We start from the raw sequence: 227,267 nt of genomic DNA on the forward strand, positions 1-227,267 counted from the left end.
ACAACCAGTCGCTGGTGACACAGGAGCTGCTGAAGAATCTCGGCATGGTGGTGGACCTGGTCTCCACCGACTGGGCCACCTTCATCGGCCGCCGTTCCAACCGCGGCCCGGTGGAACAGGGCGGCTGGTCGGTCTTCCACACGCTCTGGTCGGGTGCCGACGTGCTGAACCCGGCACTGCATCCGCTGATCCGCGCCAATGGCGAGGCCGCCTGGTTCGGCTGGCCGAAGGACGAGGCACTGGAGGGGCTGCGCGACCAGTGGATCGCCACCGCCGACGCCGCGCAGCAGAAGGAGATCGCGGCGCGGATCGAGCGCCGGGCCTTCGAGGTGGTGCCCTATGCCCCGGGCGGGCTGGTGCAGCAGCCCATGGCCTATCGCGACAGTCTCAAGGGCATGGTGCTCTCGCCGGTGCAGTTCTTCTGGAACATGGAGAAGACGGCCTGAGCCACGCCGGCGGGGCGTTGGTGCGCTCCGCCGTCCCTGGGGGGAAGGCTCCGCCTTCGCCCCCGGAACTCCCCCTTTGGCCCCCCATCCGCCAGGATCCTGCGGACCCTGGGCCCGGTTTGTTGGCTCTTGCTGGCGCCGGATCGCGCCGGGAAGCATGGCTTCCCGGCGACTCTGGGCGTCGCCAGCGCGGGAAGAGTATTTTCTCCTCTTCGGGAGCCCCCGCTGATCCACCTGCTTTCGGGAATTGGCGGAGCCTCCCCCGGGGCCAGCCACGGGAGCGGCGTTCCGGCACCGCCTATCCGGATCAATCGAGCGAAACGCCGAGCTCGCGGATCAGCGGCACCCAGATCTTCCGCTCGCTGGCAAGCAGGGACTGGAAGGCTTCCGGTCCGCCCAGAAGCGGTTCGAGGCCGATGTCGCGCATGCGCGTGGCGGTCGCCGGGTCCTGGAGCGTCGCGGCGAGGGTCGCGGAAAGGCGATCGGCCTCCGCATCGGGCGTGCGCTTCGGCAGTACGAGGCCCTGCCAAGCGTAGGATTCGAAGCCGCGCAGGTCCAGGGCTTCCTGCACTGTCGGCACGTCCGGCAAGCCCGCGATGCGGGTGTCCGAGAAGACCGCCAGTGGCCTGATCTGGCCGGAGCGCAGGTATTCGCCGCCGGCGGCGTAGTCCACCACCATCGCCTCCACATTGCCGGACAGCAGGTCGTTCAGCGCCGGCGCGACACCGCGATAGGGGACATGGGTCAGCTCGATCCCGGTTTCGCGGGCCAGGCGAGCCATGGTCAGGTGGTGCGGCGATCCGATGCCGGCGGAGCCGTAGTTGATGCCGCGCGGCGCGGCCCTGGCGCGCTCGACGAAATCGCGGGCGTTGCGGGCCGGGGCTTCCTTCGTGACGGCCAGCACCATGTGGAAGCGGGCGAGCAACCCGACGGGACGGAAGTCGCGGTCCACGTCATAGGGTAGTTTCCTGAACAGGGCCGGGTTGAAGACCAGCGTGCCGTTGTCGGCGGTCAGCACGGTGTAGCCGTCCGGTGCCGCCTTCGCCGCAGCCTCGGCGCCGATGTTGGTGGCGCCGCCTGGACGGTTATCGATCACGAAGGACTGCCCGAGCCGCTGCGACAGGCCGACGGACACCAGCCGCGCGATCACGTCGGAACCGCCGCCCGCGGCATAGGGGACGATCCACTTGATCGGCCGGTCCGGATAGGCGGCGAGGGCGTGGCGCAGCGACGGCATGGCGAGGCCGCCGCCCAGGCCCAGGCTCGCCGCCAGGATGGATCGGCGCGCGATGCGGTGGTCGTTCATGGACACTCCCTTTTGCCGGTCGGCCCTCTCCCGGGGCCGGTCTCGTCCTGCGACCGGTTCCGGTAACGGACCGGAGGCCGCCTGGCCGGAGTTTCTATATGATATCATATGAAATGATAGCGGGGATTCACCGATGCCGGAACCGAACGCCTGCGCCGCGACGGCGCTGTGCCAGCATTGCGGCCCGCTGCGTCTGGCCGAGTTCCTGCCCTATCGCCTGTCCGTGGTGGCGGAAAGCGTCAGCCAGGCCTTCGCGGCACGCTATGCGGAGGAGTTCGGCCTTGGCGTTTCCGAATGGCGCGTCATGGCGGTTCTGGGCGAGAGCGAATGCCTTTCCACCCAGGCCGTGATCGGGCGGACGGAGATGGACCGTGTGAAGGTCAGCCGTGCCGTGATCCGCCTGGACGACCGCCGCCTGCTGCTGCGCGAGCCGCTGCCGGGCGACCAGCGCGCGCATCTCCTGCGCCTGTCGCCGCGCGGCCTGTCGCTGTACCGCCGCATCGTGCCGCGCGCCTGTGCGCTGCAGGCCGAGCTGGCCGGGGCGCTCGACCCGGCGGAACTGGCCGCGCTGGATGCGATCCTGACCAAGCTGCACCGGCAGGCCGCGCAACTGCCGCGATAGGCGTCACGGATGGCGGCTTTTCCACCCGTGGCCAGCCTCGATGGCTTCCGGGGTGACATAGGCCGGGCACGGCTGGATCATCCGCCACGTCATGGTCGGGCACGCCCCCCGGCTGTCATTCCGCGTCCCCGCTCCGCGAGCGATCGGATGCGTCGGCCCGCCCGCCCAGGAAACGTGCCTCGGCCACGAAGGCCGCCACGGCGGGGGAGCGCTCGTTGCTTCGTATCGCCAGCGCCAGGGCCGTCACCGGCGTCTCGCCTTCGATGTCGTGATAGGTCACGCCCCGGATCGCCGCGTCCCGCATGGAGGCCGGGACGAGCGCGACACCGAGCTCGGCCGCGACCAGAGCCAGGACGGAGGCCACCTGTGGCGCCGACTGGCCGATGATCGGCTCGAACCCGGCCTTGCGGCAGGCATTGATCGTCGCACCGAACAGGGTCGGGCCCAGCGCGCGCGGCGTGATGATGAAGGGATCGGCGGCGAGGTCGCTCAGGCGGACAGGCTTCTCATGGGCCATGCGGCTGGATGCCAGCGCGGCGATGAGGGGCTCCTCCTCCAGCGCATGGAGCCTGAGCCCATCCCGATCGATCGCTTCCGGCCGCAGGAAGGCGGCGTCCAGGCTGCCCGCGCGCAGCGCCTCGACAAGGCCGTTGGAATTCGCCTCCCGCAGGCTGAGTTCCACATCCGGGTAGCGCCGCCTGTAGGTGCGGATGGACAGCGGCACCCGGGGATTGAAGGCCGCGGACCCCGTGAAGCCGACCCTGAGCGTGCCGATCTCGCCGCGCGCGGCACGGCGCGCCGCTTCGGTCGCGCTTTGCACCTCGGCGGGAACGGCGTGGACGCGATCCCGGAACACCCTGCCGGCGGTGGTGAGTTCCGCACCTTTCGGACCACGATGGAACAGCGTGGCACCGATCTCCGCCTCCAGATCCTTGATCTGCTGACTGAGGGGAGGCTGCCCGATGCCGAGCCTCTGCGCGGCGCGGGTGAAGTGGCCTTCCTCGGCAACGGCCAGGAAGTAGCGGATGTGACGCAGCTCCACATCATCTCCAAAACATATCGAGAATGCCTGCACCATGTATTGGACAGATGAGGCGGGCAAGTTCCATCTTCCGGGCCAAGGAGCTGAACCACATGAGCCTGGCCTTCGATCTGGACAGAACGACCGCACTGCCGCCCGGCATGATGGCGCCCGCGACCATCCGGCCGTTGGAGCCGGTGGTCTTCCTGCCCGGCCTGCTGTGCGACCAGGCCCTGTGGCATCATCAGGTGCGGGCGCTGGCCGACATGTCCGCGCCGATGGTGGCGGACCTCACGCTGGATGCCTCCATCGCCGCCATGGCGCGGCGCACCCTGGCGGCGGCGCCGCCTCGCTTCTCGCTCGTCGGGCTGTCGATGGGCGGGTATGTGGCGCTGGAGATCATGCGGCAGGCGCCGGAGCGCGTGCGGCGCCTGGCCCTGGTCGATACCAGCGCGCGGGCTGACAGCCCCGAGCGCATCGCCCAGCGGCAGGCGGGCATGACCTCGCTCCGCCATGGGAAGTTCGTCGGCATCACCCGCAGGCTGCTCGGCGACCTCGTGCATCCCCGCCACGTCGAGGGCCATGTCGCGGGCGAGATGCGGGCGATGGCCCTGCGGGTCGGCGGAGAGGCCTTCCTCCGCCAGCAGATGGCGATCATGACCCGCGCCGACGCACGTCCCACGCTGTCCTCCCTGCCCGCCGAGACGCTGGTTGTCGTGGGCGAGGATGACCGCGTGACCCCCGTGGAGCATGCGGAGGAGATGCATGCGGGCATCGGCGGTTCCACCCTCCACGTCATCCCGAATTGCGGCCACATGCCCGCCCTGGAGGAGCCGGATCTGCTCAGCGACCTGCTGCGCGACTGGCTTCAGGCCGGCGAAGCCTGAGGCCAGGGCCGCCGGCGCCGTCAGGCCGGTAGCAGCAGGGCTGATCCGGCCAGAACGGCGAAGGCCAGGGTGACGGCGGGCACCCGGCGCGGGGCGTAGGACAGCAACAGCGCGAGCGCCAGCGCCGCCGCGGTCAACAGGCCGAGCCAGAGCGTGATGCCGGCCCCGGCCCCTTGGGCGGTCAGCAGCAGCAGGAGCGATCCCGCCAGCAGCAGCCAGCCGCCGCCGGTCAGGCCAAGGCGGCGCAGCCGGGGAATCCGCCGTACCCCGAAGACCTGCTCGTGATGGCGCTCCATCGCCAGGCAGAGCCCGGTGAAGCCCGCATAGGCCAGGGCGAAGCTCAGAGAGACGAAGCCCAGGCCGGTCATGATCCGGCCTTCGCCGGGACGGCTTCCGCCGCCGGGCGGCGATGCAGGGTCCGGAGCCGTGGGGGTGGGGCCCGGTGCCGCGCCACCTTCCAGGCGATGGCGCCCAGGCCCAGGCCGAGCGCCAGCAAGCCGAGATCGAACCAGGCGCGCACCCAGTCCCCCCGGGCCAGGGTCTCGGACAGGGGGTGCAGCCCCAGCAGCAGGTTCCCGGCCGGCAGGGTGGCGAAAAGCAGGGCCGCCAGGGTGAACTGGTCCACCCAGCCCCGCCGCCCGCGCCGCAGCAGCGGATGCAGGAGGCAGGCGCCCCAGGCAATGAAGAAGACGTGGATCTCCCAGTCGGCACGCCCGTCCAGCCCGGCCGGCAGCAGCCGGTTGGCCCAGAGGAAGGCGCCCATGGCCACGGGCAGGCCGCCGATGGCGGCGAGGTTCAGGTGCTCGACCAGCCGCGTGCCGAAGCCCGGCCCGCCCTTCTTCGCGGCCTGCTGCCGCTGCTTGACCGCCCAGAGCAGGCAGCCCGTGGCCACCATCGCCGTGCCGGCGAGGCCGGACAGGATGAACAGGCCGCGCAGCAGGGGGCCGGCGAAACGGCCGAGATGCAGGCCGTACATCACGCCCCGCGTTTCCATCACGGCGCTGGACTGGTCCTGGGCGGAGATCAGCCGGCCGGTGGCGCCTTCGAAGAGCAGGCTCTGCATGGCGGTGGAGATGCGGTCGGCATCGCGCCGGACCAGTTGGATCGTGGCGCTGGCGTCGCCGGCATTGGTCACCGCGATGCGCCCCACCTCGCCGCCCTGCCAGCGCTGCATCGCCTGTTCCAGCAGCGGCGCCAGCGGCACGAGGGGCGCCGCCTGCCCGGAGGGACGGGAGGCCGGCGGGCTGCCGAAGAGGTCGGCGCTGAAGGCGTTGCGCCCCCCGGGATAGGTGCGGTCGATGCCCCAGGGCATGAGCATCAGCATGAAGATCACCAGGCCCGTGTAGGTGATCATCAGGTGGAAGGGCAGCGCGAGCACGGCGCCGAGATTGTGCGCGTCGAGCCAGGAGCGATGGCCCTTGCCGGGGCGGAAGGTGAAGAAGTCGGCGAAGATGCGGCGGTGGGTGATGACGCCGCTGACGATGGCCACCAGCATGAACAGCGTGCAGACGCAGATGATCCAGCGTCCCCACAGCACGCTCATGTAGTGCAGCTCGAAATGGAAGCGGTAGAAGAAGTCGCCGCCCATGGTCTTCCGCACCTCGACCGGCTGGCCGGTGGCGGGATCGAGGAACTCACTCTGGAAGCCGCGGCCGGTGGCCGATGGGGCGCGCCAGAGGACGCGGGTCACGCCCTCCCGCGTATCGGAGAGCGTGATGAACCAGGCGGGCGAGCGGGGGGCCTTCGTCTCCAGATAGGCCATGGCCGCGACGGCCGCATCCGGGGCGCTGGCGCTGGAGCGCGCGATCTCCGGACGCATCCAGTAGGAGATCTCGGGCCGGAGATAGGCGGCCGTGCCGGTCAGGAAGACGGCGAACAGGACCCACCCGACCAGCAGGCCCGACCAGGTGTGCAGCCAGGCCATGCACTGGCGGAAGCCGTCCTTCACGGCGCGTTTCCCTGAAGCAGGAGCAGGACCAGCAGCGGGGCCGCCACGATGCCGAGGCCGATCCAGGCACGCAGGGCCGAGCGCGCGGCGAAGACCCAGACGATCGCGCCGGCATAGACCGCGAAGCTCCCCATCATCCCCGCCAGCACCGCGTCCATGCGCGCCATGGGCAGCATGGCCACGGCGGTGGCGAAGAGGGCGGACAGGACGTAGCCGCCGGGCAGGGCCGCCAGGACGCGCAGGAGGATATCCAGCCTGCGCCGCCCTTCCGGCCCCATCTCCCGAATGGGCCGCAGCCGGGAGAGGGAGGGGAGGGGTCGGCCCTGCCGCATCGCCGCCACGGTCAGAAGCGGTACCGGACGGAGCCGGTGACCGTGCGGCCATAGCCGTACCAGCACCAGGCATAGCCGTAGCAGCTCGCGACATAGCGCGTATCGGCAAGGTTGTTGATGTTCACCGCTGCCTGCATGCCCTTCAGCTCCGGCATCGCCTGACCGAGATCGTAGCGCAGGGCCGCGTCGAACAGCGTCACGCCCTTCACCTTGAAGGTGTTGGCGTCGTCGCCCCAGCTCGGGCCGAGGTAGCGCACGCCGCCGCCGAGGCCAAGCCCGGACAGGAAGCCGCTTTCCGCCGGCACGGTGTAGTCGAGCCAGGCCGAGGCGGTGTGCTTCGGCTGCGCGTAGGGGACCTTCCCCTGCAGGCTCACCACGGGCCCGGTCGAGCCCGCCACCGCCGGGTAGATCGCGTAGTCCCGTCGCGTCGTGGTGTTGCTCTTGGTGTATTCCATGTCGAGATAGGCATAGGCGGCGGTGAAGCTCAGCCCGTTCCCCAGTTCGCCCTTGGCCTCCAGCTCGACGCCGCGCGAGCGCGTCTCGCCCGCCTGCACGCTGTAGTTCGGGTTGACCGGGTCGGTGGTCAGCACGTTCTGCCGCACCAGGTCATAGACTGCGGCGCTGAACAGCAGCCCGCTGCCCGGCGGCGCATAGCGCAGCCCGGCCTCGTACTGGCGGGAGGTGACGGGCTCGAAGGGCCGCAGGAAGCGGTCCGTGCCGCTCGATGGCTCGAAGCTTTCCGTGTAGCTGGCATAGGGGGCGAGGCCGTTGTCGAAGAGGTACACGGCCCCGGCGCGGCCGGTCCAGGCGTCGTTGGTCTGGCGCGGGTTGCTGGTCATCCGGCCCGTTGCCACCGACCGGTTCTCGGTGGTGGAATCGTACCAGTCGCGCCGCCCGCCGAGCAGGACGACGAGCTTGCCGAGCTTCAACTGGTCCTGGAGATAGATGCCACTCTGGTTGGTGCGCTGGCTGGCATAGGTGCTGAAGCCCGGCCAGACCGTGTTCTGGCCGCCGTAGATCGGGTCGAACAGGCTCTGCCGCCGGATCGTGGCGCCCGCCGCCGTGTTGTAGAGGGCGGAACCGGTATAGGTGTCCTGCAGGATACGCGTGTAGTCATAGCCGGCGAGGACCGTGTGCTGCACCGGCCCGGTGTCGAAATTCGCCTGGACCTGGTTGTCGATGTTGAAGACGTCGAAATCCGCGTCCGTGCCGTAGACCGAGCGGACCGTCTGCCGCATGTCCTGCGTCACCGCCGAGCCGTAGAGGCTGTTATGGACCTGCCGCGAGTAGAGCGGCCTGTTTGAGCATGAGGCAGACGAAGGCGACGAGGTGGAGATCGGCAAGGGTGCTGGCGTAGCGCTCATAGTCCTTCACCAGTCGTCGAAAACGTGTTGCCCAGGCAAAGGATCGCTCGACCACCCAGCGCCGTGGCAGCAGCACGAAGCCACGCTTGGCCTCGGGTAGCTTCACCACCTCCAGCTCAATGCCGTTCGCCCTGGCCGCATCAGCCGCCCGCGCGCCGGTATAGCCCTGGTCGACATAGGCCAGTTCGACGCTCTGCCCGGTGGAGGCCTGCACCGCCTGGGCCAGCCGCCCAACCTCGCCACGATCGTCCGCATTGGCGGCGGTCACATGCAACGCCAGCAGATGGCCCAGCGTGTCGACCGCCAGATGCAACTTGGCACCCTGCTTCCGCTTGGCGCCGTCATACCCGGCCCGCGCGCCGCTCTCCGGCGTCGAGCGGAGCGTCCGGCTATCCAGGATGGCAGCGCTGGGCTGGGCTTTGCGGCCAGCAGCCAGGCGCAGGACAGTGCGCAGATCCTCGGCCAGAGCCTCGAAGCAACCAGCCGCCAGCCAGCGCTGCGCCTGCTGATAGACCGCAGCCCAGGGCGGCAGGTCGTTGGGCATCCAGCGCCAGGGCGCCCCGGTCTTGATCACATAGCGCAGGCCGTTGAACACCTCGCGCAGCGCATGCTCGCGCTGTCCGGCGTCCTCCGGCAGCAGGGTCAGGTAGGGCGCAACCAGCGCCCATTCATCATCGGAAACGTCAGAGGGGTACGGCTTGCGGGCACTCATGCCCCACAGCCTGATCGTTACCTACCCACAGGTCCATAACAGCCTCTAGAGGCTGCGGTACTCGCCCTTCGTGTGCATGTAGCGGAAGTTCTGCCGCACCGTGAACACGTCGTTGATCCGGCGTTCCGCCAGATAGCCGATCTGGTAGTGCTCGCGGTTCAGCCGCTCGAAATCCGGGTCGCCGTCATAGTAGCGCATGCGGATGCGGCCATTCGGGTTGGGCAGCGCCGAGCCCCAGGCCGGCACGCCGCCATAGGAACCAGCTTCCGGGTCGCGCTGGTAGTGCCCGAGCAGCGTGATCCGCGTGTCGGCATCCGGGCGCCAGGTCAGCGAGGGGGTGAAGAAGTACCGCCGCACCCGCGTCTCGTCGAGTTCGCCGTCGCCCTCGGCATAGGAGCCGATGAAGCGCCCGAGCCACTCCCCCCGCTCGTCCAGCTTGCCGCTGACATCGCCGGCGAAGCGGACATAGTCGCGCGTGCCCGCCTGCAGCAGCACCTCCCGGATACGCTCCTCGGTGGGCCGCTTGCTGATGGCGTTGATCAGCCCGCCGGGCGGCGTGCTGCCGAACAGGACCGAGGCCGGGCCACGCAGCACGTCGATCCGCTCCAGCCGGTAGGTGTCGAGGCTGGGATTGGCGTCCCGCCCGCCGGCCAGCCGCAGGCCATCCAGGAACTGCGTCGGCGAGTAGCCGCGGATCGTCATCTGGTCGAGCCGCACGGCCGCCGAGCCGCGCGTCTCCGGCACCACCCCGGCGGTGTAGCGCAGCGCCTGGTTCAGGTTCAGCGCGTCGCGGGCCTGGATCTCGTCGGCGGTGATCACGGAGATCGACTGCGGCGTCTCGATGATCGGCGTGTCGGTCTTGGTGCCGGAGGCGCTGACCCCCGCCACGAAGCCGCGCACCGGGCTGGAGCCGGTTTCCGTTCTGCCCTGTACGCGGACCTCCGGCAGCGTCACGGCGCCGCTGCCGGTGCTTTCGGATTCTTGCGCCTGGGCAAGGTTAACGGGAATGGCGACGGCGGCCAGCAGGACGAGCGGAGAGACGCTGCTGCCTGTGCGGCAGCGCGTGATGGAGCGGCGCGACACTGAAACTTCCCCAGCAATGCAACAATGATTATCATTATCACATAACACGTATGTCATTTCTGTCCACCGTCGGAAGCCGGGCGGATTGCCCCTCGATGGCCGAAAGTTCAGCTTCGGCGGATGGGACGCGGCAGAAACGCTTGGAAAGCCCCGCGAAAAAGGATGGTGGCGGCCCATGACAATGCGCGGTTGACCCTGTCCGCGGTTTGGCCGACGAGCCTGCGAGACCGGAGGGAATCGTGCTTCTGTTGCGCTGGATCAGCTTCCGTGGGCGTCTGTCGCTCAAGGGCTACTGGATGGCCTATATCCTGCCGCTCTTCGCCCTGTACTGGCTCTTCGTGGGGCTGGACGCGGCGATCTTCGGGGCGCCTTCCTGGCAGCCGGTGCCTTCGCCCGTTCCTGCGGTGCAGGCGGCGGAGGCCTGGCGCTTCGAGCAGCGCTACGTCTTTTATCCCGGCGGCCCTGATCACCGGCATATGGCTTTGGGTCTCCTGGCTGCCCGGCCTCGCCGGCATGACCAAGCGGTGGCACGACAGGGGCCGCAGCGGCTGGTGGAACCTGCTCCTGCTGCTGCCTTTCATCGGCTGGCTCTGGCTGTTCATCAGCCTGTGCTGCCGGGACGGCACCCGGGGCCCGAACCGCTATGGTCCGGACCCGCTGGAGGTCCTGCCCCAGGCAGCAGGGGGATAGGGCGAGGCCGGTCGTCGCCGCCGCATCGGAGGGCCGCGCTCGCGTGGCCGGGCGTGACAGAGGCCCAGTGGCACCCCGAATGCCCCTTATCCAGCGGCTTTTCGCGGGTTCAACTCCGGCGGCGCCGGTGCCGTGCCGTTCCCCGGCTTCCGCTCCTCCCCCTGGAGCGGACCGGTCACGATCGACCGCAGCATCGTGGCCCTGGCGCTGCGCAGATGCGCGCGGCATTTCGCGTCGATCAAACGCAGGTCCCGGCTGCGCAGCGCCGCGATATAGTCCAGGTGCTCGCCGATGGCGACGATGTTCCGTTCCTTCTCGTCCGTCTTGTCCCACTGGTAGTGGTAGTGGAAGATGATCGAGATCACGTCGTAGAACTCGCGGATGAAGCGGTTGTGCGACGCCTCGTGGATCAGCCGGTGAAGCCGTTCGTCGAGGCGTGAGAAATCGCTGTAGCGGCTGTCGATGTGCCGCAGCAGGTCGCGATGCTCCCGCTCGATCGTATCCAGGGCCGCCCAGGCCGGGGCGGTGTCGTCCAGGCTGACGAAGCGCCGCGCGGAGCGGAGCTCGAACATCTCCCGGATCTCGTAGATCTCCGTGGCGAAGCCGGTCGTCACGCCCTTGAAGATCCAGCCGCTGTTGGCGCGCCGTTCCATCAGGCCGAACTGGCTGAAGCGCGTCAGGTACTCCCGGACCGCCGTGGTGGAGGTGCCGAACTGCCGCGCCAGCTCGGCGCTGTTGATCGTCTGGCCGGGGCGGTAATCGCCGGTCAGCACCATCTGCATGAACTTGCGCTCCACGATCTGCGCGGCGCCCTCGGTTTGCGGGTCGGGAAAGTGGTCCTGCGGACCGGGATGGCGCGCGAGATGGCGCCCCGTCCCATCGCTCCGCAGGATTCCCACCTCGGTCAGCCCGGCCAGGATGGCACGCACCGTGGTCCGGCTCACGCCCAGCCGTGCCGCGAGCGCGGCCTCCGAAAGGGGGAGGGGCCCCAGGGGCCGTTCCGCCAGGAGATCCAGGCAGCAGTTGAAGCTTCTCTTGTAGAGCGTGTTCGTCTTCATCGCGCTCCTTCCCGGCCCGCAGGTGCCGGACGGTTCTTTTGGCGGTACTTTGTACATTAAAAACCGATTGACAGGCTTCGCCTACCTGTTCTTTATGCAAAAACATACATAAGTCAGAAGACCGGGAGAGAAGCGCGTATGGATGAGGTCTGTTCGCCTTGCCGCACCCGATGGATGCCGGCGTGACCGGCCGCATCGTCCAGTTCGGCACCAGCCGCTTCCTGCAGGCCCATGTCGATCTCTTCGTGCACGAGGCCAGGCAGTCCGGTCAGGAGGCCGGCCCCATCACGGTCGTCCAGACCTCGGGGGATGCGGCGCGGGCCGGCCGCGTGGCAGCCTTCGGGCGTCCGGAAGGCTATCCGGTGCTGATCCGGGGCATTGAGGACGGCCGGCCCGTCGAGCGTTCGGTCACCGTCACCAGCATCGACCAGGGCCTTTCCGCCGGCACGGATTGGGAAGAGCTGGAACGGCTCTTCGCCGGGGAGGCCGCCTATGTGGTCTCCAACACGGGCGACATGGGCTATGCGGTGGCGGAGGCGGATCGCGGCCCGGCCCTGCTGGACGGCGTGCCAGCCTCCTTTCCCGGCAAGCTGACCCGCCTGCTGCATGCGCGCTGGCGGGCTGGCGGCCGGCCGATCACCATCCTGCCCTGCGAGCTGGTCAACCGGAACGGCCAGGTGCTGCAGGCGCTGGTCCTGGAACTGGCGGCGCAGGCGGCGCTGCCGGAGGGCTTCCGCGACTGGCTGCGCGAAGGCGTGACCTGGACGGACACGCTGGTGGACCGGATCGTCTCCGAGGCGCTGGAGCCGGTCGGCGCCGTCGCCGAACCCTATGCGATCTGGGTCATCGAACGCCGCCCCGGGCTCGTCCCGCCCTGTACCCACCCCGCCATCGTGCTGGCGGAGGAGCTGGAGCCGCATGAGCGGCTGAAGCTGCACATCCTGAATCTTGGCCATACCGTCCTCGCGGATCTCTGGCTGCGGGAGGGCCGACGCGCGGACGAAACGGTGCGCGAGATCCTGGCCGACACGGCGGTGGCGGACCGGCTCGGCCGGATCTACCGCGAGGAAGTGCTGCCCGGCTTCGCCCTCAAAGGTATGGGAGCGCAGGCGGAGGCCTATGCAGCCACCACGCTGGACCGTTTCCGGAACCCCTTCCTGAACCACCGGATCGCCGACATCGCGCAGAACCAAGCCACGAAGGTGGAGCGGCGGATCGGCGCCTTCCTGCACTGGCTGGGCGAGGCGAGGGGGGCGACGCCGATGCTGGACGCGGTGCTGGCGCGGCAGGAAGGCCGCGGATGACCTACCAGTTCGACTTCTCCGCGCTGCTGCCCTACTGGCGCGAGTTCGCCGAGGGCGTCTGGCTGACATTGCAGCTCTCCGCCGTCTCGACCGTCTTCGGCTTCATCGGCGGCGCGCTCTGTGCCATCGCCCGGACGGATGGGGCACCCTGGCTGAAGCGCCTCGTCGGCGCCTATGTCGAGGCCATCCGCAACACGCCGCTGCTGGTGCAGATCTTCCTGATCTATTTCGGCATCGCCGTTCTGGGCATCCGCGTCGATGCGAACCTGGCCGCGGTGATCGCGCTGGTGGTGAACGTGGTCGCCTATACCTGCGAGATCATGCGCGCGGGCATCGAGAGCGTGCACAAGGCGCAGATCGAGGCGGCGGAATGCCTGGGGCTCAGCCGTGCCCAGACCTACTGGCATGTGGTGCTGCGCCCGGCCATCGAGCGGGTCTATCCGGCGCTGGTCAGCCAGTACGTGCTGCTGATGCTGGCCTCCTCCATCACCTCGCAGATCTCGGCGGAGGAGCTGACGGCGGTGGCCAACCGCATCCAGTCCGACACCTTCCGCTCCTTCGAGACCTATATCGTGGTCGGCCTGCTCTATCTCGCCTTGTCCTTCGTGGTGCGCTGGGCCTTCTGGGGCTTCGGCATGCTGGTCTTCACCCGCCGCCGCAAGCTCGGCACGGCGCTGTAGGAGGCGGGACATCATGCCAAGCTTCGGCCTCGGCCATCTCGAATTCCTCCTCGTCGCGGCGTGCTGGACCATCGCGCTCTCGGCCGTGGCCTTTGTCGGCGGCGGGCTGCTGGGCTTCCTGGTCGCGCTGGCGCGGATCTCCGACAATCCGCTGCTGCGCCGCGCCGCCGCGGGCTATGTACAGGTGGTGCAGGGCACGCCGCTGCTGATCCTGCTCTTCCTGATCTATTTCGGCCTGCCCATCCTCGGCTTCGAGAACGTGCCGGCACTGCTGGCCGCGGGCCTCGGCCTGACCGTCTATTCCTCCGGCTTCCTGGGCGAGATCTGGCGCGGCTGCATCGAGAGCGTGCCGAAGACCCAGTGGGAGGCCGCGGAATGCCTTGCCATGACGCGCTGGCAGCGCATGACGCGGGTGATCCTGCCGCAGGCCATGCGTATCGCCACGGCGCCGACCGTTGGCTTCCTGGTGCAGATCGTCAAGAACACCTCGCTCGCCTCGGTGGTCGGCTTCGTGGAACTGTCCCAGGCCGGGAAGCTGATCAACAACTCCACCTTCGAGCCCTTCCGCGTCTTCATGACCGTCGCGGTGCTCTACTTCCTCATCTGCTACCCGCTCTCGGCCTGGAGCCGTGGGCTGGAAAGGAGGCTCAATGTCGGCCGTCGTTAAGCTCGACAATGTCCACAAGAGCTTCGGCCCGCTGAAGGTCCTGGACGGCGTTTCCTTCGCGGTGGACCGGGGTGAGGTCGTGGCGGTGATCGGCCAGTCCGGCTCCGGCAAGTCCACCGCGCTGCGCTGCATCAATGCGCTGGAGAGCATCGAGAGCCCCAACCGCGTGCCCTTTCTGCTGACCGGCAAGGCGGACATGGTCATCGCCTCCTTCTCCGTGACCGAGGAGCGGCAGAAGGTGATCGACTTCTCCCGTCCCTATGGCGTCATCCAGATCGTGGTGGCCGCGAAGAAGGGGACGGACATCAAGGACTATGCCGCCCTGGCCGGCAAGCGTGTCGGCACCACGCGCGGCAGCTCCAACGACAAGGAATTCACCTCGCTCAACACCGGCGCGCAGATCGTCCGCTATGACGACGATGCGACGCTGGTGACGGCGCTGGTCTCCGGCCAGGTGGATATCATGGCGACCTCGCCGCAGATCATGGCCACGGCCAATACGCGGGCAGGCGGCGACCCGTTCGAGGTGAAGCTGGTGATCAAGACCAACCCCTATGCCATCGGCATCCGCAAGGGCGACACCGCGCTCAAGGCGGCGCTGGACCAGTGGATCGCCGCCAACCTGGAAAACGGCAAGCTGCGCGAGATCTACAAGAAGTACAACGGCGTCGCCCTGCCCGAGCAGATGCCGGCCTGATGCCAACGCGCCGGCCTGCCTCCATGCGGCGGGCTGGCCGCCAGACCTGAACAGCGGAAGACACGACCATGAAGGTGCTGATCTGCGACGAACCCGGCAAGCTGTCGGTGATCGACCGGCCCGAGCCGAAGCCGGGGCCGGGCGAGGCGCTGGTGCGCATCAGGCGCGTCGGCATCTGCGGCACCGATTTCCACATCTTCCAGGGTAAGCATCCCTTCCTGGAATACCCACGTGTCATGGGCCATGAGCTCTCCGGCACGGTGGAGAGCGCGCCGGAGGGGAGCGGCCTCCAGGCCGGGCAGAACGTCTATATCGTGCCCTATCTGAGTTGCGGCCGCTGCGTCGCCTGCCGCAAGGGCATCACCAATGCCTGCCAGAACATCAGCGTGCTGGGCGTCCACAAGGATGGCGGCATGGCGGAGCTCCTCTGCGTGCCCGTCGGCAATGTGGTGCCCGTGGGCGACACGCCGCTGGAGGATGCGGCGATGACCGAGTTCCTCGCCATCGGCGCGCATGGCGTGAAGCGCGGCGGCATCTCGGCGCAGGACCGTGTCCTGGTGGTCGGCTCCGGTCCGATCGGCATGTCGGCCATCATCTTCGCCAAGGCGCGCGGGGCCCATGTCACGGTGATGGACATGCGCGAGGATCGACTGGCCTTCACGCAGGACAGGCTGGGCGCCGATGCGCTGCTGCTGGCCAATGACGAGGCGGAGGCAAAGGCGGCGGCGGCCACGGATGGCGATTTCTTCGATGCCGTGATCGACTGCACGGGCAATCTGGCGGCGATGCAGCGCGGCTTCGGCTTCGTCGGCCACGGTGGCCGCTATGTCCTGGTCTCCGTGGTGCGGGACAACGTGACCTTCTCGGACCCGGAGTTCCACAAGCGCGAGACCACGCTTTTCGCCAGCCGCAACGCCCAGCCGGACGATTTCGCCGAGGTCGTGCGCCAGATGCGGGCCGGCAAGGTCCCGACGCAGGCCCTCAACACCCATCGTGGCCCGCTTTCCGCCGGGCCGGAACTGTTCCGCGACTGGCTGCGGCCGGAAGCGGGCGTCATCAAGGCCATTCTGGAGATCTGAACCCGGCCGGCGGCACGGCGCGGCTCCTGCCGCCGCGCCTGTGTCCAATCCTGGGTGGTTCCGCCTCTCCCCCGGAATCTGCCTGGAGGTGGCAAAGCCAGCCTGTGACCCGGTCCCGAAGAGCGGACGGAAGCGCGGAGGACAGGGCGAGAGGCAGCGCCTCTCACCCGGAGACCGGACCGTGGGTACGACGCTACTGGCGGACCCAGCGGATATCCGGTGAAAGGCGCCCGCTGTCGATATGGCGGGAAAGGGTGTGCAGCCGGATATAGGGTGAGCTGCGGAACTCCGGATCGTTGAATTCGATCCGGCGCAGCCCGTCGATCAGCCCGGCGATCGCCTCGTCCAGCGTCACCTGCGGCTGGTACTGCGGCGCCAGTTCGCGGAACAGGCTGAAATCCACGCGGTAGGAGCGGCGGTCGGGCGGGGCATCGGTGTTGATGCTCACCTGGGTGCCGGGAAGCTGCGCCGCGACTTCCTGGGCCAGATCGCGCACCTGATAGTTCCACTGCTCGCTGCCGGCATTCACCACCAGGAACGGGCCGCCATTCTCGGGCTTGCGGGTGGCGGCCCATTCGATGGCGCGCGCCATGTCCTTCACATGGATCAACGGGCGCCAGGGCGAGCCGTCGCTCAGCACGGTGATCCGGCCGGAGGTCAGGGCGCAGGCCACGAAATCGTTCAGCACGAGGTCGAGGCGAAGGCGGTCCGACATGCCGCAGGCGGTGGCGAAGCGCAGGCAGGTGATGGTCATGTCGCCCGCGTCGAACTGGCGCAGCCCATCCTCCGTGCCGACCTTGGAGCGGGCATAGGCGGTCAGCGGGTCGGTGCCGTCGCCCTCGCGCTTCGCCCCTTCGGAGGCCGCGCCATAGACGCTGCAGGAGGAGGCGAAGACGAAGTGCTTCACCCCGGCATCGCGGGCGAGCTCGGCCATCTTCAGGCTTGCGCGATAGTTGATGGCCTCGGTGGGAGCCTCGAAATTCTTGCCCATCGGATCGTTGGACAGGGCGGAAAGGTGCACCACCGCATCCACGCCCTTCAGCAGGATGGCGGGGAAGGTTCGCACGTCGCCGAAATGCTGCGCATCCAGCAGCACCTCGGGCATGGCGTCGGGGGTGGTCAGGCAATGCGCGAAAAGCCCGCTGTCGAAGCCGATGAGCTCGGCCTGCGGGAAGCGCTGCCGCAAATGCCGGACCAAGACGGGGCCGACATAGCCCATGTTGCCGGTGATCAGAACGCGCATCCTGGTCCTTGCCCCTGATGGAAGCTGCCATGCCCCGCGAAAGGGGGCGTCATGGAAACCGGGCCGGGCAGTACGGGCCGGGTCTCCTCCGTTGAAAGCCGCATCCGTTTCAGGCCCGCCGCACGGCGCCGAAACGGCGCAAGTGCCGCACGCCCGGCAGGGCGGTCAGCACGAGATGATAGAAGGTCTTCGGCAGGTCCTGCCGCCAGGCGTAGTGCCCGGACAGGAGCACGCGCACCGCCTCGCGGCGGCGGTGGCCCAGGGCATGCTCCAGCACCGCCTGGGGCGCGAGGTCCCGCCAGAGCTGGTCGCGCGCCCGGGCTTCGGCGGGCGACAGGTCGCGGAGGCCGGCGAGATGGTCATAGAGCCGCGCCACGACATCGCCGCGCATCCCCGCCTCCCGCCGCGCGGGGAGGCGGTGGAGGCTGGTCGGCCGGTCGATGAAGGCGAAGGCATGGCCGCGATAGGCCATGGCCAGCCGGATGCCGAAATCCGTGTCGCCCGCCAGCCCGACCTCGGACACGTCGCGGTAGCCGATCTGGCGTGCGACGTCGCTGCGGATCAGGGCGCCGTCGCGGGGGATCTGCCGCCACAGGGCGCAGACCAGCAGGTCGTAGCGGGTCCCGGCCTCGGCGGCGATCCGCCGGTGGCGTCCGTTATGGCGCGCCGTGTCCTCGGCGGAGAACTCGCCGGAGGCCAGGATGCAGTGCTGGACGCCATAGGCGGCGACCACGTCCGGGTTGGCCCGGTAGGCGGCGTCCAGCGCCGTGACGGCGCCGGGCAGCAGCGCGCCGTCGTCCTGCAGGATGACCAGCCTTTCGCCGCGCGCGCGGTCGATCAGCCGGTTCAGGAAGCCATTGAGGTCGGGCGCTGGCCGGCTGCGCCAGTGGCGGAGGGTGATGCCATCCGGCAGGGGCAGGGCGCGCAGCAGCCTGCCCACCTCGTCGCCCTGCGAGGCGTCGCAGACATCGATCTCCAGGGGGCGGTAATCCTGCTCCAGGCAGGATCGCATCGCCTGCAGCAGCGAAGGCCGGCCGCGGGCCGGGATGCCGATGGTGATGAGACCGCTCATGTCCTGCACCCCCCGTTCCACATCCCGTCCCTTCGATCCGTCCCGCACGCGATCCCTTCCTGTTCCCGGATATGCCATGGGCAGGCTCGCCGCCTGCCCATGGCTCCGGGACTAGAGGATCTTCAGCTCCGGGATCGGCACCACGAACTTCCCGCCCCATTCGCGGATCGCCGCCATCTGCTCGACGATCTCGTCCTTGAAGTTCCAGGGCAGGATCAGGACGTAGTCGGGCTTGGCGTCGAGGATCGCCTGCGGCGCCTTGATGGGGATGCGCACGCCCGGCAGGAGATGGCCCTGCTTGTGGTGGCTGCGGTCCACGGTGAAGGGGATCAGCTCCGGGCCCACGCCGCAGTAGTTCAGCAGCGTGTTGCCCTTGGCCGGAGCGCCGTAGCCGGCGACGACCTTGCCCTCGGCCCGGGCCTCGATCAGGAAGCGCAGCAGGTCGCACTTGATCTTGACGGTGCTGGCCGCGAAGGCGCGATAGGCGTCGAGGCCGTAGAGCCCGTAATCCTTCTCGGCATCGCGGATCTTCTGCACCGCGGGCAGCTCCGCCAGCGCCGTGTTCTCGGCATGCCGCGCGAAGACACGCAGCGAGCCGCCATGGGTCGGCACTTCCTCGATGTCGAAGACGGTCAGGCCGTGATCCGCCAGCGCCCGCTCCACCGCCAGCAGCGAGAGGTAGGAGAAGTGCTCGTGGTAGATCGTGTCGAACTGGTTCTCCTGCATCAGCTTCAGCAGGTGCGGGAACTCGAAGGTCACCACGCCGTCCGGCGCCAGGAGGATGCGGAAGCCCTCCAGGAAGTCGTGCATGTCGGGCACATGCGCCAGCACGTTGTTGGCGGCCATCTGCTTCGGCGCATGGCCGGCGGCGCGCAGGCGGGTGGCCGTCTCGGCGCCGAAGAAGGCGACCTCGGTCGGGATACCCTTGGCGATCGCCTCCTGCGCCACGTTGGCCGCCGGATCGACGCCGAGCACCTGGATGCCCATCGCCTTGAAGTACTGCAGCAGGTAGCCGTCGTTGCTGGCGATCTCGACCACCAGCGAATCCGGCGTCAGGCCGAAGCGCTCGGTCATGCGCTTCGCATAGGTCTCCGCATGCCGCAGCCAGGCGTCGGAGAACGAGGAGAAGTAGAGGTAGTCGCCGAAGATGGCCTGTGGCGTCTCGAACTCGGAAAGCTGCACCAGCTTGCAGTCGTCGCAGACGAAGGCGTGCAGCGGATAGAAGGGCTCCATCGCATAGGCGCGCTCCGCCGGCACGAAGGAGTTCGCCAGCGGCGACATGTTGAGGTCGGAGAAGGTGGTGCGCAGCGGGGCGCTGCAAAGGCGGCAGCAGCCGGCCTTGGCCGTCGCGGCAACAAGCTGTTCGGTCATCACGTTGTCCATTGTTGCGCTCTCACCAGACCTTCCAGGGGGCTTCGCCGCTGGCCCAGAGTTCCTCCAGGTGCTTCTTGTCCTTCAGCGTGTCCATCGAATACCAGAAACCCATGTGCTTGTAGGCCATGAGCTCGCCATCGCGGGCCAGGCCCTCCATGGGGCTGCGTTCGAAGACCGAGCTGTCGCCGTCCAGATAGCGGAACACCTGCGGGCCGAGCACGAAGAAGCCGCCGTTGATCAGGTTGTTGTCGCCGAGCGGCTTCTCGCGGAACTGGGTCACGCGGTCGCCGTCGAGCTCCAGCGAGCCGAAGCGGGCGGGCGGCGGCACGGCGGTCACGGTGGCGTGGCGGCCATGGGCCTCGTGGAAGGCGATGGCCTGCCGGACATCGAGGTCGGTGACGCCGTCGCCATAGGTCATGCAGAAGCTCTCACCCTCCAGGTGCTCCCGCACCCGGCGGAGACGGCCGCCGGTCATGGTCTCGATGCCGGTATCGACCAGGGTGATCTTCCAGGGTTCCGCCGTATGCCGCAGCATGGTGGTCGTGCCCGAGGTCAGGTCCACCGTCAGGTCCGAGGCATGCAGGTAGTAGTCGGCGAAATACTGCTTGATCATGTGACCCTTGTAGCCGAGCGGGATCACGAACTCGGTGATCCCCGCCGCGGCATAGATCTTCATGATGTGCCACAGGATCGGCCGGCCCCCGACCTCCACCATCGGCTTGGGGCGCGTATCGGTTTCCTCCATCAGGCGCGTGCCGTAGCCGCCTGACAGGATGACCGCCTTTCTAACCATGAGCCGACCTCTCTTGGAATTCGCGACACCGCCCGGAAGAGACACCCAGGTATGTGGCGTATCAGCTTCGTTGCTCGGGCGATTTAAAGAGACGATACCGGGCACTCCGACAGATTTCTAGCCTAAACTGCACCGCAGCGATGTTTCTGTGGAGAAATCTCATAAATAAAACGATATTCACTGTTTCGTGAGCATGATTCATGCCACGCCGGCACCCTCGATCCACCGGAGAAGGACGCCGGAACAAGGGTCTGGCACCGATTCGCGGGCCGTCCCCTTTCCCCGGCGCCGCACCAGAGGTTGCGATCCTGGAAGCTGCGTCGGTGCGAGACGATGGCCGTTGGGAGAGCCGGATGCCCTGTCGGCTTTTCCGGCTGGACTTCGGTGCCGCCCGTGGTGACCCTGCCAGGGTCAGCAGGGAACCCGCCATGAAAGTCGCCGTGTTCAGTGCCAAGCGCTATGACCGGGCGCTGCTGACAGAGGCCAACCTGCATCATGGTCATGCGCTGACCTTCCAGGAGGCGATGCTGGGGCCGGAGACGGTCGTCCTGGCCGCCGGCTATCCGGCGGTCAGCGTCTTCGTGAACGACCGGGTGGATGCCGGGGTGCTGGCGGCCCTGGCCAGGGGCGGCACCCGGCTGGTCGCCACCCGGTCGACCGGCTTCAACCAGATCGACCTGGAGGCTGCCCGGGAACAGGGTATCCGCGTGGTCCGTGTGACGGACTATTCACCCTATTCCGTGGCGGAGTTCGCGGTCGGCCTGCTGCTGACCCTGAACCGCCGCATCCACCGGGCCTATGAGCGCACCCGCGGCGGCAATTTCGAGCTGGACGGGCTGATGGGCTTCGACCTGCATGGCCGCACCGTCGGGGTGATCGGCACCGGCAAGATCGGCAAGGTCTTCGCCGGGATCATGCGTGGCTTCGGCTGCACCGTCCTGGGCCACGATGTCTATCCCGATCCGGGCTTCGAGGCGCTGGGCGGCCGCTACGTCCCGGTGGAGCAGCTGATGCGGGAAAGCGACGTCGTTTCCCTGCACTGCCCGCTGACACCGGAAACCCGCCATATCATCAATGCGGACAGCCTGTCCCTGGTGAAGCCCGGACTGATCCTGGTGAACACCAGCCGCGGCGGGCTGGTGGACACCAACGCGGCCATCGGTGCCCTGAAGAACGGCCTGCTGGGCGGCCTGGCCATCGACGTGTACGAGCAGGAGGCCGACCTGTTCTTCCGCGACCTGTCGAGCGACATCATCACCGACGACGTGATCCAGCGCCTCGTTTCCTTCCCCAACGTGCTGCTGACCGGCCACCAGGCCTTCTTCACCCGGGAGGCGATCGGCACGATCTGCGCGACCACGCTGGACAGCATCAGCGCCTTCGAGCGCGGCGAACCCCTGGTCAACGAGATCCGCGCCCCGGACTGAGGGCGGCCGCTTTACCTGCCCATTCCGGCACAATGCCCCGTGGCGGCCCGCCCGGACATGGCGCCCTCCTTCCCTGGGGGCGGCGTGGCGCCGGCGGCCGGGCGCCAACCTCCCGCCGAGGGGCCGGGGGCGCTTGCCGCGCCCGGGTCCGTTTCTTGCTGTGCGGTGGAAGTCTGCTACAGCCTCTTTCCGAGGCCGCACCGAGAGACCGTCCATGACGCTGCACGTCGCGCTGAACCACCGCACGTCCTACCGCTATGACAGGCCAGTCAACCTCGGCCCCCAGACCATCCGCCTGCGGCCGGCGCCGCATGCGCGGACCCCGATCGTCTCCTACAACCTGACGGTCGAGCCGAAGCCGCACTTCATCAACTGGATGCAGGACCCCTCGGGCAATTTCCAGGCGCGGGTGGTCTTTCCGGAACGGGTCACGCATTTCGACGTGACGGTGGACCTCGTCGCCGACATGGCGACCATCAACCCCTTCGACTTCTTCCTGGAGCCCCAGGCCGAGACCTGGCCGTTCTCCTACGATCCGGTGCTGGCGGAGGAGTTGGCGCCCTATCGCCGGATGGACGCGCCCGGGCCGCTGCTCCAGGCCCTGATCGACGGTGTGCCGAAGACCGAGCAGCGCACCGTGGACATGCTGGTGGGGCTGAACCAGAAGGTTCAGGGGCAGATCGCCTATATCGTGCGCATGGAGCCCGGTGTCTGGACACCGGAGGAGACGCTGGGCCATGCCAAAGGCTCCTGCCGCGACAGCACCTGGGTGCTGGTGCAGCTCCTGCGCAACCTGGGCTTCGCCGCCCGATTCGTGTCCGGCTACCTGATCCAGCTCACCGCCGATGTGAAGTCCATCACCGGCCCCACCGGGCCGGAGGCCGACTTCACCGACCTGCACGCCTGGTGCGAGGTCTATCTCCCCGGCGCCGGCTGGGTCGGGCTGGACGCCACCTCGGGCCTGATGGCGGGGGAGGGGCATATCCCGCTCGCCGCCACGCCGGAGCCTTCCTCCGCCGCGCCGATCAGCGGCCTGATCGAGAAGTGCGAGACGGTCTTCGACTTCTCCATGTCGGTGACCCGCGTGGCCGAGACGCCGCGCACCACCAAGCCCTACACCGAGGCGGAGTGGCAGGGCATCCTCCAGGCCGGGCGGGAGGTGGACCGGCAATTGGAGGCCGGCGGCGTGCGCCTGACCATGGGGGGCGAGCCGACCTTCATCGCCGCCGACGACATGGACGGCGCCGAGTGGAACACCGATGCCCTGGGCCCCACCAAGCGCGCCTATGCCGGGCGGCTGATGCGGCGTCTGGCGAAGCTCTGGTCGCCGGGCATGGTTCTCCAGCACACGGTGGGCAAGCACTATCCGGGCGAGCAGTTGCCGCGCTGGGCGCTGCACTGCCACTGGCGCAAGGATGGCGAGCCGGTCTGGGCCGATCCCTCCCTGCTGGCCTCGGACGACGACCGCGACAACGCCACCGCCGAGGACGCGAAGCGCTTCGGCCGCGCCCTGGCGGAGCGGCTGCAGGTGGACCCCTCGCTGGTCCAAGATGCCTATGAGGACATCCACTACTACCTATGGCGCGAGCACCGCCTGCCCGCCAATGTCATCGTCGAGGATGCCAAGCTCCAGGACCCGCTGGAGCGTGACCGCCTCGCCCGCGTCTATGGCCAGGGGCTGAATGCCGAGGCCGGCAGCGTGCTGCCGCTGCGCCGCATCGCCATGGACGGCGTGAAGCGCTGGCAGTCCGGGCGCTGGTTCATGCGGGGCGACCACATCTTCCTCGTGCCCGGCGACAGTTCCATCGGCTTCCGCCTGCCCCTGCAGAGCCTGCCCTGGGTCAGCGACGGCAAGCGCCCGCTGGAGGTGGAGCGCGATCCCTTCGCCCCGCTCGGCGCCCTGCCGCCGCATTCGCGCCATGCCGGCCAGCCGGTGCAGCATGTCGGCCGGGGCAACAATGGCGGCCCGGGCGCGGCGCCCTTCGGCCCGCTGGGCCAGCGTGTCGCTGGGGCCGACGGCGACGGGCTGGAAGGCCCCTATGCCAGCGATCCGGGCCCGCTGCCGCGCACCCGCGGCCTCGGCGGCCCCGGTATCGGCAACGGCACCGGCAACGGCTACACGCCCCCGGCGGCCGACTGGCGGCCGGAGGTCGGGCGCGAGGAACCGGATGTCGTCCGCACCGCCCTGACCATCGAGGCGCGGGGCGGCATCCTGCACGTCTTCTTCCCGCCGCTCACCGAGGCCGAGGACTGGCTCGACCTCTGCGCCGCCATCGAGGACACCGCCGCGGAGTTCAACCGCAAGGTCTTCCTGGAAGGCTACCCGCCGCCGCGCGACCCGCGCCTGCTCTCCTTCTCCGTCACGCCGGACCCGGGCGTGATCGAGGTGAACGTGCATCCCTCGGCGAGCTGGAACGAGCATATCGAGCGTTCGGAGCAGCTCTACGAGGAGGCGCGCCAGACCGGGCTGATCGCCGAGAAGTTCCTGCTCGACGGCCGCCATGTCGGCACCGGCGGCGGCAACCATGTGGTGATGGGGGCTGAACGCGCCGCCGACAGCCCCTTCCTGCGCCGGCCCGACCTGCTGAAGTCGATGCTGGGCTTCTGGCACAACCATCCCAGCCTCTCCTACCTGTTCAGCGGGCTCTTCATCGGCCCCTTCTCGCAGCATCCGCGTGTGGACGAGGCGCGCGAGGACAGCGTGAACGAGCTGGAGATCGCCTTCGGCGAGGTGTCGCGCGACCGCCCGACGCCGCCCTGGCTGACCGACCGGCTATTCCGCAACATCCTCGCGGACATGACGGGCAACACGCACCGCACCGAGTTCTGCATCGACAAGATGTATGCGCCGGAAAGCTCGTCCGGCCGCCTCGGGCTGGTCGAGTACCGTGCGCTGGAAATGCCGCCGCACCACCAGATGTCGGCGGCGCAGATCCTGCTGATGCGGGCCTGCCTCGCCGCCTTCTGGGAGCGTCCCTACGAGCGGCGCCTGATCCGCTGGGGCACCCGGCTGCATGACGACTTCATGCTGCCGCACTTCGTCGAGGAGAATTTCCGCGACGCGGTGGAGGAGCTGCGCGGTATGGGCGCGCCGATCGAGCTGGAGTGGTTCCGGCCGCATTTCGAGTTCCGCTTTCCGCAGATCGGCGAGGTCTCGGTGCGCGGCATGAACCTCGACCTGCGCTATGCGCTGGAGCCCTGGCACTCGCTGGGCGAGGAGCCCGGCATCGGCGGCACCGTGCGCTATGTGGACAGCTCGCCGGAGCGGGTGCAGGCGCGGATCAGCGGCTGGGTGGACGAGCGCTTCATCCTCGCCTGCAACGGGCGCGCCGTGCCGCTCACCGCCACGGAACGCCAGGGCGAGTATGTGGGCGGCGTGCGCTTCAAGGCCTGGAACCCGCCATCTTCGCTGCACCCGACGATCCGGGCACAGTCGCCGCTGGTCTTCGACATCTACGACCGCTGGACCGGCCGTTCGCTGGGCGGGCTGACGCACCATGTCTCCCACCCGGGCGGCCGCAACTACGACACGCGTCCGGTCAATGCCAACGAGGCCGAGGCGCGCCGCCGCACCCGCTTCTTCGCCTTCGGTCATACGCCGGGGCCTATGGCGGAGCCGGTGCTCTCGGTCGGGCTGGAGCATCCGCGCACGCTGGACCTGCGCCGGCCGGTCTGAGAGTCCCGATCCGGAGGGCGGCCTTCGGAGCCGCCCTCCTGCTGACCAACCCGTCTTGTCTGATGGGGCCGGGGACCGCCCCGGCCGCCCCGTCGGATAAAATCCCCGGGAAACGACCGGGCTTCCTCCACCGCATCGGTACGGTGGAGGAAGGGCTTTCCCGGCGGCCCCTTGTTAATGCGAGTTGTTCTCATTAAAACCCGCCCCCGATGTGGGTGGGCCCTCCTCCGGGGCATGACCGGCCGCGAGCGAACGTGGGTTTGGGTTCATCCGCGCGTACAAGGATCGGCCTTCCCGGTCATCCACAGGTTCAGCGGACGGAACAACGCATGATGACGCACCCGACGAAGCCTCAGCCCCATTCCGGGCTTTCGCGGCGTTCCCTGCTGGGCCTGATGGCCTCGGCCGCCGTGATCGGCCGCATCGCCCCGGCTTTCGCCGCGCCGGCGATCGGCGGCAACCGCCGCATCGCGCCGGGCCTCTACGAGATCGTGGTGAACCCGACCGCCAACCGCGTCTATGTCGCGTCGGCCGGCCAGCGCGGCGCCAACGATGCCAGCATCCTGGTGCTGGACCCCGTGACGCTGGAGGCCAGCTCCGCCATCGAGCTGCGCGACGAGCCGGCCTTCGGCCTGGCGCTGAACAACAAGACGCAGACCCTCTACACCACCAACACCCGCAGCGGCTCGGTTTCCGCCATCGACCTGCGCGACAACAGCGCGGTGAAGATCAGCGAGGGCGAGGGCGCGCATCTGCGCCAGGTGCTGGTGGATGAGGACAGCAACACCGTCTATGCCTCCGTCTTCGGCGCCAAGGAGAAGCCGAGCGCGGTCTGGATCATCGACGGCGCGGCGAAGAAGGTGGCCGGCACGGTCGGTGATCTGAAGGGCGGCGTCGCCGGCCTGGCACTGGACAAGGCGGGCAAGCGCCTCTTCGGCACGGCCATGGCGGATAACGAGATCGTCGAGATCGACCTCGCCAGCCGCGCGGTGAAGCGCCGCTTCCCCTCGGGCGGCGAGCGGCCGATCAACCTGGCCTTCGACGCCGCCAATGGCCGCCTGCTGGTCGCCAACCAGGGCAGCGGCGACATGACCGTGCTGAACGCCGCGGACGGCAAGCTGCTGAACACCGTCAAGACCGGCGAGGGCGCGCTCGGCATCACCCTCTCGCCCGGCAACGGCCTCGTCTATGTCGCCAACCGCGGCGCCGGCACGGTCAGCGTGATCGACGGCAAGAGCCTGTCGGTGCTGGCCAACCTCGCCACCGGCACGCATCCCAACACGGTCGCCGTCGATCCGCGCACCAACTTCGCCTATGTCACCAACAAGGCGAAGATGTCGCCGCGCGGCCAGCCGCCGGTCGAGGATCCGAACGGCGACACCGTCACCATCATCAAGCCCTGAGCGGAGGGCGTGGTCCGTGGGTGACGGGTCGATTCCGGCGGAGGGCGTGGCTTCGCCCGCCGCCTCCGCCGGGCAGGCGATGGGCTTCGCCTTCCTTTCCGGGCGCCGTCGCCTGCGGGGGGAAGGCATGGCCGGCCTGTTGCCGCGCGGGCCGGTGGCCACGCTGGGCGAGCGGGTGCGCGAATTCTTCCGTGCTCACCCGCAGGCCGGGCTTCTGGCCGGCGCGCTGCCCTTCGACCGTGACGCCCCGGACCACCTGACCGCGCCGGAGCGGGTGACGGAGCCCGCCGGCTCGGGTGCCTCCGGTCCAACGGCCTCGGCCGCGTCGCCGGCCCCGCGCTGGTCCCTGCGCCCGGAGCCGGCGGCGGCCGTCTATGCCGCGTCCGTCGCCCGCGCCCTGGAGGCCATGGCAGCGGAACCCGGACTGGCCAAGCTGGTCCTGTCGCGCTGCCTTGTGGCCACGGCGGAGCGGGCGATCGATCCGGAGGCGCTGCTGCGCCGGCTGGACACGGACCCGGCCATCACTGCCTTCCTGGTCCCTCTGCCGCCCGCCGGGGATGGCGCCGGGCGCCTTCTCGCCGGGGCGACGCCGGAGCTCCTGGTGTCCCGCCAGGGCCGCGCGGTGCTGTCGCACCCCCTGGCCGGCTCCGCGCGGCGCGAGGCCGATCCCGCCGCCGACCGCGCCGCCGCCGAGGCACTCGGCCGCTCGGGCAAGGACCGGCGGGAGCATGCGCTGGTGGCGGAGTTCATCCTCGACATGCTGGCCCCCCATTGCCGGAAGCTCGGGGCGCCGGAGGGCACCACCATCACCTCCACCCGCAGCATGTGGCATCTCGGCACCCGCATCGAGGGCGAACTGAAGGACCCCGGCACCTCCGCCGCCGACCTCGCCGCCTTGCTGCACCCCACCCCGGCCGTTTGCGGCGTGCCGCGCGACCGGGCGGCGGAGCGCATCCATGCGCTGGAAGGCTACGAGCGGGATTTCTATGCCGGGGCGGTGGGCTGGTGCGATCGCGCGGGTGACGGGTCCTGGCATGTCTCCATCCGCTGTGCCGAGATCACCGGCAACCGGGCGCGCCTCTATGCCGGGGCCGGCATCGTGCCGGGCTCCGATCCGGAGGCCGAGGCGCGCGAGACCGCGGCCAAGTTCCGCGCCATGTTGAATGCCCTGGGCGTGCCGCCGGGGCAGGAGTTCGACCGATGATCCCGTTGCGCCAGGAATGGCCGGAGGAATTCGCCCGGCGCTACCGCGAGGCGGGCTACTGGCGCGGCGAGACCTTTCCGGGCTTCCTGCGCCAGCGCGCGGCGGAGCGCCCGGATGCGGTGGCCATCGTGGATGGCGAGCGGCACTGGACCTATCGCCATCTCCAGGAGCGTGCGGAGCGCCACGCGGCGGGCTTCCTGAAGCTGGGCCTGCGGCCGGGCGACCGGGTGGTGGTGCAGATGGGCAATGTCGCCGAGTTCTTCTCGGCGGTCTTCGGCCTGTTCCGCGCCGGTATGATCCCGGTCTATGCCCTGCCGGCACACCGCATCACCGAGATCGCGCATTTCGCCCGGCGGGCCGAGGCGCGCGGCTATGTCACCATGGAGCGTGCGGACGGCTTCGATTACCGGTCCCTGGCGCGGGCACTGCGCGCGGAGGTTCCGGCGGTCGAGCATGTGGTCATCGCCGGGGCGGCGGAGGAATTCACCGCGCTGGAGGACTGCGTGGCGGAGCCCGGGGAACTGGATGGCGGCCTTCCGGCCGATCCCGACCCGTCCTCGGTCGCCTTCCTGCAGATCTCCGGCGGCAGCACCGGCCTGTCGAAGCTGATCCCGCGCACGCATGACGACTACATCTACAGCTTCCGGGCCAGCAACGAAATCTGCGGCGTCACGCCGGACAGCGTCCTCCTTGTCGCGCTGCCGGCGGCGCACAACTTCCCGATGAGCTCGCCCGGCCATATGGGCGCCCTCTATGCCGGGGCGCGGGTGGTGCTGAGCCCCAATCCCAGCCCCGAGACCGCCTTCCCCCTCATCGCGCGGGAGCATGTGACCATCACCGGCCTCGTGCCGCCGCTCGCCCTGCTCTGGATGCAGGCGGCGCCGAACACGCGGCACGACCTCGGCAGTCTCAAGGTGCTACTGGTCGGCGGTGCGAAGTTCACGCGCGAGGGGGCGAAGCGCGTCCGCCCCACGCTCGGCTGCACCTTGCAGCAGGTCTTCGGCATGGCCGAGGGGCTGGTGAACTACACCCGCCTCGACGACCCGGAGGAGATCATCACCGGTACCCAGGGCCGCCCGATCAGCCCGGATGACGAGGTGCTGATCGTGGACGACCATGGCGAGCCGGTGCCGGAGGGCGAGCCGGGCCATCTGCTGACGCGCGGCCCCTACACGATCCGCGCCTATCACAACGACGACGCGGCGAATGCGCGCTCCTTCACCGCGGACGGCTACTATCGCACCGGCGACATCGTGCGCCGCCTGCCGGGCGGCTATCTGGAGGTGCAGGGCAGGGCGGGCGACCACATCAACCGCGCGGGCGAGAAGATCTCGGCCGAGGAGGTGGAGGACCATCTCCTGGCGCATCCGAACGTCTTCGACGTCGCCATCGTCTCCGTGCCCGACCCCTATCTCGGCGAGCGCATCTGCGCCTTCGTCATCCCGCAAGACGAGAAGCCCAAGGCGGCGGCGCTGAAGGCCTGGATGCGCCAACGCGGCATCGCCGACTTCAAGGTGCCGGACCAGATCGTCTTCGTGGAACGCTTCGCCACCACCGCGGCGCTGAAGATCAGCCGCAAGGAACTCCGCGCCCGGCTGCGCGCGCAGTTCCTGGAACAGCAGGAATCGTGATGTCGAGTACCAAGGGCCTGCCGCGCATCCCCGCCTATCCGCTGCCGCGCGCGGAGGAGCTGCCCGCCGCGCGTGCCCCCTGGCGGCTGGAACGCGACCGCGCCGCCCTGCTGGTGCATGACATGCAGCGCTATTTCGTCGGCGCCTTCACGCCCGACGAGCCGCCGATCGAGCCGGTTCTGGCCAATATCCACGCCCTGGCCGCCAAGGCACGCGCCGCCGGCATCCCCGTCTTCTACACGGCGCAGGAAGGAGACCAGGACCGGCGCGATCGCGGTCTTCAGGCGGATCTCTGGGGCAAGGGCATGAGCTGGTCGCAGGACCACCAGCCGATCCTGGACGACCTGGCGCCGCAGCCGCACGACTTCGTGCTGGTGAAGCACCGCTACAGCGCCTTCCAGCGCAGCAACCTGGAAACGCTGATGCGGGCCCGGGGCCGCGACCAGATCATCGTCTGCGGCATCTATGCGCATATCGGCTGCCTGCTCACGGCGGCGGAGGCCTTCATGCGCGACATCGAGCCCTTCTACGCGGCCGATGCGGTAGCGGACTTCTCGCGCGAGAAGCACGACATGGCGCTGCGCTACGTCGCCGATGTCTGCGGCGTGCCGATGACCACCAAGCAGATCCTGGAGGTCCTATGAATCACGCCCCGCTGACCAGGGAGGGCATGCGCGCCGACATCGCGCGCCTGCTGCACGAAGACCCGTCGGAGATCGGCGACGACGACAGCCTGATCGATCTCGGCCTCGATTCCATGCGCGCCATGAACCTCCTCCTGCTCTGGAGCGAGCGCGGCCTCGTGCTGGATTTCGGCGAGTTCGCCGAGGAACTCACGCTGAACGCCTGGTGGGCGATCGTGGAGCGCCGCCAGAAGGCGCAGGCCAGGGGCTGAGATGGGCACCGCCCCCCAGCAGCCCCTGTCCCGGCCCCTGGCCTGGCTGGGGCTGACCGAGGCCCAGGCCGGCCTCTGGTACGCGCAGCGGCTGGACCCGGAAAACCCGGTCTTCAACACGGGCCAGTTCATCGCCCTGCATGGACGGCTCGACCTCGACGCCTTCCGCGCCGCGCTGTCCCAGGCCGTGGCGGAGGCCGAGGCGCTGTGCCTGCGCTTCGAGGAACGCGACGGGCAGCCGGCCCAGGCGGTGGACCCCTCCCTGCGGCCGGAGGTCCAGGTGATCGACCTCGCCGGCGACCCGGAGGGCGAGGCCAAGGCCCGTGCCGCCATGCGGCGCGACATGGACACGCCGCGCGGGCTGAAGGGCGAGCCACTGGCGGCGGAACGGATCTACCGCCTCGGGCCGGAGCGGCATCTCTGGTACCAGCGCGTGCACCACCTCGCGGTGGATGCCTTCGGTACGGAGCTGATCACCCGGCGCACCGCCGCCCTCTATGCCGAGCGCCTCGGCGGCCCGGAGGCCGGCGCGCCGCCGCCGGGCCTGGAAGCCGCGCTGGGCGAGGATGCGGTGTACCGCGCCACGCCGAAGCGCGAGGCCGATGCCGCCTATTGGCGCGAGGCGATGGCGGGGCTGGGCGAGGTGGCCAGCCTCGTTCCCGCCGCCGCCTCGTCCGGACATCGCGCCATCCGCCTCGCCCGCTCGGTGGAGGGCGGGGTGGCGGAGCGGCTGCGTGCGCGGGCGGAGGCCACCGCGCTGCCCTGGCCGGACATCCTGTCCGCCCTGATCGGCGCCTATGTCCGCCGCCATGCGGGGGCCCCCATGGGGAGCGAGGAGGCGGCGATCGGCCTGGGCTTCATGAGCCGCCTCGGCAGCCCGGCGGCGCGCCTGCCCTGCATGCTGATGAATGTCCTCCCGGTCCGCCTGCCGGTGCCGGAGGAGGTGCCGATCGACGAGTTCCTGCTCGCCGCCGCCAGGCGGTTCGCCAAGGCGCGGCGGCATGGCCGCTACCGTGGCGAACAGATCCGCCGCGACCTGCACCGCGTCGGGGGCAGCCGGCTCTACGGCGCGCTGGTGAACATCCTTCCCTTCGAGGAGACGCCGGATTTCCCGGGCCTCGCCACGGAGATCGAGATCCTCGGCACCGGGCCGGTGGACGACATCACCATCACCCTGCGCGGCGATGCGCGCGCCAGCCGGCTGCGGCTGGAGTTGGAAGCCAACCCCGCCCTCTATGACGCGGCGGCGCTGACGGCGCATGCGGAGCGGCTGGTGCATTTCCTGGGCGCGGCCCTGGATGCGGAAAAGCTGGCCGAGGTGCCGACCGCCACGCCGGCCGAGGCAGGCTGGGCGCTCCGCACGCTCAACGCCACCGCCCATCCCGTGCCCGATACGACCCTGGCCGCGCTGATCGAGCGGCAGATGGCCGCGACGCCCGATGCCGTCGCGCTGGAGGGGGAGGGCGAGCGCCTCACCTATGCCGGGCTGGAGCGCCGCAGCCGCGCCCTGGCCCTGGAACTGCGCGCACGGGGCGCCGGGCCGGGGCGCATCGTCGCCGTGGCGCTGGAACGGTCCCTGGCGCTGGAGGTGGCGCTGGTGGCGATCCTCCGCGCCGGGGCGGCCTATCTGCCGCTGGATCTCTCGCACCCCCCGGCCCGCATCGCCCGCATCCTGGCCTCCGCGCAGCCGCTCCTCGCCCTCGCGCCCGCCGGGGCGCTGGAGGGCCTGCCCTGCCTGCCGCCGGAATCCTGGGCCCCGGACAGCGAGGCACCCCTGCCGCCCGGCCCGGAGCCGGACGACCTCGCCTACCTGCTCTACACCTCCGGCTCCACCGGCGAGCCCAAGGGCGTGATGGTCGAGCACCGGGCCATCGTGAACCGGCTGGAATGGATGCGGCAGCACTACGGCTTCGGCCCGGGCGACCGCATCCTGCAGAAGACGCCGATGACGTTCGACGTCTCGGTCTGGGAGTTCTTCCTGCCACCGCTCAGCGGCGCCACGCTGGTCATGGCCCCGCCCGGCGCGCACAAGGACCCGGCGGCGCTGGCGGCGCTGATCCGGGACGCAGGGATCACTACGGCGCATTTCGTGCCCTCGATGCTCGCCGCCTTCCTGGCCGAGCCGACGGCGCGCGGCCTGTCCCTCGCCCGCGTCTTCTGCTCCGGCGAGGCATTGCCGCCCGAGTTGCGCGACCGCTTCCACGCCACGCTGCGCTCGGAGCTGCACAACCTCTACGGCCCGACCGAGGCGGCGGTGGATGTTTCCCACTGGCCCGCCGGGCCGGAGGACCACTCCCGCCCCGTGCCGATCGGCTGGCCCGTCTGGAACACGCGGCTCTATGTGCTGGACGAGGCGCTGCGCCCGCTCCCGCCCGGTGTGGCCGGACAGCTCTTCATCGCCGGGCGGCAACTCGCGCGCGGCTATCTCGGCCGCGACGACCTGACCGAAGCCGCCTTCATCCCCGACCCGTTCCATCCGGGCGAGCGGATGTACCGCACCGGCGACCTCGCCAGCCTGCGGCCGGATGGCGCCATCCTCTTCCACGGCCGCGCCGACGACCAGGTGAAGCTGCGGGGGCTCCGCATCGAGCTGGGCGAGATCGAGGCGGCCCTGGCCACCGCGCCGGGCGTGGCGCAGGGGCGCGTCGTGGCGCGGGAGGACCGGCCGGGCGACCAGCGCCTCGTCGCCTATCTGGTCCCTGGCGAGGGCTACGCGGCGGAGGCGGTGCGGGCCCATGTGGCGGCGCGCGTGCCGGACTACATGCTGCCCTCCGCCTTCGTGGCGCTGAAATCCCTGCCGGTGAACAGCAGCGGCAAGCTGGACCGCCGCGCCCTGCCGGCCCCGGATTACAGCGCCGGGGCTGATGCGGCCTCGGGGCGCGAACCCGCCACGGAGACGGAGCGCCGCCTCGCCGCCCTCTTCGCAGAGGCGTTGGGCTTGGTACGGGTCGGGGCGGAGGACGACTTCTTCGCCCTGGGCGGCCATTCCCTGCTGGCGGTGGAGCTGACGCTCCGCATCCGCGAGGAATGGGGCTGGGACCCCGGGCTCGGCGCGATCTTCGAGCATCCGGACGTGGCCGGACTGGCCCGGCTGATCGACGCGGGCGCCCAGGTCGCCGATACCGGGCTGGGGCCGCTGATCCGCCTTTCCGACGGGGATCCCTCCCTGCCGCCGCTCTTCGTGGTGCATCCGGCGGGCGGCATCGCGTGGTGCTACGGCACGCTGGCCCGCACCCTCGCGCCGCGCCGCGTGGTCTATGGCATCCAGGCCCCGGCGCTGGAGGCGTCGCAGCCCCTGCCCGAAAGCCTGGAGGCGCTGGCGGCGGACTACGCGGCGCGAATCCTGGCGATCCATCCGGACGGCGTGGTGCATCTCCTCGGCTGGTCTGTGGGCGGCATCATCGCCCAGGCCATGGCGGTGCGCCTGCGGGCACTGGGCCATCCGGTGGGGCTGGTGGCGCTGCTCGATGCCTATCCGGCGGATGTCTGGCGCGACCAGCCCGATCCCGGGCCGGAGGGCGGGCTGCGCGCCCTGCTGGCCATCGCCGGGCACGATCCGGAGCGCCTGCCGCCGGACCTCGTGCTGACGCGGGAAGCGGTGACGGCGTTCCTGCGCCAGGGCGGCAGCCCGCTGGGCCGCCTGCCGGAGGCGGCGCTGGACGGCGTGGTGCGCGTGGTGCAGTCGAACAATCGCCTGGTGCGCGGCCATGTCCACGGGCGCTTCGACGGACGGCTGACCCATGTCCGGGCGGCGCGGGACCATCAGGCGCGGCCGGAGATCCGGCCCGAACTGTGGCGCCCCTACGCAGCGCGGCTGGAGGTGCTGGACATGCCGGCGCTACACCAGGAGCTGGTAGGCGAGCGCATCGTGGCGCGGATCGCCCCGCTCCTGGCCGAGCGGATGGCCCGTTTCGAGACGGAAGGAGGAAGCGGATGCGCGGCAGCGGAATAGCGGGGCGCATCGCCCTGGTCAGCGGCGCGGGCGGCGGCATCGGCGCCGCCGTGGTGCGGGCCCTGCGGGAGGAAGGCGCGCGCGTCGTTGCCACCGACCTGGACCCCGCCGCCATCGCCCCCGGCGAGGGCATCCGGGCCGAGGCCCTGGACGTCACCGACAGCGCCGCGGTGGAGGCGCTGGTGGAGCGGGTGGAGCGCGAATGGGGGCCGGTCGATCTCGGTGCCAGCGTCGCGGGCGTGCTCTCCACCACCCTGGTCACCGAGACCACGGATGCCGAATGGCGCCGCGTCTTCGCGGTGAATGCCGAGGGCGTGTTTCACGTGTCCCGCGCCCTGGCGCGGCGGATGCAGCCCCGTGGGCGCGGCAGCCTCGTCACCGTCAGCTCCAATGCCGCCGGCATCCCGCGCCATGCCATGGCGGCCTATGCGGCCTCCAAGGCGGCAGCCACCATGTTCACCCGCTGCCTGGGGCTGGAACTGGCGCCGCACGGCATCCGCTGCAACATCGTGGCGCCGGGCTCGACGCTCACGCCGATGCAGACGGGGATGTGGTCGGACGCGGATGGCGCGGCGCGGGTGATCGCGGGCGTGCCGGAAGCCTTCAAGACCGGCATCCCCCTCGGCAAGCTGGCCACGCCGGAGGATATCGCGGAGGCGGTGGTCTTCCTGCTCTCCGACCGCGCCGGGCATATCACCATGACCGACCTCTACGTGGATGGCGGCGCGACGATGCGGGCGTAAAAACCCTCCGCCGCACCGGGATGCGGGGAATGAGGAGTTCTCGACGAGCATGGCCGAGGTCAGCCTGCCCGGGACCACAGCGCTGTCGCTGGACGGTCCCTCGGGTGCCTATCGCATCTTCCTGTCCGTCCCGGCGGCGCCCCCGCCGCCGGAAGGCTTTCCACTCCTGGTCCTGCTGGATGCCAATCTCTGCTTCGGCACCGTCTCGGACCTGCTGCGGCAGGGTGGCTTCCGCCCTGGCGTGTCGCGCCTCTGCCCGGCCATCGTCGCGGGCATCGCCTATCCCACCGACCAGCCGCTGGACCGGGTGCGGCGCAGCCTGGACTATACGCCCGGCCCCTCGGTGGAAGGCCCCGGGCGCGGCGCACCGACCGGCGGGCGGGACGCCTTCCTGGCCTTCCTGCTGGAGCGGGTGAAGCCGCTGGTCGCCGCGCGCCATCCGCTGGACCCGGCGCGGCAGGCGATCATCGGCCATTCCCTGGCGGGCTTCTTCGCGCTGGACGTGCTGGCGCAGGACCCGGCCAGCTTCTCCGGCTATCTCGCGATCAGCCCCTCGGTCTGGTGGGACAGGGCGCGGCTCATGGCCGGCCTGGAATCCCGGAAGGGCGACGGCCTGGCGCCCCGGGCCTGGATCGGCGTCGGGGAATGGGAGGAGGCGCTGGCCCCCTGGGAAAGCGCCCTGCCGGACCATGAGGCCACCGCCCGCCGCCGCGCCTCCCGCGCGATGGTGGGGAATGCGCGGGACATGGCGGAAACCATGGCCCGGCGCTTCGGCCCGGCCGCGCGGGTGGAGTTCGAGTGCCTGCCGCGCGAGACGCATATCTCCGCCGTCCCGGTGGCGCTGAGCCATGGGCTGCGCTTCCTGCTGGGGCCGGAAGGCTTCGGCGGACCGGACTGAGGGTAGCCGTTCCCGCACCGGTGGCTGCCCCCGGGGAGTGCAGGGCCTTTCCCCCCCGGGGACGGCGCAACGTCGGACGGTGAGGCGCAACCGGCCTCAGAGCTGCGGCTCGATCTTCCGCTCGCGGATCACCTTGGCCCAGACAGCGGTTTCCGTGCGGATGCGGGTGGCGAAATCCGCCATGGATTCATCGGAAAGGCTGAGGCCCTGGGCGGCGAGCGCGGTGCTCGTCCGCGGCTCGTGCAGGATGCGCGCGACCGTGCCGTGGATCTCCTCCGCCAGGGCGGCCGGCACGGCGCGCGGGGCCAGAAGCCCGTACCAGGAGGTGATGTCGAAGCCCTCCACGCCCAACTCGCCCAGCGTCGGGATATCCGGCATCACCGGGGTGCGCTGCGCCGTGGTGAGGGCCAGGGCACGGAGCTGGCCGTCGCGCACCGCCTCCAGCACCGCCGGCAGGTTGGTGAAGAGAAGCTGCACCTGCCCCGACATCACATCCGTCGCCGCCTGGCTGGAGCCCTTGTAGGGCACGTGCAGCATGGGAATGCCGGTCCTCTGCGCCAGCAACTCGCCCGCCAGGTGAAGCTGGCTGCCGAAGCCCGGGCTGGCATAGGTCACGCCATCCTTCTGCGTCTTCGCATAGGTGAGCAGATCCTGGAGGTTGCGCACCGGCAGGCGCGGGTCGCAGACGATGACGTTCGGCGCCGTGGCCAGCAGGTTCAGCGGCAGGAAATCCCGCTCCACGTCGAAGGGCAGGTCGCGCATCAGCGTGGGGTTGATGGTCAGGTTGCCCGCCGGCACCAGCAGCAGCGTGTGCCCGTCGGGCGCCGCGCGGCGCACCGCGTCGATGCCGATATTGCCCTGCGCGCCCACGCGGTTGTCCACCACCGTGTTCTGGCCGCTGCCCGCCTGCAGCCCCTGCGCCACGACGCGCGCCAGCACGTCCACCGGGCCGCCGGGGGTGAAGGGCGCGACGATGGTGACCTGGCGCGTGGGCCAGGAGGCGGCGCGGGCCGGGCGCAGCCCCGTGGCAGCGAGGGCGGCGGTGGCGCCGAGCAATGCGCGGCGGCCTGGGACGCGGTGGAACATGGGAGACTCCCGTGCAGGATCGTTGTTGGGACGTGTGACCGGCGTTCCGGCCCGCTTGCCGCGGGGTTCCTTCTGGCCGGACCGGAAGCGGGGGTTAACGGCCCCGCCCCCGGCTTTCCGGGCCCTGGCCGACGAGCCCCGGCCGGGGCTCGTCGGGGATGGCGCGGCGGCGTCAGCCACCCGCCTTGCGGGGCCGGGGCGCGGCGTCCGTTGGCGCATGGCCCAGGGCCCGGGAAATGGCGGCGGCGCTGGCCGCGACCTCCTGCGCCAGGGGGCCGCGCAGCTCCGCCTCCGTCACCAGCAGCGCGACGGTGGAGATGTTGATCGCCGCCACCACGCGGCCCGAGACGTCGCGGACCGGCGCCGCGATGCTCGTCACCCCGGCCTCGTAGCCCGCGACATTGGTGACGGTGCCGGAGGCGCGGTCGAGCCGTGCCTGCTTCAGCAGCGCGGGTGGGGTGGTCGGCGTGCGGCCGCTATAGGATTCCAGCCTGGCGTCGCGGTACAGCGCCTCGATCGCCGCATCCTCCAGCCCCGCCAGCAGCACCCGCCCCATGCCGGTGGCATGCGCCGGCAGGCGCGAGCCGACCTGCACCACCGAGGACACGGCGCGCCGCGTCGGCATCCGCATCAGATAGACGACGTCGCGCCCCTCCAGCACGCCCAGATGGGCGGACCACTGCGTGCGGTCGCGCAGCGCCTCCAGATGCGGCGCGGCGACCTCCAGCAGATCGCGCGAGGCGATGTAGCCATAGCCCAGCCGCAGCACGGCCGGCCCCAGCGCGTAGGTGCGCGTCTGCGGGTCGTGCACCAGGAAGCCAAGCTGGTCGAGCGTATAGACCAGCCGGTAGGCGGCGGAGCGGGTGATGCCCAGCGCCGCGCCGATCTCCACCAGCGTCATGCGGCGCCGTTCGGGCGTGAAGGCCTGCAGCGCCTGCAGCCCGCGCACCAGGCCGGGCACGAGATAGCGGTCATCCGCCTCTCCGCCCGCCGCCACCGGGGGCGCCTCCGCACAGGAAATTTGTTTACCCATAAAACAATGTATAGCAGGCAAACAGAATCCTGACTACACCGGTTTCCGGACGGCACGGCCGCACCCGCAAGGAAGGAGTTCCGGATGAACGTCATCGCCCCGCCCGCCGCGGTCTCGCTGGAAGCGGACCTGCAGCGCCATATCGGCCGCCACGCGCAGAAGGCCTTCGACTGGGACGCCTTCCCCTCCAACCGCGGCTTCCCGGAACTCTCCCGCGCGCAGATGCGCTATATCGGCGCCGGCGGCTCGCCCAAGGTCGGCGACACCTCCACCATGAAGGCCGACAACTTCACGCTGAGCCTGATCCACAAGGAGCCGGGCAAGTACGCGGCCTGCCACGCGCATGAGATCGAGGAGAGCTTCCTCATCATCGACGGCGTGCTGACCGTGGGCTGGGAGCAGGACGGGCAGGTGGTCGAGGTCAAGCTCGGCCCGAAGGACATGATCCTGAACGCCCGCGACGTGCCGCATGGCTTCCGCAACGAGGGCGTGAAGCCCGTGCTGATGAGCATCAGCGTGGATGTCGGCAAGCCGCAGCCGCCGCGCTATGTCTATCATCCCAAGGACACCGACGCCGCGCTCGCCCGCGCTTTCGGCGCCAAGCCGGGCCAGACGGAGATGCTGTCCACCGAGGGCACGCACCCGCTGCAGCAGCTCATGGCGCACCATGTCATCCGCTTCACCCAGCAGCCGGTGATCGCGGAGAAGGCCGGCTTCTTCCGCAAGATCTATGTCGGCGAGGGCGGCGTGCAGTCCACCACCGCGCGCAAGGAGATGCTGGGCATCCCCCGTGGCGTCGGCGTGAAGCCCTATGTGCGCGATGTCGAGGACGCCTATCTCGTGCTCGAAGGCTGCGTCACCGTTGGCTGGGTCGGCGATGACGGCAAGGTCGTGGAATCGAAGCTCGGCCCGCTCGACGTGGTGAAGACCCCCGCCGGCCGGCCGCACTACTTCCGCAACGACGACTTCAGCGACGCCACCGTCTTCCTGGTGGTGGGCGATTCCGGCAAGGAAACCATCGCCTACGAAGCCGCCTGAGCCACGCGGCACCGTTTCCGCCGGGAGGAGGCCACGGGCTTCCTCCCGGTTTTCGTTTGTGGGCCCCACGGGTGGCTGGTGCCGCCGGGGGAGCAAGAATGGCCCGGAGGAACCGCCCCGGCACTCGCGCCACAGGCGGTGGCATGCCCACTGCCCATCAGGGCGTGAAAAATCTAGCCTTCGAATGTGAAATTTTGTGCTTTTCTCGCTTAACAGCGTTGGAAACGGGTCTATAACCGCCACCACGCGCAAGCGAGCGAACAGAAATTCACATCGGAGGACCGATGAGCAGCGACAACCGGTATCGGGTCTGTGTGGTCGGCCTCGGCTCCATGGGCATGGGCGCGGCGCGCTCCTGCCTCGCCGCAGGGCTGGCGACCTATGGCGCGGATCTGAACCCGGCGGCCTGCCAGGCGCTGACCGAGGCCGGTGCCGTGGCGGCGGGGCCGGATGCCGCCGCCTTCGCCGGGGAGCTGGATGCCGTGCTGCTGCTGGTGGTGAACGCCGCGCAGTGCCGCGCCGTGCTGCTGGGCGAGAACGGGCTGGCGCGGAAGCTGCGCCCCGGCACCGGCGTCATGGTCTCCGCCACCATCTCCGCCGCCGATTCCCGTGCCCTGGCCACGGAGCTGGAGGCGATGGGCCTGCTGATGCTGGACGCGCCGGTCTCCGGCGGCGCCGCCAAGGCCGCGGCGGGGCAGATGACGGTGATGGCCTCCGGGCCGAAGCAGGCCTTCGACCGGCTGCGCCCCGTGCTCGATGCGGTGGCGGGCAAGGTCTATGAGATCGGCGACGAGATCGGCCTGGGCGCCACGGTGAAGATCATCCACCAGCTCCTCGCCGGCGTGCATATCGCGGCGGGGGCCGAGGCGATGGCGCTGGCGGCCAAGGCGGGCATCCCCCTCGGCACGATGTACGAGGTGGTGACCAACGCCGCCGGCAACAGCTGGATGTTCGAGAACCGGATGAAGCATGTGGTCGATGGCGACTACACGCCGCATTCCGCCGTGGACATCTTCGTGAAGGACCTGCGGCTGGTGACGGAAACGGCGCTGTCGCTGGGCTTCCCGCTGCCGCTGGCCAGCACCGCCTACACAATGTTCGCCAATGCCAGCAACGCGGGCCATGGCCGCGAGGACGACGCGGCGGTGATCAAGACCTTCGCCGGCATCGAGCTGCCGGGCGTGGCGGGGAAGACCAAGTGATGCGCTCCATGCGTCTGGGCGTGATCGCCGACGACTTCACCGGCGCGACCGACATCGCCGGCTTCCTGGTGGCCAACGGGCTCCGCACCGTGCAGCTCAACGGCGTGCCGCCGGAGGATCTTGCGGTCGAGGCCGATGCCGTGGTCATCAGCCTGAAGACCCGCTCCTGCCCGGTGGAGGAGGCGGTGTCGCAGAGCCTCGCCTCGCTGAAGTGGTTGCAGGCGCGCGGCTGCCCGCAGTTCTTCTTCAAGTACTGCTCCACCTTCGATAGCACGCCCAAGGGCAATATCGGCCCGGTGACGGATGCGCTGCTCGATGCGCTGGGGGAGGATTTCACGGTGATCTGCCCGGTCCTGCCGGTGAACGGGCGCACCATCTACAACGGCTATCTCTTCGTGAACGGCGTGCCGCTGGAGGAATCCGGCATGCGGCACCATCCGGTCACGCCGATGACCGACAGCAACCTGATGCGGCTGATGGACGCGCAGTCGCGCGGCAAGACCGGCAACGTGCCCAGTTCCGTCATGGACCAGGGGGCCGATGCCGTGCGCGCGGCGCTGGCCGCGCTGCGGGCCAAGGGCTTCCGCTACGCCGTGCTGGACGCGCTGAGCGACGCGCATCTGGTGGTGATGGGCCAGGCCGTGGCGGAGATGAAGCTGGTCACCGGCGGCTCCGGCCTCGCCGACGGCATGGCGCGGGCCTGGAAGACGGAAGGCGACGCCGCCAGCGCCGCCGCCGAGGGCCGCCCAGCCAGGGGCCGCGCCATCGTGCTCTCCGGCTCCTGCTCGCAGATGACCAATGCCCAGGTGGCCGCCTATCGCGCCGCCGCGCCGTCGCTCTTCGTCGAGGTGGAGCGCAGCCTGGGCGATGCCGCGGCCTATGCGCAGGAGCTGGCGGACTGGGTGCTGGCGCAGCCGGGGGGCGAGTGGGCCCCGCTGGTCTATGCCACCACCGAGCCGGCGCGGCTGAAGGAGATCCAGGCCCGCTTCGGCGCCGCCGAGGCGAGCGAGGCGGTGGAGCGCGTCTTCGGCGCCCTGGCGCAGAAGCTGGAGGCGGCGGGCTTCGACCAGTTCATCGTCGCGGGCGGCGAGACCTCGGGCATCGTCACCCAGTCGCTGGGCATCGGCGGCTTCCATATCGGCCCGCAGATCGCGCCGGGCGTGCCCTGGGTGAAGGCGGTGGAGAAGCCGCTGTCCCTGGCGCTGAAGTCGGGGAATTTCGGAGGCGAGCGCTTCTTCTTCGAAGCACAGGACCTGGCGGCCTGAGGGCCAGGGCGAGGAGCCAGGGTAAGGAGACGGACGACATGCCGCGTTTTGCTGCCAATCTCTCGATGATGTTCACCGAGCTTCCCTTCCTCGACCGCTTCGCCGCGGCTGCCGAGGCGGGATTCCAGGCGGTGGAGTTCCTCTTCCCCTACGAGCACCCGCCGGAGGTTGTGGCGGAGAAGCTGAAGGCCGCCGGGCTGACCCAGGCGCTGTTCAACATGCCGCCGGGCGACTGGGCGAATGGCGAGCGCGGCATGGCCGCCATCCCGGGGCGCGAGCAGGAATTCCGCGACAGCGTCGCCATCGCGCTGCGCTATGCCAAGGCGCTGGGCTGCCGGACGCTGCACGGCATGTCCGGCATCACCGCAGGCATGGACCGTATGGCCTGCGAGAATGCCTTCGTCGAGAACTTCCGCTACGCCGCCGACATGCTGGCGCCGGAAGGGATCACCCTGCTGGTCGAGCCGATCAACAGCCGCAACATGCCCGGCTACTTCATCGCGCATCAGCTGGAGGCGGTGGCGCTGGTGGAGCGCGTCGGGCGGCCGAACGTCTCCGTGCAGTTCGACCTGTACCATGCGCAGATCATGGACGGCGACCTGACGAAGCTGATCGAGAAGATGGACGGCAAGTTCGCCCATGTGCAGATCGCCTCGGTGCCCGAGCGGCACGAGCCGGACGAGGGCGAGCTGAACTACCCGCACCTCTTCGCCGTGCTGGACCGCGTCGGCTACCAGGGCTGGGTGGGCTGCGAGTACAACCCGCGCGGCGAGACCACCGCCGGGCTGGGCTGGTTCGCCCCCTACAAGACGCCCGCCTCCGGGGCGCGCTGAGGCCGGCATGATCCCCGCCGAGCGTCAGAAGCTGATCCTCGCCCGCCTCGCCGAGCGTGGCGTGCTGAGCATCAGCGAGCTGACCGAGCTGCTGGACGTCTCGCACATGACCGTGCGGCGCGACATCCAGCAGCTGGAGCGGGAAGGCCAGGTGATGTCGGTGGCGGGCGGTATCCGCCTGCCGGAACGCATCTCCTTCGAGCCGTCGCATGTCAGCAAGGCGGTGATGGCCCATGCCGCCAAGGTGGCCATCGGCCGCATGGCGCTGGACTTCGTCCCGCGCGGCGGCATCCTCTACCTCGATGCCGGTACCACGACGCTGGAGATCGCCCGCGGCCTCGCCGGGCGCAGCGACATCGCCGTGGTGACCAACGACTTCGTCATCGCCGCCTTCCTGATGCGGGAGGCGGATTGCCGCCTCTACCACACCGGCGGGCAGGTGGAGCGCGAGAACCAGTCCTGTGTCGGCGACCCCGCCGCGGAGGCGATCCGCCGCTTCAACTTCGACCTCGCCTTCATCTCGACCTCCTCCTTCGGCCTGCGCGGCGTTTCCACGCCGTCGGAGAACAAGGTGGCGGTCAAGCGGGCGGTGGCGCAGAGCGCCTCCCGCAGCATCCTGGTGACGGACAGCAGCAAGTACGGGCGCATCGGCACCTTCAACGCCCTGCCCCTTGAGGCGCTGTCCGCCATCGTCACCGATTCCAACCTGCCCGAGGATGTGCGCGACGCGATCATCCGCCGGGGCCTCGCCCTGCACATCGCCGTGCCGGGGACGGAGGGATAGGAGCATGTCCATGCAGATCATCGTCACCGGCGGCGCCGGCTTCCTCGGCAGCCGCGTGATCCGCGCCCTCCTGGCCGGCGCCGGGAAGAAGGAAGGCCTGCCCGGTTTCGACCGCATCGTCTCGGTCGATCTCGCCCCCTGCCCGGTGGACGATGCGCGCGTCTCCTCCGTCACCGGCGACATCGCCGACCCGGGTTTCGTGCGCGGGCTGGTCACGGCGGAGACGGTCGGCATCTACCACCTCGCGGCGGTGCTGAGCGGCCAGTCGGAGCAGGATTTCGACCTCAGCATGCGGGTGAACGTGGATGGCACCCGCGCCCTGCTGGAGGCCGCCCGCGCCACCGGCCAGACGCCGCGCTTCGTCTTCGCCAGCTCGCTCGCCGTCTTCGGCGGGGAGATGCCGGCGGTGGTGCCGGAGGTCATGGCGACCATGCCCGCCTCCTCCTACGGCGCGCAGAAGGCGATCGGCGAGATCCTGGTCAACGACTATTCCCGCAAGGGCTTCGTCGATGGCCGCGTCTGCCGCCTGCCGACCATCGTGGTGCGGCCGGGCAAGCCGAACTCCGCCGCCTCCTCCTTCGCCAGCGGCATCATCCGCGAGCCCCTGGCCGGCATCGCCTCCAACTGCCCGGTGCCTCTGGAGACGAAGATGTGGCTTTCCTCCCCGGATGTGGTGGTGAGCAACCTCGTCCATGCCCTGGCCGTGCCGGGCGAGCGCATCGGCGGCTGGCGGGTGCTGAACCTGCCCGGCATCTGCGTCACCGTCGGCCAGATGCTGGAAAGCCTGGAGCGCGTCGGCGGCCCCGCCCCGCGCGCCCTGGTGACCGAGGAGCCGGAGCAGCGCGTGATCGACATCGTGTGCTCCTGGCCCGGCGATTTCGAGGTGAGCCGCCCGCTCGCCCTCGGCTTCACCCGCGACGGCGATTTCGACGCCGTGGTGCAACAATACAAGGACGAATTCGTCCGCTGACCTCCGACCTCTGCTGCAGGGACATGCGAACATGACCGAGTCCGAACTGCGTGAACTTCTCGTCGAACTCGGCGCGAGTCTCTTCGCACGCGGCTATTCCGTCGGCAGCGCCGGCAACATCAGCGTGCGCCTGCCCGACGGCTACCTGATGACGCCGACCAACTCCTGCCTCGGCCGGCTGAAGGCGGATCGCATCAGCAAGCTCGACCCGGACTGGAAGCATGTGGGCGGCGACAAGCCTTCCAAGGAGGTCTTCATGCACCGCGCCGTGCTGACCGCGCGGCCGGAAGCGGGGGCGGTGGTGCATCTGCACTCCACCTACGCCACCGCCATCGGCTGCCTGGCCGGGCCGGAGGATACGGCGCCAATCCCGCCGCTGACGCCCTATTTCGTCATGCGCGTGGGCCGGACGCTGCCGGTGATCCGCTACTACCGCCCCGGCGACGCGGCGATGGAGCGCGACATCCACGAAGCCGCCCGCGAGGCCCGCGCGGTGCTGCTCGCCAATCACGGGCCGGTGGTGTCCGGCAAGACGCTGACCGACGCGGTCTATGCCGCCGAGGAGCTGGAGGAATCGGCCAAGCTCGCCCTGCTGCTGCAGGGCCGCGAAGCCAGGGAACTGACCGTGGAGCAGGTCGAGGACCTTCTCCGCACCTTCAACTGACAACCCCATCCGCCGCGTTCCGGCAGTGCCGGCGCGGCCGATCTGGAGAAAGACCAATGAGCGCACATGCCGGCGCCGCGAGCCTTGCTCCGGCGGCGACGGAGGACGGCCTGTACCGCAAGGTCGCCTTCCGCATCATGCCTCTGCTGATGCTCTGCTACGTCGTGGCCTATCTGGACCGCGTCAATGTCGGCTTCGCCAAGCTGCAGATGTCGCAGGAGCTGGGCTTCAGCGAAACCGTCTTCGGCCTGGGCGCCGGCATCTTCTTCCTCGGCTACTTCTTCTTCGAGGTGCCGAGCAACATCATCCTGCACCGGGTGGGCGCGCGCATCTGGATGGCGCGCATCATGATCACCTGGGGCATCCTCTCTGCGCTCTTCATGTTCGTGGAGAATGCCTGGCAGTTCTACGTGCTGCGCTTCCTGCTCGGCGTGGCGGAGGCCGGCTTCTATCCGGGCGTCATCCTCTACCTCACCTACTGGTTCCCCTCGAACCGGCGCGGCAAGATGTTCGCCATCTTCCAGGCGGGCAGTCCGGCCGCCGGCATCTTCGGCAATCCGCTTTCCGGCTGGATCATGCAGAGCTTCGACGGCATCAAGGGCTGGAGCGGCTGGCAGTGGATGTTCCTGATCGAGGCCGTGCCGGCCGTCGTGCTGGGCCTCGTCCTGATCGCCTATCTGGACAACGGCGTGAAGAGCGCGAAGTGGCTGGCCGAGGACGAGAAGGACACCCTCGCCCGCAACATCGCCGCCGACAGCAGCGGCAAGGACGAGCACCAGTCGGTCTTCGTCGTGCTGCGCGACCCGCGCGTCTGGGTGATGTGCCTGATCTATTTCAGCTTCGTCATGGGCCAGTACGGGCTGACCTTCTGGATGCCGACCCTGGTGAAGGCCTCCGGCGTCTCGGGCGACTTCAACATCGGCCTGCTCAGCGCCATCCCCTTCATCTGCGCCATCATCGCCATGGTGGTCTTCAGCCGCAGCGCCGATGCGCGACGTGAGCGCCGCTGGCACCTGGTGATCCCGGCCCTGCTGGGCGCCGTGGGCTTCGTCGTCGCGGCGACGGCGTCCAGCACCGCCATCGCGATCATCTTCCTCTCGATGGCCGCGGCGGGCGTGCTGGCCTGCGCGCCGCTCTTCTGGTCGCTGCCCACCGCCTTCCTGTCCGGCGCGGCGGCTGCCTCGGGCATCGCCTTCATCAACTCGGTGGCCAATCTGGCGGGCTTCGCCAGCCCCTACCTGATCGGCACGCTGCGTGACATGACCCAGTCCTCGGCCATGGGCATGTACGTGCTGGCGGGCTTCCTGGTGCTCGGCGCGGCCATCGTGCTGATGGTCCCGGCCAAGCTGGTGAACCGCTGACGGGACAAATCCCCCGTCACGCCGGAAAACGGACGCCCGCCGCAGCGATGCGGCGGGCGTTTTTCGTGGGGGACACGGTTTCCTTCCGGGAGTTCCAGACACCGCCAGCGCCAGCCACGACGCGCTATCGGGACAACTTCACCCGTTCCCGCCGCCGCAGCAGCAGGTGCACCGCCCCGGTATTTGCGGCATGGGCATGGGCGATGCCGAGCAGCACTGGCCGCAGCGGCGGCAGGTTCAGCCAGTGCGGCAGCTCCCGCCGCAGCACACCGCCTTCGCCGGAGCCCTTGCCGGTGACGATGGCGACGCAGCGCAGGTCGTCGGCATGGGCCGTCAGGATGAAGGAGAGCACGGCGGCATGGGCGTCCTGCACCCGGCGCCCATGCAGGTCCAGCACCCGCTCGGGCCGGATGCGGCCTTTCCGCAGCTCCTTCCAGCGCTTCGTGTCCAGCCCCGGACCGGGCTGGCCGACCTGCAACTCCGGCATGACCGGACGCGCCGGCTTCGCGGCCCGGGCCGGGGAGGGCGGCGGCAGGGCAGGGGGCTCCTCGGCCGGGATAGGGGCGGGGCGGGTTCGGCCGGCGGCGCATGGCCGGGCAGCGCCGCGACATGATGCATCGCGACCCAGGCCCGCCACAGCCGGCGGTCGGACTCGCTCAGCCCACGGGGGCGTCGGGCCATGGGCGTTTGCCAGCCAGGAGAGCCAAGGGGTCGAAAAGCCATGCTGTTGAAGGGGCGGGGCCCGTGGCGGGCGCCGGACCCCTGAATGGCCCCGAAACCGGCCCGGTGCAAACGCCCGTTCCGGGGGCGTGCCATGCCACCCGGAAACCGGCCGGCGGAGGCTGCAGCGAAGAGGAGTGGGGCGGGACCGGGCTCAGCCGGGGCGGACCTCGATCCCGGTCAGCCCCTTCGACAGCACGAAGAGCAGGTCCGGCAGGGGCAGGGCGACGCAGCCCTCGGTGGGCGCCAGGCCCGGCCGGGCGACATGCAGGAAGATCGCGCTGCCGCGTCCCCGCACCACCGGGGCATCGTTCCAGCCCAACACGCCGACTACGTCGTACAGCCCGTCCCGCCGCCACAGCTCCTCGTGCCGGGCCGGATGCGGCAGGGTGACGGCGCGGTTGTAGTCCGGGTGCCCCGGATCGTCGCACCAGCCATCTTGCGGCGCGATCGGTTCCACCGGCACGGCGCAAGCCGGGGGGGGCAGCCGGTCGGCGCGGTACAGGACGCGGCGCAGCGGCAGGAGACCGGTCGGCGTGGCGCCGTCGCCCTCCGCCTTGTCGGCACGGATGCCGCCTTTGCCCAGGGCGCAGGACCAGCGGTCGCGGCCGAGGATCAGGTGGCCGGTGGTTCGATCACTGTTCTGGCCATCCGGCAGGACGAGGCCCATCACGTCAGGGGCATTCCTCAGATCGGTTCGTCGCGCCCGCTACTTCAGCAGATGGCCGAAGCGCAGCGCCTTGGTTTCCAGATAGCCGTCATTGACGCCATTGGCCACGAAGGCATGCCGCACCCGGTCCACCACCTCGATGCCGCAGGCGGCGAGGCCGGCGATCTTCTCCGGATTGTTGGTCAGCAGCCGCACGCGTGGGATGTGCAGCGCCCGCAGCATCTCCGCAGCGACCAGGAAGTTCCGCTCGTCGGCGCCATAGCCCAGGGCCCGGTTGGCATCGAGCGTGTCGAGCCCGCCATCCTGCAGCGCATAGGCGCGCAGCTTGTTCACCAGCCCGATGCCGCGCCCTTCCTGCGCCAGATAGAGCAGCACGCCGCTGCCCTCCGCCGCCATGCGGGCGATGGCGCCACGCAGCTGGGGGCCGCAGTCGCAGCGCAGGCTGCCCAGCAGGTCGCCGGTGAAGCATTCCGAGTGCACCCGCGCCAGCGGCGCCCCGCCACGGGCCGCCAGGGCCTCCGGCTCGCCCACCAGGATGGCGAGGTGCTCGATCCCCCCATCGGCCGGACGGAAGGCGACGATCCGCGTCTCGGCGGAATCCTCCAGCGGCACGCGGGCCTCGGCCACGGCGGCCAGGGTGGTGGCCGCCGTCTCGGGATAGGCGATGACATCCGCCGCCGGCACCTCAAGGAGTCCCTCCGGCAAAGCCAGGCGGGGCGCGGCGACCAGGGCGGGCAGCAGCCGCCCCAGCTTGGCCAGCGCCAGGGCGGCCCGGGCCAGGGGAGGGGCCGGCACCGGCTCGGGCACCACCGGCAGCAGCCGCTCCGCCGTCGGGTCCGCGAGATGGCGGAGCGTGGTCGGGTTCAGCAGGGCGGGCGAGGCCCGCAGGGCGACCGGCCCGCCTCCGGAGCCGGGATCGGCGGCCAGGATGGCAGCGGCGCGTGTCGGCTCCAGCAGCAGGACCGGCGTCTCCCCTCCCTCCGGCCGCGGGCTGGACGCGAATTCCGCCAGCCCCCGGCCCGAGAGCGTCTCGGCCGCACCCACCAGCAGCCCGCCCCCGTCCGGCCCACGCAGCAGGACCGGCGTCCCGCGCCGGAGCTCCCCCAGGGCACGGTGGACGCCTCGCAGGGCCTGGACATGCAGGACCGTCTCGGCACCGCTTTCCGCTGCGTCATCGGGACGTCCCGGTGCGGGCCGGGCCAGGGGATCCATGGATTCTGTCGCTTCTCTTTGTTCGTTCGGACGGGAAAGATGGGGTGGCTGGGGCGGAATGGACACTGCCTGACCCTGGTGATGTCAAAATGGCGGCGCTTGCAGTCTTGCCAATCTTCCAATAGCCACGAAATCGCGAGGCGAAGTCTTGCATGGCCGGTTCCCGGTCGGCACAATCCAGGAACGCTGCGGTTGTAGCATCTTGGGAATCTTGACAGTTGCGACAATGAGGATGGCATGTCCGGCCCCCGGCCTGTCCTGATCGTGGATGATGACCCGGCGCTCCGCGCCACCCTGAGCGAACAATTATCCCTCGACGGGGAGTTCGCGGTGCATGAGGCCGGGACGGCTGAGCAGGCGGAACATGCCTTGCTGGAGCCCAGCGCGCGTTACGACGCGGTGCTGCTCGATATCGGCTTGCCGGATGGCAATGGCCGCGACCTCTGCGCCAAGCTGCGGCGCGATGGGGTGCGCGTGCCCATCATCATGCTGACCGGTGCCGACGCGGAGACCGACGTGGTGCGCGGCCTGGATGCGGGGGCGAACGACTATATCGCGAAGCCCTTCCGGATCAATGAGTTGCTGGCCCGCCTCCGGGCCCAGCTCCGGGTCTTCGACAACAGCGAGGACGCCGTCTTCGTGGTCGGCCCCTATACCTTCCGCCCGGCCGCCAAGGTGCTGCAGGACACGGTGAAGAACCGCCGCATCCGGCTGACCGAGAAGGAATGCTCGATCCTGAAGTTCCTCTACCGCGCCGGCGGCCGTCCGGTGGCGCGGCAGGTGCTGCTGAACGAGGTCTGGGGCTACAACGCGGCGGTGACCACGCACACGCTGGAAACCCATATCTACCGCCTCCGCCAGAAGATCGAGCAGGACCCGGCCAACGCCTCCCTGCTGCTGACCGAAGGCGGCGGCTACCGCCTCGACCCGGCCGCGGGGCGCCTCGCGGCCTGATCCCGGCGGGACCGGAAGTCCGGTTCCGCCATAGGGAATCGCGCCCCGTTCCCCCCGGCCCAGGGGCCGGGTGCCAAGGCTCCGGCCGGAAAAGGAGGCATACCCCCCTCCGGCCAGAGGCCCCGGCCATTCCCGTTCAGGCGATGCGGCAGGCTTCCTCGAAGCTCAGGCGCGGCAGGCGCTCCCGAACCCCGGCGGGGTCGCCATAGCCCAGGTTCACCAGCATGTTGGACTTGATCCGCGTGCCGGCGAAGAAGGCCTCGTCCACCAGGGCATTGTTGAAGCCGCTCATCGGCCCCGCATCCAGCCCGACGGCGCGCGCCGCCACGATCAGGTAGGCGGCCTGGAGGCTGCCGTTGCGGAAGGCATTGACCTGCCGCACCTCGGGATCGGCATACCAGGGGCGCGCATCCATGTGCGGGAAGAGCTTCGGCAACTGCTCGGTGAAGTCCAGGTCATAGGCGGCGATAGCCACGACCGGGGCGCTCATCGTCTTCTCCAGGTTGCCGCTTGAAAGGGCTGGGCGCAGCTTCTCCTTGCCCTCCGGGGAGGTGACGAAGACGAAGCGGGCGGGCGAGCTGTTGCCGGCGGTCGGTCCCAGCTTCAGCAGATCGTAGATCTTGCGCAGCTGCGCCTCGGAAACGGGCCGGTCCTGCCACTTGTTCTGCGAGCGGGCGGTGCGGAAGATCCGGTCCAGCGCGGCGGTGTCGATCGTATCGGGCATATGTCACTCCAGGACGAGGCGACCACCGGCAGGCAGGGCCGGGATCGCGCGATCGGGCAGGCGGCCGCAGCATGACCCGTGCCAGGGCCGGGACTCCGGGCACGGAATCCGGACACGGGGGGGCGGGCAACGGCGCTGCGGGATAGGTTAGGCTCCCTGTCCGGCCCGCGCCAATCACCGGCGCCCATGACGGCGATCCAATGGGCCGCATGGCCGGGGGCGCGTGGCGCCCCCGGGCGAGGTCCGGGCGATCCCTCCGGGAAGCGCCTCCCCGGAAACATATATGGAAAGGCGCTTTGCGGGGCCTGTCGCATCGGTCATGAAACGCACCGGAAAATCCGAGCGTTCAGCGCCCGCCATTGTCAGGGACCGATCCTTGCCCGCCTTCCGCGAGAGCCTGCGGCTTCGCCTTCCGCCCGGTCCGCCCCCTCCCGCCCTGGTCGCCATCCCCGCCCGGGACGAGGCGGAGGCCATCCCCGTCTGCCTCGCCGCCCTGGCCGCGCAGGCCATGCCCGAAGGCACCCCGATGCCCCCCGGTCGCTTCGGCGTGGTCCTGCTGGTCAACAACAGCCGGGACGGCACCGTCGCCCTGGCGCGGGACATGGCGGGGCGCCTGCCTTTCCCGCTGCTGGTGCTGGAGGAAGGCCTGCCGCCCGAACTGGCCCATGCCGGCGAGGCACGCCGCCGCGCCATGGAGGCCGCCGCCCTCTGGCTGGAGCGGGATGCCGTGCCCGGCGCCGTGCTGCTGACCACGGATGCGGATGGCCGCCCGGCGCGGGACTGGGTGGCGCGCAATCTCCTGGCGCTGGAGGCCGGGGCCGATGCGGTGCTGGGCCTGATCACCGTGGACCCGGAGGAGCACGAACGCGCCCTTCCCGCCGCCCTGCGCCAGCGCAGCGCGGAGGAGGAGCGCTACGACGCCCTTCTGGTGGAGCTGGCGGCACGGCTGGACCCCGACCCGGCCGATCCCTGGCCCCGGCATGACTGCGAATCGGGGGCCAGCATGGCGGTGACCCTGGCCGCCTATCGCCGCGCCGGCGGTCTGCCCTCGCAGGCCCTGGGCGAGGACCGGGCCTTCTGCGACGCGCTGCGGCGGATCGACGCGCGCCTGCGCCATGCGCCGGAAGCGGTGGTGGAGGTGTCCTGCCGCCTCCATGGCCGTGCCCAGGGGGGCATGGCTGATACGATGCGCTTCCTGATCGATGCCACCGACGCCCCCATCGAGGGACGGCTGGAACCGGCCCTCGATGCCGCCCGGCGCTACCGTCTGCGGGCACTGGCACGGCGGCTGTTCCGTGCCCCGCCGGATGCTGTCGCGGCCGAAGCCGCCGGATTCGGGCTGGAAGGCCCGGCCCTGGCGGCCCTCCTGGCGCAGCCCGGCTTCGGCCGGGCCTGGGAGGCCGTGGCCGCCGTCAGCCCCGTGCTGCGGCAGCGCACCCCTCTGGAACGCCACGATCTCGTCCCGGAAACGCAGCGCGTGGAGGCGCTCCTGGCCCCGCTCCGGGCCGCCATGGCGGAGGCCACGAATCCGGGCCCCTGATGGCACGGCGTTGATACCGGGGGCGGGCCTCTTCCCGATGGGTCCGCCTTGGCTCCTGGCGGCGGCCATCCCTCCCACCCCGGCAGGGAACGCGGCTTCCCCCGCGGCGGCAGGGGCGTGATACGTTCCGTCCCGCCCGGCGAGGGGCAGCCCCGCGAATCCGCTTGGCCGGCGCGAATCCGGCCCGGCCTGCTCTTTCCCTTCGCCTTGGCGCGGGGCAAGGAGGGCATTATGGGTTCGCCGGATATCATGACCGACCTGCCGTCGCCCGATCTGTCATCGCCCGACCTGGCGTCGCTGCGTGCCGAGATCGATTCGATCGACGACGCGGTGCACGACCTGCTGATGCGCCGGGCGGCGCTTTCCGCCCGCATGGCCGCCAGCCGGGTGAAGAACGACAGCTTCCCCTATCGCCCGGGCCGCGAGGCCGGGATCCTGCGCCGCCTCCTGGCCCGCCACCATCCTCCCCTTCCGGCCGGCACGATGGTCCGGATCTGGCGAGAGATCATCGCCGCCTCGCTCTCGCAGCAGGGGCCGCTCTCCCTCGCGGTGCTGCAGCCGCAACGCGGGAATCCGGACGAGGCCCCACTGTCCGCCCTGGCCCGCGCGCATTTCGGCGAGGGCAGCGCGCTGCGCCTGCATGCCACGCCGGGCCGGGTCCTCGCCGCGCTGTCCGTCGGAGAGGCCAACCTCGCCATCCTGCCGATGCCCGATGACGGCGATCTGGCCGAGGCCGCCTGGTGGCTGCGGCTGGAGGCGCCGCGATTGCACGTGGTGGCCGCGCTGCCTTTCCTCGCCCCACTGGGGCAGCGGCCGCAGGCGCTGGTGGTCGCCGCCATGGCGCCGGAACCCACCGGGCGCGACCGTTCGCTGCTGCGCCTCGCCCATGCGCCGGACATGTCGCGCGACGCGCTCGCCGCCGCCCTGTCGGCGGCGGGGCTGAAGGTGCTGCGGCTGATCCCCTTCCGCGACCTGCCGCACCCGCACGAGACGGGCGCCGCGCGCGCGGCCGACAGGGGGGCGGAGGGCTGCGCCCTGGCCGAGATCGAGGGGTTCCTCACCCCCGGCGACCCTCGCCTGAAGAACCTTCGCGCCGATCTGCTCGGCGCCTATGCCGAGCCGGAGAGCCTGCCATGACTGTGATGCCCCGCCCCTCCATCCTCGCCGTCGAGCCCTATGTCGGCGGCGAGTCCAAGATCCCGGGCGTGAACCGCATCGTGAAGCTGTCCTCCAACGAGGGCGCCTTCGGCCCGCCGCCCGGCGCGGTCGAGGCGATCCGGGCGATGGCGACCGAGGCGCACCGCTATCCGGATGGCGGGGCGAAGGCGCTGCGCGAGGCGATCGGCGCGGCGCATGGGCTGGACCCGGCGCGCATCGTCTGCGGCAACGGATCGGACGAGCTGATCGCGCTGCTGATCATGGCCTATGGCGGCGAGGGCACCGAGCTCGTCATGTCCGCCTACGGCTTCCAGATGTACGAGCTGACCGGGCTCTGGGCCGGCTGCCGCGTCATCAAGGTGCCGGAGCGCGAGCTGACCGCCGATGTGGATGCCATGCTGGCCGCGGTCGGGCCGCGCACGAAGCTGGTCTTCCTCACCAACCCGAACAACCCGACCGGCACGCTGCTGCCGCAGAGCGAGGTCGAGCGCCTGCGCGCGGGCCTGCGCGGCGACATCCTGCTGGCGCTGGATTCCGCCTATGCGGAATACGTCACCGCGCCGGGCTACGACGCCGGCGCAAAGGTGGTGGATGCCAGCGACAACACGGTGATGCTGCGCACCTTCAGCAAGATCTACGGGCTGGGCGGCATGCGCCTGGGTTGGGCCTATGCCTCGCCCGCCATCGTCGATGTGCTGGGCCGGGTGCGTGGGCCGTTCAACGTGAACGCCGCCGCCGCCGCCGCCGGCATCGCCGCCCTGGCCGAGCCGGGCTGGATCGGGAAGAACGTCGCGCACAACAGCGAATGGCGCGCGAAGCTCGGCGTGGCGCTCGGGGCGGTCGGCCTGCCGGTGCTGCCGAGCGAGACCAATTTCGTGCTGGTGGATTTCGGCAGCCCCGAGCGCGCCAAGGCCGCCGATGCGCATCTGCGCGCGCGCGGGCTGATCGTGCGCGCCATGGGCGGCTATGGCCTGCCGCGCTACCTCCGCGTCACCATCGGCAATGCCGAGGAATGCGAGATGGTGATCGAAGCGCTCACCGGCTTCGCGCGCGGATGAGCAGGCCTCTCTTCCGCCGCCTCTGCATCATCGGCGCGGGGCTGATCGGCTCCTCCCTGGCCCGGCTGGTCCGGGAACGAGGCGACATCGCCGCGCATCTGGTGGTGCATGACAGCTCCGCCCCGGTGATCGAACGGGTGCGGGAGCTGGGCTTCGCCGATACGGTGGAGCCCAACCCGGTGCGCGCGGTGGAAGGCTGCGACGCGGTGGTCCTCTGCGTCCCCGTGGGCGCCTATCACGGGGTGATGTCGGTGATCGCGCCGCATCTCGCCCCGGGCAGCGTGCTGAGCGATGTCGGCAGCACCAAGAGCAGCGTGCTGCGTGACCTGCTGCCCCTGCTGCCGGAGGGCGTGCACCTGGTGCCGGGGCATCCCATGGCGGGCACCGAGTTCTCCGGCCCCGATGCCGGCTTCGCGGCGCTGTTCCAGGGGCGCTGGGTGATCCTGACGCCGCCGCCGGGCAGCGACCCGGCCGCCGTGGAGAAGGTCGCGGAGATGTGGCGCCGCGCGGGCTCGACGCTGGAGGTGATGGACGCCGCCAAGCACGACAAGGTGGTGGCCATCGTTTCCCACCTGCCGCACCTGATCGCCTTCACCATCTGCTCCACCGCCGACGATCTGGCGCAGGAGACGCAGGACAACATCCTGCGTTTCGCCGCCTCGGGCTTCCGCGACTTCACCCGAATCGCCGCCAGCGACGTGGCCATGTGGCGCGACATCTTCCTGAACAACCGCGAGGCGCTGCTGGAGATGCTGGCGCGCTTCACCGAGGATTCCCAGGCCCTGGGCCGCGCCGTGCGCTGGGGCGAGGCGGGGTTCATCGAGGACCGCATCCAGCGCGGCCGCAAGGTCCGGCGCTCGCTGATCGAGATGAAGCAGGCCTGAAGCGGGGTTTCCGGCGGATGCCCCCGGGCGGAGGCTCCGCCTCCCCCGGTCCCCCATCGCTGGGGAGATGGTATCTCCCCAGACCCCGCCTTGAGTTGATGCGAGCGGCAAGGTCGGCCTGTGGCCCGAACCCCCGGGGACAGGCGGACCGGCCGGTTCCATCTCCGCGCCGGTGGCAGCGAGAGCCAGCGAAGGGGAGGTCCAGGACCCTCAGGGTCCTGGTGGATGGGGTCCGGGGAAGGCAAAGCCTTCCCTGGCCGGCCGCAACGGCAAAGCCCTGATCCCCTGCCTTGGCCTCCCACCCTGGCCCGGAGGGCGCGGAGGGCCTATCTAGGGGCTCCCATCTTCCTGCAGGCGAGCGATCCGATGCGCGACAGCAGCTACACCGGCTATACCCCTCATATCGTTCCCGGCGTGACGCCGGTGGACAAGATCACGGTGGAGAGCCGGGTGGTGGCCTGCGACGGCGGCAAGGGCGCGCTGGGGCATCCCACCATCTACATGCGGATCGAGGACCGGGAGGTCACCTGCCCCTATTGCTCGCGCACCTATGTGCTGGCCGAGGGCGCGGGGGATGACGGCCACCACTGAGGCCGCTGGCAGAAATTCGGAAAGGGGCGGCGATGACCGAGGATGCGCCCTCCGGGACCTCCCGTGACAGCACGGGTCCGGAGCAGGAAGCGGCCACGGCCGCCGTCACCAACATGCCGGGGGCCGTGGGCGACGTGCCCGCTACCCCGCCGGGCGAGCGGCACCTGATCCTGGTGGACGGGTCGGGCTACATCTTCCGCGCCTTCCACGCCCTGCCGCCGATGACCAATCCGGAAGGCGTGCCGGTGAACGCCGTCTTCGGCTTCTCCGGCATGCTGTCGAATTTCCTGTCCCGGCATGTGGGCAGCCACATCGCTGTGGTCTTCGACGCCTCCCGCAGCACCTTCCGCAACGAGATCTACCCCGACTACAAGGCGCACCGGCCCGAGCCGCCGCCGGAGCTGGTGCCCCAGTTCAAGATGATCCGCGAGGCCACGGCGGCCTTCGGCGTCGCCTGCGTGGAGCAGCAGGGCTACGAGGCGGACGACATGATCGCCTCCTATGCCGTCGCCTTCGCGCGGGATGGCGGGCGGGTGACGATCGTCTCCTCCGACAAGGACCTGATGCAGCTCGTGGAGGATCGGGTCGAGCTGCTGGACCCGATCAAGCAGAAGCCGATCCGCGCCGCCGAGGTGATGGAGAAGTTCGGCGTGCCGCCGGAGAAGGTGGTCGAGGTCCAGGCCCTGGCCGGCGACCCCACCGACAACGTGCCGGGCGTGCCGGGCATCGGCGTGAAGACCGCCGCCCAGCTCATCGAGACCTATGGCGACGTGGAGACGCTGCTTTCCCGCCTGTCCGAGATCAAGCAGCCCAAGCGCCGCCAGACGCTGGAGGAGAATGCGGAGAATGCCCGCATCAGCCGCCGGCTGGTGGAGCTGGACCGCAACGCCCCCCTGCCGCATCCGGTGGAGGAATTCGCGACCCGGCCGCCCGAGCCGGCGCGGCTGAGCGGCTTCCTGGAGCGCAACGGCTTCCGCTCGCTCCAGCACCGGCTGGGGCTGAGCCAGGACGGCCTGCGCGATAGCGGCGTCCGCCGCCCGCCGGCCGCGCTGGAGGCCCCCGTGACGGCGGAGCCGCTGGCGGTGCCGGCCGAGGCCGCGCCCTTCGGCCCCTACGAGACCATTGCCGACCTCGCCACGCTGGAGCGCTGGATCGCGCGGGCGCGTGAGGCCGGGGTGGTGGCGGTGGACACGGAGACGGACAGCCTGGACGCGCTGGCGGCCAACCTCGTGGGCATCTGCCTCGCCGTGGCGCCCGGCCAGGCGGCCTATCTGCCGCTGCGCCATGCCTCGGGCGACCTGTTGCAGCCGGCGCCGCAGCAGGTGCCCTTCGACGAGGCGATCGCCCTGCTGCGCCCGCTGCTGGCCGAGCCTGGCACGCTGAAGGTGCTGCACAACGCGAAATACGACACCGAGGTGCTGGCGCGGCCGGAGAATGGCGGCCTCGCCGTCGATCCGGTGGACGACACCATGCTGCTCTCCTACAGCCTCGATGCCGGGCGGCACGGGCATGGGATGGACGAGCTGTCGCGCCGCCACCTCGCGCACCAGCCGATCACCTATGACGAGGTGACCGGCACCGGCCGGGCGCGCAAGCCCTTCGCCCAGGTGCCGCTGGAGCAGGCCGCCGCCTATGCCGCCGAGGATGCGGATGTCACGCTGCGCCTCTGGCTGGCGCTGAAGCCGCTGCTGCGCGAGCGCAAGGCCCTGGCCCTCTATGAGCAGGTCGAGCGCCGCATGATCGCCGTGCTGCGCGACATGGAAACCGCCGGCATCAAGGTGGATGGCGAGGAGCTGGCGCGGATCGGCGAGGATTTCTCCCAACGCATGGCGGCGCTGGAGACGGAGATCCACGGCCTCGCCGGCCGTGCCTTCAACGTCGGTTCCCCCAAGCAGCTCGGCGAGATCCTGTTCGGCGAGATGGGCCTGCCGGGTGGCCGCAAGGGCAAGACCGGCGCCTATTCCACCGATGTCTTCGTGCTGGAGGAATTGGCGGCGCAGGGCCACGAGCTGCCGCGCAAGGTGCTGGACTGGCGGCAGCTCTCCAAGCTGAAATCCACCTATGTGGAAGGGCTGCAGGCGCAGATCGCCGCCGATGGCCGGGTCCATACGGATTTCAGCATGGCCATCACCTCCACCGGCCGGCTGTCCTCCACCGAGCCCAACCTGCAGAACATTCCCATCCGCACGGAAGAAGGCGCGAAGATCCGCCGCGCCTTCGTGGCGGAGCCGGGGCATGTGCTGCTGGCCGCGGACTATTCGCAGATCGAGCTGCGGCTGCTGGCCCATATGGCCGACGTGCCGACGCTGCGCGAGGCCTTCAGCAAGGGCGAGGACATCCACACCCGCACGGCGCGGGAGATCTTCCGCCTGCCGGACGGGGCGCCGGTGGACCGCGAGCTGCGCCGCCGCGCCAAGACGGTGAATTTCGGCATCATCTACGGCATCTCGGCCTTCGGCCTGGGGCCACGGCTGGGCATCTCCCCGGGCGAGGCGCGCGGCATCATCGACGCCTATTTCGCGCAGTATCCGGGCATCCGCGACGCGATGGAGGCGATCAAGGAGGAGGCCCGCATCCACGGCTTCGTCCGTACCTCCTTCGGCCGGGCGCTCTGGATTCCCGACATCACCGTCAAGCAGGCGCAGATCCGCGCCAATGCCGAGCGGCAGGCGATCAACGCCCCCTTCCAGGGAGGTGCTGCGGAGATCATCAAGCGCGCCATGGTCCGCATGCCGCTGGCGCTGCGCGAGGCCGGGCTTTCGGCGCGGATGCTGCTGCAGGTGCACGACGAACTGCTCTTCGAGGTGCCGGAGGGCGAGGTCGAGGCGACGGCGAAGCTGGTGCGGGAGGTGATGGAGGGCGTGGCGACCCTGCATGTCCCCCTCTCCGTGGAGGTCGGGACAGGCCATTCCTGGGCCGAGGCGCACTGATCCCGGACGGCGGCGGGCGCAAGGCCGAATCCTTCCCGGCCCGCTGCCGGCGGGCCGCATGGCCTTCCTTGAATCTGGACGCAGCATGGCATCCGCGCAGGGGAGGACCCCGGCGGATACCGTGGTGTGCCTCATCCACCGACTTGCGGTTGTGTTTTGCCTTTGTCGCCTCGGCCTCAAGGCGCAAGTGGCACTTTCGCCTCATGAGTGACTTGTTATTGATTTGGAAGGAAGATTCGCGAAGGGCAGTTTGACCTTCGCGACAACCCCTGGCTGAATATTTCATAATCGTATCGCAACGACAATCCGTGCCACGGTCGCCCCGCCCTGTCCGCCGGGGCTATAACCGTGCCGGGAGGAGGGTTTCCCCGGCTCTCCCAGGTTCTGGATCGTACCCGTGGTCTCACCTCTGCGCTGGATCGCTGCCCGGCTCCGCCGCCGTCCTGACAAGGAACACGAGATCGCCCTGAACCGGGTGGCGATCGCCCTGGGCGCGTTGGTGTACTTCTTCCTGGTGGTGCCTTCCGACGCCTCGCTGGAGGAAGCGCGGCGGCTCTGCGCCGCCTTCGCCATCGCGACCATGCTGATCTTCGGGCACCTGGTGATCCGCCCCGGCGTCTCCGTGCTGCGGCGCCTCGCGGGCATCGTGCTGGATCTCGGCATCCTTTCGGGCGGGCTGCTCACCGGTGGTGTCTATGTGGCCGCACTCTACCCGCTCTATCTCTGGGTGATCTTCGGCAACGGCTTCCGCTTCGGCATCGCCTATCTCGGCGTCGCGGCGGGCCTGTCCATCCTGGCCTTCGGTACCATCATCCATGTCTCGCCCTACTGGCAGGCCAACTACCCGCTGGCGCTGGGCCTGCTGGCGGGCCTGATCGTGCTGCCCGGCTATGCCGCGATGCTGATCCGCAAGCTGTCCCTGGCGCGCGACCAGGCGGAACAGGCCAGCCAGGCGAAGAGCCTCTTCCTGGCCAGCGTCAGCCACGAACTGCGTACGCCCGTCACCGCCATCATCGGCATGAACGACCTGCTGCGCCGCACGCCGCTGCAGCCGGAACAGCGGGAGATGACGGGGACGGTCCAGACCTCCGCGCGCGCCCTGATCTCGCTGATCGACGACCTGCTGAACCTGTCGCGCCTGGATGCGGGCCGCATCGCCTTCGAGCAGGTGGTCTTCGACCCGGTGGCGGTGCTGCGCGACGCGGCGCGGCTGGTCACCGCCCAGGCGCTGGAAAAGGACCTCCGCCTCGGCTTCCACGTCACGCCGCGCAGCACCGGCCTGCTGCGCGGCGACCGGCGGCGCTTGGGGGAGGTGCTGCTGAACCTGGCCGGCAACGCGGTGAAGTTCACCCAGCAGGGCGGGGTGGTCCTGGCGCTGGACATGCAGGAACAGGCGGAGGGCATCCTGCTGCGGCTGGAGGTGTCGGACACCGGCATCGGCATCGCGCCGGAGGCCCAGGAACGCATCTTCGAGAGCTTTACCCAGGCCCATGAGCGGATCGCCAACGACTTCGGCGGCACGGGGCTGGGCCTGTCCATCTCCCGCCGCCTGGTCCGGGCGCAGGGGGGCGACATCGGGGTGCGCAGCCGCCTTGGCCGCGGCAGCACGCTCTGGCTCATCCTGCCCATGGAGCCTGCCGCCGCCGGGGAGCTTCCCGCGCCCGCTCCCTGGCCCGCCGTGGTGCTGGTGCGCGACGCCAGCCTGCTGCCGGCCCTGGAACGCGTGGCGGGACCGGCCGGGCTGCACCTCGCCCCGGCGCGGGACCGCGACGAGGCCCGCCGCCTCCTCGCCGCGCCGGCCCCGGCGGGCGAGGGGCCGCGGATGCTGATCCTGCTGGGCGAGGAGCCCGCCGCCGCGGAGCGGATGGAGGAGGAACCGGGGCCGCCTGCTTTGCCGGACCTGCCGCCGGAGGCGGCGCGCCTGCCCGTCCTGCTGATCCGCCCCGATACGTTGCCCGGGCTCCCGGAACCGGCGCGGCGCTTCGGGGCGCTGGCCATCCTGTCGGCACGGCGCCTGGAGGCGGAACTGCCGCCCGTGCTGCGCGCCGCCCACACGCTCTGGCGGGCGGAGAGCGAGGAGGAGAGGAGGCTGCCCGGCGGGCGTACGGCCGGCCGGCACATCCTGGTGGTGGACGACAACCGGGTGAACCAGAAGGTGCTGTCGCGGATGCTGGAAACCGGCGGCCACGCCGTTACCCTGGCCGGCAATGGCGAGGAGGCGCTGGACCTGCTGGAACGGGACAGCTTCGACCTCGTGGTGATGGATGTGAACATGCCGGTCATGGGTGGGCTGGAGGCGACCAAGCTCTACCGCATGGCCTCGCTCGGCCAGCCGCATTTGCCCATCGTCGCCCTGACCGCCGACGCCACCAGCCAGGCAAGGGAGAAGGCGCTGGAGGCGGGCATGGATGCCTGCCTGACCAAGCCGATCGACCTGGAAACCCTGCTGGACCTCGTGGAGCGCCTCCTGGCCGGCAAACCACCTTCGGCCGCACCGGTCCGGCGCCCGGCCACCCCCCTGGCGGTGGTCCCGCCGCCGGACGAGCAGCCGTCCCGACCCGCCACGGCCATGCCGCCCTGGACCGTCTATGAGAATCCGCGGCCCGAGCCGCCACCCGCGCCGGTCCCGTCCCATCTTGCGCCGCATGATACGGGGGCGCCGGACGCGGCTGGCCAGGCGCTGCTCGACGAGACGATGCTGGACAATCTGGAAACGCTGGGCGGCGCCGCCTTCGTCGCGGACGTGGTCGCCTCCTTCCTCACGGAAGCGGCCGCCCATCTGGAGGAGGTGCAGAAGGCCGTCCGGCTGGAGGACGGCGCGACATTCCGGGACCGGGTGCATGCCCTGCGCAGCAGCGCGGCCAATGTCGGCGCGCTGGTCCTGCCGGAGCTCTGCCGCGACTGGCAGTTCGCCAGCGACGAAGCGGTGCGCCGGAACGGCGCGGAGATGGCGGCGCGGCTCGTCGCCGAATTCGAGGCGGTGCGGGCGGCGCTGCTGCGGCGCCAGGCCCTGCCGCCGGTGCTGGTGACCCGGCGGGACTGACCCCGCCGCAAGCCTCGTGTCGGCTGCCATGCCGAAGGATCGGAGCCGCCGGGGAGGGCCTCCCCCGCCGGTCCTTCCTCCGCCCGGTGCCGTGGGGCTTGGGCAGGGCCGTCACTCGGCCGCGATGCCGATCCCCCGGTCGCGGCTGGTCCGGCGCTCCTGCGCCGCGGCGAGGCGCTCCATCTTGCGCAGGTCCGCCGGCGACAGGCGCATCGCCGCGTCCACCCAGACATCGACGATGTCGCGCAGCTCCTTCAGCGTCACCGGCGCGGCGATGTGGCGGGCGCGGAACACCGCCTGCATCGCGTTGTGCCGGCGGCCCTGCCCGGCGATGTACTGGCGCAGTTCCTCGTCGCCCTGGCCCGGGGTCAGCAGCATGTCCACCAGGCCCAGCTCATGCAGCTCCTCGGCGGTGTAGATGCGGCCGCTCAGGATCATGCGCTCGGCCTGCACGGCGCCGATGCGGCGGGCGATCAGGCTGTAGGCGCCCATGCCGGGGAAGAGGTTGAACAGCACTTCCGGCAGGCCGAACTTGGTGCCCCGCTCCGCCGCGATCAGGTTGCAGGACAGCGCCGTCTCGAAGCCGCCGCCCAGCGCATCGCCCTGCACCAGCGCGATGGTCACCACCGGGGCGCTGTAGCTGACGAGGTTGTTGTACACCACGTCGATGCAGCGATGTGCGTAGTGCTGCAGCAGCACCCGCTGCTCCTTGCGCACCGCCTCGGCGAAGAGCTTCAGGTCGCCGCCCATGTTGAAGATGCCGGGAATGCCCGAGGCCACGACGAAATAGTCGAAGGGGCGCTTCTCGTCGCCGGCCTGGGCCAGCCAGCGGGTGACGTCCGCCTGCATCTCGGTCAGGTCGCGCAGCACGCCGGGGGAGACGCAGGGACGGCCCTGCGGCGTCAGGCGGCACCAGAAGGTGCGGGCCTCGGCATCCAGCCGGACGCGGATATCGGCGAAGTCCTTGTCCAGGACCAGGCTGCCATCCGCGGTGACCGGGCTGAGGCCCTGGACCTCCATGCGGGCGGAAACCAGCTGGTGCTGCACCGGCGGCTTGGAGAAGGAGGACGGGTTGGAGAAGGACGTGGTGGGGAAGTAGGTCATGGAAGAGCCTTTCTCGAAGGAACGCGGACACCCCTCTCGCCCGGATGCGGGCGGGGATGCCGGCATTCTGAATAAGGCCCTCCCCGGCGTCTTTGCCCGCAATGGTTCGTGCGAAAGGAATCGTGGGACAGGGAAAAGAAGCGGAGGACGTCTATTTGTTTCTCATAAGAAACAAAACTGCGGATGCTTCGTGGTCCCTTGCGGATGCCGGTGCAGGATGTTGCGGAGGCCATACGGCAGGATCCGGCCGCGAAAGAGGGCTCAGCCCACGGCATCGGGTTCGCGCTTCGGTCCCGGCCTCTTCCCGTGCGCTCCATCTCGGCGCTCTCTCGCTCGATGGCTGACGGATGGCGCCAGTCCGTTCCGGACCACTGCCGAAGCCGGGCCTGGATAGCCCCCGGGAACGGCCATGGACGGGGAGCCGGGAACGGTGGCGGCCGCCGCGCGGGCGGTGGGTGACGGTGACGCTTGCGGGCGTCACCGCCGATGGCGGCTCAGGCTCCTGCCTGGAACGGGCCCCAGGCCAGGTCCTTCTCCGCCACCAGGCCGGGGGCGGCAGGCCATTCGATGGCGAAGACCGGGTCGTCGTAGCGGAACCCGTCCGCGAAGCCCGGCGCGAAGGGCGTGGACATGCTGTAAGTCACTTCCACATCGTCGGTCAGGGTCAGGAAGCCATGGGCGCAGCCGGTGGGGATGTAGAGGCTCAGATCCTCGTCCTGCCCCAGCCGGAACCCCTGCCACGCCCCGAAGCTGGGCGAATCGGGCCGGACATCCGCCACCACGTCGAAGATCGTGCCGCGGACACAGCGCACGAGCTTCACCTCCTCATAGGGCGGCCGCTGGTAGTGCATCCCCCGCAGCGTCCCGGCCCGCCGCGTCACGGAGGTGCTGCTTTGCACGAAGCGGCCATTGAGGCCGCGCTCGGTGAACTCCTTCTCGCAGAAGGTGCGACCGAAGGAGCCCCGTTCGTCGCGGTGGCGCTCGATCACAATGGCCCAGAGGCCATCGATCCTGGTAGATTGGAAGATCATTTTATTGTCTTTATACCAATATTGAGATGAAGCGAAGGGTTTTCCGATGAGCGGGCTGGGCCAGGAATTGCATGGACATGTGGAGGCGCTGTTCCCGATCTGCCGGAGCATCACCGGGGAAGGGCTGCGGCAGACGCTGCGCTACATCTCCGACCGGATCGGGCTGGAAATTCACGAGGTGCCCAGCGGCACCCCGGTGCTGGACTGGGAGGTGCCGGAGGAGTGGACGGTGCGGGGCGCCCGGATCGAGCGCCTGAACGGCGAGACCGTGGTGGATTTCCGCGACAACAACCTGCATCTCGTGCAGTACAGCCTGCCGGTGGACCGGGTGATGCCGCGGGAGGAACTGGAGCGCCATCTGCACAGCCTGCCGGACCAGCCGGACCTCATTCCCTACCGCACCGGCTACTACGCAAGGAGCTGGGGCTTCTGCCTCTCGCAGAACCAGCGCGACGCGATGCGGGACGAGGCCTATCGCGTCGTGGTGGACACCGCCCTGGCACCCGGCGCACTCAGCTATGGCGAACTCTTCCTGCCGGGCGAAAGCGAGGAGGAGTTCCTCTTCTCCATCCATTGCTGCCACCCCTCGCTGGCCAACGACAACCTCGCCTCCATCGCCGTGGCCATGGCGCTGGCGGATTCGCAGAAGCGGCGGAACGGGCGGAAGCTGGGCCTGCGCTTCGTCTTCCTGCCCGGCACGATCGGCGCCATCACCTGGCTGGCGCGCAACCGCGACACGGTCGGGCGGATCCGGCACGGGCTGGTGCTGAGTTGCCTGGGCGATGCCGGCGGGCTGACCTACAAGCGCTCCCGCCGCGGCGATGCGCCGGTGGATCGCTACGCGACGCATGTGCTGGCCGAGGAAGGCTTCGCCGAGCGCGTGCTGCCCTTCATCCCCTATGGCTATGACGAACGGCAGTACTGCTCGCCCGGCTTCAACCTGCCGGTCGGCTGCCTGATGCGCTCGCCCAACGGCACCTTTCCGGAATACCACACCTCCGCCGACAACCCCGCGCTGGTGAAGCCCGAATCGCTGGAGCATTCGCTGATGGCGCTGGAGCGCATCGTGGCGATGGCGGAGGCGGATTACACCCCGCTGAACACCCAGCCCTATGGCGAGCCGCAGCTCGGCCGGCGCGGCCTCTACAAGGCCATCGGCGGGCAGCATGACCAGGAGGACGCGCGCGCCCGCTTCGACCAGATGACCGTCTTCTGGGTGCTGAACCTCGCCGACGGCACGCATTCGCTGCTGGACATCGCGGAACGCGCGGGCAAGCCCTTCCCGGCCGTTGCGGCGGCGGCGCGGGCGCTGTCGGAGGCCGGGCTGCTGGTGCCGGCGGAAGGCCGGGTGATCGGGCAGGACCGAGCGGGCTGATCAGCCCGGAAAACCGCGAGAACCGCTGCGAGGCGGACGTCGCGCTGTCCCCGGGGGAAAGGCTCCGCCTTTCGCCCCGGACCCCCTATCCGTCAGGACCCTGCGGGCCCTGAACCCGATGAGCTGGCACCTGCCGGCGTCGGATCGCGCCGGAGAGCCATGCTCTCCGGCGGACTGCCGGTGCCACCAGCGCGGACAAGGCGTCTTTCTTTTTCAGGAGCCCCACGCCTCCACCTGCTTCCCAGGACCGGACCGTGGACTGACGGCCGCCACGGGAACCAGCGAACGCCCGGGGTCCGGGGACCGGCTTCGGTCCCCGGCGGAGTGGGGGTCTCGGGGGCGAGGCGGCGCCTTGCCCCCGGGGGCGGCCATCAAGCGCAACGCAAGGACGGCTCAGCCCAGGCCGAGCGCCTTTTCGTATTCGCTCCGGAAGGTGGCGAGGGAGCTGGCCAGCACCGTGGCGGCGCCGTCCACCAGTCCGCAGCGGCCGGAGCCGGGCAGCAGGCGCGTCAGGTTCTCCAGCGCCGCGAGGTCGGTGGGCCGTCCGGCCCCGGCCTCGATGCGTTCGAGGATGCGCGAGACCTGGTGCGTGCCGATCTTGCAGGAGGAGCACTGGCCGCAGGAATTCGCCGCGAAGAAGGCGACGTATTCCGCCGTCTTGCGCAGGATGCTGGTGCCCTCGCCCACCACGATCATGGCGCCGGTGCCGAGGCGGGAGCCGCGGGCGCGCAGGCTGTCGAAGTCCAGCGCGACGTCGAGGTCGCGGTCGGTCAGCAGCGTGTTGGACGGGCCGCCGGTGAAGACCGCCTTGAACGCCTTGCCGGCCAGCATGCCGCCGCCGCAGCGGAAGACCAGCTCGCGCAGCGAGGTGCCCATCGGCAGCTCGTGCAGGCCCGGGCGCAGCACGTCGCCGGACAGCGAGTAGAGCTTGGTGCCCGCCGCCTCGCCGAGGCCCAGCGCCCGGTACCACGCCGCGCCGTGGCGGAGGATATGGGGGACATGGGCGAAGGTCTCGACATTGTTCAGCAGCGTCGGCGCGCCATCCACGCCCTTCTCCGCCGGAAAGGGCGGCTTCAGCGACGGGAAGGGGAAGCCGCCCATGACGCTGGCCACCGCCGCCGTCTCCTCCCCGCCGACATAGAGGCCGGCGCTTTCGCTCACCCGCATCTGGATGGGGGTGCCGACGGATTCCGAGACGCGGGCCAGCAGCGGATGCGCGCGCCAGGCATCGGCGGCAGCGCGCAGGGCCTTCACGGAAGCGGTCTCGCGCGGGTTGACGTAGAGGGCGATCCGGTTCGCCTTCACCGCCAGGGCGCCAATCAGCGCACCCTCGATCACCTGGTGCGGCGTGCGGGAGAGCAGGAAGCGGTCCTTGAAGGTGCCCGGCTCGTCCTCGTTGCCGTTGCAGATGATCCACTTGCCGCCGCCTTCGGGAAAGGGCGGCTGCGCCGCCACGGCGGCCCATTTGCGGTGGGTGGGGAAGCCGGCGCCGCCCAGGCCGCGCAGCCCGGCGGCCTCCAGCGCGGGAATGATGCCGGCGGGATCGGCGAGGGCGCGTTCCAGCCCCTCGCCACCGCCGGCCCTGAGCCAGGCGGCGAGGTCCGGGCCGACCCGGATCGCCTCGGCGGTGAGAACGGCGGTCATGCGGCCATCCCCCGGTCGGTGACGGCATCGAAATTGCCGTAGGGCGGAAAGATCATCGGGGCCTTGCGGCCGAGCAGCAGGCCCTGCGCCACCAGGGCGCGGCGCCAGTCGGCGAGATGCGTCAGCCCGACATTGCGCGGCCGTTCCGCCCGCGCCCCGGCGGCGGCCCCGGCACCCGCATGGCGGCCGAAGACCACCAGCTCCAGCAGGGCATTGCCCATCATGCGGTTGCGGCCGTGCAGCCCGCCCGTCACCTCGCCCGCGCAGAGCAGGCCGGGGACGGCGGTGCGGCCTTCCGGATCGATCTCCACGCCGCCGTTCTGGTAGTGCAGCGTCGGGCGGATCAGGAAGGGCTCCTCGGCCGGATCGAAGCCGCCGCGATGGGCGAGATGGCGCAGGGTGACGAGGCTCTTCTCCAGGATGCCCGGCTTGCCCTTCTCCAGTGTCGGCGTGTCGAGGAAGAGCCCCACCTTGCCGTCGCGTTCCACGCCGCGCCCCTCGGCGATCTCGCGCAGGATGGCGGAAGCCACCACGTCGCGCGGCTGCAATTCGTCCACGAAGCGCTCGCCCTTGCCGTTCACCAGGAAGGCGCCCGAGGAACGCGCCGCCTCGCTGACCAGCGCGCCCTCCATGTGCGGCGGCCAGGCGATGCCGGTCGGGTGGTACTGGAAGCTGTTCACCTCCCGCAGCGGGGCGCCAAGGCGATAGGCCAGCACCAGCCCGTCCGCCGTGGCGCCGTAGTGGTTGGAGGTGGGGAAGCCCGCGAGGTGCAGCCGCCCCGATCCGCCGGTGGCCAGCACCACCGCCCCGGCGCGGGCCAGCACCGGGCGACCATGCGCGAAGTCGTGCAGCACCGCCCCGGCGCAGCGGCCGCGGTCGTCCGTCAGCAGCTCCAGCGCCGGATGGCGGTCGAGGATGGTGATCCCCGGCTGGAGCAGGGTCGCCTCGCGCAGCGCCCGCATCAGCTCCAGCCCGGTGAAGTCGCGATAGGAGAGCAGCCGCGCGGCGGTGGCGCCGCCGGGCTTCTTGCGCAGCAGCGTGCCGCCCATGCGCTGGCTGCCCTCGGTGAGGTCGAAGCTCATCCCCTCCTGGATCAGCCAGCGGATCGCCGACGGGCCGCCGGAGACCAGCGCCGCCACCAGCGCCTTGTCGGCGGCGAAATGCCCGGCGCGCAGCGTGTCCTCGAAATGCCGTTGCAGGCTGTCCTCGGCGCCGACCGCGGCCTGGATGCCGCCTTCCGCCATCACCGTGTTGCTGTCGCCGATGCGTAGCTTGGTGGCGAGCAGCACGCGGGCCCCGGCGCGCGCGGCGGTCAGCGCCGCGACGCAGCCCGCGCCGCCGCCGCCGATCACCAGCACGTCCGCGTCCAGCATCGGGGCGCCGGCGATGTCCACATCCTCCAGCAGCGAATCCGCCTGTAGCAGGTCCGCCAGGATGGCCGGGCATTCCTGGCCGGCGCTGGCGCCGACCCGCAGCGTCACCATGGCGCCCGGCTGGCGGTCCGGATGATAGGCGGTCAGCAACTCCGGCACCGGCAGGTCCAGCGCCCGGGCCGGGGCGGGGGAGGCGGCGCGCCAAGCGGCGAGGGCCTGGGCATGGGGGATTCCGGCGGCGCTCATGACGCGGCTCCCTTGGATGGCGGATTGGCGCCCGGCGCGTCGAAGTCGATCGGCTGCCGCCCGTCCTCGATCTCGTGCAGCCGCATGATCAGGTCGGAGGGGCGTAGCGTCAGCGAGGCGTTCATCCGCCGCACGAACTGGCCCAGATGCGCCGGGTCGATATGCTCCGGGCAGGCGGCGACGCAGAGGTTGCAGAGCACGCAGTGGTCGAAGAGCTCGGCGGCAGCATTGGCCTGCCCCACGGCGGCGAGGTTGACCATGCGCTGCACCTCGATCCCCTTGGGACAGGCACGGTCGCAGCCGTTGCAGTGGCGGCAGTGCTTGGCCTCGGGGAAGACGGCGTCGATCTGGTCGATCGCGGTCCAGCTGTCGGTCAGCGCGTGCAGGTCATAGGCATGCGGGCGGCGAGCCGGGAAATGGTCGATGAAGGAGACCTGCATCCCTTCCTCGGCCAGCATCTCGCAGGCCAGGGCGGTGCCGGCCAGGCGCTGTCCCGGTCGGCGCACCAGCACGCGGCAGGCCCCGCAGACACCCTGGCCCATGCAGCCGACATTCTCCGTCAGCGACAGCCCGGCGGCCGTCCAGGCCTGCAGCAGCGAGGTTCCGGGCATCGCCTCGATGGCATGGCCGTCGAAGTCCAGATGCAGGGGTCCGGAGGTCCGTGCGTCATCGGACATGCGGGGCGATCTCCCGTCCGTGGGGGACATCGGGGAAGGCCGGTGTCCTGGACGGGAAGGATAGACCCATCGCGCCGCCGCCTGAACCCGCCACCATAATATCCGGCTTGAAAAACCGGCCGGTAGCAAGAAAATGATGACGGATCATCCGTCTTTTGCATGTGTCTTTAAACAGTACTTATTTGGTCCAGATGTTGAGGACTTTGCGTTGGTCCTCCGATGCGTCACCCTGCCCCTCGTTGCACGCCGCCGGGACGGGAAGGCGAAGGGCCTTCCCCGGCGTGAGCGCAGCCCCGGCGTGAGCACGGCCCCGGGGGAGGCGAGGCCGCCCCAGGCAGCCCATCCTCCCCCGAAGCGGTGCGGCGCTAGGCCTTGATCTCCTGCACGGACTCGAAGCCCTCGAACTGCGGCGGGCCGAGATAGAGGGAGCGCGTGTTGGTCTGCCCGGCATCGCGATGCGCGGCGCGAAACTGTTCCGAGCGGGTCCAGTTCTCGAAATCCTCCCGCGAGCGCCAGATCGTGTGCGAGGCGTAGAGGACATGCTCCTCGGTCGCCGGACCGCGCAGCAGGTGGAACTCCACGAAGCCCGGCACCTCGCGCAGGCGGGAGTCGCGGGACTTCCACACCTCCTCGAAGGCGGCCTCGGAGCCCGGGGCGACCTTGAAACGGTTCATGGCGACGAACATGGGCGGCATCCTCTGAATCCTGCCCCGCCCTCCCGGTGGGAGGGCGGCTGGCCGGAGCGCAGGTTGCCCCGTCCGTCCCCCAACCACAAACCCGAACCCCGCACGGGAACCACGAATGCGAAGGGCGCCGGCCGGGTTTCCCCCGCCGACGCCCTTCCTGTCGCCCCGCCCGGTGCGGCGAGGCTGCGCCTTACTCCAGGCGCTCGCCGTGCAGCACGATGTCGAGGCCCTCGCGCTCTTCCTCGGTGGTCACGCGCAGCCCGATCACCACATCGACGATCTTGAGGATGATCCAGGTCATGACGCCGGTGTAGATGAAGGTCGAGAGCACCGCGTAGAGCTGGATCATGAACTGCGCCATCGAGCCGGCCGTGCCGTCCGGCGCCGCCGTGGTGGCGGAAAGCGGGCCATAGGCGAAGAAGCCCGTCAGCAACGCGCCGACGATGCCGCAGAGCCCGTGCACGCCGAAGGCATCGAGGCTGTCGTCATAGCCGCACCAGTGCTTGAGCGCGGTCGCGCCCCAGAAGCCGGTCAGGCCCGCGACCACGCCGATCACCAGCGCCGGCACCGGCAGCACGAAGCCCGCCGCCGGGGTGATGGCGACCAGCCCCGCCACCGCGCCGGAAATGGCGCCGAGCACGGAAGGCTTCCCCTTCACCGCCCATTCTACGAAGACCCAGGCCAGGGTCGCGGCCGCCGCGGCGACCTGCGTCACCAGCATGGCCATGCCCGCGCGGCCGCCGGCGGCACCCGCCGAGCCCGCGTTGAAGCCGAACCAGCCCACCCAGAGCAGCGAGGCGCCGATCACGGCCAGGCCCAGGTTGAAGGGCGACATGTTGTCGTGGCCGAGGCCCACGCGCTTGCCCAGCACCACGGCGCAGACGAGGCCCGCCACGCCCGCGTTGATGTGCACCACCGTGCCGCCGGCGAAGTCCAGCGCGCCGAGCGCGAAGATCCAGCCGTTCGGATGCCAGACCCAGTGCGCGATCGGGCAATAGACGACCAGCAGCCACAGGATGGTGAAGGCCACCATCGCCGAGAACTTCATGCGGTCCGCATAGGCGCCGCTGATCAGCGCGGGCGTGATGATCGCGAAGGTCATCTGGAAGGTCAGGAAGACCGTCTCGGGAATGGTGAAGGCCACCGCCCCGTCGCCCGAGCCCAGCGTGAAGGGGGCGTTCCAGTTCTCCGCCACGCCGTTCAGCAGCAGCTTGGACAGGTCACCGACATAGGCGTTGCCCTCGCCGAAGGCGATCGAATAGCCCGCCACCATCCACACGATCGTGGCGAGCGCCGCGACCGAGAAGGACTGCATCATGGTGGCCAGCACGTTCTTCTTGCGCACCATGCCCGCATAGAACAGCGCCAGGCCCGGGATGGTCATCATCAGCACGAGCGCCGTGCTGGTCAGCATCCAGGCCGTGTCGCCGGTATCGGGCGTGGACGGCGCCACCGGCACCGCCTCGGGTGCCGCCGGCGTGGTCTGCGCCAGCACCGGCAGCGCCAGCATCAGCACAGGCAGGGCCGCCAAGGCGCAGCCCGCCGCGCGGCGGGCCCGCGTCTTCATCAACTCGCTCATCATTCCCCCTCAGAGCGCGGCGTCGTCGGTCTCGCCGGTGCGAATCCGCATGACCCGCTCCACATCCAACACGAAAATCTTTCCGTCACCGATCTTGCCAGTGCGGGCCGTGGTGGCGATGGCCTCCACAACCGCGTCCACCATGTCGTTGGCGACGGCGACCTCGATCTTGAGCTTCGGCAGGAAGCTCACATGGTACTCGGCACCACGGTAGATCTCGGTCTGGCCCTTCTGCCGGCCAAAACCCTTCACCTCCGTCACCGTCAGCCCCTGGATGCCCAGGGGCGTGAGCGCCTCCCGTACCTCATCCAGCTTGAAGGGCTTGATGATCGCCATGACCAGCTTCATTCGGCCGGAGCCCCCTTCGATCCTTCTCGGCGCATGAGATGCGAAGCGCGTGCCAAGGCGGACAATGGGCAGGATGCACGCATTCCGTGCGGTTGATTTCACGGAAGGGCAGGAAAGCCCCGCCACCCCCTGCCCAAAACCTGTGCAATACGGCAGGATGGCAGGCATGACGAAACGGATCGAGGTCGAGGCCTGCGTGATGGGCGCGGGCCCGGTGGGGGCGACCCTGGCCGCCACCCTGGCGGCGGCGGGGCTGGAGGTCGCGGTGGTGGACACCGCCCCCCTTCCGCCGATGGAGCGGCCCGAATTCGACGGCCGCGCCTATGCCATTGCCGCCTCCTCCCGCAACCTGCTGGAGGCCGCGGGCATCTGGTCGCGCCTGCCCGACGAGCCCTGTCCGATCACCCGCATCCGCGTGGCCGATGGCCGCCCTGGCGAGCCCGCCTCGCCGTTCGACCTGCATTTCGACGCTGCCGACCTGGGCGAGCCCGCCTTCGGCTGGATGGTGGAGGCCCGCTCCCTCCGCGTCGCCCTGAACGCCGCCCTGCCGCATCTGCCGCGCCTGCATGTCTTCGCCCCGGCCCGGCCCCATGTCACCCGCACCGCGGAGGCGGCCCTGGTCGCCCTGGCCGACGGTACGGAGATCGCTGCCCGCCTCGTGGTCGGCGCCGAGGGCCGCCGCAGCCCGTTGCGCCGCGCCGCCGGCATCGGCACCGCCGGGCTCGACTACCACCAGACCGGCATGGTCTTCGCCATCGCCCACGAGCGCCCGCACGGCGGTTTGGCGCTGGAGCAGTTCCTGCCCAACGGCCCCTTCGCGCAGCTCCCCCTGGCCGGCACGCCGGAACACCCCCATGCCTCCGCCATCGTCTGGTCCGACCGCAGCGCCCTGGCGGCGCGCTTCATGGCCATGGACGACGCGGCCCTGTCGCGCGAGATCCTGCGCCGCCTGGGCAGCCATCTCGGCGCGGTGCACGTCATCGGCCGCCGCTGGTCCTATCCCCTGACCGCCATGCAGGCCGCCCGCTTCGTGGACACGCGCCTTGCTCTGGTGGGCGACGCCGCCCATGGCATCCACCCGATCGCGGGGCAGGGGCTCAATCTCGGCTTCCGCGACGTCGCCGCCCTGGCCGAATGCGCGATCGAGGCCGTCCATGCGGGGCAGGACCCCGGCTCCCCCAAGGTCCTGGCCCGCTACCAGTCCGCCCGCCGCCCGGATGCGCTGCTGATGCTCGGCGCCACCCATGCGCTGGAACGCCTTTTCGGCAACGACCTGCCGCCGCTGCGCCTCGCCCGCCGCCTGGGCATCGCGGCGGTGGACCGCCTGCCACCGCTCAAGCGCTTCTTCGCCCGCCGCGCCATGGGTTTCTCCGGCGGCCCGCTTTCCGGCCTGCTCGAAGGACGGGGCCTGACCACGCCCTGAATTTCCCCCCGCCGTTGCGGCGGGTGTTACCCCCGGGCGGAGGCTCCGCCTCCCCCGGTCCCCCTCCGCTGGGGACCGAAGCCGGTCCCCAGACCCCGGGCTTTCGTTGGCGCTGGTGGTGGCTGTCAGCCTGACGCCTGATCCCCGGAGAGCACGCGGATCAGCGGGGCTTCCGAAAAGAAGAACATTTGTCCGCGTCGGCCGCGTCGGCGGTCGCCGGAGAGCTTGGTTCTCCGGCGCGATCCGGCGTCAGCGCGGGCCAGCGAATGAGGCCCAGGGCCTGCAGGGTCCGGACGGATAGGGGGGCCGGGGCGAAAGGCGGAGCCTTTCCCCCGGGAAGCATGACGCCGCCACGCCGCCTGACAGGCAGGAACCCCGACGCCCCGATACCCCCACGTTTCTGCTTGCTGCACGAAGAATTCTGTATTCAGTTATACGAAACGGGGAGGAAAACCGGAATGAGCACCACGCATTCACCGGCAATAGGGGTGCCCGCGTCGGCCAGGAGCGGCGTCCGCTGGCGTATCTTCGGCGTGATCGCGTTGCTGACCGTGATCAACCTCGCCGACCGCACCACCCTCTCGGTCGGCATGCCGACCATCGCGCATGAGCTCGGCCTTTCCCCCACCATGCAGGGGCTCATCCTCAGCTCCTTCTTCTGGACCTACGCGCTGCTCCAGGTTCCCGGCGGCTACCTGATCGACCGCATGGGTCCCAGCCGCGTCGTCACCATCTCCACCCTGGCCTGGGGCGCCTTCCAGACCCTGGCCGCCTTCGCCACCGGCGGCCTCTCCCTGCTCGTCACCCGCCTCGGCCTCGGCGCCTCGGAGGCGCCGCTTTTCCCCGCCGGCGGCAAGCTCAACGCCCTGTGGCTTTCCCCGCGCGAACGCGGGCGCGGCGCGGTGCTGATGGACAGCGGCTCCTATCTCGGCGCCGGGCTCGGCGGCGGCGTCATCGCCTGGCTGATCTACACGCTGGATTCCTGGCGCCTCGCCTTCGCCGTGGCGGGCATCGTGACCATCGGCGCCGGCCTCATCGCCTGGCGCTACCTGCGCGACGATCCGGCGGTGCATCCCGGCGTGAACGCGGCGGAACTCGAACACATCCGCACCCCCGTCCCCGGCATGGCTCAGGCCGTGCCCGCCGGCACGCCGCTCGCGCCCCGCGCCGTGGCCCCGGTCATGCTCGGCCGCTGCGGCTGGGCGATGATGAATTTCGGCCTGATCACCTGGGGCCCCAGCTATCTCGCCCAGGCGCGCGGCTTCGACCTGAAGCAGCTCGGTGGCGCCATGGCGGTGATTTTCGTCTGCGGCTTCCTCGGCTCGCTCACCGCCGGCTTCGGCGCCGATGCGCTCCAGCGGCGCGGCCTGCCGCGCAGCCTCGTGCTGAAGGCGATGCTCTGCCTCTCCGGCCTCGGTGTGCTCGCCGCCTTCCTGCTGCTGCCCACCATCGCCGATCCCGTCGCCGCCGTGGCGCTGCTCTCCGCCACCGTCTTCCTGCTCTGCTTCGGCAGCCTCTACTGGAGCTTCCCGGCCCTGCTCGCCCCCGCCGACAAGGTCGGGCTGGTCGGTGGCATGATGAACTTCGCCGGCAGCCTCGGTGGCATCGCCATCCCCATCATCGCCGGCATGATCCTGCAGGCGACCGGCTCCTACACCGTGGTGCTGCACTTCTTCTCCGGCTGTGCCGCGCTTTACATACTCGGCACGCTCCTGGTGCCCCTCGCCGGGCGGGAGGCCGCGAAGTGAGGCAGGGACAGGCCGCCCCGCTCTGGACCGGTCCCATGGTGGATGCCCACCACCATATCTGGGACCCGCGCAACGGCCGCTACCCCTGGCTGACGCCGGAGGGAAAGCTGCCGAACTTCCGCTACGGCGACACCACGCCGCTGATGCGCCCCTATCTCCCGCCCGACTACCGGGCCGATGCGGCGGGCCACGACATCCGCGCCACGGTCTACATGGAGGCTGAATGGGACCCCGCCGACCCGATCGGCGAGACCCGTTTCGTCAGCGGCCTCGCGGCGGGCTACGGCCTGCCCGATGCCATGGTCGCCCAGGCCTGGCTGCACCACCCCGATGCGGAAGCCGTGCTCGCCACCCAGGCCGGTTTCCCGCTGGTGCGCAGCGTCCGCCACAAGCCCGGCGGCCCCGCCACGCCCCAGGCCGCCCGCGACGGGGAACGCACGCTGATGTCGGACGAGCACTGGCGCCGCGGCTATGCCGCGCTGGAGAGCCTGGGCCTGCATTTCGACCTTCAGACCCCCTGGTGGAACCTGCCCGAGGCCGGGCGCCTCGCCCGCGACTTCCCCCGCACGCGCATCATCCTCAACCACACCGGCCTGCCCTCCGACCGCAGCCCCGATGCCCTCGCCGGATGGCATGCCGCCATGACGCACTTCGCCGAGCATCCGAACACCGTCGTGAAGATCTCCGGCCTCGGCCGCCCCGGGCATGCCTGGACCGCCGAGGACAACGGCTGGATCGTGCGCGAGACCATCGCCATCTTCGGCCCGCGCCGCGCCATGTTCGCCAGTAACTTTCCGGTGGACGGCCTCTGCGCCAGCTTCGACACGATCTTCACCGGCTTCAAGCGCATCGCCGCCGCCCTGCCGGCCGAGGACCAGGCCTGGCTCTTCCACCGTACGGCGGAGGAGACCTACGCCCTGGACGGGCACCGCACCGCCACGGGCTGAGGCGTCTTTCCGGTGGTGGCCCCCGGGGGAGGCTCCGCCTGCCCCCGGAACCCCCACCGCTGGGGGAATGGTATTCCCCCAGACCCCGCCTTGGGTTGGCGCCGGGTTGCAAGGTCAGACTACGGCCTGATCCCTGGGAGCAGGTGGATCGGCGGGGCTGCCGAAGAGGAAAAACTGCATCTCCGCGCTGGCGACGCCCACAGTCGCCGGAGAGCATGGCTCTCCGGCGCGATCCGGCGTCAGCAACAACCAACGAACCGGGTCCAGGGCCCGCAGGGTCCTGGCGGATGGGGGGGTCCGGGGGTGAAGGCAGAGCCTTTCCCCCGGGGGCTTCCACCAAGACCAACCTGCCCATTCCGCCATCCGGCCTTGCTCGGAACTTCACCGTTCAGCCGGAAACGACGCCACTTCGCACCCCGGAACCTACCAGTTTTTGTGGGATCGGGGCCAGAACACCGCTTGCTTACGCAGCGCAGCACAAACTAGCATTCCCGAATAACGCAACCATGGTTCCAGAAAACGGAACTTCATGAGCATCCTTTCCAACGCCGCCGACGTGCTGCGCTGCTTCTCCGCGCATCGCCTCGAACTCAGCCTGACCGAGGTGACGAGCCTGCTCGGCATGCCGAAGAGCAATGCCTCGCGCCTGCTGCGCGCCATGCGGGAGGCCGGGTTCCTGGAACAGGTGCCCGGCACGCGCCGCTACCGCGCCGGGCTGCTGATGTTCGAGATGGGGCACACCTACCGCCGCGGCTCGCCGCTGCTCAGCCAGGCGCATGCGGCGGTCTCGCGCATTTCCCGCGACTGCGGCCATACGGGCTATGTCAGCATTCGCGACGGGCGCGACGTGATGGGCCTCACCTATCACGAGGGCTCGCAGCTCCTGCGCGTCGGCACCCCGATCGGCGAGCGTCTTTCCGCCGCCGCCACCGCCACCGGCCGCTCGCTCCTGGCGCGGCTCGGCGACGAGGCGGTGCGCGCCCTCTTTCCCGAGCCGTTGCAGCCGCCTTCGCCGAATTCGCCGCGCGACATGGAGGACCTCCTCCAGCGCCTCGCCCGCATCCGGGAGCGCGGCTACGAGGTCGCGCATCACGAGGCCAATCCCGGCATCGACTCCCTCGCCACCGCCCTGGGCGACCCGGCCAGCGGCGAGGAGGTCAGCCTCTGCATCGTCTATCCCTCCGCCATCGTCACCGAGGCGGAGCGCGACGACATCCTGGCCGCGATGCTGCGCGAGGCCCGCGCCATCGGCGCTCTGCTGGGCGATCCGTCCAGCACCGCCGCCCGCGACGCCGCCTGAGCCCCGCGGCATGACCCCTGGTATGACCACCGAGAGCGAGCCCATGGCAAACAACGCCCCCTCCCTGAACCGCTGGCGCATCGGCTTCGACATCGGCGGCACCTTCACCGACTTCATCCTCTATGACGCGGCGGAAGGCACGGTGCGGCTGCACAAGCGCCTGACCACGCCGCACGACCCCTCGGAAGCCGCGCTGCTGGGGCTGGAGGAGCTGGTGGCCATGGGCGGCATCACGCTGGCCGAGGTCGGCGAGATCATCCACGGCACCACGCTGGTCACCAACGCCGTCATCGAGCGCAAGGGCGCGAAGCTCGGCCTGATCACCACCCAGGGCTTCCGCGACGTGCTGGAGATGGGCACGGAGCAGCGCTACGACATCTACGACCTCTTCCTCGGCTTCCCCGAACCGCTGGTGCCGCGCGACCTGCGGCTGGAGGTCGCCGAGCGCCTGGACCGCGACGGTCGCGTGGTCGAGGTGCTGGACGAGGCCGCCGTCCGTGCCGCCTTCCGCACCCTGCTCGAAGCGGGCGTGGAGGCGGTGGGCGTCTGCTTCCTGCACGCCTACCGCAATCCGGAGCACGAGCAGGCCGTGGGCCGCATCGCGCGCGAGGAATTCCCCGAGCTGGCCGTCTCCCTTTCCGCCGAGGTGGTGGCCGAGATGTGGGAGTACCAGCGCTGCGTCACCACCTGCGCCAACGCCTATGTGCAGCCGCTGATGGACCGCTACCTGAAGCGCCTGGAGCGCGAGCTGGCGGCGCGCGGCTTCACCGGCGCGCTGCGGCTGATGCACTCGGCGGGTGGTCTCGTCTCCCCCGCCACGGCGCGCGCCTTCCCGATCCGCCTGCTGGAATCCGGCCCGGCCGGCGGCGGCCTCGCCACCGCGCTGTTCGGCGAGCTGGCGGGCAAGAAGGACGTCATCTCCTTCGACATGGGCGGCACCACCGCCAAGGCCTGCATGGTGGAGGACGGGCGCGTCGAGATCGCCCCGATGCTGGAGGCGGGCCGCGTCCACCGCTTCAGCAAGGGCTCCGGCCTGCCGATCAAGGCGCCCGTGATCGACATGATCGAGATCGGCGCCGGCGGCGGCTCCATCGCCGGCATCGACGAGGTCGGGCTGCTGAAGGTCGGCCCGCATTCCGCCGGTTCCGACCCCGGCCCGGCCTGCTACGGCATGGGCGGCACGAAGCCGACCGTGACGGATGCCAACCTCGTCCTCGGCTACTACGATCCGGGCTTCTTCCTCGGCGGCCGCATGTCGCTGGACAAGCCGGCGGCGGAACGCGCGGTGGAAAGCGTGGCGAAGCCGCTGGGCCTCGGCGTGATGGAAGCCGCCTGGGGCATCCACAAGGTCGTGGTGGAAAGCATGGCTGCCGCCGCCCGCGTCCATCTGGTGGAAAAGGGCAAGGACCCGCGCGCCTATGCCATGGTCGGCTTCGGCGGCGCCGGCCCGGCCCATGCCGCCGACGTGGCCCGCGCGCTGGGCGTGCGTGAGGTGATCATCCCGCCGGCCTCCGGCGCCGCCTCGGCGCTGGGCTTCCTCGCCGCGCCGCTTTCCTTCGAGCTGGTGCGCTCCCTGCCGCTGGAATTCTCGGAGGGCTTCGACGCCGCCCGTCTGAACGCCCTGCTCGCGGAGCTGGAGGCCGAGGGCCGCGCGCGGCTCGCGGAAGCGGGCGTGGCGCCGGAGGCCATCCGCGTCGAGCGTTCCGCCGACATGCGCCTGGTCGGCCAGATGCACGACATCGCCGTGGATCTGCCCGCGGGCGAGATCGGCGCGGCGAGCCTGGGCGAGATCCGCGCCCGCTTCACCCGTATCTACGCCGCCCGCTACACCTCGGTGTACGAGGGCGCGCGGATGGAGGCGATCAACTTCCGCGTCCGCTGCGTCGGCCCGGAGCCGAAGCTGTCGCTCACCGGCGCGGTCGGCGGCGGCGACACGAGCAAGGCGGTGAAGGGCACGCGCCGCGCCTGGTTCGAGGGTGGCTGGCAGGAGGCCAAGGTCTATGACCGCTACGCGCTCGCCAGCGGCGACCGCATCCCCGGCCCCGCCATCATCGAGGAGCGCGAGGCCACCACCATCGTTCCGCCCGGCGACGCGGTGCGGGTGGACGACACGCTGAACCTGCGCATCGCCATTGCCGCCCCTGCCATGGTGGGCGAGCTGGTGACGGCGGAGATGCCGCTGGCCGAGGCCATGGCGCGCATCGAGGCCGACCCGATCGCGCTGGAGATCATGTGGTCGCGCCTCGTGAACGTGGTGGAGGAGATGTGGCTGACGGTGGTGCGCACCGCCTTCTCCCTCATCATCTCCGAGAGCCAGGACTTCGCCTGCGAGCTGCTGGACCCGGAGGGCGAGACCCTGGCGCATTCCCCGCGCGCCATGCCGGTCTTCAACCTGACCCTGCCGCGCGCGGTGAAGGCGCTGCTGGAGAAGTATCCGGCGGAGACGCTGAAGCCCGGCGACGTGCTGATCACCAACGACCCCTGGCTCTGCGCCGGGCACCTCTTCGACATCGCCATCGTCACCCCCGTCTTCCGGGAGGGCAAGGTCGTCGGGCTGATGGGCACGGTGGGCCATGTTTCCGACATCGGCGGCACCAAGGATGCCCTGAAGGCGCGCGAGATCTTCGAGGAGGGCTTCCAGATCCCGCCGATGAAGCTCTTCGACGCGGGCGTGGCGAATGACACCTTCTTCACCCTGTTCCGCGAGAATGTCCGCAACCCGGACCAGGTGCTGGGCGACCTGCACTCCTTCGTCGCCGCCAATGCCCTGGGCGGCGAGCGCCTGCTCTCCTTCATGCGCGACTACGGCATGAGCGATCTGCGCGCCCTGGCGGCGGTGGTGCAGGGCCGTTCCGAGAAGGCGATGCGCGACGCCATCGCCGCCCTGCCGGATGGCGACTACCATGCCGAGATCCGCAACAACCCGCTGGGCAAGGAGCTTCGCTACCCGCTGAAGCTCACCGTCGCGGGCGACACCATCGACCTCGACTTCGACGGCGCCCCGCCGCAGCTTCCCCAGGGCGGGCTGAACTCCACCCTGAACTACACGGCGGCGCACGCGACCTATCCGCTCAAGTGCATGCTGACGCCGAACGTACGCGGCAATGCCGGCTGCTACCGCCCCTTCACCGTGGAGGCACCGGAGGGCTCGATCCTGAACCCGCGCCGCCCGGCGGCGGTGAACATGCGCACCCGCACCGGCTGGTATCTCGCCCCCAACATCTTCCGTGCCCTGTCCGAAGCGGCGCCGAGGCTGGTGCAGGCCAATACCGGCCTGCCGGTCGCCACCAACGTCTATGGCCAGGATGCCGAGGGCAACCTCTATTCCGACCACCTCTTCGTCGGCGGCGGACAGGGCGCCTCGGCCCAGGGTGACGGCAAGTCCGCCCTGCTCTGGCCCACCTCGGCCTCCAACACCTCGATCGAGCTCTTCGAGAGCCGCGCCCCGGTGCTGGTGGTGGAGAAGACCTACGTCCCCGACACGGGCGGCGCCGGCCAGTTCCGCGGCGGCCTCGGGCAGCGCGTGCGCCTGCGCAAGCTCACCGATGACGGCCGCACCACCCTGGTTTCCGTCTATCCGGAGGGCGTTACCAACCACATCGACGGCCTCTTCGGCGGCCGCCCGGGCACGGGGGCACGCGGCCGCATCATCGACCTCGACGGCCGGGAGCTGCATGATTGCGGCCCCGGCGAGATGGTGGAGGTCGGCAGCCCGCACCAGATCGTCGAGATCACCGTCAACGGCGGTTCCGGCTATGGCGATCCGGCGAAGCGCGACCCTGCGGCGCTGGCACGGGATGTGCGTCTGGGCATGGTCACGCCGGAAGGCGCCACGCGCGACTACGGCGCCGCCAAGACCACGGTCACGGCCTGAAGGAACGGAAGAGCATGAGCATCACCCCCACGCGCCGCGCCCTCCTGGCCGCCGGCGCCGCCCTGCCCGCACTGTCCCTGCTGCAACCGGCCTCGGCGCAATCGCGCCGCATCCTGGTCCTCGCCAGCAACCAGGACATCCCGAACTTCGACCCGCATGTGGCGACGGGCTATTCCTCCTCCTGGCTGCTGCGCAACACCTATGACAGCCTGGTCGGCGTCACCGGCAACCCGCCGAAGCCGGAGCCACGTCTCGCCCGGAGCTGGGACATCTCCGAGGACGGCCGGACCTACACCTTCCACCTGGACCCCGCCGCGAAGTTCCACGACGGCACCCCCGTCACGGCGGAGGCGGTGCGCTACTCCTTCGAGCGCATCCTGCGGCTCAACCGCGGCAATGTCTGGATGATCCAGAACATCGTCGTGCCCGGCGGCATCGAGGCGGTGGACGACCATACCGTCCGCTTCCGCCTCGCCACCCCCTTCGTGCCCTTCCTCAGCGTCCTGCCCTGGATCTGGGTCGTGAACCCGAAGCAGGCCGAGGCCAACAAGGGCGCGGATGATGGCCAGACCTGGCTGCGCTCCAACATCGCCGGCTCCGGCCCCTTCTCCGTCCGCCGCGCCGAGGCGGGCAACCTCTACGAGCTGGAGCGCGTGGCCGATGGCTGGAGGAAGGGCGGCGGCGGCAACCTCACCGGCGCCATCTGGAAGATCACGCGCGAAACCGCGACGCAGCGCCTGATGGTCCAGCGCGGCGAGGCTCAGGTCGCCCTCGACCTCACCTCCGAGGACATGGACACGCTGAAGGGACGCCCCGGTGTCGAGCTGGTGATCGAGCCCGAGTACCGCACCTTCCAGATCAAGATGAACACCCGCCACGGCCCGCTGGCGGATGCCAATCTCCGCCGCGCGGTGAGCTGCGCCTTCAACTACCAGGCGATGCTCGACGTGGCCGGCTATGCCGACCTGATGACCGGCCCGCTGCCGCCCACGATCCAGGGCTTCGACAAGAGCCTCACCCCCTGGCGCATGGACCTGGAGAAGGCGAAGGGCTTCCTGGCGAAGTCGTCCTCGCCGAACGGGGGCATCAAGCTCGCCATCACCCATGTCGCGGGGCTGGAGCAGCAGCGCCGCTGGGCGCTGATCCTGCTCGACAGCCTGCGCCCGCTGGGCATCGAGCTGGAGATCCGCACCGCCACCTGGCCGGACCTCGTCGCCTCCTGCCGTTCGCCCGAAACGCTGGCGGACTTCTTCCCCGTCTACCAGACCGCCAACTACGGAGACCCGGACAACCTCGCCTATGCGGGCTTCCATTCCTCGCGGAACGGCAACTGGCAGAACCCCGTCTACAACAACCCGAAGGTGGACGCGCTGATCGAGCAGGCCCGCGCCGAGCAGGACCCGGCGAAGCGCGACGCCCTCTACGCGCAGTTCCAGCAGACCGTGATGGAGGATGCCTGCGACATCTTCGGCGTGCTGGAGAAGCGCAAGCTCGCCATGCGCAACACGGTGAAGGGCTACAGCTTCACCCCCGTTGCCTCCAACGCGCCCGAGCTCTTCCCACTCTCGCTCTGACGCCCAAGCTCTGACGCCCAAGCTCTGACGCACGGAACGGCCTCCTCATGATCCGCTACATCCTCAGGCGCATCCTCCTGCTGGTGCCGGTGCTGGTGGGGCTGTCCATCCTGGTCTTCTGCATCGCCCGCCTGCTGCCCGGCGATCCCGTCCGCCTCGCCGCCGGGCCGAACGCCAGCGCCGCCGACATCGCCTCGGTCGCGCGGGAGTTCGGCCTCGACCGCCCCTTCGTCCTCCAGTACTGGGACTACGCGACCGGGCTGCTGCGCGGCGACTGGGGCGTTTCCATCTTCACCCGCCGCCCGGTGGCGGAGGATCTCGCCGTCTATCTTCCCGCCACGCTGGAGCTCGTTCTGGCTGCGATGATCCTGGCCGTCGGCCTCGGCATCCCCGCCGGCCTGCTCGCCGCGGTGTACCGCAACCGCTGGCCCGACTTCCTGTCCCGCACCGTCTCGCTCGGCGCCATCTCCATGCCGCGCTTCTTCCTGGGTTTGGTCTTCCAGCTCGCCTTCGCCATGTGGCTCGGCTGGCTGCCCCTTTCCGGCCGCTTCCCGCTGACCGAGGACCCGCCGCCCACCATCACCGGCTTCCTCACCATCGACGCGCTGGCCAGCGGCAACCTCCACGCCTTCGGCGTCGCTCTGCAATACCTGGCGCTCCCCGCCATCGCGATGTGCCTCTCGCCGCTCGCCACCATCATGCGGATGATGCGCGCCTCGACCATCGAGGTGCTGGGCCAGGACTACGTCACCACCGAGCGCGCCCTCGGCCTGCCGGGCCGGCAGATCCTGTTCAAATACGTGCTGAAGAACGCCGTCTCTGCCACGCTCACCGTCATCGGCCTGTATTTCGGCTGGCTGCTCGGCGGCACGGTGCTGGTGGAGACCGTCTTCGACTGGCCGGGCATCGGCCTCTATGCCACCCAGGCCGTGCTGAGCCAGGACTTCATGCCGATCATCGGCGTCACCCTCTGCATCGGCGCGCTCTTCATCACCGTGAACCTGATCGTGGACCTGCTCTACGGCCTGCTGAACCCAAGGGTCCGCCTCGGATGAGCGACGTCACCGCCAGTCTCGTGGAAACCGACACCGCCGCCCGTTCCGACCGCTGGCGCCGCGGCCTCTACCGCTTCCGCAGCTCCTGGGTCTCGATCCTCGGCCTCGCCATCGTGGCCTTCCTGCTCCTGCTCGCCGCGATCGGCCCCGCCATCATTCCCTATCCGCAGCATGTCGCGGGCATGGTGGACACCGCCTCCCGCTTCATCCCACCCTCCGCCGCGCACTGGTTCGGCACCAACGAGGTCGGGCAGGACGTGCTCTCCCTCACCGTCGCCGGCACCCGCATCTCCCTCCTCTCCGGCCTCGCCGTCGTGATCCTCGGCAGCACCGTGGGCATCCTGGTCGGCGCCCTGGCGGGCTTCCTCGGCGGCTGGGTGGACGAGGTGCTGATGCGCCTCTCCGACCTGATGCTCACCGTGCCCGGCCTCATCCTCGCCATGGCGGTCGCCGCCGCCCTCGGCCCCGGCCTGCTGAACATGGTCGTCGCCATCACCCTGTCCTGGTGGCCCGGCTATGCCCGCCTCGTGCGCGGCGAGGTCATCGCGAAGAAGGAGGAGCAGTTCGTCATCGCCGCCCGCGCCGTCGGCGCCGGCACCGCCCGCCTGCTCTTCCGCCACATCCTGCCGAACATCATGAGCCCCATCATCGTGAAGATGTCGCTCGACATGGGCTTCGCCATCCTCACCGTCGCCTCGCTCGGCTTCATCGGCATCGGCGTGAAGCCCCCCACGCCGGAATGGGGCTCCCTCCTCTCCGTCGCCCGTGGCAACATGCCCGACTACTGGTGGACGGCGATCTTCCCTGGCCTCGCCATCTTCCTCGCCGTCTTCGGCTTCAACCTTCTCGGCGACGGGCTGCGCGACGTGCTGGACCCGAAGGCCCGTCGCTGATGATCCGGCCTTCCGCATCCCGGGGCGAGGCTCCGCCTCTCCCCGGACCCCTCTCCGCTCAGGGGGATGGTATCTCCCCGAGACCCCGCCTGGAGTGGGCGCACGCGGCTGGCGCGCATCGTTGGCCGCTCCCCGGGCACCGGTGGCAAGGCAGCGCCCTAAAGAAGCTCGATGGCGGCAGTACGCGCGGCGGCCGCAGGCGCCGAAGGCCGGCAGGGCCTTCCCCAAGGGCAGCAAGGACGACCTGAACCATGGCGCTGCTGGAAATCCGCGACCTGCACCTGGCGATGCGCTCCTTCGAGGGCGAGGCGCATGTGCTGAACGGCATCGACCTTACCGTCGAACGCGGCGAGATCTGGGGCATCGTCGGCGAGACGGGCTGCGGCAAGTCCCTGACCGGCCTTTCGGTCTCGCGCCTCGTGCCCTCGCCCCCGGCGCGCTACATCCGGGGGGAGATCCGCTTCGAGGGCAGGGACCTCCTCCGCGCGAGCGAGGAGGAGATGCGCGCCCTGCGCGGCCGCCGCATCGGCATGATCTTCCAGGACCCGACCACGAACCTGAACCCTGTCTTCACCATCGGTGAGCAGATCACCGATGTCGCGCTCCATGCCGGCCGCGCCGACCCGGGGCTGCTGGGCCTCGCGCCCGGTGCCTCGCGCCGCGCGATGCGCCAGGCCGCCCGCCGCCGTGCGGTGGAGGCACTGGAGGAGGTGGGCATCCCCGACGCCGCCGCGCGCCTCGCGGACTATCCGCACCAGTTCTCCGGCGGCATGCGCCAACGCGTGCTGATCGCCATGGCGCTGGCGGGCCGCCCAGACCTGCTGATCGCCGACGAGCCCACCACGGCGCTCGACGTTTCCGTGCAGGCGCAGATCTTGCGGCTGATCCACGACCTGGTGCGCGAGCACCGCCTCGGCGTGCTGTTCATCACCCACAATCTCGGCGTGGTGGCGCAGCTCTGCACCCATGTCGCGGTGATGTATGCAGGCAATGTCGCCGAGGCCGGCCCGGTGCGTGAGGTGCTGAAGCACCCCGTTCACCCCTACACCCGTGCGCTGATGGCCGCCGTCCCCACCGCCGGCACGAGGCGTGGCGAACTTCAGGGCCTGCCCGGCACCGTGCCCAACCTGATCGCCCCGCCGCCCGGCTGCCGCTTCGCCACCCGCTGTCCCTGGGCCGAGCCCGCCTGCAACGCCGCACTACCGCCGATGGAGCGCTTTGGCTCCCATCCCGACACGGGCCACGAGGCCGCCTGCCTCGTCGCCGCCCGAGCGCGCGAGGAGGCCGCCTGATGCTCCGCATCGAGCACGTCACCAAGACCTATGGCGGCGCCCGCAAGGGCCTGTCCGGCCTGTTCGGCACCCCCGCCGCCGAGGTCCGCGCGCTGCGCGACGTCTCCCTCTCCGTCCGCCAGGGGGAGAGTTTCGGCCTGGTCGGCGAATCCGGCTCCGGCAAGACCACGCTCACCCGATGCATCCTGCGGCTGGAGGAAGTCTCCGCCGGCCGCATCCTCTTCGACGGCACCGACCTCGCCACGCTGAAGCCCGCCGAGCTGCGCCGCCTGCGTGCCCGCGTGCAGATCGTGTTCCAGGACCCCTACGCCTCGCTGAACCCGCGCATGAGCGTTCGCGACATCCTTTGCGAGCCGATGGAGATCCACCGTGACCGCATGGGCCTCGACGCGCGCGGCCGCCTCGACCGTGCGGCGGAACTCCTCCAGCGCGTCGGCCTCGGCACGCAGCACCTCTCGCGCTTCCCGCACGAATTCTCCGGTGGCCAGCGCCAGCGCATCGGCATCGCCCGCGCCCTGGCCACGAAGCCCGACTTCCTGATCCTTGACGAACCCACCTCCGCCCTCGACGTCTCCGTGCAGGCCCAGGTGCTGAACCTGCTGCATGAACTCCAGGCCCAGCTCGGCCTCACCTACTTCTTCATCAGCCACGACCTGGGCGTGATCCGCTACATCTGCGACCGCGTGGCGCTGATCTACCGTGGCCAGCTCGTGGAGGAAGGCGAGACGGAGCAGGTGTTCCAGGCGCCGGCCTCGGACTATGCCCGCACGCTGCTGGCCGCCATGCCCGAACCTGATCCGGACCGCTCGCCCTTCCGTCTTCCGGCGTGATCCCGGCCCCTGCCGCCCCGGTGGGCGCGACCGTCCGGCGGGCGGAATCTCCCCTCGCTTTCTCGTGTCTTCCATTCTGACATCGAAATGTAAAAATGAGCCCGCAGGGTTGGCCTGCGGGAAAGAAAGCGATGCTCGATACTCGGACGGCGATGCCGGACATGCGGCAGATCTCGCGCTCCCTGGGCACGGTGCTCAACTTCGGTCCGGGGGATCACATTTTCCGCGAAGGTGACAGCGCACACTGCATGTATGTCCTGCTGAGCGGTGAGGTGGAGGTCCGCCGCGGCGACCGGATCATCGAGACGATCGGCCCCGGCCAGGCCCTCGGCATCCTGTCCCTGCTCGACGAGGAGAACCGCACCGTCACCGCCGAGGCCGTGACGGCCTGCGAGGTCGCGGCCATCGACAACCGCAAGTTCCGCTTCGCGGTGGACGAGGTCCCGCATTTCGCCTGGTGGATCATGGGGGAACTGGCGCACCGGCTGCGGATGACCAACGCCGCGATCTAGGCGCCGGTCCAGGCACTGGCGCTTCGCTCCTGTCCCCTTCTGGACAGCACGATCTCCCCGGCCCATGAGACGCTCCTGGATACAACCGGCCGAGGAGACCTCCGACATGCGCAACACCCCGCGCATCTGGCAACTCGTGGACGCGAAGCGGGACGAGATGATCGCCCTCGCCGACCGTGTCTGGGAAACGCCCGAACCCCTCTACACCGAGCACAGATCCGCCGCCGCCCATGTCGAGGCGTTGGAGCAACAGGGCTTCCGTGTCGAGACCGGCGTCGCCGGCATTCCCACCGCCATCATGGCGGAGGCCGGGGAGGGCGGCCCCGTCATCGCCATCCTGGGCGAATACGATGCCCTGCCAGGCCTGTCGCAGCAGGCCGGCCTCGCCGAGCCGAAGCCGGTGGAAGGCCAGAACGGCGCCGGCCACGGCTGCGGCCACAACCTCCTCGGCGCCGGCGCGCTCTTCGCCGCCACGGCGGTGAAGGACTGGCTGGCCGAGCGCGGTATCCAGGGCCGTGTCCGCTACTATGGCTGCCCCGCCGAGGAAGGCGGCGCCGGCAAGACCTTCATGGTCCGCGCCGGCCTCTTCGACGATGCCGACATCGCCATCACCTGGCACCCGGATTCCTTCGCTGGCGTCGCGCCCGCCATCGCGCTCGCCAACACCCGCGTGGACTTCACCTTCACCGGCCGTGCCTCGCACGCCGCCGCTGCACCGGAACTCGGCCGCTCCGCCCTCGATGCCGTCGAACTGATGAATGTCGGCGTCAACTACATGCGCGAGCACATGAACAGCGAGGCCCGCGTCCATTACGCCATCCTCGACGCCGGCGGCATCGCCCCCAACGTCGTGCAGCCCCGCGCCAAGGTCCGCTACGCCATCCGCAACACCGACGTCGCCGGCATGCGAGCGCTGTTCGAGCGCGTGCGGAAGATCGCCGAGGGCGCCGCGCTGATGACGGAAACCACGCTGTCGGTGAAGGTCGTCAGCGCCTTCTCCAACCTCGTCGGCAACCGCCCGCTGGAAGAGGCCATGCAGGCCGAGTTCGACCGCCTCGGCCCGCCGGAATTCGACGAGGCCGACCGCGCCTATGCCGCCACCATCCGCGGCACGCTGGACCAGGGCGACATCCGCGCCGCCTTCCGCAGCGCCGGCCTGCCCTTCGACCCGTCGATGGACCTCTGCGACACCATCGTGCCGCTCGACGCCCCCCGGAAGCCCGCCGTCGGCTCCACCGATGTGGGCGACGTCTCCTGGGTCGTCCCCACGGTGCAGGCCCATGGTGCCACCTGTGCCACAGGCACGCCCTTCCATTCCTGGCAGCTCACCGCCCAGGGACAGAGCCCCCATGCACACAAGGGCATGATCCACGCCGCCAAGGTGATGGCCGCCACCGCCACGGCGGCGCTGGAGAATCCGGAGATCATCGCCCGCGCCAAGGCCGACCTCGCCCGCCGCCTCGAAGGTCAGCGCTACGAAAGCCCCATCCCGTCCGAGATCCCGCCGCCGCTGGACATGGCCAAGGGCTGATCGGGGCGCGTCCCCCGGGGGGAAGGCTCCGCCTTCACCCCCAGAACTCCCCCTTTGGCCCCCCATCCGCCAGAACCTCGCAGGCCCTGGACCCGGTTCGTTGGCTCTTGCTGCTGTCGGATCGCGCCGGAGAGCATCGCTCTCCGGCGGCTGCGGTCGCCGTCAGCGCGGAGATGCTGTTCTTTCTCTTCGGGAGCCCCGCCGATCCACCTGCTGCCAGGGATCAGGCCGCAGTCTGACCTTGCCACCCGGCGCCAGCGAAAGGCGGGGTCTGGGGGAATACCATTCCCCCAGCGGTGGGGGTTCCGGGGGCAGGCGGAGCCTCCCCCGGGGCCAGCCACGAGAGCGACGCCCCCAGCCTCAGGGCGCCTCCAGCACCGCCACCTGGGTCTTCGGCCCTTCCTCGACGGGCTTCCCCCGGGCGGCGGTGATCTTCACCCCGCTGAAGCTGCCCTCGACATGCCGCAGCACCATCCCTTCGCCGCGCGAGGCGATGCTGACATGTTGCAGGCGGATGTCGCGCAGCGGCGCCTCCGGCAGCCCGGCCAGCAGTCCCGCCCGGCGCGCGCCGCTGGCGAAGAGGTGCTGGATCGTGACGTCGTGGATATGCGGTGTCAGCGGCGTCACCGGCATGGCGGCTTCCGCCCGCGCGGCCATCGCCCCGGCCACGGCATTCCCGGTGGCCACGGTACCTGCCGGACTCCCCGTTTGGGCCGCTTCCCGTGGCTCGCCCGGATAGGAGGTGTCGATCGAGATCGGCACCGCCACATCCGTCATCCGCGCATGCCGCACCAGCACGTCGCCGACATCGCCGCCCCGGTCCCGCCCGGCCTTGATCCGGATGCCGTACTGCGTCCCGGTGAAATGGGCGCCGTTGATCCGCACATGCTCCACGCCATGCGCCAACTCGCTGCCGATCGCCAGCCCATGCCCGTGGCCGAAGCGCACGTTGCTGATGGTGATGTTGCGCGCCGCGCGCTTCGGCATGTCGGGGCCCGGCAGGCCGGCCTTGATGGCGATGCCGTCATTGCCCGTATCGATGGAGAGGTTCGACAGCGACACCTTGCGCGAGGACACGATGTCGATGCCGTCCGTGTTCGGCGAATCCGGCGCATTGGCGATCCGCACGTCGCGCATCACCACATCCTCGGAATAACGCAGCGCCACCGTCCACATCGGCGCGTTGGTCAGATGGACGCCCCGCAGCAACACCCGCCGGGCGTTGTAGAACTCGATCAGCCAGGGTCGCGGCAGCCCGTCGCTGGCCGGCACCTTCTCCATCCCCGGGCCCCAGCTCTTCGCCCCCGCCCGCATGGCCTCCCGCGCCGCCACGGCCGCCGGCCACCACAGCTCCGCGCCCTGGCCGTCGATCGTGCCCTCGCCGATGATGCCGACATCGCTGACATTCACCCCGGAGATCAGCGCCTCGTGCGGGCGGAAGGGGCGGCCGATGAAGGCCCAGACGAAGCGGTCCGCCTGCGCCACGGCGCGCAGCCGCGTGCCGCGCGCCAGTTCCAGCGTCACATGGTCCTTCAGCGCGATCGGTCCGGTCAGGAACACCCCGTCCCCGAAGCTCACCCGCCCGCCGCCCCGTGCCGAGCAGGCATCGATCGCCGCCTGGATCGCGGCGGTGTTGTCGGTGGCGCCGTCACCCCGGGCGCCATGCGCCAGCGGGTCGCAGCTATGGCTCGCCGTGGCGCTCGCTGGCCCGGTCCGGCTTTCCCCCGGGACACCCTCCTGGGCATGCGCCCCGGTCGTGCCGGCCAGGACGGCGAGGGCGAGTGGCAGGAAGCACGGGACGAGACGATGCATCGGGCAACCTCGGTGCGAGGCTGCCTGCTTAGATCAGATGCCGATCCCCTGGAAACACCACATCGGACGCTCCGCACCCCGGCCGCCGCATGTCTCGAAACGGGCCGCGCGGGCCATCATCCCAGGGCGGCGCGTATCCCGCCACGCCTGGCGGCAGGGCGGCCGGCTCAGCCCTCCGCCGCCACCCGCGCCCGCCAGTCCGCCAGCATGTCGGCCAGCGTGGTCTCCCAGGGGATGCGCGGCGCCCAGCCCAGCAGGCGCCGCGCCGCGCCGATATCGCCCGCGGTGCGCTCCACATCGGTGGGCCGCAGCCGCGACGCCTCCTGCTCCACCCGGGCCTCGACCCCGGCCAGGGCGAGCAGCGCCTCCAGGATGTCGCCCACCTTGCGCGGCTCGCCGGTGGCGAGGTTGATCACCACCCCCGGCATCAGATCCGCCGCCAGCGCCAGCGCATAGCCCTCGCAGACATCGCGCACGTCCAGGAAGTCGCGCCAGCGGTCCAGCGCCCCGGTCCGGATCACCGGCTCCTGCTTCCCGGCCGCGATCCGCGCCACCTGATGCGCGAAGGCGCCGACCACGAAGCCGTCCGACTGCCCCGGCCCGGTCTGGTTGAAGGGCCGCATCCGCACCGCCTTCAGCCCGCGCAGCGCCATCTCGCCGATGGCGATGTCCGCCGCCGCCTTCGAGGCCGCATAGGGGTTGGCCGGGCGCGGCAGCGCCTCCTCCGTCAGCGGGACGCCCGCCTGGAAGGACAGGCCGTAGATCTCCGCCGAGGAGACATGGACGAAGCGCGCCGCCGGTGCCGCCTCCAGCACCGCCTCCGCCAGCGCCAGCGTCCCGTCCAGGTTGGTCCGCCAGGTCAGGCGCGGGTCGCGGAAGGAGACCGGCACCGAGGCCTGCGCCGCGAGGTGCAGCACCGCATCCGGCGTCGCCTCCCGCACCCGCCCGGCGAGATCGCCGCCCAGGAGGTCCATCTCCAGCGTCTCGTCCGCCCCGGGCACGTGCTTCTCGCCATCCCGGCTGGCGGCGATCAGCCGCGCCGCCGGGAAGTGCCGGCGCAGCACCGGCAGCAGATGGCCGCCGACGAAGCCGCCGGCCCCGGTGACGAGGATGCGCCTCATGGAAGCGGACTCCGGGGCCGCGCCGGACACCGGCCTCAGCCCATCCGCGAGCGGTGGCGGAACAGGTCGGCGTCCACCATCTCCTTGATCATCTCCTCCAGGCTGATCTCCGGCGTCCAGCCCAGCTTCTCCTTGGCCTTGGAGGGATCGCCCAGCAGCAGGTCCACCTCGGCCGGGCGCAGGAAGGCCGGATCGACCTTCACGAACTCCTCGTAGTCCAGCCCGACATGCCCGAAGGCGATCCGGCACATGTCGCGCACCGTGGTGGTGCGCCCGGTGGCGACCACGTAGTCGTCCGGCACCTCCTGCTGCAGCATCAGGTGCATCGCCCGGACATAGTCCTTGGCATGGCCCCAGTCGCGCTTGGCGTCGAGGTTGCCCATCTTCAGCTCGGTCGCCTTGCCGAGCTTGATCCGCGCCGCCCCGTCCGTGACCTTGCGGGTGACGAACTCGATGCCCCGCAGCGGGCTCTCATGGTTGAACAGGATGCCCGAGGAAGCGTGCAGCCCGAAGCTCTCGCGGTAGTTCACCGTCATCCAGTGCGCGTAGAGCTTCGCCACCGCATAGGGGCTGCGCGGATAGAACGGGGTCTTCTCGCTCTGGACCGGATGCTGCACCAGCCCGTACATCTCGGAGGAGGAGGCCTGGTAGAAGCGCGCCTGCGGCGCCACCAGACGCACCGCCTCCAGGATGTTGTTCGCCCCTAGCGCCGTCACCTGCCCGGTCAGCAGCGGCTGGTTCCAGGAGGTCTTCACGAAGCTCTGCGCGCCGAGGTTATAGACCTCGTCCGGCTTCACCTCGTTCAGCACGCGGATCAGCGAGCTGATGTCGATCAGGTTGCCGTCCATGACCCGCACCTGCCCGGCGATCCCCAGCCAGCGCAGCCGCTCGTCCACCACGTCGGAGGAGGAAGAGCGCCGCACCAGCCCATAGACCTCGTAGCCCTTCTCCAGCAGCAGTTGCGAGAGATAGGCGCCGTCCTGGCCCGTCACCCCGGTGATCAACGCTTTCGGCATGGTCCCCCGCCTCGAAACGATACAAGCCGCGCTTTAGCGGCGCCTGCCATGCTTGGCCAGATCGTTCGCTGCCCGGTTGTGATCGCCCGAGCGCAAAACTCCGCGCTTTCCCGCCGCGGGGCCTTCCCCGGCACCGCCCGTCCCGCTCACCCCGCCAGGGCGGCGCGGTAGTCCGGCACCGGCAGCCGCGCCGGGGACAGGTGCCGCAGCGCCGGATCACCCGCCACCCGGCGCAATGCGGCCGCCGCCGCCTCCACATCGGCCTCGGCCCACATCGCCCCCGGCAGCGCATAGGTCGCCTGCGGGTCCCGCGCCGGCACCAGCCGCCAGGGCACGGCGAAGCAGCCCGGCCCGGTCATGAAATCCACGTTGCCCGACCATCCCGTGGCCACCACCGGCCGCCCCAGCGCCATCGCCTCGGCGATGGTCAGCCCATAGCCCTCGGCCCGGTGCAGCGAGACCAGCGCGTCGCAGCAGGCGGTCAGCGCCCAGAGGTCGCGCCGGGGCAGGGCGGCATCCAGCACCCGCACGTTCGGCCGCGCCGCCGCTGCCCGCGCCACCTCCTCCCAGGCCGCCCCGGCCCGCGCCGTGCCATGGGTCTTCAGCACCAGCACATGCTCCGGCGAATCCCCGAAGGCCAGGCGGTGCGCCTCGATCGCCGCCATCGGGTTCTTGCGCCACAGGGAGGAAGTCGCGTCGAAGATGCTCAGCCCCACGAAGGCCCCGTCCGGCAGGCCGAAATCCGCCCGCCCCAGCGGCGAGGGATCGGGCCGCGGCGGTGGGTGCGGCACCACCAGCGGCGCCACGAAGCCCGGCCGCCCCGCCATGGGCCGGGCGAAGACCTCGGCGCAGAAGCGGCTCGGTGCCCAGATCCGGTGGCAGGCGCCATAGCCCCGCCGCCAGTCCGCCGGCAGTTCCGGCAGCTCCCAGGCCCAGTAGGCGATCAGCCGCTTGCCCGCCACGGCCCGCCGCCCCAGCGCCAGCAGCGCCCAGGGCAGCATCGGACCGTTCACATGCAGCACGATGGTCCCCGGCCCCTCAGGCACCGCGCCGGGCAGCAGGTTCCCGCCCGCGATCTCCCGCTCCGGCAAGGGCGGCCCCTGCCGCTGCGCCGCGGTCAGGTCGATCCCCGCCGCGCCCAGCCCGGCCTCGTTCATGGCGCGCAGCATCATCCGTGCGCCTTCGCCCAGCCCGGTGGCGGCCCCGAGATAGCCTGCGACATGGAGCGGCCCCGCGCCGTCCGGTTCCGGCCGTGCCGGGCGCGGCGCCAGCAGCGCGGCCCCGCCGAACAGCGCCTCGCGCCGCAATCCGCGCGGCAGCGCCTGCCACAACCGGTGCAACGGGCTCATGCCCCCTCCTGCCCGAGGCCCAGCCGGCGCAGCCCCTCCACCAGCATCGCCGCCTGTCCGTCCCAGTCCCGCAGCCCCGCCCCGGCCGCCAGCGCGGCGCGCGAGAACCCGTCCCGCGCCCCCGGCTCCAGCAGCCGTGCCATGGCCGCCGCCAGGGCAGGGGCCTCGGCCGCCTCCGCCACCACGCCGGGGGCTGCCCGGTGCGCCTCCGCGTCACCGGGGGCGAACTGCTCCGCCAGCCCGCCAACCGGCGTCGCCACCACCGGCACGCCGAGCGCCAAGGCCTGCGACAGCACGCCGGACTGGCTCGCCTCGCGATAGGGCAGCACCACCGCCCAGGCCCGCCGCAGCAGGGCCGGGATCTCCGCATCCGCCACCCAGCGCGGCTCCACCACCACGCCCGGCAGGGCGGAAAGCCCCGGCGCGCAGGCTTCCGCATCGCCTTCGCCCACCACCCGCAGCGTCGCCTCCGGGTGCCGCTGCCGCAGCAGGCGGAAGGCATCGCGCAGCAGGTCCAGCCCCTTGTAGGCCCGCAGCCGGCCGAAAAAGAGGAACTGCCCCGGCACCGGCCCCACGAATGTCTCCATGGACGCCTCCATGGACGTCTCCACGGGCACCCCCAGCGGCAGGCGCAGCACCGGCAGGCCCGGCCGCAACGCCGCCACCTCCCGCTCCACCGCCTCGGAGAACACCACCGCCGCCCGCGCCGCCTCCAGTTCCCGCCGCAGCCGCCAGTTCCACAGCAGCGAAGGGTCCCCCGGATGCGGCCGCGCATCGTGCACCGAGGGCACGTAGGCGATGCCCGCCCGGGGCAGGGCCGGGGCCACGAAGGGCGTCCAGACATGGTTCATGGCGGACAGCACCAGGTCCGCCCGCATCCGCCGCGCCTGCGCCACCAGCCCACCGCGCAGCGACGGCAGCCGCGCCAGCCCGGCCAGGGCGCCCGGCGCGCCCCGGAAGGTTTGCACCACCTCCAGATCGGCATCCAGCGCGCGGAAGGCCTCCAGCGCGTCGAGCCGGTCCGCCAGGGACAGGCCGAGCCGGATATCGGGCCGCCGCGCCAGGGCCCGCGCCAGGTTCAGCGTGTGCTGCGCCCCGCCGCCCCGCCGCCCCCAGTACCAGAGGAGGAGATGGATCACCCCCGGCGCCTATCATCCTCCCCGCCGGACTGCAAAGGCGGTCCGCGAATCCCGCGCCGTCATGGCCCCGGCATCGCTCCTTCCCATCGCCCGATTCCACCCCCCCCATTCCACGCCGGGTCTGGAACCATGCGAGAGCCCGGCATGGCCACGCCGGAATTCCATTTCCCGGCACGAGGAAGCCCAACTGGAGGTGTTACAAAGTATCGCAGTGTTTCCGAGAGTGAAATAATCGGTAAGCCGGCGGAAATTGCACGATTTGCCCTTCACGAGTGAAGGTCATTCGTGAGACGGATGCACCTGACCTCACATGACGTCTTAAACAAGGAGCGGAGCAGTCCGGATTCGTGGCATGATGATTCCAGCGCCTCCTTCCCGACCCTCTGCCCTGCTGCCCGCCGACGGCCAGGCCAGCCTGCCGCTGCACGCCATCGGACAGGAAGGGTTGGAAGGCTTCGCCGCCACGCTCGACCTCGCCGCCGCCGCCTTCCTCCGCGCCTCGGGCTTCAAGGCCAAGCCTGGGCAACTCGCCCTGCTGCCCGGGCCGGACGGGCTTTCCGGTGCCGTGCTGGGCCTGGGCGATGCGCCCGCCGCCCGCGCCGAGCCATGGACCTATGGCGACCTGCCCCGGAACCTCCCCGAAGGCACCGTCTGGCACCTGGAAGGCGAAGGCCCCGATCCCGCTGCCGCCACGCTGGGCTGGGGCCTGGGCGCCTATGCCTACACCGCCTTCAAGCCGGCGAAGCGCGAGCCCGCCCGCCTCGTCACCCCGCCCGGGGCGGAGGAGGCTGCCAGCACCGCCGCGCTGATCCACTGGGTGCGCGACCTGATCAACACCCCCGCCGCCGATCTCGGCCCGGCGGAACTCCTCGCCGCCGCCCGCGCCATGGCAGAGGCCGAAGGCGCGAGTTTCGAGGCGATCGAGGGCGACGCGCTGCGCGAGGGTTTCCCTGCCCTGGCCGCCGTCGGTGGTGGCAGCCCGCGCGCCCCCGGCGTCGGCATCCTGCGCTGGGAAGGTGCCGCGAACGGCCCGCTCCTCGCCCTGTGCGGCAAGGGCGTCTGCTTCGACACCGGCGGTCTCGACCTCAAGCCCTCCGCCGGCATGCTGCGGATGAAGAAGGACATGGGCGGCGCCGCGGTGGTGCTCGGCCTCGCCGCGCGCATCATCCGCGCACGCCTGCCCCTGCGCCTCCTCGTGCTCGTCGGCGCCGTGGAGAACAGCGTTTCCGGCGAGGCCTTCCGCCCGATGGACGTGCTGCGCACGCGCAAGGGCCTCACCGTCGAGGTCGGCAACACCGATGCGGAAGGCCGCCTCGTGCTCGCCGACCTGCTGGCCTTCGCCGCCGAGCAATCGCCTGCGCTCATCCTGGATTGCGCAACGCTGACAGGTGCGGCGCGCGTGGCTCTCGGCCCTGACCTGCCCGCGATTTTCTCCAACGATGATGCACTGGCGCGTGTCGTACAGCACGCCGGCGATGCGCATCACGATGCTGTGTGGCATCTCCCATTGCGGCGTAGTTACGATTCGTGGTTGGACAGTACCATTGCAGACCTCAACAACGTCGCCTCGCGGCCCATGGCCGGTGCGGTGATCGCGGCGTTGTTCCTCAACCGCTTCGTGCCAGCGGCAACGCCCTGGTTGCATGTCGATCTCTACGCCTGGAACGACGCGAACCGTCCCGGGCGCCCGGAGGGGGGAGAAGCACAGGCGCTCCGCGCCTTGCATGCCGGAATCTCGGAATGGCTTTTCCAACAGAAAAGTGCCGGGGACGAAACGGTATGACGACATGGCGGTTCCACCAAACGGCATCCAACGCGGCGCCGTGACAGCCAGCCCCGTCCGATGCGGGTTTCGACCCCGTGCGGGGCTGCCAGAAGAAGAGAAGGATGGAAAAAACTGATGTCATCGAAGATCAGCGGAGATGAGCTCGTAGAGATCCTGCGGGACACCGTGGTCGCGCTGGTTCGTCGTGACGGCCCCGACCTTTCGGCCCGCCAGCTCGGCGTCTTCCTGACCACTTATCTCTCCGATGGCCCGCACACCGTGCGCGGACTCGCCGCGACGCTGAACGTGTCCAAGCCGGCGATCACCCGTGCGCTGGACCGTCTGGGCGAGCTCGACCTGACCCGCCGCAAGACCGATCCGCAGGATCGTCGCAGCGTGCTGGTGCAGCGCACGCCGAAGGGCACGTCTCTGCTGCGCGAGATGTCGAGCATCATGGGCGAGGCGACGCGCGGCGAGGCCGGCACCGCCAATGCGGCCAACGAGCCCGTGCCGATGGAGACCCGTCCGCGCCACGTGGCGGTCTGAGGCCAGGCTTCCCCGCCAGTCCGGCGGCCGACGGCATGGCGCCGTCGCCGCCCGCGGCCTTGGGCGTCCCGCCCAGCTCACCTGAACCGGCTCACCCGAACCGGCCAGGCATCCTCCCCCGGGATCAATCCGGGGCGAACGAAGCCTGTGCCCCGGCAGAGGTCTCGAAGGCCGCGGCCATCAGCACGCGCGTGTAGTCCTCGCGCGGCGCCGACATCACCTGCTCCGTCTCGCCGCTCTCCACCACGCGCCCGTCCTTCATCACCAGGATGCGGTGCGCCATGGCCCGCACCACGCGCAGGTCATGGCTGATGAAGAGATAGGCGAGCCCATGCCTCGCCTGCAGCTCGCGCAGCAGATCCACCACCTGCGCCTGCACGGAGACGTCGAGCGCGCTGGTCGGCTCGTCCAGCACCACCAGCTTCGGCCGCAGCACCAGCGCTCGCGCGATGGAAATCCGCTGCCGCTGCCCGCCCGAGAATTCGTGCGGGTAGCGATGCGCCGAACCCGGATCGAGCCCGACCTCGCGCAGCACATCCTCCACCCGCGCCTCGCGCTCCGCCCGCGACAGCGCCGGCTCGTGCACCGTCAGCCCCTCGGCCACGATGTCCATCACCGTCATGCGCGGCGACAGGCTGCCGAAAGGGTCCTGAAACACCACCTGCATGCTCCGCCGCAGCGGCCGCAGCGCGCGCCGCCCCAGCCCGTCGATCCGCTCGCCCTCCAGCCGCACCGTGCCCTCGCCGCGCTCCAGTTGCAGCACGGTCAGCCCCAGCGTCGTCTTGCCGGAGCCGCTCTCCCCCACCACGCCTAGCGTCTCGCCGCGCCGGATCGCGAGCGAGACCCCGTCCACCGCCCGCACCTCCGCCACCACCCGCCGCATCAGCCCGCGCCGCACGGGGAAGAGCACGCGGATGTCGCGCGCATCCAGCACCGTCTTCGCCCGGGGACCGACCGGCGCCGGCCCGCCATGCGGCTGCGCGTTCAGCAGCATCCGCGTATAGGGATGCTGCGGATCGGCGATCACCGAAGCCGCCTCGCCCTGCTCCACCGCCACGCCGTTCTGCATCACCACCACCCGGTCGGCATGGCGCCGCACGATGCCCAGGTCATGGGTGATCAGCAGCATCGCCATGCCGCTCTCGCGCTTGAGCTGGTCCAGCAGGTCCAGGATCTGCGCCTGCACCGTCACGTCCAGCGCCGTGGTCGGCTCGTCCGCGATCAGCAGCTTCGGATCGTTGGCCAGCGCCACCGCGATCATCACGCGCTGCCGCTGCCCGCCCGACAACTGGTGCGGAAAGGCGTCCAGCCGGTTCTCCAGCGCCGCCAGCCCGGCGCGCCGCAGCAGCCGCCGCACCTCCTCCTGCAAACCTGCGCCACGCAGCGGCCGGTGCAGCGTGATCGCCTCCGCCACCTGCCGCCCGATGCTGTGCAGCGGGTTCAGCGAGGTCATCGGCTCCTGGAACACCATCCCCGCCACGCCGCCGCGCAGCCGCCGCAACTCGCCCTCCCGCGCCGACAGCACCTCCACCCCGTCCAGCCTCACCCGGCCCGAGGGGTTGCTTCCCCCCACCGTCAGCAGCCGCAGGCAGGACAGCGCCGTGACGCTCTTGCCCGACCCGCTTTCCCCCACCAGCGCCACCGTCTCCCCCGGTTGCACGTCGAAGGAGACGCCATGCACCACCGGCGCCCCGCGGAAGGCGACCTGGAGGTTCTCCACCGCCAGCACAGGCTCGCTCGCAGCCTCCCTCATGGCCATCAGCCCCGCCCTCATCCGCGACCCCCCGGCAGCTTGCGCGGATCGAAGGCGTCGCGCACCGCCTCGCCGATGAAGATCAGCAGCGTCAGCGTGCCTCCCAGCACGGCAAAGGCCGTCGCCCCCAGCCAGGGCGCCTGGAGGTTGTTCTTCGCCTGCGCCACCAGTTCTCCCAGCGAGGGCGAGCCGGGCGGCAGGCCGAAGCCCAGGAAGTCCAGGCTCGCCAGCACCGTGACGCTTCCCGACAGGATGAAGGGCAGCAGCGTCAGCGTCGCCACCATCGCATTGGGCAGGATATGCCGCGCCATCACCCGCGCATCCGACACGCCCAGCGCCTTTGCCGCCCGCACATAGTCCAGGTTCCGCCCGCGCAGGAACTCCGCCCGCACCACCCCGGTCAGGCTCATCCAGGAGAAGAGCAGCAGGAAGGCCAGCAGCGTCCAGAACCCCGGCTCGATCACCGAGGACAGGATGATCAGCAGGAAAAGCTGCGGCATCCCCGACCACACCTCGATGAAGCGCTGGAAGCCCAGATCCACCCAGCCACCGTAATAGCCCTGCACGGCCCCCGCCGCGACGCCGATCGCCGAGGCCGCAAAGGTCAGCGCGAAGCCGAACAGCACCGAGATCCGGAACCCCCAGACCACCCGCGCCAGCACGTCCCGTGCCTGGTCGTCCGTCCCCAGCCAGTGCCGCGCATCGGGCGGGGAGGGCGCCGGCCGCCCCAGGTCCCGCACCACCGTGTCGTAGCGGTACGGTACCAGCGGCCACACCGCCCAGCCGCGCTTCGCCACCTCCGCCGACAGCACCGGGTCGTGCCAGTCCGCGTCGGTCGGGAACCCGTCCGGCAGGATGTCGCTCTCGGCATAATCCGTGACCACCGGGAAGAACCACCGCCCCTCCACCCGCGCCACGATCGGCCGGTCGTTCGCCAGCACCTCGGCGAAGAGCGTCACCAGGAAGATCGCCCCGAACAGCCAGAGCGAGACATAGCCCCGCCGGTTGGCCCGGAAATTCGCCCAGCGGCGCCGGTTCAGGGGACTCATCCGGGGCGGCGCTCCGTGGTCGGGGCGAGGCTCCGCCTCCCCCCGAACCCCCCTCCGTTCAGGGAGGCAGTGCCTCCCCGAAACCCCGCCTGGAGTTGGCTCCGTGTGGCCACCACCAGCGCGGCATCCGATCCCGCACGGTCGGCGGAAACAGCGGGCGCCGGAAAAGAATCCAGCCCGGCATCAGCCCGCGCGGCGTCGTTCCTCGCCGGAGGGCATGGCCCTCCGGCGCACATCCCCTGGCCGAAAGAGCCAGCGAAGGGGAGGTCCAGGACCCTCAGGGTCCTGGCGGATGGGGGGTACGGGGGGAAGGCGGAGCCTTGCCCCCGGGCCAAGGGAGCAGCCCTCAACGCCGTGCCTCGAAATCGATCCGCGGGTCCACGAGGGTATAGGCGAAGTCGCCGATGATCTGCATGACGAGGCCGAGCAGGGTGAAAATGTAGAGCGTGCCGAACATCACCGGGTAGTCCCGCCGGATCGCGGATTCGAAGCCGAGCAGGCCGAGCCCGTCGAGCGAGAAGACGATCTCCACCAGCAGCGCACCGGTGAAGAGGATGCCGATGAAGGCCGAGGGGAAGCCCGCGATGATCAGCAGCATGGCGTTGCGGAAGACATGGCCATAGAGCACGCGCTGTTCGCCCGCTCCCTTGGCCCGGGCCGTCAGCACGTACTGCTTGCCGATCTCGTCCATGAAGGAGTTCTTGGTCAGCATCACCAACCCGGCGAAGCCGCCCACCACCAGCGCCACGGTCGGCAGCACCATGTGCCAGGCATAGTCCAGCGCGCGCTCCCAGAAGGGCCAGTTCTCCGATCCCGAGGACACCAGCCCGCGCAGCGGGAACCATTGCAGGAACGACCCCCCGGCGAAGACCACGACCAGCAGAATGGCGAAGAGGAATCCGGGGATGGCATAGCCCACCAGCACCACGCCCGAGGTCCAGGCATCGAAGGCCGTCCCGTCCCGCACCGCCTTGCGGATGCCGAGGGGGATGGAGACGAGATAGATGATCAGCGTGGACCACAGCCCGAGGCTCACCGAGACCGGCAGCCGCTCCCCGATCAGCTCGATCACCGGCCGCCCGCGGAACAGGCTCTGCCCGAAATCGAAGCGCAGGTAGTCCTTCAGCATCGCCAGGAACCGCTCCGGCGCCGGCTTGTCGAAGCCGAAGGCCTTCTCGATATCCCGCACCACCGCCGGGTCCAGCCCCCGCGCGCCGCGATAGCCCGACCCTTCACCACCTTGCGGCTGGGCCGGCCGCACCTCCGCATTCCCGCCGCCCTCGGTCAGCCGCCCGATGGCGCCGCCACCGCCGCGCTTCAGCTCGGCGATCATCTGTTCCACCGGCCCGCCCGGGGCGAACTGCACCACGGCGAAGTTGATCAGGATGATCCCGAACAGCGTCGGGATCACCAGGATCAGCCGCCGGAGAAGATAGGCCGCCACGCGCCGCCCCTCAGGCCGGAGAGCGCCGCGCCTCGGACAGCGCCCGCTCCCGCGCGGGATCGATCCACCAGCCCTCGAAGCCGATATTGGTGCGCGGGTTGCGCGGCGGCCGCCCGAACTTGTCCCACCACGCGATGCGGAACGTGTCGCTGAAATACTGCGGCACCGCGTAGAAGTTCCACAGCAGCACCCGGTCCAGCGCGTGGGTGCGCACCACCAGCTCCTTCCGGTCCGGCGCGTTCACCACCAGCTCCACCAGCGCATCCACCGCCGGGTCGGCGATGCCCAGCGTGTTGCGGCTGCCATTCTGCTTCGCCGCGGCGCTGCCCCAGAAGTCACGCTGCTCGTTGCCCGGCGAATTGCTCTGCCCGAACAGCTCCACCGTCATGTCATAGTCGAAATTGTCCATCCGCACCTGGTACTGCGCCAGGTCGATGGTCCGCACATTCGCCTCCACGCCCAGCCGCTGCAGCGACTGCGCATAGGGCAGGGCGATGCGCTCGAAGCTGGCATCGCTCAGCAGGATCTCGAAGCTCAGCCGCTGCCCCTGCGCGTTCACCATCTGCCGGTCGCGCACCACCCAGCCCGCCTGCCGCAGCAGCTCCAGCGCGCGGCGCTGGTTGTCGCGGTTGTTGCCGCTGCCATCCGTCACCGGCAGCTTGAAGGGCTGCGTGAACAGCTCCGCCGGCAGCCTGTCGCGATAGGGCTGCAGGATCTCCAGCTCCCGCCCCTCCGGCACACCGGAGGAGGCGAGCTCGGTGTTGTTGAAATAGGAATAGGCGCGCTTGTAGGAGTTGTAGAACAGGTTGGCGTTCATCCACTCGAAATCGAAGACCAGCCCCAGCGCCTCGCGCGTCCGCCGGTCGGCGAAGACCGGCCGCCGCAGGTTCATGGCGAAGCACTGCATCCCCACCGGCATCTCGTGGTGCAGCTCGTCCCGCTTCACCAGCCCGCGCTGCACGGCGGGGAAGTCATAGGAGGTGGCCCAGGAACGCGCGATGTTCTCCTGCCGGAAATCGATCTGCCCCGCCTTGAACCCTTCGAAGGCCACGGTCGGGTCGCGGAAATACTCGAAGCGCTGGGTGTCGAAGTTCTGCAGGCCCTTCATGGTCGGCAGGTCGCGCGCCCAGTAATCCTTCACCCGCGACAGCACCATGCTGCGCCCGGCCTCGAAGCGCTCGACCTTGTACGGGCCGGAGCCCAGCGGCACCTCCAGCGAGGGCTGCGCGAAATCCCGCCCCTCCCACCAGTGCTTCGGCAGCACCGGCATCTGTCCGATGATCAGCGGCAGCTCGCGGTTGTCGGCGTTGCGGAAGCGGAAGACGACGCGCTGGTCGCCCTCGGCCACCGCCTCCGCCACATCGGCCCAGTAGGCGCGGAAGCGCGGATGCCCTTTCTCCATGATGGTGGCGAAGGTCCAGGCCACGTCCGTTGCCGTCAGCGGCTTGCCGTCATGCCAGCGCGCGCCGTCCCGCAGGTCGAACGCCACCCAGCGGTTGTCCGCCGGCAGCTCCACGCTCCGCGCCAGATGCGCGTAACCGCTGCTTTCCTCGTCGCCGCTCGGCACCAGCAGCGTCTCGAAGAGCAGTCCGATCCCCACCGCCGCCGTGCCGCGCAGGATGAAGGGGTTGAAGGAATCATAGGAACCCAGCGCCGTCCGTACCACCTCGCCGCCCTTCGGCGCCTCGGGGTTCACCCAGGGCCAGTGCGTGAAATCCGGCGGCAGGGCGGGATCGCCCAGCAGCGACAGCGCATGGACCCGCCGCGTGGCCGCGCCCCCAGCGCTTCCAGCCTGGGCATCTGGCCGGGTACTCGACTGGGCAAGGGCGGAGCGTGACCCCAGCGCCGGCAGGGCGGCGGCCCAAGGGGTGACTAAGGAGGCGGCGAGCAGGTTTCGGCGAAACATCGGCCGAGGATGGGGCTTTCCCGCTCCGCCCTCAACCACCTCGCAGCGGCCTGCGCGCAACGGATTGTCGCGGCTCCGGTCGCGAAGGGGGAAATTCATCCACTCCCGAAACCGCATACCGCACTGCGGTGTTCCTTCCGGCGTGGCAACGCCCGTCAGGGGCATGCCGTGACAGCCCGCCGACCCCCGAAACGCTGCCCATCGCGGGCGGAAAAATCCCGAGGAGTGCCCGATGTCCGAGGAACAGCCTGGCCAGAAGCGCGGCCTGAGCGGTGCCATGAAGAATAGCAGCCAGATGCTCCGCAACGGGCTGAACCGCCTGCGCCGCTCGCCGGACGAGCTCCTGGCCCATCTCGACGCGAAGGCGAGGAAGGCAATGGAACGCCTGCGCACCCGCCGCCGCTGGGAAGCCTGACGCAGCCGTCTCCGGCCCCGTTCCGGGGCCAGCGCCGCCCCGTCAGCCGGGCGGCGAACCCAGGATGCCTCCGGCCTGCGCCAGCAGCGCCGGGTCGCCCACGGCGATCACCGTGCCGTCGCCCTCCAGCGTCAGGGGCCGCCCCTTCCAGTCGGTCACACGCCCGCCGGCGCCCTCCACGATGGGCACCAGCGCCGCCCAGTCCCAGGGCTTCATCGTGGAATCCACCACCACGTCGATCAGCCCCAGCGCCAGCAGCCCATAGCTGTAGCAATCCCCGCCCCAGCTCACCCGCCGCACCGCATCGCAGAGCGCATCCCGCGCTCCGTATTCCTCCGGCCGGAAGATCGTGGGACTGGTCATCGCCAGCTCCGCCGCCGACAGCTCCGGACAGGCCCGGCACCCCACCGTCCCGCCGAAGCCCCCACGGAACTCGGTCCGCCGCCCGGCAACACCCGTCCAGCGTTCCCCCGTCGCCGGCTGGTCGATCACCCCGAGCACCGGCCGGCCCCGGTGCAGCAGCCCGATCAGAGTACCGAAGAGCGGCCGTCCGGTGACGAAGGCCCGCGTCCCGTCGATCGGGTCCAGCACCCAGACCCATTCCGCCTCGGGCCGCACGGAGCCATGCTCCTCCCCGATCACCCCATGCTCCGGGAAAGCGGTCAGGAGATGCTCGCGCAGCACCAGCTCCGCCTGCCGGTCCGCCTCGGTCACCGGGCTGGCATCGCCCTTGGCCTCCACCAGCAGCGCCGAGCGGAAGAGCGGCCGGATCACCGTCCCCGCCAGATCCGCCCCCGCCTGGGCGGCCGCCACGAAGCCCTCGGGAACGGCCTGCGGCTCCGCCGTCATGGCGTGGGCAGGGGAGGGGGGTTGTCCGACAGCGTCCGCAGATAGGCCAGCACATCGGCCCGCTGTTGCGGGCTGTTCAGCCCGGCGAAGGCCATGCGCGTCCCCGGCATCGCCTTGGCCGGCGCCGAGATGAAGCGGTTGATCGCCTCGTAGTCCCAGACCTTGTCGGCCAGCGACTTGTTCGCCGGGGAATAGTTGAACCCGGCCTCCGCCGCGTGGTGCCGCCCGACGATGCCGTAGAGATTCGGCCCCACGCCGTTGCGCCCGTTGTTCTCGAAGATATGGCAGGCGGCGCATTGCCGCTGCACGATGGTCTTGCCCGCTTCCGGGTTCGCACTGGCCATCAGCGCCGCGACGGAGGGCACCTCATAGGGTGCGGGAGCCGCCGCGCCGGCCTCGGCCGGCGCATCGCCGATCTGGATCGCGGGCTTCTCCAGCCGATGCGGGGAAACGACGACACTGCCGATGAAACCGGCGACTCCGAAGACGACGCCCGCCGTCAGGATCGCCGCAAACGCCTTGTTCCCCTCCAGGCTCATCGCCCCGTCGTTCCCTTCTTATCGTTTTTCCACGCCCGCAAGCCGTAGATCCGGCGGCACAAAGGCCCAGCCCCGCCCAGGGCTTCCGGCAGGCTCCCCGGCGCTGCCCCCGGGCACGGCCTCCATCGGAAGGGCCAGGGGAATGCGACCGGGCGGCATGCGCGGAAACCGTGTCAGGCCATGGTTTGCGCCTGTCTCCCGGCTCCATTACAAGCGCCTGGACCTTAATCGTCCAAGGCTCGTCTCACAACCCGTGCGCCCGCTCGTCCTGATCCCGGCCCGGATGGCCTCCACCCGCCTGCCCGACAAGCCGCTCGCCGACATCCACGGCAAGCCGATGATCGTCCACGTCCTCGACCGCGCGCGGGAGGCCGATATCGGTCCCGTCGCCGTCGCCTGCGACAGGCCCGAGATCGCCGCGGCCGTCCGTGCCGCCGGCGGCACCGCCATCCTGGTCGCCGACGACGTGCCCTCCGGCACCGACCGCATCAACCTCGCCCTGGCCACCATCGACCCGGTGGGCGCCCACGACGTGGTGGTGAACCTCCAAGGCGACCTGCCCACCATGCCGCCCGACATGCTGCGCGCCGTGCTCGCCCCGCTGGCCGACCAGCGCGTCGATATCGGCACCCTCGTCGCCCCGATCACCGACCCCGAGGAGGCCGCCGCGCCTTCCGTGGTCAAGGTCGCCTGCGCCTTCCCACGCGGCGTCGCCGTTGCCCCAGCCCTCTACTTCTCGCGCAACCTCATCCCCTCCGGGGAAGGGCCGCACTGGCACCATATCGGCGTCTATGCCTATCGCCGCCCGGCGCTGGCACGCTTCGTCGCCCTGCCCGAGGGCGCGCTGGAGAAGCGCGAGAAGTTGGAGCAGCTCCGCGCCCTGGAGGCCGGGATGCGCATCGGCGTGGTCCGCGTCGATCACGCCCCCTTCGGCGTGGACACCCCCGCCGACCTCGAACGCGCCCGCAGGACCCTCGCGCCATGAGCCAGACCATCGCCTTCCAGGGCATGCCCGGGGCCTATTCCGACCTCGCCTGCCGCGCCGCCTATCCCGGCTGGACCACGCTGCCCTGCCCCTCCTTCGAGGCCGCCATGGCCGCAGTGCGCGAAGGCCGGGCCGATCTCGCCATGCTCCCCTGCGAGAACAGCCTCGCCGGCCGCGTCCCCGACATCCACCGCCTGCTGCCCGATTCGGGCCTGCATGTGGTGGGCGAGCATTTCGAGCGCGTCGAGCACTGCCTGATGGCCCCGAAGGGCGCCACGCTGGACAGCCTGAAGCGTATCCACAGCCATCCCGTGGCACTCGGCCAGATCCTCGACCTGCTGCGCGAGACCGGCCTCCAGGCGGTGATCGAGGCCGACACCGCCGGCGCCGCCCAGATCATCGCGGAGCGCGGCGGCACCGAGGACGCCGCCGTCGCCTCATCCCTGGCCGCCGAGCTCTACGGCCTCGACATCCTCCGCCGTAACGTCGAGGACGCGGCCCACAACACCACCCGCTTCTATGTCATGTCGCGTGAGGCCACCCTGCCGCCGGTGGACGCGCCCGGCTGCGTCACCACCCTGGTCTTCCGCACCCGCAGCGTCCCCGCCGCGCTCTACAAGGCGCTCGGCGGCTTCGCCACCAACGGCGTGAACATCACCAAGCTCGAATCCTACATGCTCGACGGCCGCTTCGCCTCGACGCAGTTCCTTTGCGACGTGGACGGCCATCCCGACAGCCCGCCGCTGCAGCGCGCCTTCGAGGAATTGCGCTACTTCTCGCGCCAGATGCATGTGCTGGGCACCTATCCCGGCCATCCCTATCGCCGGCAGCAGGAAGAAGCTCCGCTATAAGACAGAAGCCGGGCCAAATATTAATACGATGGCCGGATTCCTGCCTTCCGCCAGCATCCGGAATGCTCCACAAGAACCGCGTGCGCATCCAGGCCGGTGAATATTCTTCCCCGTCCTGACGCGCGGCCAACTTCGTGAGACGCAGGAGCAGCGGCCCGCATGGATCTCGCCATTATTCTTCCGGCCCTGCTGATGGGGATCGTGGAGGGACTGACCGAGTTCCTCCCCATCTCCTCCACGGGCCACCTGATCCTGCTCAGCGACCTGATCGGCTTCCAGGGTCCGCCCGGCAAGACCTTCGAGATCGTCATCCAGCTCGGCGCCATCCTGGCCGTCATCGTCGTCTACTGGCGCGACCTCATCGCCATGGCCACCGGCTTCTGGACGCCCCGCTCGCGCGAACGCTACGCGGTGATCAACCTGATCCTCGCCTTCATCCCGGCGATGGTTCTCGGCGCCCTGCTGCACAAGACCATCACCGAGGTCCTGTTCAACCCCTATGTCGTCTGCTTCGCCCTGATCATCGGCGGCATCGCGCTCATCATCATCGAGCGTAACCGCCCCAAGCCGAACATCCACTCCATCGCGGAGATCGGCCCGCTCAGCGCCCTGCTGATCGGCTTCGGCCAGGTGCTCGCCATGATCCCCGGCACCAGCCGCTCCGGCGCCACCATCATCTTCGCCCTGCTCTTCGGCGTGGAGCGCAAGGCTGCCGCCGAGTTCTCCTTCCTCCTCGCCATCCCCACCATGCTCGCCGCCACGGTGTACAGCCTCTACAAGGCCCGCGCCGAACTCGCCGTCGGCGATATCAGCGAGATCGCGATCGGTTTCGCCGCCGCCTTCGTGGTGGCGCTGCTGGTGGTCCGCTGGGTGATCCGCCACATCAGCCGCATGGGCTTCCAGCCCTTCGGCTGGTACCGCATCATCCTCGGCGTCGTCATGCTCGGCTTGCTCAGCCTGCGCTGAGCGAAGGCAGGGAAGGCTACCCTCGGGGGAACTTCCTCCGCTAAGCTCGCCCTGAAGTGGCGCCCGGCGCCACGACAGGAAAGGCTCCCCCGAGGTCCATGCGCCGAATCGCCGCTCTCGCGCTTCCCGCCCTGCTACTGGCCGGGCTCCTACCGGACCCCGCCAGGGCCCAGATGTGGCCCAACGAGGTCGGCCCCCGCCGCGACATGCAGGAACTCGCCCTCCGGCCCCTGCAGCGCCTTCAGCCCCCGCCTCCCGCGGCCCCTGCCGCCTTTCTCCCGTCCCCGGCGGCGCCCCTGCCGGTCTGGACCCAGGCTCCGCCCACCCAGGCCGCGCCGCGCCGCATCGCCCGCGCCACCCCCAGGCCAGCCACCCAAGGTCAGGCCCAAAGCCAGCCAGCCACCCTCACGGCCAACGGGATCGGGGAACTGGAACAGCGCCTCGCCGGCCGCGAGAAGCAGTTGGAGGAGATGCGGCGCCAGATAGAAACGGACCGCCGCAGCCTGCAGGATCTACGGACCGCTTCCGGCAGCAGCGTGAAGTCCACGCCAAGCGTGTCTTCCACAATACAGTGATGCGGAAAAGTGACGCTACCTTCTCTTTCCGTGGTAGTAACCAGGGGCGTTGTCGTTCTTCATTGTAACAGGCGGATCGTCACGATTCGTCCAGTAAGAACCAGGGAGTATGCGGGATGAATGCCCGTCTTTTCTTTGCCCTTCCCCTGCTCGCCGCGGTCGCCGCCTGCGCCAGCAGCCCTCCGCCCCCGCCGCCGCCGCCTCCCGCCCCTGTCGTCGAGGCCCCGGCCTTCCCGTCCGGTCTCGACGGCGTCTACCGGGGCTTCGCGGTGGCCGACCAGCGCGCCTGCCGCCCGGCCCGCATAGCGGTCACCAGCACCGTCGCCAGCGGTCAGGCCGTGTTCCAGTGGTTCCGCCGCGCCGAGGTCGAAACCAAGATCAAGGCGGATGGCGGCGTGGACTTCCTGTTCGATGGCGGCCATGCGACCGGGACCTTCGGCCCGGGCACCTTCGCCGGCAAGACCACGGCCCAGAGCGGCGCCTGCACCTACACGGTCACTCTGAAGCGCTCCTGATCCGGCGCGCTCCGGCGCAACGAAACGGAAAGGGCGGCCGGAAAGATCCGGCCGCCCTTTCTCATGTCCGGGCCTGACGCCCGCGCGGGCCGCCGGTCCCCGGCTTCAGGACCCGGCCCCGCCCTCAGGCCGCGAGGCCCGGCGCCACCGCGTAATCCGCCTCCGTCTTGCCGCGCACCTCGTCGGGCGTCACGCCCGGCGCCAGCTCGATCAGCGTCATCTTCCCCGCCTCCTTGTCGATGGAGAAGACGGCGAGCTCGGTGATCACCAGGTCCACCACGCCCTTGCCGGTGAGCGGCAGGTTGCAGCTGTGCAGCAGCTTCGGCGCGCCCTTGGCGGTGTGCTCCATCAGCACCACCACGCGCTTCACGCCGGCGACGAGGTCCATCGCCCCGCCCATGCCCTTCACCATCTTCCCCGGCACCATCCAGTTCGCCAGGTCGCCATTCTCCGCCACCTGCAGCGCGCCCAGCACCGACAGGTCGATATGCCCGCCGCGGATCATCGCGAAGCTGTCGGCGGAGGAGAAGAAGGAGGTGGTCGGCAGCGCCGTCACGGTCTGCTTGCCCGCATTGATCAGGTCCGGGTCCTCCTCGCCCTCATAGGGGAAGGGGCCCATGCCCAGCATGCCGTTCTCGCTCTGCAGCTGCACGCTCACCCCCTCGGGGATGTGGTTCGCCACCAGCGTCGGGATGCCGATCCCGAGATTCACGTAGAAACCGTCCTCAAGCTCGCGGGCGGCGCGCGCCGCCATCTCGTCGCGGGTCCAGGGCATCGTCGCGTCTCCTCAGGCGGTGGCGGGGTCGGAACCGGCGGCGGCGGGAGCTGTCCCACCGCGCTTGCGCAGGGTGCGCTGCTCGATCCGCTTCTCGTAGCCAGCGGGCAGCTTCACGATCCGCTGCACATAGATCCCCGGCGTGTGGATATGGTCCGGGTCGATCGTCCCGGCCTCCACCAGCTCCTCGACCTGCACCACCGTCACCTTGGCGGCAGTCGCCATCATCGGGTTGAAGTTCCGCGCCGTCTTGCGGAAGACGAGGTTGCCCTCGGTATCCGCCTTCCAGGCATGGACCAGGGCCAGATCGGCGAAGATCCCGCGCTCCATCACATAGTCATGCCCGTCGAAGTTCCGCACCTCCTTGCCCTCGGCCACCGCGGTGCCGACACCGGTGCGGGTGAAGAAGGCCGGGATGCCCGCGCCGCCGGCCCGGATGCGCTCGGCCAGCGTGCCCTGCGGGTTGAACTCGATCTCCAGCTCCCCGGCCAGGTACTGCCGGGCGAACTCGGCATTCTCGCCGACATAGGAGGAGATCATCTTGCGGATCTGCCGCGTCTCCAGCAGCAGCCCCAGCCCAGCGCCGTCGATGCCCGCATTGTTGGACACGACCGTCAGGTCCTTCGCGCCGGAATCCCGCACCGCCTCGATCAGCGCCGCCGGAATGCCGCAGAGACCAAAGCCACCCGAGTGGATCAGCATCCCGTCCTGCAGCAACCCATCCAGCGCCGCCGCCGGACTGTCGTAGACCTTTCTGCTCATTCCCACTCCCTCGGCCCTCGCTGGGCCCCGTGCGCCGGCCCGTGGCCCTGCGGATTTCGCAGCACGGTAATCCGTCACGCGCATGTTTTAAAGTCATGGCGGGGGGCTTGCGGGGGTCCGCGGACGCCGCTAAAAGCCCGTTCACCGCAGCACGGCGGGGCCATAGCTCAGTTGGGAGAGCGCCTGAATGGCATTCAGGAGGTCGTCGGTTCGATTCCGATTGGCTCCACCATGACGAGGGGTTTCCGGAAACGGAAACCCCTCGAACCTTTTTCGGGCCCTGCCACGGCCCCGGCCATGCCAGACCGGAACCCGCGCCGCGGGGCCATGGACCATCGCTTCAGAAGCGTCATCCGTCCTCGCCGCCACTAGCCGTACCGGCGGCTCCCCGCTGGCCCTCGCCGCGCCTCAGCTCAGCCCGACCACTCGCCAGGCATGTTCCTGCCCGTCCGCCTCGACGATCGTGACATTCTCGCCCGGCCGCAACCGCGCGCGCATCTGCATCATCGCATGCAGCGGCGCATCCATCGCCGCCACGGCCTCCCCGTCCTGCCGGAAGAAACGCAGCGCCCAGCCGATATCCTCGTCATACTGCACATCTCCCTCCGACAGGCCCTCGCCCGGCCATAGGCGCCGCGCCGGCCAGGGATTCGGGTCCGCGTTCCAGGCCTCGGGGGAGGGGAGCCCGTCCGGCCCCAGGGTCAGCGTGATTTCGTAGCGGTGCTCGCGGCTTCCTTCCGGAAGCCCCGCCCCGCCACTGGGGGAGAGGATCAGCAGGGCCAAGCACCACCTCCTTCAGTGGATCGCGGCGGCCAGGAAACCCCGGAGGGGCTCAGATGGCCACCCGCGCGCCCAGCTCCACCACGCGGTCGCTGGGGATTCGGAAAAACTCCGTGGCGGGCAGCGAGTTGCGGCTCATCAGCGTGAACAGCCATTGCTGCCAGCCCGGCATCTTCGGCACGGAGGCCGCCACCACCGTCTCGCGGCCCAGGAAATAGGAGGCCTGCATCGGCTCGAAGGGCACGCCCATCGTCTCGTGCATCATCTCCAGGTCGCGCGGGATGTTCGGGCTCTCCAGGAAGCCGTAGCGCAGCAGCACGCGGTAGATCCCCGGCCCCAGCTCCTCCGCCGAGCCCCGGTCCCGCACCTGCGGCACATCCTCGTTCAGCACCGTCACAAACACGATCCGCTCGTGCAGCACCTTGTTGTGCTTCAGGTTGTGCAGCAGGGCATTGGGCACGTAGTCCGCCTGCCCGGTCATGAAGATCGCGATCCCCGGCACCCGGATGGTGCGCGACTGCGGCAGCCGGGCGAGGAAGGACTTCAGCGGCAGGCTGTCCTGCTGGAAGCGCCGGAACAGCAGGTCCCGCCCACGCCGCCAGGTCAGCATCTGCGTATAGAGCACCGCCCCCAGCAGCAGCGGCACCCAGCCGCCATCGGGGATCTTCAGCACGTTGGAGATGAAGAAGGCGAGATCCAGCAGCAGCAGCGGCAGGAAGACCAGCGTCACCAGCCACCAGGACCACTGGAAGCGGCGGTGGAAGACGATGGCGGCGAGGCAGGAGGTCGCCACGAAGGTCCCCGTCACCGCGATGCCATAGGCGGCCGCCAAGCTGTCCGAATTGCGGAAGGTCACCACCAGCACCACCACTCCGGCCAGCAGCGAGAAGTTCACCTGGGGCACGTAGATCTGCCCCTCCTCCGTCTCGCTGGTATGCTTCACCGTCAGGCGCGGCAGCAGCCCCAGTTGCACGCATTGCCGCGCGATGGAAAAGGCGCCTGAGATCATCGCCTGGCTGGCGATGATCGTGGCCAGCGTCGCCAGCACCACCAGCGGCAGCCGCAGCCAGTCCGGTCCCAGCAGGAAGAACGGGTTCTCCAGCGCATCCGGGTTGCTCAGTACCAGCGCGCCCTGTCCCAGGTAGTTCAGGATCAGCGAAGGCAGCACGAAGCCCAGCCAGCCGATCCGGATCGGCCGCTTCCCGAAATGCCCCATATCGGCATAGAGCGCCTCCGCCCCCGTCACCGCCAGCACCACCGAGCCCAGCGCGATGAAGGCCGCCAGGCGGTAGCGCACGCAGAAGGTGATCGCATGATGCGGCGACAGCGCCTCCAGCACCCCCGGCTCGCGCAGGATCTCGATCAGCCCCAGCAGGCCGATCAGCCCGAACCAGAGCACCATCACCGGGCCGAAGATCCGCCCCATCGCATGCGTGCCGCGATATTGCACCAGGAACAGCCCGATCAGCACCACCAGCGACACCGGCACCACGATATCCCCGAAGGTGGGCGAGATCACCTTCAGGCCCTCCACCGCCGAGAGCACGGAGATCGCCGGGGTGATGATCCCGTCGCCGAAGAACAGGCAGGCCCCGGCGATGCCGATCAGCGCCACCATGCGGCGCCCCCGCTCCGTCCCCACCGCGCGCTGCGCCAGGGCCATCAGCGCCAGGATGCCGCCCTCGCCCCGGTTGTCCGCCCGCAGCACGATCAGCACGTATTTCACCGTCACGACGATGATGACCGACCAGACGATCAGGCTGAGGACCCCCAGGATCTCCCAGCGTTCCAACCCATCGGAGGCGAAGTGCACGAGCGCGGCCCGGAGCGCATAGAGCGGGCTGGTGCCGATATCGCCGAAGACGACGCCGAGAACCCCCACCACAAGGCCGACGCTCAGGGGGCGGGATTCACTGCTGGACGTGGTCGGTGTCACGATGTCCGGAATGTTCCAGTGGAGCCCCAAGGCATACGCTGGACGCCGAGAGCCCCGCAAGGCCCGCCCCCTGGCCCCTCTCCGGACCGTGCGAGGTGAGGCCCCGCCCGCCCCTGAATTTCCTGTGCGTGCCTGTTCTCCGGTGCTGAATCGGCTCTCCCGTGGCGGCCCCGGGGGAGGCTCCGCCTGCCCCCGGAACCCCCATCGCTGGGGGAATGGTATTCCCCCGGACCCCGCCCTGGGTTGGCTTTGGCGGTCACCGTCAGCCTGTGGCCCGATCCCCGGGGGCAGTGGATCGGCGGCGCCCCGAAAAGAAGAAAACCATCCCGTCCGCGCTGATGACGCCGACAGCCCGCCGGAGAGCATGGCTCTCCGGCGCGATCCGGTCACAGCAAGAGCCAGCGAACCGGGTCCAGGGCCCGCAGGGTCCTGGCGGAGTGGGGGCTTGGGGGCGAGGCGGAGCCTTGCCCCCAAAGCGCGCCCCCAAGTGCCCTCCCGGGGAGGCGATCAGTGCCCGCGCAGGATCTGCGACAGGAAGGCGCGCAGGCGGTCGGTGCGGGGGTTGTTGAACATCTCCTCCGGCGTGCCGGATTCGACCACCTCGCCCCGGTCCATGAACACCACCCGGTCGGCCACGGTGCGGGCGAAGCCCATCTCATGCGTCACGCAGATCATGGTCATGCCGCTTTCCGCCAGGCTGACCATGGTGTCCAGCACCTCCTTGATCATCTCCGGATCGAGCGCCGAGGTCGGCTCGTCGAACAGCATGATCTTGGGCTTCATGCACAGCGCCCGGGCGATCGCCACGCGCTGCTGCTGCCCGCCGGAAAGCTGCCCGGGATACTTGTTCGCCTGGTCGGGGATCTTGACCTTGCGCAGGTACTCCATCGCCTCTTCCTCGGCCTGCGCCTTCGGCACCTTGCGCACCCAGATCGGCGCCAGGGTGCAGTTCTGCAGGATCGTCAGGTGCGGGAAGAGATTGAAGCTCTGGAACACCATCCCGACCTCGCGCCGGATGGCGTCCAGCGCGCGGATGTCATCCGTCAGCTCCACCCCGTCCACCACGATGCGGCCCTGCTGGTGCTGCTCCAGCCGGTTGATGCAGCGGATCATGGTGGACTTGCCCGAGCCCGAGGGCCCGCACACCACCACCCGCTCCCCCGCCGCGACCTGCAGGTTCACGTCCCGCAGCACGTGCATCGTGCCGTACCACTTGTTCACGTTCTCCAGCAGGATCGCCGGCGGCGCCCCCGCCTGCACGGCGGAGGCGACATGCGGTTCCGGGCTCAGCGTGTCGCTCATGATATCGTTCTCCGGAAAGGGTTCAGCGCCGGCGGTGCCGGTTGAGCTCGGCCTCGAGGTTCTGGCTGTAGCGGGACATGGCGAAGCAGAAGCAGAAGTAGATCAGCGCCACCACGACATAGACCTCGATGCCGAAGCCCTGCCAGGCGGGCTCCACGATGGCCGTCTTGGCGGCGGTCAGCAGATCGAAGATGCCGATGATCAGCACCAGCGAGGTGTCCTTGAAGAAGCCGATGAAGGTGTTCACCAGCGGCGGGATCACCAGCCGCAGCGCCTGCGGCAGCACGATCAGCCCGGTCTTCTTCCAGTAGCTCAGGCCCAGCGCGTCCGCCGCCTCGTACTGCCCCTTGCTCAGTGCCTGCAGCCCGCCGCGCACCACCTCCGCCAGATAGGCGGCGGCGAACAGGATGATGGCGATCTGGGCGCGCAGCAGCTTGTCGATGTTCATCCCTTCCGGGAGGAACAGCGGGAACATCACGCTCGCCATGAAGAGCAGCGAGATCAGCGGCACGCCACGGATCAGCTCGACATAGACGATGCAGAGCAGCCGGATCGCCGGCATCGAGGAGCGCCGCCCCAGCGCCACCAGGATCGACAGCGGAAAGGCCACCGCGATGCCGAAGGTGCTCAGGATCAGCGTGATCGGCAGCCCGCCCCAGCGCTCCTGCGGCACATAGGTGAGGCCGAACACGCCCCCCCACATCAGCAGCGCGATGACGGCCAGCGTCGCCACCCACACCACCGCCAACTCCCACCGCCAGAAGCGCCGCATGGCGGAGACGATGTAGAGCCCGATGAACAGCAGGCAGACCAGCGCCGGCCGCCACTGCTCGTCATAGGGATAGGTGGCGAAGAGGATGAAGCGGTACTTCTCCGTGACCACCGCCCAGCAGGCGCCCGTCCCCTGCACCGCGCGGCAGGCCTGGGTCTGGTTGTCCGGCACGGACCAGACGGCGTTGATGAAGGCCCAGTCCACGAAGCCGATCGCCCAGCGCACCAGCAGATAGATCATCGCCAGCGTGACCGCCGTGGACCACCAGGAGGAGAACAGGTTCGCCCGCAGCCAGGCCACCGGCCCCACCACCGTGGCGGGGGGCTGGCGCGGCGCCGCCTCGGGTGATCCGGCGGCGGCGGTGTTGAGGGTGATGTCGCTCATGCTGCCTCTCCCTCTCTCAGCGTTCCACCAGCGCGATGCGCGTGTTGTACCAGTTCATGAACAGGCTGATGCTCAGGCTGATGGTCAGATAGACCAGCATGATGATGGCGATGCCCTCGATCGCCTGCCCCGTCTGGTTCAGCGTCGTGTTGGCGATGGACACGATGTCCTGGTAGCCGATGGCGACCGCCAGCGAGGAGTTCTTCGTCAGGTTCAGGTATTGGCTGGTCATCGGCGGGATGATCACCCGCAGCGCCTGCGGCAGGATGATCCGCCGCAGCATCATCCCCGGCCGCAGTCCCAGCGCCTGCGCCGCCTCCCACTGCCCCAGCGGCACGGAGGTGATGCCGGCGCGCACGATCTCGGCGATGAAGGCCGAGGTGTACATCACGAGGCCCAGCAGCAGCGCGAAATACTCCGGGCTCACCGTGATGCCGCCCTGGAAGTTGAAGCCCCGCAGCGCCGGGATGTCGGGCGTGAAGGGCGCGCCCAGCATCGCCCAGATCAGGATCGGCAGGCCCACGATCAGCCCCAGCCCGACCGGCCAGACCCGGCGCGGCTGCCCGTCCTGCATCTGCTTCGCCCGCGCGGAACGCGCATAGGCCCAGGTGCCCGCCACCCCGGCCACGAGGCCCAGCAGCGCCCAGTTATGCGCGTCCGTCCACTCGACCCAGGGCAGCTTCAGCCCGCGGTTGCTCAGGAACACGCCCGTCACCGGGTTCATCGACTGCCGCGGGGCGGGGAGGCCCTGCATGATCGTGTACCAGAACAGCAGTTGCAGCAGCAGCGGCACGTCGCGCACCGCCTCGACATAGACCGCCGCGATCTTGCCCAGCAGCCAGTTCTTCGACAGCCGCGCGATGCCGACCAGCGTGCCGAAGACCGTGGCCAGGATCACGCCCACCACCGCCACCTTCAGCGTGTTCAGCACGCCCACCGTCAGGGCACGGAAATAGGTGCTGGTGGGCGAATACTCGATCAGGTGCTCGCCGATCGGCAGCCCGGCCTCGCGCCAGAGGAAGCCGAAGCCCGTGGCGATGCGCCGCACCTCCAGGTTGCGTGCGGTGTTGCTGGCCAGCCACCAGACGATGGCCACCACCACCCCCACGATCAGCACCTGCCAGACGATGGAGCGCACCCGCTCGTCCCGCCAGCTCAGGCGAAAGGCTTTCTTCGGGGGCGCCTTCATATAGCGCGGGTCTGTCGAGCTCTGCGACATCGGGAAAGCCCCTTGCGTCTGTCCGGCCTTCTGCGGGCCGCATCCGGAGGAAATGCCGCGGGCCGGCCAGCCCGGCCCGCGGCGTTCAGGTCGGGATCAGCGCATCGGCGGCGCGTATTGCAGCCCGTCCTTGTTCCACAGCGCGTTCTCGCCGCGCGGCAGGCCGATCGCCTTCAGGTTGCGGTCGAACACCTCGCTATAATTGCCCACGGCCTTGATGACCTGCACCGCCCAGTCGTTCGACACGCCCAGCATCTTGCCCAGGTCGCCGTTCTTGCCGACGAAGCGCTGGATGTCCGGGTTCGGGCTGTTCGCCATCGAATCCACGTTCTTGGAATCGATCCCCAGCTCCTCCGCCGTCACCAGCGCGAAATGCGTCCAGCGGACGAGGTCGGCGAAGCCCGGGTCGCCCTGCCGCACCGCCGGCGCCAGCGGCTCCTTGCTGATCAGTTCCGGCAGGATCACGTAGTCGTCCGGCTTCGGCTGGGTGGAACGCGTCGCCGCCAGCCCCGAGGCATCCGTCGTATAGGCGTCGCAGCGCCCGGCCACGAAGGCGCTCACCAGCTCCTCCAGCCGCTCGATCACCACCGGGGTGAACTTGATGTTGCCGGCCCGCGCCCAGTCGGTCAGGTTCTGTTCCGTCGTGGTGCCCGGCTGCACGCAGATCGTGGCCCCGTCCAGCTCCTTGGCGCTCTTCACGCCGAGCGACGTCTTCACCATGAAGCCCTGGCCGTCATAGAAGGTCGTGGCGGCGAAATCGAAGCCCAGGCTGGTGTCGCGCGACAGCGTCCAGGTGGTGTTGCGCGCCAGCATGTCCACCTCGCCCGACTGCAGCGCGGTGAAGCGGTTCTGCGCCGTGGTCGGCACGTAGCGCACCTTGCTGGCATCGCTGAAGATCGCCGCCGCCACCGCCTTGCAGTAGTCCACGTCGAAGCCGCGCCACACGCCCTGGCTGTCCGGCTGGGCAAAGCCCGCCAGCCCGGTGTTCACCCCGCAGACGAGGCTGCCGCGGGACTTGATCGCACCCAGCGTCGCCCCGGCCGGAGCCGTGGGTGTCTGCTGTGCCGCAGCCGGTGCCGCGACCGCCCCGAGCGCCAGGGCGCCGAGGGATCCGAGCATGACAGCAAGCCGAAAAGGCCGCATTCCCTGAACTCTCCAAATGGATTCCACAGATCCCGGCCGTTGCCCGGCAGGGCGGGCCGTCAGTTCGGGTTCCAACATTCCGGTCTGGCAGCCCTGCGTAAAGCGATACCCTCGACCTTCGAACGGCGCAAATCCCCGCTTCGCATCGGCTTCTGCCCGAATCTGCGCCATAAGAACCCGCCGTAGCCAGCAAGGGCCGTGCCATGAACTGGAACAGGCCCGCCCGAACCCCAGCCCGCGGAAGGCCAGCCATCATGCGCATCATCCCGAAACCGGAAGTGGACCGGCTGCTTCCCTGGCCGGAACTGATCGCCGCGCTGGAGGAGGTCTTCCGCCTCGGCTGCGAGGCTCCGCTGCGCCATCACCACCCCGTGCCGAACGGCCCCGGCGCCACAGGTTCGCTCCTGCTGATGCCCGCTTGGTGGGCAGACCGCTTCACGGGGGTCAAAATCGTGCATGTCATGCCGGCGAACGCCTCCGCCAACCTGCCCGCGGTCCAGTCTTCCTACCTTCTCTCTGACGGCCGCACCGGCGAGGCCCTGGCCCTCCTCGACGGCGGCGCCCTGACCGACCGCCGCACGGCGGCCAGCAGCGTCCTCGCCGCCCGCTTCCTGGCCCGCCCCGACAGCCGCCGCCTGCTCGTCATGGGCAGCGGCCGCGTCGCCGAGGCGCTGGCCGCCTGCTACGCCAGCGCCTTCCCGCTGGAGCGCATCGCCATCTGGTCGCGCCGCCCGGAAAACGCCCAGGCCCTGGCCCGCCACTTGCGCGCGGAAGGGCTGCCCGCCGAATCCGTGGACCGGCCCGACCTCGCCGCCGCCGACATCATCGCCTGCGCCACCCTCTCGGCCACGCCGCTGGTCGCGGGCGCCGCCGTCCGCCCCGGCACCCATGTGGACCTCGTCGGAGCTTTCCGCCCGACCATGCGGGAAAGCGACGGCGCCCTCCTGGCCCGCGCCCGCCTCGTGGTGGACACCCGCCCCGGCGCCCTGGCCGAGGCTGGCGACGTGGTCCAGGCCATCGCCGAGGGCGCCATCACCGAGGCCGGCATTGCCGCCGACCTGGCCCAGCTCTGCCGGGGCGAGGTCCAGGGACGCGAATCGCCGGACGAAATCACCGTCTTCAAATCCGTCGGCTGGGCCGGCGAGGACCTCGCCGCCGCCGCCCTGGCCTATCAGCGCGCGGCCTGAGCCGCGGAGGCTCCCCGCCCCCGGGGACAGCGCAAGGCCGCCCCCGGTCAGAGCAGAAAGGCCAGCGCCTCCTCGCAACCCTGCTCCACCTTCAGCGCCAGCACTCCGTCCGCCCGGGTCCGGCCCAGGTTCACCACCGCCACCGGCTTGCCGGCCTTCACCGCCGCCTGCACGAAGCGGAAGCCCGAATAGACCATCAGCGAGGAGCCCACGACCAGCATGGCATCGGCGCGCTCCAGCGCCCGGCTGGCTTCCTCCACCCGCTCCCGCGGCACGTTCTCGCCGAAGAACACCACATCCGGCTTCAGCAGCCCGCCACAGGCCGGGCAGTCCGGCACGACGAAGCGGCCGAAATCCCGCCCCTCCAGATCGGCATCCCCATCCGGCGCGACACCGGCATCGAGTCCGGCCCAGTCCGGATTGTGCCGCAGCAGCTCCGCCTGCATCGCCTCGCGCGGCATCTCATGGCCGCAGCTCAGGCAACGCACCACGTCCAGCCGCCCGTGCAGGTCGATCACCTGCCGGCTGCCCGCCGCCTGGTGCAACCGATCCACGTTCTGGGTCAGCAGCAGCTCGGTCCGCCCCCGCTCCTCCAGCCGCGCCAGCGCCACATGCGCGCCATTAGGCCGCACCTGCCGGAAGAACCGCCACCCGACCAGGCTGCGCGCCCAGTAGCGCTGCCGCGTGGCCTCGCTGCCCAGGAAGGCCTGCAAGGTCACCGGCTGGGCACGCTTCCACTGCCCGTCCGCGTCACGATAGTCGGGAATGCCGGACCCGGTGCTGCATCCGGCGCCGGTCAGAACGAAAAGGCGCGGATGCCGCGCCACGAATTCCGCCAGCCCGCCTGGATCGGCAGGGGCGGCAGAAGGAGGAACGCCCGGAGCGGGCGCTGGGGGAGGGGCCGGAGGCGGCGTCGCGACATCCGTCATGCGGGAGGGATATAGGAACGCCATTCCCCGATCGCCGCCCACCCCGCGCATGACGGCCTTGGTTCCCGGCCATCTCCGCATCGCGCTTCGTGGCCGCCCGCCGGGAAAGGGGCTCGGCCTTTCCCACTGGACGCCGGGGCAGGGGAAGCGACTGCCCCTGCCATATCCTCCGGAGCCTCAGCCCACCGTTTCGGCTGGCGCCGCCGGCCGCCGCTGCCGCTCGGACTCGGTCTTCAACTGCCCGCAGGCGGCCAGGATGTCGCGCCCGCGCGGCCGGCGGATCGGCGCCGAATACCCCGCATCGCTGACGATCTCCGCGAAGCGCCGCACCACCTCGGGCTTCGAGGTCTTGTAAGCGCTGCCCGGCCAGGGATTGAACGGGATCAGGTTTACCTTGGCCGGAATGCCCTTCAGCAGCCGCACCAGCTCCCGCGCCTCGGCCTCGCTGTCGTTCACCCCGTCCAGCATCACGTATTCGAAGGTGATGCGCCGGGCGTTGGACGCGGAGGGATAGCGGCGGCAGGCGGCCATCAGCTCGGCGATCGGATACTTGCGGTTCAGCGGCACGATCTCGTCGCGCAGCTCGTCCGTCACCGCATGCAGGCTGACGGCGAGGCCGACATTCAGCTCCCGCCCGCAGCGGTCCATCATCGGCACGACGCCGGAGGTGGACAGGGTGATCCGCCGTCGCGACAGGCCGATCCCCTCGTTGTCCATCACGATGGTCAGCGCCTTGGCGACGTTCTCGTAGTTGTAGAGCGGCTCGCCCATCCCCATCACGACGATGTTGCTCAGATGGCGCGGCGTGCCGTCCTTGGGGGAGGGCCACTCGCCATAGCTGTCTCGCGCCGCCATGAACTGGCCGACGATCTCGGCGGCCCCCAGGTTGCGCACCAGCTTCTGCGTGCCCGTGTGGCAGAACCGGCAGGAGAGCGTGCAGCCGACCTGGGTGGAGATGCAGACCGCGCCGCGATCCTCCTGCCCGTCGGGGATATAGACCGTTTCCACCTGCTGCGCGTCGCGGAAGCGGAACAGCCACTTGCGCGTCCCGTCCTTCGAAAGCTGCTCTGTGGCCACGTCCGGCCGCCCCACCACGAAGCGCTCGGCCAGCCGCTGCTGCATCGGCCGCGCGATGGTCGGCATCTGCGCGAAGTCGCGCACGCCCTGGTGGTAGATCCAGTGCCAGACCTGGCGGGCGCGGAAGGGCTTCTCACCCATCGCCACCATCTCCGCCTCCAGATCCGCCCGCGACAGGCCGACGAGGTCGCGCCGCCCATCCGGCAGCGTGGCCGGGGGCGGGGCGAAGATCGCCGACTTGGCGAGGATGCGCGCGGCCTCGGCCTCGGTCAGCTCGGCGGGGTTCGCGGCATCGGCACGGGTCTGGAGGGCGGCGTCGCTCATCGGCGGGGGGGACATTCCTTGGAAATCGCCTCATAGGCCGCGGAGAAGCCGCTGAGGGAGAAGGTATCGGTGGTGGCGCCCTTGCCCTGCGGCCCCGGCCCCTTGATCACGAGGTCGCGTCCCGCCTTGAAGGCCGCCACGGCGGCGGAACCCTCCTGGGCGAAGGCATTGTTCTGCACGCCGTAGAAACGCAGCTCGTTCGAGCCGACCGCGCCGGTGATCTCGGCATCCCGGTTGTTCTCGCGGCGGAAGGCATAGCCCAGCGAGGCCGCCACCTGGTCGCGCCCCTGCGGCCGCTGCGTCACCGTCAGCATGACGTTCTGGCGCGCCCCGCCGCCCTCGCTCTTCGCCGCGCGGGTGAAGGCATAGCAGACCTTGCCGCCGCCCTCCTGATGGGTCGCGGCGGTCCAGCTGCCGAAGTTGCCGAGGCGCTGCGGGCCACCGGCGGCACGATTCTGGGCATGCGCCTCCGGCATCTGGGCGAAGGAGACGAGCGCGAGGGCAAGAACAGGGAGCAATCGCTTCATGGCGCCGCAGATAAGGCCCCGAAGCCACCCGGTTCAACCGCGGAGATGACCGGATCAGCCATGTTCCGCAGCCGGGCCGGTCCGGACGACGCCCCGGAACGACGCTCCCCGCCGCCGGGACGGCCCCCCGCCCCACGCCAGAAAGCACCTGCGGCCCCGCGTCATGCCCTCCATGGGGCCCCTTCGCCCGGCATCCCCGCTTGGCGCCCCGGCCGCATCGCCTTATCAGCCCCGGCCATGCAGGATGCGCGCATGACCGGCCAGTCCCCACCCCTTCCGGACGAGCGCGACCGCCAGCTCGCCGCCCAGTACGACAGCTACCCCTATCCCGCCCGCAACCCGGCGGACGAAGCCAGGCGCCTGATCATCGGCAGCCCCTCCCACCTGCGGGAGGTGGACCACTGGATCTTCGGCGCCCGCCGCCCGGAGTCGCAGCCGCTGCGGGCGCTCATGGCCGGCGGCGGCTCGGGCGACGGCACCATCATGCTGGCCCAGCACCTCGCCCGCGCCGGCCGCCCCGGGGAGGTGGTCTGGCTCGACCGCTCCGTCGCCGCGCGCAAGGTGGCGCAGGCGCGGGCGGAGAAGCGCGGCCTCGGCAACATCCGCTTCACCGAGGGCTCGATCCTCGACCTGCCCGACCCCCAGCTCGGCCTCTTCGACTACATCGACTGCTGCGGCGTGCTGCACCACCTGCCCGACCCGCTGCAGGGCCTGCGCAACCTCGCCGCCTCGCTCGCCCCCGGCGGCGGCATCGGCCTGATGGTCTATGCCCCGCATGGCCGCACCGGCGTCTACATGCTCCAGGACGCGCTGCGCCTCCTCACCCCGCCCGAGGAAGCCCCCGCCACCCGGCTGGAGATCGGCAAGCGCCTCTGGAAGCAGGCGCCCGAGACCGCCTGGCTCCGCCGCAACCCCTGGATCACCGACCACACCGAAGGCGGCGATGCCGGCCTCTACGACCTGCTGCTGAACCCGCGCGACGTGGCCTACACCGTGCCGCAGCTCGCCGCCCTGATCGGGGCCGCCGGCCTGCGCCTGCGCTGCCTCGTGGAGCCCCTGCGCTACGACCCCGACCGCTATCTGCCCGACCCGCGCCTGCGCGAGCGTGCCGCCCGCCTCGACCCCATCGGCCGCGCCGCCCTGGCGGAGGCGGTGGCGGGCAACATGGGCATCCACATCGCCTACTGCACCCGCGACCCGGCGCCGGAGCCCGACTGGGACAACCCCGATTCGGTCCCCATGCTGCGCGAGATGGACGGTGCCGCCCTGGCCCGCGCCGTGGCCCCCCAGGGCATGCTGCCGGTGAACTTCGACGGCGTCCGCATGTCGCTGGCCCTGCCACGCCTCGCCCCGGCCATCCTGGCCCGGGTGGACGGCCAACGCAGCCTGGGCGAGATCGCCGATGCCGTGGTGGCGGGCGGCGCCTCCCGCGAACAGGTGGCCCGCGACCTCGCCGCGCTGCGCGGGGTGATGGAGCCGCTGAACCGGCTGCTGCTGGCGGCACCCCGCCCGGCGGGTGGGTGACACGTCCCCAGCCAGGCCTACCCCGCAGCCGGGCCCCGGACAGCGCTCCGGAGCAGCCCGCCGCACGGAATCCCCGCTGAGGCACGCCCGGTGACGGCGGACCCGTGAGGCGCGCCCCCGATCCGGACGGCCTGCCGGCTCCGCGCGCGCCGGAAGGGTTCCGGCCCGGCATCCGGCAGACCGCCCGCGGCGGCAACCGGGATGGCCCCGGCCGCCCCCCGCCGCCCGACCGGCGGGCGCGGCCCGGCCGCAGCGGCTGGCGCTGGCTGCGCCGTGGCGTGGTGCTCGCCATCTGGGGCGCGATCGGCGCGGCCCTGCTCTCCCTGGCCCTGGTCTGGGACCTGCCCGCCCCGGAAAAGGCCCTTTCCGCCACCCGCCGCCCCTCCCTGACGCTGGAGGCCCTGGACGGCCGCGTGATCGCCACCCAGGGCGACCTCTATGGGGAGGCCCTGCGGCTGCGCGAACTGCCCCCCGCCATGCCGCAGGCCCTGATGGCCATCGAGGACCGGCGCTTCCTCGGCCATCCCGGCATCGACCCGGTGGGCCTGCTGCGCGCCGCCTGGGCCAACCTGCGCGCCGGACATGTGGTGCAGGGCGGCTCCACCCTGACGCAGCAGCTCGCCAAGAACCTCTTTCTCAGCCCCGACCGCTCCTTCCGCCGCAAGGCCCAGGAGGTGCTGATGGCCCTCTGGCTGGAACGCCGCTTCACCAAGACCGAGCTGCTGGAGATCTACCTGAACCGCGTCTATCTCGGCTCCGGCGTCTATGGCGTGGACGCGGCGGCGCGGGCCTATTTCGGCCTCTCCGCCCGCCGCCTGAACCTGTGGCAGGCGGCGATGCTGGCCGGGTTGCCCAAGGCCCCCTCCCGCCTCAACCCCCGCACCGATCCGGAGGCCGCCATCCGCCGCACGAAGGAGGTGCTGCGCGCCATGGCCGAGACCGGCGCGATCACCCCCGAACAGGCGGAGCGCGAGGCGGCCCGCATCGCCCTGCCGCCCCGTCCGGGCCGCAACGCCGGCTGGTTCGCCGACTGGGTGCAGGACGAACTCGGCCGCCGCTTCCCGGAAAGCGCCGACCTCGTCCTGCGCACCACCCTCGACGCCCGCGTCCAGGCCGTGGCGGAAAACCGCCTGAACGCCCTTCTCGCCGGCCCCGGCGCGGCGGCCGGGGTGGGCGACGGCGCCGTGCTGGTGCTGGACGCCCCCACCGGCGCCGTGCGCGCCATGGTCGGTGGCCGCGCCTACCGAACCAGCCAGTTTAACCGTGCTGTGGACGCGCGCCGCCAGCCGGGCTCCGCCTTCAAGCCCTTCGTCGTCCTGGCGGCGCTGGAGGCAGGCATGGACATCGCCTCCACCGTTTCCGACGCGCCCCTGACCCTCGGCAACTGGTCCCCCGGCAACGGCCACTGGGCCAGCCGCGGAGAGATCACGCTGGAGGACATGCTGGTCCACAGCGTCAACACCGCCGCGGTGCGCGCCCTGCTCCGCGCCGGCGGGCCGAAGCCCGCGATCGCCGTGGCGCAGCGCCTGGGCCTCGCCGGCCCCTTCCCGCAGGACGCCACCGTGGCCCTTGGCACGGGGCAGGCATCCCTGCTGGAACTTGTCTCCGCCTACGCCGCTTTCGCCAATGGAGGGTTGCATGTGGAACCGTTCGGCCTCGCCGCCGCCCGCAGCGGCAACGCCCTGCGCGCCCTGCCGCCGCCCGACCCGGCCCGCGTGATGACGGCGGACCAGGCCTATGCCATCCGCCGCGCGCTGGAGAGCGTCGTTGCCCGAGGCACCGCCCGCGCCGCCGCCGTCCCCGGCCGCCCGGTGGGCGGCAAGACCGGCACCACCCAGGATTCGCGCGACGCCTGGTTCATCGGCTTCTCCGGTCGCACCGTGATCGGGGTCTGGCTCGGCAACGACGACGCCACGCCCATGAACGACGTCCAGGGCGGCACCCTGCCGGCCCGCCTCTTCCATGAGATCCTTGAGGAGATCCCGCGATGAAGCCGGAGACGCCCGCCGGAGAGACCCCGGCCGTCCTCCCGCCGGATTCCCCCCTGAATCCCACCCTGGCGGAGCTGTCCTTCCTGTTCAGCCCCGTGCGCCATGCCGCGAACAACCTCGCCATGGTCCTGCTGATGAACCTCGAATCGGTGGCGCGCGTCATCCCCCCGGCCGAGCGCGGCGGCCGGCAGATCGCCCGTGCCCTGGAGGCGGCCGAGGAATACGACCGGCTGATGCGCAGCCTCCTGGCCCTGACCCGGGCCGAGCAGGCCGCGCCCATCCGCGCCGCCTCCTATCTGCGGGACCTGCTGCCGCTGCTCAGCCTGGCGGCCGGCCGCAAGCTCACGCTGGAGACCGGGGGGAAGGCCGGGGAGGAGGCCGCCGAGATCCTGGTCCGCCGTCCGACCCTGGACGCCGCCCTGCTGGCGCTGATGCAGGACATGCCCACGGAAGCGCCGCCGGTGCTCCGGCTGCGCGGCGCCCTGCTGGAACCCGGCTTCGCGATCGCCCCGGCGCGGCAGGAGGCGCTGCGGGCGGCTGGGGCGGCGGTGGAAGGCGGCGACACCCTCTGCCTCCCCACGGGCTGAGGGGAGGGGCAGGGGAGGGCCCTCACCGCCCCGCGAAGATTGACCCCGGACCGCGCCAGGGGCCTCATGTCAGACCCCCACGGGCAGGCCCCATTCGGGCGCGCCTCGCGGGGGCCGGAACCGGACCACCAGGAAAGGCCACCATGCCGCAGACCCGCTTCGTCGTGCTCGCCGAATTCCGCCTGAAGCCCGAGGGTCGCGCCCGCTTCATCGCGCTCGCCCGCGCCGACGCTCAGGGCTCCGTCGCCAACGAACCCGGCTGCCGCCAGTTCGACCTGCTCCTCTCGGAAGAGGACGAGACCCTCGCCGTGCTGCACGAGGTCTATGACAGCCGCGCCGCCTTCGAGACCCACCTGACCATGCCGCACTACCTGCCCTTCCGCGACGGCGTGCCGGACCTCGTCACCGGCAGGAGCGTTCGCTTCTTCCAGCAGGACGCCGGCTGAACCCTTCCCGGGCCGGAAAAAGCATCCTGAAAAGCGCCTTGACTTCGAGTGCGCTCGAAGTCGTAGCAACCCTGGCGTCAGGTGGGACAAGGCACAGGATGAAGATCGGCGACCTGTCCAGGCGCACCGGGCTGACGGCCCATACGCTGCGCTACTATGAACGGATCGGGTTGCTGCCAAGGGCATCGCGGGATTCGTCGAGGCAGCGCGAATACGACGCCTCGATCCTGCCCTGGATCGAGTTCGTCGGACGTCTGCGGCGGACCGGCATGCCGGTCCGGGAGATGGTCCGGTATGCCACGCTGCGCCCGCAGGGGATCGCGAGCGAGCCGGAACGGGAGGCCCTCCTCCGCCGGCACCGCGAGCATGTCCGGCAGCAGATGGCCGAACTCCAGGCGTGCCTGTCCGTCCTCGACAGCAAGATCGCCGACTACGGCGATCATCCCAGGATGGAGCAAACCGATGACGCCGACACATCCCGAGGCCGGAAGCCGCTACGAACGGGGCCTGCGCGCCCTCGCTGAGATCGATGGCCATGCCGGACAGGCCGTCATCGATTCGCTGGCCGGCATCGCGCCGGACTTCGCGCGCTACCTGCTCGAATTCCCGTTCGGGGACATCTATTCCCGCCCCGGGCTCGATCTCCGGAGCCGCGAGATCGCGACCGTCGCCGCGCTGACGGCGATGGGAAACGCGGCGCCGCAGTTGCGGGTGCATATCCAGGCGGGGCTGAACGTGGGGCTGAGCCAGGACGAGATCGTCGAGATCATCATGCAGATGGCGGTCTATGCGGGCTTCCCGGCGGCGCTGAACGGGCTGGCCGCCGCCAGGGAGGTCTTCGCGACACGCCCTGGCTGACCTCCCCGCCGGGGGCGCCCCCGCGACGGAGCCGCGCTACAGCAGCGCCTCGATCCGCTTCTCCAGCTCGGCGGGCTTCGTCGTGGGCGCGAAGCGGTCCACCACCGCCCCCTCCCGGTCCACCAGGAACTTGGTGAAGTTCCACTTGATCGCCTCGGTGCCTAGCACGCCCCGCTGCGCGCTCTTGAGCCACTGGAACAGCGGATGCGCCCCCGGCCCGTTCACTTCCACCTTGGCGAAAACCGGAAAGGTGACGTCATAGGTGGTGCTGCAGAAATCCGCGATCTCCGCCTCGCCGCCCGGCTCCTGCCCGCCGAACTGGTTGCAGGGAAAGCCCAGCACCGCGAGGCCCCGCCCCGAATACGTCCGGTACAGTGCCTCCAGTCCCGCATATTGCGGGGTGAAGCCGCATTTGCTCGCGGTGTTCACGATCAGCAGCACCTGCCCCGCGTAATCCGCCAGGGAAACCTCCTCCCCCCGCAGCGTCCTCGCGGTGAACCCGTCGATCCCGGCCATGCCGTCCCTCCTGCCTCGCATCGCCGCGAAAGGTAGGGCTTCCGCCGGCCTTGCCCAGGGGAGCGTGCCCAGGGGAGGCTTCAACGGGGAAGCTCCGATGCGGAGGCACCGGCCAGCCTCCCCTGGTTCAGCCTCAGCCCCGCCTCTCAGAGCGAGGCCCAGTAGCCCGGCTGGTAAGGCACCGGCAGGAACCGCTCGTGGAAGGCGCGGAAGGTCGCGTCCGGGTCCAGATCGGCGAAGAGTTCCGGGTGCAGCCATTTCGCCAGCGCCTGCACCGCCACGAACTGATAGGGGCTGTCGTAGAACTGGTGCCAGATCGCATGCACCCGCCGGGCGCGCACCGCCGCCTGCGTGCGATAGGCCGGGCGCTCCATCAGCCGCGCCAGCTTCGCCCGCGCCTGGGCCGGATCGGCACCGGGGCCGACGCCCACCCATTGCCCGTCCGGCGCATAGAGCACCCAGTTGCTCCCGGTCACGACCACCACCTCCGGCTCGGCGGCGATCACCTGCTCCGGGTTGATCACGCCGAAGGTGCCGGGGATCAGGCGCGAGGCGATGTTCTCGCCCCCCGCCACCGTGACCATCCGGCCGAAATTCTCGTCGCCGAAGGACATGCAGCAGGTCTCGTCATACCCCGCCGCGCGTTCCACCATCACGCGCGGCCGGTGCCCCGCGAACCCCGCCAGGCGGCCGGTCACCTTCTCCATCTCCGCCCGGCGGAAGACGATCAGCTCCGCCGCCCGCGCCTCCAGCCCCATCACCTGCCCCATGATGGCGATGCTGCGCTCGGCATGCTCGAAGGGCCGCTCGCGGAAATCGATGAACACCACCGGGATGCCCACCGCGCCCAGCTTTTCGATCAGCCCCTGCCCATCGGTGGCCGGCTTCGATTCTAGGTTCATCACCACCACGTCGGGCTTCAGCCCGATGGCCTGCTCGACATCGAAGGTGCCCTCCTTGGCCCCGCCGAAGGTGGGCAGCCGCTCGATCTGGGGATAGCGCCGCAGATAGGCGCCGTAGCCATCAAGGTCCGCCTTGCGGAAATCGTCCCGCCAGCCGACCACCCGCGCGAAGGGATCGGCGGTCTCCAGCGCCGCCACCAGATACATCTGCCGCCCTTCGCCCAGGATCATCCGCCGCGCCGGCCCCGCCAGCCGCACGTCGCGCCCGGCGATGTCGCGGATGTCCACCCCCTGCGCCGCCCGCGATGTCATGGGCAGCAAGGCGCTGCCTGCCAGGGCCAGGAGGGAACGCTTGGTGAGGACGGCGGAGGACATGGGGCGGCCTTTGCTGGCTCGGAAAGGGGCGAGGGCCACCCCGTTATCGCCGTCTATGATAAAGAGAAGCAATTGCAACAGCAAAAACTGCGGGTCCAAAACGAATCCCCGTTGTGGGTCCCCTGGAATTCACCCGCATGGCGAAGACGCAGCCGCCAACCTCGCCTTCTCCATTCCTGGAAAGGCCTTCGCGATGGGCCGTTGCTTCGCCGAAGCGCCAGGACCCGAGGCCGGGCGGGCGGCAGGCTCACGGAACCCCGCCTGAAGGCTTGGGCCGCCGGATTCCGCTGACGATGTCCGGTCCGGACCTGCCAGACTGTCGGCGGACGGTTCCCTTTGCCCGCTGGCCTCAACAGCCACGGGCCTGGTACATCGATACCGCACGGGGGCCGTCCACCCGCTCACTCCCGATGACGCCGCCGATGTCGCCCCCGATGCCGCCCCCGGGGCAGGGCGGGCACGGGGAGCCGAAAGCGCCGCGGTCCCCGGCCCATCCCTCTACTTCCCGGCGTTCAGCCCCAGCCCGCGCACCAGCACGATCCGCGTGCGCTCCCCGCTGATGCCGAAATCGTCGTCGTTCACCAGCAGCAGCGTGTCGTCGGGCAGGATCGCCATCCCCTCCAGCTTCACCGGCAGATCCTTGTGGTCGGCGGTGTCCAGCACCAGCCGCTTGCGCAGCGGCGTGACACCCGTCCCCGACAGCTCGTTGCTCTGCTCCAGCGTCGGCCGCGTCTGCGGGTCGTCCCACTGGCCGCCCGCGATGTCGGTGGCGCCGTCGTTCAGCTTCACCTCGAACAGCTTCGTCGTGCCGTCCGTGCGCTCCAGCACCAGCAGCCGGTCCGGCCCCAGCCAGGTCATCTCGCTGATCCGCGGCGCCGACTGGTTCTCCGAAGGGTCCAGCCGGAAGGAACGCGGGTCCTCCAGCTGGTACACCCACTCGCCCGTCACCTTCCCCGTCGCCGGGTCGAAGCGCAGCAGCCGCGTGTTCCGCGCCTTGCGGTAGGCCGCCGCATCCGGGTTCGCCAGCGGGTTCTGCACCATCGCATAGAGTGCGCTGCCATCCGGCACGCCGGTCAGGCTCTCGATCCCCCGGTTCGACTGCCGCTTCGCCAGGATCGCCGGCAGCGTGTCCGCCACCTCGTAACGTGCCCCCGCCAGCTCCGCCTTGCTGCCGCCCGCCGGCACATAGCGCCGCAGCACCCGCCCATCCGCGCCGATATGCACGATGGAGGGCGCATTCTCCTCGCCGATCCAGAAGCTCCCGTCCGGCGCGCGGAACAGCCCTTCCGCGTCCAGCGCGGAAGGATCGAAGTCCAGCTTCTTCCCCTCGGCATCGATCGGCGTCTCGGTACGGCCGGGCAGGGGGTTCGTCAGCCCCGTCACCGGCCGCCCGTCCTGCCCCTTGATCGCGATCGCCTCGAAGACGCGGAAGCGCTTCGCCGCCGGGTCCAGCATCACCCCATAGATCGTCGGGCTGTAGGACGGCACCGGATAGACCCGCCCCTTCTCGTCCGGCGCGCAGAGCTTCCCGATCGCCAGCCCGGTGATCTTCACCCCTTCCTCGCAGGTGAAGTTCGGCCCCCGGTCGGACATCGTATAGACGATGTCCGGCGCATCCCCCGGCCGGCGATAGGCAGCGGAGCCGATCCCCACCGTCAGCTCCAGCGTCTTGCCATCCGGAAAGCGTACCGTCCCGAGCCTCATGCCCGGATCGTGGTCGTCCAGGATGGTGATCTGCGGCTCCGCGGCACGCGCCGCCGGCGACAGGAACAGGAAGCCGCCCACCAGGCAGGGCAGGGCCAGGCAGGTGGCGGCAAGCAGAAGGCGACGCATCCGCACTCCGGATTCTGTGATCTCAGGCGGCGGCGGATGTAACCGCTCCCCGCGCCACCGCGTGTGACGCTCCTGTGACGTTTGCGCCCGGCCACTCCGACCGCCGGAACCGCATGGACGATTCATGCAGTATTCGTAATGATGCGCTGGAATCGCCCCGCCGCTCCGCCGAATCCGGCGGCCGCGAACAAGGCCGGACCCACCGGCCCTCCGTCCAGGACAGAAAGACAGAACCGCGCATGTCATCCCGAGACCTTTCGCGACGCGCCGCCCTCGGCCGCACCCTGGGCCTCGCCGCCCTGGCGGCCCCCTTCGTGGCCACCTCGCGCCCCGCCCGGTCCCAGGCCGGCTGGCCCACCCGCCCCGTCACCCTGGTGGTCGGCTTCCCGCCCGGCGGCCAGACCGACTTCGCCGCTCGCATCGTTCAGCCCGGCATCGGCAAGGTCCTCGGCCAGACCCTGGTGATCGAGAACCGCGGCGGCGCCGGCGGCAACCTCGCCACCGAGGTGGTCGTGCGCGCGAAGCCCGACGGCTACACCCTGATGGCCTCCAACTCCTCCCCCATGGCCATCAACCCCCACACCTTCCCCAACATGACCGTCAATCCGCTGGAGATGGTGAACATCGGCCTCGCCCTGCGCTCGGCCATGGTCCTCTGCGTCCACCCCTCCGTCCCGGCCCGGAACATCGCGGAATTCACCGCCTGGGTGAAAGCCCAGAAGGACATCCCCGACTACGGCATCGCCTCCGCCGGCAGTCTCTCCCACTGCACCTCGGAACTCTTCCGCGCCCGTGCCGGCCTGCCCGCGATGCAGAGCATCCCCTACCGTGGCTCCGGCCCCGCCATGCAGGACTTCATCGCCGGCCGCTTCCCCATGATGTTCGACGCCGCCTCCGTGGTCGCGCCCTTCGTCAAGGCCAACCAGATCCGCGCCATCATGGTCACCAGCGAGAAGCGCGTCCCCGCCTTCCCCGATGCCGCGACCGCCCAGGAACAGGGCCTCGACGACTTCATCGTCAGCTCCTGGATCGGCATCTCCGGCCCCCGCGGCACCCCGCCCGAGGTCGTGGCCCGGGTCAACGCCGCCCTCAACGAGGCCCTCTCCGACCCCGCCGTGCGCGACCGCATCACCAGCCAGGGCGACGAGCCCGGCGGCGGCACGCCGGAAAGCTTCGACAAGCTCGTCCGCAGCGACCACGCCCGCTGGGGGCAAGTGGTCAAGGCCAACAACATCACCAGCGCCGGCTGAACCGGGCCGATCCCCGACAGGCACCCGGCCCGCCCGTCGCGGGCCGGACCTGCCCGATCAAATTGGTACGATTTCGCACCAAACTCCTCCGAACGCAGGACGCGCCACACCCGCCCAACGGCTTCATTCCTCCCCGGACCCGCCCCATCCGGCGCCACCCCCGGCCCCGCCCACGGATCGCCCGGAGGAACAGGAAAGCGAAGCCCCGCCATGATCACCGGCCACCTCGCCAGCCCGCACCCGCTGCCAGCCCTCTCGTCCCTGCTGCTCTTCCTCCTCGGCTACGCCGCCATCCTCGCCATCCCCGGCCCCAACCTCCTGGCCGTCGGCCTCGTCTCCGCCCTGCGCGGCCCCCGTGGCGCCGCACCCCTCTGCGCCGGCATCGCCCTCGGCGCCGCCACCCTGGCCGCCGCCATCGCCCTGACCCTGGAGGCCACCGCCCGCCTCCCCGGCCTGCCCGGCACCTTGCACGGGATCGGCGCCCTCCTCCTCCTCGGCACCGCCGCCTCCCTCGCCTGGCCCCGCCCGGCCAGCCCCGCGCCCCATGCCCCCACGGCTGGCATCCCCGAAACCCCGCCCGCCCGCTTCCAGGCCGAAGGGCTCATGGCCTTCGGCGCCGGCTTCTGCACCGCCGCCGCCAACCCGGTGACCACCAGCTTCTTCGCCGGCGCCTTCGCCCAGCTCCGTGCCGAGGGCTCCGGCCTCGTCCCCCTCGCCATCCCCGGCGTCGCCCTCACCGCGCTGCTCTTCTTCCTGGGCATCGCCCAGCTCCTGTCCCGCCCCCTGGCCCGCCGCGCCGCCCTGGCCTGGCAGCGCCCGCTGCGCCTAGGAGCCGCCACCCTCCTGGCCGTCCTGGCCACCGCCATCCTCGTCCGCCCGGCCCCGCCGCCTTCCCCGCCACCCCTGGTCCTGATCCGCACCCCCTGACACAAGCACGAAAAAGGGGAGCCCCTCCGGGACTCCCCCATCCACGCCATCCCGGAAACAGGGCAGGGACCACGCCCCGGACCCACCTCCGGGAAGGCAGCCCCAAAGAATCAGCCCCGGAAGAACCGCCCCCAGGGAATCAACCCCACGAGCGGCACCCCCCGAAGCCCGGCGCCACCCGCCCGGCAAACCCCGCCTACCGCCCCGGCACCACCATCTCCGCCTTCCGCGCCCCGCAACCCGCGGCCACCACCGCCTCCCGCGGCACCGCCCCGGCCCCGCGCGCCACCCCCGCCAGGCTGTTCAGCACCAGCGCCCCGATCACCAGCGCCACCCCCGCCAGCTCCGCCCCCACCGGCACGCGCCCACCCACGACAGCGACCACGAAGGCCGTCACCGGCACCAGATTGATGAACAACACCCCCCGCGCCGCCCCCATCGCCCGCATCCCGGCATTCCAGCCGAGCACCCCCAGCACCGAGGCCACGCCGATCAGATACCCCAGCTCCGGCCAGGCCCCCGCCAGCACCGCGCCCCCCGGCCATTGCGCCCAGCCCCCCGCGAACGCCGCCACATCCAGCGCCAGGATGGTCAGCACCCCCAGCGCACAACTCAAAGCCGTGTACCGCAGCCCCGACCACCCCGGGAAAGCCGCCGCCCCCAGCGTGTAGAACACCCACAGCGCCGCCCCGATGAAGATCAGCGCCTCCCCGCGCCCGGCCCCGCCCTGCACCAGCGCCAGCGGCGCCCCGCGCGTCACCACCAGCACCACCCCCGCCAGCCCCAGCGCCACCGCCAGCAGCACCCGCCCCGCCGGCCACCGCCGCGCCCGCCACGCCGCCACCGCCACCGCGATCAGCGGCATCGTCGCCGGGATCACCGCCGCATGCTCCGGCTGCGCCACCCGCAGCCCCAGGAAGGCCAGCACCCCGAACCCGGCAAACCCCAGCGTCCCCAGCCACCACAGCCGCCACCCGCGCCCCTCCAGCCGCAGCGCGCCCACCCCTTCCACCAGCACCAGCAGCACCAGGAACACCGGCGCCGTCACGCCGTATCGCAGCAGCGTCAGCGTGAACGGGTCCACCACACCCATCAGCGGCTTCGTCACCGCGAACATCCCGCCCCAGGCAACCGCCGTCCCCGCCAGCATCGCCCCGCCCTGTAACCAAACCGGCACCCGCATCATCGGACCGCTCCATTGCTGTCTCACAACACCCTGCAACATGACCGTGGACAGCCGCACAAGAAACGCGCCTCTTCCCACAATGCCCGCGCAGAAACGCACACCCCCAACCACCACCCCACCGAGCAACCCCCCGCCGCCCCACACCCCCGCACCACGCCCCCGCGACCCCGACCGCGCCCTCGCCGATTGGGACCGCCTCCGCACCCTCCTCGCCCTGCGCCGCGGCGGCACCCTCTCCGCCGCTGCCCGCAGCCTCGGCGTCGATCACACCACCATCGCCCGCCGCCTCGACTCCCTCGAACGCGACCTCGACACTCCCCTCTTCACCCGTACCCCGGACGGCTTCACCCCCACCCCCACCGGCGAACAACTCCTCGCCGCCGCCGCCCGTATGGAGGCGGAGGTCACCGGCCTCCTCCGCCGCCTCGACGGCGCCCCCTGCGGCCTCACCGGCACCATCCGCCTCACCACCACCCCCCACCTCGCCACGTCGCTCATCGCCCCCAGCCTCGCCCCCTTCCTGGCCCAGAACCCCGGCCTCCAGGTCGAGCTCGTCGGCGACGCCCGCGCCTTCGACCTCTCGCGGAGAGAGGCCGACCTCGCCCTCCGCCTTTCCCGCCCCGACACCCCCGGCCTCGTCGCCCGCCGCCTCGGCAGCCTCGCCTTCGCCTTCTACGCCGCCGCCCACGACCCCCGCCCCTTCGAGGACCAGCCCTTCCTCGCCTATGGCGACAGCGTCAGCCACGCCGCCATCCACCGCCATTTGGCCGACCTCGTCCCGCCGGAACGCATCGCCCTCCGCGCCAACTCCATGCACGCCTTGCAGGAGGCCGCCCGCACCGGCCTCGGCGCCACCCTCCTCTCCTGCTTCTCCGGCGAATCCGATCCCGCCCTGCGCCGCCTGCCCGCCCCCCGCGCCATGACACCGCTCCCCCTCTGGCTCCTCTTCCACGAGGACCTGCGCCGCAGCCCGCGCCTCCGCGCCGCCGTCGCCTTTCTGGACAGCACCATCGCCGCCCATCGCGGCGCCCTGTTGCCGGTGGGGTTTCCGTTCGATCCGCTAGATTGAGGCTGGGGGGGGGGCGTGCCGCGCCGGGGGAGGGGAGGGGTGTTCCGGCCTCGCGCCGTCCTCGGGGGAAGGCTCCGCCTTGCCCCCGAACCCCCATCCGCCAGGAACCTGAGGTTCCTGGACCTCCCGTTTGCTAGTTCGTATTTGCCAGCGAGGACCGCAATGGATGGGACATCGGACAATAGCTTTTGCTGCGCCTAAGTTCCGCTGTGTGCCCATACTGGACGGTTAGCTTAGCCACCCGGCTTCTCGGAAGCGGATATCTGTCCGTTTGCCAATCGCCGACCGAGGCGGACAGGAAGTGGCTATAGAGAAGGCCCGGTGCCAGACGACGCGGTCTTCCACTATGAGGATATCAAGATTGCCCTGAACCTCGAGCCGCAGCTACACCCACGCATAGCGGAGGTCTTTCACCCAGAGGAGCGTGGAAATGCTGTGCCTGATGGCGTAGGCGGCGCCAAGGCCGAGGGCGTGCTCATGGAACATGCGCTCATTTGCGACAAGCGGGTGTTCGCTGGTGCCGCCTGTCCCTGCCGTGAGCCTGACGATGTGCGACACGTCATTAGCCATATTCTGGCCAATGACCTCGGTGACGGCCACCATGGAACGAGCGGGAACCACAAGTGACGGTCTCAGTTCCCGTGCACCCTGGATGAGACGCATGGCTTCCACGTTGAAGAGGTGGTTCGCGAAGCCAAAGAGGCCTTGCGCGGTTCTGCTACCGTTCCCCTCCGAGTACCACGACCACCACGCCTGAACGGGCGTCCGAACACGCACGAGGGGTGCGAGCGGGGTAGACTGTCCCTCGGCCTGCACCTCCGTCCGACGCCATTCCTCTAAACTCTCGCAGAGGTCTGGGTCGTCGCCTAGTTCCCTGCGGAGTTCCTCCCATTCGTGACGGGTGACGAGAGGGAAGGTGGTCGCCACTGGCGGGCAGTACTCCATGCCTGTTCCGTTCAGCCTCGGGCGCCCATGAATGTAGAAGGGCGATTTTCCGCCGATGGCCGGTGCAGGCCTGATGTAAGTCACTCCGTCAACGTCGAACTGTGTGTCGCGGACCGGCCCTTTTGACGCCTTTGAGAGGCTCTCAGGCCGAAAGAGCTCTGTCATGAAGGCGTCGGTGAGGGCTGACCACGCCTCCCTGACGAAATCGGCCTCACGAAAAGGCACCGCAGCATTTAGAGGAACGATGTCGATTGGCCAAAGAAAGTACCCATCGAAACCGTCAGAGTGGTAGTAGCAGCCGGATACGATGATAACGTCAATCTCGGATGTGTCGTTCCTCGCCCGCGCCGCCGCAAGCGCCGCGATCTGCTGATGGCTTAGTGTAGTGAAGCCATTATTTACGACCCATAGGACGGAGCACACGGCCCCAGGCTCTTCTATCCTCGACTGCTTTAGCTGCTTCGCCGCCTTGGTAACCGCTGTCTTAATCGGGCCTACGACCGCTTGGTCAAACGCTCGGCGTTCTTGCTCCGGGAGGGCCTCACGGTCGAGCACGACGACAGGCCGGTCGAGGGTATGGCTCCGAAAGATGCGCGCGAGCTTCGCTTGGCGATCTGGCTTCTCGAAACCTTCCTCGTCAAGGCACTTGAGTTCAATAATGGAAGTGCCAAGCCGGAAGTCTGCGCCAACGACGTTCCGCACTGTGGGGTCGGCATGGAGCCACGCGCCACCGACCGCTTGGATTGCTGCATGGATGTCCCCCTCGTCCAGGGGGCGAACTTGCATGGCGTCCATCTTGCCGAGGCCTATTGCCATGGTCAGATGGTAGCACGTTAGCAAGTTTCCGGTTGTGGTCGCATAGCGCCCAAGCCGACGGTAACGACGTGGCTTCCTCGGCGCGCACCAGACCCTTGGCAGAGACCGCGATGCCGAGCCCAACGAGTCGGAAGCTCGTTGGTATATTGACAAAAGGAAAATATTCCTATATTTCCTGTATTACCCCTACCCGGAGCTCCCCGCCCCATGCCCAGCTCCCCCACCCTCCCCGACCCCGCCTGGGCCGCCCTGGCCCCCACCTCCCCCCTCTCGCCCCCCAGGGCCGCCGCACGGCCTCCCTCCGCACTCGGATGGAGGCCATCTTCCACCACGCCGCCACCCCCGGCGCCCCTTGGGCTTCCCTCCCGTCACACTACGGCCGCCCCGACACCGTCGCCCGTTTCTTCCGCCGCCTCACCCATGCCGGCCTCTGGCACCGCCTCCTCCGCGCCCTGGCGGATGCACCCCCCTCCCACCCCCTCCGCCTGCTGCAACACGCCATCTGCCGCGCCGCCCGCCTCGCCGCGCGCCTCGGCGGCATGCCCCTCCTCATCCTGATCCGCCGCCTCGGCCTCCGCGCCGCGCTCCCCGCGCCCCCCTGGCTGCTCCCCGATCCCCTTTTGTCCGAAACCGTCGCCCGCCTGCTCCGCACCCTGCCGCTGACGCGCGAAAACCTCCGTTCCCTGATGGCCGTCGCCCGCACCGCCGGTGGCCGCCGCCGCATCCCCCGCTCCGTCCGCCTCTCCTGGCCATGAACCGCGCCCCGCGCGGCCTTGCCCCGCCGCACCGCACGGGCCTAAACCGGCCCTCGCATTCCCATTCAGCAAGGACCGGCGGCGAAATGCGTGTGAAGGACGTGAAGAAGGTTGTGCTGGCCTATTCGGGCGGCCTCGACACCTCGGTCATCCTGAAATGGCTCCAGACGACCTATGGGGCGGAGGTCATCACCTTCACCGCCGATCTGGGACAGGGTGAGGAACTCGGCCCGGCCCGCGACAAGGCGAAGCTCCTGGGCATCAAGGAAGAGAACATCTTCATGGACGATCTCCGGGAGGAGTTCGTCCGCGACTTCGTCTTCCCGATGTTTCGCATGAACGCGCTCTACGAGGGCATGTACCTCCTCGGCACCTCCATCGCCCGCCCCCTGATCGCCAAGCGCCAGATCGAGATCGCGGAGCAGATGGGCGCCGACGCCGTCTCCCACGGCGCCACCGGCAAGGGCAACGACCAGGTCCGGTTCGAGATCGCCTACTACGCCCTCAAGCCGGACGTGAAGGTCATCGCCCCCTGGCGCGAATGGGACCTCACCAGCCGCACGAAGCTCATCGAGTTCGCCGAGCAGCACCAGATCCCCATCGCCAAGGACAAGCGCGGCGAGGCCCCCTTCAGCGTGGACGCCAACCTCCTGCACTCGTCGAGCGAGGGTAAGGTCCTGGAGGAGCCCTGGGACGAGCCCCCCGAGGTCGTCTGGCAGCGCACCATCAGCCCCATGGACGCCCCGGACAAGGTGACCGAGATCACCATCACCTTCGACCAGGGCAACCCCGTCGCCATCAACGGAGAGGCCCTCTCCCCGGCCGCGATGCTCACCAAGCTGAACGCGCTCGGCAAGGAGAACGGCATCGGCCGCCTCGACCTCGTGGAAAACCGCTTCGTCGGCATGAAGTCCCGCGGCTGCTACGAGACCCCGGGCGGCACCATCCTCTACGTGGCGCACCGCGCGATGGAGAGCATCACCCTGGACCGCGAGGCCGCCCACCTCAAGGACAGCCTGATGCCCCGCTATGCCGAGCTGGTCTACAACGGCTTCTGGTTCTCGCCGGAACGCCGCATGCTCCAGGCCCTGGTGGACCAGTCCCAGCACAGCGTCAGCGGCGAGGTCCGGCTCAAGCTCTACAAGGGCAACACCATCGTCACCGGCCGCCGCTCGCCCAACAGCCTCTACTCGATGAAGCACGTGACCTTCGAGGAAGACCAGGGCGCCTACGACCAGTTCGACGCCCAGGGCTTCATCAAGCTGAACGCGCTCCGCCTGCGCCTCGGCGCCATGGCCGGCCGCAAGGGCGGCGCCCTCTGAGACCGCGCCGCGAAAGCCCCGGCTTTCGCGGCCCGACCTCACGCACGGGACTATTGAACCGATCGCGCCTCATATCTCCCGCACGGCGGCATGACACGGGGCAGGGCACTCTTCACCACCCCTGCCACCCATCCGGGTCCGGCGGCCCCAGCCGCCGCACCCAGCCCTGGGCCAGCAGCACGGCAGTCCAGTTCACCACCGGCCGCAGCACCAGGCCGCCCATGATCGCCAGCTTCCAGCCCCCGTTGGGCAGCCACACGAAGGCGATCGCCATCATCAGCAGCCGCCACGCCCAATGCGGCAACCACCAGCCCGGCGGCCGCCACACCGGGCGGCATTCCTGCAACGGGAACTGGTACGGCGAACGCCAGGCGGAATCGGGCATGGCCGATCCTCTCGAAGGATCTCGGTCTGCCCTCCTGGCGATGCCCCGTTCCTATGCCCCCATGCTTAACGAAGCATGAACGCCCCCGCCCGCACGCAACCCCTGGCCCCGGGCGGGCGCTCAGCCCCGCTCCACCGGCCGCACCCGCGCGCGCAACAGCAACAGCAGCCCGATCAGCGTCACGCCGCCCCCGCCCAGGTCGCTCCAGCCGAGTCTCTCTCCCAGGAAGCCCCAGCCGAGCAGCACCGCCACCACAGGGCTGAGAAGCTGCAGAGCCGTGACCGTGGAAGCCGGCAGGCGCCGGAACAGCGTGAACATGATCCCATAGCCGATCACGCCGGACAGCAGGATGCAGTAGCCCAGCGCCAGCACCGTGGCCGGCGCGGCGCTGCCGGGCGGCGCCCCTTCCAGCAGCGGCGCGAGCGCCAGCAGCAGCAGCGCACTGGTCACCGACTGCCCGAAGCTCGCCGCCCAGAGATCCACCCGCCCACGCGCCGGCGCGAAGAGCAGGATGCCCGCCCCCTGCGCCAGCGCACCCGCCAGCGCCAGCCCGAAGCCCAGCATCTCCCCGGCCCCCAGCCCCTGGCCCGCGCGCCCGATCCCCAGCACCGCCACGCCCAGCCAGCCGAGCCCCAGCCCGCCCCAGGCCAGCGGCGCCATCCGCTGCCCCAGGAACAGCACTTCGCCCATCGCCACGAAGAGCGGCGAGCAGGCCGAGATCAGCGCCGTCAGCCCCGAGGCCACATGCGTCGCCGCCGACCAGGACAGCGCCAGATAGCCACCCGTGCCGAGCAGCCCCATCCCCGCCACCCGCAGCAGGTCCGCCCCGCGTGGCAGCCGGTGCCCCCGCGCCAGCATCAGCGCCAGCAGCAGCGGCGCCGTCAGGCCGAAGCGCACCGCCAGCGCCCAGAGCGGCGGCCAGTCCGACACCACAACCTTGGCGGCGTTGAAGGCCGCGCCCCAGATCAGGACGAAGCAGCCCGCCAGCAGCGCATCACCTGCCCGCACGCTGTCTTCCCCTCGTCCGCGTCAGTCGCCGGTCAGGCGCCCCGCCGGCCCAGCGCTGCCTGCAAGGTATTCTCCAGCAGGCAGGCGATGGTCATCGGCCCGACCCCGCCCGGCACGGGCGTGACCGCCCCGGCATGGCCCACCACCTCGCCGAAGGCCACGTCGCCCACCAGCTTGCCATCCGCCCCGCGGTTGATGCCGACATCGATCACCGTGGCCCCATTGGCCACCCAGTCGCCGCGCACCAGTTGCGCCCGGCCCACCGCCGCGACGATGATCTCCGCCCGGCGGCACTCGCTCGCCAGGTCGCGGGTCCGCGAATGCGCCACCGTCACCGTGGCATTGGCCGCCAGCAGCAGCGCCGCCACCGGCTTGCCCACGATGGTGCTGCGCCCGACCACCACCGCCCGCGCCCCGCTCAGGGAGACCTTCGCCTCCTCCAGCAGCAGCATCACGCCGCGCGGCGTGCAGGGCACCAGCCCTGGCCGCCCCAGCGCCAGCGCCCCCTGGTTCACCGGATGAAAACCATCCACGTCCTTGCCCGGGTCCACCGCGTCCAGCACGGCATCCGTGCGGATATGCGCGGGCAGGGGCAACTGCACCAGGATCCCGTCCACCGCCGGGTCGTCGTTCAACCGCCGCACCAGCGCCAGCAGCTCCGCCTCGGTCGTGGCCTCCGGCAGTTGCAGCGTGGCGCTGTCGAACCCTGCCTCCTTTGCCGCCCGGTCCTTGTTGCGCACATAGACGCCGCTGGCCGGGTCGTCGCCCACCCGCACCACGCGCAGGCCGGGGCGGAAGCCGAGCCCGGCCACACGCTCCGCCAGCGCCGCGCGCCGGCGTGCCGCCAGCGCCTTGCCGTCGAGGATCGTGGCAGTCATGCCCATTGCTCCAATATTGCGGCGAGGCTCTTCGCCTCGCCCTCGATTCGGAAGGTCTTCTCGCGCGAGGCGGCGCCCGCCAGCAAGCTGATGGCCGAGGGCGGGACCCGCAGGGCCTCGGCCAGCGTCTCCACCACCGCACGGGTCGCGCGGCCATCCTCCGGCGCCGGGGAAACGGCTACCCGCAGGCGTGGGCCATCCGCTCCTTCCACCACCCCGGTGATGCCGGGCTTCCGCGCCTTGGGTTGCGCCCGCACCCGCAGTTCCAGCCCCTCCGGCACCATTCGCCAGGCAAGGGGGGAGGGAGCACGACCGCCGCTCACGCCGCCCGCTCCCGGTCCTCAGTGTCCGGTGCCGCACCATGCATGGAGAGGTCCAAAGGGGCGGAGCAGGGCCCGGACGGGTCAGGATACCCTTCCATCGAGGGGCCAGGGTGGCTGGAGCGGGCCAAGGCGGACGGAACCGGTCCTAGAAGGCGAGGCGCCAGAGCGTGGTGGCGATGAAGATCCGCAGCGCCTGCAGGACCAGGATCAGGATGACCGGGGAAACGTCGATTCCCCCCAGATTCGGCAGGAAGCGCCGGATCGGCGCCAGGGCCGGCTCGGTGATCCGATAAAGGAAGTCACCGATCGTCCAGACCAGCCGGTTCCGCGTATCGAGGACGCCGAAGGAGGTCAGCATGCTGAAGACGGCTGCGGCGATCAGGACCCAGATGTAAATCCCGATGATCTGATCCACGAGCCAGAACAATGCCGCCATAGGTCGCCTTCCCGGTGTTGGTGTGCGTATCGGCCGCGCGCCGAGGTGCCGAGCCAGGGTGTATGGGGCCAGGGCACGCGGAGCAAGCGCGAGGGGTGCTTGACGGCGGCCTTGTCGTGATGGATAAGCCGCCTCGCCTTAGCGGGCATGGGGCTGTAGCTCAGATGGGAGAGCGCCTCGTTCGCAATGAGGAGGTCAGGGGTTCGATTCCCCTCAGCTCCACCATTCCCGCTCGGCCTCCTTCACCCCTGTATCTTGTCCGCCATGGCGCCTTGCGGTTCCGTGCCCAGGCGGCCTCATTTCCGTGGGTCTGGCTCCAGGTCAAAAACCCCCGGAAGAATTAGGTCTCCCGAGGGCTTCCAAGATCCTGCGCTGTCCTGCGCCCGCCTCCCTGGAAGGAGCCGGCGCTCTCCGGCCTACCGGTCGCGTGTCTCGAACTGCCGGTTGGTCGCCAGGGCAATCACGGTGCAGATCGCGCCGGACAGCAGATAGGCGCCCACCGCCGCCAGCCCGAACCAGTTGGACAGGGCCAGCACCACCAGAGGGGCGAATCCGGCGCCGACCAGCCAGGCAATGTCCGACGTGATGGCCGATCCGGTGTAGCGGTAGCGGCGCTCGAAATTCGAGGCGACGGCGCCACTGGCCTGTCCGAAAGACAGGCCCAGCAGTCCGAAGCCCAGCAGCACGAAGGTCTCCTCGCCACTCCGTCCGCCGCCCAGCAGGAAAGGCGCGATGAAGCTGAAGGCGCCGATCAGCAGCGCACCGATCCCGAGCAGCTTCCGCCGTCCGATCCGGTCGGCCAGAAGACCGGAGATGATCACGGTGACCGCGCAGATAAGCGCCCCCAGCATCTGCACCAGGATGAAGTTCCCCGCGTCGCGGTCCGTGTGCAGCACGATCCAGGCCAGCGGAAAGACCGTCACCAGATGGAACAGCGCGAAGCAGTCGAGCGGCACGAAGGCGCCGATCAGCACGTTGCGGCCATTCGCCCGCAGCATCTCGGTGACGCGAACGGCCTCCAGCTCCTCACGCTCCAGCAGCGAGGAGAATTCCCGCGTGGCCACGAGCCGCAGGCGGGCGAAAAGGGCGACCACGTTGATGGCGAAGGCCACGAAGAAGGGGTAGCGCCAGCCCCACTCCTGGAAATCGGCCTCCGGCAGGGTGGTGGCCAGGAAGGCGAAGAGCGCGCCAGCCAGGATGAAGCCCAAGGGGGCACCCAACTGGGGCATCATCGCATACCAGCCGCGCTTGTTCTGCGGCGCATTGAGCGAAAGGAGCGAGGCCAACCCGTCCCAGGCGCCGCCGAGGGCAAGGCCCTGGCAGAAGCGGAACACCGCCAGCGACACGATGGCGGCCACACCCTTGTCCGCATAGCTGGGCAGGAAGCTGATCGCGGCCGTGGCGCCGCCCAGCAGGAAAAGGGCGACGGTCAGCTTCACGCCGCGGCCATAGGCGCGGTCCACGGCCATGAAGATGAAGGAACCGATCGGCCGGGCGATGAAGGCCAGGGAGAAGATGGCGAAGGAGGCCAGCATCGCCGAGGTGGGATCGGTGTTCGGGAAGAAGAATCGCGGAAAGATCAGCACCGACGCGAGGGCATAGGTGAAGAAGTCGAAGAATTCCGACATGCGCCCGATGACGACACCGAGCGCGATCTGTGCCGGGGAGACCGCGTGATCGTCCTTGTGAACGCGCCGGGCATCCCGCTCCAGTTCCGTCGAGTTCGGGATGCCACGCCTTTCGGTGACCGCTATCAATTTCCACCCTCCCCGTTCCGTCCTACCGGCCGGGAGGCTCCGGCATCCTTCCGGCGGCCCGGATAGCCTTCGCCACAGAAAGATTGCCGATTCGCCTCCAAGTCTATAGGCATCGTTGCAGAGCTCAGCATACAAGGCGAGCCACCGTCCATTGGACAAAATGTCCAATCCCTCCGGAGCCCGTCCTTCCGTAGAAGCTGTGCATCGCACCATAGTTTCACGATCGAGTGGCATGCCCTCCAAGATCCTGCGTACCCTGCCCCTGGTGGCGCTGGCCGCGCTGCTGTCCGGCTGCAAAATGGTGGTCCTGAATCCATCGGGTGACATCGCTGTCCAACAGCGTGACCTGATCGTGATCTCCACCATCCTGATGTTGCTGATCATCGTTCCGGTGATCGTGCTGACCCTGCTGTTCGCCTGGCGCTACCGCGCCTCGAACACCAAGGCGAAGTACGATCCGGAATGGTATCATTCCACGCCCCTGGAAGTGGTCATCTGGGCCGCGCCCCTGACGATCATCATCGCGCTCGGCGCGGTGACCTGGGTCGGCACCCACCTGCTCGATCCCTTCCGCCCGCTCTCGCGCATCGACGCGCAGCGGCCGGTGACGGAGGACATGAAGCCCCTGGAGATCCAGGTCGTGTCCCTCGACTGGAAGTGGCTCTTCATCTACCCGGAGCAGGGGATCGCCACGGTCAACGAGGTGGCCGCCCCGGTGGACGTGCCGATCAACTTCCGGATCACCTCCTCGGCCCTGATGAACTCCTTCTCCATCCCGGCCCTGGCCGGGCAGATCTACTCGATGCCCGGCATGGAGACGAAGCTGCACGCGGTGATCAACAAGCCGGGCAGCTATCAGGGCTTCTCGGCCAACTACAGCGGCGCCGGCTTCTCCGACATGCACTTCCAGTTCAAGGGCATGAGCCAGGAGGAGTTCGGCCGCTGGGTGGTGGAGGCCAAGACCTCCAACGAGGACCTGACCCGCGCCGCCTACCTCCAGCTGGAACGCCCCAGCCTGAAGGAGCCCGTGCGCCGCTTCCGCACCGTCGATCCCGAGCTCTTCGCCGCCATCCTGGACCGCTGCGTGGACACCAACCGGATGTGCCAGAGCCAGATGATGCGCATCGATGCCAATGGCGGGCTCGGCCCGGCAGGTACCTTCAACGTGGCCAGCCGCCTGGCGGCATCCCGCCAGAAGGGCGAGGCGGCGGAAGCCCGGGCGGAGGACCGCAACGCGCCCCGCCAGCGCTATGTGATGGCCCTCTGCACCCCCGCCGACCCCTATGGCCGTGCCCAGGCCGAGGCCGCGAATTGACATCCTCCGCTCGCCGCCGGCTCCCCGCCGGCGGCCGACCCATCCCGCCGGGTAGCCGCTTCTCCTCCCATAGGGGAGCCCCGGTGGCCCGTGAAACCGGCCGGCCCTTCCAGGGTCCGGCCCTCGATCACGAAGTGATAGAGTAGACCCAATGTCCTCCAGCACGGACCTCGCGACACTCTTGTTCGGGCGGCTCTCGCTCGAATCGATCCCGTACCACGAACCGATCCTGATCGTGACCTTCCTCGGCGTGGCCATCGGTGGCCTCGCCCTGCTTGGCGCGCTCACCTATTTCCGCCTCTGGGGCTATCTCTGGAACGAGTGGTTCACCTCGGTGGACCACAAGAAGATCGGGGTCATGTACGTGATCCTGGCCATCATCATGCTGCTGCGCGGCTTCGCCGACGCGGTCATGATGCGGGCCCAGCAGGCCATCGCCTTCAACGGCTCCGAAGGCTACCTGCCGCCGCACCACTACGACCAGGTCTTCACCGCCCATGGCGTGATCATGATCTTCTTCATGGCCATGCCGCTGGTGACCGGCCTGATGAACTTCGTGGTGCCGCTGCAGATCGGCGCCCGCGACGTGGCCTTCCCGTTCCTGAACAACTTCAGCTTCTGGATGACCACGGCCGGCGCCGTGCTGGTCATGATGTCGCTGTTCATCGGCGAGTTCGCCCAGACCGGCTGGCTGGCCTATCCGCCGCTCTCCGGCTACGAGGCCAATCCCGGGGTCGGGGTCGACTATTACATATGGGCCTTGCAGATCGCGGGCATCGGCACCTTGCTATCGGGCGTCAACCTGATCGCGACGATCGTGAAGATGCGCGCGCCGGGCATGACCATGATGAAGCTGCCCGTCTTCACCTGGACCGCTCTCTGCACCAACGTGCTGATCGTCGCGGCCTTCCCGGTGCTGACCGCGGTGCTGGCCCTGCTCTCGCTTGACCGCTACGTGGGGACGAACTTCTTCACCGCCGATCTCGGCGGCAACCCCATGATGTACGTGAACCTGATCTGGATCTGGGGCCATCCAGAGGTCTACATCCTGATCCTGCCGGCCTTCGGCGTGTTCTCGGAGGTGGTCTCCACCTTCTGCTCGAAGCGCCTCTTCGGCTACACCTCCATGGTCTACGCCACGGTGGTGATCACCATCCTGTCCTACCTGGTCTGGCTGCACCACTTCTTCACCATGGGCTCCGGCGCCAGCGTGAACTCCTTCTTCGGCATCACGACGATGATCATCTCGATCCCGACGGGTGCCAAGCTGTTCAACTGGCTCTTCACCATGTACCGCGGCCGTATCCGGTTCGAGGTGCCGATGCTCTGGACGGTCGGCTTCATGGTGACCTTCACCATCGGCGGCATGTCCGGCGTGATGCTCGCCATCCCGCCGGCCGACTTCCAGTTCCACAACACGCTGTTCCTGATCGCCCACTTCCACAACGTCATCATCGGCGGCGTGGTCTTCGGCATGCTGGCCGGCATCACCTACTGGTTCCCCAAGGCTTTCGGCTTCAAGCTCGATCCCTTCTGGGGCAAGATGTCCTTCTGGTTCTGGCTGATCGGCTTCTACTTCGCCTTCATGCCGCTCTATGTCCTGGGGCTGATGGGCGTGACGCGCCGCGTGAACCACTTCGACGACCCGTCGCTGCAGATCTGGTTCATCATCGCCGCCTTCGGCGCCTTCCTGATTGCGCTCGGCATCCTGAGCTTCATCATCCAGCTGGTGGTGAGCTTCATGAAGCGCGACCAGCTGCGCGACGTGACCGGCGATCCCTGGAACGGCCGTACCCTGGAATGGGCGACCTCCTCGCCGCCGCCGGAGTACAACTTCGCCTTCACCCCGGTGATCCACAGCCATGACGCGTGGTGGGACATGAAGCAGCGTGGCCACGAGCACCCGCAGGGTGGCTACCGTCCGATCCACATGCCCAAGGGCACCGGCGCGGGCATCATCCTGGCCGGCCTGTCGCTGGTCTTCGGCTTCGCGATGATCTGGTACATGTGGTGGCTGGCGGCGCTGAGCTTCGTGGCCATCCTGGTCGCCGCGATCGTCCATACCTTCAACTACAACCGTGACTTCTACATCCCTGCGGATGTGGTGGCGCGGACGGAACAGGCCCGCGCGGCCGCCATGGCGGCGGGGGAGTGAGCGGCGCATGAGCACGCATTCCTACAACCCGGCCGTGGATGCGAAGGTCCCCTTCTACGTCCTGGATGACGATCACGCGCATCCGGAGAACAGCACCATGCTGGGCTTCTGGATCTACCTGATGAGCGACTGCCTCATCTTCGCGGTGCTCTTCGCCACCTATGGCGTGCTGGGGCGCAGCTTCGCCGCCGGTCCGACGCCGCAGGAGCTGTTCGACCTGCCGCTGGTGGCGCTCAACACCGCGATGCTGCTGTTCTCCTCCATCACCTATGGCTTCGCCATGCTGGCGATGATGAAGCAGCAGAAGGGCGCGGTGCTGTTCTGGCTGCTGATCACCGGCCTGTTCGGCGCCGCCTTTCTCGGGCTGGAGCTGTATGAGTTCCACCACCTGATCTCGGAAGGGGCGGGGCCGCAGCGCAGCGCCTTCCTGTCCTCCTTCTTCGTGCTGGTCGGCACGCACGGGCTGCATGTGACGGTGGGCATCATCTGGCTGCTCACCCTCATGGTGCAGGTCGCCCGGTTCGGCCTGCACCAGGCGAACCAGCGCCGCCTGATGTGCCTCAGCCTGTTCTGGCACTTCCTGGACGTCATCTGGATCGGCGTCTTCTCCTTCGTCTATCTCCTCGGGGTGCTGCAATGAGCTCGCACGCAACCGCGCACCAGCACGGTCATGACCATGGCCATGGCGGCCATGGTCATGACGACCATCATGACGGTGGCTATCACGGCACCTATGGCGGGTATCTGACCGGCTTCATCCTGTCGGTCATCCTCACCGCCATTCCCTTCTGGCTGGTGATGGGCGACGTCATCGCCGATCCCCGCGTGACCGCCATGGCGGTCATGGGCCTGGGGGCGGTCCAGGTCATCGTGCACATGGTCTACTTCCTGCACATGAACTCCCGCTCCGAGGGCGGCTGGACCATGCTGGCGCTGATCTTCACGATCGTTCTGGTCGTCATCACCCTCTCGGGTTCGCTCTGGGTCATGTACCACCTGAACAACAACATGATGCCCATGAGCGTCCACGACATGAAGAACATGCCCTGAGGCCAGGTCTTGCCTCCATCCATGGAGACCGAGCCCGGGGGTCATGACCCCGACGGGGCCGGGGAGGGCTGGCGCCGGCACTCCCCGGCCCGCCTGTTTCTGCTGGGTGTCCTGGCGCTGCTGGCCTTTGCCGGGCTGGTGGCGCTGGGCACCTGGCAGGTCGAGCGCCGTGCCTGGAAGCTCGATCTGATCCAGCGTGTCGAGAGCCGCGTCCACGCCCCGCCCGCCGCGCCGCCCGGGGCGGATTCCTGGCCCGGCGTCACCGCCGCGCGGGACGAATACCGGCATGTCCGGATCGCCGGGCGCTTCCTCCACGACCGGGAAACGCTGGTCCAGGCCAATACCAACCTGGGCGCCGGCTTCTGGGTGCTCACTCCGCTCCAGGGCGAGGCGGGCTTCACCGTCCTGGTCAACCGCGGCTTCGTCCCCGGCGACCGGCGCGACCCCGCCAGTCGCGCGGAAGGGCAGGTGGCCGGCCCCGTTACCGTCACGGGCCTGCTCCGCGTCACCGAACCCGGCGGCAGCTTCCTGCGCAGCAATGTCCCGGCGGAGGGGCGCTGGTTCTCCCGCGACGTGGCCGCCATCGCCGCCGCCCACGGTCTTCAGGGGCCGGTCGCCCCCTATTTCATCGATGCCGATGCCGCCCCCAACCCGGGTGGCCTGCCGGTCGGCGGGCTGACGGTGATCAGCTTCCCGAACAGCCACCTGGTCTATGCGATCACCTGGTACGCCCTGGCGCTGATGGTGGCGGCCGCCACGGCCTATGTCGCTCGGGAGGAATGGCGGGCCCGGCGTCGGGCCTGACCACCGTCGGCGCCGTCTCTCAAAGCCGTATTGCAGGGCTGACCCGCGCCCGGCCGAGGCCCCCTCGCCGCAGGGGGCGGCCGGGGGTAGGACAGGCGGATGCCATCATCCCCCAGCATGGCGGGGCGCGTCCCGGCCCGGCGCCGCCGGCGGGCCCGGCCCGAGGCGGAACGCCTGATGCAGGCCTCCCGCGGCCCGCTGGTCCCGGCCCAGCCCCCGCTGTCGCGGGACGAGGCCGGCAGCAAGAACATGCTCCAGCTCGTCCAGCTCCGCTGGGTGGCGGTGGTGGGGCAGGTGCTGACCATCGGCACCGTCCGCTACGGGATAGGCATTGACCTGCCGCTGCGGCAGATGGCCCTGGTGGTGGCCGCGCTGATCGGGCTGAACCTCCTCAGCCTGCTCCGCCTGCGCCTGCGCACCCCCGTCGGAGGGCTGGAGCTCTTCCTGGTCCTGGCCTTCGACGTGGCCGCGCTGACGGTGCAGCTCTATCTCAGCGGCGGGATGACCAACCCCTTCGTCTCGCTCTACCTGCTCCAGGTCACCCTGGCGGCGGTGCTGCTGGAACAGCGCGGCGCCTGGGCCGTGGTGGCAATCGCCATCGCCTGTTTCCTCGGCCTGACCCTGGACTACCGCCCGCTGCTCCTGCCGGAGAAGCTGGGCGCCGACCTCTTCACCCTGCATCTCTATGGGCTGCTGGTCTGCTTCATCCTGGTCGCCGTGCTGCTGATGATCTTCACCACCCGCATCAGCGGCAACCTGCGGGACCGCGACGCCCATCTCGCCCATATGCGCCAGCAGGCGGTGGAGGAGGAGCACATCATCCGCATGGGCCTGCTCGCCTCCGGCGCGGCGCATGAGCTCAGCACGCCGCTCGCCACCGTCTCCGTCATCCTGGGCGACTGGCAGCGTATGCCGGTGCTGCGGGAGGTGCCGGACCTGCAGGGCGAGATCGAGGAGATGCAGGCCGCCATCGACCGCTGCAAGTCGATCATCGGCGGCATTCTCCTTTCGGCCGGGGAGGCGAGGGGGGAGGACCCGGCGCTCACCACCATCGGCGCCTTCCTGGAGGATTTCCTCCATGAGTGGGAGCTTGCCCATCCCGGCTTCGGCCTCACCTTCCGCAACGAGCTGGTGGAGGACATCCCGATCGTGGCCGATCCGGCGCTGAAACAGGTCCTGGCCAACCTCCTGGTCAATGCGCAGGAGGCGCCCTCGCCCGCGGTGCACCTCACCGCCTCGCGCGACGGAGACGACCTGCTGCTGGAGGTGAGCGACGACGGCCCCGGTTTCGCGCCGGGGATGCTAGCCGAGTTCGGCAGCCCCTACCGATCCACCAAGGGGCGCACCGGCGGGGGGCTCGGCCTTTTCCTCGTGGTCAATGTCGCGCGCAAGCTGGGCGGCACCGTCACCGCCCGCAACCGGCCGGGGCGGGGAGCCACCGTCACCCTGACCCTGCCCCTGGCCGCCATCGCCATCGGCGAGGACCCGGAGGAGCAAGACGACGATGCCCGATAAGCGCCTTCTGCTGATCGTCGAGGACGATGCCAGCTTCTCCCGCACCTTGCGCCGCTCCTTCGAGCGCCGCGGCTACGAGGTCCTGGCCGCGGCCGGGCTGGAGGAGATGGAAGCGCTGCTCCAGGCCCGCACGCCGCATTACGCCGTGGTGGACCTGAAGCTCTCCGGCGCCTCGGGCCTCGCCTGCGTCCAGGCCCTGCACGAGCACAATCCGGAGATGCTGATCGTCGTCCTCACCGGCTTCGCCAGCATCGCCACGGCGGTGGAGGCCATCAAGCTCGGCGCCTGCCACTACCTTGCCAAGCCCTCCAACACCGACGACATCGAGGAGGCCTTCGGCAAGGCCGCCGGCAACGTGACGACGCCGCTCAGCCAGCGTCCGACCTCGATCAAGACCCTGGAATGGGAACGCATCCACCAGACCTTGGCGGAAACCGGCTTCAACGTCTCTGAATCCGCCCGCCGCCTCGGCCTCCATCGCCGCACCCTGGCGCGGAAGCTGGAGAAGCGGCAGGTCGAGTAGCCCACGCGTCGCTCACCCTGGCGGCAGCACGCGCCAGACCGTGACCTCCCGCGTGTCGCGGTCCTCCAGCTCCCGCGTCACCGGCACGATGTAGCGCGGACCGGGTGCCAGGGCCTCGCGCGGCAGGTAGGCCCGGCCCGGATCGGCCAGCCAGACCTCCGCCCCGCCCGCGGCGAGGCCGCGCAGCCAGGGCAGGATGTGCCGGGTCATCGGCGCCTCGTAGCAGACATCCCCGGCCAGGATCACGTCCCAGCGCCCGGGTGCCCCCACCACGTCGCCGAGGAAATCCCGCACCGAATCCGCCCCGTTGTGCCGCGCGTTCAGCCGGATGGCGGCGCAGGCGAGCGGGTCGAGTTCCGCCGCCTCCACCGAGGCTGCCCCGGCCCTGTGGCAGGCGATGGCGGCCAGCCCGCCCCCGGCGGCGAAGTCTAGCACCCGGCGCCCTGCCACGCGGGCGGGCTCGTCCAGCACCAGCCGCGCCAGGGCCTGGCTGCCCGGCCAGGCGAAGGCCCAGAAGGGCGGCTCCACTCCCTCTGCTTCCAGCCAGGTCTCGGTCGCCTTCCAGATCGGGGTGATCTCGGTGGCGAGGTGGAGTTCCACCTCCGGCACCAGGGCCGGGCGGGCGAGGGCGGTCTGCATGCGGATGAAATCTTCCGCCAGGGGCTTGTCCATCGCCGGCATTCCGATCGCCCCTTCGGGAGTCATCCTCCGGGATGACATCCCCCCGGGGGCTGTCCCCTTAGGGCCGGCCGAGCAGGAAGGCCAGGGCGATGGCCAGCCCGACCTCGCGGTTCGACTTGAACAGCATGAGGCAATGCGCCGGATCGTCCAGCCGCAGCGTCAGCACCTGCCGCGCCAGCAGCACCGCCGGCAGCGCCATGGCGAGCAGGAAGGGCCAGCGCAGCCCCGCCAGCAGCCCCGTGGCCACCAGAAGCGCCAGCACCAGCCCGTAGCACACCACCAGGAAGGGCCGGGTCCGCTCGCCCAGCGTCAGGGCGGAGGAACCGATGCCGACGATCGCATCGTCCTCCCGGTCCTGGTGGGCATAGATCGTGTCGTAGCCCAGGATCCAGAAGAAGGCCGCCAGCCAGAGCGCGAAGGCCGCCGGTGGCAGCGCCCCCGTCGCGGCCGCCCAGCCGGTCGGCGCCGCCCAGGAGAAGACGAAGCCCAGCATGGCCTGGGGCCAGCCCGTCACCCGCTTGGCCAGCGGGTAGAGCGCGATCGGCACCAGCGACAGCACGCCCAGCAGGATGGCGAGGCCGTTCAGTTGCATCAGCACCACGAGCCCCACGAGGCACAGCACCGCCAGCCAGGCCAGGGCCTGCCGCGGCGTCACCGCGCCGGAGGCCAGCGGCCGCCCGGCAGTGCGCTCCACCTTCCGGTCGATGTCGCGGTCCCACAGGTCGTTCACCACGCAGCCCGCCCCGCGCATCGCCACCGCGCCGATGCCGAACAGCACGGTCAGGCGGATTCCCTCCACCCAGCCCGGTGCCACGGCCGCGAAGGCCCAGAGCCCCGGCAGGAACAGCAGCCAGGAGCCGATCGGCCGGTCCAGCCGGGCGAGCAGCGCATAGGGGCGGGCGGAGGCGGGCAGGCGGGCGACCCAGCCTTCGGCCCGGATATCGGTATAGGCGGCCATGCGTGCTACTCTCCCTGCCTGAAGCGCCATGTCCATCCCACGTCTCTTCATCGATGCCCCGCTGGCCGAGGAATCCGAGGTCGATTCCCTGCCCGGCCAGGGCCGCTACCTGGGCTCCGTGCTGCGCCGGGGCGTGGGGGATGCGGTCCTCCTGTTCAACGGCCGCGACGGCGAGTTCGAGGCCGCCATCGCCGCGCTCCGCAAGGACAGCGCCCGCTTCGCCCTGCGCCGCCGCCTGCGCCCCCAGCCCGCCCCCACCGGCCCTGTCCTCCTCCTCGCCCTGCTGAAGCGCGACGCGATGGAGTGGACGGTGGAGAAGGCGACCGAGCTCGGCGTCTCGGCCATCCGGCCCGTCCTCACCACCCGCTGCGTGGCCGACAAGGTGAACCGCGACCGCCTGGGCCTGATCGCCCGCGAGGCCGCCGAGCAGTGCGAGCGCCTGGACGTGCCGGAGATCGCCGAGCCGCTTCCCTTGCACGCGGCGCTCGATCTCTGGGCCCGCGAGGGCGCCGCCCCGCTCTTCCTGGGTGCGGAGCGCGGCGCCGCGCCGCCCTTGCCGGAGGCCCTCCGACGAGCCCCGCCCGCCGCCGATCCCGGCTGGCTGGTCGGTCCGGAAGGCGGCTTCGCGCCGGCGGAGCTTGACGCAGTGCGGCGGCGTCCCTTTGTTGTGCCGGTTGCCCTCGGCCCGCGGATCCTGCGGGCGGAGACGGCGGCAATCTCGGGGCTCGCGGTGCTGCAGGCTTGCTGCGGCGACTGGGCCGAAGGTCGTAACTGAGGGCACGCGTGCCCGAGAGCGCATAGGCAAGCGAAGCATGTCCAATCCCGGCGAGGCCAATCCCACGCCGATCCACTCCGTGCGGCAGCTCGCCGACTGGTTCGCGGAGGGGTCCAAGCCGCGCCGGGACTGGCGCATCGGCACCGAGCACGAGAAGTTCGGCTTCCGCCGCGACGACCTGCGCCCGCCCGCCTATGACGACCATCCCGGCGGCATCCGCGCCATCCTGGAAGGGCTGGCCGCCCGGGGCTGGGAGCCCATCCTGGACCGTGGCAACCCGATCGGCCTGGTGAAGGACAATGCTTCCGTCTCGCTGGAGCCGGGCGGGCAGACCGAGCTGTCCGGCGCTCCGCTGGCGGACCTGCACGCCACTGCGGCCGAACTGGACTCGCACCTCTCCGAGCTGCGCGAGGTCGCGGGCCCCCTCGGCATCGCCTTCCTGCCCGTCGGCTTCCATCCGCTGGCGACGCGCGACGCCATGCCCTGGATGCCCAAGCAGCGCTACGCCATCATGCGGGAATACATGCCGCGCGTGGGCGAGCTCGGCCTCGACATGATGCTCCGCACCTGCACCGTGCAGAGCAACCTCGATTTCGGTGACGAGGCCGACATGGTGGAGAAGCTGCGCCTGTCCCTGGCGCTGCAGCCTCTCTCCACCGCCCTCTGGGCCAATTCCCCCTTCCGCGAGGGCCGGGCGACCGACTACCTGACCCTGCGCGGCGAGGTCTGGACCCGCACTGACCCCGACCGCACCGGCATTCCCGCCGTGGTCTTCGAGGAAGGCTTCGGCTTCGAGCGCTTCGCCGAATACGTCCTCGACGTGCCCATGTATTTCGTGATGCGCGACGGCGCCTTCGTGGACGCCACCAGCACCAGCTTCCGCAACTTCATCCGTCACGGCCTGCCGGGCCACCCCGATGTCCATGCCACCATGGGCGACTGGGCGGACCATGTGACCACCGTCTTCACCGATGTCCGCCTCAAGCGCTTCCTGGAGATGCGCGGCGCCGATGTCGGCAGCCCGGCGATGATCGTGGCCCACCCCGCCTTCTGGACCGGCCTGCTCTACGACGACGCGGCGCAGAAGGCCGGGCTGGAGCTGGTGCGCGGCTGGAGCGTCGAGGAGATGCGCCGGCTGCGGACCGAGGTCCCAAAGCTCGGCCTGCGCGCCGAGATCGGCGGCCGCCCGCTGCGCGACGTGGCACGCGACGTGGTCCGAATCGCCCGCGACGGGCTGGTGGCGCGTGGCCTCGGAGAAGAAAAGTTCCTTGCCCCGGTCGAGGAGATCGCGGAAACCGGCCAGACCCAGGCGGACCGCTGGCTGGCTCACGCCCGTGGCCCCTGGCACGGCGACGTCTCGCGCATCTTCGCCGAGGGCGCTGTCTGACAGGCCTGGCGCCGCGCCCTGACCCATCGGTCTGGCGTTGCGCCCGTGGCCCGAGGGAAAGGCGCCGCCTTTCCCCCGATACCCCCTATCCGCCAGGAGCCAGTGTCTCCTGGACCTGCCGATCGCTGGCGCTCGCTGCGGCCGGGTCGCGCCGGAGGGCCACGCCCTCCGGCGACTGCGGGTGCCACCAGCGCGGATGAGGTATTTTTCTGCTTCTGGCGCCCGATGTGTCCGCCAACCCTGCGGGATCGAACCCGAGACGGACGGCCACCGCTGGCACCAACTCAAGCCCGGGGTCCGGGGACCGGCTTCGGTCCCCGGCGGTGAGGGGGGCCGGGGCGAGAGGCGGAGCCTCTCCCCCGGGGCCAGCCCGGAAGCGCGCCCCCAGATCCTTCAGCCCTCAGGCCGGATCGTAGCGTCGGCAGAACGCCTCCGCGCCGAGCGAGCGGAAGTCGCCGAGCCGCTCGCCCAGGACCTCATGGGGCCAGTCCCACCAGGCGATGCGTTCCAGCGCCGCGATCACCTCTGGCGTGAAGCGGAAGCGCAGCACGCGCCCCGGCACGCCGACCACGATGGCGAAGGGCGGCACATCCTTCGTCACCACCGCGCCCGCGCCGATGGCGGCGCCGTTGCCGATGCGCAGCCCCGGCAGCACCACCGCGCCATGCCCGATCCACACGTCGTGGCCGAGCGTGACGTGATGGTCCCGCCGCCAGCCGAAGAAATCCGCGTCGTCGTCGCCAAGGCCATAGGCGGCGGAGCGGTAGGTGAAGTGGTTCAGCGCCACGCGTTCCAGCGGGTGGTTGCCGGGGTTGATCCGCACCTGCGCGGCGATGGAGCAGAAGCGCCCGAGCGTGGCGTAGATGATGTCGCTGTCGTTCGCGACGTAGCTGTAGTCGCCGAAGGCGCACTCCGCGAGCTTCGTCCGCGCCCCGACCTCGCAATACCGGCCGAGGCGCGTGTCGCGCAGGCTGGCGCTGGGATCGATGGCCGGCGCCGCGCCCAGCCGCTTCGTGGCTGTCGCCGGGTCCCTGTGCCGCCCGCCTGTCGCGTCCATCCGTGCCTCCGTGGAAAGGGCGGCGCTGTTGCCATTTCCGCCGGCGGTACAGGAAGACATTCTCGTGACATCCGTGCCGTGCATTGCGGAACGGGGCGCACGATCGCGTGCCGTGACGAACGCCTGCCGGGACCGAGCGTTCGTGTGCAGGGGCCGGACAGACCCGTGCCGGCCCGTCGGCAAGGATCAAGGAACGCGCATGGCCAAGTCCCTCAAGCCCGGCGACTCGGTGCGCTGGGAAAGCTCCGGCGGCACCAGCCATGGCACGGTGGAGAAGAAGCTGACCGGCCAGACGCGGATCAAGGGCCACAAGGTCAGTGCTTCGCCGGAGGAACCGCAGTTCCTGGTGAAGAGCGGCAAGAGCGGCGGCAAGGCGGCGCACAAGCCGGAAGCACTGCGGAAGGAGTGAGGCTGGGCCTCACACCTTGCCCGGCTGCTGCCGCAGGAAATCCACGAAGGCGCGCAGCGGCGCGGGCATGTGGCGGCGTTCCGGATAATAGAGGAAGGGTCCGGAGAAGCGCTGAGACCAGTCCTCCAGCACCGGGACCAGCGCACCGGATGCCAGATGGGGCGCCCGGTATTCCTCGAACAGCTTGACCACCCCGAAGCCCCGTGCCGCGAGGAAGATCTCCAGATCGGCGTTGCCCGTCACGAGCCTGCCTTCGGGCGCGATCTTCACCACCCGGCCGTCCTTCTCGAACTCCCAGACCGCGACCACGCCGCTCAGGAAGCGGTGCCGGATGCAGTCATGCCCGAGCAGGTCGCGCGGATGCCGCGGCACGCCCCGCGCCGCCAGATAATCCGGCGAGGCCGCCGCCACGAAGCGCTGCACGCGTGGCCCGATCGGTACGGCGATCATGTCGCGCTCCAGCCGCTCGTCATAGCGCACGCCGGCGTCGAAACCGGCGGCCAGCACGTCGATGAAGTTGTCGTCGCTCACCACCTCCATGCGGATTCCCGGATGCACGCGCAGGAAGGCATCCAGCAGCGGCGGCAGGACCATCCGCGCCACCACCGTCGGCACGTTGAGCCGCAGTGTGCCCGCCGGGCTGTCGCGGAAGCTGTTCACCGCATCCAACGCCGCCGCGACCTCGCCCAGGGCCGGTCCCAGCCGTTCCAGCAGGCGCTCCCCCGCCTCGGTCGGCGTCACGCTGCGGGTGGTGCGGTTCAGCAACCTGACCCCCAGCACGGTTTCGAGCCGGCGCACCGCCTCGCTCAGCGAGGATGCGGAGACCCCGCGCAGCCCGGCCGCCCGGCGGAAGCTGCGCACCCGCGACACCGCCGCGAAGGCATCGAGATCAGCGAGATCGGGCCTGGTCATCGTGCGGAAATCCAAACAACCCGTACGGAGAGGGCCGGATTATCGCACGAACCCCGCCGCCTCATACTCCCCTCCAGCCCGGAAGGCAGCACATCGCGGCATCGGGAAGACTGGCAGACAGGAGAAGACATCATGCAGCACCGCCAGCTCGGCGCGGCCGGACCGCGCGTCTCCACCCTCGGCCTCGGCTGCATGGGCATGTCCGGCATGTACGGCCCGTCGGACCGGGCCGAGAGCGTCGCCACCATCCATGCCGCCCTGGATGCGGGCATCGACCTGCTCGACACGGGCGATTTCTACGGCATGGGCCACAACGAGATGCTGATCGGCGAGGCGCTCCGCACCCGCCGGCGCGAGGATGTGCGGATCAGCGTCAAGTTCGGCGCCCTGCGCGACCCCGCCGCGAACTGGGTCGGCTATGACGCCCGCCCGGCGGCGGTGAAGAACTTCCTGTCCTATACGCTGCAACGCCTGGGCGTGGACCATATCGACATCTACCGCCCCGCGCGCCTCGACCCGCAGGTTCCGATCGAGGACACGATCGGTGCCATCGCCGAGATGGTGCGGGCCGGCTATGTCCGCCAGATCGGCCTGTCCGAGGTCGGCCCCGACACCATCCGCCGCGCCGCCGCCGTGCACCCGATCTGCGACCTGCAGATCGAGTACTCCCTGATCTCGCGCGGCATCGAGGACCGTATCCTCCCCACCTGCCGGGAGCTCGGCATCGGCATCACCGCCTATGGCGTCCTCTCCCGCGGGCTGATCAGCGGCCACTGGCAGGCGGGGCAGGCTGCCGCCGGCGACTTCCGCAGCCACAGCCCGCGCTTCCAGCAGGGCAATGTGGAACGCAACCTGGCATTGGTGGAGGAGCTGCGGCGCATCGCGGCGGCGAAGGGTGCCAGTGTCGCCCAGATCGCCATCGCCTGGGTCGCCGCGCAGGGCGGGGACATTATCCCCCTCGTCGGCGCCCGCCGCCGCGACCGACTGGAGGAGGCCCTGGGCGCGCTCGACGTCACGCTGACGCCGGAAGACCTCGCTGCCATCGAACGGGTGGTGCCCAGGGACGCCGCGGCGGGTGACCGCTACGACCCGAAGCAGATGGCCGTGCTGGACAGCGAACGCGGCTAACGGCGGGGCTCCGCGCGCCCTGGATTCATGTTCGCCAGCCGGATCGCGTCAGTTCCGCTGGCGGCTGAGGATCACCAGCCAGACGATGCCGCCGATGGTGGCACCGATGCCCAGCAGCACGAAGAGGGGCACGCCGAGCCAGTAAGGACCGTGCTGGCCCAGCAGGGGAGCGAGGCCGATGGCGAAGGCGCCGGTGACGACCGCGACCGCGACCTGCAGCGCCGCGTGCTCGATGCGGCGGCCGAGCTTCTCGAGCTGGACGACCTCCAGCCGGGCGGAGAAGCGGCCGTACTGCATCCGGCGCAGCACGGTGCGCAGGATGCCCGGCATGTCCTGCGCCAGGCCCTGCATCTCCAGCAGCGCCGTCTCCGTGCGGTTGCGGAGCGCGCGAGGCGTGTAGCGCTGGCGCATCACCTGTTCGACCATCGGGCGCATGGAGCCGACGAGGTCGAAGCCGGGCTCCATGCGGCGGACCACGCCCTCGGCGGTGACCAGCGCCTTGAAGCCCTGGGCGAGGTCGGCGGGCAGGGCGAGCCCGTGATCGCGCATCAGGCCCATGAAATCCGGGATGGCCTGGCTGAGCAGGAGCGGGCCGGTGCTGTGGCGGGCGACGAAGGCATCGGCGGCCTCGGCGACGGCGACCGGGTCCACCTCCGGCTGGCCGGCCCAGTCCAGGAGGACATCGCTGACGCCGGCCGACTTGCCGCGGGCCAGGGCAGCGATGAGCGTCAGCACCTGGTCGCGGCGGCGGAGCGAGAGGCGGCCGATCGTGCCGAAGTCCAGCAGGGCGATGCGGTTGCCGCTCTGGCAGAGGACGTTGCCCGGATGCGGGTCGGCGTGGAACAGCCCGTCCACCAGGGTCATGCGGAAGAAGGCCTCGGCGCCGCGATGGGCGAGGATGGCGGTGTTCATCCCGGCGGCCTCCAGCGTCGCGCGGTCGCGCGGGTGCTGGCCCTCCAGGTGGTCCTCCACCAGCAGCCTCTCGGTGGTGTATTCCCAGTGGATGCCGGGGAAGACGATCTCCGGCCGGTCCGCGAAGCCGGCGGCGATGGCCTCGGCATTGCGGCCCTCGTTGGCGAGGTCCAGCTCCTCCCGCATCGCACCCAGGAGCTGGCGCAGGATCTCCCGCGCGCGGTAGCGGGCGAGGTCGGGCCATTCCGCCTCCAGCATCCCGATCAGGTGGGAGAGGAGGCGCAGGTCGGCCTCCACCAGCGGGCGCAGGCCGGGGCGGCGGATCTTCACCACCACCTCCCGCCCGTCGCGCAGCGTGGCGCGATGGACCTGGGCGATGGAGGCGGAGGCGAGGGGCAGGGGCTCGAAGCGGGCGAAGACCTCCTCCGGCGGCGCGCCCAGGTCTTCCTCGACCTGGGGACGCAGCGCCTCGAAGGGCAGGGCGGGGACGTGGCTGTGGAGCCGTTCCAGCTCCTCGATCCAGTCGGGCGGCAGGAGGTCGGCGCGGGAGGCCAGGACCTGGCCGAGCTTGATGAAGGTGGGGCCCAGCTCCTCCAGCGCGCGGCGGACGCGGGCGGGGAGCGAGAGGAGGCGGGCCTCCGCATCAGGCGGTTCCTGTCGCAGGCCCAGCTGGCGCAGCAGGCCGCGCAGGCCGGAGCGCTGCACGAAGTCGTCCAGCCCGAAGCGGACCAGCACCGCGCCGATCTGTTGCAGGCGCCGGCGGTCCCGTGCGGCGACGAGGGCGGTCTGGAGCATCTAGGACAGGCCGTGCCGGAAGCGGGCCGGGGGCCGCACGGGGCCGGTGGGCCAGTCGCCCGCTGCCTTGCCGCTGGGCGGCCGGCTCGCCCCATCGGGGGCAGCCCGCCGGGACGCCTGGGGTGCGGCTGCGCGGGCGGGCCTGGTCACGGGGTGGGGGGCTGCCCGGCGGCGTCCAGGGTGGCCCAGGGATTCTCCTTGAAGCGGGCCATGAAGGCGGCGTGGCGCTCCAGCTCCTCGGGCGCCGGGACGATGGGGCGGGGCGTGCGCGGGCCGGCTGGGCCGGTGGAGGCGACCAGCACGGGCCCCGTGGCCTGGGCCGCCAGGGCGAGGCCCGGCTGCTTGCCGCCCATCAGCTCCAGATAGACCTGGGAGAGCAGTTGCACGTCGAGCAGGGCGTTGTGCGAGGTGCGCATCGAATTGTCGATGGCGAAGCGGCGGCACAGCGCGTCCAGGCTGTTGGGCAGGCCGGGGAAGCGTTTCTTGGCGAGGGCCAGCGTGTCCACCATGCGGCGGCGGTCGATCACCGGCGCGCCGCAGCGGCGGAACTCGTGGTCCAGGAAGTTGAAGTCGAAGGGCGCGTTGTGCGCCACCACCGGGTCGTCGGCCAGGAAGTCCAGCAGCTCCGGCAGGATGGCGTCGAAGAGCGGCTTGCCGGCCAGCATCTCGCGCGTGAAGCCGTGGATGCGGCTGGCCTCCTCCGGCACGTCGCGCTGCGGGTCGATCAGCTTGTGGAACTCGCGGCCGGTGGGCATGAAGTTCACCACCTCGATGGCCGCGACCTCCAGCACCCGGTCGCCGGTGGCGGGGTCGAGGCCGGTGGTCTCGGTGTCCAGGATCAGGGCTCGCATGGCCCTGCCCCTAGCACAGAGTGGCGGCGGGTGGCAGCGGCCGCGCCGCCGGCCCTGCGTGGCGGCGCACCAGGGCGCGCACCGCCCGCTGGGCGACGTGGCGCGACAGGCCGGTGTGGATGACATGGTCGGCCAGGCGGCGCTTCTCGGCATCCGGCATCTGGCGGGCCAGGATGGCGGCGAGGCGTTCCGGCGTCATGCCCTTCCGCCGCAGCACCCGGGCACGCTGCGTGGCGGCCGGGGCGGAGACGACGACGACCGCATCCACGCGCCGCTGCCCGCCGCCTTCCAGCAGCAGGGGGATGTCCAGCACCGCGAGGCGGCGGCCGGCGCGGCGGGCGCGGGCCAGGAATCGGCGCTCCTCGTCGCGGACCAGCGGATGGACGATGCGTTCCAGCCGGTTCATCGCCGCGTCGTTGCCGATCACCGCGCGGCGCAGGGCCTCCCGGTCCACCCGCCGGCCGCCGGGCAGGTCGCGCACCGTGCCGGGAAAGGTGGCCTCGATCGCGGCCAGGGCGCGCCCGCCCGGTCCCTGGAGGCGGTGGACCGTGGCATCGGCGTCGAAGACCGGCACGCCCAGGCGGCGGAAGGCATTGGCGGCGGTGGACTTGCCCATGCCGATGCTGCCGGTCAGGCCCAGGACCTTCATGCGGGCAGCTCCCCGCGCCCGGGGTGGCGGGGGCAGGTCGCTGGCGTGTGGCGCGAATCCCGGGCGGCGTGCATGGCCCGTCCTAGGTGGCATCGCTCCGGGAAGCTGGGAAGCCGCCGGGACGATTTGTCACGGTGGCGAGGGGGCGGCCGTGTCAGCGCGGCGGGATATCCGCCGCGACATGGGCGCGGAGGGCGGCATCGACCTCCGGCATCACGCCGAACCAGGCCGCGAAGCCCGGCCGGCCCTGGTGGAGCAGCATGCCGAGCCCGTCCACGGCGCGCAGCCCGCGCGCCCGGGCGGCGGCCAGTAGCGGCGTTTCCAGCGGGACATAGACGATGTCGCAGACCACCGCCGTGTCCGGCAGGGGCGAGAGGTCGATCTCCAGCGGTGGCTGGCCCCGCATGCCCAGCGGCGTGGTGTTCACCAGCAGGGCGGTTTCCGCCAGCGGCGGGGCGGCGGCGACCTCGATGCGGCCCTCGCCGGGGCGTTCCAGGTCGCGCGCCAGCTTCTCCGCCCGCCAGGTGGCGCGGTTGACCAGCACGACGCGCGGGCAGCCGGCCTTCAGCAGGGCCGCGGCGATGGCACGCGCCGCACCGCCGGCACCGAGCAGGGTGACGGTGCCGCCGGAGGGGCGCCAGCCGGGGGCCTGTTCCTCCATGCTGGCGAGGAAGCCCCAGCCATCGGTGTTGGAGCCGATGATCAGCCCGCCTTGGAAGACCAGCGTGTTGACCGCCCCGGCGCGGTGGGCGGTGTCGTCCACCTCGTCACAGCAGGCGAAGGCGGCTTCCTTGTGTGGGATGGTGACATTGGCGCCGGCGAAGCCCGCCAGGGTCAGGGCGCGGGCGACCTCCGGCAGGCGGCCGGGTTCCACCGGCAGGGGGATATAGGTGCCGTCGATGCCGTAGCGTTCCAGCCAGAAACCATGCAGGCGGGGCGAGCGGGAATGCGAGACGGGCCAGCCGAACACGCCGGCGACCTTCGACTTGCCGGTCAGCATGGGCTGCGCCTTTTCCGCCGCGTCATCGCTGCTGGTCCTTCCTCCTTGTGCGGCGCCCTTCTTGGCATGCCGCGTGGCGAATTCCGAATCCCCGCTCCGCGCCGGATGGGGTGCCCGGATGGGCGTCTGGTCAACGGCGGCGGAAGGGAAACGGGGGGACGCTTCCGGCACCGGTCCCTGCCCCCCAGAGGACGGGACGGGGCGAGGCCCGGTGCCCCGCCTCCAAACCCCTCTGGCGTTGCCGGCCCGGGAATGCGACCAAGATCGCATCCCGGACGGACTTCCCCTACGGGCTTCAGGGAATGGAAGGCATGACGCGCACGCTGAAGGTCGCGGTCCAGATGGACCCGATCGGTTCCATCGACATCAAGGGCGACAGCACCTTCGCCCTGATGCTGGAGGCCCAGAACCGGGGCCACCAGCTCTGGCACTACCACCCGCGCGACCTGGCGATGCATGCGGGGCGGGTGACCGCCTGGGCGCAGCCGGTGGAGGTGCGGCGGGAGGCCGGCAACCACGCCACGCTGGGGCCGGACGAGGAGATCGACCTCGCCGGGATGGACGTGGTGCTGATGCGCCAGGACCCGCCCTTCGACATGGCCTATATCACCGCCACGCACCTGCTCCAGCACATCCACCCGCGGACGCTGGTGGTGAACGACCCCATCGAGGTGCGGAACGCGCCGGAGAAGCTCTACGTCCTGCAATACACGGACCTGATGCCGGAAACGCTGGTCACCGCCGACCGCCGCCGCATCCTGAAGTTCCGCGAGGCGCATGGCGACATCATCCTCAAGCCGCTCTACGGCAATGGCGGCGCGGGCGTGTTCCATGTGCGGCCGGACGATCCGAACCTCGCCTCGCTGCTGGAGATGTTCACGGAGCGGTCGCGCGAGCCGCTGATGGTGCAGAAATACGTCCCCGCCGTGCGCAAGGGCGACAAGCGCATCATCCTGGTGGATGGCGAGGTGGGCGGCGCGATCAACCGCGTGCCGGCGGAAGGCGAGAGCCGTTCCAACATGCATGTCGGCGGCAAGGCGACGCAGACCACGTTGACCGACCGCGAGCGCGAGATCTGCGCGCGTATCGGCCCCGACCTGCGGGCGCGCGGGCTGATCTTCGTCGGTATCGACGTGATCGGCGACTACCTGACCGAGATCAACGTCACCTCCCCCACCGGGCTCCAGGAGATCGCACGCTTCGACAACATCTTCCTGGAGAAGCAGATCTGGGAGGCGATCGAGGCGCGCGTGACGCCGCGCTGAGTTGCCAGGCCGGGCGGCCCTGCGCCGCCCGGCCCGGGCGATCCCTGCCATGCACCGGGTGTTGGCCAGTAAAAATGTGTTTTTGCCTGCTCAACAAAAAGGACCGGGCAGGTCTATAGACGCGGCACGCAGAAGCGGCCCGCGTTCCGGCCCCCACGTCTTTCCCGCCGAGTGCTCCGGAACCCCCGCCGCCAAAGGAGGTCCCGAAGGTGAATCGCAGGCAGTTCCTGGGCGGCGCCACGGCGCTCGGCGCCACAAGCGTGCTTTCCCGTCCCGCCCTGGCGCAATCCGATGCGCGCACGCTGCATTTCGTGCCGGAAAGCAACCTCGCCACGCCGGACCCGGTCTGGAACGTCACGCCCGTCACCCGCAACCACGGGATGATGGTGTGGGACATGCTCTACGGGCTCGATGCGAATTTCGAGCCGCAGCCGCAGATGGCGGCGGGGCATGAGCTGTCGGACGACCGGCTGACCTGGCGCTTCACGCTGCGCGACGGGCTGTTCTGGCATGATGGCGAGCCGGTGCGTCCGGCGGACTGCATCGCCAGCATCGTGCGCTGGTCGAAGCGGCGGCCGTTGGGGCAAAGGCTGCTGGCGCTGGCGGAGGAGATGCGGCCGCTCGACGACCGGCGCTTCGAGATCCGGCTGAAGCGGCCCTTCGCGCAGCTCACGCGGGCCTTCAGCGAATACTGCTTCATGATGCCGGAACGCATCGCGAAGACGGACGCCTTCTCGCGCATCGACGAATATGTCGGCAGCGGGCCGTATCGCTTCGAGGCGAAGGAATGGGTGTCCGGCGCCCAGGCGGTCTATACGCGCTTCGACAAGTACCAGCCGCGCAAAGAGGCGCCGAGCTTCATGGCCGGCGGCAAGCAGGTGCATTTCGACCGCGTGGTCTGGCATGTGATGCCCGATCCGGCGACGGCGGCGGCCGCCCTGCAAAGCGGCGAGGTGGACTGGGTGCAGCAGCCGCAGTTCGACCTGCTGCCGATGCTGCGCGGATCGCGGGGCGTGAAGGTGGCGGTGAACGACAAGGTCGGCGTCACCGGCATGCTGGCGCTGAACCAGCTCTACCCACCCTTCGACAACGCGAAGCTGCGGCGGGCGGTCCTTTCGGCCGTGGACCAGAAGGAGTTCGTGGCGGCGGCGGTGGGCGACGATCCGTCCATGTCGCGCGTGCCGGTCGGCGTCTTCCCGCCAGGGATGCCGATGGCCAGCGATGCGGGGCTGGAGGCGCTGACCGCGCCGCGTGACCTGGCGCGCAGCCGGAAGCTGGTCGACGAGAGCGGCTATCGGGGCGAGCCCGTGCTGGTGATGGGCGCGGTGGACAGCCCGGTGACGCAGGCCTTCGCCCAGGTGGTGGCGGACCTGTTCCAGAAGCTCGGCCTGAATGTCGATTACGTCAGCATGGACCTGGGCACGCTGGTGCAGCGCCGTGCCAACAAGGCGCCGCCGGACAAGGGCGGCTGGAACGCCTTCACCACCACCTATGAGGGGTTAAGCATCTCCGACCCCGGCAACAACATCGCGCTGCGCGGCAACGGGCCGGATGCCTGGTTCGGCTGGCCGACCAGTCGGCCGCTGGAGGATCTGCGCGAACAGTGGTTCGACGCCACCGACGAGGCCGGGCGCCGGCGCGTCGCGGCGGAGATCCAGCGCACCGCCTTCCAGGAAGTGCCCTTCATCCCGCTGGGGCAGCTCTTCTACCCCACGGGTTTCCGCAGCAATGTCGAGGACATCCTACCGGCGGCCTTCCCGGTGTTCTGGAACGTGCGGAAGAGCTGACACGGGCGGCGGTTTCTACCGGCCGTTCCCGCGCTGCACTCCTTGGCGGCCCGCCGGGGGAGAGGCGCCGCCTCTTGCCCCGGACCCTCTCTCCGCTGTGGACCGAAGCCGGTCCTCGGACCCCGGGCTTTGGTTGGAGCTGGTGGTGGCTGTCAGCCTGATGCCTGATCCCCGGAGAGCACGCGGAAAGGCGGGGCTCCCCGGAAAGAAGGACACCCTGGCCGCGCTCGCGGCACCGGCAGCCCGCCGGAGAGCATGGCTCTCCGGCGCGATCGGGCCGCAGGAAGAAGCAGCCAATGGGGTCCAGGGCGCGAAGCGTCCTGGCGGATAAGGGGGGCCGGGGGAAAAGGCAGAGCCTTTCCCCCGGGTCAGCGCAACGCCAGAGACGCGGAATGGGCAAGCCGCTATCCGCAGCGCCTCGGGGTGTCCCACTGAACCTTGGCCGGGCCGGTTCGTTGCACCCGCTGGACACCTCTGGCGGCGGTCGCCCGCCCGCCCGAGGGTGACGGCAGGTCGAGAAGGAAGCCCGGTTGCCCAAGATCCCGCCCCGTTTGCACGGGAAGCTCCGGGCCCGCGCGCATCACTCCCGCTTCGCGCGCCACTATTTCCAGAACATTGCACCCTTGTTCTTCGCGCCGGAGGTTGCCGGCGGTCCTTTGCTGATTGCCACGGCCGTTGCCATCGTGGCGATGAACTCCCCCTGGGCCGAGGCCTATGCGGCCTTCTGGCAGACGCCGCTCGCCTTTTCCTTCGGTGGGTCGGAACTCCGCTACAGCCTCGCCGAATGGGCGAACGAGGCGCTGCTGCCGGTCTTCTTCTTCGGCATCGGCGTCGAGGTGAAGCGGGAGCTGACCAAGGGCCTGCTCTCGGAGCGCGCCACCGCCGCCTTCCCCTTCTTCGGTGCCCTCGGCGGGCTGCTCGTGCCCGTGCTGATCTACCTCGCCTTCAACATGGGCGGGGAGGGGCAGCGCGGCTGGGGCATTCCCGTCACCATGGACACCGCCTTCGCCCTGGGCATTCTCGGCTTCGCCGGCCATCGCATGCCCCGCATCCTCCGCGTCCTGCTGATGGCCTTCTCCGCGGTGGACGATGTCGGCGGGCTGCTGGTCATCGCCTTCGCCTATACGCCCGATGTCCGGCTCTGGCCGCTGCTGGGCGCACTGCTCGCCTATGCCGCCGTGCTGGGCCTGATCCGGACAGGGGTGATCTCCAGCGTCCCCTATGTGCTGCTCGGCGTGGTCGTCTGGTTCCTGATGCAGCAGGCCCATGTGCATGCCACCCTGGCCGGCGTCGCCCTGGGCTTCCTGGTGCCCACCAGCCCCCGCGTCTCGCCCGGCAGCTTCGCCAGCAAGGTGCGCCACCCCTTGCGCCTCTTCCGCCGTGCCCGCCGTCAGATCGAATCCGACTCGCAGGAAAGGAAGCAAGAGGGCCATGAGGATGCCGCCCGCGCCCTCGGCACCCTCAGCGAGCTCTCGGACGCGACCTACGAAGCCGCCGAGCGCGTCCTGGCCGTCGCCAATCCCTGGATCACCTTCGTGGTCCTGCCACTCTTTGCCCTGTCCAATGCCGGGATCGCCATCTCGCCCGACCTGCTGCGCGACGCCGTGGCCAGCCCCATCGCGCTGGGCATCGTGGCGGGCCTGCTGCTGGGCAAGCCGGTGGGCTTCCTCGGCGCCACCTGGCTTGCCTGCCGTGCCGGGCTCGCCCGCCTGCCGGAAGGGACAAGCTGGGCCATGATCACCGCCCTGGGCATCCTGGCCGGCATCGGCTTCACCGTTTCGCTCTTCATCACGGAACTCGCCTTCGGCGGCAGCCGGTACGAGGAACTGGCCAGGATCGCGGTCCTCGCTTCCTCCCTGGCAGCGGGCCTGCTCGGCTATGTCACGCTGCGCTGGGCCCTGCCTGCCGCCGGCGATGCCGATGCCGATGCCAGGGAGAATGGCGACCGTGCGGACTGGCCGAACGGAGCGGATTCCGGACAGGTGAGGTCGCCTGCCCGGGTGAAGATGTTCAGGAAACAATAAGCCGGAGCGGTTGGAGTGAGCCGAAGCGAACGAAGGCCGCTCCAGGCGAAGGCGTTGCGCTGGCAGAGGGTCCGGCTGACCGGCCCGCGGCAGGACGGGCACGGGCCGCGCTGACGTCCTCCGCCCCGTGCCGGACGGCGGGCAGAGGCGTGGGACGATCCTCTTCCTAGGGGCGAGTCCGTCCAGAGGAGCGCGAAGCCGTCACGGCCCCGAACGCCGCGCGCCCCTGGCGGCGGCTTTCCGCACCATCCCCTGCACGACCCTTCTCCGCCGATGCCATAGGCACGGCCGATGACCCGTGGGCGAAGCCTTCGTGAACGCTTCGGTGCGGACGAGCCCGAACCGGCCACAACCATGAGATGAAGAAACCTTCCTCGGCCATCGGGAAGGGATCGGGGAGCGAATGTCCTGCTTTCCATGTCTCGGCGCATGACCGATTGCGAAGCATGCTCACCATGCGCCAGATCACCTGACGCAGTGGTTGCATCTCCGTAAGGCCGAAGCCGGCAGCGGCAGGCCCAACCTTGTTGGTTCCACGATGCAGAAAGAGTATTGCGAAAAATAGCACACGTAATAATAGATCATAATAACTGCAAATCAATCATGAGTAGTTTATAGATCAATAAAGACACTTTAATATTGCGAAAGAAATCTATTTTACGTGCAACGAGATGTTCGTCCCCGTTCCGTCCTGCTGGACTGAATGGTCATCGCTGAGAGCATGAAAAGGAAAAAAGACCATGTCCTTCCTCCCCAACCGCCAGTCCCTGAACCGCCCCAACCTCGCCCAGGGCCTGGAAACCGCCACCTTCCTGCGCGATGACCCTCGCGCCCACATGGCGGCCCGCCTCCCGGCCTCCCTGCAACCCCTGTTGACGCTGATCACCGCCAAGCCGGCCCCCGGCGAGGAAACGCCCGAGCGCTCGCCCATCGCCTTCGTGGCCGGCGGCCTCCTGGCCATGCTCATCGGCGCGGGGCTGAGCGCCGCCGCCATCGCCGTGGCGATGCCGCTCTGGCTGGCCGGCCTGCTGCTCTTCGCCGGGCTGACCGCCACCGCCTCCGGCCTCGGCCTCTACCAGGTCGTGGTCTTCCACCACTGCTCGCATGGCACCGTCTTCTCGACACGGGAGCGCAACCGCACCGTCGGCCGCCTAGTGTCCAGCCTGCTGCTCTTCGCCCGGTTCGAGGACTACCAGCGCGAGCACATGCTGCATCACAGCGCCAACAAGATGCTGACCGACGAGGACGAGTTCACCGGCTTCGTCTTCGGCGTCTGCCGGCTGGAGCCGGGCGTGAGCAAGCGTGAGCTGTGGCGCCGGGTGGTCACCAACCTCGTCTCGCCGCTCTTCCACGCCCGCTTCCTGCGCCGTCGCGTCCGGGCTGCCATGTTCGGCCAGGACCGGCAGCACAACTGGATGAGCCGCTCGGCCTACCTCGCCGCCTTCGCCCTGGCCGCCGCGACCGGCACGATGACCGAGTTCCTGGTGGCCTGGATCCTGCCGCTCACCGTGCTGCTGCAGATCGCGACCGTCTTCCGCATCCTCTGCGAGCACCGCTTCCCTGAGCCGGATCTGATCGCCGCCCGTGGCAAGGCCTTCGTTTGCGCCTCCACCACCGGCGTCTTCCCCGGCGCCATGCCTCCGGAGGCGCGTGCCAACAGCCTACGCGGCATCCTGGCCTGGGCGCTGTGGTGGGCCAACATGCTGACCGTCACGGTGTTCTCGCGCGCCTTCGTGCTGGTCGGCGACGCTCCCTGCCACGACTTCCACCATCGCCGCCCGGCCAACCGCAAGTGGACCAGCTACGCCCATGCGCGGCAGCAGGATTCCGACGCCGGCTCCCCCGGCTTCCCGGTGGGCTACACCGAGAACTGGGGCCTGATCCGCGCCGTGGACAGCAACCTCGCCACCCTCGCCGCGACCCCGCCGGGCCTGGTGCATTGAGCGGCGCCCTCCCCATGGGGGCCAAGGCTACGCCACCGGCGCGGTGCGTCGGCGGCGTAGCCTCCCCCCGTGGGGCTCGCCGTCCGCCTCAGCCCTGCGGCGGCCCGCCCGCGGCGACGCAGTCCGCGGGCAGGACGATGGTGATGGTGGTGCCGATGCCAGGCTCGCTCTCGATCTGCAGGAAGCCGCCATGCGCCTCGGCCAGGCCCTTGGCGATCGGCAGGCCCAGCCCGGTGCCGGTCGAGGACCGGCTGAACGGGTCGCCCACCTGCCGGAAGGGCTCCAGCGCGCGCGGGATGTCTTCCGCCGCGATGCCCACGCCGTTGTCGCGGACCCGCAGACGCAGCCCCTGGCCCTCCTGGCAGCGTGCCTCCAGCACCACCCGGCCCCCCGGCGCCGTGAAGCGCATGGCGTTGCTGAGCAGGTTGTCCAGGATCTGCCGGAACCGTGTCCGGTCCACCCGGATCCACCAGACCTCCTCCGGCAGGTCGCAGGTCACCTCGACCTCCCGCTCGGCGGCGGTGCCGGCCGTGGCGCCCGTCACCTCCTTCAGCAGGTCGTTCAGCGGCAGCCAGCGCCGGCCCAGCGTCGTGCGCCCCCGCGCCAAGCTGGAATAGTCCAGGATCTCGTTGATCAGCGCCAGCAGGTGCTTGGCCGAGTTCAGGATGTGCCGGTTGTACTCGCCCCGCTCATGCACCGTGGGCTCGTAGCCGGAGCCCGTCGCCATCATCTCGGAAAAGCCGATGATCGCGTTCAGCGGCGTGCGCAGCTCGTGCGTCAGCGTCGCCAGGAAGCGCGACCGCGTGGAACTCGCCTCCTCCGCCTGCGCCTTGGCCAGCCGCAGTTCCGCCTCGGACCGCTTGCGCAGCAGCACATCGATATAGACGGACAGCGCGCCCTCGATCAGCTCCTGGTCCGCCTCCTCGAAGGGGCGGCTGACATTGCTTTCCGACTGGTTGCCGAGGATCAGCGCCATCCCCGTCGCCGCGTCATAGGCCCAGAGGACATAGGGCAGGCGCAGGATGCCGGTCAGCTCATAGGCCGGCGTTTCCAGCCGGGTGCGGGAGGTGGTGAAGAAGAAGGGCGGCGGCGCCGGCACAAAGATCTCCCCCGCCACCGGGGGGTGGCCGGCCGGGGCTCCCACGGCTCCCCCAACATGCGGCCCCCCGGCGGGGCTCCCCGCAGGGCCGCCGGGCGGCAGGCCCAGCGAATGCGTGACGCGGAAGCGCTGGCTGCCGCGCGGGGTCTCCTGCAGCAGCGCCGCGCGGTCGCAGATCGTGTTGTCCACCACGATCTCCAGCATCGGCTCGCCGATATCCTCGGGCGCGCTGCCATGATCGGCCAGGCGATAGGCTTCGCGGATCAGCTTCGCCACGGTGCGGGAACGCCGCGCCTCGCGGAAGGCCTGGCTCTGCTCCTCCTGCAGCCGCAGCAGCCGCGCCCCCAGCGCGTTGCATTCGCGCCGGTAATAGGCGAGCTCGCGCTCCAGCTGCCCGTCCGCAGCCGGGCTCTGACCGGCGCCCTGGGACGGGAAGATCCCGTTCACGCCGCCCGCCGTCGCAGCACGACCAGCACGCCGGTCCAGTCGAGCGGCCGGCTGTAGCCGTCGAAGGGCGCCACCTCCACGCCGGAATAGAAGCCGCCGAAGGGTACGCCCGGCGGCAGGCCCCGCAGCACCATCTCCGCCTCCTCGACCGGCGAGCCCGATCGCGCGCTGCCACGGCCCGCGCAGTCGATGTAGAAGCCCAGCAGCGCTTCCGGCGCCGCCAGCGAATCCCGCAGCGCCGCCACGCCCTGCTCCACCGAATCGAGCATCAGCATGTTGTCGCGGCCCATGATCTGCACCCGGGCGCCGCGCGCGAAATCCGGCTCGAACAGCGTCACCGAGCCGGTTTCCGGATTGGCCCGCAGGATCAGCCGGTTGACGTAGTCGTTCTCGTCATAGGCGCCGAAGGGGTCGCCCTGCTTCTGGCCCAGCGTCGCCATCAGCGACAGTTCCTGCCCCCGCGCCGCGCCGAGCGAGAGGCCCAGCATCCGCTCGATCACGCCCAGAGCCGGCTGTCCGTCCAGCTCATAGACCTCGGCGCCGTCGATGCGGGTGATCTCCATGAAAGTGCTGACGGGCCGGCAGCCATGCAGGATCGCCGTCTCCATCGTCACCTCCGGCGGGAAGACCAGCGCCAGCGCGATATGCTTGCGCACCGAATCCCCGTCGAAGACCCAGGCATCGGTCAGGTTCATGTCGGTCAGCAGCCCGCCGCCGACGAGCTGGATGCGATGCCCGCCCAGCCCTTCGTGCAGGCCCTGCACGATCAGGCTCGCCGGATGCAGCCGCAGCGGCGCCCGGCTGGCCACGCTGTCGAAGAGCAGCAGCACGCTCGCATCCGCGGCCGCCATGGCGCGGATGCGCTCGCCCAGCACCCGGCCGCCCTGGTGCTCGTCGGGTTGCAGTTCCGCCGAGACCACCGCCGGCACTGGCGCCCCCTCGCCGAAGGCGATCACCAGCAGTTCCAGCCCGCTATAGCCGAAGGCGTCGCGCGCGATGGCCCCGGCCGCCGCGCCGCCCACCACCGGCACGGCGCCATAGGCCGCCCGCAGAGCCGCCAGCACCACCTCGCCATCCAGCTTGCCGCCGCAGAAGACCAGCAGGAAAGCAGGCCGCATCGCGCCGAGATCGGCAATGCAGCGTTCCGCGGCCACGGCGGCATCGCCATGCCGCCGGCAGGCGACGCGGATCAAGGGCGGGTCTCCGCCAAGGGGAAAAGGCTCATCGGAAACACCCAGATGCGCGGCAACGGATGCGGCGCGCGTCACCATAGACTGAATCGGTCCCGGCCAGGACCACCTGTCACCGCACGCGGCGAGCGTGGCGCCGCATGGAACACCCCTTCTCCTCCCATGGAGCCGTTCTCGCCACAACCCCGGACCTCCGCGCGTGGCAACGTGAGGTCACAGTGGGAGCGGAATCATACCCACTCCATATTGCAATGCAGAAGAAATACTTCCTTAAGGTTGTAATTAACGTTTATGATACACCCATAGAGGGATGGACCGGTTGGTGCATGCCCCTGAACCGACAGGAGCGCCAAGATGGATGCCACGCCATCGGTTCTCGACCGGCAATGGTCCCTGGTCCAGCCCCTCCGCGCGGAAAGCGGCGAGGGTTTCCATGCGGCTCCGGGTGTGGTGCTGGACATCTCCCGCCTGCTCGCCCGCGGCCGCAAAGTCGCACCCTCCGGGATCGATCGGGTCGAACTCGCCTATGCGCGCCGCTGGGCGGCCATGCCGGAGGACCGTTGCGTCTTCGTGGCTGGCGCCCTGTCCGGCGCCTGGTCCGTGCTGCCTCGCCGTGCGGTGGAGGAGCTGGTGGCGGCCCTCTCCATCTCCTGGTGCGGCACGCCCGCCGCTCCTCCGCCTCCCTGGTTCCCGCACGGTCCGTCCATGGCCGGAGGGGGGGCCGGAGGGGAGGGCTGGCAGGATCGCTGGGAAAGCCAGGACGAGATCCAGGCCGGGATGCAGCGGGAGGCGCAGCGGGACGCGGAACGGATCGCCACCCGCCTCCGCCTGCTCGCCGGCCTGGGCCTCGGCGCCGGGCAGCTCGCTCCCCGCCTCGGTCGCCTGGGCGCTCGCCGCGCCTTCCTGTTGGTCTCCCACCGGGCGCTGGAACGGCCCGGCCCGATCCAGGCGATGCGGGCCCGGGGCTGCGCCTTCGTGCCGCTGATCCATGACCTGATCCCCGCGACCCATCCGGAATATGCCCGTCCGGGACAGTCGGCGCGGCACCTGCGGCGGATCGACACCACCGCCCGCCTCGCCGATGGGGTGATCGTGAATTCCACCGACACCGCCGAGGTGCTGGCCCCCCATCTGCGCATCCGCCCGGTGCCCCCGCCGGTGATCGTGGCCCCCCTTGGCATCGAGACCACCGGCGTCGTGAGCGCCATGGGCCAGGGGGTCGTGACCCAAGACATCGTGACCCAGGGCGCCGTGACCCAGGGCGCCGTGATCCAGGGTGTCGGCGCGCGGTCCCTGCGGCACGCCGCCGCCACTGCCGAACGGCCTGGCGGACCGGCCCCCTATTTTGTCACCCTCGGCACCATCGAGCCTCGCAAGAACCACCTGCTGCTTCTGCATCTCTGGCGCGACTTCGTGCGCGCCGGCGCCGCCGGCCTTGGCGGCCCGGTGCCGCGCCTGCTGATCATCGGACGGCGTGGCTGGGAGAACGAGAACATCATCGACATCCTGGAGCGCAGCGCCGTCCTGCGCGGGACGGTCGAGGAACTCGGTCAGCTCTCCGACACCCGGATGGCCGCGCTGCTGAGCGGTGCCCGGGCGCTGCTCTTCCCCTCCTTCGTGGAGGGCTACGGCCTGCCGCTGGCCGAGGCCCTGGCCCTCGGCGTGCCGGCGATCTGTTCCGACCTGCCCGCGCTGCGCGAGGTCGGAGGCCCGGTGCCGCATTATCTCGACCCGCTGGACGGCGCCGGCTGGCGCGCCGCGATCCTGGACTATGCCCGGCCCGGCAGTGCCGCCCGCGCCGCCCAGGCCACCCGGCTGCAGAACTGGCGGCCGCCGGGCTGGGACTCCCATTTCCGCCAGGTGGACGCCATGCTGGAGCATGTGACCCGTCCCCGGCCCGGCAGCGGGTCCGCCGCCTCGCCTCCTGCCACGGCCTTTCGCCGCTGGCCCGGCTGGCGCACCACCGCAACCCCGGAAATCTCTTCCGCATCCGGAAAAATTTCCTGGGTTCCCCTCGCAACCCACGGATACGCAACGTAAGATTGCGGAATGCCGGTGGCAAAAAACTCCCAAAAGAATCGTGTGAAAAATTCGCAACGGAAGGTTGTCCCGATCGCCATTGTCGGGGCGGCCTGTCGTTTCCCCGGGGCGCCGGACCTGGAATCCTTCTGGCGCCTGATGGCGGAAGGCCGCGACGCGGTCTCCACCCTGCCGGAGGACCGCTTCTCCCAGGCCCGGTTCCACCACCCCCGCAAGGGGGAGCCCGGCCGCGCCTATACCTTCGCCGCCGGGCATCTGGGCGACATCGCCGGCTTCGACGCCCGGGCCTTCGGCCTGTCCCCGCGCGAGGCCGCGGAGGCCGACCCGCAGCAACGCCTGCTGTTGGAGGTCGCGGCCGAGGCCATCGAGGATTCCGGCATGCCCGCCAGCAGCCTGGCCGGGCGGCCGGTCGGCGTCTGGATCGGCGGCTCCTCCACCGACTATGCCGAATTGCGGCTCTCCGACCCCTCGGGGGCGGACCGCTACTTCATGACCGGCAACACGCTGTCGATCCTGGCCAACCGGCTCACCAACGTCTTCGACCTGCGCGGCCCGGCCCAGACGGTGGACACGGCCTGCTCCTCCGCCCTGGTGGCCCTGCATCACGCGCTGCGCGCCCTGGCCCATGGCGATGCCGAGTTGGCGCTGGTGGGAGGCGTGCAACTGCTGCTCTCGCCCTATGCCTTCATGGGCTTCTCCCGGGCCTCGATGCTCTCGCCCACCGGCAGGTGCCGCGCCTTCGACGCCACCGCCGACGGCTATGTCCGGGCCGAGGGCGCGGGCGTGGTGGTGCTGAAGCCGCTCGACCGCGCCCTGGCCGAGGGGGACCAGGTGCGCGCCGTGCTGCTCGCCTCCGGCGTCAACAGCGCCGGCCGTACCATTGGCCTGTCCCTCCCCAATGGCGAGGCCCAGGCCGCGCTGATGGCCCGCGTGATGCGCGAGGCCGAGGTGGAGCCGGAGCAGTTCGGCTATTTCGAGGCGCACGGCACCGGCACCCAGGCGGGCGACCCGATCGAGACCTGGGCGATCGGCGAGGCCATCGCGAAGCGCCGCCGCGCGCCGTTGCCGGTGGGTTCGGTGAAGACCAATATCGGCCATACCGAGCCCGCCTCCGGCATGGCCGGGCTGCTGAAGGCGATGCTGGTGCTGGAACGCCGCAGCATCCCGCCCAGCCTGCATTTCTCCACCCCCAACCCGAACATCGCCTTCGACCGGCTGAACCTGCATGTGCCGGTGGCGGAGGAGCCGCTGCGCCTCGGTGGCCGCCCGGCCCGCCGGCGCGGGGACCCGGCGCCGGTGGTGGGGGTGAACTCCTTCGGCTTCGGCGGCACCAATGCCTCGGTGATCCTGGCCGCCGCGCCGGTGACGGCCACGGAGGAGCCCGGCCCAGGAGAGGTTCCCGCGCCCGTCGCCGCCCCGCTGCCGCCCCTGCTGCTCTCCGCCCGCTCCCCCGCCGCGCTGCGCCTCCTGGCTGGGCGCTGGCAGGCGCGGCTGGCGGAAACGCCGGACGAGGACCTTCCCGCCCTGTTGCGGGGTGCCGCCCGGCACCGCGACCTGCAGCCACACCGCCTCGCCCTGCGCGGCCGCGGCGCCGCGGAACTCGCCGCCGCCCTGGCCGACTGGTCGGAGGGGCGCGACAGCCCCGCCACCACCGAGGGTCAGGCCCCCGCGGTGTCCGACCTCCCGGCGGGCGGCCTTGCCTTCGTCTTCTCCGGCAACGGCTCGCAGTTCCCCGGCATGGCGCGCGAAGCGCTGGCCGCCAGCCCCGCCCTGCGCGCCGGTCTGGAGGAGGCCGATGCCGCCCTGGCGCCGCTGCTTGGCTGGTCGCCCGCCGCCCGCCTCGCCGCCGGCGTCTCCGAGGCGGAGGTCGCCGGCACCGACATCGCCCAGCCGCTGCTCTTCGCCATCCAGGCCGCCCTGCTGCGCGCCCTGGCGGGGGAGGGGCTGCGCCCCGCTTTGGTCCTCGGCCATTCGGTCGGCGAGGCCGCCGCCGCGCTCGCCGCCGGCATCCTGGACATGGACCAGGCCGCGCGCCTCGTGGTGGCCCGTTCCGCCGCGCAGCACCGCACCCGTGGCCAGGGCCGCATGGCCGCCCTGGCCCTGCCGCCCGAGGAGGCCGCGCCGCTGCTGGCGGAGGCCGGTCCGGGCCTGGAGATCGCCGCCCGCAACGCCCCCCGCGCCGTCACCGTGGCCGGTCCCGCCGGGGCGATCGCCCGCCTGGCCGAGCTGGCGAAGGCCCAGCGCGCGAACTGCGTGCCGCTCGACCTCGACTACGCCTTCCATTCCGCCGCCATGGAGCCGGTGCGGGAGGCCCTGCTTGGCGCCCTCGGCGCCATGGCGCCACGCCACGGCACCATCCCCTTCATCTCCACCGTCACCGGCGCTCCGCTGCCCGGCGAGGCGGCGGATGCGGAATACTGGTGGCGTAACCTGCGCGCCCCGGTGCGCTTCGCCGAAGCCACGGCGGCGGCGCTGGGGCAGGGGGCCCGGCTCTTCCTGGAGATCGGCCCCAACCCGGTCCTGCAATCCTATCTGCGCGAGGGCGCCCGCACCGCCGGCCTTTCCGCCGGGACGGTGTTCAGCCTGTCCCGCCGCGATCGCCCGGAGGCCTTTCCCGGCGGCGACCCCATCCCCGCCATCGCCGACCGCGCCACCACGCGCGGCGCCGACCCGCGTGGCGGCGCGCTCTTCCAAGGCCCGACCCGCCGCGACCTGCCCCTCACGCCCTTCGCGCGCGAACGCCACTGGCTGGCCATGACGGCGGAAAGCGAGCGCCTGCACGACGCGCCGCGCGACCACCGCCTGCTGGGGGAGCGCCGCGACCCGGAGCCACGGCTCTGGAGCCGCGAGCTCGACACGCTGCTGGAGCCCTGGCTGGCCGACCACCGCCTGGGCGGGGAGCCGGTGCTGCCGGCCGCCGCCATGCTGGAGATGGCTCTCGCCGCCGCCGCCCTGCGCTTCCCCGAGGCACCGGCGCTGGAGGTCGCGACCTTCCAGATCCTCCGCCCCCTGCCGCTCTCCGACAGCGAGGCCCGGCAGGTGCGCCTGCGCCTCGCCGATGACGGCATCGTCACCCTGGAAAGCCGTCTGCGCCTGGCCGAGGCCGCCTGGACGCTGCATGCCCGCGGCCGGCTGGGCGAGGCCGGGGAAGCCGCGCTGCCCGATGCCCCCGCCCTGGCCCTGGCCGCACCGGACGAGATGACGGGCGCGGAGATCACCGCGCTCGCTGCCCGCCTTGGCCTGGATTACGGCCCGGCCTTCCGTCCGGTCGCCGCCCTGGCCGCCGAGGATGGGCAAGCGGTGCTCCGTCTCGCGCTGCCCGAATCCGCCCCGCCGGACGAGGGCTTCCACCTTCACCCCGTCCGCCTCGACGGCGCGTTGCAGGGGCTGATCGGCCTGCTGGCGCCGCAGTTCCCGGTTCGCGCCGAGGCGCTGCCGGAGGGCGAGGCCCTTGTCCCCGTCCGCTTCGAGCGGCTGGTCTTCCGCCGTGGCGCCGCCCCGGCGGACAGCGCGGAGCTGCGCCTCGCCAGCCTGGGCGAGCGTTCCGCCGAGGCCACCCTCCTGCTGCGCGATGCCGCCGGTCAGGTGGTGGCCTTCGCCCAGGGCGTGACCCTGCAGCGCCTGCGCCTCGCGCGCGGCGAGGAAGCCCCGCTGCGCGCTTTCCGGCTGGAGGACGTGCCGGTCGCCGATCCCTCCCTGCCGGCCCCGGAACCCGCGCTGGCCGCCGCGCTGGCCGCCGCGATGCGGGCCGACGAGCGGCTGGACCTCAGCGAATCCGCCCTGCTGCTCGAAGGCTGGGCCGGCGCGCTGGCGCAGCGCGCGCTGTCCGCGCTGCCCGCGGCTCGCCCCCTCGCGCCTTCCGCGCCGGCCACCCCCCTGGCGAACGGGCTGTGGCAGGCCCTGGCGGAGGACGGGCTGGCCCACCATGACGGCACCGGCTGGCGCCTGCTGCCGCAGGAGGATCTGCCGGCGCCCGAGGAGATCTGGCAGTCCGTCCTGGCCGAGCAACCCTCGCTGGCGCATGACCTCGCCTGGCTCGCCCTGGCGGCGGAACACCTGCCCGGCAGCCTCGCCGGCCATGTCCCCACTCTGCCGCTGGCCCCGCCCGACCTCGCCGGCGGCCAGGACCGGTTGGCCGAGGCCGCCGCCGCCGCTGCCGCCGCACTGGCCACCGCTTGGCCCGCCGACCGGCCGTTGCGCGTGCTCGACCTCGGCGGCGCCGCGCTGACCCGCCACCTGCTCGCCGCCCTGGCCGAGACCGGCCGCGCCGTCACCCTGCTGGTGGCCGGCGAAGGGCGCCCGCTGCCGGAGGCGCGCGGCGGCGTGACGCCCGAGGCCCTGGCCTGGGACCCGCTCTCGGATCAGCCCGCCCCCGTGGCGGCGGATCTGGTGGCCGGCATCGGCGCCGCGCTGCGCGCACGCTGCGGCACCGGCCTCCTCGCCCGCCTCGCTCCCGCTTTGGCCGAGGGCGGCACCCTGCTGCTGGCCGAGCCGCTGCCCGGCCGCCTCTTCGACCTCGCTTTGGGGCAGGAGCCCGGCTGGTGGTCGGGCCGCCCGCTGCCGGATGCCACGGAATGGCGCGCCGCCCTGGCGCCGGAGGCCGGTTGGCAACACGCCCAGGCCGAGCCGCTGCGTGCCGCCCCCTGGCCCGCCCTGCTGCTGCTCGCCGCCCGCCCGGCCCCCTGTCCCTCCGTGGCGGGCGCCATGCCCGGCACCGCCCGCCCGCTGCTCCTGGCCGATGCCGGCGCCGCCGCGCTACGCGATGCCCTGGCCGGGGAATTCGCCGCCGCCTTGCCGGACGCGCTCCGCGACGGCGGGCGGCTGGAGGACGCCACCGCGCTGCCGGCCCGCGAACTGCGAGGGACCGAACTGCTGGTCCTGGCCGCGCCCGACGAAGCGGCCCTTCCTGCCACCCTGGCCTCCCTGGCCCGGCTGGCCGAGGCGGCCCAGGGCGCGGTTCGCCGCTTCACCCTGGTCATCGCGGGTGGCCCGGCCCATCCGGCCGCCGAGGCCCTGCGCGCCTTCGCCCGTGGTTTGGCCAACGAGATGCCGGACCTCGCCCCGCGCCGCATCCTGCTGGACACCGCCCTGGAACCGCGCGCGGCGGCGGCCCGCCTGCTGCCGGAGCTTCTCGCCCCGGCTGCGGAGCCCGAGCTGCTGATCGGGGCCGCCGCCCGCCGCGCCCCGCGCCTGCGCCCCGGTGCCGCCGATCCGCGTCCGCCCTGCGCGCCGGCTCGCCTCGCGGTGCGGCAGCCGGGGCAGCTCGGCACCCTGGCCTGGGAGGCGCTGCCGCCGGTCCAGCACCATATGCTCGGCCAAGGGCTCGCCCAGGGCGAGATCGCCGTGCGCGTCGAGGCCGCCGGTCTGAACTTCCGCGACCTGATGTGGGCCCAGGGCCTGCTGCCGGAGGAGACCCTGCGCGACGGCTTCGCCGGCCCCGGCCTCGGCATGGAATTCGCGGGCGTGGTCGAGGCCGTGGGCCCCGGCACCGCGCTGCATCCCGGCGCCCGTGTCTTCGGCTTCGCGCCGCGCGCCCTCGCCTCCCATGCCGTGACCCGGGCCGAGGCCGTGGCACCGATGCCGGAGGGCATGGGTTTCGCCGCCGCCGCCACCGCCCCCGTGGCCTTCCTCACCGCCCTCTGGTCGCTGGAGGCCTGCGCCCGCCTCCAGCCCGGCGAGCGCGTCCTGGTCCATGGCGGCGCCGGGGCGGTCGGCCTCGCCGCGTTGCAGGTCGCCCGCGCCGCCGGGGCCGAGGTGGCGATGACCGCCGGCACCGAGGCCAAGCGCGCCTTCCTGCGCGCCGCCGGGGCCGATCTGGTGCTGGACAGCCGCGATGCCGGCTTCGCCGACCATCTCCGCCGCCACTGGCCGGATGGGGTGGACGTGGTGCTCAACAGCCTAGCGGGGGAGGCGATGGAGCGCTCCATCGCCCTGCTGCGCCCCTGGGGCCGCTTCGTGGAGCTGGGCAAGCGCGACTATGCCGAGGACCGCCGCATCGCGCTGCGCCCCTTCCGCCGCAACATCAGCTATTTCGGCGTGGACGTGGACCAGCTCCCGGCCGCCCGCCCGGCCGAGGCCCAGCGGCTGATCGAGAGCCTGCGCGACCGCCTTTCGCGCGGCGAGCTGCTGCCCCTGCCGCGCCTGACCCGCCGGGCGGAGGAGGTCGAGGACGCCTTCCGCCTGCTCCAGGCCAGCGCGCAGATCGGCAAGATCGTGATCCTGCCGCCGCGCCTCCAGGCGGCGGAGAAGCCGGACTGGACCCCGCCGGAGGGGATCGTCCTTGTCACCGGCGGCACCGGCGGCTTCGGACTGGAATGCGCCAAGTGGCTCGCCGCCAGCGGTGCCGGGCGCCTCGCCCTGATCTCCCGGCGCGGCCCCGCCACGCCGGGCATCGAGGCCGCGCTGGTGGCATTGGGTGCCCTGGGCGCGCGGGCCTCGGCCCATGCCTGCGACGCCGCCGATCCCCAGGCCCTGGCCGCGTTGCTGGGCACGCTGCGGCGCGAGGGCCCCATCGCCGGCCTGGTCCATGCCGCCGCGGTCTTCGACGACGGCGCCCTGGCCTCGCTCGACGCGCCACGCTTCGCCGCCGTGCTGGCCCCCAAGCTGGGGGCGGCCCTGAATCTCGACCGGCTGACGCGGCGCGATCCGCTGGAGCTCTTCCTGCTCTTCTCCTCGGCCACCACGCCGCTCGGCAATCCGGGGCAGGGCAACTACGTCGCCGCCAATGCCGGGCTGGAGGCCCTGGCCCGCGCCCGCCGCGCCGCCGGGCGGCCTGCCCTGGCTGTCGGCTGGGGCCCCATCGCCGATGCCGGCATCCTGGCCCGCGAATCCGGCACCGCCGCCACCCTGGCCCGCCGTCTGGGCGTGGAGCCGATGGCGTCGCGGGAGGCGCTGGACAGCCTGCCGGCGCTGCTGTCCGGGGACCGGCCCGTGGTGCATCTCGCCCGGCTCGGCTGGCGACGCCTGGGCGCCGCCCTGCCGGTGCTGCGCGAACCCGCCTTCGCCCCGGTGCGCGAGGCCGGTGGGACGGGCGCCGAGGTCGGCGACATGCGCGCCCATCTCGCCGCCCTGCCGCCCGAGGAGGCCCGCGCCCTGCTGGTCCGCATCGGCGCCGAGGAACTCGGCCGCATCCTGCGCCTGCCGCCCGAATCCCTGGCCGCCGACACGCCTGTGGCGCGGCTGGGGCTGGACAGCCTGGGCGGGCTGGAATTGCGCGGCGCGCTGGAGCAACGCCTGGGCCTGTCCGTCCCCCTGGCCAGCGTGACCGACGACCTGACCCTCGGCTCCCTCGCCGCCCGCGTGGTCGATGGCCTGCGCGGCGGCGGCGAGGAGGCCCAAGTCGCCATGCTGCTGGAGCATTTCGAGCCTTCGCGCCCTCCGGAGGGGATGGGCGGCGAGGCCGCGCCGGCGCCGGCATCCCGCGATGACGTCCACCGCGGCCCTCTTCCCGCCGCTTCCCGGCACGATTCCTCTGGCGGCCCGCATCCCGGCGCCTCCGGCGGCCAGCCCCTGACCACCGAGGGAGAGACCGCCCGATGACCCAGTCCTTCGGCCTCACCACCACCGCCCGCCTGGCGCTGCTGCAGCGCCTGGCCAAGCGGCGCGCGCACCAGGACGAGGCGCGTGCCGGACAGGGACATAACGGGGGAGGCCATGCGGAGGGCCACGGGGCGGGGCGGGAGGGCCGGGGCCACGGCACCCGCAGCCGCTTCGCCGACCTGCCCGGCATGCGCGACTTCGCGCTGATGCAGACGGCGGTGGAGGCGCTCTCGCTGGAAAGCCCCTTCTTCCGCCCCCATGCCGGCGTCGCCGGGGCGCGGACCACCATCGGCAACAGCCGCTACCTCAACTTCTCCTCCTACAACTACCTCGGCCTGAACGGCGATCCGCGCGTCACCGGCGCGGCCAAGGCGGCGATCGACCGCTATGGCGTCTCGCCCTCCGCCTCCCGCCTCGTTTCCGGCGAGCGCCCGGTCCATGCCGAGCTCGAATCCCTGCTGGCGGAGAACTATGGTGCCGAGGCAGCGCTCTGCATGGTCTCCGGCCATGCCACCAACGTCACCGTCATCGGCCACCTGATGGGCGCACGCGACGTCATCGTCCACGACGCCGCCATCCACAATTCCTGCACCGAGGGCGCCCGCCTTTCCGGCGCCCGCCGCATCCCCTTCGCCCACAACGACTGGCGCGCCGCTGAACGCGCGCTGGAGGGCGCCCGCCGCGCCGCAGGCCGAGCCCTGCTGGTGATCGAAGGGCACTATTCCATGGATGGCGATGTCCCCGACCTCGCCCGCTTCGTGGAGATCGCCCGCCGCCACGACGCCTGGCTGATGGTGGACGAGGCCCATTCCCTGGGCGTGCTCGGCCCCACCGGCCGCGGCATCTTCGAGGCCCAGGGCGTCGATCCCGCCGGCGTCGATATCTGGATGGGTACGCTCAGCAAGACCCTGTCCGGCTGCGGCGGCTTCATCGCGGCGCAGCGCGACCTGATCGAATGGCTGCGCCACACCGCGCCGGGCTTCGTCTATTCCGTCGGCCTGCCGCCCAACCTCGCCGCCGCCGCCAGCGAGTCCCTGCGCATCATGCGGGCCGAGCCCTGGCGCGTGGAGAAGCTCCAGCACAACGCACGCCACTTCCGCGACCGCGCGCGTGCCATGGGCTTCGACACCGGCTCCTCCGAGGGCCATGCCATCGTGCCCGTCATCACCGGCTCCTCGGTGAAGGCCGCGCGCCTGTCCGTCGCGATGTTCGAGCGCGGCGTGAACGTGCAGCCCATCGTCTTTCCCGCCGTGCCGGAACAGTCCGCCCGCCTGCGCTTCTTCCTCTGCGCCGAGCATGAGACGGCGGATCTGGACCGCGCGCTGGAGGCGCTGGCCGATGCCATGGCCAGCCTCTCGCCGCTGGAGGTTCCAGGCTGACCACGCTCGCCACATCGCCGGCCGGGACGATGGCCGCGCCCGCCATGGCGCGGGCATCGGCCCCGCTCCGCATCGTCGGGATCGCCTCGGCGCCGGAAGCGGCCACCTGGCTCGACCTGCCCGCGCGCCTGGGCGGGGAGGCGGCGGGCTGGAGCGTGCCCCTGCTCTTCGAGAGCCGCCGCGTCTTCGATCCCGGCTTCAACACTGCCCTGGGCGAATGGCGCATCGCCCGCTTCCTGGCCCTGCGCGGCGCGGAACCGGTGGGCCGCATCTGCGCCGCCCTGCCACGCGACGGCTCCACCGGCGGCATCGGCCATTTCGGCTTCCTGGCCTGCGAGGAGGACCACGCCATCCTGCGTGCCCTGCTCGGCGCCGCCGCCGCGCAGCTCGCCGCCTGGGGCGCCACGGCCCTGCGCGGTCCCTTCTCCTTCTCGGTGAACCACGAGATCGGCCTGCGCGTCGAAGGTGGCGAGGCGCCGATGCTGCGCATGCCCCGCAACCCCGCCTGGCTGCCGCCCCTGCTGGAAGAGGCCGGCGCCCCGCTCGGCCTGCAGCGGGAGAAGGACGTGCTCGCCTGCACGCTGGACGTCGCCGCCGAGACCCACCGCGCCCGCTTCGCTTCCCTCCAGGCCCTCTGGCCGGGACGCGACCGCCTCTGCATCCGCCCGCACGACCCCTGGCGGCTGGGCGAGGAGGTCGGGCTGATCCGCGCGCTCTACAACGATGCCTGGGCGGAGAACTGGGCCGCCCAGCCGGTCACCGAGGCCGAGGCGGACACGATGCGCCGCCTCCTGCGCCCGCTGCTCGCCTCCGGCCGCGTGTTCTTCGCCGAATGGGAAGGGGAGCCGATCGGCCTCTGCGCCGTGGTGCCGAACCTGGAGGAAGTCTCCCACCGGCTCGGTGGCCGCCTCTGGCCCACCGGCTGGCTCGGCATGGCCGGCGCGCTCGCCGGCCGCACCACCTCCGCCCGCATCCCCCTGCTCGGCATCCGCCGCGCTTTCCGCCGCAGCCAGGTTTCGCGCATGGCCGTCGGCGCTCTGCTGTCCGAGGCCATCGCCCTGGCGGAGCGCCGTGGCTGGCATCGCCTTGAGACCTCCTGGGTGCTGGAGGACAACGCCCCGATGCTGGCCGCGATGACACGGCTGCGCGCGCCCGTGACCGGGCGCTGGCGTGTCTGGCGCGCCCCGCTGGAGGCAGTCCCTCCCGCATGAACGCCATCGCCACCGCGCGCGCCGGCACCCCGCCGCCCGGGCACAAGTCCTTCCTGTTCCTGCAGGGGCCGATCAGCCCCTTCTTCCGCATGGTCGGCGCGGAGCTGCGCGCCCTCGGCCATGACGTGCTGCGCGTGAACCTCAATGCGGGCGACTGGCTGATCTGGCACGGCCCCGACGCCGTGAACTACCGCGGCCGACCTGGTGACTGGCCCGCCTGGTTCGAGGCGCTCTGCGAGGAGCGGCAGGCCACCGACCTTGTGCTGCTCGGCGAGCAGCGCCCCCAGCACAAGGCCGCCATCGCCATCGCCCGCCGCCGTGGCATGCGCGTCGTGGCCACGGATTTCGGCTATATCCGCCCCGACTGGATCGTCCTGGAACGCGACGGCATGAATGCCGAGAGCCGTTTCCCGCGCGATCCGGAAACCATCGTCGAGATGGGCCGCAACCTGCCGCCGCCCGACCTCGTCGTGCATCACCGCGACAGCTTTCCGCGCCAGGCCGCCTGGGACATCGCCTATCACCTCACGGCGATGCTGCGCTGGCCCTTTCCGCACCACCGCAGCCACCAGCTCTATCATCCCATCCCGGTCTATGCGGGCACGCTGCTGCGTCTGCTGACCCGCCGCCACGACAACCGCCGCGCCGACGCCATCGTGCGCGCGTTGCAGGGCCAGGGCCCGCTCTTCCTCTTCGCCATGCAGATGGAGACGGACTTCTCCCTGCGGGCCTATTCCCACTATCCCGACCTCGACACGGCGATGGAGGAGGTGATGGAATCCTTCGCTCGCCATGCACCTGTCGAGGCGAAGCTGCTGGTCAAGGTCCATCCGCTCGATCCCGGCATCAAGCGCTGGAAGCGCCGTGTCCGCCGCATTGCCGGCCGCCATGGCGTCGGCGACCGCGTACATTACCTGGGCGGCGGCAATCTCGGCCATATCACCGAGAGCGTGCAGGGCGTCATCACCGTCAACAGCACCGTCGGCCTGCGCGCGCTGATCGACAACCTGCCCACCCACGCGCTGGGACAGGCGATCTACAAGATCCCCGGTCTCACCCATGCCGGGCCGCTCGACGCCTTCTGGCGCGACCCGCCCCGCCCCGACATGGCGCTGCGAGAGGGCTTCCTGCGCGGCATCGCCCACTGCCTGCATATCCGCGGCGTCTACTATGCTAAGGAAGGTCTGGACGTCGCCGTGCGGCAGGCCACCCACCGCCTGCACCACGGGCTGCTGAATGCCCCCGTGCTGGACTTCACCGCCGCCTTGCCCCTGCCGTCCCTGGCCGCGCAAGCGCCCCCCATCGGCGGCGCCACCAACCCGATCCTCTCTCCGGCGCCCTGCCCGGCGGAGCCGTCGGTGCCGGTTTCCGCGGCCTGACGTCCTGCCCGGGGAGCCTGCCCCAGCGGCAACGGGTTTCTCCGGGAACAGCGACAAGGCGTCCTGCCCGGACAGGTCAAGAAGCCACTGCCGGCAAGGGGATGACGCGCATCTGCCCGATCCGGAGGATGGCATCGGTGTATCCGACCTGTCGGCAGCGCCGCCAGTAATCCCAACGGACCGTCTTGGTGTCTGATGAATCGGGACGTCTCAAATATACATCGTCCAAAATAAAAATCAGCCCGAATACCTCAAAAGGATCGAATTTGCGGGAATGGGCAAAGAATTTGTGCTAAGAGGATGGCCGGACGAGGAGCAGCACGTGCATATCCAGGTCGGCTACGAGATTACCTATGAACTGCCGCAGCCCACTCCCATGGTTCTGATGCTGAACATCCATCCGGATCGCGCCGGGGATATTCTGGTTCCTGAAGCGCTGCGTTGTGATCCTCCTGTCCCTGTCGCTCCGTACAGGGATGGGTTCGGCAATCTCGGTTCCCGCCTGACCGCACCGGCGGGACGCTTCGTCCTCTCGAACAAGGCGCTGGTCCAGGACACGGGACTGCCCGACATCCTGGTGCCGGACGCGGCGGAACACGGTGTGGCCGATCTGCCGGATGAGGCGATAGGCTTCCTGCTGGGAAGCCGGTACTGCGAGGTGGATCTGCTGGCGGCGACCGCCTGGCGGCTGTTCGGGGATGTTCCGCCGGGCTGGGCGCGCGTGCAGGCGATCTGTGACTTCGTCCATCGGCACATCGCCTTCGACTACCAGGCGGCGCGTTCCACCAGGACGGCGTCGGAAGCCTATGACGAGGGCCGTGGCGTCTGCCGTGACTACGCACATCTCGCGATCGCCTTCTGTCGCGGCCTGAACATCCCGGCGCGCTACTGCACGGGCTATCTCGGAGACATGGGGACGCCGCAGCCATGGGGCGTTCCCGATTTCGCGGCCTGGTTCGAGGTCTATCTGGGCGGTGGCTGGCACACCTTCGACGCGCGCAACAACACGCCCCGTATCGGGCGCATCCTGTTGGCGAGAGGCCGGGACGCCACGGATGTCGCGATCACAACGACATTCGGCTCCCATTACCTCGCCGGCTTCAAGGTCCAGACCGACGAAGTGCCGGATGCGGAAGTGGCCAGGGTCGGTTAGGGCGGACCGCGTCCGGATGGAATCATCCGGGCGCATGAAGATGCTCCCAGAACAATGACTGGAGTGGTTGGAGTGAGCCGGGGCGAACGGGAACCGCGCTAGCGCCGCCCCGACAGCCGCGCGATCCACCGCCGGACCCGCCCTTCCAGCCCGCGATGCAGGGTCAGCGGCGAGAGCTTCCAGGCCCTGGGGTCTTCCATCCGCTCCAGGATCAGCTCCACCGGGCAGGGCAGCAGCGTCACCGGGTCGATGTAGCGCGGGTAGAGGATCAGCACCGCCGCCACCAGCTCCTCCAGCGAGCGCGCCACGCCGCGCCGCCCGGCGGGAAAGCCCTCCGGCGCCCGGTCCTCGGTCAGCCCCCAGCCGGCATAGAAGGGCCGCCCATAGGTCACCACCGGCACGTCGCGCAGCAGCGCCTCGAAGCCCGAGAGCGAGGTCAGCGTGTGCACCTCGTCCACCAGCGGGAACAGGCCGGAGAGCGGCGCCCCCAGCACCACCTGGTCCGCCACCGCCGCCAGCTCCGCCGCCGCGATCCGCCCCTTGCGGAACCCGGCCTCCAGGTCCGGATGCGGCTTGTACAGGATGAACCCCTCCGGCCGCGCTGCCCGCACTGCCCGCAGCAGCGCGAGGTTGGACTGGATCGCCCCGCCGCCGCAGCGCACCGAGGCGTCGTCCTGCACCTGCCCGGGCACCAGCAGCACGCGCCGCCCCGCCGGCGCCGTGATGGGCGGGACCTCCCCGCCCAGGTGGTACTTGCCGATGCCACGCGCCACGATCGCCGCGCGCAGGGTCTTCGCCCGCGCCAGCAGCCGCCGGTCCGTCACGCCCCGCTGCAGGATCAGCTCCAGATCCGAGGGTTGCGCCGGGTCGTAATAGGCGCCCCGCCCGTCGAGGCAGTAGGAGGCCCCCGGCAGGAACCGCGCGCCCAGCCCGCGCGAGCGCAGGAAGCCGTCCTCCAGCGCCAGCACCGGTATGCCTCCCGCGCGCAGCCCAGGCTTCTCGCGCGAGGCCCAGACGGCGATCCCGTCGGCCCCGCCCTGCTTTCGCGCCGCCCGCGCCACCCGCAACGCGCCCTCCGCGCTTTCCGCGAAGCGCGGGGCCGAGCCGTCGTCGCGTCCCAGCAGCGCCCCGACCTGCGCCCGCTTCCAGCGCGCGATGCCCAGGCAGACCGAGACGCGGCGGTTCTCCCGCTCCCGCTCCCGCCAGAAGCGCAGCAGCTCCATCGCCTCGGGCAAGGGCAGGGGACGGTGCCGGAACGGGTCCGCCGCCCGCGCCTCCGCCAAGTCACCCGTCATGTCAGCGGGGGGCGCGTCGGGACAGGGGAGGCCCGCGATCCGCGCCAGCACCGCCATGGCCCGCCCGGCGCCCCGCATCTCCGTGGCGATGTCGATCAGGCTCCAGGGCGAGACGCGCGGCTCCAGCCGTGGCACGCCCGGCACGGCCCCGGGCAGGAACCCCGTCCAGGGATCGCGCGCCAGCGCCGCCCGGCCCCCTTCCGCCAGGACCTGCCGCGCCGCCGCCTCCGTGAAGCAGAGCGCATGTCCCCGCGCAGCCTCGTCCAGCGCCTTTCCGCCCGGATCGGGCAGGCCGGGCGGCCCGCCCAGCCGGTGGCGCCGCGCCAGCGCCGCCGCCTCGTCCCGCTCATCCCGTCCGGCGGTCCCCGCCAGGCCGGGCGCGAAGAGAACCACTGGCGCCCGGTGCCCGGCGAAGCCCGGCGGATCGAAGGGGGAGGGGGAGACGCGCTGCACCAGCCCCGCCCAGCCCCGCGGCACCGGATCACCCTCCCGCAGCAGCAACGGCCCCACCCCGTCCCGTTCCGGGACAAGCACGGTATCGGGCCAGAAGCCGGACAGGTGTGGCCAGGAAGCCAGCATCGCGTCCGTAACCGTGAGGGGAGTGGCCAATTTCATCCGTTAACCATTTTACTCGCAGTTGCGGGATCGGCTACCTTAGGTAGATGAAATGCCGGTCAACCTTTCGGATTTTCGCGGTATGAGAGTGTTTCTGCTCCTTCTTCCGCTCCTGCTGGCCGGGTGCGGCGGGCGTGGGATCGGGCTGACCTGGGAGGCCGCGCCGGCCGCCGCCTCCGCCGCGAGCCCCAACCTGCCGATGCCGCCGGCCCGCCAGGCGGATGCGATCGGCGCCTTCGTCGGGCAGGCCCAGCCGGGCCAGCAGGCCAGCCTGCCCCTGCCCGATGGCGGCCGGGTCGCCAGCGTGCGGGTGGTGCGCGCCTATGATGCCGCCTCGGGCCGCCCCTGCCGCGAGGTGCAGATCGGCGGCGCCCCCGGCAGCCGCGTCTATTGCCAGGACCCCGCCCTTGGCTGGGTGCCGACCCGCCCGCTGCTCAGCGGCGGGACCTTCGGGCAGTTGTGACCTGACGTGAGCATCTCCTACGGGGAAAAGCCGAGCCTTCTCGAATCCTTCCGCGTGCAGCGCGCCGTGGTGGGGGCCCTGTTCATGCGCGAGCTGCACACGCGCTTCGGCCGCCACAATATCGGCTTCCTCTGGCTTTTCCTCGAACCGCTGACCCTGGGCACGGCGGTGGGCATGCTCCACTCCCTGTCGGGGCACGACATGCCGGGGGGCATCAACCCCTTCCTGTTCTCGATGTTCGGCTATGTGCCCTTCTTCGTCTTCCGCTCCGTCGTCACCCGCGCGCCGACCGCCATCCATTCCAACCTGACCCTGCTCTACCACCAGCGCGTGACGCTGCTGGACATCATGCTGGCGCGGAACATCCTGGAATCCTCCGCCATCCTCGGCGTGATCATGGTGATCGTCGCGGTCTGCTCCTTTGTCGCGGAGATGCCGCCGGCCAATCCCGGCCTGCTGATCCTCGGCGTGGCCTGCATGATCCTGCTCAGCCACGGCCTCTCGCTCCTGCTGGCCTCGGCCGGCGGCCGCTGGGAAGGCTTCGAGCGCCTGGTCCACCCCGTCACCTACCTGCTGATGCCCGTCTCCGGCGCCTTTTTCGCGCTGAACTGGTTCTCCCCGGAATGGCGGGAGATCCTGCTCTGGATGCCGCTGATCAACATCCACGAGATGATCCGCGATGGCCAGTTCGGCGACCAGCTCCCTTCCTACTACGACACGGTCTACATCCTCGAATGGATCGTCGGCAGCAACGTCGCCGGGATGCTCGCGCTGCGCGCCGTCCGCAGCAAGCTGAGCATGTACTGACGCCATGCTGGTGCTGGAGAACGTCTGGAAGGCCTACCACACCCGCGCCGGGGTGAAGCAGGTGTTGCAGGGCGTGAACATGGTGGTCCATCCGGGCGACGCGGTCGGCATCCTCGGCCGCAACGGCGCCGGCAAGTCCACCCTGCTGCGCATTTTCGCCGGGGTGGAGATGCCGACGGTCGGCCGGGTCTGGAAGGACATGTCGGTGAGCTGGCCGCTCGCCTCCGGCATCGGCGTGCAGGGCAGCCTGACCGGCGCCGACAATGCCCGCTTCATCGCCCGCGTCTATGGCATCCCGGTGCGGCAGGTCCTCGACTACGTGCAGGACTTCGCCGAACTCGGCCCCTATTTCCACGAGCCCGTCCGCACCTATTCCGCCGGCATGATGAGCCGCCTCCTGCTCGGCCTCTCCTTCGCGGTGGACTTCGACTGCTACCTGGTGGACGAGGCGGTGGGCGCCGGCGACGCCCGCTTCGTGGACCGCACGCACCAGGCCATGGAGGAGCGCCTGTCCCGCTCCGCCCTGCTGATGGTCTCCCACAGCCCGGAACAGGTCCGCCTCTTCTGCCGGACGGCCGGCGTGCTCCGCCAGGGCCGCCTGGATTTCTACGAGGATGTCGATGAAGCTATCGCCGCCTATCAGTCCCTTTGACGCGACAGGCGGCCTCGAGGGCAGCAGCGTCCTGCCGCCGCTGCCGCGCCGCCGCGGCCGGCTGCAGGCCCTGCTGCACCGCTACCGCCTGGTGCTGCTGGTTATCGGCCTGCCGATGCTCATCGCCTCCACCTATTTCCTCCTGGTCGCCACGCCACAGTACCAGAGCGAGGCGCGCTTCCTCGTCCGCACCCGCTCCGGCGGTCCCACCGCCTCCAGCGCGCTCGGCTCGCTGCTGACCTCGGCCGGATTCACCTCCTCCAACGAGGACGCGCTGGCGATCGTGGACTTCATCAAGTCCCGCGACGCGCTGGACGGGGTGCAGCAGAAGCTGAACCTGGTGGAGCTCTGGCGCCGGCCCGAGGCGGATCTCGTGGCCCGGCTCTGGGACAGCGACCCGCCGGCCGAACGGCTGCTCAAGTACTACAAGCGCATGGTCAGCGTCGCGCATGACAGCTCCTCCGGCACGGTCACGCTCAGCGTGCGCGCCTTCCGGGCGGAGGATGCCCAGGCCGTCACTGAGGCGCTGCTCGGCCTTTCGGAAGGTCTCGTGAACAGGCTCGGCGACCGCGCGCGGGAGAACACGCTGAACGTCGCCCGCGCCGAGGTCACGCGCGCCGAACAGCGCGTGATCGCGGCGCGCGAGGCGGTGACCGGCTTCCGCGTCCGCGAGCGTCTTGTCGATCCGGCGAGCGAGGCCAAGGCCAGCCTCGACATCGTGGCCAAGCTGGAGGCCACGCTGACCCAGGCGCGCGCCGAGCTGATCGAGAAGACCGCCTATCTGCGCCCCGGCAATCCGGAGCTGCGCAACGTGCAGAACCGGATCGACGCGCTGGAGCGCCAGATCGCCATCGAGCGCGCCCGCATCACGGCCGACGGACAGCAGTCGCTGCCGCAGCAGCTCGCGGGCTATGAGCGCCTGCTGCTGGAGCGGGAATTCGCCGACAAGCAACTCGCCTCCGCCACCGCCTCGCTGGAGACGGCGCGGGTGGATGCGCAGCGCCAGGCTCTCTTCCTGGCCCGCGTGGTGGAGCCGAACATGGCCCAGGAGGCCGAGTATCCGAAGGCCGGCTTCATCCTGATCAGCCTCCTCGCGATCCTCTGCGTGCTCTACGCGATGGGCTGGCTCGTCGTCGCCGGCGTTCGGGAACACGCCTCCTGATCCCCGGGGAGGGGGCTCAGGGGGAGAGAACGGGATGGCGTCACTGTTGTTTGGGGGATGCATGAGATGCGTGCGCTGATCCTGGCCGCGGCCCTTCTGGTGCCGCTGTCGCTGACTGCCGCCAAGGCACAGACCCTGCCGCAGATGCTGCAGCAGTCGCAGCAGACGGTGGGGCAAGCCGTGCCCGGCCGCCTGTCCGGCCAGAGCGCCAATGGCGGCGGGGCGGACAATTCGCTGGCTCCGTCGCAGATCGACCGGCTCCTCGGCAACGAGACGCAGATCAACCGCGAGGGCTCGGCCACCGAGGCCGAGGGCGGCGCCAACGCCACCGGCCCGCTGGCGGAGCCCGACCGCTTCCCCGGCCCGACCCGCGCCGTCTTCGGCGCCTCCCTCTTCACCCGCAATTCCCCCAGCGCCATCGACGCGCCGACGCCGAACTACCGCATCGCCCCCGGCGACCGCGTCAGCGTCCGCGTCTGGGGCGCGGTGGAGGCCGAGGCGGTCGGCCAGGTCGATCCCGACGGCAACCTCTTCCTGCCCTCGATCGGCCCGATCCGCATCGCCGGCACCCGCTCGGGCGACCTGCAGAAGGTCGTGGAATCCGAGGTCCGCCGCATCTACACGCAGCAGGTCCAGGTCTATGCCGTGCTGCTGAACGCCAACCGCATCGGCGTCTTCGTCACCGGCTTCGTCCGCACCCCCGGCCGCCACACCGGCTCCGGCGCCGAGACGGTGCTGGACTTCCTGGTGCGCGCCGGCGGCGTCGATCCGGTGCGCGGCTCCTTCCGCGACATCTCCGTCCAGCGCGGCGGCCGCACCGTCGCGAAGATCGACCTCTATGCCTTCCTGCTGCGCGGCCAGCTTCCCGCCATCACCATGCAGGACAACGACACCATCATCGTGGCCAGGCAGGGCGCGCTGGTGGGCGTCAACGGCTCGGTCCGCAACAACTACCTGTTCGAGGTGCCGGGCCGCGCCATGTCCGGTGCCGAGCTGATCGACCTCGCGGCACCCCTGCCGGCGGCCACCAACGTGGTCGTGCGCGGCACCCGCAACGGCCAGCCCTATGCCCGCTACGTCACCACGGCGCAGCTCCGCAGCCTCTCCCTGAGCGACCAGGACGTGGTGAGCTTCATCACCGACGCCCCGCCGCCCACGGTGCGCGTGAACATCGAGGGCAGCCGTATCGGCCCCTCCGTGCTGATCGCGGAGCGCGATGTCGGGCTCTGCCAGCTCCTCGACTACGTGTCGGTGGACCCGCGCCTGGCCGACACCGCCTCGGTCTATCTGCTACGCCCGCGCATCGCCGCGCAGCAGCAGCGCGCGCTGAACGAATCTCTCGACCGGTTGGAACGGCAGCTCTTCATGTCCACCGCCGCCACCACCGGCGTGGCGGAGATCCGCAACACCGAGGCCCAGCTCGTGCTCGGCTACATCCAGCGCGGCCGCCGCATCAAGCCGGAGGGACGGCTCGTCGTTTCCGACCGCAACGGCCGCTGCGCCGATGTGCGGCTGGAGGATGGCGACACCATCGTGATCCCCGAGCGCAGCCAGACCGTCATGGTGGCGGGCGAGGTCCTTTCCCCTACCACTGTCGTCTGGCGCGCCGGCATGACGGTGCAGCAGTATATCGACCAGGCCGGCGGCTTCGCCGACCGGGGCGACATCCGCAACATCATGATCCGGAAGGCCAGCGGCGAGATCATCCTTGACCCGGCCGTGGGGCCGAGCCCGGGCGACGAGCTGATCGCCATGCCCCGGCTCGATCCGAAATACTTCCAGATCGGCCGCGACCTGCTCAGCCTGATCTACCAGTCCGCCGTGGCGGCCTACTACTTCCGCTGAGGCTCTCGCCCCTCCGGGGGAGAGGTCCCTGGGCCGGGCGGCGGCGCAACCGCCGCCCGGACCGCCGGGTGACATTTTCGTTGCCTCCTCGCCGCCGGGCGCCCGATCGCCTATGCATGGCGGCATGTCCTGTCTCCGACAGGTCCGCCCGGGCCTCCTGTCCGCCGCCCTCGCCTGCCTCCTGCTCGCCCTTCCGGCGGCGGAGGCCCTGGCCCGGCCTGGCGCGGCGCGTTCCAGCGGCGGCTATTCGCGCCCAAGCTATTCCGGCGCCGCGCCCCGCACCCCCTCCTTCGGCGGCTACGCGGCACCCTCCCGCACCCCGTCCAGCGGCGGCTATGCCCGGCCCGATTCCGGCTTCGGCCGCATCCCCAGCATGGGCGGCTCGGCCTCGGACCGCTCCTACAACCGGGAGGCCGCCGGCGACGCCCTGCGCCGGATGCGCGAGCGCGAGGCCACCCGCAACATCCCGGCCCCTGCCGCGCCCCGTGGCAGTCAGGGCGGCAATCGGAACGGCAGTCAGGGCGGCGGCTGGGGCGGCTCCTGGGGCGGCAACTGGAACACCGGCCGCACCACCGCCCCGCGCGGCACCTATGGCGGCCCCGACTGGTACCGCGACCGGGGCTGGAACCCCAGCGGCCCCGTGCTCTCCGGCCCGCGCGGCTTCGGCATGTGGGACGCCGCCTTCCTGTGGTTCCTGCTCAGCACGCTGAACCGCCCCGGCCACACGGATTTCTTCCGCAACCACCAGGACGACCCCGCTCTGCGCGACTGGCGCGCCCAGGCGGAACAGGCCGCGCGCAACGATCCGCAGATCCGCGCCCAGCTCGACCAGCTCGACCGCTCCCTGGCACAGCAACAGGGACAGACGCGCGACCCGAACTACCTGCCCCCCGACGTGCCGCCGGAGGTCGCCACCGCCGACCGCGACGCCGTCACGCCGACGGAGCATCATGGCGCGGGCATCGGCATGGTGCTGGGCGTGGTGGTGGTCGGCGGCGGCCTGCTCGGCGCCCTGGCCGTGGCGAGGAACCGGCGGCCCGGCGCCGGCGGCAATGGCGGGGGAGGGGGCGGCATGGCACGCACCGGCACCATGGGCAGCATCGCCAGCGCGGGCGACATGCTGCGGCACAAGATGTCGGGCGAGGGCTATACGCCCGAACGCTACCGCCTCGGCATGAGCGTGACGCTGGACCCGACGCCCTTCCTCCTGGCCAGCGGCCTCAAGGCGGCCCCGCCACAGGGGGGCGGCGGGGGCGCGCAGCGCCTGAGCGTCGAGGGCCTCGGCCGCATCGCGGGCGCCTCGCCCGGTGAGGCCCTGCTGCGCCTCTACCTGCCGGGCGAGGCCTCGCCCATGCTGCAGCTCCATCCCGGCCCCGACGGCACGCCCGAGGAATGCCGCTACTTCACCCTGCTGGACGAGATCACCCCGGCCGACGAGGCCGAATGGCAGGTGTGGCTGGACCCGCGGGAGGGCATGATCGGCTGGCCCGAGTTCCAGACCAAGGACGGCCGGCGCTACAGCCGCCTCTGGCAGCCCGGCGGCCAGCCCGTCCCGCCCCGCGAGCTCCGCGAGAGCCTGGAGACCACCGCCGGCACGCGCGAACGCCGCTGCCTCGCCATGCTCTACGCCGCCCCGACCGGCGCCCCCGCCCCCGCGCCGCAGACCGAATACGTGCTGGTGCAGAGCATCGAGGAAGGCAACGCCGCCTGGGTCGAGGTCCGCGCCGGCATCGACATCAACCCTGCCTCGCTCGGCCTCGCCGGCTGACAGCCATCCCGGAGGAAAGCCACCCGTGGACGCGATCCTGAACACCCTGGCGGCGGGCATCCCCGTGCTGATCGTGCAGTTCGGCGTGACGCTGCTGCTGCTGGCCGCCGGCGCCGCCGCCTATATCGCGATCACGCCCTTCCACGAGGTCGCGCTGATGCGGGCGGGCAACACCGCCGCCGGGGTCGTGCTCGGCGGCACGCTGGTCTCGCTCGCCATCCCCCTCGCCGCCACCCTGGCGACCAGCCGCCTCACCCTCGACATCCTGGTCTGGGGCCTCGTCGCCCTGGTGATCCAGCTCGTGGTCTTCATGCTGGTCGCCTGGCTCTTCCGCGGCCTGCGCGCTGCGATCGAGACCGGCAACACTGCCGCCGCCATCGCCCTGGTCGGCGCCCAGATCGCCGTGGCCCTGCTCAATGCCGGCGCCATGGCCGGCTGAGGCACGACCGGAACATCCGCCTGACCTTTCCTGGGGAGAACCGCCATGCTTGCCTTCATCCGCAACCTCGTCGGCGTGAAGACCGATCAGGCCGTCAACAGCGCCATCGAGGCCATCGTGCGCTGGGACCCGAAATCGGCCACCGAGGCCGAGCTCCGCACCATGGAGCAGCATCTCGACCGCCTGGGCGTCCAGGTCGCCGAGGCCCGCCAGGCCTATGAGAAGGAGGCCCGCGAGGCCCAGGCCATCCAGCAGCTCTCCGACCAGCGCATGGCCGCCGCCGAGCTGCTCCAGCGCCAGTCCGCCGCCGAGTCCGACCCGGCGAAGAAATCCGGCATCGAGCAGTCCCTCGCCACCCTCCTCAACATGCTGGAGGAGATGGCCCCCGAGGTGGACCGCGAGAAGCAGGACGCGGTGGATGCCAAGGAGTTCGTGGACATGCTCCAGGGCGCCTACGACCAGGCCGGCCAGAAGCTCCGCACCGCCCGCGACGCCCTGAACCGCGCCCAGCGCGACATGACCCGCGCCGGTCAGCAGCGCGAGATGGCCGAGCAGCGCGCCGAGGCTGCCCGCCAGGCCGCCGGCCTCTCCGGCGCCACCAGCGGCCTCAGCGTGGCGCTCAAGGCGATGCAGGACGCCGCCGCCCGCGACCTCGCCCAGGCCGAGGCCGCCAGCGCCAAGGCCAAGCTCCTCGCCCCGACGAAGCCGGAGAAGGACGACCCCAACATCGCCGCCGCCATGGACCAGGCCGCTGGACGCCTGCCCGCCCCCACCAGCCTGTCCGACCGCCTCGACGCCCTGCGCCAGCGCCACGGCACCCAGCCCAGGATCGGCGGGCCGGGCTGACGGGGCAGCCCTTCCTTGGGGAAGGCTCTGCCTTCCCCAAACCCCATCCGCCAGGACGCTGCGCGCCCTGGACCCCATTCGTTGGTTCCTGCTGACGCCGGATCGCGCCGGAGAGCATCGCTCTCCGGCGACTGCCGATGCCGCCAATGCGGACAGGGTGTTTTTTCTTCTTTCCGGGAGCCCCGCTGGTCCACCTGCTCCCGGGGATCGCCCCGCAGGCTGACGGCTGCTACCGGAGACAACAAAAGCCCGGGGTCCGGGGACCGGCTTCGGTCCCCGGCGGAGAGGGGGGCCGGGCAGAAGGGAACCGCCAGACCTTGCGCGCGGTCCCGGACCGCCGTCTCCTGCCATCCGGCCCTGGCCTGCCCCTTGCACGGAAACGCCGCATGAACGACGCCCTTCTCGACCGTATCCGCCAGCTCCAGCCCGAGCTGACCGCCATCCGCCGCGACATCCACGCCCATCCCGAGATCGGCATGGACGAGCACCGCACCTCCGCCCTGGTGGCGGCGAAGCTGCGCGAATGGGGGCTGGAGGTCACGGAGGGTGTCGGCCGCTTCGGCGTGGTCGGCACGCTCAGGGGCCGCTCCCCTGGCCAGCGCGCCATCGGCCTGCGCGCCGACATGGACGCGCTCTACATCGAGGAAGCGACCGGCAAGCCCTACGCCTCGGAGAACAAGGGGCTGATGCATGCCTGCGGCCATGACGGCCACACCACGATGCTGCTGGGCGCCGCGAAGTACCTCAGCCAGAACCGCGATTTCGGCGGCACTGTCCAGTTCATCTTCCAGCCCGCCGAGGAGGGCCGCGGCGGCGCCAAGGCCATGCTGGCCGACGGCCTTTTCGACCGCTTCCCCGTCGATGCCGTCTATGGGTTGCACAACGAGCCCGGCCATCCGCTCGGCACCTTCATGACCCGTGTCGGCCCTGCCCTGGCGGCGGGGGACCGCTGGAACGTCACCTTCCGCGGCACTGGCGGCCATGGCGGCGCCACGCCGCACCTCTCCACCGATGTCCTCGTGCTGCAGGCGCAGTTCATCCTGGCCCTGCAGACCATCGTCAGCCGCAACGTGGCGGCGGTGGATTCCGCGGTGATCAGCGTCGGCGCCGTGCATGGCGGCTCGGCCGAGGCGCTGAACGTCATGCCTGCCGAGGTCACGCTGGGCGGCACCTGCCGATCCTACACGAAGCCGGTGCGCGACACGATGGAACGCCGGATGCGTGAGCTCGCCACCGGCCTCGCCGCCTCCTTCGGCTGCACGGCCGAGGTCACCTATAACCGGGGCGGCACGGCGCTGGTGAACCATGCCGAGCAGACCGCCATCGCCGTGGCCGCTGCCACCACGCTTGTCGGCGGCGGCAGGGTGGACGGCAACACCCCGCCCGTCACCGGCGGGGAGGATTTCGCCGCCATGCTGGAGGCCAAGCCGGGCGCCTTCGTCTTCATGGGCCAGGGCGCGGGCGGCGCGACGTCCGAGGGCCTGCACACACCGACCTACGACTTCAACGACGACGCCATCCCCTACGGCGTCGGCTACTGGGTCAGCCTCGTCGCCACCGAAATGGGCGCGGCTTCCTGAGCCGCCGTGCCACCGGGGGGGATGGAGCCGGCCTCCCCCGGTAACCCCGGTCCGAGGAAGCCTGCCTCAGCGGCGCAGCGCCGCCACGATCAGGCAGGCCCAGCCCAGCATCAACAGCACGCCCCCGCTCGGCGCCACCACGCCGAGGGAGCGCCCCAGCACCGCCACCGACCACACCGCCCCGCAGAACAGCACCGAACCCACGGTGAAGCCCAGCCCGGCGAGGTTGAGGAAGAACCCGCCGCGCCGTTCCGCCAGCAGTCCGACGGCCAGCAGCGCCAGGGCGTGCCAGCCCTGCATGGTCAGGGCCTGGGAGAGCAGACGCGCGCGTTCCGGCGCGGCGGCGAAGGGGGCATGGGCCGCCCAGGCCGAAAGCCCCACGGCGAGGAGTCCCGACAGCGCGCCGAGCGCGATCCAGATGCGTGCCATGGGAACAGGGCTTAAGCAGATCGCGGCCCCGCCGGGAAGCCGATCTCAGCCGCCCGCCGCCAGCTCCAGCCGCAGCACCAGCGCATCCGACCCGTCGGCATAGTACCGCTTGCGCCGCCCGACCTCGGTGCAGCCCGCCGCGGCATAGAGCGCCCGCGCCGCCGCGTTCCACTCCGACACCTCCAGGAACAGCGCCTCCGCCCCCCGTGCCGCCGCCGCGACGGCCGCCGCGCCCAGCAGCGCCGCGCCCACGCCCTCGCGCCGCCGTTCCGGCCGCACCGCCAGGGTCAGGACCTCGGCTTCCCCCGCCATGGCCCGCGCCAGGATGAAGCCGGCCTCGCCCCCTTCATCTTCGGCCAGGATGCCGAAGGCATCGCGCATTTCCAGCATGCTGCGGATCGCCACCTCGCCCCAACGTTCGGAAGGCGGGAAGGCCGAGGCATGCAGCGCCGCCAGCCGCGCCGACTCCTCCACCCCCACGTCGCGCAGCCGCATCAGCCACGCACCGCCGGCGGCTCCAGATAGAGCGGCTCCGCCTCGCGCGGCGGCATCTCGCCCCGCAGCCACAGAGCGGCCGCCGCCGCTACGCCTTCCGGCTCTGGCAGGCGCAGCGCCGCCGGCAGGGCATCCGCCCCCATCGCCCGCAGGGCTTCCGCCGCCGCCTCCGCCGCATCGCCCGCCAGCAGCACCGGTCCGGCAGGCCGCGGCAGTTCCCCGGCGGCGAAGACCGCCGGTGCGGCATCCGGCCGCTCCAGCGCGATCCGCCCGCGCTTGGTGTCCACCGCCACCCAGAGCGCCCGCCCGTCCCGCTCGCTCTCCGGCAGGCTGGCGGCGAAAGCCTCGCCGAGCGTCACCCCCAGGCAGGGCACCCCCCAGCCGAGCGCAAAGCCCCGCGCCAGGGCGATCGCCGCCCGCAGCCCGGTGAAGCCGCCCGGCCCCACCGTCACCGCCACGGCGTCGCAGGCCCCGCCGCCCGCCTCCGCCAGAACCTCCTGCGCCAGGGCGGGCAGCACCGAAGCATGGCCGCGCGGCCCGTCCTGCACCCGCCGGGCCAGCACGCGCCCATCCTCGCAGACCAGGGCGGAACAGCGCGCCAGCGCGCCATCGAGGGCCAGGATCCTCATCGGCCAGCACCGGAGGAACGGAAGGGACGGGGCTCTGTCATGACGCCGCCTTATAGGCGCTTCCCCTGCCGTGACCGCAACGCTCCGCTGCGCGGGGACAGGCGTGGCGGGCCCTCAAGGAACCCGCCCACTGCTTCAGAGATCCAGCTCCACCAGCACCGGCACATGGTCCGAGCACTGCGCCCAGCTCCGCGCCGGCTTCAGCACGGTGTGCGAGCGCAGCTTCCCCGCCAGGTCCTGGCTGACCCAGACATGGTCCAGCCGCCGCCCGCGATTCGCGGCCTCCCAGTCGCGCGCGCGATAGGACCACCACGTGTAGAGCTTCTCCTCCGGCGGCACGAAATGCCGCAGCGCATCGTGCCACTCGCCCGCCCGCTGCCAGCCGGCCATCGCCTCGACCTCGACCGGCGTGTGCGAGACGACGCCCAGCATCTGCCGGTGCGACCAGACATCGTGCTCCAGCGGCGCGATGTTCAGGTCGCCCACCAGCACCGCCCGCTTCGCCGCGCCGCGCCCGGCGGTCCAGTCGGTGATCTCCCGGATGAAATCCAGCTTGTGCGCGAATTTCGGGTTGGCCTCCCGGTCCGGCAGGTCGCCGCCGGCGGGCACGTAGAAATTGTGGAGCTCGACCGCGCCGCCCTCGGCCTCCACATCCACGCCGAGATGCCGGCAGTCGTCGCGCGAGCACCAGTTCGGCTCGCCCTCCCGCAGCCGCAGGGGGCGGCGCGACAGCACCGCCACGCCGTTGTAGCCCTTCATGCCGCGGATCAGCCGGTGGCCGAAGCCCAGCGCCTCCACCGCCTCATGCGGGAAATGCTCGTCGGGCGACTTCGTCTCCTGCAGGCAGAGCACGTCCGGCTCCAGCGCATCGACGAGGTGACTCAGCAGCGGCGCCCGCAGGCGCACGCTGTTGATGTTCCAGGTGACGATCCTCAAGGCAGAATCAGTGCTCTCTGCTCAGACGATGACCGCGCGCACCGTGCCGACGCCCTCGATCGAGCCCTCCAGCACATCGCCCTTCGCCACCGCCGCCACGCCCTCGGGCGTGCCCGTCATGATCAGGTCGCCGGGGGCGAGCTCCACCAGCCGCGACAGGTTGGCGATGACCTCCGGCACCGACCAGATCATCTGGCCGAGATCGGAGACCTGCCGCGTCTGCCCGTTCACCTTCAGCTCGATGCGCCCGCGCCCGGGGTCGATCCCCTGCGCCGGCACCAGCTCGCCCATCGGCGCGGAGTGGTCGAAGCCCTTGCCCATGTCCCAGGGCCGGCCGGTTTTCTTGGCGGCGTTCTGCAGGTCGCGCCGGGTCATATCCAGCCCCGCGCAATAGCCCCAGACATGCGTCAGCGCATCGCTCTCGGCGATGTCGCGGCCGCCCGTGCCGATCGCCACCACCAGCTCCATCTCGTGGTGCAGGTCCCTGGTCGCGGGCGGGTAGGGCATGTCCGCGCCGCCCACTAGCACTGCATCGGCGGGCTTGGTGAAGTAGAAGGGCGGCTCGCGATCGGGGTCGGACCCCATCTCCCTTGCGTGTTCCGCATAGTTCCGGCCGACGCAGAAGATCCGGCGCACCGGGAAGGACCCGCCGCCACGGACCGGAAGGCTGGCCTGGGCAGGTGGGGCAATGACGAAATCGGACATCGGCGAGCGGGCTCCTGCGAGAGCGGAGGATCGGGAAGGCGCCAGCTTAGAGCAGATCGTCGGAGGGCGGCATCGCCCGGACGCATGAATCTGATCTCCCGCACACGAACCAGAGGGGCGCCCGCGAGGAGTGCATGGGAAGCAGCAGCGCTCCGGAGTTGCTCCCCGGCCTGACGGAAGCCGTCGTCCGGACATGCTGAAGCATCCCGCCTTTGCAGGATGGCCTGTACCACGAGGGGAGAGAGTGGCGCCCGGCCAAGGGGGGGAGGCCGGGCGCCGTTACTCTGACAACTTCCGATCGGAGTCTTGGTCGGGCGAGCCGGTAGGGGGAACCAGCTGCCGCTGGCGCGAGTAGGTGCCAGCAGCCACACTCTAGCGCCTTTCAGGGCATGAATGCAAAAGGAGTTTCTGACTCACGCGTCCCCCGCAGGGCTCGCGTTCCGTCACGCGCCGCATCATCCCCTCCGGTAACGCCCGCCGGGTGACCTTGCGAGCTTCCCCTGGACTTCCGGGGGAGCACAAGGCTGTCACTCCGCCGCCAGCAACTGCCCCCGCGACTCACGCTGCCGCCGATAGGCCACGGCCGCCGCGCCGAAGGACTCGAAGAGCCGCCGACTCAGCGCGTCCTCCCGCCAGTCATATTCCGGATGCCATTGCACGCCATAGGCAAAACCCGAAGCCTCGCGCACCCGTGCCGCCTCCACCGTGCCGTCCGGCGCCCATCCCTCCGCCACCAGCCCGGGGGCCAGCCGCGCAACGCCCTGGTTGTGCAGCGAATTCACCGGAATGGCGGCGAGCGGCGGCGCCAGCCCTTCCCAGATCCGCGCCAGCTCCGAACCGGGTGCCACCCGCACCGCATGCGCCTTGCCCGTCCGCACGCCGGGCAGCGCCTGGTCCGCCGGAGTGGAGTGATCCATGCGCCCCGGCAGGTCCTGGATGCGCTGGTCCAGCGTACCGCCCATGGCGACGTTCAGTTCCTGGAAGCCGCGGCAGATCGCCAGCAGCGGCACGCCCCGCGCCAGCGCCCCGCGGATCAGCGGCAGGGTCGTGGAGTCGCGATGGAGGTCCTCCGGCGTCCCCTCGCAATGCGCCGGCCCGCCGTAAAGGTCCGGGCAGACGTTGGAGCGCGATCCGGTCAGCAGGATTCCGTCCAGATGCGGCAGGATCTCCAGCCCCGCCGACTCGCCCGAGGCAGGGATCAGCACGGGCGCCCCGCCCACCGGCCCCAGCACGACCTCCGGATAATGCGCGGAAGCAGCGTGGTTGGGCATGGCGAAGACACCGAAAGCCTTCACGCAGCAGGAGATGCCGATCAGCGGACGCATGGGGTCTCCTCGACAGGATCCGCCCGGCCGCCCGGGCGGTGATGATCAGGCCGCCAGCCCTGGCGGCGCAGGGCGACATCCCGTGATCCTGCCACCGGATGGGCCGGGGAGAACCAAGCAAACGTCATGCCTGCCATCATCGCCGCCGCATCTGCTCCTTCTCCATGAACTGCGGGTCGTTGAATTCGAAGATCGACGGATCGAAGCGGCCGCCGGTCTCGATCTGCGACAGCGTCACGCGGGTCTCGTGCCGCTGCGCGTCCACCACCACCCATTGCCGCAGCTCCATCGGCTGCTCGGCCAGCACCAGCGTCAGCGTCCCCTCGGCCGGGCTGCGGCTGGAATAGAGCGTGACCCGCAGGAAGCCGCCGGAGCGTTCCACCCGCGTCACCGTCACATCCCCCGACAGCCTCAGGTCGGCACGCAGCAGGAAGGCGAGCGGCGTGGCCGAGGTCGGCACCACGGTCGGCTGCCCCAGCTCCCGGTCGAACTGCATGAACTGGCCGTGGCTCGCCACCAGCAACAGCGGTTCGGGCGGGTCGTAGTCGAAGCGCATCCGTCCCGGCCGCCAGATCCAGGCCGTGCCCTCCGCGCTCGCCCCGTTCCACGCCACCTGCAGGAAACGCGCCTTCAGCGTGGTCATGGCGTTGAAATAGGCCTCGACCCGGCGGAGATCCGCCTGGTCGCGCGCGGACAGCGCCGCCGCCTGGGCCAGCGCGGGCCGGATCAGGCCCGGCACCAGCGGCGCGGCAAGGAGGAGAGGGGCGGAGAGCAGCAGGCGACGTCGCGACATCCCCCGCATGTGGCGGAAGAAGCGCGGCGGAAAAAGGGCCCCACCGTGACGGCGATGCGTCACATGCGGCGGACGCAGGGCTGGACGCGCCGGCTGGGCGCATCGACTGGGCGTGCCGCGCCGTCCCGGGAAAGAGGCTCAGTCCGCGAAGAGCCCCACCGGTGTCCCCGCCACGCCGAGTCCCTGGATCTCCAGCAAGCTCCCCTCGACCGGCCCGTCCCCGTCCTTGCGCAGGCTGGTGACGTAGAGCGTCCGCAGGTCGGGGCCGCCGAAGCAGGGCATGGTCGGCCATTTCACCGGCAGGCGGATGCTGCGATCCAGCGTCCCGTCCGGCAGCCAGCGGTTCAGCACCCCGGCCGAGACGCCCGCGGACCAGTAGCCGCCCTCGGCATCCACCGCCGCGCCATCCGGCCGCCCGGTCTCGTTGGCCACATGCGCGACCTCCCGCGCCGGGCCGACCCGGCCCGTCTCCGGGTCGTAGTCGCTGATCCAGATCCGCGCCTGCCGGCTGTCGGAATGCCAGAGGCTCCGCCCGTCCGGGCTCCAGGCCAGTCCGTTGGACACGAACAGGCCCTCGCGCAACCTCTGGTGGCTGCGGTCGGCCGCGACCGAATGCAGCGCCGCCCCCGCCACCTTGTCCGGCGTGTCGTCCATCGAGCCCACCAGGAAGCGCCCCTCCGGGCTGGTCTTGCCGTCGTTCAGCCGGTTGCGGGGGTGGTTGGGCTCGACATCGGCCAGAAGCTCCAGCCCGCCGCTTTCCGGGTTGAAGACATGCACCCCGTCGCGCAGCGAGACGAGCACCCGCCCCGAGCGGCACAGCCCCATGGAGCCCACGTCGGAGGGCATGCTCCAGCTCTCGATCTTCTGCCGGCGTGGATCGGTGCGATGGATGGCCGGGCTCTGGATGTCCACCCACCAGAGATGTCCCGTCCGCGCATCCCAGACGGGGCTTTCCCCCGTGGTGGTGGCTGGCGGCACATCCAGGATGCGGATCGTCGGTTCGGTCATGGCGGTGGCCTCTTCCCCCCTCGCGCCGGGTCGATATCGCGCGATGTTAACGTGCGAGCTTCCGGAATCCTGCCAGGATGCGCCGGCGACGCGCCGATGCAAGGCGCCGCATCCGGAGTTTCCGGCTGCTCCGCTTCGTGGGGCCGGGATGCCAATGGTCCGGGAGGCCGTATTGGTTTCGGGGGAAACACGATCGGCATGGGGACAAAAGTTGCATTCACGATTTTGTGAGAGGTGGCGCGTGTTCCGGCTCCGGCCGGGGCGGCGTATGCCGAGCCTTCAAGGGGGATGAAGATGCACGAAGACGTGAGACCCGCGCCCGGCCGGCGCACGGATAGTGAGCATGCTAATCATAGCCGAGGCATTGCTTCCGCTTCATCCGGATCATGCCGGAGCGGACCGGATGCACAGCCGGTCACGACAGGTCCGCGAGCCGGATCGCCGGCCCGGAACGGCCTCCGCGTCCTTCTGCTGGCCGGATGCGCCGCTTCCCTGCTGGCCGCCGTTCCCGCCCGCGCCCAGTCGGTCGAGGATCTGAAGGCGCAGCTCAACCTCCTGCAGCGCCGCATCGAGCAGCTCGAACAGGAACAGCGCCGGGCCGCCCGCCGCGACGCCGAGCAGCGCCAGACCGCCCGCCGCAGCCAGGCCCAGCCGCCGGTCGCCGCCGCCGCGCCCGGCACCGCCCCGTCGCAGCAGGCCCAGGGCCTGAGCCGGCCCCCGACCGCCACCGGCCCCGTCCAGTCGCAGCAGGCCCAGGGGCTGGCGCAGACCACGAACCAGGCCCCGCCGCAGGTGGCCTCCGCCCTGCCAGTCCAGGCCGAGCAGAACAACGACCCGCTGGCGCAGTGGCGCGGCTCCTTCCCAGGCTCCTTCCGGGTGCCGGGCACCGACACCTCGGTCCGCCTCTACGGCTTCGCCAAGCTGAACATGTCCGGCGACTTCGGGCCGCGGAACCGCTCCGACACCACGACGGGCTCCTCCATCCCGCTGTCCCATGGTGCCAACGGAGCCCGGTCGGAAGGCGACTTCCAGGCCAGCGGCCGCCGCTCGCGCATCGGCATCGAGACGCGCACGCCCTTCAGCGAGGCCTTCGGCGAGATCCGCACTCAGATCGAGATGGACTTCGCGGGTCAGAACACCGACCTGACCACCCAGGCCACCAGCAACGCCTATACGCCTCGCCTGCGTCAGGCCTTCGCCGAGTTCGGCCAGTTCCAGCCCGGCGGCTGGGGCACCGTGCTGGTCGGCCAGTCCAACTCGCTCTTCTCCGAAAGCGCGCTGCTGCCGCTGCAATGGCTGAACGACTGGACGGCGCTCGGCGTCGGCAGCATCCGGCAGGCGCAGCTCCGCTACACCCACCGCTTCGCCAGCGGCTTCAACATCTCCGCGGCCATCGAGAACAGCTACAGCGACGTCACCTCCACCACCGGCACCAGCTATCCCGACAGCAACGGCGGCGCCGGCTTCGGCATGAGCCATGTGCCCGACTTCACGCTGCAGGCGCTCTACCAGGGCGACTGGGGCTTCGCCGCCCTGCGCGGCGTGCTGCGCGAGGTCCGGATCAGCAACACCGGTGCCACCGTCGCCTCGCAGCGGTACAGCGACAGCGATGTCGGCTTCGGCATCGGCGCCACCGGCGCGGTCAACCTGTTCGACAAGCGCCTGATCCTCGCCACCAGCCTCAACTACGGCAAGGGCCTCGGCCGCTACCTCGACGGCTCCTCTGCCGGCCTCAGCGCCGTGACGAACTACGGTCTCACCGACGCCCAGGGTGGCGGCACCGAGATCGACATGGTCGAGGTCATGGGCGCACTGGTCGGTGCCCAGTACAAGTGGACTGACTCGATCCGCTCCAATGTCAGCCTGCACGGCGTGCGCCTGAACTACCCGAGCTATGTCCACAACTTCTCGGGCTGCGTCGGCACCACCGCCACCTCCAGCGCGGTCTGCGACGGCATCAACCGCGATATCTGGGCCGCGGTGGTGAACCTGATCTGGAGCCCGGTGAAGCCGATCGACCTGGGCATCGAATACACCCATGTCGAGCGCACGCTGCAGCAGCAGGACATCTACGGCGCGCGTGGTGGCAAGGCCGACCGCATCCAGGCCTCCGCCATCGTGCGCTTCTGACGGCGGCGGGCGGAAGCCCGCCCCATGTATGGCGCCGGCCCGTGGAACACCCTGTTCCGCGGACCGGCGTCAGTGCAGGTCCTGCGTGTAGATGAAGCGCGGCATGTTCCAGTTGTAGCGCAGCGCCAGCAGCCGCAGCGCGAGGCCGAAGCCCATGGCGGCGAAGAGCACCACGTCATGCGGCAGCGCCATCGCCAGCCCGCCGATATAAGCCCCGCCGGTCAGCACGGAGACGCTGGCATAGAGCTCGCTGCGGAACAGCAGCGGCACGTCGTTGCAGAGCACGTCGCGCAGCACGCCGCCGACACAGCCGGTGATCATGCCGGACATGATCACCACCGGGACGGACAGGCCCATCGCCATCGCGATGTTGCAGCCGATCACCGTGAAAACCACCAGCCCGACCGCGTCCAGCAGCAGGAAGAGCCGCCGCAGCGGGTACATGAAGCGCGCCAGCGGAATGGTCGCCATCGCCGCCACGGCGGTGACGGCGAGCAGCGCCGGATTTTCCACCCAGGACAGCGGGTGGCGTCCGAGCAGCACGTCGCGGCATGAGCCGCCGCCCAGTGCCGTCACCGACCCCAGCAGGCAGACCCCCACCCAGTCCATGCGGCGGCGCCCCGCCGCCAGGGCGGCGGTCATGGCTTCCGCGACGATGGCGACGAGGTAGAGGACGTGCAGCAGCATCTCGGCCTTCCCGGCGGTGGTTCCAGCCCCCTCATGGCCGATCCCGCCCCACCCCGCCACCTTGGCCCTTGCGGGCCTCCTAACGGCGGCCCGCAAGAGTGGGAGACGCTGCTCCTGTCCCCGGAACGCTCCCTCCGGCCCTCCTCTATCCCCCGGGGGTGGAGCCGTGAGGCGCGACCTGGCCTCCGGACCACGCCAGCCCGGGAAAGCCGCCCTCCGCCTCCGGCCGCATGGCGGGACGCTCAGACCAGCGGCAGGACGTGGATCAGGCCCAGGCTGATGGCGCCCAGCACGAGCAGCGACCCGATCACGGCCGCGACGACCGGAGCGCCGGCGCGGGCGACCATGCGGACATCCACGCCCAGGCCCAGGGCGGCCATGGAGACCACCGTCAGCAGCGTGGTCAGGCTGGCGATGGGGGCGAGCGCCGCCTGCGGGATCAGGCCCAGGGAGCGGAGGACGGCGCAGCCCAGGAAGCCCAGGATGAACCAGGGCACCAGCCGGCCGAGGATCCTGGGGCGGGCGGCAGGCTGGGCCGCGTCGCGGCGGCGCGCCGAGAGCAGGGACAGGACCAGCACCACCGGCCCCAGCATCAGCACGCGCACCAGCTTGACCAGCGTGCCGAGCTGCACGCTCAGCGCCCCGACCGGGGCGGTGGCGGCCAGGACCTGCGGGACGGCATAGACGGTGAGGCCCGCGAGGACGCCATACTGCGTCTCGTGCAGCCCGAGCAGCGGCACGGCCAGCGGCAGGGACAGCACCACGACGATGCCCAGGACGGCGGTGAAGGCGATGGAGGCGGCGATGTCGCGGCTTTCCGCCCCGATCACCGGCGCCACGGCGGCGATGGCGGAATTGCCGCAGATCGAGTTGCCGCAGGCCACCAGCATGGCCATCCGCCGCGGCAGGCCGAGCAGGCGGCCGATGCCGTAGCTGACCGGGATGGCCACCGCCACCACGGCGGCGATGCCCAGAACCAGCGCCGGGCCGACCGCCAGGATCGCCTGGGCGCTCAGCGCTGTGCCGAGCAGGATGATCGCGACCTCCAGCAGCACCTTGGCGGAAAAGGCGATGCCGGGGGCGAAGGACCTGGGCGGCGTCCAGGCGGTGCGCAGTGCGGTGCCGAGCAGGATGGCCAGGACCACCGGTTCCAGCCAGTCGCGGCCGAGAAGGGCTTCCTCGGCGCGGCCGATGCCGGCTGCCAGCGTGGCGATGGCGGCGCAGAGCAGCACGCCCGGCCCGAGCCGCCGCAGCGCGCCGCTGTCCTGCGCACCGGCCGGTTGCGGCTTGGCGAGGCTGGCGGTGGGGGCTGGGGTGGTCATGGGGTCTCGGCGTCCTGGGATTGGCCCCTATGATGCAACGCGATGAAACATCGGACAAACGCAATGGTTCGATCGAACCGATCTGAATTCAAGAACGTTCCGAATTTGTGGCGAAAGGCGGGCCGCGCATGAGCCTGCTGCAGCTCCAGGCCGGGGCGGGCCTGCTCGCGCTCTGCCTGCTGGCCTGGGTGGCCGGGGTGCTGGGGCAGGGTGGCCAGGACAGGCGCCTTGCTCTCAGGCCCGTTCCCTGGCGCATCGTCCTGGCCGGGTTGCTGGCTCAGGTCCTGGCTGCCGCGCTGCTGCTGCATGTGCCGCCGCTGCGCCGCGCTTTCGCCTGGGCGGGGGAGGGGGTGGATGCCCTGTCCCGCGCGACGCGGGAGGGGACGAGCTTTGTCTTCGGTTATCTGGGCGGCGCGCCGCTGCCCTATGCGGAGCTGCGGCCGGGCGGCTCCTTCGTGCTGTTCTTCCAGGCGCTGCCGCTGATTCTGGTGGTGGGGGCGCTGTCGGCGCTGCTCTACCACTGGCGCATCCTGCCGCTGGTGGTGCGGGGGCTTTCCGTGCTGCTGCGGCGGGCCTTCGGCATCTCGGGGGCCTGCGGCTTCTCGGTCGCCGCCAATGTCTTCGTCGGCAGCGTCGAGGCGCCGCTGCTGATCCGCTCCTGGCTCGCCACCATGCCGCGCGCCGAGCTCTTCGCCGTCATGGTCGCGGGGCTGGCCACGATCTCCGGCAACATGCTGGTGGTCTATGCCACGATCATCGCGCCGGTGGTGCCGGATGCGGCGGGGCAGCTCCTGGCCGCCAGCCTGGTGGGCGCCCCGGCCTCGATCCTCGCCGCCATGCTGATGATCCCGCCGGACCCGGCGGCGGCCGTTTCCGGTGGCGAGCCGGAGATGCCGCCGCTGTACGACAGCAGCATGGAGGCGATCGTGCGCGGCACGGCGGACGGGCTGCAACTGCTGCTCGGCATCATGGCCTCGCTGATCGTCTTCGTGGCGCTGGTGGCGCTGCTCGACCTGATCCTGCAGCCGCTGACCGGGCTGACGCTGCGGGGGATCGCGGGCTGGCTGATGTGGCCGCTGGCCTTCGCCATGGGCATTCCCGCCGCCGAGGCCGGGACGGTCGCGTCCTCGCTTGGCGTGAAGCTCGTGGTGAACGAGTTCGTGTCCTATCTGGAACTCGCCACCTCCGGCGGGGCGGGCCTTTCGGAGCGTTCGCGCGTCATCCTGACCTGGGCGCTCTGCGGCTTCACCAACTTCGCTTCGGTCGGGATCATGGTGGGCGGCATGTCGCTGATGTGCCCAGAGCGGCGCGGGGAGATCGTGCGGCTGGGCCTGCCGGCCCTGGCGGCTGGCACCATCGCCTGCTGCATGATGGGGGCCACGGTGGGGCTGCTGTCGCCGGGGTGACCCGGCGGCGGCTTCCACCTTGGCCATTCTCCCTGGCCACGCCGGCCTTGCGGGCCGGGGCAGGCCGCCGTCCGGATCAGCCGGGGTTGCGGGCCTGCCAGTCAGCGAAGATGCGTTCGAGAAGTTCGACCTTCTTGCAGTCCTGCGCCGCGGCGACGCGCTTGAAGGCCTTCCGGAATTCCGCCGTGACGCGGAAGTTCAGCGGCTCGGTGCGCTCCTTGGAGGGCTTGCCGGGCTTGCCCTTGGCCTTCTTCGGGGCTTCGGGAGCCGGCTCGGCGACCGGTTCCACGGCGGGTTTGGCCATCTTCGCGGGGGCGGGCGGGGCATGGTCGCCCAGCGCGCCGAGCACGCTGTGCTGCGGCGGCGGCGCGCCCTTGGTGCCGCGGCGCCGTGCCGGCGCAGGGGCCGGGACAGCCGAGGCCGGGGCTTCTGGGATTGGGGCTTCCGGGGTTGGGGCGGTGGGGGGCTGGTCTGATTCGGGCATGCTCTGTTCCAGGATTCCGGGGCCCACCGGGCGCGAGGGCCGGCAGGGCGGGTTTTCACGGCTGGCCGGGGCTCGGCCCGACCCGCCGTGACGGGGAAGGGCCAGGGATCTCAGTGCTTCCGCTTCGCCTTGTGGGGCGGCTCCATGGGGCGGCGGCTGGTGACGAAGGAGACGGCGTCCCGGGCGAAGGCCTCGGCCTTCCGCCGCAGCGAGACATGCGAGACCTCGGTGGCGGCGCGGCCCTCGTCATGCGCGCGGCGGTAGCCGGCCTTTTCCGGCCAGGCATGCGACAGGCAGCGGTAGCCCGCCTCGCGCACATAATGCGCCGCCTCCTCGATCTCGCTCGCGGAATCGCCGGCGCGGCAAAGGGCGATGGCGATACGCTCGGCGGGAATGCCCTGGCCCAGCAGCTCATGCGCCAGGCGCACGGTCGGTAGCAGGTCGTCCACCGCCAGTCCGGAGGGGATCAGCACCGCGTCGGCGGCGCGCGCGACCTCCAGCGTCTGGGCATCGGCGAAGCCGCGCGCATCGAGCACGAGACAGTCGGCGAGGTCACGGCGCGCGGCGCGCAGGGCCGGTTCCAGCCCGTCGAAGCATTCCGCGCGCACCACCGGCTGCCGTCCCGAGGCGGCGCGGCGGCGCGCCCATTCGACGGAGGTGGCCTGCAGCACGTCCAGGTCGGCGAGCAGCACGCTGCGGCCCTGGGCGGCCAGTTCCCGCGCCAGCAGCCGGGCCAGCGACGACTTCGCCACGCCCCCCTTCTGCGACACGCAGCCCACGACGAGCATGATGGCCCGGACCCCTCCGTCCTGCCCAGGCCACAACGGCCCGGCGAGCGGATATTTTGCGTGCAATCGTGCAATCGTGCAAGAACGCCCGGCGGGCGGCACGGCGTTCAGCCCAGCCAGAGCCGCACGGCCTCCCGCAGGAAGGCGGTGTCGGTGGCGTTGCCGGCGGGATTGCCGGCGCGGTGGCCGTGGATGCCCGGGATGGGGAAGAGCTTCGCATCGCGAAGATGCGGCAGCTCGGCCTCGTTGTCGGCGACGCGGAAATACAGGTCCGTCGCGCCCGGCATCAGCAGCACGCGCGCCCGGATCGCCGCCAGGGCACGCGGCAGGTCGCCTCCGTGGAGCGGGTTGTCGCTGATGTCGCCGGCATCCCAGCAACGCAACTGGGCGAGAAGATCGGCGGCGGGCTTCGCGTCGTAGCGAGTCTCCCAGACGCGCAGATAGGCGGCGAGGTCGGGAGTCTCCGGCGAGAGGTGCAGCCCGGCGCGGTAGAAATCCTGGCTCAGCGCCCAGCCCGCATAGATCCGCCCGAAGGCGCGCTTGGCCAGGGCGGGCTCGGCGGCGAAGCGGCCCTCGCCCCGGTATTCCGGCGCGGCCTCCAGCACCGCCATCAGCCCGCGCAGGAAGACCTGGTTGTGCGGGGCGGTGCGGGCACTGCCGCAGTTGATCACCACGCGCGCCACCGCATCGGGGAAACAGGCGGCCCAGTGGTAGGCCTGCTGCGCGCCCATCGACCAGCCATAGGCCGCGTGCAGCCTTTCGATCCCGAAGACGTCGCGCAGCACTTGCCGCTGCGCCTGCACATTGTCCCAGGCGGTGACGAGCGGCGGATAGTCCGGCGTGTTCGAGGGCGAGGAGGAGATGCCGTTGCCGAACATGTCGATCTGCACGACGAACCAGCGCGTGGGATCGAGCACGCGGTCCGGCCCGATCAGCCATTCCAGCTCCGGATGCCGTGCGCCATAGCTGGTGGGATAGAGCACGACGTTGTCGCGGGCGGGCGAGAGCGTGCCATGCGTCTTCCAGCCCAGCATCGCATCGCGGATCTCGCCGCCATGCAGCATGCGCCGCGTGCCGAGGCGGATGCGCCCACTGGCCGTGGGCCAGTCGGGGAGCCCAGCGGGGGGATGGCCGGTGGGGTGACCGGTGGGATGGCCGATGGGATGATCGGGAGGCGGGTTCGTTGGGGCCTGCTTCACCTGCGTGCTCTCTGCAGCCATCCGTCGCCCCTTCCACAAGCCGCACGATGTGAGGGGCGAATGCAGGGGATGGTCAAGCGGGAGACCACGCTGTCGAGCCTGCCGCAGGTGGGGCGTGCTGCCGCCTGCGCAAACAGCCATGCACAAGGATGGAGCAGGGCAGCGGCTCACGTTGCGCTGCGGCATAAGAAGCGGTCATTCGGTGTGTTGACGCGCTCGGTATACCGGATGACAGTCTGCACGCTTCCGCATGGTTGGAGCCGGTGCGACGGCCGCGACACCGGCCGGTTTCGGCCATACCGAAACCGCTCTGGCCCATGCGTGCCACGGGACGATGGCGGGAGGCGGCAGGATGTTTGCTGGGGGCGGAAGCATGGGCGGTGATCTTCTTCTGACGGGCGGGCGGATCTTCCGCGGGCTGGGCGGCGGTTTCGCCGAGGCGCTGCTGCTGCGCGACGGCAAGGTCGCCGCGGTCGGGGCGCGCGCGGATGTCGAGGCTGCCGCGGCGCCGGGCACGCGGCGCATCGACCTCGCGGGGCGGGCGGCGATCCCCGCCTTCAACGAGGCGCATATGCACCTGCTGCCCTATGGCCTTGGCCTGGTGCAGGCGAATCTGCGGCCCGATGACGACGTGAAGACGCTGGACGAGTTGCTGTCCCGCCTCCGCGCCGCCGCCGCACGCACGCCGAAGGGCGAATGGGTGGTCGGGCGCGGCTATGACCACCTCGTGCTCGATATCGGGCGGCATCCGACGGCGGAGGAGCTGCAGGCCGCGGCACCGGAGCATCCCGTCTATATCGTGCGCACCTGCGGCCATATGGGCGTGGCCTCCACCGCCGCGCTGAAGCGCGCGGGGATCGGCCACAACACGCCCGACCCACAGGGCGGCGCCATCGAGCGGAAGGGCGGCGCGCTGACCGGCCTGTTGCAGGAACGCGCGCAGGGGCTGCTGAAGCAGGCGATCCCGGAGCCGTCGGAAGACATGATGGTGGCGGCGATCGAGCGCGCCGGGCGCGACCTCGCCGCGCGCGGCTTCGCCTCCGCCAGCGACATGAATGTCGGCATGACCGCCGGCATGGCGGAGATCGCCGCCTATCGCCGCGCGCTGGCCGAGGGGCGGCTGATGCAGCGCATGTGGCAGGTGCTGGCGGGCAATCCCGAGGGCATCGCGGCGGAGGCCTGGGAGGCCGGGCTGCGGCCCGACCATAGGCATGACATGCTGGCCTGGGGCGCGGTGAAGACCTTCGCCGACGGCTCGGCGGGCGGGCTGACGGCGGCCTTCTTCGAGCCCTATCTCGCCTCCGCTGGCGGCGGCACCGGCATCCTCTGCTTCACCGAGGAAGAGCAGCACGCGCTGCTGGCGAAGTACCACCGCCAGGGCTGGCAGCTCGACATCCATGCCATCGGCGACGCGGCGATCGAGCAGATCCTGTCCGGCATGGAGGCCGCCGACACACCGGACATGCCGGTGCTGGGCCGGCGCCACCGCATCGAGCATTGCGGCTTCCTGAACGCGGATCAGCGGCGGCGCATGAAGGCGCGCGGCATCATCCCGGTGCCGCAGCCGACCTTCATCTACGAGTTCGGCGAGGTCTATCTGAAGGTGCTGGGCATGGAGCGTTCCGCCGCCTCCTATCCCATGCGAACCTGGCTGGAGGAAGGGCACAACCCGCCCGGTTCCTCCGACAGCCCGGTCTGCACGGTCGATCCCTTCGTGGGCCTCTATGCCATGCTGACGCGCCAGACGGTGAAGGGCACGGTGATCGGCCCCGAGCAGCGCCTCACCATCGAGGAAGCGGTCCACTGCTACACCTGGTGCGGCGCGCATTCGCAGTTCGCCGAGGATCGGCGCGGCACGCTGGAGGTGGGCATGCAGGCGGATGTCGCGGTGCTGTCCGCCGACATCTTCGCGTTGGAGCCCGAGGCGGTGCGCACGACGCAGGCGGACCTGACGCTGCGCGGCGGCGAGGCGATCTTCGACCGGCACGGCGCGCTGATGGCCGAGGCGGCCCAATGAGGAGCGATGCAGTGCGGGGCCTGCCCGGCGGCGGGGCCGGCTGATGCTCCGGCACGCGCTGCAACGGCTGCTGCTGGCCATTCCCGTCCTGATCGGCGTGCTGCTGGTCGGCTTCCTGCTGATGCAGGTGGTGCCGACCGATCCGGCCACGGTGCGGGCCGGGCCGACCGCCACGCCGGAGGTGATCGCCGCGATCCGGCAGGACCTGGGCCTGGACCGGCCGCTCTGGTGGCAGTTCGGCGCCTATGTCGGCCGGCTGCTGCATGGCGACCTGGGCGTTTCCATCATCAACAACATGCCGGTGACGCAGGAGCTGGGCGACACGATCGGCCCGACGCTGGAGCTGATGTTCGCCTGCCTGATCTGGTCCATCCCGCTGGGCATCGCCATGGGCACGGCGGCGGCCTACTGGCGCGGCACGCTGTTCGACCGCACGGTGATGGCGGTCGCCGTGGCCTGCGCCACGCTGCCGGTCTTCTTCATCGGGCTGATGCTGATCTGGGTGGTGGGCTTCCAGTGGCAGCTCCTGCCCTTCACCGGACGGGGCGGGCCGCTCTGGACGGTGGACGGGCTGCTGGCCATCGCCATGCCGGCCATCACCCTGGGCACGGTCTTCGTCGGCCCGGTGGCGCGGATGACGCGCACGGCGGTGCTGGACGTGCTGGGCGCGGAGCATGTGCGCACCGCCCGGGCCAAGGGGCTCGGCGAATTCGCGGTGGTGATGCGGCACGGGCTGCGCAACGCGCTGATCCCGGTGGTGACGCTGATCGGGCTGCAGATCGGCTTCCTGCTCGGGGGCGCGGTGGTGACGGAGACGGTCTTCTCCTGGCCCGGCGTCGGGCGGCTGGCGGTCGGCGCCATCCTCTCCTCCGACTTTCCCATGGCGCAGGGGACGATCCTGGTGCTCTCCCTCGGCTTCATCCTGATCAACCTCGCCGTGGACGTGCTCTACGTCGCGCTCGACCCGCGGATGCGCTCCGCATGAGCGCGGTGCTGCCCGAGGCGGCCGTCAAGGTCGCCGAGCCGGAGCTCGCCGCCACCGATGCCCATGTGGCGCGCGGCCCCGGCCTGTTTCGCCGCCTGCTGCGTGATCCGGTGGGCGCGGCCTCGCTGGTGCTGGTGGTGCTGCTGATCGCCGCCGCGGCGCTGGCGCCCTGGCTCTCGCCGACCGATCCCTATGACAACGACCTGTCGCTCGCCATGCAGCCGCCGGGCGCGGCGCCCGGGCTCTGGCTGGGGGCGGATGCACAGGGGCGCAACATGGTCACGCGCCTGCTCTACGGGCTGCGGATGAGCCTGCTGATGGGGCTGGCCTCGGTCGTGCTCGGCGGGGGGATCGGGATGGTGGTGGGCTTCGCCGCCGCCTTCTGGCGCCGAATCGACGGGCTGCTGATGCGGCTGATGGACGTGCTGCTGTCCTTCCCCGCCATCCTCTTCGGCCTGGCGCTGGCGGCGATCTTCGGCCCGGGCATCTGGGCCGTGGTGCTGGCGCTCTCGGTCGCGACCGTGCCGCTGATGGCCCGCATCACGCGCGGCGCGGCGCTGGGTGTGATGCAGCAGGACTACATCGAGGCGGCGCGGGCCACGGGCATGTCCGACACGCGGCTGATCCTGCGGCATCTCGCGCCCAACTGCCTGTCGCCGATCTTCGTCTTCACCACGCTGCGCTTCGGGCAGGTGATCCTGCTGGGCGCCGCGCTGTCCTTCCTCGGCCTGGGGGCGCAGCCGCCGCTGGCGGAGCTGGGCGCCATGGCGAGCGAGGGGCGGAACTTCCTGTTCTTCGCGCCGCATATCGCGGTGATCCCCTGCATCCTGATCTTCCTGGTCGGGCTGGGCTTCAACATCCTGGGCGACGCGCTGCGCGACGCGCTCGATCCGAAGCTGCGCCGCTGACCGCCACCGCCAACATGTTTCCGGGAGTTCCTCGCATGCGTCAGACCCTTCGCAACGCGCTTCTCGGAAGCGCCTTCGCCCTGTCCGCGCTGGTACCCGTGGCGAGCGCCTGGGCGCAGGCCGCGCCGCGCGACACGCTGGTGGCGCTGCGCGAGATCGATGCCGACAACTACGACCCGGCGCGCACCACCTCGCAGTCGGCCGGCTGGGCGATCTACATGCTGGCCGACACGCTGGTCTCCATGGACTGGGACCAGAAGACGGTGAAGCCGGGCCTGGCCGAGAGTTGGACGGTGAGCCCGGACGGCAAGCTCTATACCTTCAAGCTGAAGCAGGGCGTGAAGTTCTGCGACGGCAAGCCGATGACGGCAAAGGATGTCGTCTATTCCATCAACCGCTGGATCGACCCGGCCACGCGCAGCCCCTCCAAGTGGCGCGCCGGGCAGGTGAAGGAGGTCCGCGCCGTCGATGACTACACCGTCGAGTATGAGCTGAAGGAGCCCTTCTCCGAGCTGCTGACCCAGCTCACCATGTATTTCGGTTCCATCGTCGATCAGGCGACGGTGGAGAAGCTCGGGCAGAATTTCGGCGTGCAGGGCTTCAACGGCACCGGCCCCTATTGCTGGGGGAACTGGACGCCACGGCAGGACTTCGTGCTGAACAGGCATGAGGGCTACAACTGGGGCCCGCCGATCTACACGAATCCCAGCCCGCAGATCGGCAAGGTGATCTGGCGCGTGATCCCGGAGGCCAATACCCGCCTCGCCGCGTTGCAGACCGGGCAGGCCGATGTGGTGCAGGAGATCCCCTTCTTCGCGCTGGAGGGGCTGAAGAAGGTCCCGACCGTGAAGCTGCAGCAGCAGCCGGTCTATTTCTGGGACTATTTCGTCGGCTTCAAGGTGGACAAGCCCGTGGTCAGCGACCCTGTGATCCGCAAGGCCATCAACATGGCGGTGGATCGCGGCCCGATCACCAAGGCCGTCTTCTTCTCCGCCGGCGAGCCCGCCACCACCCTGCTGAACCCCAAGGTGCAGGATTTCGACGCCGATGCGGCGAAGCTGCAGCCGAAGCTGGACCTCGACGGCGCGCGCAAGCTGCTGGACGAGGACGGCTGGAAGCCCGGCTCCGACGGCATCCGCGAGAAGAACGGGCAGCGCGCCAGCTTCCTGCTCTACGGCATCCAGAACGGCACCAACAACAGCATGATGCAGGCGATGCAGGCCGACCTGCGCCGCATCGGCATCGAGATGAAGATCCAGCTCTGGGACGCCACCGTGGCCTGGGGCAAGCTGGCGACGCAGGAATTCGACGCCTTCACCATGTCCTATCCCTATCTCTCGGCGACGGATGCGCTGTCCCTCTACTTCCCCAGCGCCAACCGGCCGACGCCGAACCGCATGAACTGGGTGAACGAGGAGACGGACAAGAACCTGCTCGGCGCCCGCACCGCCACCGACCCGGCCACCCGCGCCAGGATGATCGGCGAGGTGCAGGAGCAGATCACCGCGGCCAATGTCTGGGTGCCGCTGGTGCGCCAGCAGCTCTGGCTTGCCACCTCGCAGCGCGTGGATGGCGCGCGGCCGCACGGCGTCTATGGCGCGGCCCTGTACAAGGGCCTCGACATCAAGCTGACGCGCTGAGGAGCATCCGGGCATGACCGTCACGCTGATCCGCAACGCCGATGTCGTCGTGGCCTGGGACGAGGCCGCGAAGACCCATGCCTACCTGACCGGCGGCGACGTCGCCTTCGAGGGAGGCGCGCTCCGCTTCGTGGGCCGGGGCTATGACGGGCCGGCGGAGGAGGTGATCGACGGCCAGGGGCTGATGGTCATGCCCGGCCTTGTCAACATCCACACGCACCCGTCCAGCGAGCCGATGAACAAGGGCCTGCTGGACGAGATCGGCTCGCCGGGCCTCTACAACTCCTCGCTCTACGAGTTCATGCCGATCTTCCGGGCGGGCGAGGATGCGGTGCCCGACTGCGCCCGCGTGGCGCTGAGCGAGCTGCTGCTGTCGGGCGTCACCACGGTGGCCGACCTGTCCGTGCCCTATGACGGATGGCTCGACCTGCTGGCGGAAAGCGGGCTGCGCGCCGTCGTGGCGCCGATGTTCCGCTCCGCCCGCTGGTACACGAAGAACGGCCATGTGGTGGAGTACGAATGGGACGAGGCGGCCGGCGAGAAGGCGATGGCGGAGGCGCTGCGCCTGGTGGACCGGGCCGCGCAGCATGAATGCGGCCGCCTGTCGGGCATGGTGATCCCGGCGCAGATCGACACCGTCTCCCCCGGGCTGATGCGGGAAAGCCAGCAGGAGGCGAAGGCGCGCAACCTGCCCTGGCAGATCCATGCCGCGCAGTCGGTGGTGGAGTTCCACGAGATCACCCGGCGCCACGGGCTGACGCCGATCGGCTGGCTCGACAGCATGGGGCTGCTGAACGAGCGCGCGATCATCGGCCATGGCATCTTCCTCGACGACCATCCCTCGACGCGCTGGCACACGGACACCGACCTGAAGCGGCTGGCTGAGACGGGCACCAGCGTGGCGCATTGCCCGACCGTCTTCGCGCGGCGCGGCATCACCATGAAGAATTTCGGGCGCTACCGCCGCGCCGGGGTGAATATGGGCCTGGGCACGGACACCTATCCGCACAACATGCTCGACGAGATCCGGCTGGCCGCCTATCTCGCCCGCACGCAGGCGACCGATCCGCGCGCCGTCACCACGCAGGAACTCTTCGAGGCCGCGACCACGGGCGGGGCGAAGGCGCTGGGGCGGGAGGATATCGGCCGGCTCGCCCCCGGCTGCCGCGCCGATTTCGTGCTGGTGGATGTCACCCACCCGCTGATGCAGCCGCGCCGCGATCCCCTGCGCTCCCTGGTCTATGCCGCCTCCGAGCGTGCTCTGCGCGCCGTCTATGTGGACGGAACCTGCGCCGTGCGCGACGGGCAGGTGCTGACCATGGATTTCGCCGGGGCCGCCGCGCGGCTGAACGAGGCGCAGAAGCGCGTGGTGGCCGAGGCCCCCGGGCGCGACTGGGCGCACCGGCCGGTGGAGCAGATCTCCCCGCCGACCTTCCGCTGGTCCTGAGGAGCCGCCATGGCCGAGCCGCTTCTGCGCATCGAGGGTCTGCGCACCAGCTTCCACACCGGCCAGGGCGCGGTCTCCCCGGTGGACGGGGTGGACCTCGCCGTGCCGCGCGGCCGCACGCTCGGCATCGTGGGGGAGAGCGGCTGCGGCAAGTCGATGCTCTCGCTCTCCATCATGGGCCTCGTGCCGCCGCCGGGGCGGATCGCCGCCGGAAAGGTGCTGCTGGAGGGCCGCGACATCGCCGCCTTGCCGCAGGCCGAGATGCGGAAGATCCGGGGCGGGGAGATTGCGATGATTTTCCAGGACCCGATGACCTCGCTGAACCCGGTGCACAGCGTCGGCCGGCAGATCACCGAGGCGATGCGCGTGCATGACCGCACTGCCTCGGAGGGTGCGATGCGCGACGCCGCCATCGGGGCGCTGCGCCAGGTCCGCATCCCGGCGCCGGAGCGGCGCTTCGACCAGTATCCGCACGAGCTCTCGGGCGGGATGCGGCAGCGCGTGATGATCGCCATGGCGCTGGCCTGCCGCCCGCGCCTGCTGATCGCCGACGAGCCGACCACGGCGCTGGACGTGACGGTGCAGGCGCAGATCCTCGACCTGCTGCGCAACCTCCAGGCCGAGACGGGGATGTCGATCATCCTGATCACCCACGACCTGGGCGTGGTGGCGGAGATGGCCGACGAGGTGGCGGTGATGTATGCCGGCCGCGTGGTGGAGCGCTGTTCCGCCGAGAGCCTGTTCAACGACCCGCAGCATCCCTACAGCATCGGGTTGCTCGGCAGCGTGCCGCGGCTGGACGAGGAGCGCGAGCGGCTGCTCGCCATCGACGGCTCCGTGCCGCCGCCCTTCGCCCTGCCGAAAGGGTGTCGCTTCAACCCGCGCTGCCCCTTCGTGCTGGAGATCTGCCGCAGCGCCGACCCGCCGCTGCGCGACGTGGCGCACCGGCACCATGCCGCCTGCCTGCGCGCGCCGCTCGATGCACTGGCCACGGGGATCGCGGCATGAGCGCGCCGCTGCTGGAGGTCTCTGGCCTCGCCAAGCACTATCCCATCCGCAAGGGCGTGGTGCTGGCGCGCCAGATCGGCGCCGTGCGGGCCGTGGACGGCGTCGGATTCAGCCTGAACCGGGGGGAGACCCTGGCGCTGGTGGGGGAATCCGGCTGCGGCAAGTCCACCACCGCGCGGCTGGTGATGCGGCTGATCGAGCCCAGCGCCGGCACGATCCGCTTCGACGGAAAGGATGTGACCACGGCCACCGGCACCGCGCTGCGGGCGCTGCGCCGGCGCATGCAGATCGTCTTCCAGGACCCCTTCGCCAGCCTCAACCCGCGCCTGACCGTGGGCGATGCCATCGCCGAGCCGATGGCGGTGCACGACATGGGCAATGGCGCGGCGCGGCAGGCGCGGGTGCAGGAGCTGCTCTCGCTGGTCGGGCTGCGGCCCTTCCATGCCGGACGCTATCCGCACGAGTTCTCCGGCGGACAGCGGCAGCGCATCGGCATCGCCCGGGCCCTGTCGGTGCGGCCGGACCTGCTGGTCTGCGACGAGCCCGTCTCGGCGCTGGACGTCTCGATCCAGGCGCAGGTGGTGAACCTGCTGAAGGATCTCCAGGCGCGGTTCGGGCTGAGCTATCTCTTCATCGCGCACGACCTGGCGGTGGTGAAGCACATGGCCGACCGCGTGGCGGTGATGTATCTCGGCCGCATCGTCGAGGTCGCCGAGAAGCGCGCCCTCTTCGCCGCGCCGCGCCACCCCTATACGCGGGCGCTGCTTTCCGCCATCCCGCGCCCCGACCCGGCGCTGCGCGGCTCGGTCACGCCGCTGGGCGGCGACCTTCCGAGCCCGGCCAACCCGCCGCCCGGCTGCCGCTTCCACACGCGCTGCCCCCATGCGGAGGCGATCTGCCGGGAGCAGGACCCGGAACTGCGCGCGCCCGCCGGGCCGCTGGGAGGCGATCCCAACCACCTCGCCGCCTGCCATCTCGCGGACCGTCTGCCGCCGGTGGAGAATGTCGCCGAACATGGGTTGGCGCCGAATGCGGCGCGGCGGCTGGCGCTCTTCACCGCCGCGCGGGAGATGAGGCTGGCGGGGTGAGGCGCCCGTCCGGAGGTCCGGATCAGGGCGTCCCCTTTTCCTGCCCCAGTGCCGCATAGCGCGTCAGGAAGCCGGGGCAAAGCTTCTCCCCTTCGGAAACGAAGAGGCTCGCATCGAGGGTCGGCAGCGGCCCGACATGCTGCGTCAGCGCAGTGAGGAGGATGGTCCGTCGCCGTCGAGCCTCGCGCTCCATGCGCGCCGATGACGGCTGTCCCTCCGACAGGAAAGCGACATTCGCGGCGAAGGTCTTCGTCACCACCTCGTTGGCGCTCTGCCATCGCGGCTTCCAGGCTTCGACCGAGGCGGCGAGGGTGGACCTGAAGGCGCTGAGTGCGGCCTTGTGCAGGCAGTCATCCAGCCGGACGGCCTGGGGGAGGACGAAGACGGCGTCCGTGATGCCGCCTTCGATCACGGCGCTGTGGAATTCCCAGCAGTTGCCGCGGATCTGCTTGTAGTCCGCCCGCCGGATGATCAGCCCGATATCCAGTTCGGCGCGCAGCCTGATGCGATGATCGGATGGCAGGGGATCGTAGCGCGGCCTTGCTTCCTCCGGCGCGCCCCTGAGCGTGACCTGCCAGTTCCGGATGGACAGATGCGGGCCGCAATCGACGGGCGGCGTCTCGCTGCGTGCCGCCGTGGTCGCGCAGAGCAGCAGCAAGACCAGGATCAGGCAGCGGATGGGACGTCCCCTATGCTGGGTGGCGATTCTGGAGGGATCTTAAGGTCAGGCCGGAAGCGTTCATAGCGCCTCTCTCCGCTGAAGCGGCGGAGGGGCAGGGCGAGCTGGGACATCCGGCCGGTGCTAGGCTCCCTGGCTGCTGACGACCGCGAGGCCTGGCTGCCCATGCTGCTCTACGAACATCCGCTTTCCTCCTATGCGCAGAAGGTGAAGATCGCCCTGCGCGAGAAGGGCCTGCCCTTCACCGCGGAACTGCCGGAGAGCTTCGGCACCGGCCGGGCGGACACGCCCCTCGCCGACGCCAATCCGCGCCAGGAGGTGCCGGTGCTGGTCGATGGCGAGGCACGGATCCTCGATTCCACGATCATCCTCGAATACATCGAGGAGCGCTGGCCGGAGCCGCCGCTGCTGCCGCGCGACCCGGCCGCCCGCGCCTTCGCCCGCGTCACCGAGGAGGTCTGCGACACGCAGTACGAGGCGGTGAACTGGGGCTTCGGCGAGATCCTGTGGTTCCGCCGCGCCACGGGCGAACTGGCGGAGCGGATGCGCGCCACGGCGGCGCGGCAGACGCGGCTGCTGCAGGGCTGGCTGGCGGGGCGGCTGGGGGAAGCGCCCTTCTTCAGCGGGGAGCGTTTCGGCTGGGCCGATGCGGCAGTGGCGCCGATGCTCAACCGCTCGGTGCATTACGGTCTGGGGCCGGAGGCGGGGACGCCGCTCGCGCACTGGCATGCGCGCATCCGCGGGCGGCCTTCCGTGGCGCAGACCTTCGCCGAGTTCGACGCGGCGGCGGCACGGATGGCGGCGGCCTCGGAACTCTACACCACCGGCGGGCGGCGGCGGGAATACCGCGACCACCGGCTGGACTGGATGATCCGTTCCGGCGGCATCGAGGTCGTGCTGGCCGGTCTGCGCGACAACAACATCCGCTTCTCCTGGCCGGAATAGCCGCGGCTCAGCGCTTCGGCGGATCGAAGACCTGCACGACGCCCGCGAAGGCATCCAGTGTCTCGCAACGCGCCGCATGGGCCGCCAGGCTGGGCCACGCGCCGCCGTCGCCATGGATCGCCGGATGCGCCTCGGCGAGGAAGCGCAGCGCGCAGCCCAGGGCGATATCGGCATGGCCCGGCGCCACGCCGTTCCAGAAGGGCGCGGGCTCGCGCGTCCGCTCCGTCTCCAGCGCCGCGAGCACATCGCGGATCTGCGCCTCGCAGCGCGCCACCCAGCGTTCCGAGACCGTCTCGTGCAGGACGCGTTCGTAGATCAGGCTGACCATCTTGTCGCAGAGGCCGGTGGCCAGGGCACAGAGGCGCAGCATGCGGCGCCGTTCCGCGCCGGAGGCGGGGATCAGCCGTGTGTCCGGCGATGCCTGTTCGTCCAGGTGGTCCAGGATCGCGCCGCTCTCGATCAGCGCCTCGCCATCGTCGAGCAGCAGCACGGGGACGCGGCGCAGCGGGTTGATGGCGGCCAGCCGCTCCGCATCGCCGAAGGTGGACCAGGGCCGGTGCTCGTAGCCCAGCCGGTAGAGGCGCAGGGCCACCGCCACGCGGCGGACGAAGGGCGAATCGTACTGGCCGATCAGGATCATTCGGATGGTCTCCCTTGCCGGGCCTGCCGGGGCGCATCCTTGCCCCGGAGCGGCGTGGGCGCCAAGTGCCGGCCTCGGGGGGCACCCCCGCTCGCGCGTCTTGTGGATCGGGCCGGGCGGGCGGATGACGGCGGAACAGAAACGCCCCATGCGAGGACAGGACCATGACGCCACCAAGCCTGCACCATGTCGCCGACATCGCGGTGGAGGTGGGGGAGCCCATCGCCGTGGGCGAGACCGGCGAAGGGCTGCGCCGGATCGTGCCGATCCTGGGCGGCTCGGTCCGGGGGCCGCGCCTGTCCGGCCGCATCCTGCCGGCGGGGGCGGATTTCCAGGTGATCAGGGCGGACGGCTACACCACGCTGGAGGCGCGCTATGTGGTGGAGCTGGATGACGGGGCGCTCGTCTATATCGTGAACACCGGCGTGCGGCATGGCCCGCCCGAGGTCATGGCCCGCATCACGCGGGGCGAGCCGGTGCCGCCGGAGCAGGTCTATTTCCGCACGGCGCCACGCTTCGAGACCGCCGCCGCGGCGCATGCCTGGCTGACCCGGCCGCTCTTCCTGGCCACCGGCATCCGCCGGCCGGATCGGGTGGAACTCGCGGTCTTCGCGGTGGAATAGCGCCCGGCCCGCCCATCGGGGGCGCGGAACGGGTCCGACCCCGCCCGGACGGATGGGCGATCCCCACACGCGGCGGCCCGTCGGATGCGGGCGCAACCGGCGGAAGGCGCGGGCCACCATCCGCCGCCTAGGGTCCCCGTCGCCAACAGGGGATCACAGGACCCGTGCCCACCCGACACCCAGAGCGTCTGCCCGCCGGTTTCCGGCGACTCGTCCTTTCCAGCCTTCCGGCCCAGTTCTCCGAACAGATCGCCCTGGCCGCCGCGCCGCTCGCCGCCGTGCTGCTCCTCGGGGCAGGGGCCGTGCAGACCGGGTTGCTCCAGGCCGCGCAGACCCTGCCTTTCCTGCTGCTCTCGCTGCCCGCCGGGGTGCTGGCGGACCGTGCATCCCGCCGCCGCCTCATGCTGGGGGCGGAAGCACTGCGCGCGGCCGCGCTGCTCGCCATCCTGCTCCTGCTGCTGGGGCAGGCGCTGACCCTGCCCTGGCTGGCGGCGCTGGGCTTCCTGGGGGCGGCCGGCACGGTGGCCTACAGCGTCGCCGCACCGGCCCTGGTGCCGTCGCTGGTGCCGGCCGGCGGGCTGGCCATGGCCAACCGCTGGCTGGAGCTGACGCGCAGCACCGCCTTCGCCGCCGGCCCCGCCCTGGGCGGTGCGGTCGTGGGATGGGCCGGGGCGGCGCCGGCCTATGCCCTGGCCACGGCGCTCTCGCTGCTGGCGGCGCTGCTGCTCCGCGGCCTGCCGGAAGGCCGGAGTCGGGGCGGGCAGGGATCGCGCCACCTCCTGGCCGAACTACGCGAGGGCGCGGGCTTCGTGCTGTCGCATCCGCTGCTGCGCCCGGTGCTGGTCACCGCGACGCTCTTCAACACCGCCTGGTTCCTGCTGCAGTCCGTCTATGTGGTCTATGCGGTGGAACGGCTCGGCCTGGGGGCTGGCGGCGTGGGCCTGACGCTGGGCCTCTATGGGGTGGGTATGGTCGCGGGCGCCGCGGCCGCGCCCTGGCTGATGCGGCGGCTTTCCTTTGGTGCGACCATCGCCCTGGGGCCGCTCGGCGCGCTGCTGGCCTCGCTGCTGATGCTGGCCACCCTGGCCCTTCCACCGGGGGTCTGGCCCTCCGGCTTCCTGGCGGGGATGTCCTGCCTGATCTTCGGCGCGGGGCCGATCCTCTGGACCATTGCCACCACCACCCTGCGGCAGTCCGTCACGCCACCCGGGCTGCTGGGCCGGGTCTCGGCCACGGTGATGACCGCAACCTTCGGCGCCCGCCCGCTCGGTGCCGCGCTGGGAGCCTTGCTGGCGAGCCAGGGCGGCATGGAGGCCTGCCTCTGGGCCTCCTCGCTGGGCTTCGCCGCGCAGTTCCTGGTGCTGTCGCGTTCGCCGG

The 227,267-nt window shown here is 70.6% G+C and carries 196 protein-coding genes and 2 tRNA genes (2 of these 198 running past the window's edge); 112 read left to right on the forward strand and 86 right to left on the reverse strand.

The annotated features are described in order from the left end of the window. Positions 1-446: the end of an ABC transporter substrate-binding protein gene (locus tag RGI145_RS01050; protein WP_075796878.1), read on the forward strand. The gene continues 1,153 nt to the left of window position 1, outside the view; 446 of the gene's 1,599 nt are visible here — the last part of the coding sequence; its start codon lies off the left edge, out of view; it ends in the stop codon at positions 444-446. A 307-nt stretch (positions 447-753) separates the two neighbouring features. Here the strand turns inward: RGI145_RS01050 and RGI145_RS01055 are convergent, their stop codons facing one another. After that, positions 754-1,752 (reverse strand): Bug family tripartite tricarboxylate transporter substrate binding protein, encoded by a 999-nt coding sequence (locus RGI145_RS01055; protein ID WP_075796879.1) that lies wholly within the window; start codon positions 1,750-1,752, stop codon positions 754-756. Positions 1,753-1,885: 133 nt separating this feature from the next. On the opposite strand from RGI145_RS01055, the gene RGI145_RS01060 reads away from it, so the two are divergent. Further along, the gene (locus RGI145_RS01060; protein WP_075796880.1) at positions 1,886-2,374 is read left to right on the forward strand and encodes a MarR family winged helix-turn-helix transcriptional regulator; all 489 of its coding nucleotides are present in this window, start codon (positions 1,886-1,888) and stop codon (positions 2,372-2,374) included. Positions 2,375-2,489: 115 nt separating this feature from the next. Here RGI145_RS01060 and RGI145_RS01065 read toward each other — a convergent pair whose 3' ends face one another. Beyond that, on the reverse strand, positions 2,490-3,416 hold the full coding sequence (locus tag RGI145_RS01065) for a LysR family transcriptional regulator (protein ID WP_075796881.1): 927 nt from the start codon (positions 3,414-3,416) through the stop codon (positions 2,490-2,492). Positions 3,417-3,508: 92 nt separating this feature from the next. Here RGI145_RS01065 and RGI145_RS01070 point away from each other — a divergent pair, with 92 nt between their 5' ends. After that, positions 3,509-4,282: an alpha/beta fold hydrolase gene (locus tag RGI145_RS01070; protein ID WP_237183154.1), complete on the forward strand. Its 774-nt coding sequence runs from the start codon at positions 3,509-3,511 to the stop codon at positions 4,280-4,282. A 20-nt stretch (positions 4,283-4,302) separates the two neighbouring features. Here the strand turns inward: RGI145_RS01070 and RGI145_RS01075 are convergent, their stop codons facing one another. The 6 genes from RGI145_RS01075 to RGI145_RS01100 are packed head-to-tail and all read right to left on the reverse strand — an operon-like array spanning position 4,303 to position 9,721. Then, positions 4,303-4,650: a DUF3325 domain-containing protein gene (locus RGI145_RS01075; RefSeq protein WP_075796882.1), complete on the reverse strand. Its 348-nt coding sequence runs from the start codon at positions 4,648-4,650 to the stop codon at positions 4,303-4,305. Then, positions 4,647-6,230 (reverse strand): PepSY-associated TM helix domain-containing protein, encoded by a 1,584-nt coding sequence (locus RGI145_RS01080; protein WP_208863906.1) that lies wholly within the window; start codon positions 6,228-6,230, stop codon positions 4,647-4,649. Before RGI145_RS01080 ends, RGI145_RS01075 begins: the two co-directional genes overlap by 4 nt. Beyond that, positions 6,227-6,562, reverse strand: a complete 336-nt coding sequence (locus tag RGI145_RS01085; RefSeq protein WP_083671014.1) for a DUF3649 domain-containing protein — start codon at positions 6,560-6,562, stop codon at positions 6,227-6,229. Before RGI145_RS01085 ends, RGI145_RS01080 begins: the two co-directional genes overlap by 4 nt. Positions 6,563-6,573: 11 nt before the next feature. Beyond that, the gene (locus RGI145_RS01090; protein ID WP_237183155.1) at positions 6,574-7,800 is read right to left on the reverse strand and encodes a TonB-dependent siderophore receptor; all 1,227 of its coding nucleotides are present in this window, start codon (positions 7,798-7,800) and stop codon (positions 6,574-6,576) included. Positions 7,801-7,831: 31 nt separating this feature from the next. Beyond that, positions 7,832-8,638: an IS5 family transposase gene (locus RGI145_RS01095; protein WP_075796883.1), complete on the reverse strand. Its 807-nt coding sequence runs from the start codon at positions 8,636-8,638 to the stop codon at positions 7,832-7,834. Between the two features lie 45 nt (positions 8,639-8,683). Continuing rightward, entirely contained in the window at positions 8,684-9,721 is a 1,038-nt protein-coding gene (locus RGI145_RS01100) for a TonB-dependent siderophore receptor (protein WP_237183156.1), read from the reverse strand. Positions 9,722-9,883: 162 nt separating this feature from the next. Here RGI145_RS01100 and RGI145_RS26140 point away from each other — a divergent pair, with 162 nt between their 5' ends. Continuing rightward, a complete protein-coding gene (locus tag RGI145_RS26140; RefSeq protein ID WP_418314489.1) occupies positions 9,884-10,411 on the forward strand; it encodes a DUF805 domain-containing protein in 528 nt (175 codons plus the stop codon). 86 nt (positions 10,412-10,497) lie between these two features. Here the strand turns inward: RGI145_RS26140 and RGI145_RS01110 are convergent, their stop codons facing one another. Next, the gene (locus RGI145_RS01110) at positions 10,498-11,469 is read right to left on the reverse strand and encodes a GntR family transcriptional regulator (RefSeq protein WP_075796884.1); all 972 of its coding nucleotides are present in this window, start codon (positions 11,467-11,469) and stop codon (positions 10,498-10,500) included. 158 nt (positions 11,470-11,627) lie between these two features. Here RGI145_RS01110 and RGI145_RS01115 point away from each other — a divergent pair, with 158 nt between their 5' ends. The 5 genes from RGI145_RS01115 (at position 11,628) to RGI145_RS01135 (ending at position 15,896) form a co-directional block, all read left to right on the forward strand. Next, complete coding sequence (locus tag RGI145_RS01115; protein ID WP_237183158.1) at positions 11,628-12,773, forward strand: mannitol dehydrogenase family protein; 1,146 nt, start codon at positions 11,628-11,630, stop codon at positions 12,771-12,773. Next, positions 12,770-13,453: an amino acid ABC transporter permease gene (locus RGI145_RS01120; RefSeq protein WP_027280816.1), complete on the forward strand. Its 684-nt coding sequence runs from the start codon at positions 12,770-12,772 to the stop codon at positions 13,451-13,453. Before RGI145_RS01115 ends, RGI145_RS01120 begins: the two co-directional genes overlap by 4 nt. A gap of 13 nt (positions 13,454-13,466) precedes the next feature. Continuing rightward, positions 13,467-14,120, forward strand: coding sequence for an amino acid ABC transporter permease (locus RGI145_RS01125; RefSeq protein ID WP_027280815.1), 654 nt, complete (start codon positions 13,467-13,469; stop codon positions 14,118-14,120). After that, a complete protein-coding gene (locus RGI145_RS01130) occupies positions 14,104-14,817 on the forward strand; it encodes a transporter substrate-binding domain-containing protein (protein ID WP_075796885.1) in 714 nt (237 codons plus the stop codon). Before RGI145_RS01125 ends, RGI145_RS01130 begins: the two co-directional genes overlap by 17 nt. 68 nt (positions 14,818-14,885) lie before the next feature. Next, positions 14,886-15,896 (forward strand): zinc-binding alcohol dehydrogenase family protein, encoded by a 1,011-nt coding sequence (locus tag RGI145_RS01135; protein ID WP_075796886.1) that lies wholly within the window; start codon positions 14,886-14,888, stop codon positions 15,894-15,896. Positions 15,897-16,089: 193 nt separating this feature from the next. On the opposite strand, the gene RGI145_RS01140 is transcribed toward RGI145_RS01135, so the two are convergent. The 4 genes from RGI145_RS01140 to rfbF all read right to left on the reverse strand — a co-directional run bounded on the left by RGI145_RS01140 (position 16,090) and on the right by rfbF (position 20,378). Then, complete coding sequence (locus tag RGI145_RS01140; protein WP_075796887.1) at positions 16,090-17,139, reverse strand: NAD-dependent epimerase/dehydratase family protein; 1,050 nt, start codon at positions 17,137-17,139, stop codon at positions 16,090-16,092. 109 nt (positions 17,140-17,248) lie between these two features. Beyond that, positions 17,249-18,211 carry a glycosyltransferase family A protein gene (locus RGI145_RS01145; protein WP_167668215.1) on the reverse strand — a complete coding sequence of 321 codons (963 nt, stop codon included), beginning with the start codon at positions 18,209-18,211 and terminating at the stop codon, positions 17,249-17,251. Between the two features lie 111 nt (positions 18,212-18,322). Next, a complete protein-coding gene (locus RGI145_RS01150) occupies positions 18,323-19,582 on the reverse strand; it encodes a class I SAM-dependent methyltransferase (RefSeq protein WP_075799726.1) in 1,260 nt (419 codons plus the stop codon). Between the two features lie 22 nt (positions 19,583-19,604). Next, positions 19,605-20,378 (reverse strand): glucose-1-phosphate cytidylyltransferase, encoded by a 774-nt coding sequence (gene rfbF / locus RGI145_RS01155; RefSeq protein ID WP_075796889.1) that lies wholly within the window; start codon positions 20,376-20,378, stop codon positions 19,605-19,607. Positions 20,379-20,806: 428 nt separating this feature from the next. Here rfbF and RGI145_RS01160 point away from each other — a divergent pair, with 428 nt between their 5' ends. From RGI145_RS01160 to RGI145_RS01205, 10 genes are all read left to right on the forward strand, one after another. Then, entirely contained in the window at positions 20,807-21,805 is a 999-nt protein-coding gene (locus RGI145_RS01160; protein ID WP_075796890.1) for a 2-hydroxyacid dehydrogenase, read from the forward strand. A 214-nt stretch (positions 21,806-22,019) separates the two neighbouring features. Continuing rightward, positions 22,020-25,481: a transglutaminase family protein gene (locus RGI145_RS01165; protein ID WP_075796891.1), complete on the forward strand. Its 3,462-nt coding sequence runs from the start codon at positions 22,020-22,022 to the stop codon at positions 25,479-25,481. A gap of 329 nt (positions 25,482-25,810) precedes the next feature. Then, positions 25,811-26,884 (forward strand): YncE family protein, encoded by a 1,074-nt coding sequence (locus RGI145_RS01170; RefSeq protein WP_075796892.1) that lies wholly within the window; start codon positions 25,811-25,813, stop codon positions 26,882-26,884. 16 nt (positions 26,885-26,900) lie between these two features. Then, positions 26,901-28,088, forward strand: a complete 1,188-nt coding sequence (locus tag RGI145_RS01175; RefSeq protein WP_156878395.1) for an isochorismate synthase — start codon at positions 26,901-26,903, stop codon at positions 28,086-28,088. Continuing rightward, on the forward strand, positions 28,085-29,719 hold the full coding sequence (locus RGI145_RS01180; protein WP_075796893.1) for a (2,3-dihydroxybenzoyl)adenylate synthase: 1,635 nt from the start codon (positions 28,085-28,087) through the stop codon (positions 29,717-29,719). The genes RGI145_RS01175 and RGI145_RS01180 overlap by 4 nt, the downstream gene beginning before the upstream one ends. Continuing rightward, a complete protein-coding gene (locus RGI145_RS01185) occupies positions 29,719-30,363 on the forward strand; it encodes an isochorismatase family protein (protein ID WP_075796894.1) in 645 nt (214 codons plus the stop codon). The genes RGI145_RS01180 and RGI145_RS01185 overlap by 1 nt, the downstream gene beginning before the upstream one ends. After that, positions 30,360-30,614 (forward strand): phosphopantetheine-binding protein, encoded by a 255-nt coding sequence (locus RGI145_RS01190; protein WP_027280801.1) that lies wholly within the window; start codon positions 30,360-30,362, stop codon positions 30,612-30,614. Before RGI145_RS01185 ends, RGI145_RS01190 begins: the two co-directional genes overlap by 4 nt. Before the next feature lies 1 nt (position 30,615). Then, positions 30,616-34,566, forward strand: coding sequence for a non-ribosomal peptide synthetase (locus tag RGI145_RS01195; RefSeq protein WP_075796895.1), 3,951 nt, complete (start codon positions 30,616-30,618; stop codon positions 34,564-34,566). Further along, positions 34,548-35,309 carry a 2,3-dihydro-2,3-dihydroxybenzoate dehydrogenase gene (locus RGI145_RS01200; protein WP_075796896.1) on the forward strand — a complete coding sequence of 254 codons (762 nt, stop codon included), beginning with the start codon at positions 34,548-34,550 and terminating at the stop codon, positions 35,307-35,309. Before RGI145_RS01195 ends, RGI145_RS01200 begins: the two co-directional genes overlap by 19 nt. Before the next feature lie 49 nt (positions 35,310-35,358). Beyond that, a complete protein-coding gene (locus tag RGI145_RS01205) occupies positions 35,359-36,207 on the forward strand; it encodes an alpha/beta hydrolase (RefSeq protein WP_075796897.1) in 849 nt (282 codons plus the stop codon). Between the two features lie 96 nt (positions 36,208-36,303). Here the strand turns inward: RGI145_RS01205 and RGI145_RS01210 are convergent, their stop codons facing one another. Both RGI145_RS01210 and RGI145_RS01215 read right to left on the reverse strand, forming a co-directional pair. Further along, positions 36,304-37,293 (reverse strand): Bug family tripartite tricarboxylate transporter substrate binding protein, encoded by a 990-nt coding sequence (locus tag RGI145_RS01210; RefSeq protein ID WP_075796898.1) that lies wholly within the window; start codon positions 37,291-37,293, stop codon positions 36,304-36,306. A 172-nt stretch (positions 37,294-37,465) separates the two neighbouring features. Then, positions 37,466-38,290, reverse strand: coding sequence for an IclR family transcriptional regulator (locus tag RGI145_RS01215; RefSeq protein ID WP_237183159.1), 825 nt, complete (start codon positions 38,288-38,290; stop codon positions 37,466-37,468). A 120-nt stretch (positions 38,291-38,410) separates the two neighbouring features. On the opposite strand from RGI145_RS01215, the gene RGI145_RS01220 reads away from it, so the two are divergent. From RGI145_RS01220 to RGI145_RS01255, 8 genes are all read left to right on the forward strand, one after another. Next, positions 38,411-39,364, forward strand: coding sequence for a cupin domain-containing protein (locus tag RGI145_RS01220; RefSeq protein ID WP_075796900.1), 954 nt, complete (start codon positions 38,411-38,413; stop codon positions 39,362-39,364). A gap of 284 nt (positions 39,365-39,648) precedes the next feature. Continuing rightward, complete coding sequence (ltnD, locus tag RGI145_RS01225) at positions 39,649-40,566, forward strand: L-threonate dehydrogenase (protein WP_075796901.1); 918 nt, start codon at positions 39,649-39,651, stop codon at positions 40,564-40,566. Then, complete coding sequence (gene otnK, locus RGI145_RS01230) at positions 40,566-41,831, forward strand: 3-oxo-tetronate kinase (RefSeq protein ID WP_269466555.1); 1,266 nt, start codon at positions 40,566-40,568, stop codon at positions 41,829-41,831. Before ltnD ends, otnK begins: the two co-directional genes overlap by 1 nt. Positions 41,832-41,869: 38 nt before the next feature. After that, positions 41,870-42,664 (forward strand): 2-oxo-tetronate isomerase, encoded by a 795-nt coding sequence (otnI, locus tag RGI145_RS01235; protein ID WP_075796902.1) that lies wholly within the window; start codon positions 41,870-41,872, stop codon positions 42,662-42,664. 7 nt (positions 42,665-42,671) lie between these two features. After that, complete coding sequence (locus tag RGI145_RS01240) at positions 42,672-43,448, forward strand: DeoR/GlpR family DNA-binding transcription regulator (protein WP_075796903.1); 777 nt, start codon at positions 42,672-42,674, stop codon at positions 43,446-43,448. Positions 43,449-43,452: 4 nt separating this feature from the next. Next, the gene (gene denD / locus RGI145_RS01245) at positions 43,453-44,418 is read left to right on the forward strand and encodes a D-erythronate dehydrogenase (protein ID WP_083670256.1); all 966 of its coding nucleotides are present in this window, start codon (positions 43,453-43,455) and stop codon (positions 44,416-44,418) included. Between the two features lie 31 nt (positions 44,419-44,449). Next, positions 44,450-45,082, forward strand: a complete 633-nt coding sequence (gene otnC / locus RGI145_RS01250; protein ID WP_075796904.1) for a 3-oxo-tetronate 4-phosphate decarboxylase — start codon at positions 44,450-44,452, stop codon at positions 45,080-45,082. A 56-nt stretch (positions 45,083-45,138) separates the two neighbouring features. After that, on the forward strand, positions 45,139-46,443 hold the full coding sequence (locus RGI145_RS01255; RefSeq protein ID WP_075796905.1) for an MFS transporter: 1,305 nt from the start codon (positions 45,139-45,141) through the stop codon (positions 46,441-46,443). A 124-nt stretch (positions 46,444-46,567) separates the two neighbouring features. Here RGI145_RS01255 and RGI145_RS01260 read toward each other — a convergent pair whose 3' ends face one another. The 3 genes from RGI145_RS01260 to ribA form a co-directional block, all read right to left on the reverse strand. Beyond that, positions 46,568-46,930 carry a Smr/MutS family protein gene (locus tag RGI145_RS01260; RefSeq protein WP_237183160.1) on the reverse strand — a complete coding sequence of 121 codons (363 nt, stop codon included), beginning with the start codon at positions 46,928-46,930 and terminating at the stop codon, positions 46,568-46,570. A gap of 387 nt (positions 46,931-47,317) precedes the next feature. Next, a complete protein-coding gene (locus tag RGI145_RS01265) occupies positions 47,318-47,833 on the reverse strand; it encodes a L,D-transpeptidase family protein (RefSeq protein WP_208863958.1) in 516 nt (171 codons plus the stop codon). Positions 47,834-47,872: 39 nt separating this feature from the next. Further along, positions 47,873-49,045: a GTP cyclohydrolase II gene (gene ribA / locus RGI145_RS01270; protein ID WP_083670258.1), complete on the reverse strand. Its 1,173-nt coding sequence runs from the start codon at positions 49,043-49,045 to the stop codon at positions 47,873-47,875. Between the two features lie 237 nt (positions 49,046-49,282). On the opposite strand from ribA, the gene RGI145_RS01275 reads away from it, so the two are divergent. Beyond that, positions 49,283-49,999, forward strand: coding sequence for a response regulator transcription factor (locus RGI145_RS01275; RefSeq protein WP_027280785.1), 717 nt, complete (start codon positions 49,283-49,285; stop codon positions 49,997-49,999). 136 nt (positions 50,000-50,135) lie between these two features. On the opposite strand, the gene RGI145_RS01280 is transcribed toward RGI145_RS01275, so the two are convergent. Beyond that, a complete protein-coding gene (locus RGI145_RS01280) occupies positions 50,136-50,723 on the reverse strand; it encodes a malonic semialdehyde reductase (protein WP_075796906.1) in 588 nt (195 codons plus the stop codon). 376 nt (positions 50,724-51,099) lie between these two features. On the opposite strand from RGI145_RS01280, the gene RGI145_RS01285 reads away from it, so the two are divergent. From RGI145_RS01285 to RGI145_RS01315, 7 genes are all read left to right on the forward strand, one after another. Then, complete coding sequence (locus RGI145_RS01285) at positions 51,100-52,263, forward strand: glycosyltransferase family 2 protein (RefSeq protein WP_167668217.1); 1,164 nt, start codon at positions 51,100-51,102, stop codon at positions 52,261-52,263. A gap of 231 nt (positions 52,264-52,494) precedes the next feature. Then, positions 52,495-53,400 (forward strand): chorismate mutase, encoded by a 906-nt coding sequence (locus tag RGI145_RS01290; RefSeq protein ID WP_083670262.1) that lies wholly within the window; start codon positions 52,495-52,497, stop codon positions 53,398-53,400. After that, complete coding sequence (gene hisC, locus RGI145_RS01295; protein ID WP_075796907.1) at positions 53,397-54,479, forward strand: histidinol-phosphate transaminase; 1,083 nt, start codon at positions 53,397-53,399, stop codon at positions 54,477-54,479. The genes RGI145_RS01290 and hisC overlap by 4 nt, the downstream gene beginning before the upstream one ends. Further along, positions 54,476-55,363, forward strand: coding sequence for a prephenate/arogenate dehydrogenase family protein (locus RGI145_RS01300; RefSeq protein WP_075796908.1), 888 nt, complete (start codon positions 54,476-54,478; stop codon positions 55,361-55,363). Before hisC ends, RGI145_RS01300 begins: the two co-directional genes overlap by 4 nt. A gap of 366 nt (positions 55,364-55,729) precedes the next feature. Next, complete coding sequence (locus RGI145_RS01305; RefSeq protein ID WP_019460968.1) at positions 55,730-55,954, forward strand: zinc-finger domain-containing protein; 225 nt, start codon at positions 55,730-55,732, stop codon at positions 55,952-55,954. A gap of 32 nt (positions 55,955-55,986) precedes the next feature. Continuing rightward, on the forward strand, positions 55,987-58,884 hold the full coding sequence (gene polA / locus RGI145_RS01310) for a DNA polymerase I (protein ID WP_418314490.1): 2,898 nt from the start codon (positions 55,987-55,989) through the stop codon (positions 58,882-58,884). A 397-nt stretch (positions 58,885-59,281) separates the two neighbouring features. Further along, entirely contained in the window at positions 59,282-61,927 is a 2,646-nt protein-coding gene (locus tag RGI145_RS01315) for a hybrid sensor histidine kinase/response regulator (protein WP_237183161.1), read from the forward strand. Between the two features lie 111 nt (positions 61,928-62,038). On the opposite strand, the gene RGI145_RS01320 is transcribed toward RGI145_RS01315, so the two are convergent. After that, a complete protein-coding gene (locus tag RGI145_RS01320) occupies positions 62,039-63,031 on the reverse strand; it encodes a crotonase/enoyl-CoA hydratase family protein (protein WP_075796909.1) in 993 nt (330 codons plus the stop codon). Positions 63,032-63,525: 494 nt separating this feature from the next. Continuing rightward, positions 63,526-64,062 carry a dTDP-4-dehydrorhamnose 3,5-epimerase family protein gene (locus RGI145_RS01325; protein WP_075796910.1) on the reverse strand — a complete coding sequence of 179 codons (537 nt, stop codon included), beginning with the start codon at positions 64,060-64,062 and terminating at the stop codon, positions 63,526-63,528. Positions 64,063-64,108: 46 nt separating this feature from the next. On the opposite strand from RGI145_RS01325, the gene RGI145_RS01330 reads away from it, so the two are divergent. Then, positions 64,109-65,437, forward strand: coding sequence for a DUF4910 domain-containing protein (locus RGI145_RS01330; RefSeq protein ID WP_075796911.1), 1,329 nt, complete (start codon positions 64,109-64,111; stop codon positions 65,435-65,437). A gap of 393 nt (positions 65,438-65,830) precedes the next feature. Here RGI145_RS01330 and RGI145_RS01335 read toward each other — a convergent pair whose 3' ends face one another. From RGI145_RS01335 to RGI145_RS01360, 6 genes are all read right to left on the reverse strand, one after another. After that, on the reverse strand, positions 65,831-67,081 hold the full coding sequence (locus RGI145_RS01335; protein ID WP_075796912.1) for a complex I 51 kDa subunit family protein: 1,251 nt from the start codon (positions 67,079-67,081) through the stop codon (positions 65,831-65,833). Further along, positions 67,078-68,700, reverse strand: coding sequence for an FAD-dependent oxidoreductase (locus RGI145_RS01340; RefSeq protein WP_075796913.1), 1,623 nt, complete (start codon positions 68,698-68,700; stop codon positions 67,078-67,080). The genes RGI145_RS01335 and RGI145_RS01340 overlap by 4 nt, the downstream gene beginning before the upstream one ends. Continuing rightward, positions 68,697-69,377 (reverse strand): 4Fe-4S dicluster domain-containing protein, encoded by a 681-nt coding sequence (locus RGI145_RS01345; RefSeq protein ID WP_075796914.1) that lies wholly within the window; start codon positions 69,375-69,377, stop codon positions 68,697-68,699. The genes RGI145_RS01340 and RGI145_RS01345 overlap by 4 nt, the downstream gene beginning before the upstream one ends. Before the next feature lie 365 nt (positions 69,378-69,742). Next, the gene (gene hmuQ, locus RGI145_RS01350) at positions 69,743-70,063 is read right to left on the reverse strand and encodes a heme-degrading protein HmuQ (protein WP_019462387.1); all 321 of its coding nucleotides are present in this window, start codon (positions 70,061-70,063) and stop codon (positions 69,743-69,745) included. A 190-nt stretch (positions 70,064-70,253) separates the two neighbouring features. Next, positions 70,254-71,630, reverse strand: a complete 1,377-nt coding sequence (locus RGI145_RS01355; protein ID WP_156878619.1) for an ammonium transporter — start codon at positions 71,628-71,630, stop codon at positions 70,254-70,256. Positions 71,631-71,651: 21 nt separating this feature from the next. Beyond that, positions 71,652-71,990: a P-II family nitrogen regulator gene (locus tag RGI145_RS01360; RefSeq protein WP_058390621.1), complete on the reverse strand. Its 339-nt coding sequence runs from the start codon at positions 71,988-71,990 to the stop codon at positions 71,652-71,654. Positions 71,991-72,156: 166 nt separating this feature from the next. On the opposite strand from RGI145_RS01360, the gene RGI145_RS01365 reads away from it, so the two are divergent. From RGI145_RS01365 to RGI145_RS01420, 12 genes are all read left to right on the forward strand, one after another. Further along, the gene (locus RGI145_RS01365) at positions 72,157-73,413 is read left to right on the forward strand and encodes a UbiH/UbiF/VisC/COQ6 family ubiquinone biosynthesis hydroxylase (protein WP_075796916.1); all 1,257 of its coding nucleotides are present in this window, start codon (positions 72,157-72,159) and stop codon (positions 73,411-73,413) included. Positions 73,414-73,871: 458 nt separating this feature from the next. Beyond that, positions 73,872-75,161: an MFS transporter gene (locus tag RGI145_RS01370; protein WP_075796917.1), complete on the forward strand. Its 1,290-nt coding sequence runs from the start codon at positions 73,872-73,874 to the stop codon at positions 75,159-75,161. Then, positions 75,158-76,108, forward strand: a complete 951-nt coding sequence (locus tag RGI145_RS01375; RefSeq protein WP_208863907.1) for an amidohydrolase family protein — start codon at positions 75,158-75,160, stop codon at positions 76,106-76,108. Before RGI145_RS01370 ends, RGI145_RS01375 begins: the two co-directional genes overlap by 4 nt. Before the next feature lie 529 nt (positions 76,109-76,637). Beyond that, positions 76,638-77,408, forward strand: coding sequence for an IclR family transcriptional regulator (locus RGI145_RS01380; protein WP_075796919.1), 771 nt, complete (start codon positions 76,638-76,640; stop codon positions 77,406-77,408). Between the two features lie 10 nt (positions 77,409-77,418). Continuing rightward, a complete protein-coding gene (locus RGI145_RS01385; protein WP_237183162.1) occupies positions 77,419-81,282 on the forward strand; it encodes a hydantoinase B/oxoprolinase family protein in 3,864 nt (1,287 codons plus the stop codon). A 14-nt stretch (positions 81,283-81,296) separates the two neighbouring features. Beyond that, a complete protein-coding gene (locus RGI145_RS01390; RefSeq protein ID WP_075796920.1) occupies positions 81,297-82,856 on the forward strand; it encodes an ABC transporter substrate-binding protein in 1,560 nt (519 codons plus the stop codon). A 47-nt stretch (positions 82,857-82,903) separates the two neighbouring features. Next, entirely contained in the window at positions 82,904-83,911 is a 1,008-nt protein-coding gene (locus tag RGI145_RS01395; RefSeq protein WP_075796921.1) for an ABC transporter permease, read from the forward strand. Further along, positions 83,908-84,804: an ABC transporter permease gene (locus tag RGI145_RS01400; protein ID WP_075796922.1), complete on the forward strand. Its 897-nt coding sequence runs from the start codon at positions 83,908-83,910 to the stop codon at positions 84,802-84,804. Before RGI145_RS01395 ends, RGI145_RS01400 begins: the two co-directional genes overlap by 4 nt. Before the next feature lie 251 nt (positions 84,805-85,055). Further along, positions 85,056-86,096, forward strand: coding sequence for an ABC transporter ATP-binding protein (locus RGI145_RS01405; protein ID WP_075796923.1), 1,041 nt, complete (start codon positions 85,056-85,058; stop codon positions 86,094-86,096). Then, positions 86,096-86,926 (forward strand): ATP-binding cassette domain-containing protein, encoded by an 831-nt coding sequence (locus tag RGI145_RS01410; protein WP_075796924.1) that lies wholly within the window; start codon positions 86,096-86,098, stop codon positions 86,924-86,926. The genes RGI145_RS01405 and RGI145_RS01410 overlap by 1 nt, the downstream gene beginning before the upstream one ends. 131 nt (positions 86,927-87,057) lie before the next feature. Next, positions 87,058-87,438, forward strand: coding sequence for a Crp/Fnr family transcriptional regulator (locus RGI145_RS01415; protein ID WP_167668219.1), 381 nt, complete (start codon positions 87,058-87,060; stop codon positions 87,436-87,438). 106 nt (positions 87,439-87,544) lie between these two features. Then, positions 87,545-88,969, forward strand: a complete 1,425-nt coding sequence (locus tag RGI145_RS01420) for a M20 family metallopeptidase (protein WP_075796925.1) — start codon at positions 87,545-87,547, stop codon at positions 88,967-88,969. 360 nt (positions 88,970-89,329) lie between these two features. On the opposite strand, the gene RGI145_RS01425 is transcribed toward RGI145_RS01420, so the two are convergent. From RGI145_RS01425 to RGI145_RS01445, 5 genes are all read right to left on the reverse strand, one after another. Beyond that, positions 89,330-90,781 carry a glycoside hydrolase family 28 protein gene (locus RGI145_RS01425; RefSeq protein WP_083670266.1) on the reverse strand — a complete coding sequence of 484 codons (1,452 nt, stop codon included), beginning with the start codon at positions 90,779-90,781 and terminating at the stop codon, positions 89,330-89,332. Positions 90,782-90,948: 167 nt separating this feature from the next. Then, positions 90,949-91,902, reverse strand: coding sequence for a GDP-mannose 4,6-dehydratase (locus RGI145_RS01430; protein ID WP_075796926.1), 954 nt, complete (start codon positions 91,900-91,902; stop codon positions 90,949-90,951). A gap of 35 nt (positions 91,903-91,937) precedes the next feature. Then, positions 91,938-92,918, reverse strand: a complete 981-nt coding sequence (gmd, locus tag RGI145_RS01435) for a GDP-mannose 4,6-dehydratase (RefSeq protein WP_075796927.1) — start codon at positions 92,916-92,918, stop codon at positions 91,938-91,940. Positions 92,919-93,064: 146 nt separating this feature from the next. Next, a complete protein-coding gene (locus RGI145_RS01440; protein WP_075796928.1) occupies positions 93,065-94,267 on the reverse strand; it encodes a glycosyltransferase in 1,203 nt (400 codons plus the stop codon). Beyond that, entirely contained in the window at positions 94,264-95,406 is a 1,143-nt protein-coding gene (locus RGI145_RS01445) for a glycosyltransferase family 4 protein (protein ID WP_075796929.1), read from the reverse strand. Before RGI145_RS01445 ends, RGI145_RS01440 begins: the two co-directional genes overlap by 4 nt. 352 nt (positions 95,407-95,758) lie before the next feature. Here RGI145_RS01445 and RGI145_RS01450 point away from each other — a divergent pair, with 352 nt between their 5' ends. Then, positions 95,759-97,189, forward strand: a complete 1,431-nt coding sequence (locus tag RGI145_RS01450) for a leucyl aminopeptidase family protein (RefSeq protein WP_075796930.1) — start codon at positions 95,759-95,761, stop codon at positions 97,187-97,189. A gap of 117 nt (positions 97,190-97,306) precedes the next feature. After that, on the forward strand, positions 97,307-97,717 hold the full coding sequence (locus tag RGI145_RS01455) for a MarR family winged helix-turn-helix transcriptional regulator (protein WP_075796931.1): 411 nt from the start codon (positions 97,307-97,309) through the stop codon (positions 97,715-97,717). Between the two features lie 124 nt (positions 97,718-97,841). Here the strand turns inward: RGI145_RS01455 and RGI145_RS01460 are convergent, their stop codons facing one another. The 4 genes from RGI145_RS01460 to RGI145_RS01475 all read right to left on the reverse strand — a co-directional run bounded on the left by RGI145_RS01460 (position 97,842) and on the right by RGI145_RS01475 (position 103,869). Further along, positions 97,842-99,476, reverse strand: a complete 1,635-nt coding sequence (locus tag RGI145_RS01460; protein WP_075796932.1) for an ABC transporter ATP-binding protein — start codon at positions 99,474-99,476, stop codon at positions 97,842-97,844. A gap of 11 nt (positions 99,477-99,487) precedes the next feature. Beyond that, positions 99,488-100,519 carry an ABC transporter permease gene (locus RGI145_RS01465; RefSeq protein ID WP_075796933.1) on the reverse strand — a complete coding sequence of 344 codons (1,032 nt, stop codon included), beginning with the start codon at positions 100,517-100,519 and terminating at the stop codon, positions 99,488-99,490. Positions 100,520-100,865: 346 nt separating this feature from the next. Next, on the reverse strand, positions 100,866-101,963 hold the full coding sequence (locus RGI145_RS01470) for a microcin C ABC transporter permease YejB (RefSeq protein WP_075796934.1): 1,098 nt from the start codon (positions 101,961-101,963) through the stop codon (positions 100,866-100,868). 10 nt (positions 101,964-101,973) lie between these two features. Next, the gene (locus RGI145_RS01475) at positions 101,974-103,869 is read right to left on the reverse strand and encodes an extracellular solute-binding protein (protein WP_075796935.1); all 1,896 of its coding nucleotides are present in this window, start codon (positions 103,867-103,869) and stop codon (positions 101,974-101,976) included. Positions 103,870-104,101: 232 nt separating this feature from the next. Between RGI145_RS01475 and RGI145_RS01480 the strand changes: the two genes are divergently transcribed. Continuing rightward, positions 104,102-104,284, forward strand: coding sequence for a hypothetical protein (locus RGI145_RS01480; protein WP_075796936.1), 183 nt, complete (start codon positions 104,102-104,104; stop codon positions 104,282-104,284). A 42-nt stretch (positions 104,285-104,326) separates the two neighbouring features. Here the strand turns inward: RGI145_RS01480 and RGI145_RS01485 are convergent, their stop codons facing one another. Beyond that, entirely contained in the window at positions 104,327-105,133 is an 807-nt protein-coding gene (locus tag RGI145_RS01485; RefSeq protein WP_075796937.1) for an inositol monophosphatase family protein, read from the reverse strand. Next, positions 105,130-105,672: a c-type cytochrome gene (locus tag RGI145_RS01490; protein ID WP_075796938.1), complete on the reverse strand. Its 543-nt coding sequence runs from the start codon at positions 105,670-105,672 to the stop codon at positions 105,130-105,132. The genes RGI145_RS01485 and RGI145_RS01490 overlap by 4 nt, the downstream gene beginning before the upstream one ends. Before the next feature lie 253 nt (positions 105,673-105,925). Here RGI145_RS01490 and RGI145_RS01495 point away from each other — a divergent pair, with 253 nt between their 5' ends. From RGI145_RS01495 to RGI145_RS01515, 5 genes are all read left to right on the forward strand, one after another. Further along, positions 105,926-106,657, forward strand: coding sequence for a 3-deoxy-manno-octulosonate cytidylyltransferase (locus RGI145_RS01495; RefSeq protein WP_075796939.1), 732 nt, complete (start codon positions 105,926-105,928; stop codon positions 106,655-106,657). Next, complete coding sequence (locus tag RGI145_RS01500) at positions 106,654-107,508, forward strand: prephenate dehydratase (RefSeq protein ID WP_075796940.1); 855 nt, start codon at positions 106,654-106,656, stop codon at positions 107,506-107,508. Before RGI145_RS01495 ends, RGI145_RS01500 begins: the two co-directional genes overlap by 4 nt. A gap of 159 nt (positions 107,509-107,667) precedes the next feature. Further along, positions 107,668-108,474: an undecaprenyl-diphosphate phosphatase gene (locus RGI145_RS01505; protein ID WP_075796941.1), complete on the forward strand. Its 807-nt coding sequence runs from the start codon at positions 107,668-107,670 to the stop codon at positions 108,472-108,474. A gap of 98 nt (positions 108,475-108,572) precedes the next feature. Then, the gene (locus RGI145_RS01510) at positions 108,573-109,049 is read left to right on the forward strand and encodes a hypothetical protein (RefSeq protein WP_075796942.1); all 477 of its coding nucleotides are present in this window, start codon (positions 108,573-108,575) and stop codon (positions 109,047-109,049) included. 116 nt (positions 109,050-109,165) lie between these two features. Then, entirely contained in the window at positions 109,166-109,564 is a 399-nt protein-coding gene (locus RGI145_RS01515) for a hypothetical protein (RefSeq protein WP_075796943.1), read from the forward strand. Positions 109,565-109,688: 124 nt separating this feature from the next. On the opposite strand, the gene RGI145_RS01520 is transcribed toward RGI145_RS01515, so the two are convergent. Further along, on the reverse strand, positions 109,689-110,339 hold the full coding sequence (locus RGI145_RS01520; protein WP_027283048.1) for a CoA transferase subunit B: 651 nt from the start codon (positions 110,337-110,339) through the stop codon (positions 109,689-109,691). Between the two features lie 12 nt (positions 110,340-110,351). After that, positions 110,352-111,101, reverse strand: coding sequence for a CoA transferase subunit A (locus RGI145_RS01525; RefSeq protein WP_075796944.1), 750 nt, complete (start codon positions 111,099-111,101; stop codon positions 110,352-110,354). A gap of 156 nt (positions 111,102-111,257) precedes the next feature. Here RGI145_RS01525 and RGI145_RS01530 point away from each other — a divergent pair. Next, positions 111,258-111,333: transfer RNA gene (locus RGI145_RS01530), tRNA-Ala, on the forward strand. A 176-nt stretch (positions 111,334-111,509) separates the two neighbouring features. On the opposite strand, the gene RGI145_RS01535 is transcribed toward RGI145_RS01530, so the two are convergent. The 6 genes from RGI145_RS01535 to RGI145_RS01560 all read right to left on the reverse strand — a co-directional run bounded on the left by RGI145_RS01535 (position 111,510) and on the right by RGI145_RS01560 (position 118,613). Beyond that, positions 111,510-111,884 (reverse strand): hypothetical protein, encoded by a 375-nt coding sequence (locus RGI145_RS01535; RefSeq protein WP_075796945.1) that lies wholly within the window; start codon positions 111,882-111,884, stop codon positions 111,510-111,512. 49 nt (positions 111,885-111,933) lie between these two features. Further along, entirely contained in the window at positions 111,934-113,829 is a 1,896-nt protein-coding gene (locus RGI145_RS01540) for a potassium transporter Kup (protein WP_390889866.1), read from the reverse strand. 495 nt (positions 113,830-114,324) lie between these two features. Continuing rightward, a complete protein-coding gene (locus tag RGI145_RS01545) occupies positions 114,325-115,119 on the reverse strand; it encodes an amino acid ABC transporter ATP-binding protein (RefSeq protein ID WP_075796947.1) in 795 nt (264 codons plus the stop codon). A gap of 22 nt (positions 115,120-115,141) precedes the next feature. After that, complete coding sequence (locus RGI145_RS01550) at positions 115,142-116,275, reverse strand: amino acid ABC transporter permease (protein ID WP_075796948.1); 1,134 nt, start codon at positions 116,273-116,275, stop codon at positions 115,142-115,144. Between the two features lie 16 nt (positions 116,276-116,291). Continuing rightward, on the reverse strand, positions 116,292-117,494 hold the full coding sequence (locus tag RGI145_RS01555) for an amino acid ABC transporter permease (RefSeq protein WP_075796949.1): 1,203 nt from the start codon (positions 117,492-117,494) through the stop codon (positions 116,292-116,294). Positions 117,495-117,590: 96 nt separating this feature from the next. Further along, on the reverse strand, positions 117,591-118,613 hold the full coding sequence (locus RGI145_RS01560; RefSeq protein ID WP_083670270.1) for an amino acid ABC transporter substrate-binding protein: 1,023 nt from the start codon (positions 118,611-118,613) through the stop codon (positions 117,591-117,593). A gap of 278 nt (positions 118,614-118,891) precedes the next feature. Here RGI145_RS01560 and lhpI point away from each other — a divergent pair, with 278 nt between their 5' ends. Then, positions 118,892-119,824 carry a bifunctional Delta(1)-pyrroline-2-carboxylate/Delta(1)-piperideine-2-carboxylate reductase gene (gene lhpI / locus RGI145_RS01565; protein ID WP_075796951.1) on the forward strand — a complete coding sequence of 311 codons (933 nt, stop codon included), beginning with the start codon at positions 118,892-118,894 and terminating at the stop codon, positions 119,822-119,824. A gap of 47 nt (positions 119,825-119,871) precedes the next feature. On the opposite strand, the gene RGI145_RS01570 is transcribed toward lhpI, so the two are convergent. The 3 genes from RGI145_RS01570 to RGI145_RS01580 all read right to left on the reverse strand — a co-directional run bounded on the left by RGI145_RS01570 (position 119,872) and on the right by RGI145_RS01580 (position 122,681). After that, on the reverse strand, positions 119,872-120,651 hold the full coding sequence (locus tag RGI145_RS01570) for an NAD-dependent protein deacetylase (protein ID WP_237183163.1): 780 nt from the start codon (positions 120,649-120,651) through the stop codon (positions 119,872-119,874). Positions 120,652-120,930: 279 nt separating this feature from the next. Then, positions 120,931-122,154, reverse strand: a complete 1,224-nt coding sequence (gene rlmN / locus RGI145_RS01575; RefSeq protein ID WP_156878397.1) for a dual-specificity RNA methyltransferase RlmN — start codon at positions 122,152-122,154, stop codon at positions 120,931-120,933. Further along, complete coding sequence (locus tag RGI145_RS01580) at positions 122,151-122,681, reverse strand: invasion associated locus B family protein (RefSeq protein ID WP_075796954.1); 531 nt, start codon at positions 122,679-122,681, stop codon at positions 122,151-122,153. Before RGI145_RS01580 ends, rlmN begins: the two co-directional genes overlap by 4 nt. A gap of 252 nt (positions 122,682-122,933) precedes the next feature. Here RGI145_RS01580 and RGI145_RS01585 point away from each other — a divergent pair, with 252 nt between their 5' ends. From RGI145_RS01585 to RGI145_RS01610, 6 genes are all read left to right on the forward strand, one after another. Continuing rightward, the gene (locus RGI145_RS01585; protein WP_075796955.1) at positions 122,934-124,205 is read left to right on the forward strand and encodes a methyltransferase; all 1,272 of its coding nucleotides are present in this window, start codon (positions 122,934-122,936) and stop codon (positions 124,203-124,205) included. Between the two features lie 104 nt (positions 124,206-124,309). Beyond that, positions 124,310-126,196: a transglycosylase domain-containing protein gene (locus RGI145_RS01590; protein WP_237183164.1), complete on the forward strand. Its 1,887-nt coding sequence runs from the start codon at positions 124,310-124,312 to the stop codon at positions 126,194-126,196. Further along, complete coding sequence (locus RGI145_RS01595; RefSeq protein WP_075796956.1) at positions 126,193-126,783, forward strand: hypothetical protein; 591 nt, start codon at positions 126,193-126,195, stop codon at positions 126,781-126,783. The genes RGI145_RS01590 and RGI145_RS01595 overlap by 4 nt, the downstream gene beginning before the upstream one ends. 143 nt (positions 126,784-126,926) lie before the next feature. Continuing rightward, on the forward strand, positions 126,927-127,229 hold the full coding sequence (locus tag RGI145_RS01600; RefSeq protein WP_075796957.1) for a putative quinol monooxygenase: 303 nt from the start codon (positions 126,927-126,929) through the stop codon (positions 127,227-127,229). A gap of 98 nt (positions 127,230-127,327) precedes the next feature. After that, a complete protein-coding gene (locus RGI145_RS01605; RefSeq protein WP_075796958.1) occupies positions 127,328-127,753 on the forward strand; it encodes a MerR family transcriptional regulator in 426 nt (141 codons plus the stop codon). Beyond that, on the forward strand, positions 127,692-128,087 hold the full coding sequence (locus tag RGI145_RS01610; RefSeq protein ID WP_075796959.1) for a carboxymuconolactone decarboxylase family protein: 396 nt from the start codon (positions 127,692-127,694) through the stop codon (positions 128,085-128,087). The genes RGI145_RS01605 and RGI145_RS01610 overlap by 62 nt, the downstream gene beginning before the upstream one ends. Before the next feature lie 36 nt (positions 128,088-128,123). Here the strand turns inward: RGI145_RS01610 and RGI145_RS01615 are convergent, their stop codons facing one another. The 3 genes from RGI145_RS01615 to RGI145_RS01625 form a co-directional block, all read right to left on the reverse strand. After that, positions 128,124-128,603: a glutathione peroxidase gene (locus tag RGI145_RS01615; protein ID WP_075796960.1), complete on the reverse strand. Its 480-nt coding sequence runs from the start codon at positions 128,601-128,603 to the stop codon at positions 128,124-128,126. A 146-nt stretch (positions 128,604-128,749) separates the two neighbouring features. After that, a complete protein-coding gene (locus tag RGI145_RS01620) occupies positions 128,750-129,880 on the reverse strand; it encodes an ABC transporter substrate-binding protein (RefSeq protein WP_075796961.1) in 1,131 nt (376 codons plus the stop codon). A gap of 498 nt (positions 129,881-130,378) precedes the next feature. Beyond that, entirely contained in the window at positions 130,379-131,713 is a 1,335-nt protein-coding gene (locus RGI145_RS01625; RefSeq protein ID WP_075796962.1) for an esterase-like activity of phytase family protein, read from the reverse strand. 239 nt (positions 131,714-131,952) lie between these two features. Between RGI145_RS01625 and RGI145_RS01630 the strand changes: the two genes are divergently transcribed. After that, a complete protein-coding gene (locus RGI145_RS01630) occupies positions 131,953-132,963 on the forward strand; it encodes a Bug family tripartite tricarboxylate transporter substrate binding protein (protein WP_075796963.1) in 1,011 nt (336 codons plus the stop codon). A 210-nt stretch (positions 132,964-133,173) separates the two neighbouring features. Continuing rightward, complete coding sequence (locus RGI145_RS01635; RefSeq protein ID WP_075796964.1) at positions 133,174-133,890, forward strand: LysE family transporter; 717 nt, start codon at positions 133,174-133,176, stop codon at positions 133,888-133,890. A 196-nt stretch (positions 133,891-134,086) separates the two neighbouring features. On the opposite strand, the gene RGI145_RS25995 is transcribed toward RGI145_RS01635, so the two are convergent. Further along, the gene (locus tag RGI145_RS25995) at positions 134,087-135,076 is read right to left on the reverse strand and encodes a DMT family transporter (protein WP_083670274.1); all 990 of its coding nucleotides are present in this window, start codon (positions 135,074-135,076) and stop codon (positions 134,087-134,089) included. Between the two features lie 79 nt (positions 135,077-135,155). On the opposite strand from RGI145_RS25995, the gene RGI145_RS01645 reads away from it, so the two are divergent. Continuing rightward, entirely contained in the window at positions 135,156-136,145 is a 990-nt protein-coding gene (locus tag RGI145_RS01645; protein WP_167668220.1) for a LysR family transcriptional regulator, read from the forward strand. Positions 136,146-136,529: 384 nt separating this feature from the next. Here RGI145_RS01645 and RGI145_RS01650 read toward each other — a convergent pair whose 3' ends face one another. After that, positions 136,530-137,885 (reverse strand): hypothetical protein, encoded by a 1,356-nt coding sequence (locus RGI145_RS01650; protein WP_075799741.1) that lies wholly within the window; start codon positions 137,883-137,885, stop codon positions 136,530-136,532. 332 nt (positions 137,886-138,217) lie between these two features. Between RGI145_RS01650 and RGI145_RS01655 the strand changes: the two genes are divergently transcribed. Both RGI145_RS01655 and RGI145_RS01660 read left to right on the forward strand, forming a co-directional pair. After that, positions 138,218-138,661: a transposase gene (locus tag RGI145_RS01655; protein WP_083670280.1), complete on the forward strand. Its 444-nt coding sequence runs from the start codon at positions 138,218-138,220 to the stop codon at positions 138,659-138,661. An 86-nt stretch (positions 138,662-138,747) separates the two neighbouring features. Next, entirely contained in the window at positions 138,748-139,983 is a 1,236-nt protein-coding gene (locus tag RGI145_RS01660; RefSeq protein ID WP_075796966.1) for an argininosuccinate synthase, read from the forward strand. 112 nt (positions 139,984-140,095) lie between these two features. Here RGI145_RS01660 and RGI145_RS01665 read toward each other — a convergent pair whose 3' ends face one another. From RGI145_RS01665 to RGI145_RS01685, 5 genes are all read right to left on the reverse strand, one after another. Next, entirely contained in the window at positions 140,096-140,368 is a 273-nt protein-coding gene (locus tag RGI145_RS01665; RefSeq protein WP_156878398.1) for a hypothetical protein, read from the reverse strand. A gap of 120 nt (positions 140,369-140,488) precedes the next feature. Beyond that, positions 140,489-141,376 (reverse strand): DMT family transporter, encoded by an 888-nt coding sequence (locus tag RGI145_RS01670; protein WP_075796968.1) that lies wholly within the window; start codon positions 141,374-141,376, stop codon positions 140,489-140,491. Between the two features lie 32 nt (positions 141,377-141,408). Further along, positions 141,409-142,254 (reverse strand): bifunctional methylenetetrahydrofolate dehydrogenase/methenyltetrahydrofolate cyclohydrolase FolD, encoded by an 846-nt coding sequence (gene folD, locus RGI145_RS01675; RefSeq protein ID WP_075799742.1) that lies wholly within the window; start codon positions 142,252-142,254, stop codon positions 141,409-141,411. Then, on the reverse strand, positions 142,251-142,577 hold the full coding sequence (locus tag RGI145_RS01680) for a DUF167 domain-containing protein (RefSeq protein WP_237183165.1): 327 nt from the start codon (positions 142,575-142,577) through the stop codon (positions 142,251-142,253). The genes folD and RGI145_RS01680 overlap by 4 nt, the downstream gene beginning before the upstream one ends. A gap of 145 nt (positions 142,578-142,722) precedes the next feature. Beyond that, on the reverse strand, positions 142,723-143,013 hold the full coding sequence (locus tag RGI145_RS01685; protein WP_075796970.1) for a YggT family protein: 291 nt from the start codon (positions 143,011-143,013) through the stop codon (positions 142,723-142,725). 149 nt (positions 143,014-143,162) lie between these two features. Between RGI145_RS01685 and RGI145_RS01690 the strand changes: the two genes are divergently transcribed. After that, positions 143,163-143,238, forward strand: a tRNA-Ala gene (locus RGI145_RS01690). Between the two features lie 191 nt (positions 143,239-143,429). Here the strand turns inward: RGI145_RS01690 and RGI145_RS01695 are convergent. Beyond that, entirely contained in the window at positions 143,430-144,770 is a 1,341-nt protein-coding gene (locus RGI145_RS01695; RefSeq protein ID WP_075796971.1) for an MFS transporter, read from the reverse strand. A gap of 232 nt (positions 144,771-145,002) precedes the next feature. Here RGI145_RS01695 and cyoA point away from each other — a divergent pair, with 232 nt between their 5' ends. From cyoA to RGI145_RS01730, 7 genes are all read left to right on the forward strand, one after another. After that, a complete protein-coding gene (gene cyoA / locus RGI145_RS01700) occupies positions 145,003-146,085 on the forward strand; it encodes a ubiquinol oxidase subunit II (protein WP_075796972.1) in 1,083 nt (360 codons plus the stop codon). Between the two features lie 181 nt (positions 146,086-146,266). Beyond that, positions 146,267-148,240 carry a cytochrome o ubiquinol oxidase subunit I gene (gene cyoB / locus RGI145_RS01705; protein ID WP_418314503.1) on the forward strand — a complete coding sequence of 658 codons (1,974 nt, stop codon included), beginning with the start codon at positions 146,267-146,269 and terminating at the stop codon, positions 148,238-148,240. 7 nt (positions 148,241-148,247) lie between these two features. Then, positions 148,248-148,880, forward strand: a complete 633-nt coding sequence (gene cyoC / locus RGI145_RS01710) for a cytochrome o ubiquinol oxidase subunit III (protein WP_075796974.1) — start codon at positions 148,248-148,250, stop codon at positions 148,878-148,880. After that, positions 148,877-149,290, forward strand: coding sequence for a cytochrome o ubiquinol oxidase subunit IV (cyoD, locus tag RGI145_RS01715; protein ID WP_075796975.1), 414 nt, complete (start codon positions 148,877-148,879; stop codon positions 149,288-149,290). Before cyoC ends, cyoD begins: the two co-directional genes overlap by 4 nt. A gap of 21 nt (positions 149,291-149,311) precedes the next feature. Continuing rightward, positions 149,312-150,094, forward strand: a complete 783-nt coding sequence (locus RGI145_RS01720) for an SURF1 family protein (RefSeq protein ID WP_075796976.1) — start codon at positions 149,312-149,314, stop codon at positions 150,092-150,094. Between the two features lie 99 nt (positions 150,095-150,193). Continuing rightward, positions 150,194-151,609, forward strand: coding sequence for an ATP-binding protein (locus RGI145_RS01725; RefSeq protein WP_314280598.1), 1,416 nt, complete (start codon positions 150,194-150,196; stop codon positions 151,607-151,609). Continuing rightward, positions 151,599-152,132: a response regulator transcription factor gene (locus RGI145_RS01730; protein ID WP_075796977.1), complete on the forward strand. Its 534-nt coding sequence runs from the start codon at positions 151,599-151,601 to the stop codon at positions 152,130-152,132. Before RGI145_RS01725 ends, RGI145_RS01730 begins: the two co-directional genes overlap by 11 nt. A 12-nt stretch (positions 152,133-152,144) precedes the next feature. Here the strand turns inward: RGI145_RS01730 and RGI145_RS01735 are convergent, their stop codons facing one another. Continuing rightward, positions 152,145-152,804: a class I SAM-dependent methyltransferase gene (locus RGI145_RS01735; RefSeq protein ID WP_075799743.1), complete on the reverse strand. Its 660-nt coding sequence runs from the start codon at positions 152,802-152,804 to the stop codon at positions 152,145-152,147. Positions 152,805-152,871: 67 nt separating this feature from the next. Beyond that, complete coding sequence (gene ubiA, locus RGI145_RS01740; protein ID WP_083670284.1) at positions 152,872-153,771, reverse strand: 4-hydroxybenzoate octaprenyltransferase; 900 nt, start codon at positions 153,769-153,771, stop codon at positions 152,872-152,874. 28 nt (positions 153,772-153,799) lie between these two features. Between ubiA and RGI145_RS01745 the strand changes: the two genes are divergently transcribed. Then, positions 153,800-154,546 carry a 16S rRNA (uracil(1498)-N(3))-methyltransferase gene (locus RGI145_RS01745; protein WP_075796979.1) on the forward strand — a complete coding sequence of 249 codons (747 nt, stop codon included), beginning with the start codon at positions 153,800-153,802 and terminating at the stop codon, positions 154,544-154,546. Positions 154,547-154,583: 37 nt separating this feature from the next. Beyond that, positions 154,584-155,933, forward strand: coding sequence for a glutamate--cysteine ligase (locus tag RGI145_RS01750; RefSeq protein WP_075796980.1), 1,350 nt, complete (start codon positions 154,584-154,586; stop codon positions 155,931-155,933). A 400-nt stretch (positions 155,934-156,333) separates the two neighbouring features. On the opposite strand, the gene RGI145_RS01755 is transcribed toward RGI145_RS01750, so the two are convergent. Then, the gene (locus RGI145_RS01755; protein ID WP_208863908.1) at positions 156,334-156,990 is read right to left on the reverse strand and encodes an LbetaH domain-containing protein; all 657 of its coding nucleotides are present in this window, start codon (positions 156,988-156,990) and stop codon (positions 156,334-156,336) included. A 199-nt stretch (positions 156,991-157,189) separates the two neighbouring features. On the opposite strand from RGI145_RS01755, the gene RGI145_RS01760 reads away from it, so the two are divergent. Continuing rightward, a complete protein-coding gene (locus RGI145_RS01760) occupies positions 157,190-157,399 on the forward strand; it encodes a hypervirulence associated TUDOR domain-containing protein (protein ID WP_075796981.1) in 210 nt (69 codons plus the stop codon). Between the two features lie 9 nt (positions 157,400-157,408). Here RGI145_RS01760 and RGI145_RS01765 read toward each other — a convergent pair whose 3' ends face one another. Continuing rightward, positions 157,409-158,311: a LysR family transcriptional regulator gene (locus tag RGI145_RS01765; RefSeq protein WP_075796982.1), complete on the reverse strand. Its 903-nt coding sequence runs from the start codon at positions 158,309-158,311 to the stop codon at positions 157,409-157,411. A 132-nt stretch (positions 158,312-158,443) separates the two neighbouring features. Between RGI145_RS01765 and RGI145_RS01770 the strand changes: the two genes are divergently transcribed. Then, positions 158,444-159,439, forward strand: a complete 996-nt coding sequence (locus RGI145_RS01770; protein WP_075796983.1) for an aldo/keto reductase — start codon at positions 158,444-158,446, stop codon at positions 159,437-159,439. A gap of 48 nt (positions 159,440-159,487) precedes the next feature. Here the strand turns inward: RGI145_RS01770 and RGI145_RS01775 are convergent, their stop codons facing one another. The 4 genes from RGI145_RS01775 to RGI145_RS01790 form a co-directional block, all read right to left on the reverse strand. Continuing rightward, positions 159,488-161,146: an ABC1 kinase family protein gene (locus RGI145_RS01775; RefSeq protein WP_075796984.1), complete on the reverse strand. Its 1,659-nt coding sequence runs from the start codon at positions 161,144-161,146 to the stop codon at positions 159,488-159,490. 146 nt (positions 161,147-161,292) lie between these two features. After that, complete coding sequence (dnaQ, locus tag RGI145_RS01780; protein ID WP_075796985.1) at positions 161,293-161,997, reverse strand: DNA polymerase III subunit epsilon; 705 nt, start codon at positions 161,995-161,997, stop codon at positions 161,293-161,295. 10 nt (positions 161,998-162,007) lie between these two features. Continuing rightward, positions 162,008-162,646 carry a dephospho-CoA kinase gene (gene coaE / locus RGI145_RS01785; RefSeq protein WP_075796986.1) on the reverse strand — a complete coding sequence of 213 codons (639 nt, stop codon included), beginning with the start codon at positions 162,644-162,646 and terminating at the stop codon, positions 162,008-162,010. A gap of 154 nt (positions 162,647-162,800) precedes the next feature. Further along, positions 162,801-163,646, reverse strand: a complete 846-nt coding sequence (locus RGI145_RS01790; protein WP_075796987.1) for a shikimate dehydrogenase — start codon at positions 163,644-163,646, stop codon at positions 162,801-162,803. 311 nt (positions 163,647-163,957) lie between these two features. Here RGI145_RS01790 and gshB point away from each other — a divergent pair, with 311 nt between their 5' ends. From gshB to RGI145_RS01810, 4 genes are all read left to right on the forward strand, one after another. Then, on the forward strand, positions 163,958-164,911 hold the full coding sequence (gshB, locus tag RGI145_RS01795; protein ID WP_156878399.1) for a glutathione synthase: 954 nt from the start codon (positions 163,958-163,960) through the stop codon (positions 164,909-164,911). Positions 164,912-165,120: 209 nt separating this feature from the next. Beyond that, positions 165,121-166,698 carry an ABC transporter substrate-binding protein gene (locus RGI145_RS01800; RefSeq protein ID WP_075796989.1) on the forward strand — a complete coding sequence of 526 codons (1,578 nt, stop codon included), beginning with the start codon at positions 165,121-165,123 and terminating at the stop codon, positions 166,696-166,698. Positions 166,699-167,228: 530 nt separating this feature from the next. Beyond that, positions 167,229-168,722 carry a Na+/H+ antiporter NhaA gene (gene nhaA / locus RGI145_RS01805; protein ID WP_075796990.1) on the forward strand — a complete coding sequence of 498 codons (1,494 nt, stop codon included), beginning with the start codon at positions 167,229-167,231 and terminating at the stop codon, positions 168,720-168,722. Between the two features lie 740 nt (positions 168,723-169,462). Further along, complete coding sequence (locus RGI145_RS01810; protein WP_075796991.1) at positions 169,463-170,665, forward strand: fatty acid desaturase; 1,203 nt, start codon at positions 169,463-169,465, stop codon at positions 170,663-170,665. Positions 170,666-170,753: 88 nt separating this feature from the next. On the opposite strand, the gene RGI145_RS01815 is transcribed toward RGI145_RS01810, so the two are convergent. Further along, positions 170,754-172,211, reverse strand: a complete 1,458-nt coding sequence (locus RGI145_RS01815) for a sensor histidine kinase (protein WP_075796992.1) — start codon at positions 172,209-172,211, stop codon at positions 170,754-170,756. Then, positions 172,208-173,404: an FIST signal transduction protein gene (locus RGI145_RS01820; RefSeq protein WP_075796993.1), complete on the reverse strand. Its 1,197-nt coding sequence runs from the start codon at positions 173,402-173,404 to the stop codon at positions 172,208-172,210. The genes RGI145_RS01815 and RGI145_RS01820 overlap by 4 nt, the downstream gene beginning before the upstream one ends. A 351-nt stretch (positions 173,405-173,755) precedes the next feature. On the opposite strand from RGI145_RS01820, the gene RGI145_RS01825 reads away from it, so the two are divergent. From RGI145_RS01825 to RGI145_RS01850, 6 genes are all read left to right on the forward strand, one after another. Then, complete coding sequence (locus tag RGI145_RS01825; protein WP_075796994.1) at positions 173,756-175,441, forward strand: glycosyltransferase family 4 protein; 1,686 nt, start codon at positions 173,756-173,758, stop codon at positions 175,439-175,441. Positions 175,442-175,450: 9 nt separating this feature from the next. After that, a complete protein-coding gene (locus RGI145_RS01830; protein ID WP_083670288.1) occupies positions 175,451-182,980 on the forward strand; it encodes a type I polyketide synthase in 7,530 nt (2,509 codons plus the stop codon). Then, positions 182,977-184,359 (forward strand): aminotransferase class I/II-fold pyridoxal phosphate-dependent enzyme, encoded by a 1,383-nt coding sequence (locus RGI145_RS01835; protein ID WP_075796996.1) that lies wholly within the window; start codon positions 182,977-182,979, stop codon positions 184,357-184,359. Before RGI145_RS01830 ends, RGI145_RS01835 begins: the two co-directional genes overlap by 4 nt. Positions 184,360-184,388: 29 nt before the next feature. Then, entirely contained in the window at positions 184,389-185,570 is a 1,182-nt protein-coding gene (locus RGI145_RS01840) for a GNAT family N-acetyltransferase (protein ID WP_075796997.1), read from the forward strand. Next, positions 185,567-186,949: a capsule biosynthesis protein gene (locus RGI145_RS01845; RefSeq protein ID WP_075796998.1), complete on the forward strand. Its 1,383-nt coding sequence runs from the start codon at positions 185,567-185,569 to the stop codon at positions 186,947-186,949. The genes RGI145_RS01840 and RGI145_RS01845 overlap by 4 nt, the downstream gene beginning before the upstream one ends. A 322-nt stretch (positions 186,950-187,271) precedes the next feature. Then, positions 187,272-188,102, forward strand: a complete 831-nt coding sequence (locus tag RGI145_RS01850; RefSeq protein ID WP_075796999.1) for a transglutaminase-like domain-containing protein — start codon at positions 187,272-187,274, stop codon at positions 188,100-188,102. A 98-nt stretch (positions 188,103-188,200) separates the two neighbouring features. Here RGI145_RS01850 and RGI145_RS01855 read toward each other — a convergent pair whose 3' ends face one another. Next, on the reverse strand, positions 188,201-189,976 hold the full coding sequence (locus RGI145_RS01855) for a capsular polysaccharide export protein, LipB/KpsS family (RefSeq protein ID WP_075797000.1): 1,776 nt from the start codon (positions 189,974-189,976) through the stop codon (positions 188,201-188,203). A 118-nt stretch (positions 189,977-190,094) separates the two neighbouring features. Here RGI145_RS01855 and RGI145_RS01860 point away from each other — a divergent pair, with 118 nt between their 5' ends. The 9 genes from RGI145_RS01860 to RGI145_RS01900 all read left to right on the forward strand — a co-directional run bounded on the left by RGI145_RS01860 (position 190,095) and on the right by RGI145_RS01900 (position 199,574). Then, positions 190,095-190,475: a DVU3141 family protein gene (locus RGI145_RS01860; protein ID WP_167668222.1), complete on the forward strand. Its 381-nt coding sequence runs from the start codon at positions 190,095-190,097 to the stop codon at positions 190,473-190,475. Positions 190,476-190,481: 6 nt separating this feature from the next. Further along, complete coding sequence (locus RGI145_RS01865) at positions 190,482-191,282, forward strand: ABC transporter permease (RefSeq protein ID WP_083670292.1); 801 nt, start codon at positions 190,482-190,484, stop codon at positions 191,280-191,282. A gap of 4 nt (positions 191,283-191,286) precedes the next feature. Then, positions 191,287-191,934: an ABC transporter ATP-binding protein gene (locus RGI145_RS01870; protein WP_075797002.1), complete on the forward strand. Its 648-nt coding sequence runs from the start codon at positions 191,287-191,289 to the stop codon at positions 191,932-191,934. Then, positions 191,897-193,096 carry a KpsE/RkpR family capsule polysaccharide export protein gene (locus tag RGI145_RS01875; protein ID WP_237183166.1) on the forward strand — a complete coding sequence of 400 codons (1,200 nt, stop codon included), beginning with the start codon at positions 191,897-191,899 and terminating at the stop codon, positions 193,094-193,096. The genes RGI145_RS01870 and RGI145_RS01875 overlap by 38 nt, the downstream gene beginning before the upstream one ends. A 66-nt stretch (positions 193,097-193,162) precedes the next feature. Next, the gene (locus tag RGI145_RS01880) at positions 193,163-194,941 is read left to right on the forward strand and encodes a polysaccharide biosynthesis/export family protein (RefSeq protein WP_237183167.1); all 1,779 of its coding nucleotides are present in this window, start codon (positions 193,163-193,165) and stop codon (positions 194,939-194,941) included. 124 nt (positions 194,942-195,065) lie between these two features. After that, positions 195,066-196,709 carry a DUF2491 family protein gene (locus RGI145_RS26060; RefSeq protein WP_156878400.1) on the forward strand — a complete coding sequence of 548 codons (1,644 nt, stop codon included), beginning with the start codon at positions 195,066-195,068 and terminating at the stop codon, positions 196,707-196,709. Positions 196,710-196,734: 25 nt separating this feature from the next. Further along, positions 196,735-197,148 (forward strand): DUF350 domain-containing protein, encoded by a 414-nt coding sequence (locus RGI145_RS01890; protein WP_027282989.1) that lies wholly within the window; start codon positions 196,735-196,737, stop codon positions 197,146-197,148. Positions 197,149-197,193: 45 nt separating this feature from the next. Further along, positions 197,194-197,994 carry a hypothetical protein gene (locus tag RGI145_RS01895; protein ID WP_075797005.1) on the forward strand — a complete coding sequence of 267 codons (801 nt, stop codon included), beginning with the start codon at positions 197,194-197,196 and terminating at the stop codon, positions 197,992-197,994. 386 nt (positions 197,995-198,380) lie between these two features. Further along, on the forward strand, positions 198,381-199,574 hold the full coding sequence (locus RGI145_RS01900) for a M20 aminoacylase family protein (RefSeq protein ID WP_075797006.1): 1,194 nt from the start codon (positions 198,381-198,383) through the stop codon (positions 199,572-199,574). A 66-nt stretch (positions 199,575-199,640) separates the two neighbouring features. On the opposite strand, the gene RGI145_RS01905 is transcribed toward RGI145_RS01900, so the two are convergent. The 8 genes from RGI145_RS01905 to RGI145_RS01940 form a co-directional block, all read right to left on the reverse strand. Further along, positions 199,641-200,003: a DUF423 domain-containing protein gene (locus RGI145_RS01905; RefSeq protein WP_075797007.1), complete on the reverse strand. Its 363-nt coding sequence runs from the start codon at positions 200,001-200,003 to the stop codon at positions 199,641-199,643. A 45-nt stretch (positions 200,004-200,048) separates the two neighbouring features. Continuing rightward, entirely contained in the window at positions 200,049-200,498 is a 450-nt protein-coding gene (locus RGI145_RS01910) for a GNAT family N-acetyltransferase (protein ID WP_075797008.1), read from the reverse strand. Then, entirely contained in the window at positions 200,498-201,127 is a 630-nt protein-coding gene (gene tsaB / locus RGI145_RS01915; protein WP_075797009.1) for a tRNA (adenosine(37)-N6)-threonylcarbamoyltransferase complex dimerization subunit type 1 TsaB, read from the reverse strand. Before tsaB ends, RGI145_RS01910 begins: the two co-directional genes overlap by 1 nt. Positions 201,128-201,262: 135 nt before the next feature. Continuing rightward, entirely contained in the window at positions 201,263-202,063 is an 801-nt protein-coding gene (locus RGI145_RS01920; protein WP_075797010.1) for an exodeoxyribonuclease III, read from the reverse strand. Between the two features lie 21 nt (positions 202,064-202,084). Continuing rightward, positions 202,085-202,768: a fumarylacetoacetate hydrolase family protein gene (locus RGI145_RS01925; RefSeq protein WP_075797011.1), complete on the reverse strand. Its 684-nt coding sequence runs from the start codon at positions 202,766-202,768 to the stop codon at positions 202,085-202,087. Positions 202,769-203,295: 527 nt separating this feature from the next. Beyond that, the gene (locus RGI145_RS01930; RefSeq protein ID WP_075797012.1) at positions 203,296-204,093 is read right to left on the reverse strand and encodes a gamma-glutamyl-gamma-aminobutyrate hydrolase family protein; all 798 of its coding nucleotides are present in this window, start codon (positions 204,091-204,093) and stop codon (positions 203,296-203,298) included. Positions 204,094-204,229: 136 nt separating this feature from the next. Then, positions 204,230-204,886, reverse strand: a complete 657-nt coding sequence (locus RGI145_RS01935; protein ID WP_075797013.1) for a LolA family protein — start codon at positions 204,884-204,886, stop codon at positions 204,230-204,232. Positions 204,887-205,024: 138 nt separating this feature from the next. Next, on the reverse strand, positions 205,025-205,894 hold the full coding sequence (locus tag RGI145_RS01940) for an SMP-30/gluconolactonase/LRE family protein (protein ID WP_075797014.1): 870 nt from the start codon (positions 205,892-205,894) through the stop codon (positions 205,025-205,027). Positions 205,895-206,188: 294 nt separating this feature from the next. On the opposite strand from RGI145_RS01940, the gene RGI145_RS01945 reads away from it, so the two are divergent. Further along, positions 206,189-208,024 carry a DcaP family trimeric outer membrane transporter gene (locus RGI145_RS01945; RefSeq protein WP_156878401.1) on the forward strand — a complete coding sequence of 612 codons (1,836 nt, stop codon included), beginning with the start codon at positions 206,189-206,191 and terminating at the stop codon, positions 208,022-208,024. 69 nt (positions 208,025-208,093) lie between these two features. Here the strand turns inward: RGI145_RS01945 and RGI145_RS01950 are convergent, their stop codons facing one another. Both RGI145_RS01950 and RGI145_RS01955 read right to left on the reverse strand, forming a co-directional pair. Next, positions 208,094-208,711, reverse strand: coding sequence for a trimeric intracellular cation channel family protein (locus tag RGI145_RS01950; protein ID WP_075797016.1), 618 nt, complete (start codon positions 208,709-208,711; stop codon positions 208,094-208,096). Between the two features lie 242 nt (positions 208,712-208,953). Beyond that, complete coding sequence (locus RGI145_RS01955) at positions 208,954-210,033, reverse strand: YeiH family protein (RefSeq protein ID WP_208863909.1); 1,080 nt, start codon at positions 210,031-210,033, stop codon at positions 208,954-208,956. A 128-nt stretch (positions 210,034-210,161) separates the two neighbouring features. Between RGI145_RS01955 and RGI145_RS01960 the strand changes: the two genes are divergently transcribed. Further along, the gene (locus tag RGI145_RS01960) at positions 210,162-211,439 is read left to right on the forward strand and encodes a NupC/NupG family nucleoside CNT transporter (protein WP_075797017.1); all 1,278 of its coding nucleotides are present in this window, start codon (positions 210,162-210,164) and stop codon (positions 211,437-211,439) included. Between the two features lie 76 nt (positions 211,440-211,515). Here RGI145_RS01960 and RGI145_RS01965 read toward each other — a convergent pair whose 3' ends face one another. The 3 genes from RGI145_RS01965 to RGI145_RS01975 form a co-directional block, all read right to left on the reverse strand. Then, positions 211,516-211,923, reverse strand: coding sequence for a hypothetical protein (locus RGI145_RS01965; RefSeq protein WP_156878402.1), 408 nt, complete (start codon positions 211,921-211,923; stop codon positions 211,516-211,518). A 110-nt stretch (positions 211,924-212,033) separates the two neighbouring features. Continuing rightward, positions 212,034-212,711, reverse strand: a complete 678-nt coding sequence (locus tag RGI145_RS01970; RefSeq protein WP_156878403.1) for a ParA family protein — start codon at positions 212,709-212,711, stop codon at positions 212,034-212,036. A gap of 107 nt (positions 212,712-212,818) precedes the next feature. Then, a complete protein-coding gene (locus RGI145_RS01975) occupies positions 212,819-213,931 on the reverse strand; it encodes an alpha/beta fold hydrolase (protein WP_075797019.1) in 1,113 nt (370 codons plus the stop codon). Between the two features lie 352 nt (positions 213,932-214,283). On the opposite strand from RGI145_RS01975, the gene RGI145_RS01980 reads away from it, so the two are divergent. Genes RGI145_RS01980 through RGI145_RS02010 form a run of 7 tightly spaced genes read left to right on the forward strand, consistent with a single transcriptional unit; the run spans position 214,284 to position 223,003 of the window. After that, entirely contained in the window at positions 214,284-215,927 is a 1,644-nt protein-coding gene (locus tag RGI145_RS01980; protein WP_075797020.1) for an amidohydrolase, read from the forward strand. Between the two features lie 43 nt (positions 215,928-215,970). Beyond that, positions 215,971-216,912 (forward strand): ABC transporter permease, encoded by a 942-nt coding sequence (locus tag RGI145_RS01985; protein WP_075797021.1) that lies wholly within the window; start codon positions 215,971-215,973, stop codon positions 216,910-216,912. Then, a complete protein-coding gene (locus RGI145_RS01990) occupies positions 216,909-217,820 on the forward strand; it encodes an ABC transporter permease (protein WP_075797022.1) in 912 nt (303 codons plus the stop codon). The genes RGI145_RS01985 and RGI145_RS01990 overlap by 4 nt, the downstream gene beginning before the upstream one ends. 35 nt (positions 217,821-217,855) lie before the next feature. Further along, the gene (locus RGI145_RS01995) at positions 217,856-219,460 is read left to right on the forward strand and encodes an ABC transporter substrate-binding protein (protein ID WP_075797023.1); all 1,605 of its coding nucleotides are present in this window, start codon (positions 217,856-217,858) and stop codon (positions 219,458-219,460) included. Positions 219,461-219,473: 13 nt separating this feature from the next. Then, positions 219,474-220,907, forward strand: a complete 1,434-nt coding sequence (locus RGI145_RS02000; protein WP_075797024.1) for an amidohydrolase family protein — start codon at positions 219,474-219,476, stop codon at positions 220,905-220,907. A gap of 9 nt (positions 220,908-220,916) precedes the next feature. After that, on the forward strand, positions 220,917-221,915 hold the full coding sequence (locus RGI145_RS02005; protein ID WP_075797025.1) for an ABC transporter ATP-binding protein: 999 nt from the start codon (positions 220,917-220,919) through the stop codon (positions 221,913-221,915). Further along, entirely contained in the window at positions 221,912-223,003 is a 1,092-nt protein-coding gene (locus RGI145_RS02010) for an ABC transporter ATP-binding protein (RefSeq protein ID WP_075797026.1), read from the forward strand. The genes RGI145_RS02005 and RGI145_RS02010 overlap by 4 nt, the downstream gene beginning before the upstream one ends. Positions 223,004-223,025: 22 nt before the next feature. Here the strand turns inward: RGI145_RS02010 and RGI145_RS02015 are convergent, their stop codons facing one another. After that, positions 223,026-223,661, reverse strand: a complete 636-nt coding sequence (locus tag RGI145_RS02015) for a hypothetical protein (protein ID WP_075797027.1) — start codon at positions 223,659-223,661, stop codon at positions 223,026-223,028. A 141-nt stretch (positions 223,662-223,802) separates the two neighbouring features. Between RGI145_RS02015 and RGI145_RS02020 the strand changes: the two genes are divergently transcribed. After that, positions 223,803-224,627, forward strand: coding sequence for a glutathione S-transferase family protein (locus RGI145_RS02020; RefSeq protein WP_208863910.1), 825 nt, complete (start codon positions 223,803-223,805; stop codon positions 224,625-224,627). A 7-nt stretch (positions 224,628-224,634) separates the two neighbouring features. Here the strand turns inward: RGI145_RS02020 and RGI145_RS02025 are convergent, their stop codons facing one another. After that, positions 224,635-225,267 carry a glutathione S-transferase family protein gene (locus RGI145_RS02025; RefSeq protein WP_075797028.1) on the reverse strand — a complete coding sequence of 211 codons (633 nt, stop codon included), beginning with the start codon at positions 225,265-225,267 and terminating at the stop codon, positions 224,635-224,637. A gap of 164 nt (positions 225,268-225,431) precedes the next feature. On the opposite strand from RGI145_RS02025, the gene RGI145_RS02030 reads away from it, so the two are divergent. Together RGI145_RS02030 and RGI145_RS02035 are read left to right on the forward strand one after the other, a co-directional pair. Next, entirely contained in the window at positions 225,432-225,890 is a 459-nt protein-coding gene (locus tag RGI145_RS02030) for a DUF3237 domain-containing protein (protein WP_075797029.1), read from the forward strand. A gap of 164 nt (positions 225,891-226,054) precedes the next feature. Continuing rightward, a protein-coding gene (locus tag RGI145_RS02035) for an MFS transporter (RefSeq protein ID WP_237183168.1) crosses the window boundary here: on the forward strand, positions 226,055-227,267 show its 5' portion. 35 nt of this gene lie beyond the right edge of the window; only the first 1,213 of its 1,248 coding nucleotides appear in the window; the start codon lies at positions 226,055-226,057; its stop codon lies off the right edge, out of view.

Origin of the sequence: Roseomonas gilardii (genome assembly GCF_001941945.1) — a bacterium.
Classification (GTDB): domain Bacteria; phylum Pseudomonadota; class Alphaproteobacteria; order Acetobacterales; family Acetobacteraceae; genus Roseomonas.

Excerpts from the sequence above, each read along its gene's own strand:
- RGI145_RS01055 (WP_075796879.1), bottom strand. The coding sequence starts at position 1,752 with ATGAACGACCACCGCATCGCGCGCCGATCCATCCTGGCGGCGAGCCTG.
- RGI145_RS01060 (WP_075796880.1), top strand. The coding sequence starts at position 1,886 with ATGCCGGAACCGAACGCCTGCGCCGCGACGGCGCTGTGCCAGCATTGC.
- RGI145_RS01070 (WP_237183154.1), top strand. The coding sequence starts at position 3,509 with ATGAGCCTGGCCTTCGATCTGGACAGAACGACCGCACTGCCGCCCGGC.
- RGI145_RS01075 (WP_075796882.1), bottom strand. The coding sequence starts at position 4,650 with ATGACCGGCCTGGGCTTCGTCTCTCTGAGCTTCGCCCTGGCCTATGCG.
- RGI145_RS01085 (WP_083671014.1), bottom strand. The coding sequence starts at position 6,562 with ATGCGGCAGGGCCGACCCCTCCCCTCCCTCTCCCGGCTGCGGCCCATT.
- RGI145_RS01090 (WP_237183155.1), bottom strand. The coding sequence starts at position 7,800 with ATGCGGCAGACGGTCCGCTCGGTCTACGGCACGGACGCGGATTTCGAC.
- RGI145_RS01095 (WP_075796883.1), bottom strand. The coding sequence starts at position 8,638 with ATGAGTGCCCGCAAGCCGTACCCCTCTGACGTTTCCGATGATGAATGG.
- RGI145_RS26140 (WP_418314489.1), top strand. The coding sequence starts at position 9,884 with ATGGTGGCGGCCCATGACAATGCGCGGTTGACCCTGTCCGCGGTTTGG.
- RGI145_RS01110 (WP_075796884.1), bottom strand. The coding sequence starts at position 11,469 with ATGAAGACGAACACGCTCTACAAGAGAAGCTTCAACTGCTGCCTGGAT.
- RGI145_RS01120 (WP_027280816.1), top strand. The coding sequence starts at position 12,770 with ATGACCTACCAGTTCGACTTCTCCGCGCTGCTGCCCTACTGGCGCGAG.
- RGI145_RS01125 (WP_027280815.1), top strand. The coding sequence starts at position 13,467 with ATGCCAAGCTTCGGCCTCGGCCATCTCGAATTCCTCCTCGTCGCGGCG.
- RGI145_RS01130 (WP_075796885.1), top strand. The coding sequence starts at position 14,104 with ATGTCGGCCGTCGTTAAGCTCGACAATGTCCACAAGAGCTTCGGCCCG.
- RGI145_RS01135 (WP_075796886.1), top strand. The coding sequence starts at position 14,886 with ATGAAGGTGCTGATCTGCGACGAACCCGGCAAGCTGTCGGTGATCGAC.
- RGI145_RS01140 (WP_075796887.1), bottom strand. The coding sequence starts at position 17,139 with ATGCGCGTTCTGATCACCGGCAACATGGGCTATGTCGGCCCCGTCTTG.
- RGI145_RS01145 (WP_167668215.1), bottom strand. The coding sequence starts at position 18,211 with ATGAGCGGTCTCATCACCATCGGCATCCCGGCCCGCGGCCGGCCTTCG.
- RGI145_RS01150 (WP_075799726.1), bottom strand. The coding sequence starts at position 19,582 with ATGACCGAACAGCTTGTTGCCGCGACGGCCAAGGCCGGCTGCTGCCGC.
- rfbF (WP_075796889.1), bottom strand. The coding sequence starts at position 20,378 with ATGGTTAGAAAGGCGGTCATCCTGTCAGGCGGCTACGGCACGCGCCTG.
- RGI145_RS01160 (WP_075796890.1), top strand. The coding sequence starts at position 20,807 with ATGAAAGTCGCCGTGTTCAGTGCCAAGCGCTATGACCGGGCGCTGCTG.
- RGI145_RS01165 (WP_075796891.1), top strand. The coding sequence starts at position 22,020 with ATGACGCTGCACGTCGCGCTGAACCACCGCACGTCCTACCGCTATGAC.
- RGI145_RS01170 (WP_075796892.1), top strand. The coding sequence starts at position 25,811 with ATGATGACGCACCCGACGAAGCCTCAGCCCCATTCCGGGCTTTCGCGG.
- RGI145_RS01180 (WP_075796893.1), top strand. The coding sequence starts at position 28,085 with ATGATCCCGTTGCGCCAGGAATGGCCGGAGGAATTCGCCCGGCGCTAC.
- RGI145_RS01185 (WP_075796894.1), top strand. The coding sequence starts at position 29,719 with ATGTCGAGTACCAAGGGCCTGCCGCGCATCCCCGCCTATCCGCTGCCG.
- RGI145_RS01190 (WP_027280801.1), top strand. The coding sequence starts at position 30,360 with ATGAATCACGCCCCGCTGACCAGGGAGGGCATGCGCGCCGACATCGCG.
- RGI145_RS01195 (WP_075796895.1), top strand. The coding sequence starts at position 30,616 with ATGGGCACCGCCCCCCAGCAGCCCCTGTCCCGGCCCCTGGCCTGGCTG.
- RGI145_RS01200 (WP_075796896.1), top strand. The coding sequence starts at position 34,548 with ATGCGCGGCAGCGGAATAGCGGGGCGCATCGCCCTGGTCAGCGGCGCG.
- RGI145_RS01205 (WP_075796897.1), top strand. The coding sequence starts at position 35,359 with ATGGCCGAGGTCAGCCTGCCCGGGACCACAGCGCTGTCGCTGGACGGT.
- RGI145_RS01210 (WP_075796898.1), bottom strand. The coding sequence starts at position 37,293 with ATGTTCCACCGCGTCCCAGGCCGCCGCGCATTGCTCGGCGCCACCGCC.
- RGI145_RS01220 (WP_075796900.1), top strand. The coding sequence starts at position 38,411 with ATGAACGTCATCGCCCCGCCCGCCGCGGTCTCGCTGGAAGCGGACCTG.
- ltnD (WP_075796901.1), top strand. The coding sequence starts at position 39,649 with ATGAGCAGCGACAACCGGTATCGGGTCTGTGTGGTCGGCCTCGGCTCC.
- otnK (WP_269466555.1), top strand. The coding sequence starts at position 40,566 with ATGCGCTCCATGCGTCTGGGCGTGATCGCCGACGACTTCACCGGCGCG.
- otnI (WP_075796902.1), top strand. The coding sequence starts at position 41,870 with ATGCCGCGTTTTGCTGCCAATCTCTCGATGATGTTCACCGAGCTTCCC.
- RGI145_RS01240 (WP_075796903.1), top strand. The coding sequence starts at position 42,672 with ATGATCCCCGCCGAGCGTCAGAAGCTGATCCTCGCCCGCCTCGCCGAG.
- denD (WP_083670256.1), top strand. The coding sequence starts at position 43,453 with ATGTCCATGCAGATCATCGTCACCGGCGGCGCCGGCTTCCTCGGCAGC.
- otnC (WP_075796904.1), top strand. The coding sequence starts at position 44,450 with ATGACCGAGTCCGAACTGCGTGAACTTCTCGTCGAACTCGGCGCGAGT.
- RGI145_RS01255 (WP_075796905.1), top strand. The coding sequence starts at position 45,139 with ATGAGCGCACATGCCGGCGCCGCGAGCCTTGCTCCGGCGGCGACGGAG.
- RGI145_RS01260 (WP_237183160.1), bottom strand. The coding sequence starts at position 46,930 with ATGCCGGAGTTGCAGGTCGGCCAGCCCGGTCCGGGGCTGGACACGAAG.
- RGI145_RS01265 (WP_208863958.1), bottom strand. The coding sequence starts at position 47,833 with ATGGGCCTCGTCCTGCCGGATGGCCAGAACAGTGATCGAACCACCGGC.
- ribA (WP_083670258.1), bottom strand. The coding sequence starts at position 49,045 with ATGGATCCCCTGGCCCGGCCCGCACCGGGACGTCCCGATGACGCAGCG.
- RGI145_RS01275 (WP_027280785.1), top strand. The coding sequence starts at position 49,283 with ATGTCCGGCCCCCGGCCTGTCCTGATCGTGGATGATGACCCGGCGCTC.
- RGI145_RS01280 (WP_075796906.1), bottom strand. The coding sequence starts at position 50,723 with ATGCCCGATACGATCGACACCGCCGCGCTGGACCGGATCTTCCGCACC.
- RGI145_RS01290 (WP_083670262.1), top strand. The coding sequence starts at position 52,495 with ATGGGTTCGCCGGATATCATGACCGACCTGCCGTCGCCCGATCTGTCA.
- hisC (WP_075796907.1), top strand. The coding sequence starts at position 53,397 with ATGACTGTGATGCCCCGCCCCTCCATCCTCGCCGTCGAGCCCTATGTC.
- RGI145_RS01300 (WP_075796908.1), top strand. The coding sequence starts at position 54,476 with ATGAGCAGGCCTCTCTTCCGCCGCCTCTGCATCATCGGCGCGGGGCTG.
- RGI145_RS01305 (WP_019460968.1), top strand. The coding sequence starts at position 55,730 with ATGCGCGACAGCAGCTACACCGGCTATACCCCTCATATCGTTCCCGGC.
- polA (WP_418314490.1), top strand. The coding sequence starts at position 55,987 with ATGACCGAGGATGCGCCCTCCGGGACCTCCCGTGACAGCACGGGTCCG.
- RGI145_RS01320 (WP_075796909.1), bottom strand. The coding sequence starts at position 63,031 with ATGACCTACTTCCCCACCACGTCCTTCTCCAACCCGTCCTCCTTCTCC.
- RGI145_RS01325 (WP_075796910.1), bottom strand. The coding sequence starts at position 64,062 with ATGATCTTCCAATCTACCAGGATCGATGGCCTCTGGGCCATTGTGATC.
- RGI145_RS01330 (WP_075796911.1), top strand. The coding sequence starts at position 64,109 with ATGAGCGGGCTGGGCCAGGAATTGCATGGACATGTGGAGGCGCTGTTC.
- RGI145_RS01335 (WP_075796912.1), bottom strand. The coding sequence starts at position 67,081 with ATGACCGCCGTTCTCACCGCCGAGGCGATCCGGGTCGGCCCGGACCTC.
- RGI145_RS01340 (WP_075796913.1), bottom strand. The coding sequence starts at position 68,700 with ATGAGCGCCGCCGGAATCCCCCATGCCCAGGCCCTCGCCGCTTGGCGC.
- RGI145_RS01345 (WP_075796914.1), bottom strand. The coding sequence starts at position 69,377 with ATGTCCGATGACGCACGGACCTCCGGACCCCTGCATCTGGACTTCGAC.
- hmuQ (WP_019462387.1), bottom strand. The coding sequence starts at position 70,063 with ATGTTCGTCGCCATGAACCGTTTCAAGGTCGCCCCGGGCTCCGAGGCC.
- RGI145_RS01355 (WP_156878619.1), bottom strand. The coding sequence starts at position 71,630 with ATGAAGACGCGGGCCCGCCGCGCGGCGGGCTGCGCCTTGGCGGCCCTG.
- RGI145_RS01360 (WP_058390621.1), bottom strand. The coding sequence starts at position 71,990 with ATGAAGCTGGTCATGGCGATCATCAAGCCCTTCAAGCTGGATGAGGTA.
- RGI145_RS01365 (WP_075796916.1), top strand. The coding sequence starts at position 72,157 with ATGACGAAACGGATCGAGGTCGAGGCCTGCGTGATGGGCGCGGGCCCG.
- RGI145_RS01370 (WP_075796917.1), top strand. The coding sequence starts at position 73,872 with ATGAGCACCACGCATTCACCGGCAATAGGGGTGCCCGCGTCGGCCAGG.
- RGI145_RS01380 (WP_075796919.1), top strand. The coding sequence starts at position 76,638 with ATGAGCATCCTTTCCAACGCCGCCGACGTGCTGCGCTGCTTCTCCGCG.
- RGI145_RS01385 (WP_237183162.1), top strand. The coding sequence starts at position 77,419 with ATGACCCCTGGTATGACCACCGAGAGCGAGCCCATGGCAAACAACGCC.
- RGI145_RS01390 (WP_075796920.1), top strand. The coding sequence starts at position 81,297 with ATGAGCATCACCCCCACGCGCCGCGCCCTCCTGGCCGCCGGCGCCGCC.
- RGI145_RS01395 (WP_075796921.1), top strand. The coding sequence starts at position 82,904 with ATGATCCGCTACATCCTCAGGCGCATCCTCCTGCTGGTGCCGGTGCTG.
- RGI145_RS01400 (WP_075796922.1), top strand. The coding sequence starts at position 83,908 with ATGAGCGACGTCACCGCCAGTCTCGTGGAAACCGACACCGCCGCCCGT.
- RGI145_RS01405 (WP_075796923.1), top strand. The coding sequence starts at position 85,056 with ATGGCGCTGCTGGAAATCCGCGACCTGCACCTGGCGATGCGCTCCTTC.
- RGI145_RS01410 (WP_075796924.1), top strand. The coding sequence starts at position 86,096 with ATGCTCCGCATCGAGCACGTCACCAAGACCTATGGCGGCGCCCGCAAG.
- RGI145_RS01415 (WP_167668219.1), top strand. The coding sequence starts at position 87,058 with ATGCTCGATACTCGGACGGCGATGCCGGACATGCGGCAGATCTCGCGC.
- RGI145_RS01420 (WP_075796925.1), top strand. The coding sequence starts at position 87,545 with ATGCGCAACACCCCGCGCATCTGGCAACTCGTGGACGCGAAGCGGGAC.
- RGI145_RS01425 (WP_083670266.1), bottom strand. The coding sequence starts at position 90,781 with ATGCATCGTCTCGTCCCGTGCTTCCTGCCACTCGCCCTCGCCGTCCTG.
- RGI145_RS01430 (WP_075796926.1), bottom strand. The coding sequence starts at position 91,902 with ATGAGGCGCATCCTCGTCACCGGGGCCGGCGGCTTCGTCGGCGGCCAT.
- gmd (WP_075796927.1), bottom strand. The coding sequence starts at position 92,918 with ATGCCGAAAGCGTTGATCACCGGGGTGACGGGCCAGGACGGCGCCTAT.
- RGI145_RS01440 (WP_075796928.1), bottom strand. The coding sequence starts at position 94,267 with ATGAGCCCGTTGCACCGGTTGTGGCAGGCGCTGCCGCGCGGATTGCGG.
- RGI145_RS01450 (WP_075796930.1), top strand. The coding sequence starts at position 95,759 with ATGATGATTCCAGCGCCTCCTTCCCGACCCTCTGCCCTGCTGCCCGCC.
- RGI145_RS01455 (WP_075796931.1), top strand. The coding sequence starts at position 97,307 with ATGTCATCGAAGATCAGCGGAGATGAGCTCGTAGAGATCCTGCGGGAC.
- RGI145_RS01460 (WP_075796932.1), bottom strand. The coding sequence starts at position 99,476 with ATGGCCATGAGGGAGGCTGCGAGCGAGCCTGTGCTGGCGGTGGAGAAC.
- RGI145_RS01465 (WP_075796933.1), bottom strand. The coding sequence starts at position 100,519 with ATGAGTCCCCTGAACCGGCGCCGCTGGGCGAATTTCCGGGCCAACCGG.
- RGI145_RS01475 (WP_075796935.1), bottom strand. The coding sequence starts at position 103,869 with ATGTTTCGCCGAAACCTGCTCGCCGCCTCCTTAGTCACCCCTTGGGCC.
- RGI145_RS01480 (WP_075796936.1), top strand. The coding sequence starts at position 104,102 with ATGTCCGAGGAACAGCCTGGCCAGAAGCGCGGCCTGAGCGGTGCCATG.
- RGI145_RS01485 (WP_075796937.1), bottom strand. The coding sequence starts at position 105,133 with ATGACGGCGGAGCCGCAGGCCGTTCCCGAGGGCTTCGTGGCGGCCGCC.
- RGI145_RS01490 (WP_075796938.1), bottom strand. The coding sequence starts at position 105,672 with ATGAGCCTGGAGGGGAACAAGGCGTTTGCGGCGATCCTGACGGCGGGC.
- RGI145_RS01500 (WP_075796940.1), top strand. The coding sequence starts at position 106,654 with ATGAGCCAGACCATCGCCTTCCAGGGCATGCCCGGGGCCTATTCCGAC.
- RGI145_RS01505 (WP_075796941.1), top strand. The coding sequence starts at position 107,668 with ATGGATCTCGCCATTATTCTTCCGGCCCTGCTGATGGGGATCGTGGAG.
- RGI145_RS01510 (WP_075796942.1), top strand. The coding sequence starts at position 108,573 with ATGCGCCGAATCGCCGCTCTCGCGCTTCCCGCCCTGCTACTGGCCGGG.
- RGI145_RS01515 (WP_075796943.1), top strand. The coding sequence starts at position 109,166 with ATGAATGCCCGTCTTTTCTTTGCCCTTCCCCTGCTCGCCGCGGTCGCC.
- RGI145_RS01520 (WP_027283048.1), bottom strand. The coding sequence starts at position 110,339 with ATGCCCTGGACCCGCGACGAGATGGCGGCGCGCGCCGCCCGCGAGCTT.
- RGI145_RS01525 (WP_075796944.1), bottom strand. The coding sequence starts at position 111,101 with ATGAGCAGAAAGGTCTACGACAGTCCGGCGGCGGCGCTGGATGGGTTG.
- RGI145_RS01545 (WP_075796947.1), bottom strand. The coding sequence starts at position 115,119 with ATGAGCGACACGCTGAGCCCGGAACCGCATGTCGCCTCCGCCGTGCAG.
- RGI145_RS01550 (WP_075796948.1), bottom strand. The coding sequence starts at position 116,275 with ATGAGCGACATCACCCTCAACACCGCCGCCGCCGGATCACCCGAGGCG.
- RGI145_RS01555 (WP_075796949.1), bottom strand. The coding sequence starts at position 117,494 with ATGTCGCAGAGCTCGACAGACCCGCGCTATATGAAGGCGCCCCCGAAG.
- RGI145_RS01560 (WP_083670270.1), bottom strand. The coding sequence starts at position 118,613 with ATGCTCGGATCCCTCGGCGCCCTGGCGCTCGGGGCGGTCGCGGCACCG.
- lhpI (WP_075796951.1), top strand. The coding sequence starts at position 118,892 with ATGCGCATCATCCCGAAACCGGAAGTGGACCGGCTGCTTCCCTGGCCG.
- rlmN (WP_156878397.1), bottom strand. The coding sequence starts at position 122,154 with ATGAGCGACGCCGCCCTCCAGACCCGTGCCGATGCCGCGAACCCCGCC.
- RGI145_RS01580 (WP_075796954.1), bottom strand. The coding sequence starts at position 122,681 with ATGAAGCGATTGCTCCCTGTTCTTGCCCTCGCGCTCGTCTCCTTCGCC.
- RGI145_RS01585 (WP_075796955.1), top strand. The coding sequence starts at position 122,934 with ATGACCGGCCAGTCCCCACCCCTTCCGGACGAGCGCGACCGCCAGCTC.
- RGI145_RS01595 (WP_075796956.1), top strand. The coding sequence starts at position 126,193 with ATGAAGCCGGAGACGCCCGCCGGAGAGACCCCGGCCGTCCTCCCGCCG.
- RGI145_RS01600 (WP_075796957.1), top strand. The coding sequence starts at position 126,927 with ATGCCGCAGACCCGCTTCGTCGTGCTCGCCGAATTCCGCCTGAAGCCC.
- RGI145_RS01605 (WP_075796958.1), top strand. The coding sequence starts at position 127,328 with ATGAAGATCGGCGACCTGTCCAGGCGCACCGGGCTGACGGCCCATACG.
- RGI145_RS01610 (WP_075796959.1), top strand. The coding sequence starts at position 127,692 with ATGACGCCGACACATCCCGAGGCCGGAAGCCGCTACGAACGGGGCCTG.
- RGI145_RS01615 (WP_075796960.1), bottom strand. The coding sequence starts at position 128,603 with ATGGCCGGGATCGACGGGTTCACCGCGAGGACGCTGCGGGGGGAGGAG.
- RGI145_RS01620 (WP_075796961.1), bottom strand. The coding sequence starts at position 129,880 with ATGTCCTCCGCCGTCCTCACCAAGCGTTCCCTCCTGGCCCTGGCAGGC.
- RGI145_RS01625 (WP_075796962.1), bottom strand. The coding sequence starts at position 131,713 with ATGCGTCGCCTTCTGCTTGCCGCCACCTGCCTGGCCCTGCCCTGCCTG.
- RGI145_RS01630 (WP_075796963.1), top strand. The coding sequence starts at position 131,953 with ATGTCATCCCGAGACCTTTCGCGACGCGCCGCCCTCGGCCGCACCCTG.
- RGI145_RS01635 (WP_075796964.1), top strand. The coding sequence starts at position 133,174 with ATGATCACCGGCCACCTCGCCAGCCCGCACCCGCTGCCAGCCCTCTCG.
- RGI145_RS25995 (WP_083670274.1), bottom strand. The coding sequence starts at position 135,076 with ATGATGCGGGTGCCGGTTTGGTTACAGGGCGGGGCGATGCTGGCGGGG.
- RGI145_RS01645 (WP_167668220.1), top strand. The coding sequence starts at position 135,156 with ATGCCCGCGCAGAAACGCACACCCCCAACCACCACCCCACCGAGCAAC.
- RGI145_RS01650 (WP_075799741.1), bottom strand. The coding sequence starts at position 137,885 with ATGGACGCCATGCAAGTTCGCCCCCTGGACGAGGGGGACATCCATGCA.
- RGI145_RS01655 (WP_083670280.1), top strand. The coding sequence starts at position 138,218 with ATGGAGGCCATCTTCCACCACGCCGCCACCCCCGGCGCCCCTTGGGCT.
- RGI145_RS01660 (WP_075796966.1), top strand. The coding sequence starts at position 138,748 with ATGCGTGTGAAGGACGTGAAGAAGGTTGTGCTGGCCTATTCGGGCGGC.
- RGI145_RS01665 (WP_156878398.1), bottom strand. The coding sequence starts at position 140,368 with ATGCCCGATTCCGCCTGGCGTTCGCCGTACCAGTTCCCGTTGCAGGAA.
- folD (WP_075799742.1), bottom strand. The coding sequence starts at position 142,254 with ATGACTGCCACGATCCTCGACGGCAAGGCGCTGGCGGCACGCCGGCGC.
- RGI145_RS01685 (WP_075796970.1), bottom strand. The coding sequence starts at position 143,013 with ATGGCGGCATTGTTCTGGCTCGTGGATCAGATCATCGGGATTTACATC.
- cyoA (WP_075796972.1), top strand. The coding sequence starts at position 145,003 with ATGCCCTCCAAGATCCTGCGTACCCTGCCCCTGGTGGCGCTGGCCGCG.
- cyoC (WP_075796974.1), top strand. The coding sequence starts at position 148,248 with ATGAGCACGCATTCCTACAACCCGGCCGTGGATGCGAAGGTCCCCTTC.
- cyoD (WP_075796975.1), top strand. The coding sequence starts at position 148,877 with ATGAGCTCGCACGCAACCGCGCACCAGCACGGTCATGACCATGGCCAT.
- RGI145_RS01720 (WP_075796976.1), top strand. The coding sequence starts at position 149,312 with ATGGAGACCGAGCCCGGGGGTCATGACCCCGACGGGGCCGGGGAGGGC.
- RGI145_RS01725 (WP_314280598.1), top strand. The coding sequence starts at position 150,194 with ATGCCATCATCCCCCAGCATGGCGGGGCGCGTCCCGGCCCGGCGCCGC.
- RGI145_RS01730 (WP_075796977.1), top strand. The coding sequence starts at position 151,599 with ATGCCCGATAAGCGCCTTCTGCTGATCGTCGAGGACGATGCCAGCTTC.
- RGI145_RS01735 (WP_075799743.1), bottom strand. The coding sequence starts at position 152,804 with ATGGACAAGCCCCTGGCGGAAGATTTCATCCGCATGCAGACCGCCCTC.
- ubiA (WP_083670284.1), bottom strand. The coding sequence starts at position 153,771 with ATGGCCGCCTATACCGATATCCGGGCCGAAGGCTGGGTCGCCCGCCTG.
- RGI145_RS01745 (WP_075796979.1), top strand. The coding sequence starts at position 153,800 with ATGTCCATCCCACGTCTCTTCATCGATGCCCCGCTGGCCGAGGAATCC.
- RGI145_RS01750 (WP_075796980.1), top strand. The coding sequence starts at position 154,584 with ATGTCCAATCCCGGCGAGGCCAATCCCACGCCGATCCACTCCGTGCGG.
- RGI145_RS01755 (WP_208863908.1), bottom strand. The coding sequence starts at position 156,990 with ATGGACGCGACAGGCGGGCGGCACAGGGACCCGGCGACAGCCACGAAG.
- RGI145_RS01760 (WP_075796981.1), top strand. The coding sequence starts at position 157,190 with ATGGCCAAGTCCCTCAAGCCCGGCGACTCGGTGCGCTGGGAAAGCTCC.
- RGI145_RS01765 (WP_075796982.1), bottom strand. The coding sequence starts at position 158,311 with ATGACCAGGCCCGATCTCGCTGATCTCGATGCCTTCGCGGCGGTGTCG.
- RGI145_RS01770 (WP_075796983.1), top strand. The coding sequence starts at position 158,444 with ATGCAGCACCGCCAGCTCGGCGCGGCCGGACCGCGCGTCTCCACCCTC.
- RGI145_RS01775 (WP_075796984.1), bottom strand. The coding sequence starts at position 161,146 with ATGCTCCAGACCGCCCTCGTCGCCGCACGGGACCGCCGGCGCCTGCAA.
- dnaQ (WP_075796985.1), bottom strand. The coding sequence starts at position 161,997 with ATGCGAGCCCTGATCCTGGACACCGAGACCACCGGCCTCGACCCCGCC.
- coaE (WP_075796986.1), bottom strand. The coding sequence starts at position 162,646 with ATGAAGGTCCTGGGCCTGACCGGCAGCATCGGCATGGGCAAGTCCACC.
- RGI145_RS01790 (WP_075796987.1), bottom strand. The coding sequence starts at position 163,646 with ATGCTGACCGGCAAGTCGAAGGTCGCCGGCGTGTTCGGCTGGCCCGTC.
- gshB (WP_156878399.1), top strand. The coding sequence starts at position 163,958 with ATGACGCGCACGCTGAAGGTCGCGGTCCAGATGGACCCGATCGGTTCC.
- RGI145_RS01810 (WP_075796991.1), top strand. The coding sequence starts at position 169,463 with ATGTCCTTCCTCCCCAACCGCCAGTCCCTGAACCGCCCCAACCTCGCC.
- RGI145_RS01825 (WP_075796994.1), top strand. The coding sequence starts at position 173,756 with ATGGATGCCACGCCATCGGTTCTCGACCGGCAATGGTCCCTGGTCCAG.
- RGI145_RS01830 (WP_083670288.1), top strand. The coding sequence starts at position 175,451 with ATGCCGGTGGCAAAAAACTCCCAAAAGAATCGTGTGAAAAATTCGCAA.
- RGI145_RS01835 (WP_075796996.1), top strand. The coding sequence starts at position 182,977 with ATGACCCAGTCCTTCGGCCTCACCACCACCGCCCGCCTGGCGCTGCTG.
- RGI145_RS01840 (WP_075796997.1), top strand. The coding sequence starts at position 184,389 with ATGGCCGCGCCCGCCATGGCGCGGGCATCGGCCCCGCTCCGCATCGTC.
- RGI145_RS01845 (WP_075796998.1), top strand. The coding sequence starts at position 185,567 with ATGAACGCCATCGCCACCGCGCGCGCCGGCACCCCGCCGCCCGGGCAC.
- RGI145_RS01855 (WP_075797000.1), bottom strand. The coding sequence starts at position 189,976 with ATGCTGGCTTCCTGGCCACACCTGTCCGGCTTCTGGCCCGATACCGTG.
- RGI145_RS01860 (WP_167668222.1), top strand. The coding sequence starts at position 190,095 with ATGAGAGTGTTTCTGCTCCTTCTTCCGCTCCTGCTGGCCGGGTGCGGC.
- RGI145_RS01870 (WP_075797002.1), top strand. The coding sequence starts at position 191,287 with ATGCTGGTGCTGGAGAACGTCTGGAAGGCCTACCACACCCGCGCCGGG.
- RGI145_RS01875 (WP_237183166.1), top strand. The coding sequence starts at position 191,897 with ATGTCGATGAAGCTATCGCCGCCTATCAGTCCCTTTGACGCGACAGGC.
- RGI145_RS01880 (WP_237183167.1), top strand. The coding sequence starts at position 193,163 with ATGCGTGCGCTGATCCTGGCCGCGGCCCTTCTGGTGCCGCTGTCGCTG.
- RGI145_RS26060 (WP_156878400.1), top strand. The coding sequence starts at position 195,066 with ATGTCCTGTCTCCGACAGGTCCGCCCGGGCCTCCTGTCCGCCGCCCTC.
- RGI145_RS01895 (WP_075797005.1), top strand. The coding sequence starts at position 197,194 with ATGCTTGCCTTCATCCGCAACCTCGTCGGCGTGAAGACCGATCAGGCC.
- RGI145_RS01900 (WP_075797006.1), top strand. The coding sequence starts at position 198,381 with ATGAACGACGCCCTTCTCGACCGTATCCGCCAGCTCCAGCCCGAGCTG.
- RGI145_RS01905 (WP_075797007.1), bottom strand. The coding sequence starts at position 200,003 with ATGGCACGCATCTGGATCGCGCTCGGCGCGCTGTCGGGACTCCTCGCC.
- RGI145_RS01910 (WP_075797008.1), bottom strand. The coding sequence starts at position 200,498 with ATGCGGCTGCGCGACGTGGGGGTGGAGGAGTCGGCGCGGCTGGCGGCG.
- tsaB (WP_075797009.1), bottom strand. The coding sequence starts at position 201,127 with ATGAGGATCCTGGCCCTCGATGGCGCGCTGGCGCGCTGTTCCGCCCTG.
- RGI145_RS01925 (WP_075797011.1), bottom strand. The coding sequence starts at position 202,768 with ATGTCCGATTTCGTCATTGCCCCACCTGCCCAGGCCAGCCTTCCGGTC.
- RGI145_RS01930 (WP_075797012.1), bottom strand. The coding sequence starts at position 204,093 with ATGCGTCCGCTGATCGGCATCTCCTGCTGCGTGAAGGCTTTCGGTGTC.
- RGI145_RS01935 (WP_075797013.1), bottom strand. The coding sequence starts at position 204,886 with ATGTCGCGACGTCGCCTGCTGCTCTCCGCCCCTCTCCTCCTTGCCGCG.
- RGI145_RS01940 (WP_075797014.1), bottom strand. The coding sequence starts at position 205,894 with ATGACCGAACCGACGATCCGCATCCTGGATGTGCCGCCAGCCACCACC.
- RGI145_RS01945 (WP_156878401.1), top strand. The coding sequence starts at position 206,189 with ATGCACGAAGACGTGAGACCCGCGCCCGGCCGGCGCACGGATAGTGAG.
- RGI145_RS01950 (WP_075797016.1), bottom strand. The coding sequence starts at position 208,711 with ATGCTGCTGCACGTCCTCTACCTCGTCGCCATCGTCGCGGAAGCCATG.
- RGI145_RS01955 (WP_208863909.1), bottom strand. The coding sequence starts at position 210,033 with ATGACCACCCCAGCCCCCACCGCCAGCCTCGCCAAGCCGCAACCGGCC.
- RGI145_RS01960 (WP_075797017.1), top strand. The coding sequence starts at position 210,162 with ATGAGCCTGCTGCAGCTCCAGGCCGGGGCGGGCCTGCTCGCGCTCTGC.
- RGI145_RS01965 (WP_156878402.1), bottom strand. The coding sequence starts at position 211,923 with ATGCCCGAATCAGACCAGCCCCCCACCGCCCCAACCCCGGAAGCCCCA.
- RGI145_RS01970 (WP_156878403.1), bottom strand. The coding sequence starts at position 212,711 with ATGCTCGTCGTGGGCTGCGTGTCGCAGAAGGGGGGCGTGGCGAAGTCG.
- RGI145_RS01975 (WP_075797019.1), bottom strand. The coding sequence starts at position 213,931 with ATGGCTGCAGAGAGCACGCAGGTGAAGCAGGCCCCAACGAACCCGCCT.
- RGI145_RS01980 (WP_075797020.1), top strand. The coding sequence starts at position 214,284 with ATGGGCGGTGATCTTCTTCTGACGGGCGGGCGGATCTTCCGCGGGCTG.
- RGI145_RS01985 (WP_075797021.1), top strand. The coding sequence starts at position 215,971 with ATGCTCCGGCACGCGCTGCAACGGCTGCTGCTGGCCATTCCCGTCCTG.
- RGI145_RS01990 (WP_075797022.1), top strand. The coding sequence starts at position 216,909 with ATGAGCGCGGTGCTGCCCGAGGCGGCCGTCAAGGTCGCCGAGCCGGAG.
- RGI145_RS01995 (WP_075797023.1), top strand. The coding sequence starts at position 217,856 with ATGCGTCAGACCCTTCGCAACGCGCTTCTCGGAAGCGCCTTCGCCCTG.
- RGI145_RS02000 (WP_075797024.1), top strand. The coding sequence starts at position 219,474 with ATGACCGTCACGCTGATCCGCAACGCCGATGTCGTCGTGGCCTGGGAC.
- RGI145_RS02005 (WP_075797025.1), top strand. The coding sequence starts at position 220,917 with ATGGCCGAGCCGCTTCTGCGCATCGAGGGTCTGCGCACCAGCTTCCAC.
- RGI145_RS02010 (WP_075797026.1), top strand. The coding sequence starts at position 221,912 with ATGAGCGCGCCGCTGCTGGAGGTCTCTGGCCTCGCCAAGCACTATCCC.
- RGI145_RS02025 (WP_075797028.1), bottom strand. The coding sequence starts at position 225,267 with ATGATCCTGATCGGCCAGTACGATTCGCCCTTCGTCCGCCGCGTGGCG.
- RGI145_RS02030 (WP_075797029.1), top strand. The coding sequence starts at position 225,432 with ATGACGCCACCAAGCCTGCACCATGTCGCCGACATCGCGGTGGAGGTG.